The 223,310-nt window shown below is 70.3% G+C and carries 223 protein-coding genes, 4 tRNA genes and 3 pseudogenes (1 of these 230 running past the window's edge); 80 read left to right on the plus strand and 150 right to left on the minus strand.

Translation table 11 applies throughout. The features are described from left to right. Positions 1-167: 167 nt before the first annotated feature. On the minus strand, positions 168-1,787 hold the full coding sequence (locus tag ACIBJG_RS25825) for an ABC-F family ATP-binding cassette domain-containing protein (protein WP_399310823.1): 1,620 nt from the start codon (positions 1,785-1,787) through the stop codon (positions 168-170). Positions 1,788-1,854: 67 nt separating this feature from the next. Here ACIBJG_RS25825 and ACIBJG_RS25830 point away from each other — a divergent pair, with 67 nt between their 5' ends. After that, on the plus strand, positions 1,855-2,712 hold the full coding sequence (locus ACIBJG_RS25830) for a hypothetical protein (protein WP_399310825.1): 858 nt from the start codon (positions 1,855-1,857) through the stop codon (positions 2,710-2,712). Between the two features lie 55 nt (positions 2,713-2,767). Further along, positions 2,768-4,639 carry a hypothetical protein gene (locus ACIBJG_RS25835; protein ID WP_399310826.1) on the plus strand — a complete coding sequence of 624 codons (1,872 nt, stop codon included), beginning with the start codon at positions 2,768-2,770 and terminating at the stop codon, positions 4,637-4,639. A gap of 7 nt (positions 4,640-4,646) precedes the next feature. On the opposite strand, the gene truA is transcribed toward ACIBJG_RS25835, so the two are convergent. From truA to rpsJ, 31 genes are all read right to left on the minus strand, one after another. Further along, positions 4,647-5,501 (minus strand): tRNA pseudouridine(38-40) synthase TruA, encoded by an 855-nt coding sequence (gene truA, locus ACIBJG_RS25840; RefSeq protein WP_399310828.1) that lies wholly within the window; start codon positions 5,499-5,501, stop codon positions 4,647-4,649. 90 nt (positions 5,502-5,591) lie between these two features. Next, positions 5,592-6,095: a 50S ribosomal protein L17 gene (rplQ, locus tag ACIBJG_RS25845; RefSeq protein WP_136328425.1), complete on the minus strand. Its 504-nt coding sequence runs from the start codon at positions 6,093-6,095 to the stop codon at positions 5,592-5,594. A gap of 287 nt (positions 6,096-6,382) precedes the next feature. Then, positions 6,383-7,405 (minus strand): DNA-directed RNA polymerase subunit alpha, encoded by a 1,023-nt coding sequence (locus ACIBJG_RS25850; protein ID WP_003966937.1) that lies wholly within the window; start codon positions 7,403-7,405, stop codon positions 6,383-6,385. A gap of 139 nt (positions 7,406-7,544) precedes the next feature. Further along, the gene (gene rpsK / locus ACIBJG_RS25855) at positions 7,545-7,949 is read right to left on the minus strand and encodes a 30S ribosomal protein S11 (protein ID WP_003956432.1); all 405 of its coding nucleotides are present in this window, start codon (positions 7,947-7,949) and stop codon (positions 7,545-7,547) included. A 105-nt stretch (positions 7,950-8,054) separates the two neighbouring features. Continuing rightward, positions 8,055-8,435, minus strand: a complete 381-nt coding sequence (gene rpsM, locus ACIBJG_RS25860; protein ID WP_014047799.1) for a 30S ribosomal protein S13 — start codon at positions 8,433-8,435, stop codon at positions 8,055-8,057. A gap of 194 nt (positions 8,436-8,629) precedes the next feature. Beyond that, positions 8,630-8,743, minus strand: a complete 114-nt coding sequence (rpmJ, locus tag ACIBJG_RS25865; RefSeq protein ID WP_003956441.1) for a 50S ribosomal protein L36 — start codon at positions 8,741-8,743, stop codon at positions 8,630-8,632. Positions 8,744-8,803: 60 nt separating this feature from the next. Further along, positions 8,804-9,025, minus strand: coding sequence for a translation initiation factor IF-1 (infA, locus tag ACIBJG_RS25870; RefSeq protein ID WP_014047798.1), 222 nt, complete (start codon positions 9,023-9,025; stop codon positions 8,804-8,806). A 289-nt stretch (positions 9,026-9,314) separates the two neighbouring features. Then, a complete protein-coding gene (gene map, locus ACIBJG_RS25875) occupies positions 9,315-10,151 on the minus strand; it encodes a type I methionyl aminopeptidase (RefSeq protein WP_399310830.1) in 837 nt (278 codons plus the stop codon). A 124-nt stretch (positions 10,152-10,275) separates the two neighbouring features. After that, on the minus strand, positions 10,276-10,932 hold the full coding sequence (locus tag ACIBJG_RS25880) for an adenylate kinase (RefSeq protein WP_399310832.1): 657 nt from the start codon (positions 10,930-10,932) through the stop codon (positions 10,276-10,278). After that, positions 10,932-12,251: a preprotein translocase subunit SecY gene (gene secY / locus ACIBJG_RS25885; RefSeq protein WP_359078357.1), complete on the minus strand. Its 1,320-nt coding sequence runs from the start codon at positions 12,249-12,251 to the stop codon at positions 10,932-10,934. Before secY ends, ACIBJG_RS25880 begins: the two co-directional genes overlap by 1 nt. Before the next feature lie 223 nt (positions 12,252-12,474). Further along, positions 12,475-12,930, minus strand: coding sequence for a 50S ribosomal protein L15 (gene rplO / locus ACIBJG_RS25890; RefSeq protein ID WP_250968189.1), 456 nt, complete (start codon positions 12,928-12,930; stop codon positions 12,475-12,477). Position 12,931: 1 nt separating this feature from the next. Then, on the minus strand, positions 12,932-13,114 hold the full coding sequence (gene rpmD / locus ACIBJG_RS25895; protein WP_024491595.1) for a 50S ribosomal protein L30: 183 nt from the start codon (positions 13,112-13,114) through the stop codon (positions 12,932-12,934). Continuing rightward, positions 13,114-13,713 carry a 30S ribosomal protein S5 gene (rpsE, locus tag ACIBJG_RS25900; RefSeq protein ID WP_399310836.1) on the minus strand — a complete coding sequence of 200 codons (600 nt, stop codon included), beginning with the start codon at positions 13,711-13,713 and terminating at the stop codon, positions 13,114-13,116. Before rpsE ends, rpmD begins: the two co-directional genes overlap by 1 nt. A gap of 47 nt (positions 13,714-13,760) precedes the next feature. After that, the gene (gene rplR, locus ACIBJG_RS25905; RefSeq protein WP_219569007.1) at positions 13,761-14,144 is read right to left on the minus strand and encodes a 50S ribosomal protein L18; all 384 of its coding nucleotides are present in this window, start codon (positions 14,142-14,144) and stop codon (positions 13,761-13,763) included. Positions 14,145-14,147: 3 nt separating this feature from the next. After that, positions 14,148-14,687 (minus strand): 50S ribosomal protein L6, encoded by a 540-nt coding sequence (gene rplF / locus ACIBJG_RS25910; protein ID WP_399310838.1) that lies wholly within the window; start codon positions 14,685-14,687, stop codon positions 14,148-14,150. Between the two features lie 21 nt (positions 14,688-14,708). Beyond that, a complete protein-coding gene (gene rpsH / locus ACIBJG_RS25915; RefSeq protein WP_399310839.1) occupies positions 14,709-15,107 on the minus strand; it encodes a 30S ribosomal protein S8 in 399 nt (132 codons plus the stop codon). A 224-nt stretch (positions 15,108-15,331) separates the two neighbouring features. Continuing rightward, complete coding sequence (locus ACIBJG_RS25920; protein WP_024491590.1) at positions 15,332-15,517, minus strand: type Z 30S ribosomal protein S14; 186 nt, start codon at positions 15,515-15,517, stop codon at positions 15,332-15,334. A gap of 2 nt (positions 15,518-15,519) precedes the next feature. Next, entirely contained in the window at positions 15,520-16,077 is a 558-nt protein-coding gene (gene rplE, locus ACIBJG_RS25925) for a 50S ribosomal protein L5 (protein ID WP_399310841.1), read from the minus strand. Next, positions 16,077-16,400 carry a 50S ribosomal protein L24 gene (gene rplX, locus ACIBJG_RS25930; protein WP_018550616.1) on the minus strand — a complete coding sequence of 108 codons (324 nt, stop codon included), beginning with the start codon at positions 16,398-16,400 and terminating at the stop codon, positions 16,077-16,079. Before rplX ends, rplE begins: the two co-directional genes overlap by 1 nt. Before the next feature lie 2 nt (positions 16,401-16,402). Further along, the gene (gene rplN, locus ACIBJG_RS25935; RefSeq protein ID WP_003966950.1) at positions 16,403-16,771 is read right to left on the minus strand and encodes a 50S ribosomal protein L14; all 369 of its coding nucleotides are present in this window, start codon (positions 16,769-16,771) and stop codon (positions 16,403-16,405) included. Positions 16,772-16,878: 107 nt separating this feature from the next. Then, complete coding sequence (gene rpsQ, locus ACIBJG_RS25940; RefSeq protein ID WP_393612584.1) at positions 16,879-17,163, minus strand: 30S ribosomal protein S17; 285 nt, start codon at positions 17,161-17,163, stop codon at positions 16,879-16,881. Further along, positions 17,163-17,387, minus strand: a complete 225-nt coding sequence (gene rpmC / locus ACIBJG_RS25945; RefSeq protein ID WP_024494976.1) for a 50S ribosomal protein L29 — start codon at positions 17,385-17,387, stop codon at positions 17,163-17,165. Before rpmC ends, rpsQ begins: the two co-directional genes overlap by 1 nt. Further along, the gene (gene rplP, locus ACIBJG_RS25950; protein ID WP_003966953.1) at positions 17,387-17,806 is read right to left on the minus strand and encodes a 50S ribosomal protein L16; all 420 of its coding nucleotides are present in this window, start codon (positions 17,804-17,806) and stop codon (positions 17,387-17,389) included. The genes rpmC and rplP overlap by 1 nt, the downstream gene beginning before the upstream one ends. A 5-nt stretch (positions 17,807-17,811) precedes the next feature. Further along, complete coding sequence (gene rpsC / locus ACIBJG_RS25955) at positions 17,812-18,651, minus strand: 30S ribosomal protein S3 (RefSeq protein WP_024494975.1); 840 nt, start codon at positions 18,649-18,651, stop codon at positions 17,812-17,814. Further along, the gene (gene rplV, locus ACIBJG_RS25960; RefSeq protein ID WP_026290933.1) at positions 18,651-18,998 is read right to left on the minus strand and encodes a 50S ribosomal protein L22; all 348 of its coding nucleotides are present in this window, start codon (positions 18,996-18,998) and stop codon (positions 18,651-18,653) included. Before rplV ends, rpsC begins: the two co-directional genes overlap by 1 nt. Positions 18,999-19,040: 42 nt before the next feature. Then, on the minus strand, positions 19,041-19,322 hold the full coding sequence (gene rpsS, locus ACIBJG_RS25965; RefSeq protein WP_015610726.1) for a 30S ribosomal protein S19: 282 nt from the start codon (positions 19,320-19,322) through the stop codon (positions 19,041-19,043). A 12-nt stretch (positions 19,323-19,334) separates the two neighbouring features. Then, positions 19,335-20,171, minus strand: coding sequence for a 50S ribosomal protein L2 (gene rplB, locus ACIBJG_RS25970; protein WP_145765090.1), 837 nt, complete (start codon positions 20,169-20,171; stop codon positions 19,335-19,337). A 39-nt stretch (positions 20,172-20,210) separates the two neighbouring features. Beyond that, a complete protein-coding gene (gene rplW / locus ACIBJG_RS25975) occupies positions 20,211-20,549 on the minus strand; it encodes a 50S ribosomal protein L23 (protein ID WP_362549872.1) in 339 nt (112 codons plus the stop codon). Continuing rightward, positions 20,549-21,199, minus strand: coding sequence for a 50S ribosomal protein L4 (rplD, locus tag ACIBJG_RS25980; RefSeq protein WP_326738104.1), 651 nt, complete (start codon positions 21,197-21,199; stop codon positions 20,549-20,551). Before rplD ends, rplW begins: the two co-directional genes overlap by 1 nt. Positions 21,200-21,203: 4 nt before the next feature. After that, positions 21,204-21,848 (minus strand): 50S ribosomal protein L3, encoded by a 645-nt coding sequence (gene rplC, locus ACIBJG_RS25985; protein WP_136328436.1) that lies wholly within the window; start codon positions 21,846-21,848, stop codon positions 21,204-21,206. A 14-nt stretch (positions 21,849-21,862) separates the two neighbouring features. After that, positions 21,863-22,171: a 30S ribosomal protein S10 gene (gene rpsJ / locus ACIBJG_RS25990; protein WP_003948644.1), complete on the minus strand. Its 309-nt coding sequence runs from the start codon at positions 22,169-22,171 to the stop codon at positions 21,863-21,865. A gap of 505 nt (positions 22,172-22,676) precedes the next feature. Between rpsJ and ACIBJG_RS25995 the strand changes: the two genes are divergently transcribed. Further along, complete coding sequence (locus tag ACIBJG_RS25995) at positions 22,677-24,347, plus strand: RNA ligase family protein (protein ID WP_399310844.1); 1,671 nt, start codon at positions 22,677-22,679, stop codon at positions 24,345-24,347. After that, entirely contained in the window at positions 24,347-26,524 is a 2,178-nt protein-coding gene (locus ACIBJG_RS26000) for an RNA repair domain-containing protein (protein ID WP_399310846.1), read from the plus strand. Before ACIBJG_RS25995 ends, ACIBJG_RS26000 begins: the two co-directional genes overlap by 1 nt. A 15-nt stretch (positions 26,525-26,539) precedes the next feature. Here ACIBJG_RS26000 and ACIBJG_RS26005 read toward each other — a convergent pair whose 3' ends face one another. Next, positions 26,540-27,013, minus strand: coding sequence for a hemerythrin domain-containing protein (locus tag ACIBJG_RS26005; protein WP_399310848.1), 474 nt, complete (start codon positions 27,011-27,013; stop codon positions 26,540-26,542). Positions 27,014-27,391: 378 nt separating this feature from the next. Here ACIBJG_RS26005 and ACIBJG_RS26010 point away from each other — a divergent pair, with 378 nt between their 5' ends. From ACIBJG_RS26010 to ACIBJG_RS26020, 3 genes are read left to right on the plus strand one after another with little or no spacing between them, the layout of a single operon-like run. Continuing rightward, complete coding sequence (locus tag ACIBJG_RS26010; RefSeq protein WP_399310850.1) at positions 27,392-28,525, plus strand: amidase domain-containing protein; 1,134 nt, start codon at positions 27,392-27,394, stop codon at positions 28,523-28,525. A 44-nt stretch (positions 28,526-28,569) separates the two neighbouring features. After that, entirely contained in the window at positions 28,570-29,007 is a 438-nt protein-coding gene (locus ACIBJG_RS26015) for a hypothetical protein (protein ID WP_399310852.1), read from the plus strand. Between the two features lie 51 nt (positions 29,008-29,058). Then, the gene (locus tag ACIBJG_RS26020) at positions 29,059-29,526 is read left to right on the plus strand and encodes a GNAT family N-acetyltransferase (protein WP_399310854.1); all 468 of its coding nucleotides are present in this window, start codon (positions 29,059-29,061) and stop codon (positions 29,524-29,526) included. A 125-nt stretch (positions 29,527-29,651) separates the two neighbouring features. Here the strand turns inward: ACIBJG_RS26020 and tuf are convergent, their stop codons facing one another. From tuf to ACIBJG_RS26090, 14 genes are all read right to left on the minus strand, one after another. Beyond that, on the minus strand, positions 29,652-30,845 hold the full coding sequence (gene tuf, locus ACIBJG_RS26025; protein ID WP_148020219.1) for an elongation factor Tu: 1,194 nt from the start codon (positions 30,843-30,845) through the stop codon (positions 29,652-29,654). A gap of 160 nt (positions 30,846-31,005) precedes the next feature. Next, on the minus strand, positions 31,006-33,135 hold the full coding sequence (fusA, locus tag ACIBJG_RS26030; protein WP_399310856.1) for an elongation factor G: 2,130 nt from the start codon (positions 33,133-33,135) through the stop codon (positions 31,006-31,008). 38 nt (positions 33,136-33,173) lie between these two features. Next, on the minus strand, positions 33,174-33,644 hold the full coding sequence (gene rpsG / locus ACIBJG_RS26035) for a 30S ribosomal protein S7 (RefSeq protein WP_014154599.1): 471 nt from the start codon (positions 33,642-33,644) through the stop codon (positions 33,174-33,176). 2 nt (positions 33,645-33,646) lie between these two features. Further along, positions 33,647-34,018 carry a 30S ribosomal protein S12 gene (gene rpsL / locus ACIBJG_RS26040; RefSeq protein ID WP_003948652.1) on the minus strand — a complete coding sequence of 124 codons (372 nt, stop codon included), beginning with the start codon at positions 34,016-34,018 and terminating at the stop codon, positions 33,647-33,649. 435 nt (positions 34,019-34,453) lie between these two features. Beyond that, positions 34,454-38,353 carry a DNA-directed RNA polymerase subunit beta' gene (locus ACIBJG_RS26045; RefSeq protein WP_399310859.1) on the minus strand — a complete coding sequence of 1,300 codons (3,900 nt, stop codon included), beginning with the start codon at positions 38,351-38,353 and terminating at the stop codon, positions 34,454-34,456. Positions 38,354-38,482: 129 nt separating this feature from the next. Beyond that, a complete protein-coding gene (rpoB, locus tag ACIBJG_RS26050; RefSeq protein WP_399310860.1) occupies positions 38,483-41,968 on the minus strand; it encodes a DNA-directed RNA polymerase subunit beta in 3,486 nt (1,161 codons plus the stop codon). Between the two features lie 597 nt (positions 41,969-42,565). Further along, positions 42,566-42,949: a 50S ribosomal protein L7/L12 gene (gene rplL / locus ACIBJG_RS26055; RefSeq protein ID WP_350999315.1), complete on the minus strand. Its 384-nt coding sequence runs from the start codon at positions 42,947-42,949 to the stop codon at positions 42,566-42,568. Positions 42,950-43,032: 83 nt separating this feature from the next. Next, a complete protein-coding gene (rplJ, locus tag ACIBJG_RS26060; RefSeq protein WP_148020214.1) occupies positions 43,033-43,590 on the minus strand; it encodes a 50S ribosomal protein L10 in 558 nt (185 codons plus the stop codon). Between the two features lie 287 nt (positions 43,591-43,877). Beyond that, positions 43,878-44,801 (minus strand): hypothetical protein, encoded by a 924-nt coding sequence (locus tag ACIBJG_RS26065; protein WP_399310863.1) that lies wholly within the window; start codon positions 44,799-44,801, stop codon positions 43,878-43,880. Between the two features lie 159 nt (positions 44,802-44,960). Continuing rightward, positions 44,961-45,683 carry a 50S ribosomal protein L1 gene (gene rplA / locus ACIBJG_RS26070; RefSeq protein WP_024494106.1) on the minus strand — a complete coding sequence of 241 codons (723 nt, stop codon included), beginning with the start codon at positions 45,681-45,683 and terminating at the stop codon, positions 44,961-44,963. A 79-nt stretch (positions 45,684-45,762) separates the two neighbouring features. Then, positions 45,763-46,197: a 50S ribosomal protein L11 gene (gene rplK, locus ACIBJG_RS26075; RefSeq protein ID WP_073740413.1), complete on the minus strand. Its 435-nt coding sequence runs from the start codon at positions 46,195-46,197 to the stop codon at positions 45,763-45,765. Between the two features lie 176 nt (positions 46,198-46,373). Further along, complete coding sequence (gene nusG, locus ACIBJG_RS26080; protein ID WP_399310865.1) at positions 46,374-47,267, minus strand: transcription termination/antitermination protein NusG; 894 nt, start codon at positions 47,265-47,267, stop codon at positions 46,374-46,376. Positions 47,268-47,340: 73 nt separating this feature from the next. Beyond that, complete coding sequence (gene secE, locus ACIBJG_RS26085) at positions 47,341-47,628, minus strand: preprotein translocase subunit SecE (RefSeq protein ID WP_073732696.1); 288 nt, start codon at positions 47,626-47,628, stop codon at positions 47,341-47,343. Positions 47,629-47,734: 106 nt separating this feature from the next. Then, positions 47,735-47,807, minus strand: a tRNA-Trp gene (locus ACIBJG_RS26090). A gap of 236 nt (positions 47,808-48,043) precedes the next feature. Between ACIBJG_RS26090 and ACIBJG_RS26095 the strand changes: the two genes are divergently transcribed. Continuing rightward, on the plus strand, positions 48,044-49,270 hold the full coding sequence (locus ACIBJG_RS26095; RefSeq protein WP_399310867.1) for a pyridoxal phosphate-dependent aminotransferase: 1,227 nt from the start codon (positions 48,044-48,046) through the stop codon (positions 49,268-49,270). Between the two features lie 141 nt (positions 49,271-49,411). Beyond that, positions 49,412-50,434 (plus strand): adenosine deaminase, encoded by a 1,023-nt coding sequence (locus ACIBJG_RS26100; RefSeq protein WP_399310869.1) that lies wholly within the window; start codon positions 49,412-49,414, stop codon positions 50,432-50,434. Positions 50,435-50,452: 18 nt separating this feature from the next. Here the strand turns inward: ACIBJG_RS26100 and ACIBJG_RS26105 are convergent, their stop codons facing one another. Then, the gene (locus ACIBJG_RS26105) at positions 50,453-51,058 is read right to left on the minus strand and encodes a TetR/AcrR family transcriptional regulator (RefSeq protein ID WP_399310871.1); all 606 of its coding nucleotides are present in this window, start codon (positions 51,056-51,058) and stop codon (positions 50,453-50,455) included. 87 nt (positions 51,059-51,145) lie between these two features. Between ACIBJG_RS26105 and ACIBJG_RS26110 the strand changes: the two genes are divergently transcribed. Continuing rightward, positions 51,146-51,781, plus strand: coding sequence for an NAD(P)-dependent oxidoreductase (locus ACIBJG_RS26110; protein ID WP_399310873.1), 636 nt, complete (start codon positions 51,146-51,148; stop codon positions 51,779-51,781). Between the two features lie 74 nt (positions 51,782-51,855). Here the strand turns inward: ACIBJG_RS26110 and ACIBJG_RS26115 are convergent, their stop codons facing one another. The 8 genes from ACIBJG_RS26115 to ACIBJG_RS26150 all read right to left on the minus strand — a co-directional run bounded on the left by ACIBJG_RS26115 (position 51,856) and on the right by ACIBJG_RS26150 (position 56,587). Then, a complete protein-coding gene (locus ACIBJG_RS26115) occupies positions 51,856-52,911 on the minus strand; it encodes a UDP-N-acetylmuramate dehydrogenase (protein ID WP_399310875.1) in 1,056 nt (351 codons plus the stop codon). A gap of 68 nt (positions 52,912-52,979) precedes the next feature. After that, on the minus strand, positions 52,980-54,413 hold the full coding sequence (locus ACIBJG_RS26120; protein ID WP_399310877.1) for an MFS transporter: 1,434 nt from the start codon (positions 54,411-54,413) through the stop codon (positions 52,980-52,982). A gap of 75 nt (positions 54,414-54,488) precedes the next feature. Then, a complete protein-coding gene (locus ACIBJG_RS26125; RefSeq protein ID WP_399310879.1) occupies positions 54,489-55,037 on the minus strand; it encodes a TetR/AcrR family transcriptional regulator in 549 nt (182 codons plus the stop codon). 119 nt (positions 55,038-55,156) lie between these two features. Further along, positions 55,157-55,585, minus strand: coding sequence for a MaoC family dehydratase (locus ACIBJG_RS26130; RefSeq protein WP_399310880.1), 429 nt, complete (start codon positions 55,583-55,585; stop codon positions 55,157-55,159). Next, a complete protein-coding gene (locus ACIBJG_RS26135; RefSeq protein ID WP_399310882.1) occupies positions 55,585-56,037 on the minus strand; it encodes a MaoC family dehydratase N-terminal domain-containing protein in 453 nt (150 codons plus the stop codon). The genes ACIBJG_RS26130 and ACIBJG_RS26135 overlap by 1 nt, the downstream gene beginning before the upstream one ends. A 103-nt stretch (positions 56,038-56,140) precedes the next feature. After that, entirely contained in the window at positions 56,141-56,305 is a 165-nt protein-coding gene (rpmG, locus tag ACIBJG_RS26140) for a 50S ribosomal protein L33 (RefSeq protein WP_003956487.1), read from the minus strand. A 90-nt stretch (positions 56,306-56,395) separates the two neighbouring features. Continuing rightward, positions 56,396-56,468 (minus strand) — tRNA-Met (locus tag ACIBJG_RS26145). A 46-nt stretch (positions 56,469-56,514) separates the two neighbouring features. Further along, positions 56,515-56,587: transfer RNA gene (locus ACIBJG_RS26150), tRNA-Thr, on the minus strand. A 290-nt stretch (positions 56,588-56,877) separates the two neighbouring features. Here ACIBJG_RS26150 and ACIBJG_RS26155 point away from each other — a divergent pair. Further along, positions 56,878-58,155 (plus strand): amidohydrolase family protein, encoded by a 1,278-nt coding sequence (locus ACIBJG_RS26155; RefSeq protein WP_399310884.1) that lies wholly within the window; start codon positions 56,878-56,880, stop codon positions 58,153-58,155. A 34-nt stretch (positions 58,156-58,189) separates the two neighbouring features. Beyond that, positions 58,190-58,846, plus strand: a complete 657-nt coding sequence (locus ACIBJG_RS26160; RefSeq protein ID WP_399310886.1) for an SDR family oxidoreductase — start codon at positions 58,190-58,192, stop codon at positions 58,844-58,846. Between the two features lie 29 nt (positions 58,847-58,875). On the opposite strand, the gene ACIBJG_RS26165 is transcribed toward ACIBJG_RS26160, so the two are convergent. Together ACIBJG_RS26165 and ACIBJG_RS26170 are read right to left on the minus strand one after the other, a co-directional pair. After that, complete coding sequence (locus ACIBJG_RS26165) at positions 58,876-59,325, minus strand: DUF523 domain-containing protein (RefSeq protein WP_399310888.1); 450 nt, start codon at positions 59,323-59,325, stop codon at positions 58,876-58,878. A 75-nt stretch (positions 59,326-59,400) separates the two neighbouring features. Continuing rightward, positions 59,401-59,482: transfer RNA gene (locus tag ACIBJG_RS26170), tRNA-Tyr, on the minus strand. A gap of 193 nt (positions 59,483-59,675) precedes the next feature. Here ACIBJG_RS26170 and ACIBJG_RS26175 point away from each other — a divergent pair. The 3 genes from ACIBJG_RS26175 to ACIBJG_RS26185 all read left to right on the plus strand — a co-directional run bounded on the left by ACIBJG_RS26175 (position 59,676) and on the right by ACIBJG_RS26185 (position 61,551). Further along, positions 59,676-60,164, plus strand: a complete 489-nt coding sequence (locus ACIBJG_RS26175) for a YajQ family cyclic di-GMP-binding protein (protein WP_359078262.1) — start codon at positions 59,676-59,678, stop codon at positions 60,162-60,164. Positions 60,165-60,313: 149 nt separating this feature from the next. Then, a complete protein-coding gene (locus tag ACIBJG_RS26180) occupies positions 60,314-60,832 on the plus strand; it encodes a methylated-DNA--[protein]-cysteine S-methyltransferase (RefSeq protein WP_399310889.1) in 519 nt (172 codons plus the stop codon). After that, a complete protein-coding gene (locus ACIBJG_RS26185; RefSeq protein ID WP_399310891.1) occupies positions 60,832-61,551 on the plus strand; it encodes an alpha-ketoglutarate-dependent dioxygenase AlkB family protein in 720 nt (239 codons plus the stop codon). The genes ACIBJG_RS26180 and ACIBJG_RS26185 overlap by 1 nt, the downstream gene beginning before the upstream one ends. Here ACIBJG_RS26185 and ACIBJG_RS26190 read toward each other — a convergent pair. The 14 genes from ACIBJG_RS26190 to ACIBJG_RS26255 all read right to left on the minus strand — a co-directional run bounded on the left by ACIBJG_RS26190 (position 61,512) and on the right by ACIBJG_RS26255 (position 74,139). Continuing rightward, entirely contained in the window at positions 61,512-61,787 is a 276-nt protein-coding gene (locus ACIBJG_RS26190) for a GlsB/YeaQ/YmgE family stress response membrane protein (protein WP_399310893.1), read from the minus strand. The two genes, ACIBJG_RS26185 and ACIBJG_RS26190, sit on opposite strands and share 40 nt — an antisense overlap. Positions 61,788-61,918: 131 nt before the next feature. Continuing rightward, positions 61,919-62,311 (minus strand): YccF domain-containing protein, encoded by a 393-nt coding sequence (locus ACIBJG_RS26195; protein ID WP_399310895.1) that lies wholly within the window; start codon positions 62,309-62,311, stop codon positions 61,919-61,921. After that, entirely contained in the window at positions 62,308-63,171 is an 864-nt protein-coding gene (gene htpX, locus ACIBJG_RS26200) for a zinc metalloprotease HtpX (protein WP_399310897.1), read from the minus strand. Before htpX (ACIBJG_RS26200) ends, ACIBJG_RS26195 begins: the two co-directional genes overlap by 4 nt. A 195-nt stretch (positions 63,172-63,366) precedes the next feature. Next, positions 63,367-63,831, minus strand: coding sequence for a large conductance mechanosensitive channel protein MscL (gene mscL, locus ACIBJG_RS26205; RefSeq protein WP_399310898.1), 465 nt, complete (start codon positions 63,829-63,831; stop codon positions 63,367-63,369). Between the two features lie 113 nt (positions 63,832-63,944). Continuing rightward, a complete protein-coding gene (locus ACIBJG_RS26210; protein WP_399311163.1) occupies positions 63,945-65,405 on the minus strand; it encodes an NADH-quinone oxidoreductase subunit N in 1,461 nt (486 codons plus the stop codon). Positions 65,406-65,569: 164 nt separating this feature from the next. After that, a complete protein-coding gene (locus ACIBJG_RS26215; RefSeq protein WP_399311165.1) occupies positions 65,570-67,120 on the minus strand; it encodes a NuoM family protein in 1,551 nt (516 codons plus the stop codon). Positions 67,121-67,147: 27 nt separating this feature from the next. Then, complete coding sequence (locus tag ACIBJG_RS26220; protein WP_399310900.1) at positions 67,148-69,148, minus strand: NADH-quinone oxidoreductase subunit L; 2,001 nt, start codon at positions 69,146-69,148, stop codon at positions 67,148-67,150. Further along, the gene (gene nuoK, locus ACIBJG_RS26225) at positions 69,145-69,555 is read right to left on the minus strand and encodes an NADH-quinone oxidoreductase subunit NuoK (protein WP_399310902.1); all 411 of its coding nucleotides are present in this window, start codon (positions 69,553-69,555) and stop codon (positions 69,145-69,147) included. The genes ACIBJG_RS26220 and nuoK (ACIBJG_RS26225) overlap by 4 nt, the downstream gene beginning before the upstream one ends. Next, positions 69,555-70,142, minus strand: coding sequence for an NADH-quinone oxidoreductase subunit J (locus ACIBJG_RS26230; RefSeq protein WP_399310903.1), 588 nt, complete (start codon positions 70,140-70,142; stop codon positions 69,555-69,557). Before ACIBJG_RS26230 ends, nuoK (ACIBJG_RS26225) begins: the two co-directional genes overlap by 1 nt. Next, positions 70,142-70,759 carry a NuoI/complex I 23 kDa subunit family protein gene (locus tag ACIBJG_RS26235; RefSeq protein ID WP_399310905.1) on the minus strand — a complete coding sequence of 206 codons (618 nt, stop codon included), beginning with the start codon at positions 70,757-70,759 and terminating at the stop codon, positions 70,142-70,144. Before ACIBJG_RS26235 ends, ACIBJG_RS26230 begins: the two co-directional genes overlap by 1 nt. After that, complete coding sequence (locus ACIBJG_RS26240; RefSeq protein WP_399310907.1) at positions 70,759-71,727, minus strand: NADH-quinone oxidoreductase subunit H; 969 nt, start codon at positions 71,725-71,727, stop codon at positions 70,759-70,761. Before ACIBJG_RS26240 ends, ACIBJG_RS26235 begins: the two co-directional genes overlap by 1 nt. Then, positions 71,724-73,085 (minus strand): NADH-quinone oxidoreductase subunit C, encoded by a 1,362-nt coding sequence (locus ACIBJG_RS26245; protein ID WP_399310909.1) that lies wholly within the window; start codon positions 73,083-73,085, stop codon positions 71,724-71,726. Before ACIBJG_RS26245 ends, ACIBJG_RS26240 begins: the two co-directional genes overlap by 4 nt. Next, positions 73,082-73,729: an NADH-quinone oxidoreductase subunit B gene (locus ACIBJG_RS26250; protein ID WP_399310910.1), complete on the minus strand. Its 648-nt coding sequence runs from the start codon at positions 73,727-73,729 to the stop codon at positions 73,082-73,084. The genes ACIBJG_RS26245 and ACIBJG_RS26250 overlap by 4 nt, the downstream gene beginning before the upstream one ends. Next, on the minus strand, positions 73,720-74,139 hold the full coding sequence (locus tag ACIBJG_RS26255; RefSeq protein ID WP_399311167.1) for an NADH-quinone oxidoreductase subunit A: 420 nt from the start codon (positions 74,137-74,139) through the stop codon (positions 73,720-73,722). Before ACIBJG_RS26255 ends, ACIBJG_RS26250 begins: the two co-directional genes overlap by 10 nt. Before the next feature lie 189 nt (positions 74,140-74,328). Here ACIBJG_RS26255 and ACIBJG_RS26260 point away from each other — a divergent pair, with 189 nt between their 5' ends. From ACIBJG_RS26260 to ACIBJG_RS26285, 6 genes are all read left to right on the plus strand, one after another. Further along, complete coding sequence (locus tag ACIBJG_RS26260; protein WP_399310913.1) at positions 74,329-75,531, plus strand: sensor histidine kinase; 1,203 nt, start codon at positions 74,329-74,331, stop codon at positions 75,529-75,531. Positions 75,532-75,889: 358 nt separating this feature from the next. Continuing rightward, positions 75,890-77,245: a sensor histidine kinase gene (locus tag ACIBJG_RS26265; protein ID WP_399310915.1), complete on the plus strand. Its 1,356-nt coding sequence runs from the start codon at positions 75,890-75,892 to the stop codon at positions 77,243-77,245. Between the two features lie 221 nt (positions 77,246-77,466). Beyond that, positions 77,467-78,126: a response regulator gene (locus ACIBJG_RS26270; protein ID WP_399311169.1), complete on the plus strand. Its 660-nt coding sequence runs from the start codon at positions 77,467-77,469 to the stop codon at positions 78,124-78,126. Between the two features lie 350 nt (positions 78,127-78,476). Further along, positions 78,477-80,441, plus strand: a complete 1,965-nt coding sequence (locus ACIBJG_RS26275; RefSeq protein WP_399310917.1) for a 2-oxoacid:acceptor oxidoreductase subunit alpha — start codon at positions 78,477-78,479, stop codon at positions 80,439-80,441. Continuing rightward, a complete protein-coding gene (locus tag ACIBJG_RS26280; RefSeq protein WP_399310919.1) occupies positions 80,434-81,492 on the plus strand; it encodes a 2-oxoacid:ferredoxin oxidoreductase subunit beta in 1,059 nt (352 codons plus the stop codon). Before ACIBJG_RS26275 ends, ACIBJG_RS26280 begins: the two co-directional genes overlap by 8 nt. Positions 81,493-81,686: 194 nt before the next feature. Next, complete coding sequence (locus ACIBJG_RS26285; RefSeq protein ID WP_399310921.1) at positions 81,687-83,642, plus strand: APC family permease; 1,956 nt, start codon at positions 81,687-81,689, stop codon at positions 83,640-83,642. Between the two features lie 19 nt (positions 83,643-83,661). Here ACIBJG_RS26285 and ACIBJG_RS26290 read toward each other — a convergent pair whose 3' ends face one another. Beyond that, positions 83,662-84,012, minus strand: a complete 351-nt coding sequence (locus tag ACIBJG_RS26290; RefSeq protein WP_399311171.1) for a winged helix-turn-helix transcriptional regulator — start codon at positions 84,010-84,012, stop codon at positions 83,662-83,664. Positions 84,013-84,239: 227 nt separating this feature from the next. On the opposite strand from ACIBJG_RS26290, the gene ACIBJG_RS26295 reads away from it, so the two are divergent. The 5 genes from ACIBJG_RS26295 (at position 84,240) to ACIBJG_RS26315 (ending at position 90,051) form a co-directional block, all read left to right on the plus strand. Continuing rightward, positions 84,240-85,100 carry an SDR family oxidoreductase gene (locus ACIBJG_RS26295; RefSeq protein ID WP_399310923.1) on the plus strand — a complete coding sequence of 287 codons (861 nt, stop codon included), beginning with the start codon at positions 84,240-84,242 and terminating at the stop codon, positions 85,098-85,100. A 142-nt stretch (positions 85,101-85,242) separates the two neighbouring features. Continuing rightward, a complete protein-coding gene (gene rarD / locus ACIBJG_RS26300; RefSeq protein ID WP_399310925.1) occupies positions 85,243-86,220 on the plus strand; it encodes an EamA family transporter RarD in 978 nt (325 codons plus the stop codon). Between the two features lie 74 nt (positions 86,221-86,294). After that, on the plus strand, positions 86,295-87,845 hold the full coding sequence (locus ACIBJG_RS26305; RefSeq protein WP_399310928.1) for an FAD-dependent monooxygenase: 1,551 nt from the start codon (positions 86,295-86,297) through the stop codon (positions 87,843-87,845). A 56-nt stretch (positions 87,846-87,901) separates the two neighbouring features. Beyond that, positions 87,902-89,368, plus strand: coding sequence for a hypothetical protein (locus tag ACIBJG_RS26310; protein WP_399310929.1), 1,467 nt, complete (start codon positions 87,902-87,904; stop codon positions 89,366-89,368). Continuing rightward, complete coding sequence (locus ACIBJG_RS26315) at positions 89,365-90,051, plus strand: class F sortase (RefSeq protein ID WP_399310931.1); 687 nt, start codon at positions 89,365-89,367, stop codon at positions 90,049-90,051. The genes ACIBJG_RS26310 and ACIBJG_RS26315 overlap by 4 nt, the downstream gene beginning before the upstream one ends. 118 nt (positions 90,052-90,169) lie before the next feature. Here ACIBJG_RS26315 and ACIBJG_RS26320 read toward each other — a convergent pair. From ACIBJG_RS26320 to ACIBJG_RS26330, 3 genes and pseudogenes are all read right to left on the minus strand, one after another. Beyond that, positions 90,170-90,480 (minus strand): annotated as a pseudogene (locus ACIBJG_RS26320) (RbsD/FucU domain-containing protein); the annotation flags it as partial. A 263-nt stretch (positions 90,481-90,743) separates the two neighbouring features. Beyond that, on the minus strand, positions 90,744-91,595 hold the full coding sequence (locus tag ACIBJG_RS26325) for a class I SAM-dependent methyltransferase (RefSeq protein WP_399310933.1): 852 nt from the start codon (positions 91,593-91,595) through the stop codon (positions 90,744-90,746). Further along, positions 91,592-92,452, minus strand: coding sequence for a helix-turn-helix domain-containing protein (locus tag ACIBJG_RS26330; protein WP_399310934.1), 861 nt, complete (start codon positions 92,450-92,452; stop codon positions 91,592-91,594). Before ACIBJG_RS26330 ends, ACIBJG_RS26325 begins: the two co-directional genes overlap by 4 nt. A gap of 144 nt (positions 92,453-92,596) precedes the next feature. Between ACIBJG_RS26330 and ACIBJG_RS26335 the strand changes: the two genes are divergently transcribed. Beyond that, positions 92,597-93,376, plus strand: a complete 780-nt coding sequence (locus ACIBJG_RS26335; protein WP_399310936.1) for an NAD(P)H-dependent oxidoreductase — start codon at positions 92,597-92,599, stop codon at positions 93,374-93,376. A gap of 34 nt (positions 93,377-93,410) precedes the next feature. Here ACIBJG_RS26335 and ACIBJG_RS26340 read toward each other — a convergent pair whose 3' ends face one another. Together ACIBJG_RS26340 and ACIBJG_RS26345 are read right to left on the minus strand one after the other, a co-directional pair. Next, positions 93,411-93,572, minus strand: coding sequence for a hypothetical protein (locus ACIBJG_RS26340; protein WP_399310937.1), 162 nt, complete (start codon positions 93,570-93,572; stop codon positions 93,411-93,413). Next, positions 93,569-93,835 (minus strand): hypothetical protein, encoded by a 267-nt coding sequence (locus ACIBJG_RS26345; protein ID WP_399310939.1) that lies wholly within the window; start codon positions 93,833-93,835, stop codon positions 93,569-93,571. The genes ACIBJG_RS26340 and ACIBJG_RS26345 overlap by 4 nt, the downstream gene beginning before the upstream one ends. 103 nt (positions 93,836-93,938) lie before the next feature. On the opposite strand from ACIBJG_RS26345, the gene ACIBJG_RS26350 reads away from it, so the two are divergent. The 3 genes from ACIBJG_RS26350 (at position 93,939) to ACIBJG_RS26360 (ending at position 95,510) form a co-directional block, all read left to right on the plus strand. After that, on the plus strand, positions 93,939-94,769 hold the full coding sequence (locus tag ACIBJG_RS26350) for a helix-turn-helix transcriptional regulator (protein WP_399311173.1): 831 nt from the start codon (positions 93,939-93,941) through the stop codon (positions 94,767-94,769). Next, on the plus strand, positions 94,766-94,975 hold the full coding sequence (locus ACIBJG_RS26355; RefSeq protein ID WP_399310941.1) for a DUF397 domain-containing protein: 210 nt from the start codon (positions 94,766-94,768) through the stop codon (positions 94,973-94,975). Before ACIBJG_RS26350 ends, ACIBJG_RS26355 begins: the two co-directional genes overlap by 4 nt. 148 nt (positions 94,976-95,123) lie before the next feature. Continuing rightward, complete coding sequence (locus ACIBJG_RS26360) at positions 95,124-95,510, plus strand: nuclear transport factor 2 family protein (protein WP_399310943.1); 387 nt, start codon at positions 95,124-95,126, stop codon at positions 95,508-95,510. 172 nt (positions 95,511-95,682) lie between these two features. Here the strand turns inward: ACIBJG_RS26360 and ACIBJG_RS26365 are convergent. Then, positions 95,683-95,916 (minus strand): annotated as a pseudogene (locus ACIBJG_RS26365) (helix-turn-helix domain-containing protein); the annotation flags it as partial. A gap of 83 nt (positions 95,917-95,999) precedes the next feature. Continuing rightward, positions 96,000-96,794, minus strand: a complete 795-nt coding sequence (locus ACIBJG_RS26370; RefSeq protein ID WP_399310945.1) for an FG-GAP repeat domain-containing protein — start codon at positions 96,792-96,794, stop codon at positions 96,000-96,002. 173 nt (positions 96,795-96,967) lie between these two features. Between ACIBJG_RS26370 and ACIBJG_RS26375 the strand changes: the two genes are divergently transcribed. Then, positions 96,968-97,789: an HAD family hydrolase gene (locus ACIBJG_RS26375; protein WP_399310946.1), complete on the plus strand. Its 822-nt coding sequence runs from the start codon at positions 96,968-96,970 to the stop codon at positions 97,787-97,789. 95 nt (positions 97,790-97,884) lie between these two features. Here ACIBJG_RS26375 and ACIBJG_RS26380 read toward each other — a convergent pair. From ACIBJG_RS26380 to ACIBJG_RS26405, 6 genes and pseudogenes are all read right to left on the minus strand, one after another. Next, positions 97,885-97,944 (minus strand): annotated as a pseudogene (locus ACIBJG_RS26380) (hypothetical protein); the annotation flags it as partial. Positions 97,945-98,036: 92 nt separating this feature from the next. Continuing rightward, positions 98,037-98,627, minus strand: coding sequence for a TetR/AcrR family transcriptional regulator (locus ACIBJG_RS26385; protein WP_399310948.1), 591 nt, complete (start codon positions 98,625-98,627; stop codon positions 98,037-98,039). 197 nt (positions 98,628-98,824) lie between these two features. Beyond that, on the minus strand, positions 98,825-99,715 hold the full coding sequence (locus tag ACIBJG_RS26390) for an ABC transporter permease (protein WP_399310950.1): 891 nt from the start codon (positions 99,713-99,715) through the stop codon (positions 98,825-98,827). Then, on the minus strand, positions 99,702-100,655 hold the full coding sequence (locus ACIBJG_RS26395) for an ATP-binding cassette domain-containing protein (protein ID WP_399310952.1): 954 nt from the start codon (positions 100,653-100,655) through the stop codon (positions 99,702-99,704). The genes ACIBJG_RS26390 and ACIBJG_RS26395 overlap by 14 nt, the downstream gene beginning before the upstream one ends. A 95-nt stretch (positions 100,656-100,750) precedes the next feature. Then, positions 100,751-102,034: an outer membrane lipoprotein carrier protein LolA gene (locus ACIBJG_RS26400; RefSeq protein WP_399310954.1), complete on the minus strand. Its 1,284-nt coding sequence runs from the start codon at positions 102,032-102,034 to the stop codon at positions 100,751-100,753. A 218-nt stretch (positions 102,035-102,252) separates the two neighbouring features. Continuing rightward, positions 102,253-103,263: a polyprenyl synthetase family protein gene (locus ACIBJG_RS26405; RefSeq protein WP_399310956.1), complete on the minus strand. Its 1,011-nt coding sequence runs from the start codon at positions 103,261-103,263 to the stop codon at positions 102,253-102,255. A gap of 156 nt (positions 103,264-103,419) precedes the next feature. Here ACIBJG_RS26405 and ACIBJG_RS26410 point away from each other — a divergent pair, with 156 nt between their 5' ends. The 4 genes from ACIBJG_RS26410 (at position 103,420) to ACIBJG_RS26425 (ending at position 109,346) form a co-directional block, all read left to right on the plus strand. Beyond that, positions 103,420-104,919 carry a peptide MFS transporter gene (locus ACIBJG_RS26410; protein WP_399310958.1) on the plus strand — a complete coding sequence of 500 codons (1,500 nt, stop codon included), beginning with the start codon at positions 103,420-103,422 and terminating at the stop codon, positions 104,917-104,919. Between the two features lie 11 nt (positions 104,920-104,930). Continuing rightward, positions 104,931-106,925 carry a CocE/NonD family hydrolase gene (locus ACIBJG_RS26415; protein WP_399310960.1) on the plus strand — a complete coding sequence of 665 codons (1,995 nt, stop codon included), beginning with the start codon at positions 104,931-104,933 and terminating at the stop codon, positions 106,923-106,925. A 150-nt stretch (positions 106,926-107,075) separates the two neighbouring features. Continuing rightward, positions 107,076-108,305 (plus strand): fumarylacetoacetase, encoded by a 1,230-nt coding sequence (gene fahA / locus ACIBJG_RS26420; RefSeq protein ID WP_399310962.1) that lies wholly within the window; start codon positions 107,076-107,078, stop codon positions 108,303-108,305. A 432-nt stretch (positions 108,306-108,737) separates the two neighbouring features. Continuing rightward, complete coding sequence (locus ACIBJG_RS26425; protein WP_399311175.1) at positions 108,738-109,346, plus strand: Uma2 family endonuclease; 609 nt, start codon at positions 108,738-108,740, stop codon at positions 109,344-109,346. Positions 109,347-109,371: 25 nt separating this feature from the next. On the opposite strand, the gene recQ is transcribed toward ACIBJG_RS26425, so the two are convergent. The 15 genes from recQ to ACIBJG_RS26500 form a co-directional block, all read right to left on the minus strand. After that, positions 109,372-111,456 (minus strand): DNA helicase RecQ, encoded by a 2,085-nt coding sequence (recQ, locus tag ACIBJG_RS26430; RefSeq protein WP_399310964.1) that lies wholly within the window; start codon positions 111,454-111,456, stop codon positions 109,372-109,374. A gap of 149 nt (positions 111,457-111,605) precedes the next feature. After that, positions 111,606-113,270 carry an NADH-quinone oxidoreductase subunit NuoN gene (gene nuoN / locus ACIBJG_RS26435; RefSeq protein ID WP_399310965.1) on the minus strand — a complete coding sequence of 555 codons (1,665 nt, stop codon included), beginning with the start codon at positions 113,268-113,270 and terminating at the stop codon, positions 111,606-111,608. Next, positions 113,267-114,838, minus strand: coding sequence for an NADH-quinone oxidoreductase subunit M (locus ACIBJG_RS26440; RefSeq protein ID WP_399310967.1), 1,572 nt, complete (start codon positions 114,836-114,838; stop codon positions 113,267-113,269). The genes nuoN and ACIBJG_RS26440 overlap by 4 nt, the downstream gene beginning before the upstream one ends. A gap of 4 nt (positions 114,839-114,842) precedes the next feature. Then, positions 114,843-116,744, minus strand: a complete 1,902-nt coding sequence (gene nuoL / locus ACIBJG_RS26445; RefSeq protein ID WP_399310969.1) for an NADH-quinone oxidoreductase subunit L — start codon at positions 116,742-116,744, stop codon at positions 114,843-114,845. A 15-nt stretch (positions 116,745-116,759) separates the two neighbouring features. Then, on the minus strand, positions 116,760-117,059 hold the full coding sequence (gene nuoK, locus ACIBJG_RS26450; RefSeq protein ID WP_018101339.1) for an NADH-quinone oxidoreductase subunit NuoK: 300 nt from the start codon (positions 117,057-117,059) through the stop codon (positions 116,760-116,762). Continuing rightward, complete coding sequence (locus ACIBJG_RS26455) at positions 117,056-117,886, minus strand: NADH-quinone oxidoreductase subunit J (protein WP_399310971.1); 831 nt, start codon at positions 117,884-117,886, stop codon at positions 117,056-117,058. Before ACIBJG_RS26455 ends, nuoK (ACIBJG_RS26450) begins: the two co-directional genes overlap by 4 nt. Then, positions 117,883-118,611 (minus strand): NADH-quinone oxidoreductase subunit NuoI, encoded by a 729-nt coding sequence (gene nuoI, locus ACIBJG_RS26460; protein ID WP_399310973.1) that lies wholly within the window; start codon positions 118,609-118,611, stop codon positions 117,883-117,885. Before nuoI ends, ACIBJG_RS26455 begins: the two co-directional genes overlap by 4 nt. Next, positions 118,604-120,007, minus strand: coding sequence for an NADH-quinone oxidoreductase subunit NuoH (nuoH, locus tag ACIBJG_RS26465; protein WP_399310974.1), 1,404 nt, complete (start codon positions 120,005-120,007; stop codon positions 118,604-118,606). Before nuoH ends, nuoI begins: the two co-directional genes overlap by 8 nt. Then, a complete protein-coding gene (locus ACIBJG_RS26470; RefSeq protein ID WP_399310976.1) occupies positions 120,004-122,511 on the minus strand; it encodes an NADH-quinone oxidoreductase subunit G in 2,508 nt (835 codons plus the stop codon). Before ACIBJG_RS26470 ends, nuoH begins: the two co-directional genes overlap by 4 nt. After that, positions 122,508-123,875, minus strand: coding sequence for an NADH-quinone oxidoreductase subunit NuoF (gene nuoF / locus ACIBJG_RS26475; protein WP_399310978.1), 1,368 nt, complete (start codon positions 123,873-123,875; stop codon positions 122,508-122,510). The genes ACIBJG_RS26470 and nuoF overlap by 4 nt, the downstream gene beginning before the upstream one ends. Next, complete coding sequence (gene nuoE / locus ACIBJG_RS26480) at positions 123,872-124,687, minus strand: NADH-quinone oxidoreductase subunit NuoE (RefSeq protein WP_399311177.1); 816 nt, start codon at positions 124,685-124,687, stop codon at positions 123,872-123,874. Before nuoE ends, nuoF begins: the two co-directional genes overlap by 4 nt. Before the next feature lie 29 nt (positions 124,688-124,716). Next, positions 124,717-126,039, minus strand: a complete 1,323-nt coding sequence (locus ACIBJG_RS26485; protein WP_148020162.1) for an NADH-quinone oxidoreductase subunit D — start codon at positions 126,037-126,039, stop codon at positions 124,717-124,719. Next, the gene (locus ACIBJG_RS26490; RefSeq protein WP_399310981.1) at positions 126,039-126,752 is read right to left on the minus strand and encodes an NADH-quinone oxidoreductase subunit C; all 714 of its coding nucleotides are present in this window, start codon (positions 126,750-126,752) and stop codon (positions 126,039-126,041) included. The genes ACIBJG_RS26485 and ACIBJG_RS26490 overlap by 1 nt, the downstream gene beginning before the upstream one ends. Continuing rightward, positions 126,749-127,303 carry an NADH-quinone oxidoreductase subunit B family protein gene (locus ACIBJG_RS26495; protein WP_024491742.1) on the minus strand — a complete coding sequence of 185 codons (555 nt, stop codon included), beginning with the start codon at positions 127,301-127,303 and terminating at the stop codon, positions 126,749-126,751. Before ACIBJG_RS26495 ends, ACIBJG_RS26490 begins: the two co-directional genes overlap by 4 nt. Before the next feature lie 17 nt (positions 127,304-127,320). Beyond that, positions 127,321-127,680 carry an NADH-quinone oxidoreductase subunit A gene (locus ACIBJG_RS26500; protein WP_123460983.1) on the minus strand — a complete coding sequence of 120 codons (360 nt, stop codon included), beginning with the start codon at positions 127,678-127,680 and terminating at the stop codon, positions 127,321-127,323. Positions 127,681-128,554: 874 nt separating this feature from the next. On the opposite strand from ACIBJG_RS26500, the gene ACIBJG_RS26505 reads away from it, so the two are divergent. Continuing rightward, positions 128,555-129,412 (plus strand): C40 family peptidase, encoded by an 858-nt coding sequence (locus ACIBJG_RS26505; protein WP_399310986.1) that lies wholly within the window; start codon positions 128,555-128,557, stop codon positions 129,410-129,412. A gap of 221 nt (positions 129,413-129,633) precedes the next feature. Beyond that, on the plus strand, positions 129,634-130,842 hold the full coding sequence (locus tag ACIBJG_RS26510) for an MFS transporter (protein ID WP_399310988.1): 1,209 nt from the start codon (positions 129,634-129,636) through the stop codon (positions 130,840-130,842). A gap of 22 nt (positions 130,843-130,864) precedes the next feature. On the opposite strand, the gene ACIBJG_RS26515 is transcribed toward ACIBJG_RS26510, so the two are convergent. Beyond that, a complete protein-coding gene (locus ACIBJG_RS26515) occupies positions 130,865-131,317 on the minus strand; it encodes an ATP-binding protein (RefSeq protein ID WP_399310989.1) in 453 nt (150 codons plus the stop codon). A 261-nt stretch (positions 131,318-131,578) separates the two neighbouring features. On the opposite strand from ACIBJG_RS26515, the gene ACIBJG_RS26520 reads away from it, so the two are divergent. From ACIBJG_RS26520 to ACIBJG_RS26540, 5 genes are all read left to right on the plus strand, one after another. Further along, positions 131,579-132,427: a helix-turn-helix domain-containing protein gene (locus tag ACIBJG_RS26520; protein ID WP_399310991.1), complete on the plus strand. Its 849-nt coding sequence runs from the start codon at positions 131,579-131,581 to the stop codon at positions 132,425-132,427. 11 nt (positions 132,428-132,438) lie between these two features. Further along, positions 132,439-132,639, plus strand: coding sequence for a DUF397 domain-containing protein (locus ACIBJG_RS26525; protein ID WP_123524262.1), 201 nt, complete (start codon positions 132,439-132,441; stop codon positions 132,637-132,639). 246 nt (positions 132,640-132,885) lie between these two features. After that, positions 132,886-133,287: a hypothetical protein gene (locus ACIBJG_RS26530; RefSeq protein ID WP_399310993.1), complete on the plus strand. Its 402-nt coding sequence runs from the start codon at positions 132,886-132,888 to the stop codon at positions 133,285-133,287. 232 nt (positions 133,288-133,519) lie between these two features. Then, positions 133,520-134,023 carry a DUF6232 family protein gene (locus tag ACIBJG_RS26535; protein ID WP_399310994.1) on the plus strand — a complete coding sequence of 168 codons (504 nt, stop codon included), beginning with the start codon at positions 133,520-133,522 and terminating at the stop codon, positions 134,021-134,023. Beyond that, the gene (locus ACIBJG_RS26540) at positions 134,020-134,370 is read left to right on the plus strand and encodes a hypothetical protein (protein WP_399310997.1); all 351 of its coding nucleotides are present in this window, start codon (positions 134,020-134,022) and stop codon (positions 134,368-134,370) included. The genes ACIBJG_RS26535 and ACIBJG_RS26540 overlap by 4 nt, the downstream gene beginning before the upstream one ends. 117 nt (positions 134,371-134,487) lie before the next feature. Here the strand turns inward: ACIBJG_RS26540 and ACIBJG_RS26545 are convergent, their stop codons facing one another. Both ACIBJG_RS26545 and ACIBJG_RS26550 read right to left on the minus strand, forming a co-directional pair. After that, positions 134,488-135,771 carry a geranylgeranyl reductase family protein gene (locus tag ACIBJG_RS26545; protein ID WP_399310999.1) on the minus strand — a complete coding sequence of 428 codons (1,284 nt, stop codon included), beginning with the start codon at positions 135,769-135,771 and terminating at the stop codon, positions 134,488-134,490. A gap of 152 nt (positions 135,772-135,923) precedes the next feature. After that, positions 135,924-136,616, minus strand: a complete 693-nt coding sequence (locus ACIBJG_RS26550; RefSeq protein ID WP_399311001.1) for a demethylmenaquinone methyltransferase — start codon at positions 136,614-136,616, stop codon at positions 135,924-135,926. Between the two features lie 173 nt (positions 136,617-136,789). Between ACIBJG_RS26550 and ACIBJG_RS26555 the strand changes: the two genes are divergently transcribed. From ACIBJG_RS26555 to ACIBJG_RS26570, 4 genes are all read left to right on the plus strand, one after another. Then, the gene (locus ACIBJG_RS26555; protein WP_399311003.1) at positions 136,790-137,299 is read left to right on the plus strand and encodes a SigE family RNA polymerase sigma factor; all 510 of its coding nucleotides are present in this window, start codon (positions 136,790-136,792) and stop codon (positions 137,297-137,299) included. A 16-nt stretch (positions 137,300-137,315) separates the two neighbouring features. Further along, on the plus strand, positions 137,316-138,212 hold the full coding sequence (locus ACIBJG_RS26560; RefSeq protein WP_399311179.1) for a hypothetical protein: 897 nt from the start codon (positions 137,316-137,318) through the stop codon (positions 138,210-138,212). Between the two features lie 58 nt (positions 138,213-138,270). After that, the gene (locus ACIBJG_RS26565; RefSeq protein ID WP_399311005.1) at positions 138,271-139,089 is read left to right on the plus strand and encodes a DUF3152 domain-containing protein; all 819 of its coding nucleotides are present in this window, start codon (positions 138,271-138,273) and stop codon (positions 139,087-139,089) included. 127 nt (positions 139,090-139,216) lie between these two features. Continuing rightward, a complete protein-coding gene (locus ACIBJG_RS26570) occupies positions 139,217-139,909 on the plus strand; it encodes a DUF3152 domain-containing protein (RefSeq protein WP_399311007.1) in 693 nt (230 codons plus the stop codon). A gap of 9 nt (positions 139,910-139,918) precedes the next feature. Here ACIBJG_RS26570 and ACIBJG_RS26575 read toward each other — a convergent pair whose 3' ends face one another. The 4 genes from ACIBJG_RS26575 to ACIBJG_RS26590 form a co-directional block, all read right to left on the minus strand. Then, entirely contained in the window at positions 139,919-140,725 is an 807-nt protein-coding gene (locus ACIBJG_RS26575; RefSeq protein ID WP_399311008.1) for a hypothetical protein, read from the minus strand. Positions 140,726-140,736: 11 nt separating this feature from the next. Then, positions 140,737-141,936: a cyclic dehypoxanthinyl futalosine synthase gene (gene mqnC / locus ACIBJG_RS26580; protein WP_399311010.1), complete on the minus strand. Its 1,200-nt coding sequence runs from the start codon at positions 141,934-141,936 to the stop codon at positions 140,737-140,739. Positions 141,937-142,008: 72 nt separating this feature from the next. Next, a complete protein-coding gene (locus ACIBJG_RS26585; protein WP_399311012.1) occupies positions 142,009-143,736 on the minus strand; it encodes a serine/threonine-protein kinase in 1,728 nt (575 codons plus the stop codon). 301 nt (positions 143,737-144,037) lie between these two features. After that, positions 144,038-144,916 carry a menaquinone biosynthetic enzyme MqnA/MqnD family protein gene (locus tag ACIBJG_RS26590; RefSeq protein WP_399311015.1) on the minus strand — a complete coding sequence of 293 codons (879 nt, stop codon included), beginning with the start codon at positions 144,914-144,916 and terminating at the stop codon, positions 144,038-144,040. Positions 144,917-145,269: 353 nt separating this feature from the next. Between ACIBJG_RS26590 and ACIBJG_RS26595 the strand changes: the two genes are divergently transcribed. Both ACIBJG_RS26595 and ACIBJG_RS26600 read left to right on the plus strand, forming a co-directional pair. Continuing rightward, positions 145,270-145,473 carry a cold-shock protein gene (locus ACIBJG_RS26595; RefSeq protein ID WP_003967102.1) on the plus strand — a complete coding sequence of 68 codons (204 nt, stop codon included), beginning with the start codon at positions 145,270-145,272 and terminating at the stop codon, positions 145,471-145,473. A gap of 159 nt (positions 145,474-145,632) precedes the next feature. Then, on the plus strand, positions 145,633-146,460 hold the full coding sequence (locus tag ACIBJG_RS26600) for a MerR family transcriptional regulator (protein WP_399311017.1): 828 nt from the start codon (positions 145,633-145,635) through the stop codon (positions 146,458-146,460). A 50-nt stretch (positions 146,461-146,510) separates the two neighbouring features. Here the strand turns inward: ACIBJG_RS26600 and ACIBJG_RS26605 are convergent, their stop codons facing one another. Further along, the gene (locus ACIBJG_RS26605; RefSeq protein ID WP_399311019.1) at positions 146,511-147,743 is read right to left on the minus strand and encodes an amidohydrolase family protein; all 1,233 of its coding nucleotides are present in this window, start codon (positions 147,741-147,743) and stop codon (positions 146,511-146,513) included. A 234-nt stretch (positions 147,744-147,977) separates the two neighbouring features. Here ACIBJG_RS26605 and ACIBJG_RS26610 point away from each other — a divergent pair, with 234 nt between their 5' ends. The 3 genes from ACIBJG_RS26610 to ACIBJG_RS26620 all read left to right on the plus strand — a co-directional run bounded on the left by ACIBJG_RS26610 (position 147,978) and on the right by ACIBJG_RS26620 (position 151,687). Further along, the gene (locus ACIBJG_RS26610) at positions 147,978-150,935 is read left to right on the plus strand and encodes a BTAD domain-containing putative transcriptional regulator (RefSeq protein ID WP_399311021.1); all 2,958 of its coding nucleotides are present in this window, start codon (positions 147,978-147,980) and stop codon (positions 150,933-150,935) included. A 212-nt stretch (positions 150,936-151,147) separates the two neighbouring features. After that, entirely contained in the window at positions 151,148-151,360 is a 213-nt protein-coding gene (locus tag ACIBJG_RS26615) for a hypothetical protein (RefSeq protein WP_399311023.1), read from the plus strand. A 192-nt stretch (positions 151,361-151,552) separates the two neighbouring features. Beyond that, entirely contained in the window at positions 151,553-151,687 is a 135-nt protein-coding gene (locus tag ACIBJG_RS26620; protein ID WP_399311024.1) for a hypothetical protein, read from the plus strand. Positions 151,688-151,749: 62 nt separating this feature from the next. Here the strand turns inward: ACIBJG_RS26620 and ACIBJG_RS26625 are convergent, their stop codons facing one another. Beyond that, on the minus strand, positions 151,750-152,145 hold the full coding sequence (locus ACIBJG_RS26625; protein ID WP_399311026.1) for a PIN domain-containing protein: 396 nt from the start codon (positions 152,143-152,145) through the stop codon (positions 151,750-151,752). Continuing rightward, positions 152,145-152,420 carry a hypothetical protein gene (locus ACIBJG_RS26630; RefSeq protein WP_399311028.1) on the minus strand — a complete coding sequence of 92 codons (276 nt, stop codon included), beginning with the start codon at positions 152,418-152,420 and terminating at the stop codon, positions 152,145-152,147. The genes ACIBJG_RS26625 and ACIBJG_RS26630 overlap by 1 nt, the downstream gene beginning before the upstream one ends. 123 nt (positions 152,421-152,543) lie before the next feature. On the opposite strand from ACIBJG_RS26630, the gene ACIBJG_RS26635 reads away from it, so the two are divergent. Continuing rightward, entirely contained in the window at positions 152,544-152,900 is a 357-nt protein-coding gene (locus ACIBJG_RS26635) for a type II toxin-antitoxin system Phd/YefM family antitoxin (protein WP_399311029.1), read from the plus strand. After that, the gene (locus ACIBJG_RS26640; RefSeq protein WP_399311031.1) at positions 152,900-153,313 is read left to right on the plus strand and encodes a type II toxin-antitoxin system VapC family toxin; all 414 of its coding nucleotides are present in this window, start codon (positions 152,900-152,902) and stop codon (positions 153,311-153,313) included. Before ACIBJG_RS26635 ends, ACIBJG_RS26640 begins: the two co-directional genes overlap by 1 nt. Positions 153,314-153,325: 12 nt before the next feature. Here ACIBJG_RS26640 and ACIBJG_RS26645 read toward each other — a convergent pair whose 3' ends face one another. Beyond that, a complete protein-coding gene (locus ACIBJG_RS26645) occupies positions 153,326-154,885 on the minus strand; it encodes a FadD3 family acyl-CoA ligase (RefSeq protein WP_399311033.1) in 1,560 nt (519 codons plus the stop codon). Positions 154,886-155,001: 116 nt separating this feature from the next. On the opposite strand from ACIBJG_RS26645, the gene ACIBJG_RS26650 reads away from it, so the two are divergent. From ACIBJG_RS26650 to ACIBJG_RS26660, 3 genes are read left to right on the plus strand one after another with little or no spacing between them, the layout of a single operon-like run. Next, positions 155,002-156,150 carry a lipid-transfer protein gene (locus ACIBJG_RS26650; RefSeq protein WP_399311035.1) on the plus strand — a complete coding sequence of 383 codons (1,149 nt, stop codon included), beginning with the start codon at positions 155,002-155,004 and terminating at the stop codon, positions 156,148-156,150. A gap of 17 nt (positions 156,151-156,167) precedes the next feature. Beyond that, positions 156,168-156,611, plus strand: coding sequence for a Zn-ribbon domain-containing OB-fold protein (locus tag ACIBJG_RS26655; RefSeq protein WP_399311037.1), 444 nt, complete (start codon positions 156,168-156,170; stop codon positions 156,609-156,611). Between the two features lie 6 nt (positions 156,612-156,617). Beyond that, positions 156,618-157,394 (plus strand): enoyl-CoA hydratase/isomerase family protein, encoded by a 777-nt coding sequence (locus ACIBJG_RS26660; protein ID WP_399311039.1) that lies wholly within the window; start codon positions 156,618-156,620, stop codon positions 157,392-157,394. 38 nt (positions 157,395-157,432) lie between these two features. Here the strand turns inward: ACIBJG_RS26660 and ACIBJG_RS26665 are convergent, their stop codons facing one another. Beyond that, positions 157,433-157,984, minus strand: a complete 552-nt coding sequence (locus ACIBJG_RS26665) for a hypothetical protein (protein ID WP_399311040.1) — start codon at positions 157,982-157,984, stop codon at positions 157,433-157,435. Positions 157,985-158,294: 310 nt separating this feature from the next. On the opposite strand from ACIBJG_RS26665, the gene ACIBJG_RS26670 reads away from it, so the two are divergent. Beyond that, positions 158,295-159,011 carry a hypothetical protein gene (locus tag ACIBJG_RS26670; protein ID WP_399311042.1) on the plus strand — a complete coding sequence of 239 codons (717 nt, stop codon included), beginning with the start codon at positions 158,295-158,297 and terminating at the stop codon, positions 159,009-159,011. 395 nt (positions 159,012-159,406) lie between these two features. Here ACIBJG_RS26670 and ACIBJG_RS26675 read toward each other — a convergent pair whose 3' ends face one another. Together ACIBJG_RS26675 and ACIBJG_RS26680 are read right to left on the minus strand one after the other, a co-directional pair. Further along, positions 159,407-161,719: a PQQ-binding-like beta-propeller repeat protein gene (locus ACIBJG_RS26675; protein ID WP_399311181.1), complete on the minus strand. Its 2,313-nt coding sequence runs from the start codon at positions 161,717-161,719 to the stop codon at positions 159,407-159,409. A 180-nt stretch (positions 161,720-161,899) separates the two neighbouring features. Beyond that, on the minus strand, positions 161,900-162,700 hold the full coding sequence (locus ACIBJG_RS26680) for a VOC family protein (protein WP_399311044.1): 801 nt from the start codon (positions 162,698-162,700) through the stop codon (positions 161,900-161,902). A gap of 333 nt (positions 162,701-163,033) precedes the next feature. On the opposite strand from ACIBJG_RS26680, the gene ACIBJG_RS26685 reads away from it, so the two are divergent. Then, entirely contained in the window at positions 163,034-163,681 is a 648-nt protein-coding gene (locus tag ACIBJG_RS26685; RefSeq protein ID WP_359131959.1) for a TetR family transcriptional regulator, read from the plus strand. A gap of 180 nt (positions 163,682-163,861) precedes the next feature. On the opposite strand, the gene ACIBJG_RS26690 is transcribed toward ACIBJG_RS26685, so the two are convergent. Together ACIBJG_RS26690 and ACIBJG_RS26695 are read right to left on the minus strand one after the other, a co-directional pair. Then, positions 163,862-164,404, minus strand: coding sequence for a nitroreductase family deazaflavin-dependent oxidoreductase (locus tag ACIBJG_RS26690; RefSeq protein ID WP_399311046.1), 543 nt, complete (start codon positions 164,402-164,404; stop codon positions 163,862-163,864). Next, positions 164,404-165,663, minus strand: coding sequence for an acyl-CoA dehydrogenase family protein (locus ACIBJG_RS26695; protein WP_399311048.1), 1,260 nt, complete (start codon positions 165,661-165,663; stop codon positions 164,404-164,406). The genes ACIBJG_RS26690 and ACIBJG_RS26695 overlap by 1 nt, the downstream gene beginning before the upstream one ends. A 165-nt stretch (positions 165,664-165,828) precedes the next feature. Between ACIBJG_RS26695 and ACIBJG_RS26700 the strand changes: the two genes are divergently transcribed. Further along, positions 165,829-167,007, plus strand: a complete 1,179-nt coding sequence (locus ACIBJG_RS26700) for a thiolase C-terminal domain-containing protein (protein ID WP_399311051.1) — start codon at positions 165,829-165,831, stop codon at positions 167,005-167,007. A 23-nt stretch (positions 167,008-167,030) separates the two neighbouring features. Here the strand turns inward: ACIBJG_RS26700 and ACIBJG_RS26705 are convergent, their stop codons facing one another. After that, on the minus strand, positions 167,031-167,219 hold the full coding sequence (locus ACIBJG_RS26705; RefSeq protein WP_399311053.1) for a type II toxin-antitoxin system Phd/YefM family antitoxin: 189 nt from the start codon (positions 167,217-167,219) through the stop codon (positions 167,031-167,033). Positions 167,220-167,405: 186 nt separating this feature from the next. On the opposite strand from ACIBJG_RS26705, the gene ACIBJG_RS26710 reads away from it, so the two are divergent. After that, complete coding sequence (locus tag ACIBJG_RS26710; RefSeq protein WP_399311055.1) at positions 167,406-168,086, plus strand: pyridoxal 5'-phosphate synthase; 681 nt, start codon at positions 167,406-167,408, stop codon at positions 168,084-168,086. A gap of 24 nt (positions 168,087-168,110) precedes the next feature. Here the strand turns inward: ACIBJG_RS26710 and ACIBJG_RS26715 are convergent, their stop codons facing one another. Further along, on the minus strand, positions 168,111-168,290 hold the full coding sequence (locus tag ACIBJG_RS26715; protein WP_399311057.1) for a ferredoxin: 180 nt from the start codon (positions 168,288-168,290) through the stop codon (positions 168,111-168,113). Positions 168,291-168,319: 29 nt separating this feature from the next. Next, the gene (locus ACIBJG_RS26720) at positions 168,320-169,528 is read right to left on the minus strand and encodes a cytochrome P450 (protein ID WP_399311059.1); all 1,209 of its coding nucleotides are present in this window, start codon (positions 169,526-169,528) and stop codon (positions 168,320-168,322) included. A gap of 169 nt (positions 169,529-169,697) precedes the next feature. Here ACIBJG_RS26720 and htpX (ACIBJG_RS26725) point away from each other — a divergent pair, with 169 nt between their 5' ends. Both htpX (ACIBJG_RS26725) and ACIBJG_RS26730 read left to right on the plus strand, forming a co-directional pair. After that, complete coding sequence (gene htpX / locus ACIBJG_RS26725) at positions 169,698-170,609, plus strand: zinc metalloprotease HtpX (protein WP_399311061.1); 912 nt, start codon at positions 169,698-169,700, stop codon at positions 170,607-170,609. Positions 170,610-170,618: 9 nt separating this feature from the next. Continuing rightward, complete coding sequence (locus tag ACIBJG_RS26730) at positions 170,619-171,203, plus strand: hypothetical protein (protein ID WP_399311063.1); 585 nt, start codon at positions 170,619-170,621, stop codon at positions 171,201-171,203. A 127-nt stretch (positions 171,204-171,330) separates the two neighbouring features. Here ACIBJG_RS26730 and ACIBJG_RS26735 read toward each other — a convergent pair whose 3' ends face one another. After that, entirely contained in the window at positions 171,331-172,266 is a 936-nt protein-coding gene (locus ACIBJG_RS26735) for a hypothetical protein (RefSeq protein WP_399311065.1), read from the minus strand. A gap of 264 nt (positions 172,267-172,530) precedes the next feature. Here ACIBJG_RS26735 and ACIBJG_RS26740 point away from each other — a divergent pair, with 264 nt between their 5' ends. Further along, positions 172,531-174,819: an LPXTG cell wall anchor domain-containing protein gene (locus tag ACIBJG_RS26740; RefSeq protein ID WP_399311067.1), complete on the plus strand. Its 2,289-nt coding sequence runs from the start codon at positions 172,531-172,533 to the stop codon at positions 174,817-174,819. A gap of 83 nt (positions 174,820-174,902) precedes the next feature. Here ACIBJG_RS26740 and ACIBJG_RS26745 read toward each other — a convergent pair whose 3' ends face one another. Beyond that, positions 174,903-175,154 carry a DUF397 domain-containing protein gene (locus ACIBJG_RS26745; RefSeq protein WP_399311069.1) on the minus strand — a complete coding sequence of 84 codons (252 nt, stop codon included), beginning with the start codon at positions 175,152-175,154 and terminating at the stop codon, positions 174,903-174,905. Beyond that, on the minus strand, positions 175,151-175,966 hold the full coding sequence (locus ACIBJG_RS26750; RefSeq protein WP_399311071.1) for a Scr1 family TA system antitoxin-like transcriptional regulator: 816 nt from the start codon (positions 175,964-175,966) through the stop codon (positions 175,151-175,153). Before ACIBJG_RS26750 ends, ACIBJG_RS26745 begins: the two co-directional genes overlap by 4 nt. Before the next feature lie 84 nt (positions 175,967-176,050). Here ACIBJG_RS26750 and ACIBJG_RS26755 point away from each other — a divergent pair, with 84 nt between their 5' ends. Further along, positions 176,051-176,455 (plus strand): hypothetical protein, encoded by a 405-nt coding sequence (locus tag ACIBJG_RS26755; protein WP_399311074.1) that lies wholly within the window; start codon positions 176,051-176,053, stop codon positions 176,453-176,455. Positions 176,456-176,472: 17 nt separating this feature from the next. Here the strand turns inward: ACIBJG_RS26755 and ACIBJG_RS26760 are convergent, their stop codons facing one another. Further along, a complete protein-coding gene (locus tag ACIBJG_RS26760; RefSeq protein ID WP_399311076.1) occupies positions 176,473-177,354 on the minus strand; it encodes a glycosyltransferase family 2 protein in 882 nt (293 codons plus the stop codon). 105 nt (positions 177,355-177,459) lie between these two features. Between ACIBJG_RS26760 and ACIBJG_RS26765 the strand changes: the two genes are divergently transcribed. After that, positions 177,460-178,710, plus strand: a complete 1,251-nt coding sequence (locus ACIBJG_RS26765; protein WP_399311079.1) for a HEAT repeat domain-containing protein — start codon at positions 177,460-177,462, stop codon at positions 178,708-178,710. A gap of 26 nt (positions 178,711-178,736) precedes the next feature. Here ACIBJG_RS26765 and ACIBJG_RS26770 read toward each other — a convergent pair whose 3' ends face one another. After that, positions 178,737-179,378: an MBL fold metallo-hydrolase gene (locus ACIBJG_RS26770; protein WP_399311183.1), complete on the minus strand. Its 642-nt coding sequence runs from the start codon at positions 179,376-179,378 to the stop codon at positions 178,737-178,739. An 86-nt stretch (positions 179,379-179,464) separates the two neighbouring features. Between ACIBJG_RS26770 and ACIBJG_RS26775 the strand changes: the two genes are divergently transcribed. Next, entirely contained in the window at positions 179,465-179,887 is a 423-nt protein-coding gene (locus tag ACIBJG_RS26775) for a MarR family winged helix-turn-helix transcriptional regulator (protein WP_399311081.1), read from the plus strand. Here ACIBJG_RS26775 and ACIBJG_RS26780 read toward each other — a convergent pair. From ACIBJG_RS26780 to ACIBJG_RS26845, 14 genes are all read right to left on the minus strand, one after another. Then, positions 179,884-180,672 carry a zinc ribbon domain-containing protein gene (locus ACIBJG_RS26780; RefSeq protein WP_399311083.1) on the minus strand — a complete coding sequence of 263 codons (789 nt, stop codon included), beginning with the start codon at positions 180,670-180,672 and terminating at the stop codon, positions 179,884-179,886. The two genes, ACIBJG_RS26775 and ACIBJG_RS26780, sit on opposite strands and share 4 nt — an antisense overlap. Before the next feature lie 454 nt (positions 180,673-181,126). Next, positions 181,127-181,690: a phage tail protein gene (locus ACIBJG_RS26785; protein WP_399311086.1), complete on the minus strand. Its 564-nt coding sequence runs from the start codon at positions 181,688-181,690 to the stop codon at positions 181,127-181,129. Further along, positions 181,687-183,648, minus strand: a complete 1,962-nt coding sequence (locus ACIBJG_RS26790) for a putative baseplate assembly protein (RefSeq protein WP_399311088.1) — start codon at positions 183,646-183,648, stop codon at positions 181,687-181,689. The genes ACIBJG_RS26785 and ACIBJG_RS26790 overlap by 4 nt, the downstream gene beginning before the upstream one ends. Continuing rightward, positions 183,648-184,103, minus strand: coding sequence for a GPW/gp25 family protein (locus ACIBJG_RS26795; protein ID WP_399311090.1), 456 nt, complete (start codon positions 184,101-184,103; stop codon positions 183,648-183,650). The genes ACIBJG_RS26790 and ACIBJG_RS26795 overlap by 1 nt, the downstream gene beginning before the upstream one ends. Continuing rightward, the gene (locus ACIBJG_RS26800) at positions 184,100-184,417 is read right to left on the minus strand and encodes a PAAR domain-containing protein (RefSeq protein WP_399311092.1); all 318 of its coding nucleotides are present in this window, start codon (positions 184,415-184,417) and stop codon (positions 184,100-184,102) included. The genes ACIBJG_RS26795 and ACIBJG_RS26800 overlap by 4 nt, the downstream gene beginning before the upstream one ends. A 54-nt stretch (positions 184,418-184,471) precedes the next feature. After that, a complete protein-coding gene (locus tag ACIBJG_RS26805; RefSeq protein ID WP_399311094.1) occupies positions 184,472-186,241 on the minus strand; it encodes a VgrG-related protein in 1,770 nt (589 codons plus the stop codon). Further along, the gene (locus ACIBJG_RS26810; RefSeq protein ID WP_399311096.1) at positions 186,238-186,960 is read right to left on the minus strand and encodes a LysM peptidoglycan-binding domain-containing protein; all 723 of its coding nucleotides are present in this window, start codon (positions 186,958-186,960) and stop codon (positions 186,238-186,240) included. Before ACIBJG_RS26810 ends, ACIBJG_RS26805 begins: the two co-directional genes overlap by 4 nt. Positions 186,961-187,027: 67 nt before the next feature. After that, on the minus strand, positions 187,028-187,453 hold the full coding sequence (locus tag ACIBJG_RS26815; RefSeq protein ID WP_359078086.1) for a phage tail protein: 426 nt from the start codon (positions 187,451-187,453) through the stop codon (positions 187,028-187,030). Positions 187,454-187,513: 60 nt separating this feature from the next. Further along, positions 187,514-188,023, minus strand: coding sequence for a hypothetical protein (locus tag ACIBJG_RS26820; protein WP_399311098.1), 510 nt, complete (start codon positions 188,021-188,023; stop codon positions 187,514-187,516). Between the two features lie 2,590 nt (positions 188,024-190,613). Continuing rightward, a complete protein-coding gene (locus tag ACIBJG_RS26825) occupies positions 190,614-190,772 on the minus strand; it encodes a DUF6760 family protein (protein WP_167535327.1) in 159 nt (52 codons plus the stop codon). Continuing rightward, positions 190,772-191,263, minus strand: coding sequence for a hypothetical protein (locus tag ACIBJG_RS26830; protein WP_399311100.1), 492 nt, complete (start codon positions 191,261-191,263; stop codon positions 190,772-190,774). Before ACIBJG_RS26830 ends, ACIBJG_RS26825 begins: the two co-directional genes overlap by 1 nt. Further along, positions 191,260-191,700 carry a phage tail protein gene (locus tag ACIBJG_RS26835; RefSeq protein ID WP_124720830.1) on the minus strand — a complete coding sequence of 147 codons (441 nt, stop codon included), beginning with the start codon at positions 191,698-191,700 and terminating at the stop codon, positions 191,260-191,262. The genes ACIBJG_RS26830 and ACIBJG_RS26835 overlap by 4 nt, the downstream gene beginning before the upstream one ends. A gap of 59 nt (positions 191,701-191,759) precedes the next feature. Then, positions 191,760-193,286, minus strand: coding sequence for a phage tail sheath family protein (locus ACIBJG_RS26840; RefSeq protein ID WP_399311102.1), 1,527 nt, complete (start codon positions 193,284-193,286; stop codon positions 191,760-191,762). Positions 193,287-193,809: 523 nt separating this feature from the next. Continuing rightward, the gene (locus tag ACIBJG_RS26845) at positions 193,810-195,114 is read right to left on the minus strand and encodes a hydrolytic protein (RefSeq protein WP_399311184.1); all 1,305 of its coding nucleotides are present in this window, start codon (positions 195,112-195,114) and stop codon (positions 193,810-193,812) included. A 250-nt stretch (positions 195,115-195,364) separates the two neighbouring features. Here ACIBJG_RS26845 and ACIBJG_RS26850 point away from each other — a divergent pair, with 250 nt between their 5' ends. The 6 genes from ACIBJG_RS26850 (at position 195,365) to ACIBJG_RS26875 (ending at position 203,784) form a co-directional block, all read left to right on the plus strand. After that, entirely contained in the window at positions 195,365-196,096 is a 732-nt protein-coding gene (locus ACIBJG_RS26850; protein WP_399311104.1) for a response regulator transcription factor, read from the plus strand. A gap of 298 nt (positions 196,097-196,394) precedes the next feature. Next, positions 196,395-199,595: a hypothetical protein gene (locus ACIBJG_RS26855; RefSeq protein WP_399311106.1), complete on the plus strand. Its 3,201-nt coding sequence runs from the start codon at positions 196,395-196,397 to the stop codon at positions 199,593-199,595. Continuing rightward, positions 199,592-200,299, plus strand: a complete 708-nt coding sequence (locus ACIBJG_RS26860) for a DUF4255 domain-containing protein (RefSeq protein WP_399311107.1) — start codon at positions 199,592-199,594, stop codon at positions 200,297-200,299. The genes ACIBJG_RS26855 and ACIBJG_RS26860 overlap by 4 nt, the downstream gene beginning before the upstream one ends. Continuing rightward, positions 200,296-202,425, plus strand: coding sequence for an ATP-binding protein (locus ACIBJG_RS26865; RefSeq protein WP_399311110.1), 2,130 nt, complete (start codon positions 200,296-200,298; stop codon positions 202,423-202,425). Before ACIBJG_RS26860 ends, ACIBJG_RS26865 begins: the two co-directional genes overlap by 4 nt. Positions 202,426-202,481: 56 nt before the next feature. Further along, positions 202,482-203,072: a DUF1707 domain-containing protein gene (locus tag ACIBJG_RS26870; protein ID WP_399311112.1), complete on the plus strand. Its 591-nt coding sequence runs from the start codon at positions 202,482-202,484 to the stop codon at positions 203,070-203,072. A gap of 46 nt (positions 203,073-203,118) precedes the next feature. Further along, positions 203,119-203,784, plus strand: a complete 666-nt coding sequence (locus ACIBJG_RS26875; RefSeq protein WP_399311114.1) for a hypothetical protein — start codon at positions 203,119-203,121, stop codon at positions 203,782-203,784. 36 nt (positions 203,785-203,820) lie between these two features. On the opposite strand, the gene ACIBJG_RS26880 is transcribed toward ACIBJG_RS26875, so the two are convergent. From ACIBJG_RS26880 to ACIBJG_RS26895, 4 genes are all read right to left on the minus strand, one after another. Beyond that, a complete protein-coding gene (locus tag ACIBJG_RS26880; protein ID WP_399311116.1) occupies positions 203,821-204,603 on the minus strand; it encodes a thioesterase family protein in 783 nt (260 codons plus the stop codon). 94 nt (positions 204,604-204,697) lie between these two features. Then, positions 204,698-205,465, minus strand: coding sequence for an SDR family NAD(P)-dependent oxidoreductase (locus ACIBJG_RS26885; protein ID WP_399311118.1), 768 nt, complete (start codon positions 205,463-205,465; stop codon positions 204,698-204,700). A 133-nt stretch (positions 205,466-205,598) separates the two neighbouring features. Further along, positions 205,599-206,003 carry a Zn-ribbon domain-containing OB-fold protein gene (locus ACIBJG_RS26890; RefSeq protein ID WP_399311121.1) on the minus strand — a complete coding sequence of 135 codons (405 nt, stop codon included), beginning with the start codon at positions 206,001-206,003 and terminating at the stop codon, positions 205,599-205,601. An 8-nt stretch (positions 206,004-206,011) separates the two neighbouring features. Beyond that, a complete protein-coding gene (locus ACIBJG_RS26895; RefSeq protein WP_399311122.1) occupies positions 206,012-206,464 on the minus strand; it encodes a DoxX family protein in 453 nt (150 codons plus the stop codon). 148 nt (positions 206,465-206,612) lie between these two features. On the opposite strand from ACIBJG_RS26895, the gene ACIBJG_RS26900 reads away from it, so the two are divergent. The 4 genes from ACIBJG_RS26900 to ACIBJG_RS26915 all read left to right on the plus strand — a co-directional run bounded on the left by ACIBJG_RS26900 (position 206,613) and on the right by ACIBJG_RS26915 (position 212,879). Further along, positions 206,613-207,803, plus strand: coding sequence for a flavin-containing monooxygenase (locus ACIBJG_RS26900; protein WP_399311124.1), 1,191 nt, complete (start codon positions 206,613-206,615; stop codon positions 207,801-207,803). Between the two features lie 107 nt (positions 207,804-207,910). Further along, a complete protein-coding gene (locus tag ACIBJG_RS26905) occupies positions 207,911-209,464 on the plus strand; it encodes a flavin monoamine oxidase family protein (protein WP_399311126.1) in 1,554 nt (517 codons plus the stop codon). A gap of 183 nt (positions 209,465-209,647) precedes the next feature. Then, entirely contained in the window at positions 209,648-211,876 is a 2,229-nt protein-coding gene (locus ACIBJG_RS26910; protein ID WP_399311128.1) for an acetate--CoA ligase family protein, read from the plus strand. Between the two features lie 163 nt (positions 211,877-212,039). Next, positions 212,040-212,879, plus strand: coding sequence for an enoyl-CoA hydratase/isomerase family protein (locus tag ACIBJG_RS26915; RefSeq protein ID WP_399311129.1), 840 nt, complete (start codon positions 212,040-212,042; stop codon positions 212,877-212,879). A gap of 10 nt (positions 212,880-212,889) precedes the next feature. Here the strand turns inward: ACIBJG_RS26915 and ACIBJG_RS26920 are convergent, their stop codons facing one another. Next, the gene (locus ACIBJG_RS26920; RefSeq protein WP_399311131.1) at positions 212,890-213,453 is read right to left on the minus strand and encodes a Uma2 family endonuclease; all 564 of its coding nucleotides are present in this window, start codon (positions 213,451-213,453) and stop codon (positions 212,890-212,892) included. Between the two features lie 60 nt (positions 213,454-213,513). Continuing rightward, a complete protein-coding gene (locus tag ACIBJG_RS26925; protein WP_399311134.1) occupies positions 213,514-214,416 on the minus strand; it encodes a hypothetical protein in 903 nt (300 codons plus the stop codon). Between the two features lie 266 nt (positions 214,417-214,682). Between ACIBJG_RS26925 and ACIBJG_RS26930 the strand changes: the two genes are divergently transcribed. Then, positions 214,683-215,294 carry a flavin reductase family protein gene (locus ACIBJG_RS26930; protein ID WP_399311136.1) on the plus strand — a complete coding sequence of 204 codons (612 nt, stop codon included), beginning with the start codon at positions 214,683-214,685 and terminating at the stop codon, positions 215,292-215,294. Between the two features lie 5 nt (positions 215,295-215,299). On the opposite strand, the gene ACIBJG_RS26935 is transcribed toward ACIBJG_RS26930, so the two are convergent. Next, positions 215,300-216,619 carry an MFS transporter gene (locus ACIBJG_RS26935; protein WP_399311138.1) on the minus strand — a complete coding sequence of 440 codons (1,320 nt, stop codon included), beginning with the start codon at positions 216,617-216,619 and terminating at the stop codon, positions 215,300-215,302. Between the two features lie 206 nt (positions 216,620-216,825). Here ACIBJG_RS26935 and ACIBJG_RS26940 point away from each other — a divergent pair, with 206 nt between their 5' ends. After that, positions 216,826-217,158, plus strand: a complete 333-nt coding sequence (locus ACIBJG_RS26940) for a hypothetical protein (protein WP_399311140.1) — start codon at positions 216,826-216,828, stop codon at positions 217,156-217,158. On the opposite strand, the gene ACIBJG_RS26945 is transcribed toward ACIBJG_RS26940, so the two are convergent. Both ACIBJG_RS26945 and ACIBJG_RS26950 read right to left on the minus strand, forming a co-directional pair. Then, on the minus strand, positions 217,115-217,528 hold the full coding sequence (locus ACIBJG_RS26945) for a DUF2809 domain-containing protein (RefSeq protein ID WP_399311142.1): 414 nt from the start codon (positions 217,526-217,528) through the stop codon (positions 217,115-217,117). The genes ACIBJG_RS26940 and ACIBJG_RS26945 overlap by 44 nt on opposite strands. Further along, positions 217,525-218,748, minus strand: coding sequence for an MFS transporter (locus ACIBJG_RS26950; protein ID WP_399311186.1), 1,224 nt, complete (start codon positions 218,746-218,748; stop codon positions 217,525-217,527). Before ACIBJG_RS26950 ends, ACIBJG_RS26945 begins: the two co-directional genes overlap by 4 nt. 133 nt (positions 218,749-218,881) lie before the next feature. On the opposite strand from ACIBJG_RS26950, the gene ACIBJG_RS26955 reads away from it, so the two are divergent. After that, positions 218,882-219,940 (plus strand): GlxA family transcriptional regulator, encoded by a 1,059-nt coding sequence (locus ACIBJG_RS26955; protein WP_399311145.1) that lies wholly within the window; start codon positions 218,882-218,884, stop codon positions 219,938-219,940. Here ACIBJG_RS26955 and ACIBJG_RS26960 read toward each other — a convergent pair. Next, positions 219,937-220,986: a Zn-dependent alcohol dehydrogenase gene (locus ACIBJG_RS26960; RefSeq protein ID WP_399311147.1), complete on the minus strand. Its 1,050-nt coding sequence runs from the start codon at positions 220,984-220,986 to the stop codon at positions 219,937-219,939. The two genes, ACIBJG_RS26955 and ACIBJG_RS26960, sit on opposite strands and share 4 nt — an antisense overlap. Positions 220,987-221,505: 519 nt before the next feature. Continuing rightward, positions 221,506-222,423: an SDR family oxidoreductase gene (locus tag ACIBJG_RS26965; RefSeq protein WP_399311149.1), complete on the minus strand. Its 918-nt coding sequence runs from the start codon at positions 222,421-222,423 to the stop codon at positions 221,506-221,508. Positions 222,424-222,506: 83 nt separating this feature from the next. Between ACIBJG_RS26965 and ACIBJG_RS26970 the strand changes: the two genes are divergently transcribed. Next, on the plus strand, positions 222,507-223,310 hold the 5' portion of the coding sequence (locus ACIBJG_RS26970; protein WP_399311152.1) for a cyclase family protein. It continues 123 nt past the right edge of the window; only the first 804 of its 927 coding nucleotides appear in the window; the start codon lies at positions 222,507-222,509; its stop codon lies off the right edge, out of view.

The raw sequence follows: 223,310 nt of genomic DNA on the forward strand, positions 1-223,310 counted from the left end.
GCGTGCAGGGGAGTCCCCGCAGAAAATGGCGTACGACCCGGGTACAGGTTCGTCGTCGGGTGAACACGCCATTTTTGAGGAGTCTCCCCGGAGGGACCCCACCCCCACCCACCGGACAGGTGCGCACCCGCACTCCAAGGCGCACCCCGGACCGCCGGGGCAACGCGTCACCGCGCGCGTTGCACCCGCCGCTCGTCCCACACCGGCTCCGTCGTCTCTCGTACGACACCGTCCGAACCGAAGACCAGGTACCGGTCGAAGGACTTCGCGAACCAGCGGTCGTGCGTGACGGCCATCACCGTGCCGTCGTAGACCTCCAGCCCGTCCTGGAGCGCCTCGGCCGACTCCAGGTCCAGGTTGTCGGTCGGCTCGTCCAGGAGCAGCGCGGTCGTGCCGGCCAGTTCCAGGAGCAGGATCTGGAAGCGGGCCTGCTGGCCGCCGGACAGCTTCTCGAACGGCTGGTCCCCCTGCCGCTCCAGCTCGTACCGCCGCAGTACGGACATGGCGCCGCCCCGGTCCTTGGCCTGCTCCGTCCACAGGATCTCGACGAGCGTCTTGCCCAGCAGTTCCGGATGGGCGTGGGTCTGCGCGAAGTGTCCGGGCACCACCCTCGCCCCGAGCTTCCACTCCCCCGTGTGCGCCACCGGCTCGCCCGCCAGCAGCCGCAGGAAGTGCGACTTGCCCGACCCGTTGGAGCCGAGGACGGCGACTCGTTCCCCGTAGAAGATCTCCAGGTCGAACGGCTTCATCAGGCCGGTCAGCTCCAGGTTCTTGCAGGTCACCGCCCGCACCCCGGTCCGCCCGCCGCGTAGCCGCATCTTGATGTCCTGCTCGCGCGGCGGCTCCGGCGGCGGCCCGGCGTCCTCGAACTTCTTGAAGCGGGTCTGCATCGCGTGGTAGCGGTTCGCCATGTCGGGGCTGTTCGCCGCCTGCTGCCGCATCCGCAGGACGAGCGCCTTCAGCCGGGCGTGCTCCTCCTCCCAGCGGCGCAGCAGCTCCTCGAAGCGCGCGAACCGTTCCTTGCGGGCCTGGTGGTACGTGGCGAAGCCGCCACCGTGCACCCAGACGTCGCTGCCGGCCGGGCTGGGCTCCACGCTGACGATCTTCTCGGCGGCGCGGGAGAGCAGCTCCCGGTCGTGGGAGACGAAGAGGACCGTCTTGCGGGTCTCCTTCAGCTTCTCCTCCAGCCAGCGCTTGCCGGGGACGTCCAGATAGTTGTCCGGCTCGTCGAGCAGCAGCACCTCGTCGGGCCCGCGCAGCAGCGCCTCCAGCACCAGCCGCTTCTGCTCGCCGCCGGACAGCGTGCGCACCTCGCGCCACTGTGCCTTCTCGTACGGGACGCCGAGCGCGGCCATGGTGCACATGTCCCAGACCGTCTCGGCCTCGTACCCGCGCGCCTCCGCCCAGTCGCTCAGCGCCTGCGCGTACGTCATCTGCGCGGCCTCGTCGTCGGTGGTGAGGATCAGTTCCTCGGCCCGGTCGACCTCGCGGGCGGCCTCGCGGATCCGGGGCTGGGCGACGGACACCAGCAGGTCCCGCACCGTGCGCTCGTCGCGCACCGAGCCGACGAACTGCTGCATCACGCCGAGCCCGCCGCTGACCGAGACCGAGCCGCCGTGCGGCTGGAGCTCCCCGGCGAGCAGCCGCAGCAGCGTTGTCTTCCCGGCGCCGTTCGCCCCGACGAGGGCGACCACGGCACCGTCCGCCACGCGGAACGAAGCATCGCCGAGCAGCACCCGCCCGTCCGGTAGGTAGTACTCGAGATGGCCTGCTTCAAGATGTCCCATGCACAGCATTGTCACGGGCAGCTAAGCCCTGGCCCAACCGGATTACCCAGGGCCTAGGATTCGGCCCATGAGCTTTGGGCAAGGGGGGCCCTCCTGGGGGCCCGGGGGCACTGGTACTCCGGACTGGGCGGCGCTGGCCGAGGCGTCGGCGGCGCGCGCCAGGCGCAAGAGGTGGCTGATGATCGGCGGGGGCGGGCTCGCCACCGCGGCGGTCGCCGCGATCGTGGCGACCGCGGTCATCTCGACCAACAAGGACGACCCCGGCGGCGCGTCCGGGAAGAACGCGAGCGAGCTGCCGTCGGCGACCGATCTGCCCAGCCGGTCGACGCAGCCCGAGCCGTCGTTCTCGTCGGTGGCCCCGGCTCCCCCGCCGAATCCGAAGGACTACATATCCGACGGGAAGAAGGACCGGGCGCCCGTCACCTTGGACGCCTTCTTCCCCGGCAAGAAGCTGACGATGGGTGACCGCGTCTACTCCAAGGGCGCGACGAACCGCACCACGAAGTGCGCCACGACCACGCAGGGCGCTCTCGGCTCGATCCTCACGAAGAACGGCTGTGACCAGGTCCTGCGGGCCACGTACACCCGCAGCGGCGTGGCCGTGACCATCGGCCTCGCGGTCTTCGAGACGGAGGCCCAGGCCAAGAAGGCCGCGCAGCAGGCCAGCGGAGGCATGGCCTCGCTGAGCGGATCGGGAGTGCCGACGTTCTGCCGCGGCGGCGCCGTCTGCCGGCGCACAGCCAACTCCTACGGCCGGTACGCCTACTTCACGGTCGGCGGCTTCACCAGCGGCAAGAACGTCACCAAGGCCGACAAGAACGTGTTCGCCGTCGGCGACGACCTGACGAACTTCACGTTCCGCCAGATCCGCCACCGCGGCGACGTCCAGGCCTCGGCGGCGGCCACCGCCGCCCCCACCGACTGACCCGCTGCCCGTCCTTCGGCTCTGTCACCTCTCCCGGATGCGGAGGACCGCTGCTGTGCGTCTCGTCTTCCTGGTCTCCTTCCTGCGCATCCTGCGCCACCGCGATGCCATCGGTGTCGACCTGGCGCCCGACGAGGCCGTCGTCCTGGACCCGCCGGACGCCCCGCTGCGCGCCGCCCTCACCGCGGCGACGGCCGGCGACCACTCCCCCGCGCGGGATCTCCTCGCCTCGACCCGGTTGCACGCCCAGTGGGAGCGCAGGGACGCGTACGTGAGCCGGCTGGCCCGGACCGCGCTGCACCACGACGGCTGGCTGGACGCCTGGCTGGCGGAGTCTCCCGAGGACCCCGACGCCCTGCTCGTCGTCGCCGACTTCCACCTCCACCAGGCCTGGAAGGTGCGGACGGGCGCACGGGCCAAGGACGTCGAACGGGACCAGTTCCAGGCCTTCTTCGCGCTGCTGGAGGACGCCGTGCCGGCGATCGGCTCCGCGGCCGAGCTCAATCCCGCCGACCCGGTCCCCTGGCGCATCGCGCTCACCCACGCCCGCGGCATCCAGGCCCCGCGCGAGGTCTTCGACGCGTATCTGGCCGAGGCCGAGGCCCGCGACCCGCACCACTTCGGCTGCCACGCACAGGCGCTGCAGTACCTGTGCGCCAAGTGGTACGGCTCGCACGAGGAGATGTTCCGGTACGCGGAGCGGGTGGCCGCCTCCGCCCCGCCCGGCTCCAGACTGCACGCGCTGCCGCTCCAGGCGGCGCTGGAGTACCGGCTGTCCGAGGCGGACGAGCCCGAGGGCCCCGACCCGTACGGACCCAAGGTCGACGCGGCCATCACCAGGGCGCTGAGCCTCTCCGACACCTACGACGGCGCCGGCGACCGCGAGGCGGCCGGCTTCCGCAACGACCTGGCCCTGCTGCTGATCATGTCGGACCGCCCGGCCGAAGCCCTCGACGTGTTCCGGGCCATCGGCGTCCACGCCACCGAGTACCCGTGGAACCGGCTCGGCGACCCCCGCACCGAGTTCCTCGAAGCCCGGTCGGACGTCCGGCTCGACCTCGCCTCGCAGGTCCCGCTCTTCGGCCGCCCGCCCGAACCGCCCGTCATCACCCCCGACTGGGCGGCCCTCACCCCGCGCGCGGTCGCGATCGTCCCCGCTCCCCCGGCCGCCGTGGCCCAGGCGGCTCTGATCTGTGGCTTCTCGCTGCGTACGGCCCCGGCGGGCGAGGGCTACAGCTATGTCGAGGTGGTCCCCGAGCCCACCCGCGGCCGGCGCGCGGCGCTGCTCCCGGAGGAGCCGCTCACCGCGGCGGCGGAGACCTTCACCACCGGGGAGAGCTGGCCCGCCCTGGTGCTGCACCGCACCCCCGAGCGCTGCACCGTCACCGCCCTCCACCAGGGCCGGCGGGTCGCGACGCACACCTGGGACGCCGAGGCCCCCGCCCGCGACCACGCCGACGTGCAGGAGGTCGCCGGTGACCTCGCGCATCTGTACCGGGTGGCGGACCCCCGCCCGCTGGCCCATCTCCTGCGCGCCACCGGCGACCCGGTCCGTCACCAGGCCGACCTGGTGACCGCCCTCGGCCTGCCGCCCGTCCCGCCCGGCTTCGGCGGGGACACCGAGATCCTCGGCGAGATCCCCGGCGCCCGGGTGCAGGCCCGCCGCTCCATCCTGGCGGGGATGCGCGACACGATGACGACGAGCACGGGCAGCCATCCGCCCGCGCCCGATGACGGCACCCCGCGGACGGCCCGCTGGTGGCTGACGCGGACCGTCGGTCTCGCGGCCGTGGGTACGGCCGCCGTCCTCGCCTGGTGGAGTCCTCGGATCGGCTGGTTCCGCTCCTCGCTGCTGAGCGGCGCGGCGCTGTATCTGGCGGGCTCACTCGCCTCCGCGCTGCGCCGTCGCAGACGTACGGCTTCCTGAACAGCCGTCAGCAGCAGCCGGCCCCCGGCAGCGTCCGCACGTTACGCGCCTCCACCGCTCTGGCGGCGAGCAACTCGTCGGCCGGGTAGGCGACTTCCTCCAGCGTCAGCCCGTGCGGCCGCACCACGTGCACCCCGGGATCGCGCACCCGGGCGGCGAGGACCTCGGCCGGCCACGGGTAGGGGCGGCGCCCGTCTCCCACGAACAGCATCGCCCCGACCAGGGCACGCACCATGTTGTGGCAGAAGGCGTCGGCCCGCACGGTGCCGGTGATGATCCCGGACGCCTCGTCACGTACCCAACTCAGCGTCTGCAGCGTCCTGATGGTCGTCGCACCCTCGCGCTTCTTGCAGTACGCGGCGAAGTCGTGCTCCCCGGTCATGCCTGCGGCCGCCGCGTTCATCGCGTCGAGGTCCAACTCCCGGTCGTGCCACAGCACATGACCGCGCACCAGCGGATCGACGCCGCCGGGGCCGTCCGACACCCGGTACGCGTACCGGCGCCACAGCGCGGAGAAGCGGGCGTTGAACCCGGGCGGCGCCTCCTCGATCCGCCGGATCCGCACATCGGGCGCCATCCGCCCGGCCATCCGCCGCAGCAGCATCGAAGCGTGCTCGGCCCACACCTCGGCCGGCAGGTCCACGTGCGCGACCTGGCCGCGGGCGTGCACCCCTGCGTCGGTGCGCCCGGCCACGGTCAGGTCGTAGGTGCGCGAGGAGCGGGTCACGGTCCGCAGCGCATCCTCGATCTCCCCCTGGACGGTCCGCCGGCCGGTCTGCTTCGCCCAGCCCGAGAAGTCCTTGCCGTCATAGGCCAGGTCCAGCCGCACCCGGACAAAGCCGGGCTCCACCACGTCACTCACACCAGCGGTCCTCTCAAGATCCGTACACAGCGAAACGGGCCCGCACCGCCCCGAAGGGTGGTACGGGCCCGTCCAGAGGTCTCAGAACGCTCAGGCGTCCTTGGACTCCTCGTCGGCCTCGGCCGGCTTGGCGTCCTCGACGGACTCGACCGGGGTCTCGTCCTTCTTGAGGGCGTCTTCCTTGACCGCACGCTTCGTGGCGGCCTCGGCCTCACCGGTGGCAGCCTGCGCCACGGTCAGGGCCTCGACCAGCTCGATGACGGCCATCGGGGCGTTGTCGCCACGACGGTTGCCGATCTTGGTGATGCGGGTGTAGCCACCGGGGCGGTTCTCGTACCGCGGGGCGATCTCGGTGAAGAGCGTGTGCACGATGCCCTTGTCCGTGATCGACTGCAGCACCAGGCGACGGTTGTGGATGTCGCCCTTCTTCGCCTTGGTGATGAAACGCTCGGCGACCGGACGCAGGCGGCGGGCCTTGGCCTCGGTCGTGGTGATGCGGCCGTGCTCGAACAGCGACTTCGCGAGGTTGTTGAGAAGAAGCTTCTCGTGCGCAGCGCTGCCGCCCAGACGGGCACCCTTGGCGGGCTGAGGCATGGTTTTCTCCTTGTGTGCTGCACCGGCCGTATCAGGTACCGGTGTCAGTTCCCGTGCGGCGGTCGCCACACGGAAGTTTCAGACGCCGAACAAGCACTCGTCCAGCCAGGCGAGCCACCATCCGGCTCGCAGCCGCATCATGCTCGCCAGGCCAATTCAAGCCCGTCCGGCGATTGAGGACAAACCCTCGCGTACGGGCCGTAATCAAGCCCGTCCGGCGATTGAGGACAACGCCCTCGCCCGGTCCGGGGCGCCCGTCAAGGACAGGCACCCCAGCCGGAGGCGACTCAGTACTGCTCGGTCTCCACGAAACCGGCGTCCGCGTCGTCGTCCGCACCGAAGGCGTCAGCCGCGGCGGTCGGGTCGAAGCCGGGAGGCGAGTCCTTCAGCGCCAGGCCCATACCGGCCAGCTTCGCCTTGACCTCGTCGATCGACTTCGCACCGAAGTTGCGGATGTCGAGCAGGTCCGCCTCGGAGCGGGCCACGAGCTCGCCCACCGAGTGGATGCCCTCGCGCTTGAGGCAGTTGTACGAGCGGACCGTGAGCTCCAGCTCCTCGATCGGCAGCGCCAGATCGGCGGCGAGCGCGGCGTCCGTCGGCGAGGGGCCCATGTCGATGCCCTCGGCGTCGATGTTGAGCTCGCGCGCCAGACCGAACAGCTCGACCAGGGTCTTACCGGCCGACGCCATGGCGTCACGGGGACGCATGGCCTGCTTGGTCTCGACGTCGACGATCAGCTTGTCGAAGTCGGTGCGCTGCTCGACACGGGTCGCCTCGACCTTGTACGTGACCTTGAGCACCGGCGAGTAGATGGAGTCGACCGGAATCCGGCCGATCTCCTGGCCCACCTGCTTGTTCTGGACGGCGGAGACGTAGCCGCGACCGCGCTCGACGGTCAGCTCCATCTCCAGCTTGCCCTTGCCGTTCAGCGTGGCCAGGACGAGGTCCGGGTTGTGGACCTCGACACCGGCCGGCGGGGCGATGTCAGCAGCGGTGACCAGGCCGGGGCCCTGCTTGCGCAGGTACATCACGACCGGCTCGTCGTGCTCCGAGGAGACGACCAGCTGCTTGATGTTGAGGATGAGGTCGGTCACGTCCTCCTTGACGCCCGGCACGGTGGTGAACTCGTGCAGGACACCGTCGATGCGGATGCTGGTGACAGCGGCACCCGGGATCGAGGAGAGGAGCGTGCGGCGCAGGGAGTTGCCGAGCGTGTAGCCGAAGCCCGGCTCCAGCGGCTCGATGACGAACCGCGAGCGGAACTCGTCAACGACCTCTTCGGTCAGCGACGGACGCTGAGCGATAAGCATGTGTGAATCCTTCAGTCGTGGGCGCCCACTATTTGACACCCGACAGATGAAACAAGGATACGGGCGGCAGGCCCCCAGAGGGACATACCGCCCGCATCCACGCTACTGGCCGTGCGCGGCCGTCACCGGCCGCACCGGATCAGACGCGGCGACGCTTCGGCGGACGGCAGCCGTTGTGCGGCGTCGGGGTGACGTCCTGGATCGAACCGACCTCCAGGCCCGTGGCCTGCAGGGAGCGGATCGCGGTCTCGCGGCCGGAGCCCGGACCCTTCACGAAGACGTCAACCTTGCGCATGCCGTGCTCCTGCGCGCGGCGGGCGGCCGACTCGGCGGCCATCTGCGCGGCGAAGGGGGTGGACTTGCGCGAGCCCTTGAAGCCGACGTGGCCGGCGGAGGCCCAGGAGATCACGTTGCCCGAGGGGTCCGTGATCGAGACGATGGTGTTGTTGAACGTGCTCTTGATGTGGGCGTGCCCATGAGCGACGTTCTTCTTTTCCTTGCGACGCACCTTCTTGGCTGCGCCCTGACGACCCTTGGGGGGCATGTCTTGACTCCAGATGGAGAGGGGAGGTGATCGGTCCTACAGCGAAGACCGCTGGATACTGCGGATGTCCGGTGACCCGGACGCTCGCAGTGCGTCCGCTGAGGACTACTTCTTGCCCGGCTTCTTCTTGCCGGCGATCGCGCGACGCGGACCCTTGCGGGTACGGGCGTTCGTGCTGGTGCGCTGGCCGTGGACCGGCAGACCGCGACGGTGGCGGATGCCCTGGTAGCAGCCGATCTCGATCTTGCGGCGGATGTCGCCCTGGATCTCGCGGCGAAGGTCACCCTCGGTGCGGAGGTTGGCGTCCACGTACTCGCGGATCTTGACCAGGTCCTCTTCGGCCAGGTCACGAACGCGGGTGTTGGGGTTCACGCCGGTGGTGGCGAGGATCTCCTTGGACCGGGTGCGCCCGATACCGAAGACGTAGGTGAGGGCAACCTCCACGCGCTTTTCGCGCGGGATGTCAACACCTGAAACGCGTGCCATTCAATGGCTCCAGTTGTCATTTCGGGGGTCTTCCGCAGCGCCACTCCCGACCGCCGACCTCTCGCTGGGAGAGATGGTACGCCCGGGTCTCCGGCCCCCGCCGGAGGTGTCGTCAGCCGTGGCTTGGACGGGCACTGCGTATGTACGTTTACGTGCGTCGCGCGAAGTACTGCGAGATGCGAGGGGGTCGTGCGTCAGCCCTGGCGCTGCTTGTGGCGCAGGTTGTCGCAGATGACCATGACCCGACCGTGACGGCGGATCACCTTGCACTTGTCGCAGATCTTCTTGACGCTCGGCTTGACCTTCATGGGATGTCAGGTTCTCCGGGTCAGTGCCGGCACCCCGCCGAAGCGAGATGTAGGCAAGATCTACTTGTAGCGGTAGACGATCCGGCCACGCGTCAGGTCGTACGGGGAGAGCTCCACCACGACCCGGTCGTCCGGAAGGATACGGATGTAGTGCATCCGCATCTTGCCGGAGATGTGCGCGAGGACCTTGTGACCGTTCTGGAGCTCCACCCTGAACATGGCGTTCGGGAGAGACTCGATCACGGTGCCCTCAATTTCGATGGCACCTTGCTTCTTGGCCACGCTTCGCCTTTCGAATCGGCTACCTTGATCGACTTCCGTCACTCGCATGCGGACACACGGATGCACGAGAGCCGACGAGTCAGTCTACGTCAGCGGACTCCAAAAGACGAATCCGTCAAGTTTGCCCACCGCGGGAGATCCTTAGACCTCCGGGTGGCTGTCAATCACCCCAGCGGGTCGGGCGCAGCCTCCACGCCGGCCCCTCCTCCACGCAGCCCTCGCGCGCTCGGCGCCGGAGCGCCTCACAGGCTTCGGCCCGCTGCACCGGGCTCCGCCCGTCGGACGGCACTCACCCCAGCGGGTCTGGCGCCGCCTCCACGCCGTACTGCGCCAGCTTCTCGCGGCCGCAGTCCGGAGCGGTCAGGACCAGCGGGCCCTGCTCCGTGAGGGCGATGCTGTGCTCCCAGTGGGAGGACCAGGTGCCGTCAGTGGTGATGACGGTCCACTCGTCCTCCAGCACCTCGGTACGGGCCGTGCCGAGGGAGACCATCGGCTCGATGGCCAGGCAGAGGCCCGGGACCAGCTTGATGCCCTTGCCGCGCTTGCGGGCGACGTAGTTCAGCAGGTGCGGGTCCATGTGCATCTCGGTGCCGATGCCGTGCCCGCCGTAGTCCTCGATGATCCCGTACTTGCCCGTCGCGGGGCGGGGCTGGCGGCGGATGTAGGACTCGATCGCCTTCGAGATGTCGACCAGGCGGTTGTTCACCTTCATCGCGGCGATGCCGGCCCACATCGACTCCTCGGTCACCCGGGAGAGCTCGATGAGCTCCGGAGCGTGACCGGTGCCGACGAAGGCCGTGTACGCGGCGTCGCCGTGCCAGCCGTCGATGATCGCGCCGGCGTCGATGGAGATGATGTCGCCGTCCTTGAGGACGGTCTTGTCGTCCGGGATGCCGTGGACGACGACCTCGTTGACCGAGGTGCAGATCGTCGCGGGGAATCCGCCGTACCCGAGGAAGTTCGACTTCGCGCCGTGGTCGGCGATCACCTTGCGGGCGACCTGGTCCAGGTCCTGCGTGGTGGCGCCGGGCACCGCCGCCTCGCGGGTGGCGGCGTGAATGGCGGCGACCACCAACCCCGCCTCACGCATCTTCGCGATCTGCTCGGGGGTCTTGATCTGCACCATTGCGCGGCGCCTTTCTGCATGGACGGTGACGGCTGCGGTGTATTCAACGATACGGCGCAAACAGTCGGCCGCGGCGCCCAAGGACGCCGCGGCCGACTGCACAACACGTACTGCGGGTGCTCTCTCAGCCCTTGTCGGACTTCAGAGCCTCCATGGCCCGCTCGGTCACATCGGTGACCTTGCCGAGCGCGGAGATGGTGACCACCAGGTCCTGAGCCCTGTAGTAGTCGATGATCGGCTCGGTCTGCGTGTGGTAGACCTCGAGCCGGGTGCGGACCGTCTCTTCGCTGTCGTCGTCGCGCTGGTACAGCTCGCCGCCGCAGGTGTCGCAGACGCCTGCGGTCTTCGGCGGGTTGTACGTCACGTGGAACACGTGCGCGCTCTCGTTGCGGCAGACCCGGCGGCCCGCGATCCGCTTCACTACCTCGTCCTCGGGTACTTCGAGGTCGAGCACCGCGTCCAGCTTTACGCCCTCGTCCTTGAGCATCACATCGAGGGCCTCGGCCTGACCCACGTTGCGCGGGAAGCCGTCGAGCAGGAAGCCGTTGACCGCGTCCGGCTGGGACATGCGGTCCTTGGCCATCCCGATCGTGACCTCGTCCGGCACCAGCTGCCCCGCGTCCATGTAGGCGCGGGCCTGCTTGCCAAGGTCGGTGCCCTGGCTGATGTTGGCGCGGAAGAGGTCGCCCGTGGAGATGTGCGGAATCGACAGGTTCTTGGCAAGGTACGCAGCCTGCGTTCCCTTGCCGGCACCCGGCGGGCCGACGAGGACGATTCGCATCAGCGGAGGAACCCTTCGTAATTGCGCTGCTGGAGCTGACTCTCGATCTGCTTCACGGTCTCCAGACCCACACCCACGATGATCAGGATGCTCGTCCCGCCGAACGGGAAGTTCTGGTTGGCACCACCGAAGCCTGCCAACGCCATCGTCGGCACAAGAGCGATCAGACCCAGATACAGCGAGCCCGGCCAAGTGATCCTGTTGAGCACGTAGCTCAGGTACTCGGCGGTCGGGCGACCAGCCCGGATGCCCGGGATGAAGCCACCATACTTCTTCATGTTGTCGGCGACTTCCTCGGGGTTGAACGAGATCGCCACGTAGAAGAAGGCGAAGAACACGATCAACAGGAAGTACGTCGCGATGTAGTACGGGTGGTCGCCCTTGACGAAGTGGTCCTGGATCCAGGTGGCCCAGCCCGCCGTGGAGTTGGAGAACTGGACGATCAGGGCCGGGATGTAGAGCAGCGAAGAAGCGAAGATGACGGGGATCACACCCGCCTGGTTCACCTTCAGCGGGATGTAGGTGGACGTACCACCGTACGACCGGCGTCCGATCATGCGCTTCGCGTACTGCACCGGGATACGGCGCTGGGCCTGCTCGACGAAGACGACGAGGCCCACCATCACGAAGCCGATCAGGATGACGGTGGCGAACTCGATCCAGCCGTCCGCGAGCTTGCCGCTCGTCTTGATGGCCCAGATGGCGCCGGGGAAGCTGGCGGCGATCGAGATGAACATCAGGATCGACATGCCGTTGCCGATGCCGCGGTCGGTGATGAGCTCACCGAGCCACATGACGGCACAGGTGCCGGCGGTCATCGTGACGACCATGACGACCGTCGTGAACATCGACTGGTTCGGGACGATCTGATCGGCGACCGGGCAACCGCTGAAGAGCGCACCGCTGCGTGCGGTGGCCACCAGGCCGGTGCCCTGGAGGATGGCGAGCGCGACCGTCAGATAACGCGTGTACTGCGTGATCTTGGTCTGCCCGGACGACCCTTCCTTCTTGAGCGCCTCGAGTCGGGGAATCACCACGGTCAGCAGCTGAAGAATGATGCTGGCCGTGATGTACGGCATGATGCCGAGCGCGAAGATCGTGATCTGCAGCAGTGCACCACCGCTGAACATGTTCACCAGGCCGAAGAGGCTGTTGTTGCCCTTACTTGCCTGATCAACACAGGTCTGGACGTTCTCGTAGCTCACTCCCGGTACCGGGATGTGCGCCCCGAGCCGGTAGAGCACGATGATGCCGAGCGTGAAGAACAGCTTCTTGCGCAGGTCGGGCGTCTTGAACGCCCGGGCGAACGCGGTGAGCACGGTGCCTCCTGCGACCCCCGCGCAATGCGTAGAGGTGACGGTCTTGAGGATCGATGAATACGTAAGAGCCAAAGGGCCCAAGGCGCTTGCGCCCAGGGCTTACCACAGCAACGGAGGCCACCTTACCGGCGTACATGCCCCCCTAGGAACGACCAACCGGGGATGCCCCATATGAGAGGCATCCCCGGTCGGATGTTCAGGCCACCGAATGGTCCGAGTTGTCTCAGACGAGCTCGGTGACGGTGCCGCCTGCGGCGGCAATCTTCTCCTTGGCGGAGCCGGAGACGGCGTCAACCGAAACCTGCAGTGCCACGGAGATCTCGCCCTGTCCGAGGACCTTGACGAGGTGGTTGTTGCGCACAGCGCCCTTGGCGACCAGACCGGCCACCGTGACCTCTCCACCCTCGGGGTAGAGCGTCGCGAGCTTGTCCAGGTTCACGACCTGGTACTCGGTGCGGAACGGGTTCTTGAAGCCCTTGAGCTTCGGGAGACGCATGTGGAGGGGCATCTGGCCACCCTCGAAGCGCTCCGGAACCTGGTAACGGGCCTTGGTGCCCTTGGTACCACGACCAGCGGTCTTACCCTTGGACGCCTCACCACGACCCACACGGGTCTTGGCGGTCTTGGCACCCGGGGCAGGCCGGAGGTCATGCGCCTTCAGCGGCTTGTTCTCCGCCATGTCAGTCGACCTCCTCAACCGTCACGAGGTGGCGGACGGTGTTAGCCATTCCGCGGAACTCGGGGCGGTCCTCCTTGACAACCACGTCGTGCAGGCGCTTGAGCCCGAGCGAACGCAGGGTGTCGCGGTGGTTCTGCTTGCTGCCGATGTACGACTTCGTCTGCGTGATCTTGAGGCGAGCCATTACACACCCGCCGCACGAGCACGAAGGAGAGCCGCGGGGGCGACGTCCTCGAGGGGCAGACCGCGGCGGGCCGCGATCTCCTCGGGACGCTGCAGGCCCTGAAGGGCCGCCACGGTCGCGTGCACGATGTTGATCGGGTTCGAAGACCCGAGCGACTTCGACAGGATGTCGTGAACGCCGGCGCACTCCAGAACGGCGCGCACCGGGCCACCGGCGATCACGCCGGTACCGGGGGAAGCAGGCTTGAGCAGAACGACGCCCGCAGCCTTCTCGCCCTGGATCGGGTGAGGGATCGTGCCCTGGATACGCGGAACCTTGAAGAAGCTCTTCTTGGCCTCTTCAACGCCCTTGGCGATGGCCGCGGGAACTTCCTTGGCCTTGCCGTATCCGACACCGACACTGCCGTCACCATCGCCCACCACGACGAGCGCGGTGAAGCTGAAGCGGCGACCACCCTTTACGACCTTGGCGACGCGGTTGATCGCGACGACACGCTCGACGTACGCGGTCTTCTCGGCGGCAGGGCCACCGTCACGGCCCTTCCGGTCCCGCCGCTCGCCGCCACCGGCACCGCTTCCGCGGCGCTGGGGTCCAGCCATTGGAATTACCTCTCTCTGTTACGTCCGCTGTGCGTAGGAACCGGGGCTTAGAACTTCAGCCCGGCTTCACGGGCGGCGTCAGCCAGAGCGGCAATCCGCCCGGCGTACTGGTTACCACCGCGGTCAAACACGACGGCCTCGACGCCTGCGGCCTTGGCGCGCTCGGCGACCAGGGCCCCGACCTGCTTGGCGAGGGCACTCTTGTCACCCTCGCCACCGCGGATGGAAGCGTCAAGCGTCGACGCCGACGCGAGCGTGTGGCCCGCGATGTCGTCGATGACCTGAGCCACCATGTGACGGTTCGAACGCGTCACAACCAGGCGCGGACGCTCGGGCGAACCCGAGATGTGCTTCCGGACGCGGATGTGGCGACGCTTGAGGGCGGCACGCTTGTAGGCGTCACCCTTGGCAATCTTTACACCGTATGCCATGGCTTACTTACCCGCCTTTCCGACCTTGCGGCGGATAACCTCGCCGGCGTACTTGACGCCCTTGGCCTTGTACGGGTCAGGCTTCCGCAGCTTGCGGATCTTCGCCGAGACCTCGCCGACCTTCTGCTTGTCGATGCCCTCGACACTGAACTTCGTGGGCGATTCGACCTTGAAGGTGATGCCTTCGGGAGCCTCGATCAGGATCGAGTGGCTGTAGCCCAGGGCGAACTCCAGATTGGAGCCCTTCGCCTGGACGCGGTAACCGACACCGCTGATCTCGAGCGCCTTGATGTATCCCTGGGTCACGCCGGTGATCATGTTCGCCACCAGCGTGCGGGACAGGCCGTGAAGGGCCTTGTTCTGACGCTCGTCGTTCGGGCGGATGACGTTCAGAACGCCGTCCTCACCCTTGGTGACCTCGATCGGCGCGGCAACGGTGTGCGAGAGGGAACCCTTGGGGCCCTTCACTGCGACCGTACGGCCATCGATGGTGACGTCCACACCGGCGGGAACCTGGATGGGGAGCTTGCCGATTCGCGACATGAGCTATTCCTCCGTTCCCGACTACCAGACGTAGGCGAGGACTTCCCCACCTACGCCCTTCTTGCTGGCCTGCTGGCCGGTCAGGAGACCGTAGGACGTGGAGATGATCGCCACGCCCAGGCCGCCGAGAACCTTCGGCAGATTGGTGGACTTTGCGTATACACGCAGACCCGGCTTCGAAATACGCTTGATGCCGGCAATCGAACGCTCGCGGTTCGGACCGAACTTCAGGTCGAGCACGAGGGTCTTGCCGACCTCGGCGTCCTCGACCTTCCAGCCGGTGATGAAGCCCTCCTGCTGGAGGATCTCCGCGATGTGCGACTTGATCTTGCTGTGCGGCATCTTGACGTCGTCGTGATACGCCGAGTTCGCGTTACGCAGACGCGTGAGCATGTCTGCGATGGGATCAGTCATGGTCATGAGTTGGCCTTCGGCCTCTCTCGCCGGGGTTTCCTGTATGCGCCATCCCTCTCCCCACTCAGTGGCGGGACGGGTGCGGTGCGGGGACCTACGGCGTAGTAAGTCGGTCTTGGGCGGCAGGCGCCCAACCACACAAGCCTACGGCATGTGAGGACGGGATCCTGCCGACCAGATACTTACCGAGAGTCTCCGGGTAATCCCAACGCCCAAAGGGCGAAGGAGAGTTACCAGGAGCTCTTGGTCACGCCCGGCAGCTCGCCACGGTGAGCCATCTCACGAAGGCACACGCGGCACAGGCCGAACTTGCGGTAGACGGAGTGGGGCCGGCCGCAGCGCTGGCAGCGGGTGTACCCGCGGACGCCGAACTTCGGCTTACGGGCGGCCTTAGCGATCAGGGACTTCTTCGCCACGGTCAGTTCTCCTTGAACGGGAAGCCGAGGTGACGAAGGAGGGCACGACCCTCGTCGTCATTGGTCGCCGTGGTGACCACGGTGATGTCCATGCCCCGGACCCGGTCGATCTTGTCCTGGTCGATCTCGTGGAACATGACCTGCTCCGTGAGACCGAAGGTGTAGTTGCCACGGCCGTCGAACTGCTTCGGCGACAGGCCACGGAAGTCACGGATACGCGGAAGCGCGAGCGACAGCGTACGGTCCAGGAACTCCCACATGCGGTCACCACGGAGGGTGACGTGGCAGCCGATCGGCTGCCCCTCGCGCAGCTTGAACTGCGCGATCGACTTGCGGGCCTTGGTGACGGCCGGCTTCTGACCCGTGATCGTGGTGAGGTCGCGCACGGCGCCATCGATCAGCTTGGAGTCGCGGGCGGCGTCGCCCACACCCATGTTGACCACGATCTTGACCAGACCGGGCACCTGCATGACGTTCTCGAAGGAGAACTCCTCACGCAGCTTGCCGGCGATTTCCTCGCGGTAGCGCGTCTTGAGACGCGGCGCAGTGGTGGTAGTCATCAGATGTCCTCACCGGTGCGCTTGGCAACGCGGATCTTGTTGCCCTCGTCGTCAAAGCGGTAGCCGACGCGAGTAACGACCTTGTTGCCGTCCTTCTCAACAACCAGCTGCACGTTGCTGACGTGGACGGGGGCCTCGGTCGTCACAATGCCACCGGTCTGCGAACCGCGAGCGGTCTGACCGGCCTTCGTGTGCTTCTTGACCCGGTTGACACCCTCGACGAGGACGCGGTCCTGAGCAGGGTAGGCAACGATGACCTTGCCCTGCTTGCCCTTGTCCTTACCGGTGATGACCTGAACCAGGTCGCCCTTCTTGATCTTCATGCTTACAGCACCTCCGGCGCGAGCGAGATGATCTTCATGAACTTCTTCTCGCGCAGCTCACGGCCCACCGGGCCGAAGATACGGGTGCCGCGGGGGTCGCCGTCGTTCTTCAGAATGACGGCGGCGTTCTCGTCGAAGCGGATGTACGAGCCATCCTGACGACGACGCTCCTTGACGGTGCGAACGATGACGGCCTTGACGACGTCACCCTTCTTCACGTTGCCACCGGGGATCGCGTCCTTGACGGTGGCGACGATGACGTCACCGATGCCCGCGTAGCGGCGACCCGAGCCACCGAGAACACGGATGGTGAGAATTTCCTTCGCACCCGTGTTGTCGGCGACACGCAGTCGCGACTCCTGCTGGATCACGTCTATCTCCTGATCGTCTGCCGGTTCCCGGCGGGGGCCGCTCCGTTACCGGAGCGAACCCCCGCCGAGCCTGGCGGAACCTGCCTGAAGGGGAAGCCCCTCAGGAATTACTTGGCCTTCTCGAGGATCTCGACGATGCGCCACCGCTTCGTGGCGGACAGCGGCCGGGTCTCCATGAGGATGACACGGTCGCCGACGCCGGCGGCGTTCTGCTCGTCGTGAGCCTTGAGCTTGTTCGTACGGCGGATGACCTTGCCGTACTTCGCGTGCTTCACGCGGTCCTCGACGGCGACGACGACGGTCTTGTCCATCTTGTCGCTGACGACCAGACCCTCACGGGTCTTGCGGAAACCGCGGTCAGTGTTGGTCTCAGTCACAGTCTTCTCGCTCATCAGACGCTCTCCACCGTCTCGATGCCGAGCTCGCGCTCACGCATCAGGGTGTAGATCCGGGCGATGTCCTTACGGACGGACTTGAGCCGGCCGTGGTTCTCGAGCTGTCCGGTCGCCGCCTGGAAGCGGAGGTTGAACAGCTCTTCCTTGGCCTCGCGGAGCTTGTTGAGGAGCTCCTCGTTGCCCAGCTCGCGCAGCTCGGACGTCTTGGTACCGGCCGACATCACGACTCACCTGCCTCGCGCCGAACAATCCGGCACTTCATCGGAAGCTTGTGAGCAGCGCGGGTGAGCGCCTCACGAGCAATCTTCTCGTTCGGGTAGGACAGCTCGAACATCACCCGACCCGGCTTGACGTTCGCGATCCACCACTCGGGAGAACCCTTACCGGAACCCATGCGGGTCTCGGCAGGCTTCTTCGTCAGGGGACGGTCCGGGTAGATGTTGATCCAGACCTTGCCGCCACGCTTGATGTGACGGGTCATCGCGATACGAGCGGACTCGATCTGACGGTTCGTCACGTACGCCGGGGTCAGCGCCTGGATGCCGTACTCGCCGAACGCAACCTGCGTGCCACCCTTGGACATACCGCTGCGCTTCGGGTGGTGCTGCTTGCGGTGCTTGACCCTACGGGGGATCAGCATTTCGGTCAGGCCTCCGTTCCGGTGCTCTCAGCCGCCGGAGCAGCGGCGGGCGCCTCGGCCTTGGGGGCCTCGGCGGCCGGAGCCGACTGCTGCGGCTTGCGGCCGCGACCGCCACGCTCGCCGCCACCGCGGCCACCGCGGCCGGCCGGACGGTCAGCGCCGCCACGGGCCGGGCGGTTGCCCGCACGGGCAGCAGCGTTCTCGGCGCGGACCTCGGCGATGTTCTTGACGTCGCCCTTGTAGATCCAGACCTTCACGCCGATGCGGCCGAAGGTCGTCTTGGCCTCGAAGAAGCCGTAGTCGACGTTCGCACGGAGGGTGTGCAGGGGCACGCGGCCCTCGCGGTAGAACTCCGAGCGGGACATCTCGGCGCCGCCGAGGCGACCGCCGCACTGGATCTTGATGCCCTTGGCGCCGGCCTTCATCGTGCTCTGCATGCTCTTACGCATGGCACGACGGAAGGAGACGCGGGAGGAGAGCTGCTCGGCGACGGCCTGGGCCACCAGCTGAGCGTCCACCTCGGGGTTCTTGACCTCGAGGATGTTCAGCTGGACCTGCTTGCCGGTCAGCTTCTCCAGCTCGCCACGGATGCGGTCGGCCTCGGCGCCGCGGCGGCCGATGACGATGCCCGGGCGGGCGGTGTGGATGTCAACGCGGACGCGGTCGCGGGTGCGCTCGATCTCAACCTTCGAGATGCCGGCTCGCTCCATGCCCTTCGTCATCATGCGACGAATGGCAACGTCTTCCTTGACGTAGTCCTTGTACAGCTTGTCGGCGTACCAACGGGACTTGAAGTCCGTGGTAATGCCGAGCCGGAACCCGTGCGGGTTTACCTTCTGGCCCATTACCGGGTTCCTTCCTTGCTGCTGACGACCACGGTGATGTGGCTGGTCCGCTTACGGATCCGGTAGGCACGGCCCTGAGCACGCGGACGGAACCGCTTCAGGGTCGGACCCTCGTCCACGTACGCCTCGCTGATGACCAGCGAAGAGGCGTCAGGGTGGTCGTAGTTGTGTGCAGCGTTGGCAATGGCGCTGTCAAGCACCTTGCCAACCGGCACGCTCGCGGCCTGCGGGGCGAAACGCAGGACCGCCTGAGCCTCCGTGGCATCCATGCCACGGATGAGGTCCACCACTCGGCGGGCCTTCATGGGCGTGACGCGGATGTACCGCGCCTGGGCCCTGGCTTCCATGGTTGTCCCTTCGGTGTGAGTCATAGTCGTTTCCACCCCGCGCTAGCGGCGCTTCGACTTCCGGTCGTCCTTGACGTGGCCGCGGAAGGTGCGAGTCGGCGAGAACTCGCCGAGCTTGTGGCCGACCATCGACTCGGTGACGAACACCGGGACGTGAATCTTGCCGTTGTGCACCGCGATGGTGTGACCCAGCATGGCCGGGATGATCATCGAGCGACGGGACCAGGTCTTGATGACGTTCTTGGTGCCGGCTTCGTTCTGTACGTCCACCTTCTTGACGAGGTGGCCGTCGACGAAGGGCCCCTTCTTGAGACTGCGCGGCATCTAAACCCGCTCCTAGCGCTTCTTGTTCGTCTTGCGGCGGCGGACGATGTACTTGCTCGATGCCTTCTTCGGCGAGCGAGTACGACCCTCCTTCTGACCCCACGGCGAGACCGGGTGACGTCCACCGGAGGTCTTGCCTTCACCACCACCGTGCGGGTGGTCGACCGGGTTCATCGCAACACCGCGGACGGACGGGCGAACGCCCTTCCAGCGCATGCGACCGGCCTTGCCCCAGTTGATGTTCGACTGCTCGGCGTTGCCGACCTCGCCAATCGTGGCGCGGCAGCGGGCGTCGACCAGGCGGATCTCACCCGACGGCATACGAAGGTGGGCCATGGTGCCCTCCTTCGCCAGCAGCTGCACGGAGGCACCCGCGGAACGGGCGAACTTCGCGCCGCCGCCGGGCCGCAGCTCGATGGCGTGGATGGTCGTACCGACCGGGATGTTGCGCAGCGCCAGGTTGTTACCGGGCTTGATGTCGGCGGCCGGGCCGTTCTCGACACGGTCGCCCTGCGTCAGGCCACGCGGCGCGATGATGTAGCGCTTCTCGCCGTCCGCGTAGTGCAGCAGCGCGATGCGCGCGGTGCGGTTCGGGTCGTACTCGATGTGCGCGACCTTGGCCGGCACGCCGTCCTTGTCGTGACGACGGAAGTCGATCACGCGGTAGGCGCGCTTGTGGCCACCACCCTGGTGGCGAACGGTCACACGACCGGTGTTGTTACGGCCGCCCTTGCTGTGCAGGGGGCGGACCAGCGACTTCTCCGGCGTGGACCGCGTGATCTCGACAAAGTCGGCGACGCTGGAGCCACGACGGCCCGGGGTCGTCGGCTTGTACTTGCGGATACCCATTTCTCAGTCCTCGTCCGATTCCGGACGACTCGACCTCCGCTAGGAGGTCGGGCCGCCGAAGATGTCGATACGGTCGCCCTCAGCGAGGGTCACGATGGCGCGCTTGGTGTCAGCGCGCTTGCCGAAACCGGTCTTGGTGCGCTTGCGCTTACCCTGACGGTTGATCGTGTTGACCCCGGTGACCTTGACCGAGAAGACCGCTTCCACGGCCTGCTTGATCTGGGTCTTGTTGGAGCCGGGCGCGACGATGAACGTGTACTTGTTCTCGTCGAGCAGCGCGTAGCTCTTCTCCGAAACAACCGGCTTGACGAGAACGTCACGCGGGTCGGAGTAGGTCTTGCTCGTGATGGTCGTGCTGGTAACGGTCGCCTCACTCATCAGGCGTCGCTCCCTTCGGTCTCAGCGGTCTGGGGGCCAGACACGAAGGACTCGAAAGCGGCCTGGGTGAAGACCACGTCGTCAGAGACGATCACGTCGTACGTGTTCAGCTGGCCCGGGTCCAGGATGTGCACCTGGGGCAGGTTGCGCGCGGAGAGCCACGCGGCCTCGTCGTTGCGCTCGACGACCAGGAGCACGTTGTTGCGCTCCGAGATCTTGCCGAGCAGCGTCTTGACGGCCTTGGTGGAGATACCGCTCTCGACCACGCCGGTGACGACGTGGATGCGCGAGTGGCGCGCCCGGTCCGAGAGGGCACCGCGCAGGGCGGCGGCCTTCATCTTCTTCGGGGTGCGCTGCGAGTAGTCGCGCGGCTTGGGGCCGTGCACGACGCCACCGCCGACGAACTGCGGCGCGCGGGTCGAACCCTGGCGGGCGCGGCCGGTGCCCTTCTGGCGGTACGGCTTGCGGCCACCACCACGGACTTCACCGCGGCGCTTGGTCGAGTGCGTGCCCTGACGGGCAGCTGCCAGCTGTGCGACAACGACCTGGTGGATCAGCGGAACGCTGGTCTTGGCGTCGAAGATCTCCGCGGGGAGCTCGACGGTACCGGCCTTGTCGCCTGCCGGCGAAAGGATGTCAATGGTGCTCATTACCTCAAGCCCCCTTGGCCGCGGTACGGACCAGGACGAGGCCGCCGTTCGGACCGGGGACTGCGCCCTTGATGAGGAGCAGACCCTTCTCCGCGTCAACCGCGTGGATGGTCAGGTTCTGGGTGGTGACGCGCTCGTTGCCCATCCGGCCGGCCATGCGCATGCCCTTGAAGACACGCCCAGGGGTGGCGCAGCCACCGATCGAACCGGGGGAACGGTGCTTGCGCTGGACGCCGTGTCCGGCGCCGAGGCCCTTGAAGTTGTGACGCTTCATGACACCGGCGAAGCCCTTGCCCTTGCTCTTGCCCGTGACGTCAACCTTGACGCCGGACTCGAACACCTGGGCGGTGATCTCCTGGCCCAGCGTGTACTCGCTGGCGTCAGGGGTGCGGAGCTCCACCAGGTGGCGGCGCGGGGTCACGTCGGCCTTGGCGAAGTGGCCCTTGAGGGGCTTGTTCACCTTGCGCGGGTCGATCTCGCCGAAGGCGATCTGGACCGACTCGTAGCCGTCGCTGTCATTCGTACGAACCTGCGTCACGACGCACGGCCCGGCCTTGACGACGGTCACCGGGACAACCCGGTTGTTCTCGTCCCAGACCTGGGTCATGCCGAGCTTCTCGCCCAGGACGCCCTTGATGTTCTTGCTCATCTCGGCCCGTCCCCTCAGAGCTTGATCTCGATGTCGACGCCAGCCGGCAGGTCGAGGCGCATCAGCGAGTCAACCGTCTTCGGCGTGGGGTCGAGAATGTCGATGAGGCGCTTGTGCGTGCGCATCTCGAAGTGCTCGCGAGAGTCCTTGTACTTGTGCGGCGACTTGATGACGCAGTACACGTTCTTCTCAGTGGGCAGCGGCACCGGGCCCGCGACCGACGCACCAGTGCGGGTCACCGTCTCGACGATCTTCTTCGCCGAGGAATCGATGACCTCGTGGTCGTAGGCCTTGAGCCGGATGCGGATCTTCTGTCCCGCCATGGCTACTAGTAGTCCTGTCTCTCGTAACGCTCTGGAACCCGAGGTTCTGGTAACTCCGCCTCCGACCCACGCGGTCGGGCGTGTCGCATCCCCTCTACGAAAATCTCCCGAAGGAGATCCCAACCAAGGGGGTGCGGGCCTGAGACCGCGCTGCCGGGGGAGGAACCCCACCGGGCGCCTGGCCGGTGCCACACATGCGCTTCCCGAAAGATTCCCGTACGTCCGGCCCTTACAGGGCCGACGAGTACTGTGGGACTCGCTTCCGGTCCTCCCGGCGGGAGGCGCGCAGCATTGACACTCAACCGAGCAACCTGGTCAGTGTGCCATACGGGGCACGAGCCTGGCCAATCGGGCGAGGATCTTACCCCCCGCGCCGACGTGGTCAAACGCGGGCACGAATCGTGACCGCCCCGCCCGTGCCTCATGCCGCGATATTCGGTCGAGTGCCGCAGGCCCCCGGCCCTAGTGTGACCGGCCGGGACGGCGACTCACGGGGGCACAGAACATGCGTACGCACTATCCACGGACGCCGCATCTGCCCTGGTCACCCGGGGCCACCTCGGACGACGTGCGCCTGGCCGACCTCGCCGGGCTGACCGGCTCCGAGGTCGTGGTCACCGAGAAGCTGGACGGCGAGAACACCACGCTGTACGCCGACGGGCTGCACGCCCGCTCCCTCGACTCGGCGCACCATCCCTCCCGGGGATGGGTCAAGGCGCTCCAGGGCCGCATCGGCCCGCGGATCCCGGCGGGGTGGCGGATCTGCGGCGAGAACATGTTCGCCCGCCACTCGATCCCGTACGAGGACCTCGCGAGCCACTTCTACGGCTTCTCCGTCTGGGACGGCGAGGTCTGCCTGGACTGGGACCGGACCGTGGACTTCCTGCGGGATCTGGGGATCCCGACGCCGGCGGTGCTGTGGCGCGGCGCGTTCGACGCCCGGGCCGAGAAGGCGCTGCGCGCGCTGAAGCCTGACACGGACCACCAGGAGGGGTACGTCGTCCGCCCTGCCGAGAGCTTTCCCGCGGCGGCGTTCAGGCGGCGGGTGGCGAAGTGGGTGCGGCCGGGCCACGTCACGACGGACACCCACTGGATGCACGCGGAGGTCGTGGAGAACGGGCTGGGCCCGGCCGCCGCGCTGTGGGCCGTGCGTTCGGGCGCCCCGGTGGACCCGGCGGCACTCGCCGTCGCCGCGGGCACCGGCCCGGGCGACGCACCGGCCGCCCTCGCGACGGCCGACGCCCTGGACGCACGCGGCCGCACCGGCGACGACCGGCTGGCCGGGGTGCTCGCCGCCCTGCTGCACCGAACCCGCCGGGCGGCCCTCGCACCGGCCCTCGCCGGACCGCTCGGACTGCCGCTCGCCCGGCGGACCGCGGACCTCGTCGGCCTGTACCCCGCACTGCACCGCCCCTACCCGGACGAGGAGCGCCGCAGCGGCCTGGCACGGATGTCGCTCGCCGCCGACCTGACGGTCCTGCACGCGCTGGCCGGTGCGACGGCCGACGGGGCCGAGGCCCGCGAGCAGGTGGAATGGTCCGCCCTGCACGCCCAGGACGTGGCGGAACCCGCCGGACTGCCCGAGGCCTTCGCCGGCCTGGAGCCGGAGGCCGCCGCCCGCTGCCTGGCGCAGGCCCGCGAGGCGTACGCGCTGGGCCGCCTCACCACCGCGGAGGAGGCGGTCGCCGCGACCTGGCGGTGGCGGTCCGGGGACTTCCCGCGCCTGATCCACCTGGCCGGCCCCTCCGGCAGCGGCAAGAGCACCTTCGGCCGCGGACTGCCCGGCATCGCCACGTACCTCTCCCTCGACGACCTCCGCGAGTCCCGCGGATCGCGCGCCGACCAGAGCGCCAACGCGGACGTCCTGCGCGAGGGGCTGCGGCGCCTGGACGCCGCGCTGGTCCCCGGCGCCACCGTGGTCTGGGACGCCACCTCGCTGGGCCCGCACCAGCGCTCCCTGGTGCACGCCGTCGCCGCGCGCAGGGACGCCCTGCTCACCCATGCGGTGGCGTGGATCGGCGAGGACGAGCTCACCGCGCGCAACGGCCGGCGAACCCATCCGGTGCCCCCGGAGGTCCTGGCCTCCCAACTGCGCCGCTTCGTCCCCCCGTATCCCGGCCGGGCACACCGCACCTGGTACATCGGGACGAGCGGAACCGTGGAGGACCGGACCTGATGCGTACGAGCGAGGAGATCTACCACCGGGTCCGCTGGGACGCCCGGTTCGACCCGGCGCGCTTCGTGCTCGGGGTCGCCCAGCGCGGCCGGGACCCCGAGCGGGTGCCGCTGGAGCGGTTCACCCCGGGCGGGGACATCCCCTGGCACCGGGTGCTGTTCTTCGAGGCGGACGGCGAGGTGGTGTGGGACCGCGCCACGGGGACCGACCGGATCGACGCCACGGGGGCGGGCCGGATGCGCAGCCCGCGCCGGCTGCCGTCCCCGTACTTCACCTCCCGTGTCCCGCACGCCTTCTCCCCGGCCACTCGCACCTGGGAGCCGGCGCTCACCGCCGCCCCCGGACCGTGCGCCGCGCTGACGGTCCTCACCTGGAACACCCTCTGGGACCGGTACGACAGCGACCGCATCGACACCGCCCGCCGCCGCCCGCTCCTGCTCGACGCCCTGCGCGCGGCGGACGCGGACGTCATCGCGCTCCAGGAAGCGGAGCCCGCGCTCCTCGATCTGCTGCTGGCCCGCGACTGGGTACGGGACGGGTACGTCCTCGCCACCGACCCGGCAGGCCGCGACGTGGCGGACTGTGGTCTGCTGCTGCTCAGCCGGCTGCCCGTGAGCGAGGCGGCTCTGCACACCCTCGGCCCGCACAAGGCGGTGGCCGCGGCCGTCGTCGAGACGGCCGTGGGCCCCGTCACGGTGGCCGTGACCCACCTCAGCAGCGACCACTCCCCCGAGGGCGCCGCCCGCCGTGACGCCGAACTGTCGGACCTGGCAACGGGGTTGGCGGGCATCGAGGGCGAGCTGCTGCTCGTGGGCGACTTCAACGACGGCGGTGACCGCCCGCAGACCCGACTGTCGATGGCGGACGCCTGGAGCGAGGTGCACGGCCCCGCCGACCGCACCCCGACCTTCGACCCGTCCGTGAACCCCCTGGCAGCGATCTCCTCCCTGTCCGGCCGCGTCTCCCGGCTGGACAGGGTCCTGCTGCGTACGGAACGGCTGCGCACCCGGTCGGCGGCCCTGACCGGCGAGGTACCCGGCCCGGAGGGGCTGTACGTCTCCGATCACTACGGGGTCCGGGTGGAGCTGGGCCCGCCCGTGCCGGCGGCGACCGAGGCCATCGCGGAACGGGTCGCCGCCGCGCTCCCCGGCGCCCGGATCCACGTCGTCGGCTCCCGGCGCCTGGGCTGCGCGCTGCCGGGCGCGGACCTGGACCTGGTGGCGGCGCTGCCCGGCGCCCCCGATCCGGCAGGTGTACGGCAACGGCTGGCCGCCGCGTTCCCGGAGGCGCGGGACCTGCGCGAGGTGTCCGGCGCCCGGGTGCCGGGCCTGCGCTGGCACCTCGACGGCCTCCGGGTCGACCTGGTCACCGTGGCGACCGGCACCCTCTCCCCCGCCGATGCGGTGGCCCGCCGCTCGGAGCTGGGCGAGGCGGCGGCGATCGCGCTCAGCGCTGTGAGCGACGCCGACGCAGTGCTCGCGGTGGCGGATCCGCACGCGGACGCATTCGCCGCCCTGGCCCGGGACGTCAAGGCGTGGGCGGCGGCGAGGGGCCTCGACTCGGCGCCCTGCGGCGGGCTGCCGGGCCTCGCCTGGACCGTGCTCGCGGCCCGCAGCGCACACGAGGCGGGCGACCTGCCGCCGCTCGCGCTGCTCCGGCACTTCTTCGCGACCTGGGCGGCGTGGGACTGGCGCGAGGCGGTGGGAGGGGCCGCGGCCGCCGGGGCACCCGTGACGGTGCTGACCCCGGCTTCCCCCGTGCGTTCCTGCACCTCGCAGGTCTCCGTCACCGGCCGCGATCTCCTCACCGCCGAGCTCTACCGCGCCTGGGAGCTCCTGGAGTCCGCCGAGGACGGCGCCGACCCTCGCTCGCTGCTGTGCGCGCCGCCGCGCCTCCCCGACCTGCACCCGTCCTGGGCCCTCGCCTCCGCACCCCCGGACGGCCCGGACGCGGGGCGGTTGCGCGGGCGCCTCCTGGCCCTGGCCGCCGCCCTCGCCGAGGCGGGCGCCGCCGACTGCCGTATCTGGCCGCGCCCGCTCACCGTCGGCGGTCGCACGGGGTACGCGATCGGGCTCGGTGCGACCCCACCGGACGGGGCCCGGCTGGCGGAGATCGGGGCGGAGGTGCTGCGGGGGATCCGGGACGCGTCGTTGGCCCCGGTGAGTACGTGTCCGTAAGGGATCAGCGCCCCGCTACCGCCCGAGGTCCCCGCCCGCCTCCGGGTGCGCCATACGCCAAACCGTCATCGAGCGGTCCCACTCGTCCCCCGACAGTGCGGTGAGCGAGGCCGGGAACAGGCCGTCCTCCTCCTTCGCGATGTGGTGGTACAGCTCGTCGACCGCCTCGCGCAGCCGTACGACATCCTCGGCGCGCCCCAGGTCGACCTGGTCGAGGAACGCGGCGAGCTCGCGGTGTTCCCGTACCAGCGCGTCGATGTACCCGGCGTACTCCGCGTCGCCGCCCATCACCGCGAACAGCCCCTGCTCCTCGCCCTGCCAATGGGCCCGCAGCTCCCGCCCCATGCGGTCCACCAGCTCCGCGGCCAGGCCCTGGTCACCGGAGTCCAGGGCGCGCAGGGCGCCGCCCGCCGCGTCGGTGACGGACTCGTGCTCCGCGATGAACTCCTTGATCAGCGGAATCTCACGGCAGCCGCAGTAATGACACATGCGCCCACTTTAGACAGATAAGTGACTGTTGGTGAGCGCCGCGGGCGAAGATGTCGACCAACCTTGCCACTGCCTCCATGAACAGCCCGTTTGCCAGTCCCGGTTCCTGAAGAACTTGATGGCGGCATACACCTTCTGCCGACCCGCCTCCATGCCAGAAAGAGGCGGAGGCGGGTAGAAAGTCGCACCTCACGGAGGGATCTCCCCAAGGCCGGTCAGGACTTGCAGGAATCGGACATTCCACGCCCACAATCAGCCGATCGACAACCATCACCGCGGGCAATACACGGGTGACAGATACAAAGGATGCCGACCAGTCGGACTCAAACAGGGGAGAACTTCATGCGAACCGCCCACAGGAGACGGATAGCTACTGCAATGACCATCGCGGCCGTGAGCGGTTTATTGGGGGCCGCTCCAGCCCCACCTCAGGATGAACCAAATACAACCAGCCTGTCAACGAGCGAGGTTGACGGGCTGGCGCAGCGCGCGGAGGGATACCTCCAAGCACGCGCGAGCATGGTCACCACCAGCCCCACCCGGGCCAGGCTGTCAGGCGTTTCCGCCACCCCGGCCATGGCGAATCGCACCGCGGATGAATTCGCCCTGCTCGCAGCCAAGGGCGAGCGGTACGAACGGGTGGACGGTGGATACACAAAAGCCGTCGTGGACGTCACGGTCACGGAATCGTCGCTGGAAGGTGCCACCGCCACCCTCCAGCTCACCGAAGACACCCGGCTCTACATGCCATTCACACCTGCGGAAGTCGCCGAGGGCGCGCCCGAGTACGAAGAGATCTCCCTTCCACACACGGTGACGTTCACCCAATCCGATGACGGCACGTGGCTGCTCGCCTCGGACAAGGCCGACACAGGATCTGGCCCGGCACCCAGCACACAGGTGACCGAGCCTGATCCGGCAGACGACGCCAGCGGTGGCGTGCCGGACGAGGCCGAGGGCAGCAAGGGCACACCATCCAGCACAGATGAACTACTGAATAGCAGCACGACGGATGTGGGACTGCAGGCCGGGTATGACTACAACAAAATTGTCGCCTACGCCAATAAGTACTGGAAAAGCCCCAACAAGGGCTCCTACCGCACATACGGCAATGACTGCACCAACTTCATATCGCAAGCAATGAAGGCCGGCGGCTGGGGCATCGTCGGACCGACCGACGCCGGGTGGCGATCGAACAACGCAAAATGGTTCTACACCATCTTCGTGGAAAGGACGAGTTACACCTGGGCCGGGGCAGAGAATTGGTACTGGTTCGCGGTGAAACACTCGAAGCGGACCAAGATACTCGGCAACGTGTACCAGCTTGCCAGTTCGGATGTCCTCCAGGCCGACTGGGACCGTAACGGCAACATCAACCACACCATGGTCGTCACCAAGAAGTACAACGGAGTCCCGTACCTCACCTACCACACAACCAACACTCACAATAAGAGCCTGAAAAAGATCGTGGCTGATCACGGGGGTGCCTGGTGGTATGCGCACCGCACGTGAAAGGGAAATGCGGGTGGCCCCGCGTGACACTCCGGGGAGAAAACATGCATCGACGGCAGTTCGTCACCGCAGCACTGGCAGCAATACTTCTGACCGGATGTGGCGGCGGTGAAGGCTCAGACAATTCTGAAGAGGCCAAGAAAGGCGCGCGCACTGCGGTGGAGTCCTACGTGGACGCATTGAACTCACGCGACGCGGATCACCTGATCCGAGTGGGTGGTGTTCCTGACGATGCCAGGGCTCGCCGCGAAGCAGCTCAGATCCTCGCCGACAAGGGCGGTCGAGGACTCTCGATCACAGAGGTTCGAATCGACCTCGACATGGGTCCCGACACCGGATCGGCAAAGCTGACGGCAAAGGAGAATTCCGGCAAGACGACGCGGGACGCCTTCAGCGTGGTGAGGACACACGGCACGTGGCACCTGGTCGTCTTCACCGACAGGCCGGTTCCGTCCGGCAAGCCGACATCGTCAACGGAGTAGCGCAGTCCGCTCTCCGGTCGGCCTGGAGCTCCCCTCTGCCAGACTCACGCCATGCGCGTACACACCACCCACCACTGGGCCCTGCGCCCCGCCACCCCCGAGGACCTCGAAGCCATAGTCGAGCTCCGGGCCGTCGTGATGCGCCCGGACCTCACCCGCCTCGGCCGCTACGACGAGGACCGGGTACGCCGGCGGATGCGGGACTCCTACGTGCCCGAGCACACCTCGGTGATCGTTGCCGAAGGCCGTTTCGCCGGCAGCGTCACCCTCCGCCCACACGAGGACGGGCACTGCCTGGAGAGCTTCTTCATCGACGAGAGGCTCCAGGGGCGGGGCATCGGCTCAGCCGTGCTGAGCGAGCTGCTGGCCCGTACGGACGCCGAAGGGGTCCCGGTCCGTCTTGACGTGCTCCAGGGCAGCGCGGCCCGGCGGCTGTACGAGCGGCACGGGTTCGTCCTGGAGCGCGAGGACTCCGTCGACGTGTTCATGGTGCGCCGGCCGCCCGTACCCACCGCCTGAGACAGGACGCCCCGTACCCACTCGCCCGAGGACAAGAAGAAGGGCCCCGTCCCACCGCTTACGCGATGGAACGGGGCCCTTCTCGGTGCTCTTGTGCGGAGCTACCAGGTCAGACTCTCAAGGACTTACTTGAGGATCTTGGTGACCTGGCCGGCGCCCACGGTCCGGCCACCCTCACGGATGGCGAACTTCAGGCCCTCTTCCATGGCGACCGGCTGGATCAGCGCGACGTCCATGAGGGTGTTGTCACCCGGCATGACCATCTCGGTGCCCTCGGGAAGGGTCACAACGCCCGTCACGTCCGTGGTACGGAAGTAGAACTGCGGGCGGTAGTTGTTGAAGAAGGGGGTGTGACGGCCACCCTCGTCCTTCGACAGGATGTAGGCCTGGGCCTGGAAGTCGGTGTGCGGCGTGACCGAACCCGGCTTGATGATGACCTGGCCGCGCTCGACGTCCTCGCGCTTGATGCCACGGAGGAGCAGACCGACGTTCTCACCGGCCTGGCCCTCGTCGAGCAGCTTGCGGAACATCTCGATGCCCGTGACCGTGGTGGTGGTCTTCTCGGTCTTGATACCGACGATGTCGACGGTCTCGTTGACCTTGAGGACACCACGCTCGATACGGCCGGTGACGACGGTGCCACGACCGGTGATCGTGAAGACGTCCTCGATCGGCATCAGGAACGGCTTCTCGACGTCACGCTCGGGCTGCGGGATGGACTCGTCGACGGCCTTCATCAGGTCGAGGACGGTCTGGCCCCACTCCTTGTCACCCTCAAGAGCCTTGAGCGCCGAGACCTTGACGACCGGAAGGTCGTCGCCCGGGAACTCGTACTCGGAGAGGAGCTCACGGACCTCGAGCTCGACGAGCTCCAGGATCTCCTCGTCGTCCACCATGTCGGCCTTGTTCAGCGCGACGACGATGTACGGAACGCCGACCTGGCGGGCCAGGAGCACGTGCTCCTTGGTCTGCGGCATCGGGCCGTCCGTGGCGGCGACAACGAGGATGGCGCCGTCCATCTGCGCCGCACCCGTGATCATGTTCTTGATGTAGTCGGCGTGCCCGGGGCAGTCGACGTGCGCGTAGTGACGCGACTCCGTCTGGTACTCGACGTGCGCGATCGAGATGGTGATACCGCGCTGGCGCTCTTCGGGAGCCTTGTCGATCTGGTCGAAGGCCGAGGCCTCGTTCAGGTCCGGGTACGCGTCGTGCAGCACCTTGGTAATGGCGGCCGTAAGGGTCGTCTTACCGTGGTCGATGTGACCGATGGTGCCGATGTTGACGTGCGGCTTAGTCCGCTCGAACTTTGCCTTCGCCACTGGGTCCTCCTGCGGAGTGGTTCTGTACGCCTTGCTTCATCGGCGCCAGGTGATCTTTGCTGGGATGCCGGCGCCGGGGGGCATTCGACGCATTGCTTGCGCGCCGCGTCAAATGCCCCACCGGGCTCCGGTGATAAGCCTAAAGCGTCAACTCGGGGAGTTACTCGCCCTTGGCCTTCGCGATGATCTCCTCGGCGACGTTCCGCGGAACCTCGGCGTAGGAGTCGAACTGCATCGAGTAGCTTGCGCGACCCGAGGTCTTGCTGCGGAGGTCTCCGACGTAGCCGAACATCTCCGAGAGGGGCACGAGGCCCTTCACGACGCGAGCGCCGCTGCGCTCCTCCATGGCCTGGATCTGGCCACGGCGGGAGTTGAGGTCGCCGATGACATCGCCCATGTAGTCCTCGGGCGTGGTGACCTCGACGGCCATCATCGGCTCGAGGAGCACGGGGGACGCCTTGCGGGCACCCTCCTTGAACGCCTGCGAACCGGCGATCTTGAAGGCGAGCTCCGAGGAGTCGACCTCGTGGTAGCCACCGTCGAGAAGGGTGACGCGGACGCCGACCATCTCGTAACCGGCCAGGATGCCGAACTGCATGGCTTCCTGCGCGCCCGCGTCCACCGAGGGAATGTACTCACGGGGGATGCGGCCACCGGTGACCTTGTTGACGAACTCGTAGGACGCGTCGCCACCCTCGATGGGCTCGATGGCGATCTGCACCTTCGCGAACTGGCCGGTACCACCAGTCTGCTTCTTGTGCGTGAAGTCGATGCGCTCGACGGCCTTGCGGATCGTCTCGCGGTACGCGACCTGCGGCTTGCCGACGTTCGCCTCGACGCGGAATTCGCGCTTCATGCGGTCGACGAGCACCTCGAGGTGAAGCTCGCCCATACCACCGATGATGGTCTGGCCGGTCTCCTCGTCGGAGTGCACCTGGAAGGACGGGTCCTCCTCGGAGAGGCGCTGGATGGCTACACCCAGCTTCTCCTGGTCACCCTTGGACTTGGGCTCGATGGCGACCTGGATGACCGGTGCCGGGAAGTCCATGGACTCCAGGATCACCGGCTGCTTGTCGTCACACAGCGTCTCACCGGTGGTGGTCTGCTTCAGGCCCATGACGGCGACGATGTCACCGGCGCCCACCGAGGGGATCTCCTCACGCTTGTTCGCGTGCATACGGTAGATCTTCCCGATGCGCTCCTTCTTGCCCTTGACCGAGTTCAGCACCGCGGTGCCGGCCTCGAGGCGACCGGAGTAGATCCGGACGAAGGTGAGCTTGCCGAGGTGCGGGTCGCTCGCGATCTTGAACGCCAGGCCGGAGAACGGCTCGTCGTCCGAAGGCTTGCGCGAGATGACCTTCTCGGGGTCCTTCACGTCGTGGCCCTCGATGGCCTCGACGTCCAGGGGGGAAGGCAGGTAACGGACGACCGCGTCGAGCAGGGGCTGGACGCCCTTGTTCTTGAACGCGGTGCCACAGAACACCGGGGTGACCGTGACGGAGTCCGCGGTGCCCTTCGACGCGAGGGTGATGCGACGGACCGCCTCGTACAGCTGCTCCTCGGTGGGCTCGACGCCCTCCAGGTACAGCTCCATCATGGCGTCGTCGTTCTCCGAGACGGCCTCGAGGAGCTTGCCGCGCCATTCCTCGGCGGCCTCCTTGAGGTTGTCCGGGATCTCGACGGTGTTGTACATCTCGCCCTTGGCGGCCTCTTCGGGGTACACGAAGGCCTTCATCGTCACGAGGTCGACGACACCCGTGAAGTCGGCCTCGGCGCCGATGGGGAGCTGCATGACGATCGGGACAGCGCCGAGGCGCTGGACGATCATGTCGACACAACGGAGGAAGTCGGCACCGGTGCGGTCGAGCTTGTTGACGAAGCAGATACGCGGCACGCCGTAGCGGTCCGCCTGACGCCAGACGGTCTCGGACTGCGGCTCGACGCCGGCCACACCGTCGAACACGGTGACGGCACCGTCGAGGACGCGGAGCGAACGCTCCACCTCGACGGTGAAGTCGACGTGACCCGGGGTGTCGATGATGTTGATGGTGTGGTCAACATCATTGAGGGGCCAGTGGCAGGTCGTCGCGGCGGACGTGATCGTGATGCCGCGCTCCTGCTCCTGCTCCATCCAGTCCATCGTGGCAGCGCCGTCGTGGACTTCACCGATCTTGTAGCTCACACCGGTGTAGAAGAGGATCCGCTCGGTGGTGGTCGTCTTCCCCGCGTCGATGTGGGCCATGATCCCGATGTTGCGGACCTTGGCCAGGTCAAGCGAAGTGGTGGCCATAAGGCTCAATCTTCTCTCGGTCTCGATGGGGTGAGCGACTACCAGCGGTAGTGCGCGAAGGCCTTGTTCGACTCGGCCATCTTGTGGGTGTCCTCGCGCTTCTTGACGGCAGCGCCAAGACCGTTGGAGGCGTCGAGCAGCTCGTTCATGAGCCGCTCGGTCATCGTCTTCTCGCGACGGGCGCGGGAGTAACCCACGATCCAGCGCAGCGAGAGGGTGGCGGCACGACCGGGCTTGACCTCGATCGGCACCTGGTAGGTGGCGCCACCGACACGGCGGGACTTGACCTCGAGCGAGGGCTTGACGTTCTCAAGCGCGCGCTTCAGCGTGATGACCGGGTCAGCGCCGGTCTTCTCGCGGAGGCCTTCCATGGCGCCGTACACGATCCGCTCGGCGGTGGAACGCTTGCCGTCGAGCAGGATCTTGTTGATCAGCGAGGTGACAAGAGGAGAGCTGTAGACCGGGTCGATGATGACCGGGCGCTTCGGGGCGGGGCCCTTACGAGGCATTCTTACTTCTCCTTCTTGGCGCCGTAGCGGCTGCGGGCCTGCTTGCGGTTCTTGACACCCTGGGTGTCGAGCGAGCCGCGGATGATCTTGTAGCGAACACCCGGCAGGTCCTTCACACGGCCACCACGCACGAGCACGATCGAGTGCTCCTGCAGGTTGTGTCCCTCGCCCGGAATGTAGGCCGTGACCTCGATGCCGGAGGTCAGACGCACACGCGCGACCTTACGGAGCGCCGAGTTCGGCTTCTTCGGGGTGGTCGTGAAGACACGCGTGCAGACGCCACGACGCTGGGGCGAACCCTCGAGCGCGGGCGTCTTGTTCTTCTCGACCTTGTCCTGCCGGCCCTTCCGGACCAGCTGCTGAATCGTAGGCACTACTTCTCCGGTTTCTGTGTGCCGTCGGTGAAACTAACCTGGAACACTCACCGACCCACGCGGTCGGGTGTGTCGAATACTGCGGGCCACTCCCCTGGAGTAGTGGAAGCACAGATTGCGGTGGCCAAAGACGGGTTCGCCGTGCGGTTGAGGACACGCACACAAACCCAGGCACACCCCAGGCACAAGGTCTGAGCGTACCTACCTCACGGACTCCGGTCAAAACAAATGCTGTCCGCCCGGACACGCCGGGGTGGCTGCCCGGCTTGTCCTGACCCGTACGGCAGGCCACACGGGCCCTCAGGGGCCGCTCAGCGCCCTTCCGGGCTGGATCCACCGTACGCCGCGCCCGGCCGGAGTGACGCATCGCACGCCGAAGGGCGGCCACCCCGCATGTACGGGATGACCGCCCTCAGGTCGTATCAAGCGACTCGCTTACTGGTTGTACGGACCGTAGTCGTAGTCCTCCAGCGGAACGGCCTGGCCGGAGCCCGTGCCGAACGGCGAGTAGTCGATGTCGTCGTAGCCGACGGCCGAGTACATCGCGGCCTTGGCCTCTTCGGTCGGCTCGACCCGGATGTTGCGGTAGCGGGACAGACCCGTACCGGCCGGGATGAGCTTACCGATGATGACGTTCTCCTTGAGGCCGATCAGGGAGTCGGACTTGGCGTTGATCGCCGCGTCCGTCAGGACCCTGGTCGTCTCCTGGAAGGAAGCCGCGGACAGCCACGACTCCGTCGCCAGCGAGGCCTTGGTGATACCCATCAGCTGCGGACGGCCGGAGGCGGGGTGACCGCTCTCCTGGACCACACGACGGTTCTCGGTCTCGAACTTCGAACGCTCGACGAGCTCGCCCGGCAGCAGTTCCGCGTCGCCGGACTCGATGATCGTCACGCGGCGGAGCATCTGCCGGATGATGATCTCGATGTGCTTGTCGTGGATCGACACGCCCTGCGAGTTGTAGACCTTCTGGACTTCGCCGACCAGGTGGACCTGGACCGCGCGCTGACCGAGGATCCGCAGCACGTCGTGCGGGTTGGTGGCACCCACGGTGAGCTTCTGGCCCACCTCGACGCGATCGCCCTCGCCCACCAGCAGACGGGCGCGCTTGGAGATCGGGAAGGGGATCTCCTCGCTGCCGTCGTCCGGCGTGACCACGAGCTTCTTGGTCTTCTCGGTCTCCTCGATCCGGACCCGGCCTGCGGACTCCGAGATCGGGGCGACACCCTTCGGCGTACGGGCTTCGAAGAGCTCGACGACTCGGGGCAGACCCTGGGTGATGTCGTCACCGGCCACACCACCGGTGTGGAAGGTACGCATCGTCAGCTGGGTACCGGGCTCACCGATGGACTGGGCGGCGATGATACCGACCGCCTCACCGATGTCGACCAGCTTGCCGGTGGCGAGCGAGCGTCCGTAGCAGAAGGCACAGGTGCCGACCGCGGACTCACAGGTCAGGACCGAGCGGGTCTTGACCTCCTCGACGCCGGCGCCCACCAGGGCGTCGATCAGGACGTCACCGAGGTCGACGTTGGCAGGCGCGATGACCTTGCCGTCGACGACGACGTCCTCCGCGAGCATGCGGGCGTAGACCGAGGTCTCGACGTCCTCCGTCTTGCGGAGCACGCCGTCGGCACCCTTGACCGCGATCTTCAGCTTGAGGCCGCGGTCGGTGCCGCAGTCCTCCTCGCGAATGATCACGTCCTGCGAGACGTCCACCAGACGACGGGTCAGGTAACCCGAGTCGGCAGTACGCAGGGCGGTGTCCGCCAGACCCTTACGGGCACCGTGCGTGGAGATGAAGTACTCCAGAACGGTGAGGCCCTCACGGAAGGACGCCTTGATGGGACGAGGGATCGTCTCGTTCTTGGCGTTGGACACCAGACCACGCATACCGGCGATCTGACGCATCTGCATCATGTTTCCTCGGGCACCCGAGTCAACCATCATGAAGATGGGGTTCGTCTTGGGGAAGTTCGCGTTCATCGCCTCGGCAACCTCGTTGGTCGCCTTGGTCCAGATCGCGATGAGCTCCTGCGTGCGCTCGTCCTTGGTGATCAGACCGCGCTCGTACTGCTTCTGGACCTTCTCGTCCTGCTCCTCGTAGCCCCTGACGATGGCCTTCTTGGCCTCGGGCACGACGATGTCGGCAACGGAGACGGTGACCCCGGAACGGGTCGCCCAGTGGAAGCCCGCCGCCTTCAGGTTGTCGAGCGTCGCCGCCACGATGACCTTGGGGTAGCGCTCGGCGAGGTCGTTGACGATCTCGGAGAGCTGCTTCTTGCCGACCGAGTAGTCGACGAACGGGTAGTCCTCGGGCAGCAGCTCGTTGAAGAGCGCGCGGCCCAGGCTCGTCCGCAGCCGGAAGGTGTCACCCGGCTGGTACTCGGGCTCGCCCTCCTCGGCGACCGGCGGCACCCAGCCACGCGGCGGGATGGTGCCCACCGGGAAGCGGATGTCGACGGACGACTGGAGCGCCAGCTCGCCGGCGTCGAACGCCATGATCGCCTCGGCCGTGGAGCCGAACGCGCGGCCCTCGCCCTTGGTGTCACGGAGCTCGCCGTCGGTGGTCAGGAAGAACAGACCCAGCACCATGTCCTGCGTGGGCATGGTGACGGGACGACCGTCGGCCGGCTTCAGGATGTTGTTCGAGGACAGCATCAGGATGCGGGCCTCGGCCTGCGCCTCCGCGGAGAGCGGCAGGTGCACGGCCATCTGGTCACCGTCGAAGTCCGCGTTGAACGCGGTGCAGACGAGCGGGTGGATCTGGATGGCCTTGCCCTCGACCAGCTGGGGCTCGAAGGCCTGGATGCCGAGACGGTGCAGCGTGGGCGCACGGTTCAGGAGAACCGGGTGCTCCGCGATGACCTCTTCCAGGACGTCGTACACGACCGTGCGGCCGCGCTCGACCATGCGCTTGGCCGACTTGATGTTCTGCGCGTGGTTCAGGTCCACCAGGCGCTTCATCACGAACGGCTTGAAGAGCTCCAGCGCCATGGCCTTCGGCAGACCGCACTGGTGCAGCTTGAGCTGCGGGCCGACGACGATCACGGAACGCGCGGAGTAGTCCACACGCTTACCGAGAAGGTTCTGACGGAATCGACCCTGCTTGCCCTTCAACATGTCGCTGAGGGACTTGAGCGGACGGTTACCGGGACCGGTGACCGGGCGACCGCGGCGGCCGTTGTCGAACAGCGCGTCGACGGCCTCCTGCAGCATCCGCTTCTCGTTGTTCACGATGATCTCGGGGGCACCGAGGTCAAGGAGACGCTTGAGGCGGTTGTTGCGGTTGATCACACGGCGGTACAGGTCGTTCAGGTCGGAGGTCGCGAAGCGGCCACCGTCCAGCTGCACCATCGGACGCAGGTCCGGCGGGATGACCGGCACGCAGTCGAGCACCATGCCCTTGGGCTTGTTGCTGGTCTGCAGGAACGCGGAGACGACCTTGAGGCGCTTGAGCGCACGGGTCTTCTTCTGGCCCTTGCCGGTACGGATGATCTCGCGGAGGCGCTCGGCCTCCTCGTCGAGGTCGAACGACTCGAGGCGCTTCTGCAGGGCGGCAGCGCCCATGCAGCCGTCGAAGTACGTGCCGAAGCGGTCACGCAGCTCGCGGTAGAGCAGCTCGTCGCCCTCGAGGTCCTGGACCTTGAGGTTCTTGAAGCGGCTCCACACCTCGTCGAGGCGGTCGATCTCGCGCTGCGCACGGTCACGCAGCTGCTTCATCTCACGCTCGGCACCTTCGCGCACCTTGCGGCGCACGTCGGCCTTGGCGCCCTCGGCCTCGAGCTCGCCGAGGTCGGTCTCGAGCTTCTTGGCGCGGTTCTCGAGGTCCGAGTCGCGACGGTTCTCGACCTGCTGGCGCTCGACGGAGACGTGAGCCTCCAGCGACGGGAGGTCGCGGGTGCGGCGCTCCTCGTCGACGAACGTGATCATGTACGCGGCGAAGTAGATGACCTTCTCGAGGTCCTTCGGCGCGAGGTCCAGCAGGTAGCCCAGGCGCGACGGGACGCCCTTGAAGTACCAGATGTGGGTGACGGGAGCGGCAAGCTCGATGTGGCCCATGCGCTCACGACGCACCTTGGCGCGCGTGACCTCTACGCCACAGCGCTCACAGATGATGCCCTTGAAGCGGACACGCTTGTACTTGCCGCAGTAGCACTCCCAGTCCCGGGTCGGACCGAAGATCTTCTCGCAGAAGAGTCCGTCCTTTTCGGGCTTGAGCGTGCGGTAGTTGATGGTCTCCGGCTTCTTCACTTCGCCGTGGGACCAGGTCCGGATGTCGTCCGCGGTGGCAAGGCCGATCCGCAGCTCGTCGAAGAAGTTGACGTCGAGCACTTGTCGTCAATCCCTCTTTCGGGGGTTCGAGCCCCCTCGCTTCACGCGAGAAATCGGGGCACTTCAGCAATGGTCTGAACGGGTCCGGGGAGAGCCGGCCGGATCACAGGGATCCGGCCGGCCAACCCGTCAGACCTCTTCGACGCTGCTCGGCTCGCGCCGGGACAGGTCGATTCCGAGCTCCTCCGCCGCGCGGAAGACGTCCTCGTCCGTGTCGCGCATCTCGATGGACATGCCGTCCGAGGACAGCACCTCCACGTTGAGGCAGAGCGACTGCATTTCCTTGATGAGCACCTTGAAGGACTCGGGAATGCCGGGCTCGGGAATGTTCTCGCCCTTGACGATGGCCTCGTAGACCTTCACGCGGCCGGTCACGTCGTCGGACTTGATCGTCAGCAGCTCCTGGAGGGCGTAAGCGGCACCATAAGCTTCAAGGGCCCACACCTCCATTTCACCGAAGCGCTGTCCACCGAACTGAGCCTTACCACCCAGCGGCTGCTGGGTGATCATGGAGTACGGACCCGTCGAACGAGCGTGGAGCTTGTCGTCGACGAGGTGGTGGAGCTTGAGGATGTACATGTAGCCGACCGAGACCGGCTCCGGGAACGGCTCGCCGGAGCGGCCGTCGAACAGGTTGGCCTTGCCCGAGGGCTGGACCAGCCGGTCGCCGTCGCGGTTCGGGATCGTGGCCTGGAAGAGGCCGGTGATCTCGTCCTCGCGCGCACCGTCGAAGACGGGAGTGGCGACGTTGGTGCCGGGGGCGACCTGATCGGCGCCGATGAACTGCAGGCGCTTGGCCCACTCGTCACCGAGGCCGGAGACGTCCCAGCCGCGGCTGGCGAGCCAGCCGAGGTGGATCTCCAGGACCTGTCCCGGGTTCATTCGGGACGGGACACCCAGCGGGTTGAGGATGATGTCGACCGGGGTGCCGTCCTCCAGGAACGGCATGTCCTCGATCGGGAGGATCTTCGAGATGACGCCCTTGTTGCCGTGACGGCCGGCGAGCTTGTCACCATCGGTGATCTTGCGCTTCTGCGCGACGTAGACGCGGACCAGCTGGTTCACGCCCGGCGGCAGTTCGTCGCCCTCTTCGCGGTCGAAGACGCGGACGCCGATGATCTTGCCGATCTCGCCGTGCGGCACCTTCAGCGAGGTGTCGCGCACCTCGCGCGCCTTCTCACCGAAGATCGCGCGGAGCAGGCGCTCCTCGGGGGTCAGCTCGGTCTCGCCCTTGGGCGTGACCTTGCCGACGAGGATGTCACCGGCCGTGACCTCGGCACCGATCCGGATGATGCCGCGCTCGTCGAGGTCCGCGAGGACCTCTTCGGAGACGTTCGGGATGTCCCGGGTGATCTCCTCCGGACCGAGCTTGGTGTCACGGGCGTCGACCTCGTGCTCCTCGATGTGAATCGAGGAGAGGACGTCGTCCTGCACGAGGCGCTGCGACAGGATGATCGCGTCCTCGTAGTTGTGACCCTCCCACGGCATGAACGCCACGAGCAGGTTCTTACCGAGGGCCATCTCACCGTTCTCGGTGGCCGGTCCGTCGGCGAGTACCTGCTCGGCGACGATCCGGTCGCCTTCGGAGACGACGACCTTCTGGTTGACCGAGGTGCCCTGGTTGGAGCGCATGAACTTCGCGATGCGGTACGTGGTGTACGTGCCGTCATCGTTCGTCACGGTGATGTAGTCCGCGGAGACCTCCTGGACCACACCGTCCTTCTCGGCCTTCAGTACGTCACCGGCGTCGGTAGCGCAGCGGTACTCCATGCCGGTGCCGACGAGCGGCGCCTCCGACTTGATGAGCGGCACCGCCTGACGCATCATGTTCGCGCCCATGAGGGCACGGTTGGCGTCGTCGTGCTCAAGGAACGGGATCATCGCGGTGGCGACGGACACCATCTGGCGCGGCGAGACGTCCATGTAGTCGACTTCGGTGCCGGGCACGTAGTCGACCTCTCCGCCACGACGGCGGACCAGGACGCGGGGCTCGGTGAAGCGCAGCTCGTCGGAGAGCGTCGCGTTCGCCTGGGCGATGACGTAACGGTCTTCCTCGTCGGCCGTGACGTAGTCGACCTCGTCGGTGACCTGGCCGTCGACGACCTTGCGGTACGGCGTCTCGATGAAGCCGAACGCGTTGACGCGGCCGTACGAGGCGAGCGAACCGATCAGACCGATGTTCGGGCCTTCAGGGGTCTCGATCGGGCACATGCGTCCGTAGTGGGACGGGTGCACGTCACGGACCTCGAAGCCGGCCCGCTCACGGGACAGACCACCCGGGCCAAGAGCCGACAGGCGGCGCTTGTGGGTGAGACCCGACAGCGGGTTGTTCTGGTCCATGAACTGCGACAGCTGGCTGGTGCCGAAGAACTCCTTGATGGAGGCGACGACCGGCCGGATGTTGATCAGGGTCTGCGGCGTGATGGCCTCGACGTCCTGAGTCGTCATGCGCTCACGCACGACGCGCTCCATCCGGGCCAGACCCGTACGGACCTGGTTCTGGATGAGCTCGCCGACGTTACGCAGACGACGGTTGCCGAAGTGGTCGATGTCGTCGGTCTCGACGACGATCTCCCGGCCCGACTCGCCGGTCGTCTCGGTCTCCCCGGCGTGCAGCTTCACCAGGTACTTGATGGTCGCGATGATGTCGTCGCTGGTGAGGACACCGGCGTCGAGCGGCTCATCCGCGCCGAGCTTCTTGTTCACCTTGTAGCGGCCGACCTTCGCGAGGTCGTAGCGCTTCGGGTTGAAGTAGAGGTTCTCGAGCAGCGTCTGAGCAGCCTCGCGGGTCGGCGGCTCGCCCGGGCGGAGCTTGCGGTAGATGTCGAGCAGCGCGTCATCCTGGCCCTGGGTGTGGTCCTTCTCCAGGGTGGCGCGCATGGACTCGTACTCGCCGAACTCCTCGAGGATCTGCTCGGTGGTCCAGCCGAGAGCCTTCAGGAGAACGGTGACGGACTGCTTGCGCTTGCGGTCGATGCGGACACCGACCATGTCGCGCTTGTCGATCTCCATCTCCAGCCAGGCACCCCGGGACGGGATGATCTTGGAGGAGAAGATGTCCTTGTCGGACGTCTTGTCGATGGAGGAGTCGAAGTAGACACCCGGCGAGCGGACCAGCTGCGACACGACGACACGCTCGGTGCCGTTGATGACGAAGGTGCCCTTGTTGGTCATGAGCGGGAAATCGCCCATGAAGACCGTCTGGGACTTGATCTCGCCGGTCTCGTTGTTGGTGAACTCGGCCGTGACGAAGAGCGGGGCGGCGAACGTGAAGTCGCGCTCCTTGCACTCGTCGATCGAGTTCTTGGGGGGCTCGAAGCGGTGGTCGCGGAACGTAAGCGACATCGACCCGGAGAAGTCCTCGATCGGTGAGATCTCCTCGAAGATCTCCTCCAGGCCGGACTTGGTGGGGACGTCTTGTCCACTGTCCAGAGCAGCCTCGACGCGAGCCTTCCAGGCGGCGTTACCGAGGAGCCAGTCAAAGCTCTCGGTCTGCAGCGCGAGGAGGTTCGGAACCTCGAGGGGCTCCTTGATTTTTGCAAAAGAGATGCGCAGCGGGGCGGTGCTGGCACCGTTGTTCGTATTCGCGGTCGAGGCGTTGCGCGAGGCGGCCAAGAGGGGGTCCTTCCGAGGGCTCGGACTCACTACGCGCGTACCGGTCCCAAACTGGACAGGTGGACAGATATCCCAAACAAGGGACGAACGATCCACGGTGCACAAGATGGGTATGCCCCTGGTGACGGGCAGGAGGCAGCTAACAGGCAGCGCAAAGGGTCAGTGTAGCCAAGCGGCACACTGATGTCCAGTCGGGGTTCTCAGAGACCCACGTTGCTCTCAACAGCTTGTTCTCAACACCTATGTCTAGCCCTGCGCGAGCTGCGCTCTTCTTTACTGCCCTCTTCGCCATCGATCCATGCCTCGGATTCGGATCGATGTGACGACGCGCCTTGAGAATTGCGCGCCTCGTGCGGTTCGTCAAGGCCCCCCAGCCGGTACGGGCCCGGAGACCCGCGTCCCGCCGCCCCTCGGCGCCACCCGTGCCCCCCACGAGAGGCGCACGGCGAAGATCACCATACTCGTCGCCGCGGGAAGAGCAAGGCACCCACCGCGGGTACGCCGAAAGGCGACCACCCATACGGGTGATCGCCTTTCGCGAAGTGACGCCCACGCCTCGCGGCACGGGGGTCCAGAGGAGTCAGAAGACTCGCTGGGTCACTTGACCTCGACGGAGGCGCCGGCGGCCTTGAGGGACTCGGCAGCCTTCTCGGCGGCCTCCTTGGCGACCTTCTCGACGACGGGCTTCGGGGCGCCGTCGACGAGGTCCTTGGCCTCCTTCAGGCCGAGGGAGGTCAGCTCACGCACGACCTTGATGACCTGGATCTTCTTGTCACCGGCGGCGGTGAGGATGACGTCGAACTCATCCTGCTCGGCCTCGGCCTCGGCGGCGGGGCCACCGGCGGCGGGACCGGCAACGGCGACGGCCGCGGCGGCGGTGACGTCGAACTTCTCCTCGAAGGCCTTAACGAACTCGGAGAGCTCGATGAGGGTGAGCTCCTCGAACTGGGCGAGCAGGTCTTCCTGGCTGAGCTTCGCCATGATGGCGTCCTTCCACTATTCGGCAGGTGCCGGATGTATATGTCGGCGGGCGTACGTGGAGCCCGCTGGACCGCTGAGCGAAATTACTCGGCGGCCTCGGCGGGAGCCGGAGTACCGGCACCGCCCTGCTCTTCCCGCTTGGCACGAAGGGCTTCCGCGGTGCGGACGAACTTCGACGGCAGAGCCTGGAAGAGCTGCGCAGCCTGAGTCTGCTTGCCCTTCATGGCGCCGGCCAGCTTGGCGAGCAGAACCTCGCGGGACTCGAGGTCCGCGAGCTTCTTGATCTCATCGGCGGACAGCGCCTTACCGTCAAGGACACCGCCCTTGATGATGAGGTTGGGGTTGTCCTTGGCGAAGTCACGAAGACCCTTCGCCGACTCCACCGGGTCACCGGTGACGAAGGCAACCGCCGTCGGACCTGCGAACAGGTCGTCCAGCGTGTCGATCCCGGCCTCGTTGGCCGCAATCTTGGTCAGCGTGTTCTTCACCACGGCGTACTGGGCGTTCTCACCGAGCGAACGGCGCAGCTGCTTGAGCTGTGCCACGGTGAGACCCCGGTACTCGGTCAGCACGGCGGCGTTCGAGCTGCGGAACTGGTCCGCGAGCTCGGCTACCGCTGCAGCCTTGTCGGGCCTTGCCATGAGCGTCGGCCTCCTTCCGGGTGATGAGGACCGCTCAAAAGGCCCCGGAAAAGACGAAACGCCCCGGCGCAGGCGCCAGGGCGAAGCTCGACCGAACAAAGTCCGGGAGCCTTTCCACAGTCACCTGCGCAGGTCGTCCGCATTCAACGGATCCTTCGGTTGCCGTCCCCCTTACGGGTTTCAGCAACGACCAGCGGTCTTTGGCTTCTGCAGAAGAGTACGCGACAGGAGTCGCGCCGAGCAAATCCGTCCCGGCTCGGGCGGTCCGGAAGGTTTGAGCGACCCCTTTACGAGGCATTACCGGCGGCGCCCTGCTGCTGCTTGAGCAGCTCCTTGAACGCGACGGTCTCACCGGCCGGCGGCCGCTCGGCGGAGACCTTGGTCCCGTAGTCGCTGTAGAAGAACGTCATGTTGAGCTCGCCGGTCTTCATCTGCCCGCGCTCGCTCTTCTTCACCAGCAGGTCGTTCCCGTCGACCCAGATGTCGACCGTCTCCGTGGTGACCCCGGCATCGTTGAGCTGCTTCTTGAGCGCGGCCAGCTGGTCGGCGTCCAGCTTCGAGTTCTTGGCTGTCAGCTCGGCGACGTCGACCGTGCCGGAGTAGTGCGTGGTGGCGACACCGCGCACCTGCTCCTTGCCGACCTCCTTCACGTCGCCGGAGGCCAGCAGCGACTTCACTCCCTGGTCGGGAGTGGTGTTCTGCATCTGGTCCTTCATCGCCGCCCCGGCGGCGCCCCCGAGCTCCGCGAGGTCGTCGTAGGAGTAGCTGATCCAGCGCTTGCCGCCGGTCTGCTGAGCCAGGGCCGCGCCCATGTCCGCCGCGTACCCGTCCTTGAAGTAGCGGGCCTGCATCGTGCCGTTGCCGCCGGCCTTCTTCATGGTGTCGGCCATGGCGCCGCCGGTGTACGTGATCTCCATGGCGCCGGTGACCCCGTCGCTCCAGTCCAGCGCCCCGGACTGCTTCAGGGACCTGGTGCTGCCCATGACCATGGTGCCCTCGATCTTCGCCGAGTGCGCCGCGCCGGTCTTCTTCTGCACGTCGAGCAGCGCGGCGATCGCGTCGGTCTTCACCACGCCGCTGCCGCTGCTCCCGTCCTTGCCCTTGGCCTTGCTCGTCCCGCCGTCGTCCGAGCCGCCGCAGGCCCCCACCGACGTCAGCGCCGCCGCGACAGCCACGGCCACACCGACGCGCCGTACGGTACTGGTCCTCATGTCCGCTTCCACCCCTCGTTCGGCTCTCTGTGATCCGCACGCTAACGCACGGCTCCGACAGCCCCTGGTCCGTACATACGAGGACGGGCCCCGCACCTCGAAAGGTTGCGGGGCCCGTCAATGTCACACGTGACACGGCGGTCGTACGAGCGCGGAGGCTCAGACGGAGGCCGGGTCCTCCTCGACGAGGAGGTTACGGGTGCGGTTGGAGTCCAGCGGGATGCCGGGGCCCATCGTGGTGGCCAGGGTGGCCTTCTTGATGTAGCGGCCCTTGGCGGCGGACGGCTTCAGACGGAGGATCTCGTCCAGCGCCGCTGCGTAGTTCTCCACCAGCTTGGTCTCGTCGAACGAGGTCTTGCCGATGATGAAGTGCAGGTTCGAGTGCTTGTCGACGCGGAACTCGATCTTGCCGCCCTTGATGTCGTTGACAGCCTTCACGACGTCGGGGGTGACGGTGCCGGTCTTCGGGTTCGGCATCAGACCACGCGGACCGAGCACGCGGCCGAGGCGGCCGACCTTGCCCATGAGGTCCGGGGTCGCGACGACGGCGTCGAAGTCCAGACGGCCCTTCGCCACCTCGTCGATGAGCTCGTCGGCGCCGACGATGTCGGCGCCCGCGGCTTCCGCGGCCGCAGCACGGTCACCGGTCGCGAAGACCAGGACCCGGGCGGTCTTGCCGGTGCCGTGCGGGAGGTTCACGGTGCCACGGACCATCTGGTCGGCCTTGCGCGGGTCTACACCCAGGGCAAAGGCGACCTCGACGGTGCTGTCGAACTTCGTGGAGGCGGTGTCCTTGGCGATACGGACGGCCTCGAGCGGGGCGTAGTTGCGCCCCGCGTCGATCTTGGCGTCCGCAGCGCGGAGGTTCTTGCTGCGCTTCACTTCTACTCCTGTGGTTTCAGAGTGTGGAGTCGTGGTGCGGACCAGCGCTTGGTCCTACCACTGAGGGGGTGGGGCTGAATCAGCCTTCGACCGTGATGCCCATGGAACGGGCGGTGCCGGCGATGATCTTCGACGCGGCGTCGAGGTCATTGGCGTTCAGGTCGGGGAGCTTCGTCGTGGCGATCTCGCGGACCTGCGCGGCCGTCAGCTTGGCAACCTTGGTCTTGTGAGGCTCGCCGGAGCCCTTGTCCACACCCGCGGCCTTGAGGATCAGCTTGGCGGCCGGCGGAGTCTTGGTGATGAAGGTGAAGGAACGGTCGTCGTAGACCGTGATCTCCACCGGCACGACCATGCCACGCTGCGACTCGGTCGCGGCGTTGTAGGCCTTGCAGAACTCCATGATGTTGACGCCGTGCTGGCCCAGTGCGGGGCCGACCGGCGGAGCCGGGTTGGCCGCACCGGCGTTGATCTGGAGCTTGATAAGCCCCGTGATCTTCTTCTTCTTGGGAGGCATGTGCTCTCTCCGGGTCCTAGTGAGAGTTTTCGCCGTCATCCGATCATCCGGATGCAGGCATACCGCACAACGATAACGGGTATAGCTGCGCGACCAAAAACCGAGCAGGTCAGACAGGCTGTGACAGCCGGTCTGACCTGCTCGGTAGGCATGTGTCCAGAAGCTGGCGGGAAGCGCTAGTTCTTCTGGATCTGGTCGAAGCTGAGCTCGACCGGGGTCTCGCGGCCGAAGATCTCGACGAGACCCTTGACCTTCTTCGAGTCGGCGTTGATCTCGTTGATCGTCGCCTGCAGGGTCGCGAACGGCCCGTCGGTGACGGTGACGGAGTCGCCGACCTCGAAGTCCAGCACCTGGACCTCGACCTTGCGGGACGGAGCCGGCTTGCCCTCGGCCTCGGCCGCCTCACGAGCGGCCTTCTCCTCGGCCTCCGGGGCGAGCATCTTGACAATCTCGTCCAGGGTCAGCGGGTACGGGTCGTAGGCGTTGCCCACGAAGCCGGTGACGCCGGGCGTGTTGCGGACGACGCCCCAGGACTCGTTCGTCAGGTCCATGCGCACCAGGACGTAACCCGGGAGCTTGTTCTGACGGACGTTCTTGCGCTCGCCGTTCTTGATCTGGACGATTTCCTCCTCAGGCACCTCGGCCTGATAGACGAACTCCTCCACGTTCAGCGAGACGGCGCGCTGCTCCAGGTTGGCCTTCACACGCTTCTCGTAACCGGCGTACGTGTGAATGACGTACCACTCGCCCGGGAGGGTGCGGAGCTCCTCGCGCAGGGCGGTGACGGCGTCGACGGGCTCGGCCGGCTCGGCCTCTTCCTCGTCGGCCTCGTCAGCGGCTTCCTCGGCCTCGGGGGCCTCGGCGCTCTCGTCCTCACCGGCTTCGGCCTCGGCGGGCTCCTCGGTGTGCACGGCGGCCTGCTCGGCGGGCTCGCCCGCGGCGGCGTCGGCAGCTTCAGCCTGGTCCGGCTCCACAGCGTCCGCCGCCTCGACGATGTCGAGCTCGTCCTCGGCGGACTCGAAGGCGCCCGCCGTCGGCTCGACGGCGTCGTTCAGGTTCGGGTCAGACACGGTGGCTGCTTCTTCCTGGATACAAATGGGTGGAACATGCGAAAGGGGCGCCCATGAGGCGCCCTCCGCGGGATCAGCCGAAGACGTACTTGATGACCCGCTGGAAACCGAAGTCAATCACGGTAACAAGACCAATCATGACGACTACGAACACAATCACCACTGAGGTGTATGTCGTCAGCTGGTTGCGAGTCGGCCAGACCACCTTGCGGAGCTCGGCGACGATCTGGCGGTAGAAGAGCGCGAGACGGCCCAGAGGGCCCTTCTTGCCGCGCTTGCCGCCCTTCCGGGTCTTCTTCTTCGACTCGGGGACTTCATCCTCGGCATCAGGCATGTCGATGGAGCCCACGGCGTCCGTCACGCTTCTCACCTGATTCCGGGTCATGGCCGTGCCGCGCCCGGTGAAGCCGCACGGCAGTGCATTGAAGTACGTACATGCGCACACATCCCGGCGAAGGAGTGTGTAGCAGGGCCGGAGGGACTTGAACCCCCAACCGCTGGTTTTGGAGACCAGTGCTCTACCAATTGAGCTACGACCCTTTGTGGTTTCCACCAACCTACCGCATGTCCCCGGATGCTTCGGGTGCAGGAACGGTGCGGCTGGTGAAGGCCAACGACAGGTGAGTGTACGTGCTCGGCGGCCCGGCGTCGAACAGATAGCTCCCGACCGTTCCTGTCCGATGCTGCCTGCTTGTCTGTCCGCATGCTGTCCGAGTGCTGTCCGGTCCCTGAAACCCCTGTGCCGACGGGGAATACGGTCTGGGAGCATGGGGAGCATGAGCGCTGCTACTTCTCCCTCCGAGCGCCGGGTCTCCGCCCGCATCGGTGCCATCTCCGAGTCCGCCACCCTCGCCGTCGACGCCAAGGCCAAGGCCCTCAAGGCCGCCGGCCGTCCGGTGATCGGTTTCGGTGCGGGCGAGCCCGACTTCCCGACCCCCGGCTACATCGTCGACGCCGCGGTCGAGGCCTGCCGCAACCCGAAGTACCACCGCTACACCCCCGCGGGCGGGCTCCCCGAGCTCAAGGCCGCCATCGCAGAGAAGACGCTGCGCGACTCCGGTTACGAGGTCGACGCCTCCCAGATCCTGGTGACCAACGGCGGCAAGCAGGCCATCTACGAGGCCTTCGCCGCGATCCTCGACCCGGGCGACGAGGTCATCGTCCCGGCGCCGTACTGGACCACCTACCCCGAGTCGATCCGCCTCGCCGGCGGTGTCCCGGTGGAGGTCGTCGCCGACGAGACCACCGGATACCGGGTCTCCGTGGAGCAGCTGGAGGCAGCGCGCACGGAGCGTACGAAGGTCGTCCTGTTCGTCTCCCCCTCGAACCCGACCGGTGCGGTCTACAGCGAGGCGGAGGCCGAGGCGATCGGCAAGTGGGCCGTCGAGCACGGCCTGTGGGTGCTGACCGACGAGATCTACGAGCACCTGGTCTACGGCGACGCGACGTTCACCTCGCTGCCGGCGATCGTGCCCGAGCTGCGCGACAAGTGCATCGTGGTCAACGGCGTCGCCAAGACGTACGCGATGACCGGCTGGCGCGTGGGGTGGATCGTCGGCCCCAAGGACGTGGTGAAGGCCGCGACCAACCTGCAGTCGCACGCCACCTCCAACGTCTCCAACGTCGCCCAGGTCGCCGCGCTGGCCGCCGTCTCCGGGAACCTGGACGCGGTCGCCGAGATGCGCACCGCCTTCGACCGGCGTCGGCAGACCATCGTGCGGATGCTCAACGAGATCGACGGCGTGCTGTGCCCGGTACCCGAGGGCGCGTTCTACGTGTACCCCTCGGTGAAGGACCTGCTCGGCAAGGAGATCCGCGGCAAGCGCCCGGCCACCTCGGTCGAGCTGGCGGCGCTGATCCTGGACGAGGCCGAGGTCGCGGTCGTTCCGGGCGAGGCCTTCGGCACGCCGGGCTACCTGCGCCTCTCCTACGCGCTGGGTGACGACGACCTCGTCGAGGGCGTCTCGCGGCTCCAGAAGCTGCTGGGCGAGGCGAAGGCGTAGTACCTCGCGTTCCTTCCGCTTTTCAGTGGCGACCCTCGGCTCCGGCCGGGGGTCGCTTCTTTGTTCGCTTGTTCGTTCGATGGGCAACTCGATGGGGAAAGCGGCTACCGCGACACCCCGTCCGTGCGGCAAGATCTTTGAATGGAGCGTGATGTACGGCTGTTGCCCAAGGCCCACCTGCACCTGCATTTCACCGGGTCGATGCGGCCCACGACGCTGCTCGAACTCGCCGACAAGTACGGCGTACGGCTGCCCGAGGCCCTGACCGGCGGCGAGCCCCCCAGTCTCCGCGCCACGGACGAGCGCGGCTGGTTCCGCTTCCAGCGGCTCTACGACATCGCCCGGTCCTGTCTGCGGACCGCCGACGACATCCAGCGGCTGGTGCGCGAGGCCGCCGAGGAGGACGTGGCGGACGGCTCCGGCTGGCTGGAGATCCAGGTCGACCCCACCTCGTACGCCCCCCTGCTCGGCGGGCTCATCCCGGCGATCGAGATCATCCTGGACGCCGTGGACAGCGCGTCGCGCGAGACCGGCCTGCCGATCCGGGTGGTGATCGCGGCGAACCGGATGAAGCATCCGCTGGACGCCAGGACGCTGGCACGGCTCGCGGTGCGGTACGCGGACCGGGGCGTGGTCGGGTTCGGGCTCTCCAACGACGAGCGGCGCGGCATGGCCCGCGATTTCGACCGGGCCTTCGCCATCGCCAGGGAGGGCGGCCTGCTGGCGGCCCCGCACGGCGGTGAACTGTCGGGCCCGTCCAGCGTCCGCGACTGCCTGGACGACCTCGACGCCTCGCGGGTCGGGCACGGGGTACGGGCGGCCGAGGATCCGCGGCTGCTGCGCAGGCTGGCGGAGCGCGGGGTGACCTGCGAGGTGTGCCCGGCGTCGAACGTGGCGCTCGGCGTCTACGAGAAGCCGTCCGACGTACCCCTGCGCACTCTGTTCGACGCCGGCGTGCCGATGGCACTCGGCGCGGACGACCCGCTGCTCTTCGGCTCCCGGCTGGCCGCGCAGTACGACCTCGTGCGGCGCCACCACGCGTTCACCGACGAGGAGCTGGCGGAGCTGGCGCGGCAGTCGGTACGGGGTTCGGCGGCGCCGGAAGCGGTACGGGCGGAGCTCCTGGCGGGCGTCGACGACTGGCTGGCCAAGCCTGCGGGCTGACCCGCCTCCGCGCGCGGCCTACCCCGTGAGCCCGCCCAGCAGCATCCGGGTGATCGAGGCGGCGAAGGCGTCGAGCGGCTGCGGAGGACCGCCGGTCTCCGTGGCGTCGTAGGCGAAGGCCCGCTGGGCGCAGGCCCCCATGAGCAGGGAGGCGGCCGCGTAGGTGTCGGCGTCGGCCCGTACCCGGCCCGCGGACTGTTCGGCGCGCAGATACGCGTCGACTCCGCGGATGGGAACGTGGGGGCCGACGCCCAGCTCGCGCATCGCCGCGTTGTGGCGCTCCTTGAGCCTGGGCTCGGCGTACAGGGACGCGGCGATCGGGAAGCTCTGCTCGTAGAAGAGGGCGGCCTCGCGGGCGATCTCGGTGAGGTTCCCCTCCAGCGTGCGCTCCCCCTCCCCCGGGTCGGTGATCAGCCGCTTCAGGACACCGCCGACCATGGGCAGCCGTTCCTTCAGCACCACGACGAAGAGCTCTTCCTTGCTCGGGAAGTGCTTGTAGAGCGCGGCCTCGGAGCAGCCCGCGGCCTTGGCGATCTCCTTGGTGGTGGCCCTGGCCAGTCCGATGGTGAGCATCAGCTGGTGGGCGGCGTCGATGATGCGGGCGCGGGCCGGCTTCTGCTCCATGTGCACTCCAACGAAGCTTGACGAGTGGGTGAGTACACACTCACTCTAGAGGTGAGTGAATACTTACCCACCCTAGGAGGGTGTGCCATGAAGCTCACAGTGTTCGGCGCGACAGGCGGCATCGGGCAGGAGATCGTCCGCCAGGCGGTGGCGGCGGGGCACGAGGTGACGGCGGTGGTCCGCGATCCCGCGCGGCTGCCGGTGCCGCTCTCCGGCCTCACGGTCCACACCGCGGCCCGTATCGACGATCCGGAGGCACTGCGCGAGTCGGTCGCGGGCCGCGACGCGGTGTTCTCCGGCCTGGGCGCGCGGGGCAGGAAGGCCGGCGGGATCGCCGAGCGGCTGACCCGCAGCGTCCTGACGGCCATGGAGGCGGAGGGGACGAGGCGGCTGCTCGTGGTGAGTGCGGCCCCGGTCGCCCCGGAGCCCGCGGACGACCCGCTGCTCGACCGGATGATGCTCGCGGCGATCGGCGCGATCCTGAAGGAGGTCTACGCGGACCTCACCGCCATGGAGGCGGCTCTGGCGGCCTCCGCGACGGACTGGACGTCGGTGCGTCCCCCGAAGCTCACGAACGGTCCGCTGACCGGCGTCTACCGGACGGTCATCGGCAGCAATCCGCGCAGCGGCCGGTCCATCTCCCGGGCCGATGTGGCGCACGCGATGCTGGCGCTGACCGACGATCCGGCGGCGGTGAAGCAGGGGGTGGGCGTGGCGTACTGAGGGCGGGCCCCGCACGAACCCCGCAAGCCCTGCCGGCCCTGCAAGTCCTTCATACCCCTCAAGTCCTGCACGCCCTACAGGCTCACGCCGACGGTCACCGGTTCGTTGACGAGCGTGACACCGAAGGCCGCGTGGACCCCGGCGACGACCTCGCGCGCCAGGGCCAGCAGGTCCTCGGTGCTCGCCGCGCCCCGGTTGGTGAGGGCGAGGGTGTGCTTGGTGGAGATGCGGGCCGGGCCGGAGCCGTATCCCTTGGTGAAACCGGCCCGGTCGATGAGCCAGGCCGCCGAGGTCTTGGTGCGTCCTTCGCCCGCGGGGAAGGCGGGGGGCGTGACGTCCGGTCCGAGGTGCTGGGACACCCGGGCGAGGAACGCCTCGAACTGGGCCGGGTCCAGGATCGGGTTGGTGAAGAAGGAGCCGGCCGACCAGGTGTCGTGGTCCTCGGGGTCGAGCACCATTCCCTTGCCGGCCCGGAGCCGGAGCACGGTTTCGCGGGCGGCCGCGGCGGGAACGCGCTCCCCCTCCTCGACACCCATGGCGCGTGCCGTTTCGGGGTACTTGAGGGGTGCGGACAGGCCGCCCGCCTCTTCCAGCCCGAAGCGGACACGCAACACCACGAACCGGTCGGGTTCGGCCTTGAAGCGACTGTGCCGGTATGCGAAGGCGCACTCGGAGTTCGGGATGGTGACGGTTTCCCGGGTGCGCCGGTCGTAGGCGACGACCTCCGTGATGGTGGACGACACCTCCTGCCCGTACGCCCCGACGTTCTGGATCGGGGTCGCCCCCGCCGAGCCGGGGATGCCGGCGAGGCATTCGAGGCCCGCGAATCCGGCCTCCACGCTACGGGTGACGGCGTCCGTCCAGACCTCTCCGGCGGCCAGTTCGAGCGTCGTCCCGTCCAGCACGAAGCCCTTGGTCGCGATGCGCAGGGCGGTGCCTTCGAAGCCCTTGTCGCCGATGACCAGGTTGCTGCCGCCGCCGATGATCAGGAGCGGGGTGCCGCTGTCGTCGGCCTCGCGCACGGCGTCGACCACGTCGGCATCGCTCGTCGCGGTGAGGAGGCGGGTGGCGGGGCCGCCGAGCCGGAAGGTGGTCAGGGGGGCGAGGGGCGCGTCGTGGAGTTCCTGCACGGGGACAAGACTACGGTCCGTGCCCCGCCTCCCGGGCGGGGGCACGGACCGTATCCGCGCGGCGGCACTCAGGCGGCCACGGAGACCCGCGTCTCCTCCTGCTCCTCCGCCTGCTCGGGCGTCCGGGCGGAACGGCCGGGGATCAGCAGGGCCACGAGGGCGGCGAGCGCCACCACGCCGGCACCGATCCAGACGGCCGGCACGGTCCCGGCCGCGAAGGCCTGCGCGGAGCCGAGCCCGCCCTGCGACGAGAAGACGGTGGCCAGCACGGCGACGCCGAGGGCTCCGCCGACCTCGCGCAGCGCGTTGTTGGCGCCGGAGGCGATGCCTTGTTCGGAGGGGCGGACGCTGGACATCACGAGGCTGGCGGCGGGTGCGAAGTACAGGGCCATACCGACGCCACCGACGATCAGGCCGGGGAGCTGGGCGGCGTAGGAGACGTCGGGGGCGAGAACCATGGCGAACAGGGCGAGGCCGACGGCCTGGAGCGCGAGGCCCGCCACGACGACCGGCCGGCCGCCGAACCGGTCGGCGAGCACACCGGCGACGGGGGCCACCAGCATCGGCATGCCGGTCCAGGGCAGCATGCGCAGGCCCGCCTCCGTGGGCGAGTAGCCCAGGGCGCCCTGGAGGAACTGGCTGAGCAGGAAGATCGAGCCGAACATCCCGAGGAACATCAGCAGACCGGCGATGTTGATCCCGAAGAACGCCCGGTTCCGGAAGAGCCGCATGGGCAGGATCGGGTTCTTGGCGCGGAAGCCGTAGTAGATGAACCCGCCGATCAGCGCGAAGCCGGCGATCAGCGCGGCGAGGACGGTGCCGCTGGTCCAGCCCTCGGCGTTGGCGTTGACCAGGCCGTAGACGATCCCGAAGAGCCCGCCGCTGACCAGCAGGGTGCCGGGTACGTCGAGCCGGGCGTCCGGCGCGTAGGACTCGGCCAGGCGCAGCCGGGCGAGCGGCAGCAGGAGCAGGCCTATGGGGACGTTCAGCCAGAAGATCCACTGCCAGGAGATGTGCTCGGTGAGGCTTCCGCCGATCAGCGGCCCGCTGGCCACCGCGAGTCCGGTCACGGCGCTGAAGACGCCCAGCGCGGCGCCTCGCCGGGCGGGCGGTACGGCGGCCGTGAGGAGGGTGAGCGTCAGCGGCATCATGATGGCCGCGCCGACGCCCTGGACCGCACGGAAGGTGATCAGTTCGTTGATCCCGGGCGAGAGGGCGGCCGCGGCGGAGGCGCCGGTGAAGACGGAGAGGCCGATGAGGAAGAGCCGGCGGCGGCCGAACCGGTCACCGAGGGACGCACCGAACATCAGCAGGACGGCGAAGGTGAGCGTGTACGCGTTCACGGTCCATTCGAGGTCCTCCAGCTCTCCCCCGAGGCTCGTGCGAATGGAGGGGAGTGCGGTCGTGACGACGAGGTTGTCGAGGGCCGCCATGAATCCGGCGATGCTGGTGATGACGAGGGCCCAGACCGCTGGTGAGCGGCCTGTCGTGTGCTGCTTCACTGCTTCCCCTCAGGGTTAGTAATTGATGACTAACTTTCTTGGGCAGAAAACCGGGCCGAGCCCGGGGCGCACCGTTCAGACGGCCGGTCCGGGTGGCTCGCAGAACTTGGACCAGATCCGGTGGCCCACCGGGAAGCCGAGCGACGTCAGCGTGTTGATGAGCATGCCGTACGCGAGGAAGTCGGTCGCCTCCTCGGCGTCACCGCCGACCGCGACAGTGAGCTCGTCGAACATCTGCAGCCAGCCCGCACGCACCGACTCGCCGAACTCGTGGTCCCCGGCGGCCTCCGCGGCCGCGACAGCCGCGTACATCTGCATCTGCATCAGCAGCCGGTCGGGGTCCTCGACGATCAGGCGCTGATACGCCCCGGCCATGGCACTCTGCGCCTCTTCGCCTTCGAGCCCCTCCGCGGCATCCGCGAAGACCCTGCGGGTGTCCGTCAGGCACCGCTCGGAGGCGGCGAGGAACATGGCCTGCTTATTGGGGAAGAGGCGGAAGAGGTAGGGCTGCGAGACGCCCACACGCCTGGCGATCACCTCGGTGGAGGTGGCGCTGTACCCGCCGCGGGCGAACTCGGTGATCGCCGCACGGATGACGCTCTCGCGCCGCTCTTCTGCGCTCATCCTTGCCATGGCAGAAAGTTAGTACTCAATCACTAACTTGGTCAAGCGGTGGACCCCCCGCCCACGCGTAAGGGGCGCGGCCCCATGGACCGCGCCCCTTACCCACACTCCTGACCGCGTCAGCCGAGCTGCACCACGGCGCGGGACATGCCCAGTACCTTCTTGCCGTCACTCATCGCCGTCAGGTCGACCCGCACCCGCTTGTCGTCCAGCAGGGCGGCCACCTTGCCGCTGACCTCGATCATCGCGCCCTTGTCGTCGTTGGGTACGACGACCGGCTTGGTGAACCGGACCCCGTACTCGACGACGGAACCCGGATCGCCGGCCCAGTCCGTGACCACACGGATCGCCTCGGCCATGGTGAACATGCCGTGGGCGATCACGTCCTCCAGCCCGACCTCGCGCGCGAACTTCTCGTTCCAGTGGATCGGGTTGAAGTCGCCCGAGGCGCCCGCGTACTGCACCAGCATCGCGCGGGTGACCGGGAAGGACTGCGGCGGCAGCTCCGTACCGACCTCGACCGAGTCGTAACTCACCTGCACCGTCATCACGCCTCCTCGGCGGCGCGCGCCACCAGCTTCGTCCACGCCGTCACGACATGCTCACCGGACTCGTCATGGACCTCGCCGCGGATGTCCACGATGTCGTTCCCGGCCATGGACTTGACCGCCTCGATCGTCGAGGTGACCGTCAGCCGGTCCCCCGCCCGCACCGGTCGCACGTAGGCGAACTTCTGGTCACCGTGCACCACCCGGCTGTAGTCCAGACCCAGCTGCGGGTCACGCACCACCTGCCCGGCGGCCTTGAAGGTGATCGAGAACACGAACGTCGGCGGCGCGATCACATCGCCGTGACCGAGCGCCCTGGCCGCTTCGGGGTCGACGTACGCGGGATTGGCGTCGCCCACCGCCTCGGCGAACTCTCGGATCTTCTCCCGGCCGACCTCGTACGCCGGGGTGGGCGGATAGGTCCGCCCCACGAAGGACTGGTCGAGCGCCATGAGCTCGCAACCTCCTGATGAAAGACGAAGGGGCCGGAGTAACGGCCCAGTACAACGACACGAGGCCGCCCCCAATGGGGACGGCCTCGTGTACGAGCCTGATTCAGCGCGTTTCGCGGTGCGCAGTGTGCGAGTTGCAGCGCGGGCAATGCTTCTTCATCTCAAGTCGGTCCGGGTTGTTACGCCGGTTCTTCTTGGTGATGTAGTTCCGCTCCTTGCACTCCACGCAGGCCAGCGTGATCTTCGGGCGGACGTCGGTGGCAGCCACGTGAGTGCTCCTTGGACGGACGGTGGACGGATGAACGCAAAAAAAAGAGTAGCCGATCGGAGGACCGACCCCACAATCGGCTACTGTTAGTAGCGGTGACCGGACTTGAACCGGTGACACAGCGATTATGAGCCGCTTGCTCTACCGACTGAGCTACACCGCTTTGATGACTGAGTCCCCCCGCCGAAGCGGGGTTCCCCGATCACCAGAGCCCCAATGCGGAATCGAACCGCAGACCTTCTCCTTACCATGGAGACGCTCTACCGACTGAGCTATTGGGGCGAGCGATGAAGACATTACACGGTCGGTCGCCGATCGCCCAAATCCGTTTCGAAGCCCCATCCCGAGCCCTTGATCAGCACCGCTCCGGGCTCCTGCCGGGCACCGCTCCGGGCCCTTGATCAGCGACTTGATCAGCCACTCGCCCACCCCCGGCCCCGCAGGTGGGCCCACGCCCCCACGCACCGCTGCACCGCGCCGGTACGACTATTCCGCGCCTCCTCGAACCGGGCCGGGCACACCCCTAGGCTCGTCTCACTCTGCGTGATCTTCTCCCCCTCCCAGGAGCCGCGATGCCCGACAGCCAGCCGCGGCAGCCGGACGACCACGCGGCCGGCGCCACCGCCGGCCCGGAGGGCGCCGCGCTGACTCTCTGCGGCGCCCGGCTCACCGACGGCCGCATCGTGGACGTACGTCTCGGCGGCAGCCGCATCGAGGCCGTCGGCACCGCCGGAAGCCTCGTCGCACCCGGCGTCCGCGTGGACCTGCGCGGCCACCTGCTGCTTCCCGCCCCCGCCGAACCGCACGCCCACGGCGACACCGCGCTCACCGCCGACGACGCCGGACCCGACACCCCGGGGCCCGCCTCGCAGCACCCCGACGACATCCAGCGGCGCGCCACCGAGGCCGCGTTGCTGCAACTCGGGCACGGCGCGACCGCCCTGCGCTCACACGTGCGGATCGGCGACATACAGGGCCTCGGCGCCCTCGAAGCCGTCCTGCAGGCCCGCCGCTCGCTGCGCGGGCTCACCGATCTCACCGCGGTCGCCGTCCCCCGGCTGCTCACCGGCGTCGCGGGCGCCGGCAACCTGGCCATGCTCCGCGACGCGCTGAAGATGGGAGCCGGTGCGGTCGGTGGCTGCCCCGACCTCGATCCGGATCCGGCGGGGTACACGGAGGCCGTCCTGGAGGTCGCCGCCGAGCACAGCTGCCCCGTCGACCTGCACACGGACAGTGACGATCCGGCCCGGCTGGCCCGGTTCGCGGTGATGGCGGGCGGAATGCGGCAAGGAGTCGCCATCGGCCCCTGCGCGGGTCTCTCCCGGCTTCCCGACGAGGCCGCCGCCCGGGCCGCCGACCAGCTCGCCGCAGCCGGTGTGACGGTCATCTGCCTCCCCCAGGGCGGCTGCTGCGGGGCCGAGCGCCGGGGTGTCGCCCCCGTACGGCTGCTGCGCGCGGCCGGAGTGCGGGTCGCGGCGGGCAGCGGGGCGCTGCGCGACCTCGACAACCCGGTGGGGCGCGGCGACCCGCTGGAAGCCGCCTTCCTGCTGGCGTCACAGAGCGGGCTGCGGCCCGAGCACGCCTACGAGGCCGTCTCCGCGGAGGCCAGGCGCGCCATGGGGCTGCCCGAGGTGCGGGTCGAGGCGGGCTTCCCCGCCGAACTGCTCGCGGTGCGCGGGGAGGGGCTGGCCGGGGTGCTGTCGCTGGCGTACAGCCGCGTCGTGGTGCACCGCGGCAGGGTGGTCGCCCGGACCAGTGCGGTGCGCGAGTACCGCGACTCCGAGACGGGCGGCTCGTTCGGACTGCCACGTCAGGGGCGACCGGATTCCGGGACAGGCGGCGGGCCTTGAGCGCGGCGGCGCTCCGCGGCGTACCGTCGACTTCATGCGCATTGTCATCGCAGGTGGACATGGTCAGATCGCGCTGCGGCTGGAGCGGCTGCTCGCTGCGCGCGGGGACGAGGCGGCGGGCATCATCCGCAACCCGCAGCAGAGCGAGGACCTCCGCGCCGTGGGCGCCGAACCCGTGGTCCTGGACCTCGAGTCGGCCACCGTGGAGGAGGCCGCCGAGGTGCTGAGCGGCGCCGACGCGGCGGTCTTCGCGGCCGGTGCCGGCCCCAACAGCGGTACGGATCGCAAGGACACGGTGGACCGGGGGGCAGCCGTGCTCTTCGCGGACGCGGCGGAACGGGCGGGGGTGCGGCGTTACATCGTGGTGTCGTCCATGGGCGCCGACCCGGACCACCCCGGCGACGAGGTGTTCGACGTCTACCTGCGGGCCAAGGGGGCGGCGGACGCGTACGTGCGCTCCCGGACGGCCCTCGACTGGACGATCCTGCGCCCCGGGATGCTGACCAACGACGCGGGCACCGGACAGGTCCTGCTCGCCGCGTCGACCGGGCGCGGCCCGGTGCCGCGCGACGATGTGGCGGCGGCGCTCCTGGAGTTGCTGGACACCCCGGCGACGGCGGGGCTGACGCTGGAACTGATCTCGGGCAATGTCCCGGTGTCGGTCGCGGTCAAGGACATCGCCGGGAACTGACCCCGGTTCCGCGTCACCGTCCGCCCCGCTCAGTCTCCGGTCGCGGGGCGGACGGTGATGCCGTGCCGCTCCAGCAGGGCGGCGGTGACCCCGTCGCCCTCCCGCAGTTCGCCGGCGAACGTACCGTCATAAACCGCCCCGCGCCCGCACGACGGGCTGCGGGCCATCAGCAGCGCCTCGGTGCAGCCCGCCCCTCGCGCGGCCTCCAGCGCTCGCCCGGCGCCGTCCACGAATGCCTCGGTCACATCGTGTCCGGTGTCGTCCACGACACGGGCCCGGCCGTCCAGCACGTCGTGCCCGTCGCCGCCGACGATCTCGGCGGGACGACGGGGCGTGGGCAGTCCCGCGGCGACCTCCGGACAGAAGGCGACGAGCCGCCGCCCGGCGAGGGCCGCGGCCATCTCCGCCGAGGCCTTGCCGCGCCCGTCGAACCGGCAGGGAACACCCCGCAGACACGCGCTGACCAGTACGGATTCCATGTTCACGCCCTTCTTCACAGGACAACATGACACAACAGAGAAGACCCCCGTCCGAAGGACGGGGGTCTTGCTATGTGGCGGCGCCAGGGTTCGAACCTGGGTAGGCGAAGCCGGCAGATTTACAGTCTGCTCCCTTTGGCCACTCGGGCACACCGCCAAGGGATGTTGCCCTGAGACCCCGCCTTGCGGCGGCGCTCTGTGGCAACGACGTAAACGATACCTGATGCCCGGGGGTGCTACGCCACTGGATTGACCAGCGGCCGGGACGGGCGTGGGCGGCAGACAGGCCCTTAGGCTTGGTCGGTCCGAGCACTTCCTTTCCAGCACCCCGATACAAGGAGCCACACGTCATGGCCGACTCCAGTTTCGACATCGTCTCGAAGGTCGAGCGGCAGGAGGTCGACAACGCCCTCAACCAGGCCGCGAAGGAGATCTCCCAGCGCTACGACTTCAAGGGCACCGGGGCGTCGATCTCCTGGTCCGGCGAGAAGATCCTGATGGAGGCGAGCGGCGAGGAGCGGGTCAAGGCGATCCTCGACATCTTCCAGTCCAAGCTGATCAAGCGCGGCATCTCGCTGAAGTCGCTGGACGCGGGCGAGCCGCAGTTGTCCGGCAAGGAGTACAAGCTGTTCTGCACGATCGAGGAAGGCATCTCCCAGGAGAACGCCAAGAAGGTCGCGAAGGTCATTCGTGACGAGGGCCCCAAGGGCGTCAAGGCTCAGGTCCAGGGCGACGAGCTGCGGGTCAGCTCCAAGAGCCGGGACGACCTGCAGGCCGTGCAGGCGCTGGTGAAGGGCCAGGACTTCGACTTCGACGTCCAGTTCGCGAACTACCGGTAGGACGCGGCGGTCCGGGCCCGGGCGGAATGTGCCGCTCCGCGCCCGGACTGCATGTCCGAATACCGCCGGTCGCGGCCGTTCGGGCGACGCAGACTGGTCCGTGGCAGCCGGTGATCCGGCGGGCCGACGGACGAGGAGAGGGACGAGCCATGACCATGTACGCGACGGTCGACAGCCCGCTGGGCGAGCTGCTGCTGGCCGGCGACGAGGCCGCGGGTCCTGCCGGTACCGCGGCGGGGATCGCGCTCCTCTCGCTCTCCCTGCCCGGCCAGAAGGGTGCGGCGGTCGTCCAGGACGGCTGGCTGCACGAGCCTGCGGCGTTCGCGGGGGTCGCCGTACAGCTGCGGGAGTACTTCGAGGGGCGCCGGACCCGCTTCGACCTCGTGTACGCCGACGGCCGGGGCACGGACTTCCAGCGCCGGGTCTGGGCCGCGCTGGACGGTGTTCCGTACGGCGAGACGGTGTCGTACGGGCAGATCGCCGAGCGGGTCGGTTCGCCGGGGGCGGGGGTCCGGGCCGTGGGGACGGCGATCGGGCGCAATCCGCTGCTCGTCGTGCGGCCGTGCCACCGGGTGATCGGTGCGGACGGGGCGCTGCGGGGTTACGCGGGCGGCCTGGAGCGCAAGGAGCAGCTTCTTGGGCTTGAGGGCGCCCTGGCGGTGGGCTGATGACCGGACTCTTCCCGAGGCCGCGGGCCGTGGTCGCACCGGGCGCCGTGCACGTACCCGAGTGGCTGACCGTCGAGCAGCAGCGGGAGTTGGTGGCGGCGTGCCGTGCGTGGGCGCGCGGGCCCGTTCCGCTGCGGCACACGGCGCTGCCGGGCGGCGGGGTGATGTCGGTGTCGACGGTGTGCCTGGGGTGGCACTGGCAGCCGTACCGGTACACGCGCACGGCGGACGACGTGAACGGTGCGCCGGTCGCCCCGTTCCCGGAGTGGCTCGCGGAGCTGGGGCGGGCTGCGGTGGCGGAGGCGTACGGGACGGAGAGTCCGGCGGGGACGTACGCGCCCGACGCCGCGCTGATCAACTTCTATGACGACGCCGCGCGGATGGGCATGCACCAGGACAAGGAGGAACGGTCCGGTGCCCCCGTCGTGTCGCTCAGCATCGGCGACACCTGCGTCTTCCGCTTCGGCAACGCGGAGAACCGGGGGCGGCCCTACACGGACGTGGAGTTGGCCTCCGGGGACCTGTTCGTCTTCGGCGGGCCGTCGCGTCACGCGTTCCACGGAGTGCCGCGGATCCGTCCCGGAACGGCGGGTCCCGGGACGGGGATGAGCGGAGGCCGGCTCAATCTGACGCTGCGCGAGACGGGGCTCGGCGCCCCGGGGCTCGGGGCGCGGGAGCGTCAGCGGCGTCCGCGGGAGTCCCCGAACAGCAGCCGGTAGCCGACCAGCAGGACGAGCGAACCGCCGACGGCCGAGACCCAGGTCGCCGGGTCGAAGAAGTCCTCGTTGTTGATCGTGCGGTCCAGGAAGCGTGTCGCTATCCAGCCGCCCAGGAAGGCGCCGACGATCCCGATGAGGGTGGTCCCCACGAGACCGCCGGGGTCGCGTCCCGGCAGCAGGATCTTGGCGATGACGCCTGCGACAAGTCCAAGAATGATCCAGCCAATAATGGTCATGCGTGCGAACCTACCCGTCACTCGGTCTTGGAATCCAAGACGTTCCTGCCGGTCGGGTGGTTGCGGAGCCCGGGCTGCCAACTGCTCTGAACTGCTGTGACCTGCCTGTGCTCCGCCCGCCGCACGGACCGCTACCAGCCGGCGAACTGCTCGTCCGTGCGCACGATCTCCTTGCCGAAGGGCATCAGCGAGACCGGGATCAGCTTGAAGTTCGCGATGCCCAGCGGGATGCCGATGATCGTGATGCACAGGGCGATGCCGGTGGTGATGTGACCGAGCGCCAGCCACCAGCCGGCGAGGACCAGCCAGAGCACGTTGCCCACGCAGGAGGGGCCACCCGCGTCCCGGCGGTCGACGACGCGGTAGCCGAAGGGCCACAGCGCGTAGACGCCGATACGGAAGGCCGCCAGGCCGAACGGGATGCCGATGATCGTGATGCACAGCAGGAGTCCCGCGAGGATGTAACCGAGGAACATCCAGAAGCCGCACAGGACCAGCCAAATGACGTTCAGAATTGTCTTCACGGGCGATGACCTGCCATCTGCTCGAGTCGGGCGATGCGCTCCGCCATGGGCGGGTGGGTCGAGAACATCTTGGACATGCCCTGCCCGGGGCGGAACGGGTTCGCGATCATCATGTGGCTCGCGGTCTCGATCCGGGGCTCGGGGGGCAGCGGAAGCTGTTTGGTGCCGGCGTCCAGCTTGCGCAGGGCGCTGGCCAGGGCCAGCGGGTCGCCGGTCAACTGGGCGCCCGAGGCGTCCGCCTCGTACTCCCGGGAGCGACTGACGGCCAGTTGGATCACGGACGCCGCCAGCGGGCCCAGGATCATGATCAACAGCATGCCGAGGATGCCGGGGCCGTCGTCGTCGTTGGAGCGGCCGATCGGGATCAGCCAGGCGAAGTTGACGAGGAACATGACGACGGAGGCGAGCGCTCCGGCGACGGACGAGATCAGGATGTCGCGGTTGTAGACGTGGCTGAGCTCGTGGCCGAGGACACCGCGCAGTTCCCGTTCGTCCAGGATCTGGAGGATGCCCTCGGTGCAGCAGACCGCGGCGTTGCGCGGGTTGCGGCCGGTCGCGAAGGCGTTGGGTGCCTGTGTCGGGGAGATGTAGAGGCGCGGCATGGGCTGGCGGGCCGCGGTGGAGAGTTCACGGACCATGCGGTAGAGCTGGGGCGCCTCGAACTCGCTCACCGGGCGGGCGCGCATGGCCCGCAGCGCCAGCTTGTCGCTGTTCCAGTACGCGTAGGCGTTGGTGCCGACGGCTACGAGGAGCGCGACGATCAGGCCCGTACGTCCGAAGAAGCTGCCGATGAGAATGATGAGTGCGGACAGGCCGCCGAGGAGTACGGCGGTTCTCAGCCCGTTGTGCCGGCGGTGCACGGTACGCCCTCCAAGTGGTGCAGCAGGGGAACCCTTGCTCGGTGGTGCTCCACTCCCCAGTGGAGCCTCCCGTACTGGTCAACGCCAGGCGGGGAAAGCTAGTTCCCTTGTGCTCACGGCCGCAGGCCCCGGCCCGCTCCGGGCGTTCGTGCCGGAGCGGGCCGTAGGCCGTACGGGTGGAGGGGTGCCGCCGGGTCAGCGCTGGACGGGGAGTTTCACGAGCGCCAGCGCCTCGGGGTCGGGCTCGACGTCACTGGTGCAGTGGCCGCAGCGGGAGGCGACGGCCGGGATCTCCGTGTAGCAGCGGGGGCAGTCGCGCAGGGCGGCCTTGATGTCGGCCTGCTCCTCTTCTTCCTTTGCCGTGAAGCGGTTCTGGACCTTGGCCATGGGCACGACGACGAGGAAGTAGAGCACCGCGGCGGTGATGAGGAAGGCGATGGCGGCGCTGACGAAGAGGCCGTAGGGGAACTTCACCCCGTCAACGCTGAACGTGGCCTTGCTGAAGTCGCCGGTTCCGCGGGTGAAGATGCCGATCAGCGGCACGATGAACGCGTTGCTGAACCCGGTGACGACCGCGGTGAAAGCGGCTCCGACGGCGAGGCCGATCGCCATCGAGATCACGTTTCCGCGAAGGATGAAGTCCTTGAACCCGTTCAGCACTGCTTTGGCTCCTCTGTTGTGATGTGAAGGTTGTATGCGCCGTGCGCGGGCATGACCTTGCCCTGTTCGGGCTGCCGGGAGCAAACCGATCTTGCGGTTGTGGGCAGAGGGCGTCAGAACAGGTTGACGTCGGCGAACCTGAGGACGGTCTGCGGGGCGCCCGACAGGGCGATGCCGGCGACGGCGGTGAGGACGATCGCGATCGTGAGCGGCACCGGGGTGCGGTGGCGGGTGACGGGCTGTTCCGTACCGTCCTCGGCGGGGCTGCGGAACAGGGCCGCGGTCCACTGGAGGTAGTAGTAGAGCGCGATCACGACGTTCACGGCCATCACGACGGCGAGCCAGCCCAGTCCGGCGTCGACGGCCGCGGAGAAGACCGTGACCTTGGCGAAGAGTCCGATGATGCCCGGCGGCAGTCCGGCCAGGCAGAGCAGGAAGAAGCCCATGGAGAGGGCTGCGAGCGGGCGGGTGGCGTACAGGCCGCGGTAGTCGGCGACGCGGTTGCCGGGGTGGGTGCGTGCGACCAGGGCGGCGACCGCGAACGCGCCGAGGTTCACGACGGCGTACATCAGGGCGTACGCGACGGTGGAGCCGATCTGGCGGTCCCCGGCGTACGCGGCGGCGGCGATCGGCACCAGGAGGTAGCCGGCCTGGGCGACGGACGACCAGGCGAGCAGGCGTACGGCGCTGCGGGCGCGGGTGGCGCTCTGGCGCAGCGCGGCGACGTTGCCGACCGTCATGGTGAGCGCGGCGAGGACGGCGAGGGCGGGGCCCCACACGTCCGCGTACGACGGGAACGCGACCACGGTGACGAGGATGAGGCCGGAGAAGCCGACCGCCTTGCCGACGACCGAGAGATAGGCGGCGATCGGCAGCGGGGCACCGACGTAGGTGTCGGGAACCCAGAAGTGGAAGGGCGCGGCGGCCGTCTTGAAGGCGAAGCCGACGAGCGTGAGGGCGACCCCCGCCTGAGCGAGGGTGGAGAGCTGACCGGGGACGTCGTCGAGGCGGTCGGCGATATCGGTGAGGTGGAGGGTGCCGGTCGCCGCGTACACGAAGCTGACGCCGAGGAGCATCACGGCGGTCGCGACGACGGAGGAGAGGAAGAACTTCAGCGCGGCCTCGGAGGAGCGCCGGTCGCCGCGCTTGATGCCGACGAGGGCGAAGGCGGGCAGCGAGGCGACTTCGAGGGCGACGACGAGGGTGGCGAGGTCGCGGGCGGCGGGCAGGAGTGCGGCGCCTGCGGCGGAGGACAGCAGCAGGAACCAGAATTCTCCGGCGGGCAGCTTGCGGGTGTCGCCGATGGAGAGCAGTGCGGTGAGCAGGGCGCCGCCGAGCACGAGGGCCTGGATGACCAGGGTGAAGTGGTCGGCGGTGTAGCTGCAGGCGCGGGTGCCGGTGGTGAGGCAGAAGGTGGAGCGGTCGCCTTCGTGGAGCGGAATGATGAGCGCGAGCGCGGCGACGAGTCCGGCTACGGCGCCGTAGCCGAGGAGCGGCTTGCGTGCCGCGGGGACGAAGAGGTCGGCGACCAGGACGACGAGGGCGACGGCCGCGACGGTGACCGGGGGCGCGATCGCGAGCCAGTCGACGGACTGGACGAGGCTGGTGACGCTGCCGTCGGCTGCTGACTGGACGAGGCTGGTGCCGCTCTCGGCCGTTGCCTGGACGAGGCTGGTGCCGCTCTCGGCCGTTGCCTGGACGAGTCGTGCTGCGCCGGGGGCGCTTTCGGCTGCCACGGTCACGACTTGCCTCCTGCGAGGAGCTTCTGCACGGCCGGGTCGGTGAGGCCGAGGAGGACGGCGGGCCACAGGCCGGCGAGGACGGTGAGGGCCGCGAGGGGGGTCCAGGCGGCGAATTCGTAGTTCTGGACGTCGGCGATCGGGTGCGGTTCCTCGCGCTTTGCGCCCATGCAGACGCGGCGGACGACGACGAGGAGGTACGCGGCGGTGAGCAGGGTGCCGAACGCGGCGATGGACATGAAGGTCAGGAAGGCGGCGCGGTTCAGCCCGTCCGCGGGGTCGAAGGCGCCGAACAGGGCGAGCATCTCGCCCCAGAATCCGGCGAGACCGGGCAGGCCGAGGGAGGCGACCGCCGCGAACGCGAGGAGGCCGCCGAGGCGGGGCGCGCGGCCGTAGAGCGCGGCGCCCGTTGCTCCGGCGAGGGTGTCGAGGTCGGCGGTGCCGTACCGGTCCTTGACCGCGCCGACCAGGAAGAACAGCAGGCCGGTGATGAGGCCGTGGGCGATGTTGGCGAAGAGCGCGCCGTTGACGCCGGTGGGGGTCATGCTCGCGATGCCGAGGAGCACGAAGCCCATGTGGCCGACGGACGAGTACGCGATCAGCCGCTTCAGGTCGCCCTTGGCGCCGGGCCGGGCGAGGGCCAGGCAGGCGAGCGATCCGTAGATGATGCCGGCGACCGCGAAGGCTGCGAGGTAGGGCGCGAAGGTGTGCATGCCGTCGGGGGCGATCGGGAGCAGGATCCGGACGAATCCGTATGTGCCCATCTTCAGCATGACGCCGGCGAGGAGGACCGAGCCGACCGTCGGGGCGGCGGTGTGGGCGTCGGGGAGCCAGCTGTGCAGCGGCCACATCGGGGTCTTGACCGCGAGGCCGATGCCGATCGCGAGAACGGCGATGACCTGCACGGACGAGGTGAGGCCCCGGCCGTTGTCAGTGGCGAGTGCCACCATGTCGAAGGTGCCGCTCTTCAGTCCGATGAGGAGCAGGCCCAGCAGCATGACGACCGAGCCGAGCAGTGTGTAGAGGATGAACTTCCAGGCGGCAGCCTGCTTCTGCGCACCGCCCCAGCGGGCGATGAGGAAGTACATCGGGATGAGCACCATCTCGAACGCCAGGAAGAACAGCAGCAGATCGAGGACGGCGAAGGTCGCGAGGGTGCCGGACTCCAGGACGAGGATCAGCGCGACGAAGGCCTTCGGGGAGGGGCCCGCGGGCAGCTTGAAGTAGCTGTAGAGCGCGCAGAGGAAGGTCAGCAGCGCGGTCAGTACGAGGAGGGGGAGCGAGATGCCGTCGGTGCCGAGATGGATGCGGACGTCGAGCGCCGGGATCCAGCTGATGTCGGTGGTGGCCTGCATCTTCGACGGGTGGTCGTGGTCGAAGCCCAGGGCCAGCACGATCGCGGCGATGAGGATCACGCCGGTGACGGTCACCCCGTGGCGGAGCACGGCCTGGTCCGGGTTCCTGCCCTTCAGCCCGGGCGGGGCCGGGAGCAGCGCGGCCACGGCCCCGAGGAGCGGGGCGACGACGATGAACGCCAGAAGGAACTGCATCACGGATGCGCTGATATCGATCACTGCTCACGACCCGGCGTTGACGTTGGCGAAGACGACGGCGGCGACCGCCAGGACCAGCGAACCGGCGAGCAGTGCGCTGAGGTAGGTCTGCACGTTGCCGGTCTGTGCCCGGCGGACGGCGGTGCCGAGCCAGCGTGCGCCGGTGGCGGAGCCGCGTACGTAGGTCTCGACGACCTCGCGGTCCAGGAAGCGGACGAGGCTCGCCGCGGCCTGGACGGGGCGGACGAACAGGGCCGCGTACAGGGCGTCCAGGTGGAAGCCGGTGGCGGCGTGGCGGTGGAGCGGGCCGAGCAGCAGGCGGCCGGGATCGGCCGGGTCGGGGGCGTCACCGGCGGTTCCGTAGGCGGCGGTGTGGCTCTCCATGGCCTCGACCTCGACGAGGGCGGGTTCCGCGTCGGGGTGGGCGACGACCGAACCCATGGGGGTGCGGGCGGCGAGCGCCGTGGTGTGGCGCCAGGCCCCGTAGGTGACGAGGCCGCCGACGAGTCCGACCCCGGTGGACAGTACGGCGGTGGTCAGCGACGGGGTGAGGCTGTGGCCGTCGAACCAGTCGGTGATCACGCCGACGGTCAGGCCGAAGGCCATGGTGGGGACGGCCAGTACCCACAGGACCGAGGTCATGGCGACGGGCTGCCTGCCGTGGTCGGGGGCCTCGGCGCCACGGCCGCGGAAGGCGAGGAGCCAGAGGCGGGTGGCGTACGCGGCGGTGAGCACGGCGGCCAGGAGCCCGGCGACCAGGATCGTCCAGCCGGCGGCGGCCGGGGCGACGTGCCGGTCACCGAGGGCGGTGTGCTCGGCGGCGACGAGGACGGCTTCCTTGGAGAAGAAGCCGGCGAACGGCGGGATGGCGGCCAGGGCGAGGAGGGCGACCGTCATCGTCCAGTAGGCGTCGGGGATGCGCTTGCTCAGGCCTCCCATGCGGGACATGGCGGCCAGTGAGTTGGTGCCGGCGGCGTGGATGACGACGCCCGCGGCAAGGAAGAGGACGGCCTTGAACGCACCGTGCGAGATGAGGTGGAAGACGGCGGCGCCGCGGTCCCCGACGGCCAGGGCGCCGGACATGTAGCCGAGCTGGCCGATGGTCGAGTACGCGAGGACGCGCTTGATGTCGTCCTGCGCGAGGGCGGCGAGCCCGGAGCCGATCATCGTGACGGCGGCCATCACGGCGAGGACGACGAGGGCGGCGCCGGATTCGGCGAAGACGGGCAGGAGCCGGGCCACGAAGTAGATGCCGGCGGCGACCATCGTCGCCGCGTGGATCAGCGCGGAGACGGGGGTGGGGCCGGCCATGGCGTCGGGCAGCCAGGTGTGCAGCGGGAACTGAGCGGACTTGCCCGCGACACCGGCGAGGAGGAGCAGCGCGATCAGGGTGGGGTGATCGAGGCCGCCGTGGGCGACGGAGCCGAGGATGCCGGTGATGCGGAAGGTGCCGGTGTCGGCGGCGAGGGCGAACAGGCCGATGAGGAAGGGGACGTCGCCGAGCTTGGTGACCAGGAAGGCCTTGAGGGAGGCGGCGCGTGCCTCGGGCGTCTCCCAGTAGTGGCCGACCAGGAAGTACGAGCAGATGCCCATGATCTCCCAGCCGACCAGGAGCACCATCAGGTCGCCGGAGTAGACGACGAGCAGCATCGCGGAGGTGAAGAGGGAGACGAGGGCCGCGTACGAGGGGTAGCGGGGGTCATCGCGCAGGTAGGCGGTCGAGTAGATCTGCACACAACTCGCGACGAGGGCGACCAGGACGGCGACGAGGACGGCGAAGCCGTCGAGGTGCAGCGCGAGGTCGATCGGGACCGAGCCGGTGGGGGTGAGCCGGGTCGCGGCGTCGATGGCCGGGCCGCCGCCCTGGCGTGCGGCGACGACGGCTGCGATGACGAGGGAGGCGAGAGAGGGCAGCACGGCGAGCGGCCGGACGAAGCCCGGTGCGCTGCGCCCGAGGAGAAGGCCGGCCGCCGCGCCCAGGAACGGGAGAAGGGGAACGAGGACGGCGAGGGTCGTGGTGGTCACGTGGTGGCCTCTGCCTTCTTTGCCTTCCCTGCCGAAGCAGTGGCCTGGTCTTCGGGGGCTTCGGCATCGCTCTCGTCGTCCGGGAGCTCTTCGGCGTCGTCGGTCTCGGCGGTGTCGCGGAGGCGGTCGATGTCGGAGCTGCCGCGGTTGCGGTACACGGCGAGGACGATCGCCAGGCCGATACCGATCTCCGCCGCCGCGATGGCGATGGTGAACAGGGTGAGGGCCTGGCCGGAATGCACGGCGTCGCGGAGCCAGACGTCGAACGCGACCATGTTGAGGTTGACGGCGTTGAGCATCAGCTCGACGGACATCAGGACGAGGATCGCGTTGCGGCGGGCGAGTACTCCGTAGAGCCCGGTGCAGAAGAGGAGGGCGGCGAGCACGGCGGGATAGGCGAGGTGCATCAGCTCTTGTCCTCTCGGCCCCTGCGGGACAGGACGATCGCGCCGACGAGGGCGGCGAGCAGCAGGACGGAGAGTGCTTCGAAGGGCAGTACCCAGTGCCGGAAGAGGAAGGATCCGGTGGCCTCGGTGGAGCCCTGGGCCGGCCCGTCCAGTTCGATCCAGGTGGTGCGGAAGGCGTCCACGACGACCCAGACGAGGGTGCCGGCTGCGGCGATGGCCACCGCGAGAGCAGCCCAGCGGTTCTCCGAGTCGGCGTCCGGCGAGCGGCCGATGGGGGCTCTGGTGAGCATCAGGCCGAACAGGAGGAGGACGACCACGGAACCGACGTAGATCAGTACCTGCACCCAGGCGATGAACTCCGCGGTGAGCAGGAGGTACTCGACGGCCAGGCCGCCAAGCGCCACGATCAGCCAGAGGGCGGCGTGCACCAGCTGCCTGGTCGTGACGGTGACGAGGGCGGCGCCGAGGGTGGCGATGCCGACGAGGACGAAGGCGATCTCGACCCCGGTCGGGGAGAGGAAGCCGGGGTGGCTCGTGGCAGCTGCGAGGGCGGGGGCGAGGGTGGGGGCGACTCCGGTGGGGGTCATCACTCCTGTCCCTCCTGAGCGGCTTTCCGCTCTGCGGTTGCCTGTTCAGCCGCTGCCTGTTCAGCCGCTTCCTGCTCCGCTGCTCTTTGTTCGTGCTGGGCGCGGAGTTTGTCCGCCGTCTTGCGGGCGGCGGCGATCTCCTTCGGTTCCTCCGCGGCCGGATCGAGGGCCGGCGGCTCCGGAACCGTCCACATCCAGTCACGCAGCTTGTCGCGCTCATGGGTGAGTTCGAGGATGTCCGTCTCCGCGTACTCGAACTCCGGCGACCAGAACAGCGCGTCGAACGGACACACCTCGATGCAGATGCCGCAGTACATGCAGAGCGAGAAGTCGATCGCGAACCGGTCCAGCACGTTGCGGCTGCGCTCGCGGCCACCGGGGACCGCTGCGGGCACGGTCTCCTTGTGGGAGTCGATGTAGATGCACCAGTCCGGGCACTCGCGTGCGCAGAGCATGCAGACCGTGCAGTTCTCCTCGAACAGCGCGATGACGCCCCGGGAGCGGGGCGGGAGTTCGGGCTGCGTGTCCGGGTACTGGGCGGTGACGGTCTTCTTCGTCATCGTCCGCAGGGTGACGGCGAGGCCCTTGGCCAGACCTGAGCCGGGGATCGGGGGCACTAGTTGATCGCCACCTTCACGATGCCGGTGAGCGCGATCTGCGCGAGAGCGAGGGGGATGAGGAGGGTCCAGGCGAGCTTCTGGAGCTGGTCCTCGCGCAGCCGCGGATAGCTCACGCGCAGCCAGATGACGACGAAGGCGAGGAGGCCGGTCTTCAGGAGCGTCCAGACCCAGCCGAGTCCGTCGGCACCGAGCGGGCCGTGCCAGCCGCCGAGGAAGAGGACGGTCGTCAGACCGCACAGCACGACGATGCCCGCGTACTCGGCGAGCAGGAAGAGCGCGAAGCGGAGGCCGGTGTACTCGGTGTACGCGCCGAAGATGATCTCCGAGTCGGCGACCGGCATGTCGAAGGGCGGGCGCTGGAGTTCGGCGAGTCCGGCCACGAAGAAGACCAGGGCACCGACGATCTGCCAGGGCAGCCACCACCACTCGAAGGCGTCGAGGATGCCGGGGAGCGAGACGGTGCCGGCGGCCATCGCCACGGAGGCGGCGGCGAGCAGCATCGGGAGCTCGTACGCGAGCAGTTGCGCGGCGGTACGGAGGCCGCCGAGCAGCGAGAACTTGTTGGCGGACGCCCAGCCGGCCATGAGCGAGCCGAGCACGCCGATGCCCATCACGGCGAGCACGAAGAAGATGCCCGCGTCGACGACCTGGCCGACCGCGCCCTCGCCGGGGCCGATCGGGATCGCGACGAGAACAAGGAGGTACGGAAGCAGCGCGACGGCGGGCGCGAGCTGGAAGACCCGGCGGTCGGCCTCGGCCGGGACGATGTCTTCCTTCTGCGCGAACTTCACGCCGTCAGCGACGAGCTGGGCCCAGCCGTGGAAGCCGCCGGCGTACATGGGGCCGAGGCGGCCCTGCATGTGGGCCATAACCTTGTGTTCGGCCTGCCCCACGATGAGGGGGACGACCATGAACACGGCGAAGACGATGATGAGGCGGAGGGCGACGTCCAGTACGTCGTTCACTCGGGGTCGCCTCCGGTCGGGGTGTTGGGGGGCTGGGGGGACTGAGGGTGCTCGGGGTGCTCGGGGTGCCCTGCGCGTTGTTCAGCGGGTTGCTCGGGAGTCGGCTCGGGAGTCGGCTCGGGAGTCGGCTCGGGAGTCGGCTCGGGAGTCGGCTCGGGAGTCGGCTCGGGAGTCGGCTCGGAGGTCGGCTCGGAGGGGGTGCCGCTGCGCGGGGCTTCTCCCCTGCCCGCCCCTTCCCGAACCGGGGGCTCCGCCCCCGGGCCCCCGCTCCTCAATCGCCGGAGGGGCTTGGGTTCACCGGGTTCACCGGAGCCGTGGGAATCAACGGGTTCGCCGGACGGCTCGTCGAACGCCGGGCGGGCGTCGTGCCACGGGGCGTCGGAGGCGGGGGCCGACGCCGCATCCGGGGCCGGACCTGCATCCGGGGCCGCGACCGCGCCCGGGGCCGACGCCGCATCCGGGGCCGCGCCCGGGACCGCATCCGGGCCCTCCTCCGCGGTCGCCGGTGTCTGCTGGCTCGCCGAGCCCTGTGATGCGCTGCGGGTACGGCGCGGGGGCTCCGTCCGGGGCGCCGGGTCCGTGGCCGGGGTGGCCGGGTCCGTGGCCGGGGTGGCCGGGTCCGTGGCCGGGGTGGCCGGGTCCGTGGCCGGGGTGGCCGGGTCCGTGGCCGGGGTGGCGTCGCTCGCGGTGCGGGTGCGGCGGGGTGGGCGGTCGCCTGCGGGGCGGGTCGCGCGGGCCGGGCGGGCGGGGGCCGGCGGGAGCTGGCCCTTCAGGGGGCCCCATTCGTTCGGGTCGGGGACGCCGGGCGGCAGCATCGTGCGGCGCTTCGGGCCGCCGTGCTCCGACTCGCCCGGCTCCTTGGCTCCCGGCCAGGCCTTCGCCACGCGGGCCGCCAGCACGAAGTCCTTGCGCAAGGGGTGGCCCTCGAAGCCCTCGGGCAGCAGCAGCGGGACCAGGTGCGGGTGGCCGTCGAAGCCGATCCCGAACATCTCGTGGGTCTCGCGCTCGTGCCAGGCGGCTCCGGCGTACACACCGATCGCGGTGGGCAGCACGGCCGCCTCGTGCGGAACCGTCGTACGGACGAGCAGTCGGCGAACGCTGCCGCCCGCGGCCGGTAGCGCGGCGACATGGGCGCAGACGTGGAAACCGGTGCCCGGTTCGTCCACGGCGCTCAGCCAGTCGAAGTAGGTGCAGCCCAGCCGGTCGCGCGCCGTTTCGAGGGCGCCGATCCAGGAGGCGGGAGGCACGTCGACGGTCAGCAGTTGGTGCGCCTGCTCCGCCGTGGCGTCCTCTCCGAAGATCTCGGTGACCGCGTCCGGCAGCCGGTCGTACGTCTCGGCTCCTTCTGCGGCGGTCACTTCCCCTCCTCCTTCGAGGAGTCGGGCACGGGCGGAGCAGCGATCAGGCCGCTGCGGAGCGCGGTGGTGGACGGCCGGCTGCCGCCGCCCGTCGCGTAGCGCTCGCCCAGGGACTCGCGTGCGATCTTCTCCTGGAGCTTGAGAATGCCCTGGAGCAGGGCCTCCGGCCGCGGCGGGCAGCCGGGTACGTAGACGTCGACCGGGATGATCTGGTCGACGCCCTTCGTCACGGAGTACGAGTCCCAGTACGGGCCGCCGCAGTTGGAGCAGGCACCGAAGGAGATGACGTACTTGGGCTCGGGCATCTGCTCGTACAGCCGCTTCACCGCGGGTGCCATCTTGTCCGTCACCGTGCCGGAGACGATCATGAGGTCGGCCTGGCGGGGGCCCGGGGCGAAGGGGATCACGCCGAGCCGGATGAAGTCGTGGCGCGCCATGGAGGCGGCGATGAACTCGATGGCGCAGCAGGCGAGTCCGAAGTTGAAGACCCAGAGGCTGTAGCGGCGGCCCCAGTTGAGGACCACCTTCATCGGTTCGGGCGCGAGCCGGGAGAGCACGCCCAGGCGCTTCGGCTCCGGGAGGAACGTGGGTACCGGGGCGGGTTCGGCACCCGGCTCGGAGGGCGACGGGCTCGTCACGTCCATTCGAGGACGCCCTTCTTCCATGCGTAGAGCAGTCCCACGGCCAGGAAACCGAGGAAGATGAACATTTCCACCAGCGTCGTCGCGCCGTATCCGGGTGCTGCGAAGACCGTTGCCCACGGGAACAGGAAGATCGAGTCGACGGCGAAGATCACGTACAGGAAGGCGTAGACGTAGTAGCGGACCTGGGTGTGGGCCCAGCCCTCCCCCACGGGGTCCACGCCGCATTCGTACGTGAGGAGTTTCTCCGGCGTCGGCACCACGGGGCGCAGCAGCCGGCCGGCCCCGAACGCGACGGCGACGAACAGCACGCCGATCACCGCGAGCAGTCCGACCACCGAGTAGCTGTGGAAGTAGTCCGACGCGAGAACGGTCGATCCCGGCAGGTCTGTCACGTCCGTCACGTCCGGCAGTTGCGCCACGTCCGTCACGTCCGCCCCCTCGCTCCCTCAGAACCCGTTCGACGATCTGTACGCACGGGAGTCTAGGCCCTGTAAAGGGACGGTAAGCAGTTGCGTCGGGCAACTGGTAGGGATATCCCTACTTCGCCCCCACCCACGAGCCCCATGGCGTCCGGGGGCCGGGCCCGGCAGGCTGGTCGTATGACCATGAGCCCCCAGGTACCCGACCACGACGGGCCCCCTCCTGTCCGCTTCGCCTTCGACCGGTGGACGTGGAAGGAGATCGCGCATCTCCTCGCCAATCTTCCGATGGCGATCGCCGGATTCGTCTACACCGTGCTGATGGTCTCCATCGGTGTGGGGCTGGCGGTCACAGTGATCGGTCTGCCGTTGCTGGCGTTGGGGCTTCAGGGCGCCCGGCTGCTGGGACGGGGCGAGCGGGGCCGGGCGCGGGGGCTGCTCGGCGTGCGGATCGAGGAGCCGAGCCCGATGGCCCGGGTCCGCCGGGAGGAGGGGTTCTTCGCCTGGCTGTGGTCGAGCCTGAAGGATCCGGTCGGCTGGCGCGCGGTGCTGTACGGCTTCATACGGCTGCCGTGGGGCGTCGTCACCTTCACGGTGACGCTCGTGAGCCTCTTCGTCCTGTGGCCGGTACTCCCCTATACCGCACGGTTGCTGACCAACGCCGACCGCGCGATGGTCCGCGGGCTGCTCTCCCCCTCCGACGAGCTGGAACGCCGGATCGCCGAGCTGGAGTCGGACCGCGGTGTCGTCGTGGACACGGCCGCCGCGGACCTGCGCCGCATCGAGCGGGATCTGCACGACGGGGCGCAGGCCCGGCTCGTGGCCCTCGCCATGGGTCTGGGGCTGGCCAAGGAGAAGCTGACGGATGATCCGGAGGCCGCGGCCAGGATGGTCGACGAGGCCCATGGCGAGGTGAAGGTCGCCCTCCAGGAGCTGCGTGACCTCGCCCGCGGCATCCACCCCGCCGTCCTCACCGACCGCGGCCTCGACGCCGCGCTCTCCGCCATCGCCTCCCGCTGCACCGTCCCCGTCACGGTGGGGGTGGATCTGCCGGGGCGGCCGGCGCAGGCCATCGAGGGCATCGCCTACTTCACCGTCTCCGAGCTCCTGCAGAACGTCAGCAAGCACAGCGGGGCGCGTTCCGCGTCCGTCGACGTGTGGCGTTCGGCGGACCGGCTGCTGATCCAGGTCGCCGACGACGGGCGGGGCGGGGCCTCGATGGACGGCGGTACGGGAATGGCGGGGCTCGCCGAGCGGCTGGGCGCCGTCGACGGACTCTTCGTCCTCGACTCCCCCGCCGGCGGGCCGACCACCGTCACCGCGGAGCTGCCCTGGCGCGACCGGGAGAGCGAGAAGAGCGCCGCCGGCGCCCGTACGGCCTGACACCGGCCGCAGGCACAGGCGATGCAAGGGCTCGGGCCCAGGCACGGCCCGGGTGGGGTGCGGGCTGGGAAAGAAAGGGGTGGGGTGGGGAAAACCCCCGGTCGAAGAGGGATACCGCCCTCATGGTGCGCGCGCGTACGGTCCAGCACTCTTGAACCAGGCACAACGGGACACAGCACAGCACCCCGACCCGCCCCCGCACTCGCACTCGCACTCGCACTCGCACCCGCACCCGCACCCGCACTCGCACCCGCACCCGCACCACATACAGCGCGCAGCACCCGCAGCACCACGCAGCAGCTGATCCGCAGACGAGACGTAGACATAGACGTACACAGAAGAAACGGACGGAACCCCCATGGCCACGGCATACGGACCGGACACACGGGACCCCCAGCGGTCGGGCAGCGGTCCGGGGAGCAGCCTCGCGACGAAGCGCGTCCTGCCGGCCGTCCTGAGGGCCCCCTTCGAGGCCAGGACCTGGCGCGAGTTCGCCTACCTGCTGCTGAGCCTGCCGATCAGCATCGTCCTGTTCTGCTTCGCGATCACCATGACCTCGCTCAGCGCCGGGCTGCTCATCACCTTCCTGGGGATCCCCGTGCTGGCCGCCGGGCTTGCCATGTGCCGCGGCTTCGGCGCGCTGGAGCGGGCCAGGGCGCGTGGCTTGCTGAAGCTGGACGTGGCCGATCCCGAGCCGGTACGGGGCCGGACCGGCGGCCTGATGTCCTGGGTCGGGGCGGTCCTGAAGAGCGGGGTGTCCTGGCGGCACCTGCTCTACTCGCTGCTGCACTTCCCGTGGGCGGTCTTCGCGTTCAGCGTCTCGCTGACCCTGTGGGCGTGGGGCTGGGCGGCGCTGACGTACCCGCTGTACTCCTGGATCTTCCCCACCTACACGGGGATCGACGGGGTGCAGCTGTACGGCGACGGAACGCACAACGTCTACCTCGACTCGTCCGCCGAGCTCGCCCTGACCAGCGCCGCCGGCCTCGTGATCGTCCTGGGCACGGCGTGGGTCATCCGTGGTCTGGCCGCGGTGGACCGGCTGATGGTGGCCGGACTGCTGGGCCCGTCGCGGCTGGCGACGCGCGTCACCGAGCTGGAGTCGGACCGCGGTGTCGTCGTGGACACGGCCGCCGCCGACCTGCGCCGCATCGAGCGGGACCTCCACGACGGGGCACAGGCCCGGCTCGTCGCCCTCGCCATGGATCTGGGGCTGGCCAAGGAGAAGCTGACGGCCGACCCCGACGCCGCGGCCAAGATGGTCGACGAGGCCCACGGCGAGGTGAAGGTCGCCCTCCAGGAGCTGCGTGACCTCGCCCGCGGCATCCACCCCGCCGTCCTCACCGACCGCGGCCTGGACGCCGCGCTCTCCGCCATCGCGTCCCGCTGCACCGTCCCCGTCACGGTCGAGGTCGACCTGTCGTCCCGCCCCGCGCAGGCCATCGAGGGCATCGCCTACTTCACCGTCTCCGAGCTCCTGCAGAACGTCAGCAAGCACGCCCACGCCACCCGCGCCTCGGTCGACGTGTGGCGTTCGGCGGACCGGCTGATGCTCCAGGTCACCGACAACGGGCGCGGCGGGGCCGACCTGACGTCGGGCAGCGGTCTGGCCGGCCTGACCGAGCGGCTGGACGCGGTGGACGGAATCCTCGTCGTCGAGTCCCCCGTGGGCGGCCCGACGAAGGTCACGGCCGAGCTGCCCTGGCGCGGCTGACCCCTCCCGTACCCGGTCGCCGGGCGGACCCGCACCCCGGGTCCGCCCGGCGACCGGCGTTCAGGACCGGCCCGCCGGAACCGCCCCCGGAACCGGCCCGCCACGACGCAACCCTGCGAAGGCTCGCGACGTCACTGCCGATACTGGGATGCTGGACGGCATACGGGTGGACCAGCGAACAAGCGAACAGTGGGGGAATCAGCGTCGTGGTGGAGGACAGGGTGCGTGTGGTCATCGCCGAGGATTCGGTACTGCTCCGGGAAGGACTCACCCGGCTGCTGACTGATCTCGGGCATGACGTCGTGGCCGGGGTCGGTGACGGGGAGGCGCTGATCAAGACGGTGGGCGACCTCGCCGGGCAGGACGCGCTGCCCGATGTGGTGGTCGCCGATGTACGGATGCCGCCGACGCACACCGACGAGGGCGTGCGGGCCGCGGTGCGGCTGCGCAAGGACTATCCGGGGATCGGGGTGCTGGTCCTTTCGCAGTACGTCGAGGAGCAGTACGCCACCGAGTTGCTGGCCGGGTCCAGCCGGGGTGTGGGGTATCTGCTGAAGGACCGGGTCGCGGAGGTCCGGGAGTTCGTCGACGCGGTGGTCCGGGTGGCCCAGGGCGGCACGGCGCTGGATCCCGAGGTCGTGGCGCAGCTGCTGGGCCGGAGCCGTAAGCAGGACGTCCTGGCCGGGCTGACGCCGCGTGAGCGCGAGGTGCTCGGTCTGATGGCGGAGGGGCGGACGAACTCGGCGGTGGCCAAGCAGCTCGTGGTGAGCGACGGCGCGGTGGAGAAGCACGTCAGCAACATCTTCCTGAAACTGGGGCTGTCCCCAAGCGTCGGCGATCACCGGCGTGTCCTGGCCGTGCTGACCTATCTGAACTCCTGAGCCTCCGACCGGCCGACCTGCCGACCTGCAAGCGCCTCCCGGCCATCCGAGCTCCCGAACTCCTGATGCGGCACCGCGATATCTGACATCCTGTCAGATATCTTTGGAGGCACTCGTAGTACCGCCCCGACCAGGCAACCGGCAACTCGCTCCACGCGGACTCCACCAAAGGTCCGACGAGGAACCACGCGGCTGATGAATCATGACGGAACAGCGCCGAGAAGCGTCTCAAAACGCCGTCCACCATGTGATCGGCCAGAGGAAGGCGACCCTTACAGACGTAGGGTGGGGCTGGGGACCGCCGGCGGGCCGGATGGTTCCGAGCCGCCGCGCCGAGGGAGGTCCAGTAAGTGACCAGCCAGGTCAGTAGCCCAGCCGAACAGGCCGATGAGGCCGATGAGGCCGATGAGGCACTCGTAGGGGGACAGCGTGCCCCCCAGTCCGCAACAGCAGGCACCGGCGAGAAAGAGATCCGCCGCCTGGACCGGGTGATCATCCGCTTCGCGGGTGACTCCGGAGACGGCATGCAGCTCACGGGTGACCGGTTCACCTCGGAGACCGCGTCCTTCGGGAACGACCTCTCCACGCTGCCGAACTTCCCCGCCGAGATCCGTGCCCCCGCAGGAACCCTGCCGGGTGTGTCCTCGTTCCAGCTCCACTTCGCCGACCACGACATCCTGACCCCGGGCGACGCGCCGAACGTCCTGGTGGCGATGAACCCGGCCGCGCTCAGGGCCAATATCGCCGATGTGCCGCGTGGCGCCGACATCATCGTCAACACCGACGAGTTCACCAAGCGGCCGATGGCGAAGGTGGGGTACGAGACCAGCCCGCTGGAGGACGGCTCGCTGGAGGCGTACCACGTCCACCCGGTGCCGCTGACCACGCTCACCATCGAGGCCCTGAAGGAGTTCGGGCTCTCCCGCAAGGAGGCCGAGCGCTCCAAGAACATGTTCGCGCTGGGCCTGCTGTCGTGGATGTACCACCGGCCCACCGAGAACACCGAGAAGTTCCTGCGGACCAAGTTCGCCAAGAAGCCGCAGATCGCCGAGGCGAACGTGGCGGCGTTCCGGGCCGGGTGGAACTTCGGGGAGACCACGGAGGACTTCGCGGTCAGCTACGAGGTGGCCCCCGCGTCGCAGGCCTTCCCCACCGGCACGTACCGCAACATCTCGGGGAACCTGGCGCTGTCCTACGGTCTGATCGCCGCGGGCCGGCAGGCGGACCTGCCGCTGTACCTGGGCTCGTACCCGATCACGCCGGCCTCGGACATCCTGCACGAACTGTCCAAGCACAAGAACTTCGGCGTCCGCACCTTCCAGGCCGAGGACGAGATCGCCGGGATCGGCGCCGCGCTCGGCGCCGCCTTCGGCGGCAGCCTCGCGGTCACGACCACCTCCGGCCCGGGTGTGGCGCTCAAGTCCGAGACGATCGGCCTGGCCGTATCCCTCGAACTCCCGCTGCTCATCGTCGACATCCAGCGCGGCGGCCCGTCCACCGGGCTGCCGACCAAGACGGAGCAGGCCGACCTGCTCCAGGCGATGTACGGGCGCAACGGCGAGGCCCCGGTGCCGATCGTGGCCCCGAGGACCCCGGCGGACTGCTTCGACGCGGCGCTGGACGCCGCCCGGATCGCCCTGACCTACCGCACCCCGGTCTTCCTGCTCTCCGACGGCTACCTGGCCAACGGCTCCGAGCCCTGGCGCGTCCCGGAGGTCGACCAGCTCCCGGACCTGCGCGTCCAGTTCGCCGGCGGCCCGAACCACGAACTGGCCGACGGCACCGAGGTCTTCTGGCCCTACAAGCGCGACCCGCAGACCCTGGCCCGCCCCTGGGCCGTCCCGGGCACGCCCGGTCTCGAACACCGCATCGGCGGCATCGAGAAGCAGGACGGCACCGGGAACATCTCGTACGACCCCGCCAACCACGACTTCATGGTCCGCACCCGCCAGGCCAAGATCGACGGCATCGAGGTCCCGGACCTGGAGGTCGACGACCCGGCGGGGGCGAAGACCCTGGTGCTCGGCTGGGGATCGACGTACGGCCCCATCACCGCGGCCGTCCGGCGGCTGCGCGCCGCCGGGCAGCCGATCGCGCAGGCCCATCTGCGCCACCTCAATCCGTTCCCGCGGAATCTCGGCGAGGTGCTGAAGCGTTATGACAAGGTGGTCGTCCCCGAGATGAACCTCGGGCAGCTGGCCACGCTCATCCGGGCCAAGTACCTGGTGGACGCGCACAGTTACAACCAGGTCAACGGCATGCCGTTCAAGGCCGAGCAGCTTGCGACGGCCCTCCAGGAGGCCATCGATGCCTGAGACCAACGAACTCCTTCAGCTGGTGCCGAAGACCGAGGCCAAGCAGTCCATGAAGGACTTCAAGTCCGACCAGGAAGTGCGCTGGTGCCCCGGCTGCGGCGACTACGCGGTCCTCGCCGCCGTGCAGGGCTTCATGCCCGAGCTCGGACTGGCGAAGGAGAACATCGTCTTCGTCTCCGGCATCGGCTGCTCGTCCCGTTTCCCGTACTACATGAACACCTACGGGATGCACTCGATCCACGGCCGCGCCCCGGCCATCGCCACCGGGCTCGCCTCCTCCCGGCGGGACCTGTCCGTCTGGGTGGTCACCGGCGACGGCGACGCGCTGTCCATCGGCGGCAACCACCTCATCCACGCGCTGCGCCGCAACGTGAACCTGAAGATCCTGCTGTTCAACAACCGGATCTACGGGCTGACCAAGGGGCAGTACTCCCCCACCTCCGAGGTCGGCAAGATCACCAAGTCGACGCCGATGGGTTCGCTCGACGCGCCCTTCAACCCGGTGTCCCTCGCCATCGGCGCGGAGGCCTCGTTCGTCGCCCGTACCGTCGACTCCGACCGCAAGCACCTCACGAGCGTGCTGCGCGCGGCGGCCGACCACCCCGGTACGGCGCTGGTGGAGATCTACCAGAACTGCAACATCTTCAACGACGGCGCGTTCGAGGTCCTGAAGGACAAGGACCAGGCCCAGGAGGCGGTGATCCGCCTGGAGCACGGGCAGCCGATCCTCTTCGGCACGGACGACTCCAAGGGGGTCGTACGGGACTCGCTGACGGGTGATCTGAAGGTGGTCGCCGTCACCGAGGAGAACCGGTCGCAGATCCTCGTCCACGACGCGCACGCCGCGTCCCCGACCACCGCCTTCGCACTCAGCAGGCTGGCCGACCCGGACACCCTGCACCACACCCCGATCGGGGTGCTGCGCAACGTCGAACGGCCGGTCTACGACACCCTCATGGCCGACCAGCTCGACACCGCCGTCGAACAGCACGGCAAGGGCGACCTGGCCGCGCTGCTCGCGGGCAACGACAACTGGACCGTGGCCGGCTAGGGCCTTTCGTTCGGATCAGGCATGATCCGAACGAGAGGCCCTGGGGACCTGCCCCGCCCGTCACACGGATCGACGCGTCGACGCGGCTCCCGGAGTGATCCCGGGGGCCGCGTCGTGTTGCCGAACGGGCTGTCTTCCGGGACGTCCGGCGATTGCGGACCGGGACTCGCCCGGCGGCCGCGCACGATGGGGCCATGACTCTGGACCGTCCGGCGTACCGCATCAAGAGACGGCTGCTCGGCAAGCCGTTGACCACTGAGCACATCAGCGACGAGAAGCTGGACAACCGGACGGCGCTCGGGGTGCTCGCCTCCGACTGCATCAGCTCGTCCGCGTACGGCTCCGAGGAGATGCTCCGGGTCCTCGTGCCCGTCGTCGGCGCCGCCGCCTTCACGCTACTCATGCCGGTCACGTTCGCGATCCTGCTGGTCCTCCTGCTGCTGACGCTCTGTTACAGCGATGTGGTGACGATCTACACCCGGGCCGGGGGGTCGTACGTCGTGGCCCGGGAGAACTTCGGGCCGAACGTCGCGCAGATCGCCGCCGTGGCACTGCTCGTCGACTACATCGTGACCGTCGCCGTGCAGGTGTCGGCCGGTACGAACGCCCTCATCTCGCTCGCCCATCTGGCCGGGGGCGGCTTCACCGGGCTGGACCATCTCCAGCTCCCGGTCTCCGTCGCCGTGATCGTGATCCTCGCGTACGGGAATCTGCGCGGGGTCCGTGAGGCGGGCCGGCTCTTCGCGCTGCCCGCCTATCTGTTCATGGCCGCCCTCGGCCTGGTCCTGTTCGTCTCCGCGCTGCGTGGGCTCACCGGCGGCCTGCCGCACGCCGATCTGCACGCGCCCGGTGTCGTGCCGCTCGGCACCCCGGGCGACGGCTGGCTCTACGGCGCCTCGCTCTTCATCGTGCTGCGCTCGTTCGCCAACGGCGGCTCGTCCCTCACCGGGCTCGAGGCGATCTCCAACGGCATCTCCGCGTTCCGCGAGCCCCAGGGCCGCAACGCCCGTCGCACGCTCCTCACCATGAGCGTGATCCTCGGTTTCCTCGTGCTCGGCGTCTCCACGCTGGCGCACTTCACCCACGCCGTCCCGTACACGGACGGCACCCCGACCGTCATCGCGCAGGAGGCCCACCTGGCCTTCGGGACCGGCACCCTCGGCACCGCCGGGCTGGTCTTCGTACAGCTGGCGACCGCACTGGTCCTCTACACCGGTGCCAACACCCCGTTCACGGGCTTCCCCCACCTCGCGAGCTTCGTCGCCGAGGACCGGTTCCTGCCGCGGGTGCTGACCCGGCGCGGCCACCGCCTCGCGTTCTCCAACGGCATCATCGCGCTGACCGTCGTCTCACTGGCGCTGCTGCTGGTGACCGGCGCCAGCGTGGACAAGCTGGTGGCGCTGTACGCGATCGGCGTGTTCACCGCCTTCACCATGGCGGGGGCCGGGCTGGCCGTCTACCACCTGCGGCGCCGGGAGCCGTACCGCAGGCCGAAGATCGTGCTCAACGGGCTCGCCGCGGTCACCTCGGCCGCCGTCGTGCTGATCTTCGCGGTCACCAAGTTCACCGAGGGTGCCTGGCTGGTCGTGGTGATCTTCCCGCTGGGGGTGTGGGCGCTGACGCGGATCAACCGCGAGTACCGCCGCGAGGCCGCCGTGCTCCAGGGCATCCAGGCCCCGGGCGCCGACCGGGTGGCCTTCCGCCACCATCTGGTCATGGTCCTCGTCGAGGCACTCGACCTGGCCACGCTGAAGGCCCTGCGCTACGCCCATGAGCTGCGCCCCGACGAGATCCGGGCGGTGCACTTCGCGATCGACGAGGCGTACGCCGGTCGGCTGGCCGCCCGTTGGGGGGCGACGGCCGCCACCTCCGTGGCCCTGGAGCTGGTGAACTGCCCGGACCGTCGGCTGCGCCACGCGATGAAGGAGCTCGCGTACCGGACCACGGAGGACGGGGAGACCTGGCTGACGGTCCTGGTGCCCCGGCGTACGTACAGCAACGCACTCGGCAAGATGCTGCACCGGGGCACGGGCGAGAAGATGGCGAAATCGCTGACACAACTGCCGCACGTGGTGGTGACGATCCTGCCGTTCGACGTCTCGCGGGAGCTGCGCGCGCTGGAGGAGCGGCACCGGCACCGGCCGGCCTGACGGCCGAACGCACCACCGCTCAGGCGGAGGCCCGGCCCTCCTTGCGCGCGTCGTACGTCACGCGCGCCGCGTCCACCGCGTCCAGGCTCCGTTCCGACCAGCGCGCCAGAGCCCACACCTGCTCCGCCGCCTCCCGGCCCAGGTCGGTGAGCGTGTAGTCGACCCGCGGCGGGATCACCGGCTTGGCGTCCCGGTCCACGAAGCCGTCGCGCTCCAGGGTCTGGAGGGTCTGCGCCAGCATCTTCTCGCTGACGCCGCCGACCTCGCGGCGCAGTTCGCTGAAGCGGAACGAGCGCTCCAGCAGGGCCGCGAGCACCAGGACACCCCAGCGGCTGGTGACGTGTTCGAGGACCAGCCGGGAGGGGCACATCGGCTCCCGCACATCGGGGCGCCCATCGGTGCGCGCATCCGGGCGCCCATCGGGCCTCGCCGCGAGCCGCTCACCGAGCCGCGCGTCGGGCCGTCGCTCCATGTTGCTTACGCTCATGTCGGTACCTTACTTCAAAGTGGGTACTTTCGCTTGGTTAGTGCCACCCTTAAGGTGAGTATCAGAACGCCTGAACAGGAACATAAGCACCCGAAGAGGAGAAACACCCCATGAGCATCGTCGTCACCGGAGCCACCGGAGAGCTCGGCCGCCTCGTCGTCGAGCAGCTGCTGACCACCGTCCCCGCGAGCGGGATCGCCGCCGTCGTCCGCGACAAGGAGAAGGCCGCCGGCCTCGCCGCCCGCGGCGTCGAGCTCCGCATCGCCGACTACAGCCGCCCCGAGACGCTGACCGACGCCTTCCGGACCGGTGACCGCGTGCTGCTCATCTCCGGCAACGAGGTCGGCAGCCGCGTCGCGCAGCACACCGCGGTCATCGACGCGGCCAAGGCGGCGGGCGTGGCGCAGCTCGCGTACACCGGCGTCCTGGGCGGCCCCGACGCGGACTTCGCGCTGGCCGACGAGCACAAGGTGACCGAGCAGCTGATCCTCGACTCCGGCCTGCCGTACACGTTCCTGCGCAACGGCTGGTACACGGAGAACTACACCGCGAACCTGGCCCCCGTCCTGGCCCACGGCGCCGTCGTGGCCAACGCGGGCGAGGGCAGGGTCGCCTCGGCCACCCGCGCCGACTACGCGGCCGCGGCCGCGGCCGTCCTGACCGGCGAGGGCCACCTCGGCAAGGCCTACGAGCTGAGCGGGGACGTCGCCTGGTCGCTCACGGAGTACGCGGCCGAGGTCGCCAAGGCTTCCGGCAAGGAGATCGCGTACAAGAACGTCCCGGGCGCCGCGCACCAGGAGATCCTGGTCGGGGCCGGCCTGCCCGAGGGCTTCGCGGCGATCCTCGTCGGCGTGGACGAGGGCATCCGGCGCGGGCTGCTGGCCCACACCGGCGGTGACCTGGCCCGGCTGATCGGCCGCCCGACGACGCCGCTCGCCGAGACCGTCGCGGCGGCGGTCGCCGCCCAGTAGGCGGCGTACGGCAGGAAGCACCCACGGGACCCCGGGCCCGGTGTCATGACCGTCTGGCGATACGGCAATGACACCGGACCCCGTCGGCGCTACCTTCGTCAGGTTGACGGAGTCGTCGACGGACACCTGCCAGGAGGGGCCCGTGAAGGGTAAGAACGAACAGCGGGCCGGACTCCTGTCCGGCGTCACGGCCTACGGCCTGTGGGGTGTCGTCCCGCTCTTCTGGCCCCTGCTGAAGCCGTCCGGCGCGGTCGAGATCCTCGCCCACCGCATGGTCTGGTCCCTCGGCGTCGTCGGCATCGCGCTGCTCGTCCTGCGCCGCTGGGCCTGGATCGGCGCGCTGCTGCGGCAGCCGAGGAAGCTGGGGCTGATCACCGTCGCCGCGGCCGTGATCACCGTCAACTGGGGCCTGTACATCTGGTCCGTGAACAACGGACATGTCGTCGAGGCGTCCCTCGGCTACTTCATCAATCCGCTGGTCACCATCGCCATGGGCGTCCTGCTCCTCGGCGAACGGCTGCGCCCGGCACAGTGGGTGGCGGTCGGTACGGGCGTCGCGGCGGTGCTCGTGCTGGCGATCGGCTACGGGCAGCCGCCGTGGATCTCGCTGACCCTGGCCTTCTCGTTCGCGACGTACGGGCTGGTGAAGAAGAAGGTCAACATGGGCGGCCTGGAGTCGCTCACCGCCGAGACCGCGGTGCTGTTCGTGCCCGCGCTCGGCTATCTGGTGTGGCTGGGCGCGCAGGGCGATTCGACCTTCCTCTCCGGGGGCGCCGGCCATGCCGCACTGCTCGCGGCGACCGGCCTGGTGACCGCCGTCCCGCTGGTCCTGTTCGGGGCGGCCGCGATCCGGGTGCCGCTCTCCACGCTCGGCCTGTTGCAGTACCTGGCGCCGGTCTTCCAGTTCATCCTCGGGATCGTCTACTTCCACGAGGCGATGCCGCCGGAGCGCTGGGCGGGCTTCGCGCTGGTCTGGCTGGCCCTCACGCTACTGACCTGGGATGCGCTGCGGACGTCACGGCGTACGCGGGCGCAGGCACAGGCCGCACGGCTGGCCGCGGCGAAGCAGGCCACCCCGGCCGAGGCGGAGACGCCTGCCACCCCGCGACTCATTACCTAGTTGCTTTTTTAACTTAGTTGCGTTTCCCTTGGTGTCCACGGCCTCGCGCCCGCGCCCGCACCCGAGGAGTACGCATGCCCACATCCCCGACCACCGTGCTGATCGTCGGCTCCGGACCGACCGGACTGACCCTGGCCATCGATCTCGCCCGGCGGGCCGTCGACGTGGCGATCATCGACAAGGCCCCGCAGTTCCCGCGCAGTTCACGGGCCAAGGGGCCCAACTCGCGCTCACTGGAGGTCCTGGAGGACCTCGGAGTCGCCGAGGAGGCACTGGCCGCCGGGGCCGCGCCGCTGCCCATGCGCAAGTACCGGGGCGGGGTGGCGATCGCCGACGCCGCCCCCTTCGCGGACGTGCACCCGACACCGGACTCCCCTTACGCCCGGCCCCGGATGATCGCCCAGTGGCGACTGGAGGAGGTCCTGCGGGACCGGCTCCAGACGTACGGCGTACGGGTCGGGCTCGGCCGCGAACTCGTGGGCCTGGCGCAGGGCGACATGTCCGTGACCGCCACGCTCGCCGACGGCGGCGAGATCGAGGCGCGGTACGTCGTCGGCTGCGACGGCGGCCACAGCGCGGTGCGCAAACTGCTCGGCATCCCGTTCGAGGGGAAGACGGACGAGACGCAGATGATGGTCTGCGGCGACGTCGAGGCCGAGGGGCCGGACCGCGGCTTCTGGCACCAGTGGTTCGACGAGGACGGCGCCGTGATGCTCTGCCCGATCCCCGGCACCCGGTCGGGCTGGTGGTTCCAGGCCGGTCCCGAGACGGACGCCTCGGGCGCCCCCGTACCGCCGTCGCTGGAGAGCTTCCAGCGGCTGTTCGCCAAGCACACGGGGCTGCCGGGCGACCTGCTGTCGCAGGCCGCCCTGCTCTCCACCTACCGGGTCAACGAGCGCATGGTGGACCGCTACCGGGTGGGCCGGGTGTTCCTGGCGGGCGACGCCGCGCATGTGCACTCGATCGCGGGCGGGCTGGGCATGAACACCGGCATCCAGGACGCGTACAACCTCGGCTGGAAGCTCGCCCGGGTCGCCTCCGGGCAGGCGGATCCGGCCCTGCTCGACACGTACGAGGAGGAGCGACTGCCCGTCGCGGCCGACGTCCTGAACCTCAGCGCGGAACGGCTGCGGGCCACGCTGGAGGCGATCAAGGAGCCGGGCGGCGGCCTGGACACGGCGGTGGCTCCGCGCACCAACGGCCTGGGCGACGGCTACCGCTGGAGCTCACTGGCCCGCCTCGGCGCCACACCCCGGCTGCGGGCGGGCGACCGCGCCCCGGACGCGCCCTGCCGCGATGTGGCCACCGGCGCCCCCCGCCGGCTGTTCGAGGCCTTCGCCGGGCCGCACTTCACCCTGCTCGGCTTCGGCGCGGGCACGGCAGCCGCGCTGCGGGAGGCGTCGGCGGCGCATGAGGGCGAACTGCTGGCGTACGGAGTGGACGCGGGCGGCACGCACGGCTTGGCCGACGACGACGGCCACGCCCGCTCGGCGTACGGCATCGCGCCCGGCGAGGACGTCCTGGTCCTGATCCGCCCGGACAACCACGTCGGACTGATCGCCCCCGCCACGGACGTGCGGGCGGTCGCGCAGTACCTGAGCGCTGCGGCATTGGAGCGAGCTTGAACTCGTTACGGCGGGTCACCACCCGCTGACGCACAGTTTATATTCTCCTCACACTTATGACCCGACCCCTGCGCACCTCCGGGACGTCACGCACGCTCCTGCGCACCGCGACCACCACCGCCGCCCTTTCCGCCCTGACGCTCCTCGCCTGCGGAATCGCTCCCACCGCGGGCGCGGACGACACCGTGCAGACCGTCCACCCGTCGGGCCTCGGCCCGACGGGCCCCTGGTTCCGGCTCCAGGAGACGACCCCCGACCGGGACCCCGGCATCCAGGAGGTCTCCCCCAAGCCCGACCCGGTCCACCTGAACGGCAGCCTGCGCCTGGCCATCGGCCCCGGCGAGCAGGCCCAGGCCGCCCACTACTTCAACGCGACCTGGACGCCCGAGCCCATGCAGCCGCTGCTGGACGCGGGCATCTCGTACTGGGCGTACACCTCCACCGAGGGCTCCAGCGTCACCAACATCGGCGCCAACCTGCAACTCCCGGCCTCCTGCGGCGGATTCACCACCCTGTCGTTCGAACCCGGCAGCAACACGGACGTGCAGGGCGAGGCACTGAAGCCGGACACCTGGCAGCAGTACCGGTTCACCGGCGACTCGGTGATGCGGACCTCGCGCGCCGTGGCCGGCATCCCGGCGGGCGGGGACGCCCCGCTGTCGCACTTCATCGCGGAGTGCGAGGGCGCGTACGGGGTGATCGCCAACATCGGCCGGCTCGGCGACGCCGTGAACGGGAGGCTCAACACCTACGTCGACAACATCACCGCCAAGGGCACCACCTGGGACTTCGCCGTCACCGGCCGCGCGACGGCCGCGCTCACCGTGCCCGAGGAGATCGAGGCGGGGGACGGCCCCCGCCCGGCCGACGCCTCCTACACCGACCCGGCCGACGGACCGCAGTACCCCGGCATCGGCACGCACCTGACGCTCAAGGGACCTGCCGGACTCCAGGCGAACCAGCTGACCGTCATGTCCGAAGGCTCCGAAGTCCCCCTGACCCAGGGGACGGACGGCACGCTCACCGGCGAACTGCGGACCAACCTCCGGGCCGGCGGCACGCTGGAGCCCGGCGGAAAGGCCGGCGCCGCCTTCACCCTCGCCGCCGCCGAGGGCGCGCCCACGGGCACACTCGACGTGACGACCGAACTGACCGTCGTCATCGCCGGTGTCGACGGGCCGCAGCGCACCGGCGTCAGCGCGACGGACCGCACGCGGATCACCGCACAGGACGTGGAGCCCAGCCCGTCACCCAGCCCCACGCATCCCCACCACCCCAAGCCGACCCCGCCCGGACACGGAAACGGGAACGGCCCCGGGAACGGCCACTGGGGCGGTGGCCACGGTAACGGTCACGGCAACGGCCCGATGCCCGACGGTCCGGTCGACGCGGGCGACGGTTCCACGGCCCTGACCGGCAGCGGATCGACCGGCCTCGCCGGTATGGGTCTGGCGGCCGGGCTGCTGGCGGCGGCGAGCGCCGCTCTCGGCGGGCTCCGCACCCTCCGGCGCCGACGCGGTTGAGCGCGCGCACCCCGCGGGAACGGCCGTCACGGCGGCCGTTCCCGCGCCTGATCGCGGCGGCCGGGCTGATCCCGGCCGCCGCGGCGGCACTCGTCCTGCTCCTGGGCTCCCCCGTGACGGAGCCCGGCACCCCCGCCGCCCCCCGGTCCGGCGCCGCGTCCACGACGACGGCCCCCCTGCCCGCCTCCCGCCCCCTCCGCGTCGGCATTCCCGCCCTCCACGTCAGCGCTCCCCTGGTGGACCTGACCCTGGACAGCCGGGGCAAGCTCGGCGTGCCCGACCCGGCGGAACGCAATCTGGCCGGCTGGTACCGGGACGGGGTGACCCCTGGCTCCCCCGGCAACGCGATCGTGGTCGCCCACGTCGACACCCCCACCGGCCCGGCCGCCTTCGCCGGACTGGACACGCTGCGCCCCGGCGCGACGGTCGACGTGCGCCGGGCGGACCGGACGGTCGCGACCTTCCGCATCTACGCGATCGAGGAGTTCGAGAAGAGCGACTTCCCGAGCACCCGCGTCTACGGCCGGACGAAGGACGCCCAACTCCGCCTGCTCACCTGCGGCGGCGCCTACGACGCGGCTGCGGGCGGCTACCAGTCGAACGTGGTGGCTTTCGCCCGCCTGGTGTCGATCCGGCCTCCGGAACCCACCGTTCCGAGCGAGAACGTCCTTCACGACTCCTGAGTGCGGTCGGCCCGGAGCCGGGAGGAACGCGAACCGTGCCGAACGCCCCGAAGCCCCCTCGTGCGGTGCACGAGGGGGCCACACGCCGTCAGAGCCGGCAAAGAGGCGTACGTACGGATCAGAAGAAGACCCCGCACCGCAGGGACACGTTGGCGTACGGCGTCGCCTCGCCGGTGCGGACCACCATCCCGGCTCCGGCCGTGCGGGCCTTCAACTCCTCGTAGCTGACGTATTCCAGTCCGGGCAGCCGGTCGGCGGGCAGCCGGTCCGTGCCGGGGGCCGCCGTGCGGACCTCGTGAAGGAGGGGACCCCTGCCCGGAAGGCCAGGTCGACCATGCGCGGGCCGGGCGGGATCGGCATGCCCGCGTCACAGACAAGTACCTCGTCGCCGTGGCCGAGTTCGGCCGGCGCCCCTGCGAGGTGCCGGTCAGATCGTGATGCGTGCGCTCAGATGAGCGAGCGTGGTGTACGGGGCCCTGCCACCCGCCCACGCGGGCTCCCCGACCCGTGCGGGACCGGTGGGTGGCCGGGAGCGGTGAGCCGAGGGCCGGGAGCCCCGCACAAGTGGTCGATGGCCTCGTGGCAGACCGGGCGGGCCATGGCGCCGGCGACACGGTGACGGCGCGGACGCCGCCCGAGCCCGCGCGCTCGGCCTCGATCCGGCGCGGGCGGGCCACCACGCCGCGGAAGGGCTAGGCAGTGACCGCTCGGGGTGATCGCGCTCGGAGCGAGAAGAGGATCGGGAGATAGGTGTCACCGAACGGGAACCGACGAGTGCCGTCGGGCCCCTGGGGCAGGATGCGGCGTCCGGGGATCTCGGCCTCGGTGTGCTCGACGAGCCGGTCGACGATCATTCCGGACCCGGCCGCAGCTGTCACGATCTCGCCCACCGAGTGCGGGTACTCGACCACCTCCTGCGCGGCCATCGGATGGTCCGGGTCCGCATAGGTGTCCGTGACGACCTCCCGCTGGGGCTCTCCTCCGCCGTAGGGCCAGTCGGCCACGAGCGGCTCGTAGCTGGCCAGGGTCTGGTAGGCGGGATGCAGGTCGACCAGCACCAGCCTCCCACCCGGCCGCAGCGCCATCGCCGCACCGCGCATCCACGCGTCGAGGTCCCCGATCCAGCACAGCACTCCGTAGGTGGCGATCACCAGATCGAACCTGCCCGCCAGGCCGGACGGCAGGTTCTGCGTGTCCGCCTCGATGAACTCGGCTTTCAGCCCCGCGAGTTCGGCCAGCTCCCGCGCCCGGGCGACCGCCGTCGACGAAAAATCGACCCCGGTGACCGTGGCACCCAGACGAGCCCAGTTGAGCGTGTCCATACCGAAGTGGCACTGCAGATGCAGCACATCCCGTCCGGTCACATCGCCGGCGAGCTCCCGCTCGATCCCATAGAGCGTCTGCCGGCCCGCCAGGAACGAATCAACGTCGTAGAGAAGGTCGTTGGGAGTCGTGCCATGCGTACGGGCCCGGGCGTCCCACAGGGCACGGTTCACGCTGAGCGCGTCGCCGGGAGAGTTGCCGTCGGGAGAGTGTCCGTTCATCTCCGCAGTGTGGCAGGCCGCTTCGGATTCACCGCCGGATGCCCGGCACCGCTCTCCGCGTCCAGGCCCGCGAGCAGACGCAGCCCGTCCTCGGCCGGGCTGCCCGGGGGCGCCGACAGCACCAGCAACTCCCTCCCGCCCTCGCCGGGCAGCGCGAAGTTCTCCTGGTGCAGTTCCAGCAGCCCGACCAGCGGGTGCTGGAACGCCTTGCGGCCATGGGTGCGGGCTCGCACATCCGCACGCGCCCAGAGCCGGCGGAATCGCTCGCTGCCCATCGCCAACTCACCGATGAGGGAAGCGAGCCGGGGATCGTCGGGATACGTACCGGCGGCCAGCCGCAGGTGCCCGACCGCGTCGAGGGTGCAGGTCTCCCAGTCCGCGTAGAAACCGCGCTCGGCCTCCTCCAGGAAGAGGTGCCGGGCGGTGTTCAGACCCGGCATCGGCCGACCGTAGAGAAGCCCGGCGAGGCGGTTCCCGGCAAGGACGTCCAGCCGGTGGTCCATGATCATCGCGGGTGCGTCGACGACCAGATCGAGGACGCGCAGCACCTCCGGCCGGACCCGCCCGCCCGGCGCCTTCGCGCGGCGGCGGCACTGCCGGGCGAGCCGGTGGAGGTGCTCGCACTCGGTCTCGTCGAGGCCGAGGACGCGGGCGAGCGCGTCGAGGACCTGGGCGGACGGCTGGGTCGCGCGGCCCTGCTCCAGGCGTACGTAGTAGTCGACGCTGACCCCGGACAGGTGGGCGACCTCCTCGCGGCGCAGCCCTTCGACTCTGCGACGGCTGTCGGTCGGGATGCCGACGGCCGCCGGATCGACCCGGGAACGCCGGGTCCGCAGAAAGCCCGCGAGATCGTCCATGCCCTCCAGTATGGCCACAGTGCTGCCCCGCGAAGGTGGCCCTGCCAATACCAGGAAGTCCGGTCCTACGGAAGACGCGCCCCTGAACGCCGGGCGCCGGAACGCCTTGAATCGAAGGCACCCGACCTTCCCGAAGGAGTTCCCATGAAGACCCTGATCGTCCACGCCCACCCGGAGCCGCAGTCGCTGAACAGTTCACTGAAGGACCTCGCGGTGACCACCCTGGAGGCCGCCGGGCACGAGGTACGGGTGAGCGATCTGTACGCGATGAACTGGAAGGCGGTCGTGGACGCCTCGGACTACGGCCCCGATGCCTCGAACCCCCTGAGCGTCGGCCGGGACTCGGGGAGGGCCTTCGACGCCGGGACACTCACCCACGACGTCCGCGCCGAGCAGGAGAAGCTGCTGTGGGCGGACACGATCATCTTCCAGTTCCCGCTGTGGTGGTACTCGATGCCCGCGATCCTCAAGGGATGGGTGGACCGGGTCTTCACCTTCCACTTCGCGTACGGCGTCGGCGAACACAGCGACATCAAGTACGGCGAGCGCTACGGCGAGGGCACCCTCGCGGGCCGCAGGGCCCTGCTGTCGGTGACGGTCGGCGGCATGGAGCCGCACTACTCGGCTCGCGGGATCAACGGCCCCATCGACGACCTGCTGTTCCCGATCCAGCACGGCATCCTCTACTACCCGGGCATCGAGGTACTGCCGCCGTTCGTCCTCTACGGCACCGACCGGATGAGCGGCGAGGACTTCCCGGACGCGGCCAAGGCGTGGGAACAGCGCCTGCTGACCCTGGAATCGACCGACCCCATCGCGTTCCGGCGCCAGAACTTCGGCGACTACGAGATCCCGTCCCTGCACCTGAAGGACGGCCTGGAGCCGCAGGGCCACACGGGCTTCGGACTCCACGTGCGCGGCTGAACACCGACCGGGAGCAGCCGTACGGACACGAGCCTCACGGCTGCGCCCCGTGCTCCGCCGCCCGGTGCCGCGCCCGCAGCACCCGGCAGTCGGTCTCCCGGCTCGCGTCCCGCTCCCGCTTGGCGACGGCTTCGGCGAGGTCGATCTCCTGACACTCGTGGCAGGCGACGGGGCGGGCGTCCTCCTGACTGCTCACGCCACCTCACCTCGGCTCCTGGCGTTCTCCCGCGCGGTCCTGGCGGCGAGGCGCTCGGCGGGCGTGGCCGGGCGGACGCGCTCAGGGGACGCCTCCCACTCGGAGCCGCCCCTGGCCGGACGGAGCATCCAGTAGGGGCCGGCGACTCCGCGGAACTCCCCCACGCGATCGCGGTCACCACGGCTGGCGTCCACGACGAGCGTGCCGGGGGGCGGGGGCTGCGGGGATTCCTGTGCGGCCGGCGGACCGCTCTCTTCGGACACGATCATTCCTCTCCGTAGTCATTCCACTACCAAGCGGATCGAGCGTGGCCTAGAGTCGGGGTGTCTTCAACTTGCGTCAGCCGCACGGAGAGTTGGGCGGAAACTGTTGAACCGCAAAGAGCTGAACCCCGAAAGTTCTCCGGCCGCAGCCTTCGGGGAGCGTCTTCGCCGGTTACGGGACGAGCGCGGCTGGACCCAGGACGAACTGGCAGAGCGTACGGGGTACTCCGGGACTCATATCTCCGCCGTCGAAACTGGGCGCCGGTCCCCAACTCCCCGCTTTTCGCATAGCGTCGACAAGGCGTTCGGAACCGGCGATCAGTTCGAGCGTCAGGGTCGGGCCGCGCGCCACACGGCCTTGCTGGAAGGGTTCCCGGAGTACGTAGGTCATGAGGCCCGAGCGGCGGAGATCCGGCTCTACGAGGTGGGCGTCATGCCCGGTCTGCTCCAGACCCCGGAGTACGCGGCAGCCCTCGCCGAGAGCGCCGTAAAGCGCGGGGCGATCACGCCCGACCAGGCAACTGAGCGAGTGGACCTCGTCGCCCAGCGACAAGCGTCACTGGTCCGCACGCCCACGCCCTTGGTACTGGTCGTGCTCGACGAGAGCTGCATCCGCCGCCCCATCGGCGATCCCGCCGCCATGGACGCACAGTTGGCGCGCCTGCTCGAGTTCGCCGAACTGCCCACCACGGTGCTGCAGATCGCCCCGTTCGCCATGGGCGTCCGCCGCCCGTTCGACCTGCCGCTCTACATGCTGACGCTCCCGGACCGCTCGCTCATGTCGTACGCCGAGTCGACCCAACAGGGCCATCTGGAACGGGAAAGCACGTTCGTACTGCCGCTGCTTACGGCCTACCATCAGCTACAGGCCGAGGCGCTCTCCCAGTCGGCATCCGTGGCCATGATCGAGCAGTTGCGAAAGGGCACCCCGTGACGACCGAATCCCCGCACTGGTACACCTCCTCGTACAGCAACAACGGCGGCGCCTGCGTCGAGGTCGCCACCAACCTCGTCGCCCCGCGCGGCATCGTCCCCGTACGCGACTCCAAGAACCCGGCCGGCCCTGTCCTGACGCTCCCCGCCGGGGCCTTCGCCTCCTTCGTGGCGGGCGTCAAGCGCGGCGACCTCGACACCGTCTGACCTCCCGGCGGGACCTGGACCGCGGCTCAACCGGCCCACCTGGCCCAGCGGGTCCTCGCGCTGGTGCTGCGACCGGGATGGTTCACCGTGGTCGGGAGACGGCTCACGGGACGAGCGCGGTCCGCGAGGCGACTGGTATTACTGGTGCATGCAGGAAGAGCAGGAAGAGACCGCGCGGTCCGCGATCGACACGTTCATCTCCGCGTTCAACGCCTCGGACGACAGCTATGTGACTGCGCTGCTCTCCCAGGCCCTGACCTCGGACGTGGTCTTCTGGGGACCGTTGGGCCGCAGTGAGGGGATCGAGGCGGTCGAGCGGTTCGTGCTGGACATCCGGCGCCACCCCGCGGGCACCGGCACGATGGTGCGCTGTTCGGCGGTGGACGTGCCGGACGAGTGGGCCCGGTACCAGTGGGTGTTCACCACGCCGGACGGAGGCCCCCGCCTGGCGGGAACGGACGTCGTCCATCTGCGGCGGAGCCTCATCGATCAGGTCATCGTCTTCGCGGGGGAGATCGAGCCGTTCGTCTCCTGAGTCGTTCTCCTCTGGCACCGTCCTTCTCCTGAACCGGCCCCGTTCGGGGCTCCGGGTCTGCCCAGCCGAGATCATCTTCACAACGCTTCGGTCGTCCGCGCTCGGCCACGAGCGGGCCGATGATGCGCTGTGGCTGTGTAAGTTCGCGGTTGGTCAGGCTGCGGTGTTGCGGGGGCGTCCGGCAGGCCAGGACGATCTCGTTGAACCGGTGGATCACATCGCGCACGGTGTCCTCGTCGGCCGCCACCAGCCGGGCGATCACCGGCACCCGATTCCCGCCGGCCGAGGCCGGCAGCATCGTCGCGCGCCGATAGCGCACCGAGTTGGTGCTGCCCCGGCGCACGATCCGCTGCAGCCGCTGCCCCTCCTGGTCGGTCAGTCTGCGCACACGGACAGGCTCGGCCACCGCGCCTCCAGCGGTCGGATCGGACGTCACCGCACATCCAGCCGCCACGACGACCAACCCAGCGAACCTATGCGGGCACAGCACTAGCGGGCCGCGCAGGCAGGGAAGTCGATCCGGCCGAGCTCTGCCTCGGGCCAATCCGCCCCTGCGTAGGAGTCGACCTCCTCGCCGCTCACGGAGATCCCGCTGTCACGCTGACGACCGACATGGCGGACAGCCACGCCGTCCCCGCTCGACTGGAGGACCTGGAGCTCAGCGCGGCCGTCGTGGTCGGTGTCGGTGACCCACACCCCGAACACGAACGCCGGGCTACCCATGCGGATGGTGCCGGTCCGGTGACTGGTCAGGTCGCCGGCGAGAGGCCCGTAGTGCACCTCGTGCGCCAGCATGCTGTCCCGCGGGCTGTCGCCGGCGTCGCCCTGACTGGAGAAGAGCGCCAGATCGAGGTACCCGTCACCGTCGAAGTCGCCGAAGGCTCCCCGCGTCGCCATGTCCTCCTTCGGCGCACCTCGCAGCTTCTGCCAGAACCCGCGGGCATCGCCCACACTGACAGTGGTGCGGTGATCGCCTCCCCGGAAGACCACCGAGCCGGCACCTTCGCCCTTCTGGTAGAGAATCTCGTCCAGGTGCCCATCCGCGTCCACGTCGGCGCGCAGGGTGGTGCCGTCGACGGCGCATATGGCCATGGGCGCATGGTCGCCCGGCTGCGGCCCGGTGCCCAGGAGCGGCCATAAGCCTCCGGCGATCACGGCGAGACCGGCTGCGGCAGCCGTGGCGAACCGACGCTGACGCGAGCGCCGCCGATGCTGCTGCCGCAGCCGCATCGACGAGATCTCCTCCCTGAGCGAGATTTTCCTTAGAACATCAGACGGAGGCATGGCGGCACTCTAGGTCGTGCCCGGATTCCCCCGCCTCTGCTCCGGCGCCCGGCACGCAGCCGGTACGTTTCCTCCCACTACGGACCCAAATCCTCCGGACCTCCTCCCCATACCGAACCATCGCCGCAGGTCAGGGCCGTACAGCGGGAATCGGAGATCCCTAGGCTTGACCCATGCCCATCCCGCCCGCATATGCCCTCGTCGCCACGGACCTGGACGGCACCCTGTTGCGCCGCGACGACTCCGTGAGCCCCCGCACCCGCGCCGCGCTCGGCCTCGCCGCAGCCGCCGGAGCCCGGCACCTCGTGGTGACCGGCCGGCCGGTGCCTGGAGTGCGGGAACTGCTCGCGGCCATGGACTACCGGGGGCTCGCGGTCTGCGGTCAGGGCACGCAGCTGTACGACGCCGGGGCGGGGCACATCGTCCACACGGTCACCCTTGACCGGGAGTTGGCCGACGCGGCGCTCGGCAAGATCGAGGCACAGGTCGGCCAGGTCTTCGCGGCGGTGGACCAGGACGGGCCCGACGGCCAGACCCTGATCGAGCCCGGCTACCGGATGCCGCACCCCGCGCTGCCGGCCCAGCGTGCCCAACACCGGGACGAGTTGTGGGCCGCCCCGGTCATCAAAGCGCTGATCCGTCACCCGGATCTGGGCGACGACGCCCTGGCAGCCGCCGCCCACGCAGCAGTAGGCGACCTCGCCACCGTGACCCTTTCCGGGCCGGGGACCGTCGAGCTTCAGCCGTACGGGGTCGACAAGGGCGCCGGAATCGCGGCGGCCGCCGAGCACCTGGGCCTGGACCCGATGACCGCGATCGCCTTCGGGGACATGCCCAACGACCTGCCGATGTTCCGCAGTTGCGGATACGGCGTGGCGATGGCCAACGCCCACCCGCTCCTGCGCGCCGCCGCGGACGAGGTGACGCTGTCCCATGAGGAGGACGGGGTCGCGGTGGTCCTGGAACGCATCTTCGGCCGCTCGCCGAAGAATTGAGAGGCCGCTTCCGTCTGGTTGCCCGCCTGCTCGTAGGCGTACGACTCCTGCCAGGTGGCAGCGTTGACGTGCGTGACGCGGCCGGTGACCTCGACCGGAAGACCGGCCGCGTCACAGCGGATGCGGGTGGTCGCGCCCAGCGGATCCGTGACGGCGAGGAGCGCACCCTAACCCCGTTTGCTCGCAGGGGTTTTCCAGGCATGGCTGTGCTCAAGCACGCGGAGCAGCCGCGCAAACGGCCCGCCCGTCAGCTCTCCGCAGCCCCCATCGACCGCAGCACGTGCTCGACCAGGGCCCCCACCGTCTCCGCGTCCTGCATCGGCTTGCGCAGGACGTGGCGGTAGTAGACCGGTCCGTAGAGCATCTCCACCGCCAGCCGCAGATCGGCGCCCGGCGGGATCTGGCCCTGTTCCTGGGCGGCGCGCAGTCGGTCGACCGCCGCCTCGAAGCGGGGCTCGATCAGTTGGGTGCGGACCGTTTCGGCCAGCGCGTCGTCGTGGTGGAGCTCGGAGAGTATTCCGGCGTACGCGGGGCCGAAGGGCGGGATGGAGAGCACTCTGACCGCGCCCGTCACATGGGTGCGCAGGTCCGTGGCGATGTCGCCGGTGTCGGAGAACGGTGTCGCGGTGACCAGTGTCTCCGTGAACGCCTCCAGCAGCACCGCACTCTTTGACGGCCACCAGCGATAGATCGTCTTCTTGCTGACACCGGCCCGGGCCGCGATGGCCTCGACCGTGACGCGGCCGTACCCCTTCTCCGTACAGAGGTCGAGGGCGGCCTCCAGCGTCGCCCTGCGTGAGCTCTCGCTCCGGCGCAGCGAACTCGGCGATGTGATCATTCGGTGAGCATAGGTCTGTTCGAGCCAATCCTTGTTGACAGTCCGTCGCCAGAAGTCGAACAATGCTCAAGCGGGAAACGGAACGTACCGTGTCGGCTCGTTCCTTACCTTTCGCACCGTTCGTGCCGTTCGTGCCGCGACGAGCCGATCGGGGGACGGCTCGCCGGCCGACGGTACGGGTGCCGGAGCCGCTCCCGTCAGGCCGTGATGTCCTTCGCCGTGAACCGGGCCCAGGCGGCCGAGCCGAACACCGCCGCGTACAGCGCCTGCAGCTCCAGGTTCTTCAGCACCTCGTCCCAGTAGAACGGCTCGCGCAGCAGGTCCGAGAAGGACAGCCAGTAGTGCGGGAAGAGATACGGGTGGACCCCGCTCAGCTGCGGAATGGTGTCCACGATCTGTACGGTGATCAGCACGCCGACCGTCGCCGCCATCGCCGCGATCCCACTGTTGGTGAGGGTCGAAACGAAGAGCCCGAGCGCCGCGAAGCCGATCAGTGACGCCGCGACCGCCACGGCGACGAGTCCCGCGCGGAGCATCCCCTCGCCGAAGCCGATCCGGGTGCCGGAGATCGTCGTGACGTCGCCGACGGGGAAGAGCAGGGCGCCCACGGCCAGCGCGGACGCCGCCACGACGAGGGTCGCGATCAGGCAGAAGGCCAGGGTGGATGCGTACTTGGCGAGCAGCAGCCGGGTGCGGCCGGCCGGTGCGACCAGGAGATAGCGCAGGGTTCCCGCGTTGGCCTCGCCCGCGACCGAGTCCCCCGCGATGACGCCCACCGCCATCGGGAGGAAGACCGGGAGGGTCGCGGCGAGGGAGGCGAAGACCAGGAAGAGGCCGTTGTTGGTGACCTGGGAGAGGAACGCGGGCCCTCCACCGCCACCGCCGGGGCCGGTCGGCGAGCCGTCGGCCGTCTCGATGCGGACCGCGATCCCGATCAGTACGGGGACGGCGGCCAGCACGCCGAGCAGGGCGAGGGTGCGCCATCGGCGCAGGGTGGTGGTCAGTTCGGAGCGCAGGATGCCGAGCGTCCACAGCGGGTTGCGCCGGTCCGCGGTGGCCCCGGCCGGTGCGAGTTCAGCCTGCGACATCGAATCCCTCTCCGGTGAGTGCGACGAACGCGTCCTCCAGTGAGGCCCGTTCGACGCCGAAGGACCGGACCCGGATGCCGCCGTGGACCAGGGCGGCGTTCAGGTCGGCGAGTTCGACGGTGCCGGCCGGGGCGTCGGCCCGCACCCGGTCGCCGTCGAGGGTGATGCCGGTGATGCCGTGCTCCTTCAGGATGCGGGCTGCGTCGGCCGGGTCGGGCGTGGTGACGGCGAGCCGGCCGAGGGTGCCCGCGGCGAGGTCGGCGACGGGCCCCTGGGTGATCAGCCGGCCGCGGGCCATGACCGCCGCGTGGGTGCAGACCTGCTCGATCTCGTCGAGGAGGTGGGAGGAGAGGAAGACCGTGGTGCCCTCGGCGGCCAGTTCCCGGACGAGGGCGCGGATCTCCCGCATGCCCTGGGGGTCCAGGCCGTTGGTCGGCTCGTCGAGGACGAGGAGCCGGCGGGGCCGGAGCAGGGCGGCGGCGAGGCCGAGCCGCTGCTTCATGCCGAGCGAGTAGGCCCGGGCCTTCTTGCCCGCCGCGGCGGCGAGGCCGACCCGCTCCAGGGCGTCGCCGACGCGGGCGCTCCGGGTGCGCGGATCGGCGGTGGGGTCGGCGCAGTCGTAGCGCACGAGGTTGTCCCGGCCGCTCAGGAACCCGTACAGCGCGGGGCCCTCGATCAGCGCCCCGACGTGCGGGAGCACCGTGCGGGCCGAGCCCGGCATGGGGCGGCCCAGGACGCTCGCCGTGCCGGACGTCGGGTCGATCAGGCCCATCAGCATCCGGATCGTGGTGGTCTTCCCGGAGCCGTTGGGCCCGAGGAAGCCGAAGACGCTGCCGCCGGGGACCGTGAGGTCGAGCCCGTCCACGGCTAGCTGACCGCCCCGGTAGCGCTTGGTGAGACCCTGCGTCTCGATCACGGGCGCGGTGTCGGCCCCTGTCATGTGTGCTCCCCAGATCGCGTCCGCCCCGCCCTGCCGTACGGAGGCTACGGCGGGACGGGGCGGAACCGTTGCGCGAGACGGCGTACGACGTGGTGTCAGCCGGCGTTGTTCGCCGCGTTCACCAGCGCGTCCTTGGTGACCGCGCCGACGTACACCCGGCCGTCGTCCGTCATCAGAGCGTTGACCAGGCGGGTCTTGAAGACCGTGCCCGAGCCGAACTTTCCGGTGACCTTGTCGCCGACGGAGTCCAGGAAGCCCTGGGCCTCGGCCGGCAGGTCGCCGGACTCCTTCGACGGGAGGGCCGCCCCGCCGGGGGTCTTGATCTCGGCGATGCTGTTCCAGCCCTTGCCGATCACGTTCATGCCGTTCGCGCCATGCATGCCGTCCATGCCGCTCATGCCCTCGAACGCGCTCAGGTCGCCCTTCGCCTTCTCGGCGGCCTTCCCGGCCTCGGCCTTCGCGTGGCCCTCCGCCTCGTCCGCCTCGGTCACCTTCGCGCCCTTGGGCGGGGTGAAGGAGAACGAGGAGGCGTCGGGCTTCTTGAAGTCGACCGAGGTGAACCCGGCGTCGATCGCCGCCTTGCCACCGCTGCTGGGCTGCAGGGTGAACTTGAGCGGCGTGCCGTTCTCCGCGTCCACCGCGACCGTGATCGAGCCGATCGTGGAGCCGCTCTGCTCGGGCTTGATGACCAGGCGGTACGCGTCGCGCCCGGCGACCTGCGCGGTGCCGCCGACCGTGACGGACGTGGTGCCGTCGGCGGCCTTCAGCGCCTGCTCGGCCAGGGCCTTCGGGGTGGTGGGTACGCCGTCGGGGGCGGCCTGCTCCTTGCCCCTTCCGGCCTTGCCCTGTCCGCCGTTGTCCTTGGCGTGGTAGACCGCGTTCGACTTGCTGTCGTACGCCCAGACCTGGTCCCCGTTGTGGATCAGGCTGTACTCGGACGCCTTGTCCAGGATGGACACCCGCTGCTTGTCGGGGCCGTCGGCGGCCACCCGGAGCGTGTGCGTGCCGGAGGCCAGTTCCGTGAGCTTCGTCTGCGGGTCGGCGCTCGCCGAGCCCTTGTCGCCCGCGCCCTCCGGGATGAAGGAGCCGGCCAGCCCGCCCAGCGACGGGATGCCGAGGTCGGTGCTGATCTTCACCGTGCCGGAGAGCTGCTGCGTGTCCGAGGCGGCGATCTTCTCGATGAGTTCCTGCGCGGTGATCTTCGGCAGATCGGGATCGCCCGAGCTGGCGAGCGCCGGGACCAGCCCGATCGTCGCGGCCGCCACTCCCGCCACCGCGACCGGGACGATGTAGCGCACCGCCTTCCGGCGGCCCGCGACGGCGCCCGTGGTGCCGGGCGCTGCCGTGCCGTTGGTGCCTGCGCTGTCGTTCGGTGCCATGTGTGCCCTACCTCCGTGGTCGGCGGCTTCCGTCCGGATGCACTCGTCCACTCCGTGCCGCCATTCTCACCCGTTTTGGTCAGGAGTGGTTGTTCTCCATCTGACCAAATCGGGCGGCTCCAGGCGTCAGCCCGCGGGAGCAACTCCGCGTACCTCTCCGGGATGACACCGAGGGGGCGTTCCTCCGCCGTCCCGTAGGGGTCGGTGGAGACGGACACTCAGCCCGCGCGGTGCACCACGGCGTCGCACATCTCTTCGAGGGCGTCCTTCGCGTAGCACGAGGGCAGCGGCCTCAGGGTGGCCCGCGCCTCTTGGGCGTAACGGACCGTGTCGCGTCGTGCCTGGTCGAGCGCGGGGTGGGCGCGCAGCCGGCGCAGCGCGTCGTCGAGCCTGCCGGGCTCGTTCAGATCGCCGTCCAGCAGCTCGACGAGCTCCAGGTCGTCCGGCTTGCCGTCGGCCGCGGCCTGCGCCCTCAGGTGGAGGACGGGCAGGGTCGGGATGCCCTCGAGGAGGTCGGTGCCGGGGGTCTTGCCGGACTCGTGGGAGTCGGACGCGATGTCGAGGACGTCGTCGGCGAGCTGGAAGGCGACGCCGAGGCGCTCCCCGTACTGGGTGAGGATGTCGGTCGCCGACTCGTCGGCACCGGACATCATCGCGCCGAAGCGGCAGGCCACGGCGATCAGCGAGCCGGTCTTGCCGCGCATCACGTCGAGGTAGTGCTCGACCGGGTCGCGCCCGTCGCGCGGGCCGGCGGTCTCCAGGATCTGGCCGGTGACCAGGCGCTCGAACGCCTCGGCCTGGATGCGGACGGCCTCGGGTCCGAGGTCCGCCAGGATGTGCGACGCGCGCGCGAAGAGAAAGTCACCGGTCAGCACGGCGACCGAGTTGCCCCAGCGGGAATTGGCGCTGTCGACGCCGCGCCGCACGTCGGCCTCGTCCATCACGTCGTCGTGGTACAGCGTCGCGAGGTGCGTCAGCTCGACGACCACGGCGGCGGGCACCACGCCCGGGGCGTCGGCGTCACCGAACTGGGCGGCGAGCATCGCCAGCAGGGGACGGAACCGTTTGCCGCCCGCGCGCACCAGGTGCTGCGCGGCCTCCGTGATGAAGGGCACCTCGCTCTTGGTGGCATCGAGCAGCCCCGACTCGACAGCAGCCAAACCGGCCTGGACACCGGCCTCAAGAGCCTGGTCCCGCACGCTCAGTCCGAACGGCCCGACGACGGTCACGAGGGGATCTCCTGTCTGCTGACGATCACACGGAATGTCGATGTGTCGCTGTCCTCACTCAAGTCAGCGTATCCGGTCCCCTTTGGATCACCGTGGGCGCCTTCCCGCCACCGCCGGTATGTTCGGGATCAGCTCATACGATCAGGAGTTGTCCCTTTGTCCCACACCGCCACCGACACCGAACCGACCCAGCCGCCACCGGGCGACGACCATGCCTTCTTCGGCCAGCCACGGGGTCTGATGACCCTGTCCGGCCTGGAGGTCTGGGAGCGGTTCTCGTTCCTCGGCATGCAGGCGATCCTGGTCCTCTACTTCGCCGACACTGTCGGACACGGCGGCATGGGGATGGAGGCCGGCACCGCCGCCTCCGTCTCCGCCGCGTACGGCACGCTCGTCTACCTGGTCTCCGTGGCCGGCGGCTGGCTGGCCGACCGGATCCTCGGCTCGTACCGCGCCGTCCTGTACGGCGGCATCCTCATCGCCATCGGCCACTACGCCATGGCTGTGCCCACCGACGCCATGACCTGGGTCGGGCTCGGTCTGATCAGTGCCGGAACGGGCCTGCTCAAGCCCAATGTCGCCACCATGGTCGGCAAGCTCTACCGCACCGACGACGAGCGCCGCGACGCCGGCTTCGCCCTCTACTACATGGGCATCAACATCGGCGCGTTCCTCGGCCCGCTGGTCACCGGCTGGCTCGGTGACCACGCGAGCTGGCACTGGGGCTTCTCGGCCGCCGCCTTCGGTATGACGCTCGGCCTGATCCAGTACGTACTGGGCCGCCGTCACCTGGCCGGGCGTAAGAAGACCGCCGAATTCGCGCTGGCCCCCGGGCCCATGCGCCGGGCGGTGCGGCTCATCGTCATCGGTGTCGTCGTGGTCGCCGCAGTCGCCACCGCACTGGCCCTGGCGGGCTGGCTGACGATGGACCGCTTCGTCGACCTGCTCACCCTCGTCTCCGTGATCGCACCGGTCGTGTACTTCGCGGTGATGTTCAGGAGCCCCCGGGTCACCGCGGAGGAACGCGGCAGGCTGCGCCCGTACGTGGTGCTGTTCCTGGCCTCCGTCGTCTTCAACTTCATCCTCTTCCAGGCGTACTCGACGATGATCCTGCTGGCGTCGACCAACGCCCGCGCCGAGATCTTCGGCTTCCACTTCCCGGCGAGCTGGTACGCCTCCGCGCTCGGCGCCTTCGAGGTGGCACTGGCCCCGGTGGTGGCGGCCGTGTGGGCGAAGATGGGCCCGCGCCAGCCGCACGCGTCCAACAAGATCGCGATCGGGGTGATCCTCGGCGGGCTCTCGTTCCTGCTGATGGTCCTGCCCACCTCCGGGCATTCCGGCGACACCTACAAGATGGCCGCCTGGTGGATCGTCGGCTCGTACCTGCTGCTCGGGCTTGGCGACATCCTGCTGGAGACCTCCGGCATGTCCGCGACCACGAAGCTCGCCCCGAAGGCGTTCGCCAGCCAGACGATGGCCCTCTGGTTCCTCTCCCTGGCCCTCGCCAACGGCATCCAGGCACAGATCGTGAAGCTGTACGGCGAGGTCTCCAACCCCGCCTACTTCGGTGTCAATGGCGCCATCGCGGTGGCGGCCGGTGTGGCCGTCATCGCCGCCGCACCCTGGCTCAGGCGCACCATGCACCCCGTCCACTGAGGTATCCCCCCATGCACATCCAGACCTCCTTCCCGTACGAGACGACCCGCGAGGACCTCTACATCCCGCTGCCGGACGGCACCCAGCTGTACGCCCGGATCTGGCGGCCGGTCACCGACGAACCCGTACCCGCGCTGCTGGAGTACCTGCCCTACCGGCTGAGCGACTGGACCGCGCCGCGCGACTGGCAGCGCCACCCCTGGTACGCGGGCCACGGCTACGCCTCGGTCCGGGTCGACGTGCGCGGGCACGGCAACAGCGAGGGGATGCCGGGCGACGAGTACGACGCGACGGAGCTCGCGGACGGGGTCGCCGTCATCCACTGGCTGGCGCGGCAGGAGTGGTGCTCGGGCCGGGTCGGCATGTTCGGCATCTCGTGGGGCGGCTTCAACTCGCTCCAGATCGCCGCGCTCGCCCCCGAGCCGCTGAAGGCGATCGTCACCGTGTGCTCGGCCGACGACCGCTACGACAACGACGTCCACTACATGGGCGGATCGGTCCTCGCCGTGGACATGCACGCCTGGGCGGCGACCATGCTGGCCTTCGTCTGCCGTCCGCCGGACCCGGCGGACGTCGGCGACGACTGGCGGACCATGTGGCTGAACCGGCTCGAAGCCGTCGACCCCTTCATCCACACCTGGCTGGCGCACCAGACCCGCGACGACTACTGGAAGCACGGCAGCGTCTGTGAGGACTACTCCGCGATCACAGCGAACGTCCTCGCGGTCGGCGGCTGGCACGACCCGTACCGCGACACCGTGCTCCGGCTCGTCGAGCACCTGGACCCGGCGAAGGTCCGCGGGCTGATCGGGCCCTGGTCGCACCAGTACCCCGACCGCGGACTGCCGCCGGGGCCCGGCATCGGGTTCCTCCAGGAGACGCTGCGCTGGTGGGACCAGCATCTGAAGGACAAGGACACCGGCGTCATGGCGGAGCCGCTGCTGAGGTCCTGGATCAGCGAGTCGCACCGGCCCGCGACGGTGTACGAGACGCTGCCCGGCCGCTGGGTCGGGGACACCGCCTGGCCCTCGGAGAACGTCGCCCCGGTCGCGTACGCACTCCAGGGCGGGCCGCAGATCGTCGACTCGCCGCAGCAGACCGGGGTGGACGCCGGGCGGTTCTTCCCGTTCGGCAACGACGCCGACCTGCCGCCCGACCAGCGTGACGAGGACGCCAAGTCGGTGTGCTTCGAATTCCCCGTCGAGGGCGCCCCGATCGAGATCCTCGGCCGCCCCCGGGTCCGGCTGCGGATCCGGATGGACGTACCGCGTGGCCAGGCGATCGCCCGGCTCTGCGACGTCGCCCCCGACGGCTCCTCCACCCTCGTCACCCGCGGCGTCCTCAACCTCGCCGCCCGGGGCGGGCGGGACCGTACCGAGGACTGGCCGGTCGGGGAGACCGAGGACGTCACGTTCGACCTGAACGGCATCGGGCACACCTTCCCGCCCGGCCACCGGATCAGGCTCGCCGTCTCCTCCTCGTACTGGCCGTGGATCTGGCCCCAGGCCGGGTCCAAGGGCTTCACCCTGGACGCCGACGGCAGCTTCGTCGAACTCCCGGTGCGCCGGCACACCGAGGACCCCTCGATCCGCTTCGAGGAGCCCGAGCAGTCGGAGCCGCTCGGCGTCGTCTTCCCCGTCACGCTCGACGAGCAGCGCCCCGAGCGGCTGGTGGTCCGCGATGTCGCCAAGGGCGAGTGGCGGATGGAGGTCGACCCGCGTTACGGCGGCACGCGCGTCTACCCGGACGGTCTGGAGTTCACCGAGGACGCGGTGGAGACGTACACGATCCAGGAGAGCGACCCGCTGTCCGCGCGCACCCGCTCCGACTGGACGGTCCGGCTGCACCGGCCGGAGATGGCCTGGGACGTGCGGGTCGAGACGCGCTCGGAGATCTCCGCCGACGCGGACGACTTCATCACCTCCAACGAGGTGGTCTGCAAGGAGGGCGGCGAGGTCGTCTTCCACCGGACCTGGGAGAAGCGCATCCCGCGCACGGCGGGCTGAACGCAACCGCCGTATCCCCGCGTACCTCCCCGTACTGCGGGGATACGGCGGAACTTTCCGGGCATTGAGGATGGTTGGGACACTGCCGCTGGGGGATGTCCCCGACGTAACGTGTCCCTCACAGCGACCTGGAAAGCGAGGCAGCAACAGATGCCCGAGCAGAGCAGCCCGCTCGACGTGGCCGAGGGCGATCCCTTCGGCCCGCACCACCTTCCGTACGGTGTCTTCTCGACACCCGACCGGCCCGACGAGCGGCGCGTCGGCGTCCGCATCGGCGGACACGTACTGGACGCCGGGGCGGCGGCGCTCGCCCTGGGCTCGCCGTACGCCCAACTGCTGGCCCAGCCCGATCTGATGGCCCTGCTCGCGGCCGGCCGCACCGCCTGGAGCGATGTGCGCCGCGCGCTGACCGCCTGGGTGACGGTGCCGGCCCACCGCGCGGACATCGAGCCGCTGCTGCACCCGGTGGACTCCGTGACGCTCCACCTGCCCTACCGGGTGGCGGACTACGTGGACTTCTACGCCAGCGAGCACCACGCCACCAACGTCGGCCGGATCTTCCGGCCGGACGGTGACGCGCTCACCCCCAACTGGAAGCACCTGCCGATCGGTTACCACGGCAGGGCGGGCACGGTCGTGGTCTCCGGTACGGACGTGGTGCGCCCGTCGGGGCAGCGCAAGGCCCCCGCCGACCCGGCCCCCGTCTTCGGTCCGTCCGTCAAGCTCGACATCGAGGCCGAGGTCGGATTCGTCGTCGGCGTCGGCTCCGAGCAGGGCCGGCCGGTGCCGCTGGCCGACTTCCGCGAGCACGTCTTCGGGCTGTCCCTGCTCAACGACTGGTCGGCGCGGGACATCCAGGCCTGGGAGTACGTCCCGCTGGGCCCCTTCCTCGGCAAGTCCTTCGCGACGTCCGTCTCGGCGTGGGTGACCCCGCTGGAGGCCCTGGACGCGGCCCGGACCGCCCCGCCCGCCCGCGACCTCCCCCTGCTGCCCTACCTCGACGACGCGGACGAGGAGGAGCCCGGCGGCTTCGACCTGCGGCTCGCCGTCGCGATCAACGGCCAGGTCGTCTCGGAGCCGCCGTTCTCCACCATGTACTGGACGGCGGCGCAGCAGCTGGCGCAGATGACGGTCAACGGCGCCTCCCTGCGCAGCGGTGACCTGTACGGCTCCGGCACCATCAGCGGCGCCGAACCGGCCCAGCGGGGCTCCCTGCTGGAACTCACCTGGAACGGGCGCGACCCGCTCGAACTCCCGGAGGGCAAGCGGACGTTCCTGGAGGACGGCGACACGGTGACCATCACGGCCTGGGCCCCGGGGCCCGACGGCACCCGGGTCGGTCTCGGCGAGGTCACCGGACGGATCGTGCCCGCGGCGTGACCCCGGCGCGGCCCGGACCGACGCCGCCCGCGGACCGCTGCCCCGACCACCGCTGCCGGCGCGGTACCGCCACCGGCCGGCGGTACGGCAGGGCTACGCTCGGCCGGCGGTACGGCAGAGCTACGCGGGTTCGGTCCGGGAGCGGTTCGCGGGGCTTCACGACGGGGACCGGCGCGGCGTGACGCCGGGGACCGGCGCGGCGTGACGCCGGGGACCGGCGCGGCGTGACGCCGGGGCGGGGCGCGGGGCGGCGCTGCGGGGCGCGGGGCGACGGTGCGGGGCGCGGGGCGACGGTGCGGGGCGCGGGGCGCGGGGCGACGGTGCGGGGGTGGTCAACGGCGCGTGACTCGTTCACACGTTTGGGCAAGCCGGAGCCGGTTCCTTGCGGATACGCTGGGTGAACCCGCCAGACTCCGGCACATGGGAGCACTGATGAGCGTCGATCCCGAGGCCCCCGAGCCGCGGTGGGCGGTCCCGCCCGTGGGCGGCTGGACCGCCGATGACCTGGACACGCTTCCCCATCTGCCTCCGCATACGGAGCTGATCGACGGGAGCCTGGTTTTCGTGAGTCCGCAGACCGTATTCCATGAGCGCGCGATCGACTACCTCAAGTGGCAGTTGCAGTCGGTTGCGCCGTTCGATCTGGAGGTCTTCCGGGAATTCACCATCGACGTCGACTTCCAGAACCGGCCCGAACCCGATGTGGTCGTCGTGCGCGCCGACGCGGTCGAGAGTCTGCGGCAGACCCGGTTCCCCGCGAGCAGCGTGCTGCTCGCGATCGAGGTCGTGTCCGACGAGTCCATTACCCGTGACCGGGAGACCAAGCCCGTGAAGTACGCGCGGGCGAAGATCCCGCACTACTGGCGGGTGGAGAACCAGGACGGCCGCGCGGTCGTCTACGTCTTCGAGCTGGAGCCGGCGACGGGGGCGTACACCTCGACCGGAATTTTCCACGATCGGATGAAGGTGTCCGCGCCCTTCGCCATCGACCTCGACCTCACCGCCATCGTCTCGCGGCGCCGGGCGGCGGACCCGCAGTAGATCCGCCGCACCCGGGCGCCTCGTCTCACTCGTACTCCGGCGGCTCCTCGTCCCAGCCGAACTCCGGATCGGCGGCCGGGGCAGCCTGCTCCCGGACCGAGGCGGCCAGGACCGGGGCCGCCGGGGCCGGGGCCGCCGGGGCCGGGGCCGGGGCCGCCGGGGCCGGGGCCGGGGCCGCCTGGGCGGGGGCGGCCGGGGGTGCTTCCGCGGGTTCCGCAGGGTCCGCGGGTTCCGAGGCGCCCGGAAGCCCCGCCAGCACCTCCAGCACCCCTTCCCCGTACGTCGCCAGCTTCTTCTCGCCCAGGCCGCTGATCCCGCCCAGCTCGCCGAGCGACGACGGACGCAGGGTCGCGATCTCGCGCAGCGTCGCGTCGTGGAAGATCACATACGCGGGCAGGCCCAGCTCCTTGGCCTGGGCGCCGCGCCAGGCGCGCAGTGCCTCGAAGAGCGGGAGGGCCTCCGCCGGGAGCTCGGCTGCGGCTGCCGAGGACTTCGCCTTCCGCTCGCCCTTCGACGAGGAGGAGCGGGAGGCCGGCTTCCCGGCCTCCTTGCGCAGCAGCACCTCGCGCTCCCGGCCGAGAACGGCTCCGCTCTCCTCCGTGAGCACCAGCGTGCCGTACTCACCCTCGACGGCGATCAGGCCCTGGGCCAGCAGCTGGCGGACCACGCCCCGCCATTCCGCCTCGGCCAGCTCCTCGCCGATGCCGAACACCGAGAGCTGGTCGTGGTCGAACTGGATGACCTTCGCGCTCTTGCGGCCGAGCAGGATGTCGATGATCTGGCCGGCGCCGAACTTCTGCCCGCGCTCCCGCTTCAGCCGGACCACCGTGGACAGCAGTTTCTGGGAGACCACCGTGCCGTCCCAGGTCTCGGGCGGGGCCAGGCAGGTGTCGCAGTTGCCGCAGGAAGCCGTGGTGGGGTCCTGGCCGAAGTACTTCAGCAGCTGGGCCCGGCGGCACTGCACGGTCTCGCACAGCGCCAGCATCGAGTCCAGGTGCGCGGCGGCCCGGCGGCGGAACGCCTCGTCGCCCTCGCCGCCCTGGATGAGCTTGCGCTGCTGGACGACGTCCTGGAGTCCGTACGCCATCCAGGCCGTCGACGGGGCTCCGTCACGGCCGGCCCGGCCGGTCTCCTGGTAGTAGCCCTCGACCGACTTCGGCAGGTCGAGGTGGGCGACGAAGCGCACGTCCGGCTTGTCGATGCCCATGCCGAAGGCGATCGTCGCGACGACGACGAGACCCTCCTCGCGCAGGAAGCGGGACTGGTGGGTCGCGCGGGTGCCGGCGTCCAGACCCGCGTGGTACGGGACGGCCTCGATACCGTTGCGGCAGAGGTACTCGGCGGTCTTCTCCGTGGAGTTGCGCGAGAGGCAGTAGACGATGCCCGCGTCCCCCTCGTGCTCCTCCTTGAGGAAGGACAGCAGCTGCTTCTTCGGGTCGGCCTTGGGCACGATGCGGTACTGGATGTTGGGACGGTCGAAGCCGGCCACGAAGTGCTTGGCGTCGGGCATGCCCAGGCGCTGGGTGATCTCCCGGTGCGTGGCCTCGGTCGCCGTCGCCGTCAGCGCGATGCGCGGTACGTCGGGCCAGCGCTCGCCCAGCACGGACAGGGCCAGGTAGTCGGGGCGGAAGTCGTGGCCCCACTGGGCGACGCAGTGCGCCTCGTCGATCGCGAAGACGGAGATCTCGCCGCGGGAGAGCAGGCCGAGCGTGGAGTCCAGGCGCAGGCGCTCGGGCGCCAGGTACAGGAGATCCAGCTCACCGGCGACGAACTGGGCCTCCATCGAGCGGCGCTCGTCGAAGTCCTGCGTGGAGTTGATGAAACCGGCCCGCACGCCGAGCGCGCGCAGCGCGTCCACCTGGTCCTGCATCAGGGCGATCAGGGGCGAGATGACGATGCCCGTGCCCCGTCTGACCAGGGACGGGATCTGGTAGCAGAGGGACTTGCCGCCACCGGTCGGCATGAGCACGACCGCGTCGCCACCCGCCACCACGTGGTCGACGACCGCTTCCTGCTCGCCGCGGAACGTCTCGTACCCGAAAACCCGGTGGAGCGTCTGCTGCGCATCGCTCTCGGTCACGCCCGTGGCCACGTCTGTTACGCCTGTCATGCCCGTCCCACCCATTGCTCTGTCCCCCGACATCCGTCCCGTTCTGTCCCTGTGCTCTCCCCTGCCACGATAGGCGCCGCGTACGACAACGCCGGACGGGCTTGACTTCCAAGCCCGTCCGGCGCTGTCCCAGCGGTGGTGCGTTCCGGCTACCTCACGAACACTCCGGCCTGGCTCGCCAGGTCCAGGAAGTACTGCGGGGCCAGGCCCAGCACCAGGGTGACCGCGACTCCGACCGCGATCGTGGTCATCGTCAGCGGGGACGGGACGGCGACCGTGGGGCCGTCCGCCTTCGGCTCGCTGAAGAACATCAGCACGATGACCCGGATGTAGAAGAAGGCGGCGATCGCCGATGAGATCACACCGACGACGACCAGTCCGCCCGCACCGCCCTCGGCCGCGGCCTTGAACACCGCGAACTTCCCGGAGAAGCCCGAGGTGAGCGGGATACCGGCGAACGCCAGCAGGAACACCGCGAAGACCGCGGCGACCAGCGGGGAGCGCCGGCCGAGCCCGGCCCACTTCGACAGGTGCGTCGCCTCGCCGCCCGCGTCACGCACCAGGGTGACGACGGCGAAGGCGCCGACCGTCACGAAGGAGTACGTGGCCAGGTAGAAGAGCACCGAGGAGATGCCCTGCGGGGTGGCCGCGATGACACCGGCGAGGATGAATCCGGCGTGTGCGATCGAGGAGTAGGCCAGCAGCCGCTTGATGTCGGTCTGGGTGATGGCGACGACCGCGCCACCCACCATCGTGACGATCGCGATGCCCCACATGACCGGGCGCAGGTCCCAGGTGAGGCCCGGCAGCACCACGTACAGCAGGCGCAGCAGCGCACCGAACGCGGCGACCTTCGTGGCCGCGGCCATGAAGCCGGTGACCGGGGTGGGAGCGCCCTGGTAGACGTCCGGGGTCCACATGTGGAACGGGACGGCGCCGACCTTGAAGAGCAGACCGGCCAGGATCATCGCGCCGCCGATCAGCAGCAGCGCGTCGTTGCCCATGGTGTCGGCGAGCGCCGGGTCGATCTGCTGGATCGAGCCGTCGACGACGGTGGCGATCTGGGCGTACGAGACGGAGCCCGCGTACCCGTAGAGCAGGGCGATCCCGAAGAGCAGGAACGCCGAGGAGAAGGCACCGAGCAGGAAGTACTTCACCGCTGCCTCCTGCGACATCAGCCGCTTGCGACGGGCGACGGCGCACAGGAGGTAGAGCGGGAGCGAGAAGACCTCCAGGGCCACGAAGAGCGTCAGCAGGTCGTTGGCCGCCGGGAAGACCAGCATGCCGGCCACCGCGAAGAGGAGCAGCGGGAAGACCTCGGTGGTGGTGAACCCGGCCTTGACCGCGGCCTTCTCGCTGTCGCTGCCGGGGACCGACGCGGCCTGCGCGGCGAACGAGTCGACCCTGCTGCCATGCGACTCGGGGTCAAGCCGCCGCTCGGCGAAGGTGAAGACGGCGACCAGCGACGTCAGCAGGATGACGCCCTGAAGGAACAGGGCGGGCCCGTCGACGGCGATGGCGCCCATCGCGGCGATGTGTGCCTTTGTCGTACCGTATCCGTCGGCCGCCAGGCCGACCACCGCGGCGAACGCCGCGACCAGGGCGACGACGGTCAGGAGAACTTGCGTGTAGTAGCGGGCCCGGCGCGGCACGAAGGCCTCGACGAGCACGCCCAGGACGGCGACTCCGATCACGATCAGGACCGGCGTCAGCTGGGTGTACTCGATGACCGGGGCCTTGAACTTCTCGTCCGGGGCGGCCGATGTCACCCCGCCCGCCATTGTCCACAGGCTGTGGACAGCTGTTGCGCTCACTTGGCGGCCTCCACCTCGGGCTGGGGGTCCTTCTTCTGTACGTCCGACATGGTGTGCTGCACCGCCGGGTTGACGATCTCCGTCAGCGGCTTCGGGTAGACGCCCAGGAAGATCAGCAGAGCGATCAGCGGGACGACCACCACCAGCTCACGGACCTTGAGGTCCGCCATGCCCTGGACCTCGGCCTTGACCGGTCCCGTCATCGTCCGCTGGTAGAGGACGAGGACGTAGATCGCGGCGAGCACGATCCCGGTGGTGGCGATGATGCCGACCGCCGGATATGCGGCGAACGCGCCGACCAGGACCAGGAACTCACTGACGAACGGGGCGAGCCCCGGCAGCGACAGCGTGGCCAGGCCGCCGATCAGGAAGGTGCCGGCCAGGACCGGCGCCACCTTCTGCACTCCGCCGTAGTCGGCGATGAGCCGCGAACCGCGCCGGGTGATCAGGAAGCCCGCCACCAGCATCAGCGCGGCCGTCGAGATGCCGTGGTTGATCATGTACAGCGTCGCACCCGACTGGCCCTGGCTGGTCATCGCGAAGATGCCCAGGACGATGAAGCCGAAGTGCGAGATGGACGCGTACGCGATCAGCCGCTTGATGTCGCGCTGGCCGACGGCGAGCAGCGCCCCGTAGATGATGCTGATCAGCGCCAGGACCAGGATCACCGGCGTGGCCCACTTGCTGGCCTCCGGGAAGAGCTGGAGGCAGAAGCGCAGCATCGCGAAGGTGCCGACCTTGTCGACGACCGCGGTGAGCAGCACGGCGACCGGGGAGGTCGCCTCGCCCATGGCGTTGGGCAGCCAGGTGTGCAGCGGCCACAGCGGGGCCTTCACCGCGAAGGCGAAGAAGAACCCGAGGAAGAGCCAGCGCTCGGTGCTGGTCGCCATGGTGAACGAGCCGTTGGCCCGGGCCTCGGCGATCTCGGAGAGCGAGAACGTCCCCGCCACCACGTAGAGCCCGATCACCGCGGCCAGCATGATGAGGCCGCCGACCAGGTTGTAGAGGAGGAACTTGACTGCTGCGTACGAGCGTTGGGCTGCCGCGTTCTCGTCTGTCCCGGAGTGTGCCCGGTCCCCGAAGCCGCCGATGAGGAAGTACATCGGGATGAGCATGGCTTCGAACAGGATGTAGAAGAGGAAGACGTCGGTGGCCACGAACGACAGGACCACCATCGCTTCGACCATCAGGATCAGGGCGAAGAAGCCCTGAGTGGGGCGCCAGCGCGAGGAGTTCGTCTCCAGGGGGTCGGCGTCGTGCCAGCCGGCCAGGATGACGAAGGGGATCAGCAGGGCGGTGAGCGCCATGAGCGACACACCGATGCCGTCCACCCCCAGCTCGTACCGCACACCGAAGTCCGCGATCCAGGCGTGCGATTCGGTGAGCTGGAAGCGGCTGCCGCCCGGCTCGAAGCGGGCGAGCGCGATGCCCGCCAGGACGAGAGTGGCCAGCGAGAACACCAGCGCCAGCCATTTGGCGGCGGTGCGCCGTGCTGCCGGGACGGCGGCGGTGGCGATCGCGCCGATCGCCGGGAGCGCCGCCGTCGCTGTCAGGAGAGGAAAGGACATGTGATCAGACCGCCCTCATCAGCAGGGTCGCGGCGATGAGAACCGCCGCACCGCCGAACATCGAGACCGCGTAGGAGCGGGCGTAGCCGTTCTGCAGTTTGCGCAGCCGGCCCGAAAGCCCGCCCATGGAGGCGGCCGTGCCGTTGACGACGCCGTCGACCAGGGAGTGGTCGACGTAGACCAGGGAGCGGGTGAGGTGCTCGCCGCCGCGGACCAGGACCACGTGGTTGAAGTCGTCCTGGAGGAGATCGCGGCGGGCCGCCCGGGTAAGCAGCGAGCCGCGCGGGGCGACCGCGGGCACCGGCCGGCGTCCGTACATCGCCCAGGCGACGGCGACACCGATGACGAGCACCACCATGGTGGCGGCCGTGACGGTGGCCGCGCTGACCGGGGCGTCCCCGTGGTCGTGACCGGTGACGGGCTCCAGCCAGTGCAGGAAGCGGTCGCCGATGGAGAAGAACCCTCCGGCGAAGACCGAGCCGAACGCCAGGACGATCATGGGGATGGTCATCGACTTCGGGGACTCGTGCGGATGCGGCTCGTGGCCCTCCGCGTCGGGCTGCCAGCGCTTCTCACCGAAGAACGTCATCAGCATCACCCGCGTCATGTAGAACGCGGTGATCGCGGCGCCCAGCAGGGTCACGGCCCCGAGGATCCAGCCCTCGGTGCCGCCCTTGGCGAAGGCCGCCTCGATGATCTTGTCCTTGGAGAAGAAGCCGGACAGGCCGGGGAAGCCGATGATCGCGAGGTAGCCGAGGCCGAAGGTGACGAAGGTGACCGGCATGTACTTCCGCAGGCCGCCGTACCTCCTCATGTCCACCTCGTCGTTCATACCGTGCATGACCGAACCGGCGCCGAGGAAGAGCCCGGCCTTGAAGAAGCCGTGCGTGACCAGGTGCATGATCGCGAAGACGTAGCCGATCGGGCCGAGCCCGGCGGCCAGGATCATGTAGCCGATCTGCGACATCGTCGACCCGGCGAGGGCCTTCTTGATGTCGTCCTTCGCGCAACCGACGATCGCACCGAAGAGCAGCGTGACCGCTCCGACGACCACGACGACCAGTTGCGCGTCGGGCGCACCGTTGAAGATCGCGCCGGAGCGGACGATCAGATAGACGCCCGCGGTGACCATGGTGGCGGCGTGGATCAGGGCCGAGACCGGGGTCGGGCCCTCCATCGCGTCACCGAGCCAGGACTGCAGCGGCACCTGGGCGGACTTGCCGCAGGCCGCGAGCAGCAGCATCAGGCCGATGGCCGTCAGCTTGCCCTCGCTCGTCTGACCGCCTTCGGCGGCCTCCAGGACGGGGGCGAAGGCGAAGGTGCCGAACGTGGTGAACATCAGCATGATCGCGATCGACAGGCCCATGTCACCGACCCGGTTGACCAGGAACGCCTTCTTCGCGGCGGTGGCCGCGCTGGGCTTGTGCTGCCAGAAGCCGATGAGCAGGTACGACGCCAGACCGACGCCCTCCCACCCGACGTACAGCAGCAGGTAGTTGTCGGCGATGACCAGGATCAGCATCGCCGCGAGGAACAGGTTCAGATAGCCGAAGAAGCGGCGCCGGCGCTCGTCGTGCTCCATGTAGCCGATCGAGTAGATGTGGATCAGCGTGCCCACACCGGTGATCAGCAGGACGAAGGTCATCGACAACTGGTCGAGCTGGAAGGCCACATCGGCCTGGAAACCCTCGACCGGAATCCAGCTGAACAGCATCTGGTGCAGCGCACGGTCGTCGGCGCCCTTGCCCAGCATGTCGGCGAAGAGCACCACGGCGACGACGAAGGAGGCGGCGGCGAGCAGCGTGCCGAGCCAGTGGCCCACGCGGTCAAGGCGTCGGCCGCCGCAGAGCAGCACCGCCGCTCCGAGCAGGGGCGCCGCGACAAGCAGCGCAATCAGGTTCTCCACGGTACAAGCGCCCCTCTACAGCTTCATCAGGCTGGCGTCGTCGACCGAGGCCGAGTGGCGGGAACGGAACAGCGACACGATGATCGCGAGCCCGACCACGACCTCCGCGGCGGCGACGACCATCGTGAAGAAGGCGATGATCTGGCCGTCGAGATTGCCGTGCATCCGGGAGAAGGTGACGAACGCGAGGTTGCAGGCGTTGAGCATCAGCTCCACGCACATGAACACCACGATCGCGTTCCGCCTGATCAGCACCCCGGCCGCGCCGATGGTGAACAGCAGAGCGGCGAGATAGAGGTAGTTGACCGGATTCACTTGGCGACCTCCTCTTCTTCTGCGGTGTCCCGGCCGAGCCGCTCACCGGAGCGCTGCTCCAGTGCCTTGAGGCCGGCCAGCGACTCGTTGGACACGTCGCGCATCTGGCCGCGCTTGCGCAGCGTCTGCATGACGGTGAGTTCGGACGGCGTGCCGTCCGGGAGCAGTCCGGCGACGTTCACGGCGTTGTGCCGGGCGTAGACGCCGGGTGCCGGGAGCGGCGGCAGGTGGTTGCTGCGCACGCGGCCCTCGGACATCTCCCGCTGGGTCCTGGCCCGTTCGGTGCGCTCGCGGTGCGTGAGCACCATCGCGCCGACCGTGGCGGTGATCAGCAGCGCGCCGGTGATCTCGAAGGCGAAGACGTACTTGGTGAAGATGAGGCTGGCGAGCCCCTCCACGTTTCCGCCGTGCTCGGCGTTGGCCGTGCCCAGCCCGTTGAAGCTGTTCAGCGAGGCGTTGCCGATTCCGGCGATCAGGAGGACGCCGAAGCCGAGCCCGCATCCTGCGGCCAGCCAGCGCTGGCCCTTCAGGGTCTCCTTCAGCGAGTCCGCCGCCGTGACACCGACGAGCATGACCACGAAGAGGAACAGCATCATGATCGCGCCGGTGTAGACGACGACCTGGACGATGCCGAGGAAGTAGGCACCGTTGGCGAGGTAGAACACCGCCAGGATGATCATGGTCCCGGCGAGGCTCAGCGCACTGTGCACCGCCCTCTTCATCAGCACGGTGGACAGGGCGCCGATCACGGCGACCGTGCCGAGCACCCAGAACTGGAAGGCCTCGCCGGTCGATGCCTGGGAGGCCGCTGCGGCCAGGCCGGTCATGCGTCCACCTCCTGCGTCGAGCCGTTGCTCTCGCTGTGTCCGTCGTCGGGCTTCTCGCCCTTGGAGACGGCGAGCTGGCGTTCCGTACCGGGGGCGGCCTCGGTCACCAGGCCCCGGTAGTAGTCCTGTTCGTCCGTGCCGGGGAAGATCGCGTGCGGGCTTTCGACCATGCCTTCCTCCAGGCCCGCGAGCAGCTCGTCCTTGGTGTAGATGAGGCTCTCGCGGGTGGTGTTGGCGAGCTCGAACTCGTTGGTCATCGTCAGCGCCCGGGTCGGGCAGGCCTCGATGCACAGTCCGCAGAGGATGCAGCGCGCGTAGTTGATCTGGTAGACGCGGCCGTAGCGCTCCCCCGGGGAGTAGCGCTCCTCGTCGGTGTTGTCCGCGCCCTCGACGTAGATCGCGTCCGCCGGGCAGGCCCAGGCGCACAGCTCGCAGCCGATGCACTTCTCCAGGCCGTCCGGGTGGCGGTTGAGCTGGTGCCGGCCGTGGAAGCGCGGCGCCGTCACCTTCGGCGTCTCCGGATACTGCTCGGTCAGCCGCTTCTTGAACATGGCCTTGAAGGTCACGCCGAAGCCGGCCACCGGATTCTGGAACTTGTCCTCCGAGGACTGCGGGGACTGCGCGGACCCGCCGACCCCCGAGCCCCCCGTGGACGCTGTCGACCCCGTCGGCCCGGTGGCCTTCGGCAGCCTCTCTGACCCCCGCGACTCAGGCAGTTCAGACATGGTCGGCCTCCTTTCCGTCACTCGGATTTCCGTCACTCTGAGTATCCATGCCGCCACTGACAACGAGCTCGCGCTCACGACGCGGCGTGCGCCGCGGCACGGGTGGCAGGGTCTGTCCGGGCAGCGGCGGCACCGGGAATCCGCCCGCCATCGGGTCGAACTCCGGCTCCGGTTCCGCCCGGTCCGCCGCTTCCCGGCCCTTCTTGTCGCGGAAGATGTCCACGACGAAGGAGATCAGCAGGACCGCGATCACGGCCCCGGCCACGTAGAGCAGGATCTTCGAGAAGTCGTAGCCCTCGTTGCGCAGCGCCCGCACGGTCGCGACCATCATCAGCCAGACGACCGAGACCGGGATCAGGACCTTCCAGCCCAGCTTCATCAGCTGGTCGTACCGGACGCGGGGCAGCGTGCCGCGCAGCCAGATGAAGAAGAACAGCAGCAGCTGGACCTTGATGACGAACCAGAGCATCGGCCACCAGCCGTGGTTCGCGCCCTCCCAGAAGGTGCTGATCGGCCACGGGGCCCGCCAGCCGCCCAGGAACAGGGTCACGGAGACCGCGGAGACGGTCACCATGTTGACGTACTCGGCGAGCATGAACATCGCGAACTTGATCGACGAGTACTCGGTGTTGAAGCCGCCGACGAGGTCGCCCTCGGACTCCGGCATGTCGAACGGTGCGCGGTTGGTCTCACCGACCATCGTGATGATGTAGATGATGAAGGAGACCGGCAGCAGGATGATGAACCAGCGGTCCTCCTGCGCCTCCACGATCTTCGAGGTCGACATCGACCCGGAGTAGAGGAAGACCGAGGCGAAGGCGGCGCCCATCGCGATCTCGTACGAGATCATCTGCGCGCAGGAGCGGAGCCCGCCGAGCAGCGGGTACGTCGATCCGGAGGACCAGCCCGCCAGCACGATGCCGTAGATCCCGACCGAGGCGACCGCGAGGATGTAGAGCATCGCGATCGGCAGGTCGGTCAGCTGCATCGCCGTACGGTGCCCGAAGATCGAGACCTCGTTGCCGGACGGGCCGAACGGGATGACCGCGATCGCCATGAACGCGGGGATCGCCGCGATGATCGGGGCGAGGACGTAGACGACCTTGTCCGCCCGCTTGACGATGACGTCTTCCTTCAGCATCAGCTTGATGCCGTCGGCCAGCGACTGGAGCATGCCCCAGGGGCCGTGCCGGTTGGGGCCGATGCGCAGCTGCATCCAGGCGACGACCTTGCGCTCCCACACGATGGAGAAGAGCACGGTCACCATCAGGAACGCGAAGCAGAAGACCGCCTTGACGACGACGAGCCACCAGGGGTCGTTGCCGAACATCGACAGGTCCTCGGCGGCGAGCACGGCGCCGTGCGGAGCCGCGGCCAGTTGAGCGAAGGCACTCACGCCCCCACCTCCGGTGTGACGTCGGAAATGCCGGGTGCGGCGGGACCGATCCGGACCGGACCGCCGGGCTGGACGCCGGTGTCGCCCGGGACACCGCGCCCGACGGAGTTCAGCGGAACCCAGACCACCCGGTCCGGCATCTCGGTGACCTGAAGCGGCAGTTGTACGCTGCCCGCCGGGCCGGAGACGGCCAGCAGATCGCCGTCCTTGACGCCGGTCTCGGCGGCGGTGGCCGCGGAGAGCCGGGCGACCGCGGCGTGCCGCGTCCCGGCCAGCGCCGTATCGCCCTCCTGGAGCCGGCCCAGGTCGAGCAGCATCCGGTGGCCCGCGAGGATCGCCTCGCCGTCGGCGGGCCGGGGCAGCGGCTGCGCCGAGGCGCGCGGGTCGTCCGCGTGCGTGCCCTGCCACCCGCCGAGCCGGTCCAGCTCACGGCGTACGGACTTCAGGTCCGGCAGCGCGAGGTGGACGTCCAGCGCGTCGGCCAGCATGTGGAGCACCCGGGCATCGCCCGGCGCCAGGTTCCGCGTCATCTGCTCGGGCTTCAGCGCGGCCTCGAACATCCGCGCCCTGCCCTCCCAGTTGAGGAAGGTGCCGGACTTCTCGGCGACCGCGGCCACCGGGAACACCACGTCGGCGCGGTCGGTGACCTCGCTGGGCCGGAGCTCCAGCGAGACCAGGAAACCGACCCGGTCCAGAGCCTCCAGGGCCCGGGCGGGATCGGGCAGGTCGTCGGCCTCGACTCCGGCGACGAGCAGCGCGCCCAGCTCGCCCGAGGCCGCGGCCTCGACGATCTGGCCGGTGTCGCGGCCGAATCGGGACGGGAGTTCGGCGACGCCCCACACGGCCGCCACCTCGTCCCGGGCCCGCGGGTCGGTGGCCGGGCGGCCGCCGGGCAGCAGCGACGGGAGCGCGCCCGCCTCCACCGCACCGCGCTCGCCGGCCCGGCGCGGGATCCACACCAGGGCGGCTCCGGTCGCGGTCGCCGCCCGTACCGCGGCGGTCAGCCCGCCCGGCACACCGGCCAGTCGCTCACCCACCACGATCAGAGCGCCCGCACCCCGCAGCGCCTCGGCCGCGACGGCACCGTCGCCGTCCAGGCCGACCCCGCCCGCGATGGCGTCCAGCCACTCCGTCTCGGTCCCGGGGGCGGCGGGCAGCAGCGTGCCGCCCGCCTTCGTGAGGCCGCGGGTGGCGTGCGAGGCGACGGCGAAGGTGCGCTGCCCGTGCTTGCGGTTCGCCTTGCGCAGCCGCAGGAAGACACCGGGCGCCTCCTCCTCGGACTCGAACCCGACCAGCAGCACGCTCGGGGCCTTCTCCAGCGAGGTGTACGTGACACCGCTGCCGTCCAGGTCGCGTCCGCGTCCGGCGACGCGAGCAGCCAGGAAGGTGGCCTCCTCGTCGCTGTGCACCCGGGCCCGGAAGTCGATGTCGTTGGTGTCCAGGGCGACCCGGGCGAACTTGCTGTACGCGTACGCGTCCTCGACGGTCAGCCGGCCGCCCGTGAGGACGCCGGTCCTGCCTCGGGCGGCGGAGAGACCGGCGGCCGCGGCGGCCAGCGCCTCGGGCCAGCTCGCCGGTTCCAGCTCGCCCGCTTCGCTCCGGACCAGCGGAGTGGTGAGCCGGTCGCGCTGCTGCGCGTAGCGGAAGCCGAAGCGGCCCTTGTCGCAGAGCCACTCCTCGTTGACCTCGGGGTCGTTGGAGGCGAGGCGCCGCATGACCTTGCCGCGCCGGTGGTCGGTGCGGGTGGCGCAGCCGCCGGCGCAGTGCTCGCACACCGAGGGCGTCGACACCAGGTCGAAGGGACGGGAGCGGAACCGGTACGCCGCCGAGGTCAGCGCGCCGACCGGGCAGATCTGGATGGTGTTGCCGGAGAAGTACGACTCGAACGGGTCGCCCTCGCCGGTGCCGACCTGCTGGAGTGCGCCGCGCTCGATCAGCTCGATCATCGGGTCGCCCGCCACCTGGTTGGAGAACCGGGTGCAGCGCGCGCAGAGCACGCACCGCTCACGGTCCAGCAGCACCTGGGTGGAGATCGGGACGGGCTTCTCGTACGTCCGCTTCTTCCCGTCGAAGCGGGAGGTCGGATCGCCGTGCGACATCGCCTGGTTCTGCAGCGGGCACTCGCCACCCTTGTCGCAGACCGGACAGTCCAGCGGGTGGTTGATGAGCAGCAGCTCCATCACACCGCGCTGCGCCTTGTCGGCGACCGGCGAGGTGATCTGCGACTTGACGACCATGCCGTCGGTGCAGGTGATGGTGCAGGACGCCATCGGCTTGCGCTGGCCCTCGACCTCGACGATGCACTGCCGGCAGGCGCCGGCCGGGTCGAGGAGGGGGTGGTCGCAGAAGCGCGGGATCTCGATGCCGAGGAGTTCGGCGGCGCGGATGACCAGGGTGCCCTTGGGCACGCTGATCGAGATGCCGTCGATGGTCAGCGTGACCAGGTCCTCGGGCGGGAGCGCCGCCTCGCCGCCCCCGGAGGGCGCACTCGTGGTGACTGTCATGCGTTCACCCCCTGGGATGCGTTCTTGTCGTCGGCCCAGACGGTCGACCTGGCGGGATCGAAGGGGCAGCCCTTGCCCGTGATGTGCTGCTCGTACTCGTCGCGGAAGTACTTCAGCGACGAGAAGATCGGCGAGGCGGCGCCGTCGCCGAGGGCGCAGAAGGACTTGCCGTTGATGTTGTCGGCGATGTCGTTCAGCTTGTCCAGGTCGGCCATCTGTCCGTTGCCCGCCTCGATGTCGCGGAGCAACTGGACGAGCCAGTACGTGCCTTCACGGCATGGCGTGCACTTGCCGCAGGACTCGTGGGCGTAGAACTCGGTCCAGCGGGTGACGGCCCTGACGACACAGGTGGTCTCGTCGAAGCACTGGAGCGCCTTGGTGCCGAGCATGGATCCGGCGGCGCCGACACCCTCGTAGTCGAGGGGCACGTCGAGGTGCTCCTCGGTGAACATGGGGGTGGAGGAGCCGCCGGGCGTCCAGAACTTCAGCCGGTGGCCGGGGCGGATCCCGCCGCTCATGTCGAGGAGCTGGCGCAGCGTGATGCCGAGCGGGGCCTCGTACTGGCCGGGGCCCGCGACGTGACCGCTGAGCGAGTACAGCGTGAAACCCGGGGACTTCTCGCTGCCCATGGACTTGAACCAGTCCTTGCCCTTGTTCAGGATCGCGGGAACCGAGGCGATGGACTCGACGTTGTTCACCACAGTGGGGCAGGCGTACAGACCGGCGACCGCGGGGAAGGGCGGGCGCAGCCGGGGCTGGCCGCGGCGTCCTTCGAGCGAGTCGAGCAGCGCGGTCTCCTCCCCGCAGATGTACGCACCGGCACCCGCGTGCACGGTGAGTTCCAGATCGAGTCCGGAGCCCATGATGTTCGTACCGAGATAGCCCGCCTCGTACGCCTCGCGTACGGCCTCGTGCAACCGCCGCAGTACGGGGACGACTTCGCCGCGCAGGTAGATGAAGGCGTGCGAGGAGCGGATCGCGTAGCAGGCGATCACGATGCCTTCGATCAGGCTGTGCGGGTTGGCGAAGAGGAGCGGGATGTCCTTGCAGGTCCCGGGCTCCGACTCGTCGGCGTTGACCACCAGGTAGTGCGGCTTGCCGTCGCCCTGCGGGATGAACTGCCACTTCATCCCGGTGGGGAAGCCTGCGCCGCCCCGGCCGCGCAGACCGGAGTCCTTGACGTACGCGATGAGGTCGTCCGGGGACATGGCCAGGGCCTTGCGCAGCCCCTCGTACCCCTCGTGGCGGCGGTAGGTCTCCAGGGTCCAGGATTCCGGCTGGTCCCAGAAGGCGGACAGGACCGGTGCGAGAAGCTTCTCGGGACTGGTCCCGTTCTTGTCGATTTCGGCGGCCAACGTCATCACTCCCCCTCCTCGGCGGCGGGACCGGCCGGGTGGTCCGGGTCGGATGCCGAGGTCTGCTGTGGCGCGTCATGGGAGCTGAGGTGTTCGGCGCCCTTCTGCGGTTCGTCGCGCGGGGCTTCGCCGCGCGGGCCCACCACGCGGGGCTGCGGACCGGCCTCGCCCTTGGCGAGCTTCAGCCCGGTGAGCGAGGCGGGGCCGGCGCCTCCGGACGCCGCGACGGCGCCGGGGCGCTCGTCGGGGAAGCCGGCCAGGATCCGGGCGGTTTCCTTGTACGAGCACAGCGGAGCGCCGCGGGTCGGCTCGACGGTGCGTCCGGCGATGAGGTCGTCGACGAGCTGCGTCGCGCTCTCGGGCGTCTGGTTGTCGAAGAACTCCCAGTTGATCATCACGACGGGCGCGAAGTCGCAGGCCGCGTTGCACTCGATGTGTTCGAGGGTGACCTTGCCGTCCTCGGTCGTCTCGTCGTTGCCGACGCCGAGGTGCTCCTTGAGCCGGTCGAAGATGGCGTCGCCGCCCATCACCGCACAGAGCGTGTTGGTGCAGACGCCGACCTGGTAGTCGCCGCCGGCCCTGCGCCGGTACATCGTGTAGAAGGTGGCGACCGCGGTGACCTCGGCGGTGGTGAGGCCGAGCACGTCGGCGCAGAACGCCATGCCCGTACGCGAGACGTACCCCTCCTCGGACTGCACGAGGTGCAGCAGCGGCAGCAGCGCGGAGCGGCTGCCGGGGTAGCGGGCGATCACCTCCTTCGCATCCGCTTCGAGCCTGGCGCGCACCTCGGCCGGGTAGGCGGGGGCGGGGAGCTGCGGCATCCCCAGACTGACTTCCTGACGTGCTTCGGTCACCGGTCGACGCCTCCCATCACGGGGTCGATGGATGCGACGGCGACGATGACGTCGGCGACCTGGCCGCCCTCGCACATCGCTGCCATGGCCTGGAGATTGGTGAAGGACGGGTCGCGGAAGTGGACCCGGTAGGGCCGCGTGCCGCCGTCCGAGACGACGTGCACGCCGAGTTCGCCCTTGGGCGACTCGACGGCGGTGTACGCCTGCCCGGCCGGGACCCGGAAGCCCTCGGTCACCAGCTTGAAGTGGTGGATCAGGGCCTCCATGGAGGTGCCCATGATCTTCTTGATGTGGTCGAGCGAGTTGCCGAGTCCGTCCGGTCCGAGCGCGAGCTGCGCGGGCCAGGCGATCTTCTTGTCGGCGACCATGACCGGTCCCGGCGCGAGCCGGTCGATGCACTGCTCGATGATCCGCAGCGACTGGCGCATCTCTTCCAGGCGGATGAGGAAGCGTCCGTAGGAGTCGCAGCTGTCCGCGGTGGGGACGTCGAACTCGTAGTTCTCGTACCCGCAGTAGGGATCGGTCTTTCGCAGGTCGTGCGGGAGTCCGGCGGAGCGCAGGACCGGGCCGGTGGCGCCGAGCGCCATGCAGCCGGTGAGGTCGAGGTAGCCGACGTCCTGCATGCGGGCCTTGAAGATGGGGTTGCCGGTGGCGAGCTTGTCGTATTCCGGCAGGTTCTTCTTCATGGTCTTCACGAACTCGCGCAGCTGGTCGACCGCGCCCGGGGGCAGGTCCTGGGCGAGTCCGCCGGGGCGGACGAACGCGTGGTTCATCCGCAGGCCGGTGATCAGCTCGAAGAGATCGAGAACGAGTTCACGATCGCGGAAGCCGTAGATCATGATCGTCGTGGCGCCGAGCTCCATGCCGCCGGTGGCGATGCACACCAGGTGCGAGGAGATGCGGTTGAGCTCCATCAGCAGCACGCGCAGGACGGTGGCCCGGTCGGGGATCTGGTCCTCGATGCCAAGGAGCTTCTCCACCCCCAGGCAGTACGCCGTCTCGTTGAAGAACGGTGTCAGGTAGTCCATGCGCGTGACGAACGTGGTGCCCTGCGTCCAGTTCCGGAATTCGAGGTTCTTCTCGATGCCGGTGTGGAGGTAGCCGATGCCGCAGCGGGCCTCGGTGACGGTCTCGCCGTCGATCTCCAGGATCAGCCGGAGCACTCCGTGCGTGGACGGGTGCTGGGGGCCCATGTTGACGATGATGCGCTCGTCGTCGGACTTGGCCGCCGACTCGACGACCTCGTCCCAGTCGCCGCCGGTGACTGTATATACAGTCCCCTCGGTCGTGGCCCTGGGCGTTGCGTGGGGAGTGGTCATCAGGAGTACGACCTCCGCTGGTCCGGAGCCGGGATCTGGGCGCCCTTGTACTCGACGGGAATGCCGCCGAGCGGGTAGTCCTTGCGCTGCGGGAAGCCCTGCCAGTCGTCCGGCATCATGATCCGGGTGAGGGCGGGATGCCCGTCGAAGACGAGCCCGAAGAAGTCGTAGGTCTCGCGCTCGTGCCAGTCGTTGGTCGGGTAGACCGCGACGAGGGACGGGATGTGCGGATCGCTGTCCGGCGCGGACACCTCCAGCCGGATGAGCCGGCCGTGGGTGAGGGACCGCAGGTGGTAGACGGCGTGCAGCTCACGCCCCTTGTCACCGGGGAAGTGGACGCCGCTCACCCCCGTACAGAGCTCGAAGCGCAGTGCCGGGTCGTCGCGCAGGGTCCTGGCGACGGTGGGCAGGTGCTCGCGTGCGATGTGGAAGGTGAGCTCGCCGCGGTCGACGACCGTCTTCTCGATGGCGTTGTCCGGAAGCAGTCCCTGTTCCTCCAGGGCCCCTTCGAGTTCGTCGGCCACCTCGTCGAACCAGCCGCCGTACGGACGCGAGGTGGCGCCCGGCAGGGCGATCGTGCGGACGAGCCCGCCGTAGCCGGAGGTGTCGCCGCCGTTGTTCGCGCCGAACATGCCCTTGCGTACGCCGATGACCTCGCCGTGCTCGTCGCGCGGGGCGGGGACGCCGTTGCCGTTCTGCTCCTGGTCGCTCATCGCAGCAGCCCCTTCATCTCGATCAGGGGCAGTGCGTTGAGCGCCGCTTCCTCCGCCTCGCGGGCGGCCTCCTCCGCGTTGACCCCGAGCTTGGAGCCCTGGATCTTCTGGTGGAGCTTGAGGATCGCGTCGATCAGCATCTCGGGCCGCGGCGGGCAGCCCGGCAAATAGATATCAACCGGGACAATATGATCAACACCTTGAACAATGGCGTAATTGTTGAACATTCCGCCCGATGACGCGCAAACCCCCATGGAGATGACCCACTTGGGGTTCGGCATCTGGTCGTAGACCTGCCGCAGGACGGGCGCCATCTTCTGACTGACCCGCCCCGCCACGATCATCAGGTCCGCCTGCCGCGGCGATCCGCGGAAGACCTCCATGCCGAACCGGGCCAGGTCGTAGCGCCCGGCCCCGGTCGTCATCATCTCGATGGCGCAGCAGGCGAGGCCGAAGGTGGCCGGGAAGACGGAGGACTTCCGTACCCAGCCGGCGGCCTGCTCGACAGTGGTCAGCACGAAGCCGCTGGGCAGCTTCTCTTCGAGTCCCATATGTGCCCCTCAGCCCCTCAGTCCCATTCCAGGCCGCCGCGACGCCATACATACGCGTAGGCGACGAAGACGGTGAGCACGAAGAGCAGCATCTCGACGAGCCCGAAGATCCCGAGGGCGTCGAAGGTGACCGCCCAGGGATAGAGGAAGACGATCTCGATGTCGAAGACGATGAAGAGCATCGCCGTCAGGTAGTACTTGATGGGAAAACGGCCGCCTCCGGCTGGAGTCGGGGTGGGTTCGATACCGCACTCGTACGCTTCGAGCTTCGCCCGGTTGTACCGCTTGGGGCCGATTAGCGTGGCACTGACCACGGAGAAGATCGCAAACCCCGCCCCGAGGGCGCCGAGCACGAGGATGGGCGCGTAGGCATTCACGCTCCTCGCTCCTTCCAGTCGTCCTTGACCGTTGGACCGCATCGGGCGACCTGGCTCGCCACCTCACCAAGATCGTGCACATGTGAGGCAGTTCACAAGCCCGACTGCCCCGCATCCTATGCCTGCCGTCCTGTGATCTGCGACACGGGGTACGACAACGGCTTTGTGATCTCCACCACCTGACGAACGATCATGAAGTCGGATGAGCAGTGATCTTCGTACACGAAGCGGCCGAGTGATCACGAGACGTGACATCTGCTGCTGTTACCGCTGGTCAAAGAGGTGTCGCTCTATCAAGCCGCAGCCGCCGACGCCAAATTGGCGATGGACGCGATCGGGTGATAAAGGGATCTGCCCCACTCTGGGGCGAGGAAGGGACCGAGGCGGAACCAAGAGAGGAATCGGGGGAGAAATCGAGGCGGCCCCGGCCCGGGATCCCTGGGTGCGATCGAGGCCGGGCCGAATCGGCGTCACTCGCGCGGGGGTTCACTCGGAACAAAGTGGACGCATTCCGGCATCTCCCCTAAATCGGGCGAATGGGTCGCCGAGCGACGCCGGTTCCCCGCCGGCGAGGAGCGCGGCACGCCGGGCCCTCGTATGCCCGTCACGGGGAGACCATGCTGTGACCTGCGTCACTCGATCGAAGCCGCCACAGAAGCGGGCTTGGCCAACAGTGTGAACGGATGGTAAGTGGCGGGCAATTCGGGCGTATTGCCGATAACCCGTGATCACAGGGCCGATTGGGCATGCCCGGTTTGCCCGTTACGGCGTCAATAAAGGCCCTCAGAAAGCGGATTCACAGATTCCGGACGTAACTGTGTCGCAACACACGTTTCTTGATGGGACCCCTGAGGCCCTGATAGCGCTAGTACCCATGTCCCACACCGCTCTCATACCCAGCCACCGGAAGCCCCGCCAAAGTGCCTCGAAGACGGCGCTGCGGGCCGGAGTTGCCGGTGGCGTCCTCAGCACCATCGCGGTCGCAGGCGCTGCCGGTCCGGCCCAGGCCGAGCCGGTGACCCAGACCATCGAGATGCCCACCATCACGGCCGGGCTCTCCACCTCCGTCGCGGCGTCCGCCGAGGCCACGCAGCAGGTCGCCCTGGACCTGGAGACGCAGGCCCACGAGGAAGCCGCGGCCGCGACCGCCGCCAAGGACGCCAAGAAGGCCAAGGCCGAGGCGATCCGTAAGGCGGAGGCCAAGAAGAAGGCCGAAGCCAAGGCGAAGGCCGAAGCGGAGGCCAAGGCCAAGGCGGAGGCCGCCGAGCGCGCCTCCCGCTCCGCCGAGCGCACGACGCTGAGCACGTCCACCGGCTCCGGCTCGTCCTCCTCTGGCTCCTCGTCGTCCGCCACGACGTCGTACACCTCCACCGCCACGGGTTCCGCCGCCTCCATCGTCGCGTTCGCGCAGGCGCAGGTCGGCGACGCGTACGTGTCCGGCGGCACCGGCCCCAACTCCTGGGACTGCTCCGGCCTCGTCCAGGCCGCGTACGCCTCGGTAGGCGTCGACCTGCCCCGTGTCTCGCAGAGCCAGTCGACCGCGGGCACCCAGGTCTCACTGAACAACCTCCAGCCGGGCGACATCCTGTACTGGGGCAGCGCGGGCAGCGCGTACCACGTCGGGATCTACGTGGGTGGCGGCCAGTTCGTCGGCGCGCAGAACTCCTCCACCGGTGTGGTGCAGAAGTCCCTGGACTACGACCCGCCGTCGGGCGCGGTCCGCGTCCTCTGAGTCGAACCGACTGAGTTCACGGATTCACAAGCGCCTCGGCGCACGCCGAAGGGCCGTCGCTCCCCCGCTCGGGAGCCGCGGCCCTTCGGCGTTCCCGGCGGGTTCGCGACATCACCGCCGGCGGCCACGGGTGATGTCGCGAACCCGCCGGACTCCGTCCGCCGGAGCTTGTGAACTGGGGCGAACAGCCCCCGCGTCACCGAGCACAGGACGGCCCCGCCATGTCCACCACGGCCACCCCCCGCACCGACGTCGCGTCCCGCACGCCCTTACGCGGCCGTCTGGCCGTGCTCTCGGTGATGCTGGGCATCTTCGCCGTCGTCACCACCGAGATCCTGCCGATCGGTCTGCTGACGCCGATCGGGGCCGACTTCGGCGTCGCGGACGGCACGGCGGGCCTGATGATGACGATGCCGGGGCTTCTCGCCGCCATCGCCGCCCCGCTGGTGACCCTCGCGACGGCCCGGGCCGACCGGCGGCTCATGCTCGCGGCCTTCGTCCTGCTGCTCGCGGTGGCCAACTTCCTCACCGCCGCCGCGACGGCCTACTGGCTGGTGCTGGTCGCCCGAGTTCTGGTCGGCATCACGATCGGCGGCTTCTGGTCGATCGGCGCCGGTCTGGCCGGCCGGCTGGTCGCCGCACCGTCCGTCGCACGCGCGACCGCGGTCATCTTCGCCGCCGTCCCCCTCGGTTCCGTGCTCGGCGTCCCCGCCGGCACGCTCATCGGTGACCTGGCGGGCTGGCGCAGTGCGTTCGTCACGATGGGCCTGCTGTCCACCGGCGTGCTGGCCCTGCTGCTCCTGACCCTGCCCGCCCTGCCGCCGCAGCGGGTCACCCGTCCCGCCGTGCTCCGCGCCCTGCTGCGGGGCACGGGCACCCGGTTCGCGCTGCTGATGACGTTCCTCGTCGTACTGGCGCATTTCGGTACGTACACGTACGTGACGCCGTTCCTGCGGGAGATCACCCACGCCGGACCGGGGATGGTCACCGGCTTCCTGCTCGTCTACGGGGCGGCGGGCGTGGCCGGCAACTTCCTCGGGGGCGCGCTGGTGACACGCCACCCGCAAGCCGCGTTCGGGGCGGCTGCCGCGACGATCGCCGCAGCGACGGCGCTCCTGCCCGTCCTGGGCCGGGGTGACGCGGGCGCGCTCGCGCTGCTCGTCCTGTGGGGGCTCGGCTACGGCGCGGTCCCGGTCTGCTCACAGACCTGGTTCGCCCGAGCGGCTCCCCACACGCCCGAGGCGGCCTCGGTCCTGTTCACCGCGTCCTTCCAGGCGACGATCGCCACCGGCGCACTGGCCGGCGGCTACGTCGTCGACCACGCCTCGCTCCGCGCGCTCATGTGGTGCGGGGCGGTGACGGCGGGGCTGGTGGTCGTGGCAGCAGCGGCAGGCCCCCGGAGCGCGGGGCCGCCTCCGCCGGGCCGTTGACGACGCGAACCCGATCCCCCGTTCACAAGCGGTCCAGGGCGCGTGCGACGAGGACGAACCAGACGGTCTTGGCGGTCCGTACCCGCCCGCCGTGCGTGGTGGTCCCCCACCGATCGGTCAGGCTCTCCACGATCACGAGCCCGCGCCCGCTCTCCGCGTGCGCCGCGCCGCCCGGTTCCGGCAGCCGGCCCGGCTCGTCGTCCGTCACGTAGACCATCACCTGACGCCGGTTCACCTTCACATCGACCCGGATGCGCGCCGACCGCGTATGACAGTGCGCGTTGGACACCACCTCGCTCACGCACAACCGGGCGTCGTCGACCAGCCCGGGGTGCTCGGTGGTCCGCAGCAGCGCACCCACGAAGTCCCGCGCGACGCGGGGTGCGGTGGGGGTGTTGGGCGCGACCAGCCGGTAGCGCTCGCCGCGCTGCGGGAGGTACGGGGCGGGCGGGGGCGGAAGGGTTACGGGGGTCATGGCGCGGTCTCCCTACGTGAACGGGTCTCCGGTACGTCGGCCGGACCGTTCCGGTGAACCGTGGCATCGGCCGCGCCCGCATGAGATCAACTCATGTATGGGCGGCTGCACTTCGGATCATCGGGCCGTTGCCGGTCGATATCGTCGGACGCTAGGGCACAACATTGGTACGGCGCAACATTGGGACGGCCGTAGCACCCAAACGAGTGGACCAGTGGCAGAGTGGGGCGGCACACTCGTACCGCACGAAGGGGAGGGCCGATGCCGCCAAGGAGCTACCCGACCGCCAGGCAGAAGCGGTTGGGCGCAGAGCTTCGCAAGCTGCGCGAGCGCGCCGGAATGTCCGGAAGCGAGGCCGCCGCGTTCCTGGGCGGCGAGCGCGCGCAGATCAGCCACATCGAATCCGGCCGCTACGGCGTGAGTGACCAGCGAGTCCGTCGCCTGGCCGCCCATTACTCCGCCGGTGACAAACACCTGGTGGACGCCCTCGCGAGCATGGCCGAGGAGCGCACGAAGGGATGGTGGGACGATTACCGGGGCATACTCTCGCCGGGCTTCCTGGACCTGGCCGAGCTGGAGCACCGCGCCACCTACATCCGCGCCATCCAGATGCTGAATATTCCAGGGATCTTCCAGACAGAGGCGTACGCACGGGATCTGATCCGGAGCGGCGTCTCCGACCTTCCGGCCGCGGAATTGAACGCCCGCGTCGAGCACCGTGCGAGACGTCGCGACATCTTCGATCGACCCACCCCCACCTCGTTCGAGGCGTTCATCCACGAGGCCGCTCTCCGCATGCGCTACTGCGGCACCGACATGATGCGCGAGCAGCTCAACTTCCTGCACACAGTGTCCACATGGCCGTCCGTAACGATCCGCGTCATCCCGTTCGCAGCACAGATCACCGGCTCGGCCCATTCGATGCTGTACGCCGGAGCCGGCATCCCGGCGCTCGACACCGTGCAGATCGACAGCGCCTTCGACGCCGGATTCCTGGACGCCGAAGCCCAACTCGCCAGGTACCGAGAACTGCTTGATTCCGTCGAATCGATCTCCCTCGATCCGGAGGAATCAGCTCAGTTCATCCAACTCATCGCACAGGAAATGTGAGTCGAAGCGACATGACCGACGCAATCAACTGGCAGAAGTCGTCATTCTCGGGAGCGGACAACAACCAGAGCTGCATCGAGCTGGCGCCCGTGGACGGCGCGATCAAGATGCGCGAGAGCGATGACCCCGACCTGGTCGTCACGACGAGCGTCGCCAAGCTCCGCGCCTTCGTCCTGGGCGTCAAGGCCGGCGAGTTCGACCACCTGATCTGACCAACTCAACCGAGCGCCCTCCGCCCGAACGCCAGGTGGAGGGCGTTTCGCATGGTGCGGCACAACTTAGGGACGTCCCACTGTTGCGCCCGCCTCAATGGTGACGCTACGGTCACCGTACGTCGCCACCCCGGTCGAGCGCGCCGCTCAACCGTGCCCCGTGGCGCAGTAACTCACCGCGCGCACAGGTGTGTTGAGATCAACACCCCGGCCCGGCACACCCACGCCTCGATCGGACGGTCGACCATGCGTACATCACCCCGCACCACCCCCGTGGAGGCCCGCGTCGCACGCGGATTCCGGTTCGAAGTGCTCCGCTACTCCCCCGCCACTGGATTCGTCCCGGAACCGGTCGACCTCCGCATCCTGCCCGGCCCCCGCGAAGCCATCCGCATCATCCGCGTCCAGCTCCGCGCGAGCCACGTCCTCGGGCTGACCCCGCGCGAAACGGCGCGGGCGCTCTACTGGGCCGACCAGGGCGGCTGGGCGCAGGCGCTCGGGGCGCTCCATCGCGGCGAGCCCTGCGGGTTCACGCTCCTGCTCCGCAAGGGGCGCCACATCGAGTGGCACGTACGTCCCCTGCTCCACCTGACGCTCACGCCCGCCGCGCCACCTCGGAGCGGGCAGGCTGAACCACGCACACCGTGACGCAGCCGCTGAACGGGGCGGGTTTCCTCGACGACATTGGCCGTATCTCGTCTGGCGTCCCACGACCCGCTCAGGCCTAATGATGCTCCCGTGCCACGCCCTGCGCGGGTGGTTGTGACAACAGCATGGGGGGACCATGGATCACACAGGCGGCATCGCCGTACCACCTCCCGGGCCTCCGCCAAGGCTTCCGCCCCGGCCCCCGTCCCAGCCGCCTCCTCAGATCCCGCCGATGCCGCTGCCTCCCCGCAAGGGAAAGCCGCTGGAACTCCGGGTCCAGCGGCAGATTCTGTGGGTGGGGTCGGCGGCGGTTCCGGTACGCAATGTCAGCTGGGTCGAAGTGTTCAGGCTGAAGCCCGACTGGGGCAAGGCCGGTGTCTACTTCCTGCTGTTGACGGTCGTCATCTTCTTGGTCTCCGGACAGCTCGACTCCGCCGACGGGGGCGGCGGCCCTGCACCGGCCGCCCTGACCCTGTTCGCCCTGGTCGTTGTCTGCGTCGTCCTGCTCTCGTCGAGGAAGCCGGTGCTGGTCGTCGAGCTGAACAGCGGTTCCAGGGTGGTCCTGACCCTGCCGACCATGGATGAACTGCGGGCGATCGCCGGGCAGATCGTGTACGCGATCGACCACCCGGAGTACGAGTTCTCCGCCATCCTCGAGCAGCGCAATACGACGAACAACTTCGGTTCTGTCGTCAACATGAACGGCGGCAGGGGAAACACGGGGATCAAACTGTGAGCGACACATCGAACTACTACGGGGACGTCGTCAACGTGAACGGCGGCGAAAAGGTCATCGGCATCAACCACGGCACCGTCGTCCACAACGACGGCACCACCCAGGACGCCGAGCTCCGAGCCGCCGTGGCGGAGCTCACCCGCCTCCTCAACGACCTGCGCCCTGCGCTCACCCCGGACCAGGCCCAGACCGTGGCGGGCGCGCTGCCCGCGCTCACCCCCGACCGGAACGCCCTGCGTGAGCGAGGCATGATCCTGGCGTCCGTCTCGCAGATCGCGGCGACGGTGGGCGAGGTGGGCAAGCCCGTCGTGGAGGCGCTGGGGCGGCTGTTTGCACTGCTGGGCTGAACCGTGGGCGCCTCCGTCGGGGGCCCCTCACGCACGATGCCTACGGAGCGTCGAGCGATGCTCCGTAGGCATACAGGCGTCAAGGTCAGCGATGCGAACGTCAGCGTTCTTGAACCATCACGCCTTCGGCGCCACCTTCGTCAGACCGTTGATGATCCGGTCCATCGCGTCGCCGCCCGTCGGATCGGTGAGGTTGGCGAGCATCTTCAGCGTGAACTTCATCAGCAGCGGGTGCGTGAGGCCGCGCTGGGTGGCGACCTTCATGACCTTCGGGTTGCCGATCAGCTTCACGAAGGCGCGGCCCATCGTGTAGTAGCCGCCGTAGGTCTCCTTGAGCACCTTCGGGTAGTTGCTCAGGGCCAGTTCGCGCTGGGCCGGGGTCGCGCGGGCGTGCGCCTGGACGATGACGTCCGCGGCGATCTGCCCCGACTCCATCGCGTACGCGATGCCTTCGCCGTTGAACGGGTTGACCATGCCGCCCGCGTCACCGACGAGCAGCAGGCCCTTGGTGTAGTGCGGCTGGCGGTTGAAGGCCATCGGGAGGGCGGCGCCGCGGATCGGCATCGTCATGTTCTCCGGGGTGTAGCCCCAGTCCTCCGGCATGGACGCGCACCATGCCTTGAGGACCTCGCGCCAGTCCAGCTCCTTGAAGGCGGAGGAGGAGTTGAGGATGCCGAGGCCGACGTTGGAGGTGCCGTCGCCCATGCCGAAGATCCAGCCGTAGCCGGGCAGCAGCCGGTCCTCGGCACCACGCTTGTCCCAGAGTTCCAGCCAGGACTCCAGGTAGTCGTCGTCGTGGCGCGGCGAGGTGAAGTACGTACGGACCGCGACACCCATCGGGCGGTCCTCGCGGCGGTGCAGGCCCATCGCGACGGAGAGCCGGGTCGAGTTGCCGTCGGCGGCGACGACGAGGGGGGCGTTGAAGGTGACCGGGGTCTTCTCCTCGCCGAGTTTCGCCTGCACGCCGGTGATCCGGCCGGTGCGCTCGTCCTTGATGGGGGCGCCGACGTTGCAGCGCTCGTACAGCCGCGCGCCGGCCTTCTGTGCCTGGCGGGCCAGCTGCTCGTCGAAGTCGTCGCGCTTGCGGACCAGTCCGTAGTCCGGGTACGAGGCGAGGTCCGGCCAGTCCAGCTGGAGGCGGACACCGCCGCCGATGATGCGCAGGCCCTTGTTGCGCAGCCAGCCGGCCTCTTCGGAGATGTCGATGCCCATGGAGACGAGCTGCTTGGTGGCGCGCGGTGTGAGGCCGTCGCCGCAGACCTTCTCGCGCGGGAAGGCGGTCTTCTCCAGGAGGAGGACGTCGAGTCCGGCCTTGGCGAGGTAGTACGCGGTGGTGGAGCCGGCTGGGCCTGCCCCGACGACGATCACGTCCGCGCTGTGTTCGGACAGGGGCTCGGTCACGGTCGGATCTCCCGGAACTCGCATTCACGTGCCGCGCGGCACCTGGCCCCGGCAGTCTATGGGGGCCCGCCGGGCAACCTCCCGAAGGGCTCCCCATGTCGCCGCGCACCGCGCCGGAGCGGTAGTGCGCGGCGAGGGCCACGGCCCGTCCGTCAGGCGCGCACGCCCCGGTGCAGGGCGACGATGCCACCGGTGAGGTTGCGCCAGGCGACCTTCGACCAGCCGGCCCGCTGGAGCTTGGCCGCGAGTCCGGCCTGGTCGGGCCAGGCGCGGATCGACTCGGCGAGGTAGACGTACGCGTCCGGGTTGGACGACACCGCACGCGCGACCGGCGGCAGCGCCCGCATCAGGTACTCGGTGTAGACGGTCCGGAACGGCGCCCAGACCGGCTGGGAGAACTCGCAGATGACCACCCGGCCACCCGGCTTGGTCACCCGGTACAGCTCGCGCAGCGCCGCGTCCGTGTCCTGGACGTTGCGCAGGCCGAAGGAGATGGTCACCGCGTCGAACGTCTCGTCACGGAACGGCAGCTTCGTGGCGTCGCCCGCGGTGAACGGCAGCCAGGAGTTCCGCTTCTTGCCCTCGCGCAGCATGCCGATGGAGAAGTCGCACGGCACGACGTACGCGCCGGTCGCGGCGAAGGGCAGCGACGACGTCGCGGTCCCGGCGGCCAGGTCGAGGACCTTCTCCGCGGGCCGTGCGTGCACCGCCTTCGCGACCTCCTTGCGCCACAGCCGGGCCTGGCCGAGCGAGAGCACGTCGTTGGTGAGGTCGTAGTTCGCCGCCACGTCGTCGAACATCGAGGCGACTTCGTGCGGCTGCTTGTCCAGGGAGGCTCGGGTCACCCACCCATTCAAGCAGCCCGGCCGTGCCGCGTCGGGGCGGGGCGGGGCGGGTCCGCTGTCGGACGGCCCGGCCCAGGGACCTCACACGGATTCCGATCCGGCTTCAACCTTTCCGGCCCGTCGGCACTCAATAACAGAGGGAGTGACCACCGACAGACCGCAGAGGAGGCCGGATGACCGCCGGACGCAGCCCGGACGCCGCCGGCTTCGAGGATTTCGCCCGCGCGAATCAGCGCCGGCTGTACCGCACCGCGTATCTGCTGTGCGGGGACGCCGACGCCGCCCGTGATCTGACCCAGACGACGCTGGCGAAGCTGTTCCAGCACTGGGGCCGGGCGAGCGCGGCCGACCATCCGGACGCCTACGCCCGTACGGTGCTGACCCGCACCTACGTCTCCGAGCGCCGACGTCGGCTGCGCGACTTCCGCGCCCATACGCCGATCGCCGCGTACGCGCCCGCGGTCGGTCCCGACCTGACCGTCACACTGCTGGCCGCGCTCGCCGAACTGCCCGCCCGTGCCCGGGCGATGGTCGTCCTGCGGTACTGGGAGGACCTGAGCGTGGAGACGGTCGCCGAGCTGCTGCGCTGCAGCCCGTCCACCGTGAAGAGCCAGTGCTCACGCTCGCTCGCCACTCTGCGCACCCGCCTGGGCGACGCGCACCTCTACACCACCCGAAGCTGAGGAGACCGCAGTGGACATGTTTACTGACCGCTCCCCCGGCCGGAGCCCGGACCCCGACGCCGAGAACCTGTTGATCAGGGCGGCCATGGAGCAGGCCGCCGACAGCGCGCCGTCGCTGCCCGATCTGGTGCCCGTCGCCCTGACCCAGGGACGCAGGCGCCGTCACCGCGCCCGTGCGGCCCTCGGGGCGGGGGTGACGGGTGCGGTGGCCCTGGGGGTGTTCGGTGTGGCGCTGCCGACGTGGGGAGCCGGTGCGCACCGGACGCAGACCGGGTCCGCGGCCTCGCAGTCCATGACCGTCGCCCCACCCCCGTCTCCGGTGGCCACCGCCCGGCCCGCTCCCGTACCCGTGCACATCGAGCCGTCCGCCGGCGAGGCGGGCATGGCCGATCTGCCGGAGGCCGAGCGGATGCGGCAGGAGGAGTTCCAGCTGCAGACCGCGGTGCTGCTCGACGAACTGCTCCATGAGCAGCTGGGCACCGTCCGTCCGGTCGACCTGGTGGTGAGCCGGTATCAGGGCGAATCACACGGCAACACCTTCCCGGTCCTCTTCTCGGTACGGCCCAAGGCCGATCCTGGCGATACCCGTTCCGAACTGCCCTGCCGCGACATTCCGTCGAAGAAGTTCCATTGCAGGACGGCAAGGCTGCCCGGCGGCATCGAGGTCCGCGCCATGACCGCGGAGGGCAACGGGACCGGTTCACGGACGCTCACCGGCGTCGACCTCACCTTCGCCTACGGCACCAGCACGGTCAGGCTCTCGGTCTCCGGTGACGACTCCTCGATGGTGTCGGCGCCCGTCACTGTCGGCCAGCTGCTCGAGGCGGCCCGTGACTCCCGGTTCATGAAGCTCGTGCAGTATGCGGACAGACATCCGATGGAAGACAAGGAGCACTCGGTTCGTGGCGGCTGAGAAGAGACAACACCAGGCACGACGGCATAGACAGGGGACCCGGCGGCGCCCGCGGCCGATGCGCCGGCGACGCAGCCGGATACGGGTACTGGCCGCGGTACTCGTCCCGGCGGCGCTGATCGGCGTCGCCGTGATCGCCGCTCCGCGATGGGCCGGCGGGGACGACCTGCCGGCCGCGGCGGCCGCACCGGAGTCCCCGGACACCGGCCGGAGCCCGCTCCCGGACAGCACGTCGTCCTCCCCGGCCGCGAAGCCGAAGGCGAAGGCGACCGTGCCGCCACCCTCCCCCTCGCCTTCCGCCACCGTCGAGCCTCCCCACATCCCGGCATCCGGACCGGGCACCTTCACGGTCGCCCGCGCGGGTGCCTCGTCCGGGGGCGAGAACGCCTACCGGGTCGAGGTCGAGGACGGTACCGGCGTCGAACCGGACGAGGCCGCCGCCGAGGTCGCCCGCATCCTCGCCGCGCCACGCGGCTGGGCACACGGCGGGGCGCGCTCGTTCCACCAGGTGACCAAGGGGCCTGCCGGGCTGGTGATCCGTATAGCGACCGCGGCGACCACCGACCACATCTGCGCGACGGGCGGCATGAACACCCGTGGCGAGGTCAACTGCCGCGTGGGCACCGACGTCATGGTCAACCTCAAGCGCTGGCAGACAGGTTCGCCGGAGTTCGACGGTCCGCTCGCCGACTACCGCGCCCTGATCGTCAACCACGAGGTCGGCCACTGGCTCGGCCACGGCCACGAGACCTGCCCCGGCAAGGGCCGCCCCGCCCCCGCCATGATGCAGCAGATCTACGGCCTCAAGGGATGCGTCTCCAACGCCTGGCCCTACGACGCCAACGGGACGTACCTGGGCGGCCCGACGGTCCCCTGACGCCCTCCCCCGGAACCCGCTCCGTCCGCCTCTCCCTTTCCGCGGGTGAGTGGACTGAACCAATCGGCGCCGAGAATGGTCCCTACAGAGGGGTGCAGGGGACAACGGAGTACGGGGAGTGGCACGAATGTCCGGATCAGGTGTGCGTCGGCGGGGGCTGCGTGAGCGGGGCCGGAGCCGGCTGTTCGTCATGGCGATCGTTCCGGTGGTGCTGGTGGCGGCCGCCGTGGCCGGTCTGCGGTGGAAGAGCGAGCACGCGAGCGGCTCCGGATCCTCGGCCTCCTTCGCCATCGCCCGTGCGGCCGCTTCGGGCACCGGCGGCGGCCACACCTACCGGGTCGAGGTGGAGGACGGTTCGGGACTGGACCCGGACGGGGCCGCCGCCGAGGTGGCCCGCGTCCTGGCCGCGCCCCGGGGCTGGTCGCACCACGGCGAGCAGACCTTCCGCCAGATCTCGACGCAGCCGGCGGGCCTGGTGATCCGTATCGCGACGCCCGAGACCACCGACGAGGTCTGCGGGCAGAGCGGACTCAACACCCACGGCGAGGTCAACTGCCGCGTCGGCGCCGTGGTGATGGTCAACCTCAAGCGCTGGCAGCAGGGTTCGCCCGAGTTCGACGGACCGCTCGCCGACTACCGCGCCCTGATCATCAACCACGAAGTCGGCCACTGGCTCGGCCACGGCCACGAGACCTGCCCCGGAAAGGGACGGCCCGCGCCCGCCATGATGCAGCAGATAGACGGCCTGAAGGGCTGCGTCTCCAACGCCTGGCCGTACGACGCCAACGGGAAGTACCTCGGCGGCCCCTCGGTTCCCTGACACCGGGCTCTATCTGCCCCGGTACACCAGTCGACCCGCCGCCACCGTCGCCAGGCAGCTCGCCCCGCCCGCAGCGAGCAGGGCGTCCTCGTCCGGTACGTCGAAGGCGGCGAGGTCCGCCCGGCCCCCGACGGTGAGCGGCGCCGCCATCGCGCCCTCCACCGCACCGGCCCCGGCCAGCGGGTCGAGCCGGGCCGTGCCACCGGAGTGCGCCGGAGCGACGGTGACCAGCAGCCCGGACCGGCGCATGGCCGTGATCAGGGCGGGCGGTGTCGTGGGAGCGGCGGTCGCCGCGGTCGTCCCGTGCCGGAGCATCCGGTGCAGCCCGCGCCGGACGCTGCCGGCGCGCCGGGTGCCGTCGGGCCCTAGGTCCTGTCTGGAGTTCCCCCGCGGCGTCACGGCGTCCGGCACCGTCGCCTCCGGCGTTGTCGTCAGTCGCCGACGCTCCGCGTCGACTCCCTCCTCCGCCTTGGATCCGACGGCACCGGACGCTGCTCCTTCTCCCGCGCCGGAACTCCAGACAGGCCCGAGCGCGTCGAGTGCCGCGCCGGTCAGCGGCTCCGTGCCCAGGGTGTCCGCCTCCCGCGGATCGGGGAAGTACGACTCCTCCAGCAGCCGGACCGCGTCCCGCTGGAGAAGCCCCGGAGTCAGGACGCCCGGCCAGCGCCGGACCCGGGCGGCGGGGTGGGCGGCGGCCACGTCCCCGTAAGGGCCGAAGGCGGCGATCACCGCGTCCTGCACGGCCACCGCCCCGTCGGGCACGGGTGCACGGCCGCCGCCCGGCAGGAGCAGGGCGGCGGCGTGGATCGTCAGCAAGGCGTACGTCCCTAGTTGGCGCTCAGGAGCTTGAGCTCCGGGTGGGCCGTGCCGCCCTCGATCGCGGTGGACGAGATGTGCGAGACGACGCGCTCGTCGACCGGGTCGTTCGCCGGGTCGGTGTGGACGACGAGGTGCTCGTACGTGGTGGCGCGCTGGGCCGGTACCCGGTCCGCCTTGCGGATCAGGTCGATGATCTCCAGGCGGTTGGAGCGGTGCTTGGCGCCGGCGGAGGAGACGACGTTCTCCTCCAGCATGATCGAGCCGAGGTCGTCCGCGCCGTAGTGCAGCGACAGCTGGCCGACCTCCTTGCCGGTGGTGAGCCAGGAGCCCTGGATGTGGGCGACGTTGTCCAGGAAGAGCCGGGCGATGGCGATCATCCGCAGGTACTCGAAGAGCGTGGCCTGCGTCTGGCCCTTCAGCTTGTTGTTCTCCGGCTGGTACGTGTACGGGATGAAGGCGCGGAAGCCGCCGGTGCGGTCCTGCACGTCCCGGATCATGCTCAGGTGCTCGATGCGCTCGGCGTTCGTCTCGCCGGTGCCCATCAGCATGGTGGAGGTGGACTCGACACCGAGGCCGTGGGCGATCTCCATGATCTCCAGCCAGCGCTCGCCGGACTCCTTGAGCGGGGCGATCGCGGTGCGCGGCCGGGCCGGGAGCAGCTCGGCGCCGGCGCCGGCGAAGGAGTCGAGCCCGGCGGCGTGGATACGGCTGATGGCCTCCTCGGCGGAGACCTTCGAGATCCGGGCCATGTGCTCGATCTCGGAGGCGCCGAGCGAGTGGATGACCAGCTGCGGGAACGCCTTCTTGATCGCGGAGAAGTGCTCCTCGTAGTACTCCACGCCGTAGTCCGGGTGGTGTCCGCCCTGGAACATGATCTGCGTGCCGCCGAGCTCGACGGTCTCCGCGCAGCGGCGCAGGATGTCGTCGAGGTCGCGGGACCAGCCCTTGGCGGTGTCCTTGGGCGCGGCGTAGAAGGCGCAGAACTTGCACGCCGTGACGCACACGTTCGTGTAGTTGATGTTGCGCTCGATGATGTACGTCGCGATGTGCTCCGTACCCGCGTAGCGGCGCCGGCGCACGGCGTCCGCGGCCGCGCCCAGGGCGTGCAGGGGCGCCGACCGGTAGAGGTCGAGAGCCTCCGCCGGAGTGATCCGGCCGCCTTCGGCGGCTCGGTCGAGGATGGGCTGGAGGTCGGCCTTCTCGGTCACCGGGCTGTCACCTTTCGGCGGTTTTTCAACGGATCTACGGACCGGTTCAGCGTACGCCAGCCCTGCTCCGGGTCAGCGGCCGGACCGGGTCAGCGTGCCGTACGGAAGTCCGGCGCCCCGCTCGTCCGACCGGAACCGCAGGGTGCCGTCGGCCGCGAGGGTGAAGTGGACGTCGGCGACGGTGCTCGTGCACAGGCCCGCGGTGCTGGGTCGGTCCGGGTCGGCCCGTTCCCGCAGCTTCAGTTCCTTGTCGGTGCCGGAGGTGAGGGAGGCGACGCTGTTGCAGCTGACCTCGACGCCGAGGGTGGAGATCGTCGTGTTCATCGTGACCACGTCGGCGCCCTTCTTCCCCTCCTTGAACACCGCGGTGAGCGTGCCGTGCGCCTGGCCGCTCGTCTTCTCGGTGACCGGCCCCTTCCACGTGCCGATGAAGCCCTTGGGGACCTCGGTGACCTGGTTCGGGGTGCCGGGGGCGGAGCCCGTGGATGTGGGTGCGGGTGTGGGTTCCTTGTCCGAGGGGGTGGCGCCCGGGGCCGTGCCGGTGTCCCCGTGCTCGGCGGTGTTGGAGCCGCTGCCGCCCGGCATCAGGTCGAAGAGGTAGGCGCTGCCCACCGTCACCGCGGCGAGCGCGCCGGCCACCGCGAGGGCGACGGTGCAGCTCAGCCTCCGGCCCCCGCGCTCCCCCGGCCCGGAGTCGGCGCTCACGCCGACGGTGAACCGGGGGTCGGGGGTGCGCTGTCCCGGCACCCCGCCCGTCCCGGTGCCGGGCGGATACGGCGGCGGGGTCGGGGCGACCGCGGGGTGCGGTTCCACCGGCGGGCCGAACACCCCCAGGGCGGGGCCCCCGTTGAAGCCGAACGACGCGTTGGTGAACGGCACCGGGCCCGACTGCACGGGGGCGTCCTGCGGTTCCAGGTCGAGCAGCGCGACGGCCGACCGGCTGACCTCGCGCACCAGCGGACCGGGCAGCCAGCCCGCCGCCACCGCGGCCGCCGCACCGCCGGGCGCCAACTGCCGGGCGAGCTCCGCCGGGGTGGGCCGCCGGGCCGGGTCCTTCGCCAGGCAGGCGGCGATGGCTTCGCGCAGCCCGCCCTCCAGCTCGCCCAGCTCGGGTTCCTCGTGCACCACCTTGTAGAGGAGTACGGCGGAGGAGTCGCCGAGGAAGGGCGCGGACCCGGTCGCCGCGTACGCCAGCACCGCGCCCAGCGAGAAGATGTCGGCCGCACCCGTGATGTCCAGGCCGCGGATCTGCTCCGGCGCCATGTAGCCGGGCGAGCCGACGGAGACGCCGGTGGAGGTGAGCGAGGCGGTGGCGTCGATGGCCCGGGCGATACCGAAGTCGATCAGCCGGGGGCCGTCGAGCGCGAGCAGCACGTTGGACGGCTTCACGTCCCGGTGGATCAGGCCCTGTCCATGGACGGCGGCGAGCGCCTCGGCGAGCCCGGCGCCCAGCGTGCGTACCGCGGACTCGGGCAGCGGGCCGTGGTCGGTGACGGCGGCCGAGAGCGGCGGCCCGGCGACGTAGCCGTGGGCCACCCACGGAACGGGGGCGTCCGGGTCGGCGTCCAGGACGGGGGCGGTCCACTGCGCACCGATCCGGCGTGCCGCGTCCACCTCGCGCCGGAACCGGGCACGGAACTGCTCGTCGAGCGCGAAGTGCGGGTGGACGACCTTGACCGCGACGGTCCGGCCGCCCGCGCTGCGGCCCAGATACACGCGGCCCATGCCGCCGGCGCCGAGTCGGCCGAGCAGCCGGTAGGCACCGATGCTCAGCGGTTCGCCGGCTTCGAGCGGCTGCATATACGGACTCCCTCGTGGACCGGCCGGACCTCCGACCGAAGCCTAGGGGCGAAGGTCATCGGGTCACAGGGGAAACCATCCGCCGATTTCGGCCGCAAGGGAACGAACGGCGCCATTCGCCACAACAAAAGGCGTGAATGTGCCGTTCCCCGGATCGATTGTCGGGCGGCCTCGGGAACGTACTCCCGAGGCCGCCCGGCAATCGGCCATTCAACGCGAATTCACCCGAATCGATTTCCGTACATCCGCACGGGGTTCTGAGCTGCCGCCGATTGGTACGCGGCGGAAGAACCGTGCGCCGTCAGCCGCCGAGGAGTTCGACGTTCACGTCTGCGGGGAAGCCCGTGGTCGGTCCGGTCCGGCGCGCGAACTCCTTGACCCCGGCCAGCTGGGCGGGCCCGAAGCGGAAGTCGAGGGTCGTGAAGTAGCGCTCCAGGACCTCGGCGTCGAAGGCCTCCCAGCGCGCGGCCTGCTCCGCGACCTTGGTGACCTCCTCCAGGGACACGTCCCGGGAGGCCAGGAACGCCTCGTGCACCTTCTTCACCGCGGTCGGCTCGGCCGCCAGGTAGTCCTTGCGCGCGGCCCAGACGGCGAAGACGAACGGCAGGCCCGTCCACTCCTTCCACATCGCGCCCAGGTCGTGGACCTGGAGCCCGAGCCGGGGGGCGTCGTGCAGGTTGGCGCGCAGCGCGGCGTCACCGATGAGGACGGCGGCGTCCGCCTCCTGCATCATCAGCCCGAGGTCCGGAGGGCAGGTGTAGTAGTCGGGGGTGACGCCGAACCGCTCGGCGAGCAGCAGCTGCGCCAGCCGTACGGAGGTGCGGGAGGTCGAGCCGAGCGCCACCCGGGCCCGGTCGAGGTCCTCCAGGGGCCGCTGCGACACGATCACGCACGACATGACGGGCCCGTCGCAGCCGACGGCGATGTCGGGGAAGGCGACCAGGTCGTCGGCGTTGCGCAGGAACTCCACCAGGGTGACGGGGCCGATGTCCAGATCGCCCCTGATCAGCTGCTCGCTGAGCTTCTCCGGGGTGTCCTTCGAGAGCTCCAGGTCGAGCAGGGTTCCGGTCCGTGCGAGCCCCCAGTAGAGGGGAAGGCAGTTGAGGAACTGGATGTGGCCGACGCGCGGCCGGCTGCGACGGTCGTCGCCTGCGACGGTTGAGACGGTTGAATTGTCCACATCGCGAGGCTAGACCTGTGACCGGCGGACGGCCTCACCGGGGGCGCGCGGCGTCGCTCCGACCCCTCTTACGGCGGCCCGGAATGGGCTCCGAAGGCCCTCTTCGGAAGGGGCCGGAAGTCACCCGGAAGGGCCTTCGCCGGCGGTCGTCCCGACGACTGCCAAACATCCGTGTGAAGTGATCTTTCCCTCTACCGTTCCTCACATGCTGCGTGCTAGGCTCAACGCCAAGTTGCAGTTTGGTTTCCCTTGCAGTACAGAGCCTGCGGAGCATGTAACCCGCAGGCTTTTGTAGTTTTCAGACTTCTTTGCAGGTTCTGGAGCAGGGCAACCCTTTGGCCCAAGGAGGGCTTATGGCTACCGGAACCGTCAAGTGGTTCAACGCTGAAAAGGGCTTCGGCTTCATCGCCCAGGACGGCGGCGGCCCGGATGTCTTCGTCCACTACTCCGCGATCAACGCGTCCGGGTTCCGCTCCCTCGAGGAGAACCAGGTCGTGAACTTCGACGTCACTCAGGGACCCAAGGGTCCGCAGGCTGAGAACGTCACCCCGGCCTAGTTGCCCGGGTCGGCCGATCGCGGCCGGTATTGCAGTACCCAAGGAGCCCCGCTCCCCCGCCTCGGCGGAGGAGCGGGGCTCCTGCCTTTGGGTGTCGCACGCCCCTCGGCTGCGACGCTTGACCTTGACGCCGTGTGAGGCCTTCCCCTGGGAGACATCATGTTCACCATCGGAGACTTCGCCCGGTACGGGCGGGTGTCGGCCCGGATGCTGCGTCACTACGACGCCGTCGGGCTGCTGCACCCCGACCGCACCGACCCGGCCACCGGCTACCGCTACTACGGCGCCGCCCAGCTCGCCCGGCTCAACCGGATCATCGCCCTCAAGGATCTCGGCTTCACGCTCCAGCAGGTGCGGGCCGTCCTCGACGAGGAGGTGGGCCCGGAGGAGCTGCGCGGAATGCTGCGGCTGCGACGGGTGGAGCTGGAGGCGGCGATGGCCGCGGCGGCGGCCCGGCTGGCGCAGGTCGAGGCGAGGCTCCGGTCGATCGAGAGCGAGGGACACATGTCCGTGGACGACGTCGTGATCAAGGCTGTACCGGCCGTGCGGGTCGCGGAACTGACCGCCGTGGCCGCGGGGTACGGGCCGCAGGACATCGGGCCGGTGATCGGCCCGCTGTACGAGCAGCTGTTCCCGCTGCTGGGCGAGGCGGGCCTCTCCCCGACGGGCCCGGGGATCGCCCGTTACGAGGACGCCCCGGAGGGCGGCGGCGCGATCGTCGTCCATGCCGGGGTGACGGTCTCGGCCCCGGTGGGGCCGCTGGGTGACACCGGGGTAGCGGTGGTCGAACTGCCGCCGTTCGAGGCGGCGACCATCGTCCACCGGGGCTCGATGGACGGGATCCTGCCGACGGCGCAGGCCCTGGCCCGGGGGATCGACGCGAGCGGCTACCGCTCGGCGGGGTACGCGCGGGAGATCAACCTGGAGTGCCCCGAAGACCGGGCGAAGTGGGTGACGGAGCTCCAGGAGCCGGTGACCCGGGCCTGAACAGGAAGGTGAGGGGCGGGCCCTGACGACTGCCCCTCACCCTCCCCCGTTCACGCCCCCGCGCCGGGCCCCGCCCAGAGCCCGTCGGCGGTCAGTCCGAGCAGGTCGATCGCGTTGCGGCGCACGATGCGGTCCACGACGTCGGCGTCCAGATGCCCCATCTGCGCCTCGCCGACTTCGCGGGACTTGGGCCAGGTCGAGTCGGAGTGCGGGTAGTCCGTCTCGTACAGGACGTTGCCCACCCCGATCGCGTCCAGGTTCTTCAGGCCGAAGGCGTCGTCGAAGAAGCAGCCGTAGACGTGCTCGGTGAACAGCTCGGACGGCGGCCGGTGGACCTTGTCGGCCACCCCGCCCCAGGCCCGGTTCTCCTCCCAGACGACGTCGGCGCGTTCCAGGATGTACGGGATCCAGCCGATCTGGCCCTCCGCGTACATGATCCGCAGGTTCGGGAAGCGTTCGAACTTGCCGCTCATCAGCCAGTCGACCATCGAGAAGCAGCAGTTGGCGAAGGTGATGGTGGAGCCGACGGCCGGCGGGGCGTCGGCGGAGGTGGACGGCATCTTCGAGGACGAGCCGATGTGCATGGCGATCACCGTCCCCGTCTCGTCGCAGGCGCGGAGGAACGGATCCCACTCGTCCGTGTGGATGGACGGCAGTCCGAGGTGCGGCGGTATCTCGGAGAACGCCACGGCACGCACCCCGCGCGCGGCGTTGCGCCGGACCTCGTCGGCGGCCAGCTGTGCGTCCCAGAGCGGGACGAGGGTGAGCGGGATGAGCCGGCCGTGCGCGTCGGGCCCGCACCACTCCTCGACCATCCAGTCGTTGTACGCGCGCACCGACAGCAGCCCGAGTTCGCGGTCCTTCGCCTCGGTGAAGGTCTGGCCGCAGAAGCGGGGGAAGGTCGGGAAGCAGAGGGCGGACTGGACGTGGTTGACGTCCATGTCGGCGAGCCGTTCCGGCACCGAGAACGAGCCGGGGCGCATCTGCTCGTACGTGATGACTTCGAGCTTGATCTCGTCCCGGTCGTAGCCGACGGCGGTGTCGAGCCGGGTGAGCGGGCGGTGCAGGTCCTCGTACACCCACCAGTCCCCGATCGGCCCGTCGTCCCCCTTCGCGCCCATCACGGGCGCGAACTTGCCACCCATGAACGTCATTTCCTTGAGCGGCGCCCGGACGATACGCGGTCCTGAGTCCGCGTACTTGGACGGGAGCCGGTCCCGCCAGACATGAGCGGGCTCCACCGTGTGGTCGTCCACCGAGATGATCTTCGGGAAGGTCTCCATGGGTTCCACGGTAGCGCTGATCTGACGAACCGTCAGCTACCTGGACGGGGCCCCGTTCCACAATCGTTGTCGAGGGCTTGTGCAGAGAGTCACCCACTGCTGACGCGCACCCCGTTCACAAGGCAGACTGTTGACAGCGATACCAACGGTATGGAGCAATCCGGATGGCCTGGGCGCCATCAGGACATATACGACCGTGCCGGGCAGCGCACAGAGCAGGACAAGGAGACAGCAATGGGCCGTGACGACGGGCCACGGGTACGTGTTCCGGAGCAGCGCGCCCCGGAACGGGCGGCGGTGGAGGAGGCCGGGCTGCGCTTCTCCCTGCTCGGCCCCGTACGGGCCCGGCGGGGTGAGGAGACACTGCCCTCAGGCTCACCCCAGCAGCGCGCCCTGCTGACGGCTCTGCTGCTCAGGGGCGGCCGCACCGCGACGGCCGCCGAACTCATCGACGCCATCTGGGGCGAGGACCCGCCCTCCCAGGCCCTGGCCGCGGTACGCACCTATGCCTCGCGCCTCCGCAAGACGCTGGGCCCGTCGACCCTGGCGAGCGATTCCGGCGGGTACGCGATGCGGATCGGGCCCGAGGCGCTCGACCTGACCGTGGCTCAGGACCGGGCGGCCGACGCGGAGAAGGCACGGGCGTCGGGCGACCGCTGCCGGGCCCGCACCCTGCTGAACGAAGCACTCGGCCTCTGGGACGGCGAGGCCCTGGCGTCCGTGCCCGGCCCGTACGCGGAGTACCAGCGCTCCCGGCTGGAGGAGTGGCGGCTCCAGCTCACCGAGACCCGCCTCGACCTGGACCTGGAGGTCGGCTGCCACGCGGAGGCGGTCTCCGAACTGACCGCGCTCACCGCCGCGCACCCCCTGCGCGAACGGCTGCGCGAGCTCCTGATGGTGGCCCTGTACCGCAGCGGCCGCCAGGCGGAGGCCCTCGCCGTGTACGCCGACACCCGGCGGCTGCTCGCCGAGGAACTGGGCGTCGACCCACGCCCCGCACTCGCCACGCTCCAGCAGCGGATCCTGCGGGCGGACGAGGAACTGGCCCGCCCGGCCGACGAACCCGCACCGGCCTCGGCACCGGTCCGCCCGGCGCAGCTCCCGGCCACGGTCCCGGACTTCACGGGCCGCACCTCCTTCGTCCGCGAACTGGGCGACCGCCTGGCCACGGCGGAGGGTTCCGTCATGGCCGTCTCCGCCCTCGCCGGCATCGGCGGCGTCGGCAAGACGACGCTCGCCGTGCACGTCGCCCACCAGGCGCGTCCGCACTTCCCGGACGGCCAGCTGTACGTCGACCTCCAGGGCGCGGGCGCCCGCGCCGCCGAACCGGAGACGGTCCTCGGCGCGTTCCTGCGCGCGCTCGGCACGGCGGACTCGGCGATCCCCGACTCCCTCGACGAACGCGCCGCGCTCTACCGCTCCACGCTGGACGGCCGCCGCATCCTGGTCCTCCTGGACAACGCCCACGACGCGGCCCAGATCCGCCCCCTGCTCCCCGGCACGGCAGGCTGCGCGGCGCTGGTCACCAGCCGGGTCCGGATGGTCGACCTGGCGGGCGCGCACCTGGTCGACCTGGACGTGATGTCGCCCGAGGAGGCGCTCCAGCTCTTCACCCGGATCGTGGGCGAGGAGCGCATCAACGCCGAGCGCAAGGCGGCCCTCGACGTGGTGGCCGCCTGCGGCTTCCTCCCCCTCGCCATCCGCATCGCGGCCTCCCGCCTGGCGGCCCGACGCACCTGGACGGTCTCCATCCTCGCCGCGAAGCTCGCGGACGAACGCCGCCGGCTGGACGAGCTCCAGGCGGGCGACCTCGCGGTGAAGGCCACGTTCGAACTCGGCTACGGCCAGCTGGAACCGCCCCAGGCCCGCGCCTTCCGCCTCCTGGGCCTCGCGGACGGCCCGGACATCTCCCTGGCGGCAGCGGCGGCCCTGCTGAACCTGGAGGTCCACGCGGCGGAGGACCTCCTGGAGGCGCTGGTCGACACGAGCCTGGTGGAGTCGGCGGCCCCGGGCCGCTACCGGTACCACGACCTGGTCCGGCTCTACGCGCGTTCGTGCGCGGAGCGGGACGAGGAGGCTCCGGAGGAGCGGGGGTTGGCGCTTTCGCGGCTGCTGGACTTCTATCTGGCTACCGCGGCGGGGGTGTATGCGCTGGAGCGGCCGGGGGATCGCACCGTCGATCACCTGGAACCCAGCCGGCATCCGGGTCTCACGTTCAAGGACCGGCCGGCCGCGCTCGACTGGCTCTACTCCGAGGCGGATTGCCTGCTTGCTTGTGTGCTGCAAAGCCTGGGACCACGAGCACTACGCCGAGCGGTTGACCTGCTCATGACCGTCAAGGACCTCGCGGAATCAGGGGCGAACGCTCGCCGTTACGAAACGGCAGCCCTCGCGCTGCGCGATGCGGCTATGTCCATCGGGGACGCCCGCGCGGAGGGACGGGCCCGCACCACGCTCACCCAGGTGTACAGCACAGCCGGCAGGTTCGAGCAGGCCGACAGCGAGGCGCACCGGGCCATGGAGCTCGGCATTGCCGCGAACGACCCCTGGACGAGCGGCAATGCTCCCAACGAACGAGGCATTCTCGCGATCTACCGCAACCAGCACGCGGAGGGGGAGGCCTACCTCCAGAAGGCCATCGCGGCATTCCGCACCGACGGCAACAAGCCTGGAGAAGCGAGCGCTCTGTGCAACCTCTCCAGGATCCACCTGGCGCTTTTCAGGACGGACAGTGCGGTTGATCTCGCCGAGCAGGGCATCGAGATCTACGACCGCCTGGGGCTGGCTCTGCGGCTGGCAAACGGCCGCTACGCCCTTGGGCTCGCACTGGCCAAGGCCAATCGCCTCGCCGAGGCACTGGAGCAGTTGACGCAGGCGCTCGGGATCTTTCACGAGAATCGTCAGCCTCTGTGGGAGGGCGTCACCCACTTCCGACTGGCGGAGGTACACCTCACAGCGGGCCGATACACCATGTCGGCAGCTCACGCGGAACAGGCAATCGCCTTGCGCGGCATCGGAGGCGAATGGCGCCGCGGCACCGTCCTCACGGTGCTCGGCAAGGCTCTGGTTCAGTTGGAACAACCGGACCGGGCCAGGGCGTGCTGGGCCGAGGCCCTGGCCATTTACGAGCAACTGGGTTCGATCGAGGCCGGTGAGGTCCGCGGGCTCCTGTCACCAGCCACCGCTGCGTGAGAGCCCCACCGTCACGGCGTTCATCGTTCGTTTATCGGCAGGCTGCACTCTTACGTCCATCGAGCCGTCGCGTCGGGGGGCAGACGGATCGACGAAGAGGCCGCCCCATTATGGTGAACGGCCCAGTAATGCCCGTCCGGCGATCCACGGGGGAACCGCCGGACGGGCATTGCCTACCTGTAACACCACATGAATCACGGGAGTTGACCACAATGAGCGACGCCAAGAAGCCCGTCGTCAAGCCGCTGGACAGCCACGCCTCCGGCGAAGAGCTCACGGTCCAGGACAGCCACGCCTCGGGCGGCGCCATCAAGCCGCTGGACAGCCACGCCTCCGGCGAAGAGCTCACGGTCCAGGACAGCCACGCCTCGGGCGAGAAGATCACCACCCTCGACAGCCACGCGTCGGTGCCGAAGCCCAACTAGTCCAACCTGCACGGGGGAGTGGCCGCGGCGGCGCGGAGGGGGAGCCGTCGCGGCCGCTGCATGTCCGCGTCCGAACGACCGACGCGATCACGTCAACGGTCGACCTCTTCCCGCCAGAGGGCTACCGCCATCGCCCCCCTGTCACTAGCGGCACTTCACGTCGGGAAGCTCGCTCCCATCACATGAGCGGGAATGCCCCGCACGAAGAAGACGCTCGTCGCCGCCGCGTTCACCGTGGCTCTCGGCATCGGTGGCGCGTCACCGGCCCTGGCAGAGAACCACGCCGGCGACACCCCCGTCACCACGCAGGAGAACCACGCCGGCTGAGCCACACGCAGCCCGCGCAGTGGGGCCCGAGCCACCCGGCTCGGGCCCCACTCCCGTACCCTCTACAACCCCCGAACCTGAACCCCCGCCCCGCACAGCTTCCCCATGTCGTCCTCGTCCGAGGTGAACACGACCACCCGCCCCCGCTGCCGCCCCGCGATCACCGCGAGGGCCGCGTCGATGGCGTACTTGTGGCCGTGCAGGCCGGTGGACCTGAGCAGGCGGATCGCCTCGTCGGCGACGTCCTTGGTCACGGACTCGACCACGATCCGGGACATCGCCCAATCCCATACCGGCTGCCGGATCCTGCTGTGATAAGCCTCGACGAGCGTCATGGAACTCGTCACCACACGGATTCCGGACTGGTGGGCCTTGGCGAGTGTGACAGCCATCGCCCGGTCACTCAGCGCGGTCCTGGACAGTGCCTCACTGTCCAGGACAAAGGTCATGTCGGACATCAGGCGGCTTCCGCCCGCCCCTGAGCGCCCTGCTCCCGATCCTCGAACCACCGCTCGATCTCACGCAGCTCCTTGGCCGCCGCAGCCTGCTCCTGCTCGGTGAGCGGGCCGCCCTCCTTCAGCATCCCCTCCACCAACTCCCCCAGCCGGTCGTGCTCACGCTGACGCTCTATGGCGCGGGTGACATACGCGCTGAACGCCCCGGGGCCCACCTCGCTCCGGATCTCCTCTGCAAGCTCCTCCGGCAGGGTGACCGTGTACTTCTTGGTTGCCATACTAATCACCATACCGAGGTGAAAAGGGGGCCGCCACCAGCTTCACTCCATGGGGCGACAGAACCCCAGTACCGTTGTCGCACACCCTCGCCACTTGTCGCACATTTCCCTAACCTGTACGACATGGACAGCAATCTGTACGACATGGACAGCGAGCCGCACAGCCACGACACCCGGATCACCGTCCGCGATCTCCAGCGGAACGCCGCGGCCGTCCTCGTGCGGCTGGAACACGGGGAGACGTTCACCGTCACCCGGCACGGCCGGACCGTGGCGCGGATAGTGCCTCCGGATCCTGCTGACGAAGCGGTCAACCAGGCCGTCGCGGACGGGCTGATCGATCTCACGGAGCTCAGCCGCGCCCGCACCGCCGCCCGGACGGCGCGCATCCGGACCGCCCCCTCGACCGCCGCCGACGTGCCGCTCACCCATGCCCTGGAAGAGCTGCGCGATGCCCAGGACGGCGAGGAAGGGCGCTGATGCGTTTCATCTACCTGGACACCTCCGCAGCGCTCAAGCTGTTCAAGGAGGAGCCCGAATCCGCCGCCCTCAAGGCGTGGCTCTCCACTCAGGGGTCCGCCACCGTCCTGACCTGCGATCTCACGCGCACGGAGGTTCGCCGCGTCCTGCACGCCGCCGACGCCGGGACCGATGTCGCCGCCGAAGCCGGGGAATGGCTCGACGAGAGCGCGCTCGTCCGGATGCCGCCGCTTCTCTTCGACCGCGCGGGACAGCTGTCGCCCGACAACCGGCTCCGCTCCCTGGACGCCCTGCACCTGGCCGCCGCGCAGGGGCTGGGCAGGGCTCTCCTCTCGTTCGTCGTCTACGACAAGCGGCTGGTCGAGTCCGCACGGGAACTGGGCCTGCCCGTCGCATGCCCCGGAGCGGGCTGAGTACGCAGTACGTCAAAGACCTCGCAGCTCCCCCTTCACCACCTTGCCGCTCGCGTTGCGCGGGAGCTCGCTGACGAACTCCACCGCCCTCGGCACCTTGTAGTTCGCCATCTCCCGCCGCGACCACGCGATCAGGTCGTCCGCCGTCACCGTCGCGCCCGGCCGGCGCACCGCGTACGCCTTGCCGACCTCGCCGAGGCGCGGGTCGGGGACGCCGATCACCGCGACGTCGGCGACGTCCGGATGCAGGCCCAGGAGCTGTTCGATCTCCGCGGGGTAGGCGTTGAAGCCGCCGACGATGAACATGTCCTTGATCCGGTCCGTGATGCGCAGGTTGCCGGCCTCGTCGAGGATCCCCACGTCACCGGTGTGCAGCCAGCCGTCCGAGGTGATCGTGGCGGCCGTGGTCTCCGGGTCCTCGAAGTAGCCGCTCATCACGTGGAAACCGCGGACCAGGATCTCGCCCGGGGTGCCGGGGGCGGCCAGGACGCGGAGTTCCGTGTCCGGGATCGCCCGGCCCGAGGTCGAGGCGATCACCTCTGCCGGGTCGCCGCGCCGGCACATCGTGACGATGCCGCTCGCCTCGGAGAGGCCGTAGGCGGTCAGGACCGTGGCGATGTGCAGCTCCGTGCGGAGCCGTTCGACCAGTTGGAGGGGGACCACCGCGGCTCCCGTCACCACCAGGCGCAGGGCCGAGAGGTCGTGGGAGGAACGGGCCGGGTGGTCCAGGAGGGACTGGTGGAGCGTGGGCGGGCCGGGCAGGACCGAGATGCGTTCGGCCGCGATGTTGGCGAGGACCGTGTCCACGTTGAAGACCGGCTGCGGGACCATCGTCGCGCCGCGCATCAGGCACGCGATGATGCCCGCCTTGTAGCCGAAGGTGTGGAAGAACGGGTTCACGATCAGATAGCGGTCGCCCTCGCGCAGACCGGCCAGCTCGCTCCAGATCGCGTAGCAGCGCAGGGTCTGGGTGTGGCTGATGACGGCGCCCTTGGGGCGGCCCGTGGTGCCTGAGGTGTAGATGATGTCGGAGGGGGCGGACGGGGCGATCGCCTCGGCCCGTCCACGTACCTGCTCCGCCGATATCCGCTCCCCCGCTGCCAGGAAGTCCTTCCAGGTCACGTAGTCGTCGGCCTCGGGTGCGGTGTCGGCCAGGACCACCACCTTCTCCAGATGGGGGAGTTCCACCTCGGACCGGCGCAGGGACGCCACGTACGACGTACCGAGGAAGGTGCCCGTGACGAAGAGCAGCTTCGCCCGGCTCCGCTCCAGGACGTATGCCGCTTCCGTACCCTTGAAGCGGGTGTTGAGCGGGACCAGGACCGCCCCTGCGCTCACCGCGCCCAGTGCGGAGACGATCCAGTCCAGGGTGTTGGGCGCCCAGACCGCGACCCGGTCCCCCGACTCCACGCCCGACGCCATGCACGCGGCGGCGGCCCGCTCCACGCGATCGCCGAGTTCCGTGTACGTGATCCGGGTGCGGCCCTCGACCACCGCCTCCCGCTCCCCGTACCGTTTCGCCGCCGCCCTTACCAGGTTCGGGACGGTGGACCATTCCTCGTCGCCGCGCATCTCGTGCCCTCCCGCCGTCGAACCGGAACGCCGTAGCCGCCCCGTAGCTGACTATCCGTCAGATTAGCTGTAGCCTCCTCCGCTGTCAGCAGTCATGACGGCCTCGGAGGTGGCGGGTGGCGACGCTCAAGGACAAGGCAGCGATAGCCGGGATCGGGCAGACGGAGTTCGCGAAACACCTGCCCGAGTCCGAGAAGACCCTGGCGTGCCGGGCCATCCTGGCCGCGCTGGACGACGCGGGTATCGCCGCGTCCGAGGTGGACGCGTTCTCCTCGTACACGATGGAGGAGACCGACGAGGTCGAGATCGCCAAGGCGATCGGGGCCGGTGACGTCACCTTCTTCAGCAAGGTGGGGTACGGGGGCGGCGGTTCCTGCGCGACCCTCGCGCACCTGGCGTCCGCCGTCGCCACCGGACAGGCGAGCGTGGGCGTCGCCTGGCGGTCGCGGAAGCGCGGGTCGGGGCCGCGGCCCTGGAAGAACACCGCCGTACAACTGCCCACCCCCGCCCAGTGGACCCGGCCGTACGGACTGCTGCGGCCCGCCGACGAGATCGGGATGCTCGCCCGGCGGTACATGCACGAGTACGGGGCGACCCGCGACCACCTCTTCAACGTCGCGCTCGCCTGCCGCAACCGCGCCAACCAGAACCCTGCCGCGGTCATGTACGAGCGCCCGCTGACCCGCGAGATGTACATGAGCTCGCGCTGGATCAGTGAGCCCCTCTGCCTCTTCGACAACTGCCTGGAGACGGACGGCGCCCTGGCCTGCGTCATCGTCTCCGCCGAACGCGCCCGCGACTGCCGGCAGAAGCCCGTCTACCTCCACTCCGTCGCCCAGGGACTGCCCGCGCAGCACCACGGGATGGTCAACTACTGGAACGACGACCCGCTCACCGGCCCCGCCTGGACGGCGGCCCGGCAGTTGTGGAAGCAGGCGGACTTCGGGCCGGGCGATGTCGACGTGGCCCAGATCTACGACGCGTTCACGCCCCTCATCCCGCTCTCCCTGGAGGGATACGGATTCTGCGGGCGCGGCGAGGGCGCCGCGTTCACCGAGGGCGGGGCGTTGGAGAGCGGCGGACGGCTGCCGATCAACACCGGCGGCGGCGGGCTCAGCGAGGGGTACGTGCACGGCTTCAACCTCATCAACGAGGGCGTGAAGCAGCTGCGCGGCATCTCCACCGCCCAGGTCCCCGACGCCTCGACCTGCCTGGTCACCGCCGGGGAGGGCGTCCCCACGTCCGCCGTACTGCTGAGGAACTGAGGAGCTGAGGAGTGGACATGGACTCGATGCTGCTGCCCGTCGTCGACGAGGACGGCGCACCCTTCTGGGAGTACGCGGCCCGCGGCGAACTGCGCGTCCAGGCGTGCGCCGCCCCGGACTGCGGCCGGCTCCGCTTCCCGCCCCGGCCGTGCTGCCCGCACTGCCAGTCCTTCGAGAGCGAGTGGCGGGTGATGAGCGGACGCGGCCGCATCTGGTCGTACGTGCTGCCGCATCCGCCCCTGCTGCCCGCCTACGCCGCCCAGGCCCCGTACAACGCCGTGATCGTCGAGCTGGCCGACGCCCCGGAGATCCGGCTGGTCGGCAACGTGGTCACGGGGCCGGACGCCCCGCTGAACTCCGTCGATCCGGAACGACTGCGCATCGGGGCGGCGGTGAAGGCGGTCTTCTGCCCCGTCTCCCCCGACGCGCCGCCCCTGGTCCGCTGGACTCTGGAGCGGTGACCCGATATGACGCTGCGCACGGAGACGGACAAGGGGACGGGGGTCGCGCTGCTCACCCTGGACCGGCCCGAGACACACAACGCGATCGACCTCGCGACCGCCTCCGAACTCACCGCTGCCTGGCGGGCGTTCCGGTACGACGACGAGGTACGGGCCGTCGTGATCACAGGGGCGGGAGGGCGGGCGTTCTGCACGGGTATCGACCGGGGGGTGGACGTCCCCCAGCCCTCGTCCCCGTACACGATCGACGATCCGCTGCTCACTATCGGGCCGAAGGCCAACGACCTGTGGAAGCCGGTGATCGCGGCCGTGGAGGGGATGGCGTGCGGCGGGGCCTTCTACCTGCTGGGCGAGGCGGAGTTCGTCATCGCGTCCGAGGAGGCGACGTTCTTCGACCCGCACACCACGTACGGCATGGTCAGCGCGTACGAGGCGATCGCCATGGCGCAGCGGATGCCGTTCGGTGAGGTGGCCCGGATGTCTCTGATGGGGACGGCGGAACGGGTCACGGCCCGTCGCGCGTACGAGACCGGGCTGGTCAGCGAGGTGACCCCGCCCGGCGGCGCGGTGGCGGCCGCGCTGCGGGCGGCGGCGGTCATCGCCGCGTACCCGACCGGTGGGGTCCAGGGGACGGTACGGGCGCTCTGGTCCGCGAAGGAGGCGGCCAGGGCCCAGGCCTTCGCCCACGCCCCGCACCTGATCGCGCTCGGAAACCTGGCGCCGGAGCGGCAGGCGGAGCTGTTCGGGGGGCGGGGCGGGGGTGGCAAATTCCGGTTGCGGTGAAGGCGTGGTGACCGGTGTGACCCTGTGACCGGTGTCGGTCAGTAGCTGATCTCGGCGGTGACCGCGCACTTCTTCACACGGGAGACCTTGCCCGGGCCGGCCATGCGGACGGAGACGGTCTTCGTCTCGCCGTCGTCGGCCTTCACGGTCGCCTCACCCGTGTCGACGGTGTTGCCGGCCGCGTCGAGGAACTTCACGTCGACCTCGTAGAAGTGGGTGCCGATCGCGTTCGCCGTGAGCCGCACGGTGGAGGTGGTGACGGCCTTGCGCTTGCCCTTGCGGGGCGACACGCAGCGGAAGACGTACACCTGCGGGGCGTCCGTCGCGGTCGCGGTGGGGGTCGGGGTCCCGTATGTGGAGCCGGAGGAGCTGCTCGACGACCCGTAGTCGTCGTCGTAGTCGGAGTCGGTGTCGTGGTAGGTGCCGTTGCTCTTCTTGGAGTTGGAGCACCCACCGCCACTGCTGCTCGACTTGCTCTTTCCGCTCCGGCTCTTGCTGCCCTTGCCGCCGCTGCTGGAGCTGGAGAAGCCGGTGAGCGCGAGTACCACCGCCACCAGGACCACTGTGAGTTTCACGTGTTGCCGCACCATCGGTACGTCCCCCTTGTGTTGTCCCTCGTACGTGCTGCGTGCCGGCCCGGCTGCCGGGCGGCCGCGCGACACCGTAGCGCACAGCATGGCGGGCCCTGCCCGGCAGCCCGGTCATGCCCCTGTCACGGTCTCGTCATCATCTGCCCGGTCCTCTGCCCGTGCTCCCTGTCCGGGCCTGTGTCCGGGCCTGTGTCCGGGCCCCTGTCTGGTGGCGTGGGTCATGGGCCCGGCGTAGCGTCGAGTCGAGAGCGGTGAAGATCGGCGTCGCCGGCCGGCGGCGCACCTCTCCCGCCCGCGGGAGGTACCGGACATGATCCGTAACGTCCTCGGCTCGATCGTCGCTCTCCTAGGAGCGGCGGCCGCCGTGCTGAGCCCCTTCCGTGACTGGTACGACGGCCGCCTCGGGCGGTACTACGGGATCGACGACCTGTTCACCGGCGTCACCGCGGCGCGTTCGGGCCTGTTCGGCTCCCTCTGGCTGCCCTTCCTCTTCGCTGCGGTTCTCGCGGTCGTGGGCGTGGTGCTGCGATTCCGGCCGCTGGTCGCCCTTGCGGGCGTGCTGGTGCTCGGGTTCACGATTCTGTGGATGGTGCGCCAGGGCCAGGCGGCCGGCAGCCTGACGGTCACGGGTGACGGTTCCGGGCTTCAGCTGGGGGTGGCGGGCGCGGCAGGCGGTGGCGTGCTGCTCCTGCTGGGCGCGGCCGCGATGTCGGGGCGTGGGCGCCGTGTCCGGCCGGACCGTCGTGTGCAGCCGTACGCGGCGCCGGGGTCGGCGGACCCGGACACGTGGCCGCCTACGCGGGAGCCGGGGCCGTCGGTGCAGACCAGTCCGTGGCCGGAGCCGGAGGCGGAGCCGTACGTGGGGCCGGGGTCGGGGTCGTCGTCCGCGTCCGGTTCGCCTTCCGGGCCGCGGCGTGACCCCGACACGGAGCCGACGGCGACGTACCCGGTCCAGGACGCCCCGGACCGCCCTGACCGCCCTGACCGCCCGGGGCCGTCCGGCCACTCAAGCCCGTCCGGCGATTGAGGACGGAGCGGCCACCCTCTCAAGCCCGTCCGGCGATTGAGGACGGAGCGGCCACCCTCTCAAGCCCGTCCGGCGATTGAGGACGGAGCGGCCACCGGGCGCCCCCGGACCCTTTGTGCACCGCCGGCCACGTCACCGGTTCCGTCCTCAAACGCCGGACGGGCTGGGATTCGCACCGGCCCCCACGGCCACGGTTCCGTCCTCAAACGCCGGACGGGCTGGGGTGCTCGGGCAACCGCCGGACGGGCTGGGGCGGTCGGCCACGCCCCGCACCGGCTGGGGGCGGTCGGGCAACCGCCCGACGGGCCGGGGCGGTCGGCCACGTTCGACGGGCGCGCGCGGCCCCAGGCCGGGAGGCCCTACGCGCGGGCCTCGCGGCCCCAGGCCGGGAGGCCCTACGCGCGGGCCCGGTTTCCCGTGCCTGTGCCCTTCAGCGCGTCCAGCGCGTATACGCAACGGTCCTTGCTGCACGCATAGACCACCCCGCCCTGCGCCACCGGCGAACCCGTGATCTCGCCGCCCGTGGCCAGCTTCCAGCGGAGCTGGCCGCCCGCCGCGTCCAGGGTGTAGAGCACATGGTCCGCCGAGCCGAAGTGGACGCGGCCGTCGGCGACGACCGGCGCGCCCACGACCTCGCCGCCCGCGGCGAACCGCCACTTCGGGGTGCCCGTGACCGCGTCCAGCGTGTACAGCGCGCTGCCGCTGCCGACGTGCACGTTGCCCGCCACCACCAGCACCGGCTCGATCGACTGGCGGGACTCGGTGGCGATGCGCCAGCGGTCCTTGCCGGTCGAGGCGTCGAGCGCGTACACCGTGCCGAGGTAGTCCGCGAGGTACACCCCGCCACCGGTGACGGCCGGTCCGGGGGCGAAGGCGGGCGGCGAGAGGAAGACCGCCGGCGCCTCGAAGTGCCAGCGCACATGGCCGGAGACGACGTCCACCGCAAGGACCCGGGTCCCGGCGGAGACGTACACATAGCCGTCCGGCGCCGGGGTCACCCGGACCGGCACTCCGCCGCAGGAGGCCGCGTCGCCGACCGGGTAGGACCACCGCTCGGCGCCGGTACGGGCGTCGACGGCCCGCAGCCGGGCGTCCTGCCAGAGGTAGACCGTGCCGTCGTGGAGGGCCGGTCCGGCCTCCGCCGTCTCGAAGTCCGTCTGCGCGCCGGTGATCTCCCAGAGCCGCTCACCCGTGGACGCCTCCCACGCCTGGACGCCGCCGCCCCGGGTTCCGGTGACGACCGTGCCCCGGTCCGCCTTCAGGGAGTACACCCACGCATCGGACTGCAGCCGCCACCGCTCGGTGCCGGTCGTCGCGTCCAGGGAGTAGAGCGACGGGCCGTCGGAGGCGAGGATGCTGCCGCCGTCCACGGCCATCGCCCAGGCCACGTCACGCGTCTTGAACTGGCGCCGCCCGTTGCCGATGTCCAGCGCGTGCACCTCGAAGGACGTCACGTACAGCAGGTCACCGACGACGACCGGGGTCCCCCACACATCGTTCGACATCCGGAACCGCCAGGGCCGCCAGCGCCCGGAACCGGCGGGCGCGCCGTCGGGCGCCTGCGCCGGAGCGGGCACGGGGGCGGTCGGGGCGGCGGGTGCCCCGTTCACTCCGGCGGGCGGGCGCACCCAGCCGGTCGCCGGACCGGCCACGGCGGCGGCCGCCGAGGCCCGTACGTCCTGGGCGCGCGGGCCCGGACCGATCGGCACCTGCACGCCGGACAGCCGCACCGGACCCGGCTGCGGCGGCGCCACGGGCGCGGGCGGGACGGGTGCGGGCGGGACGGGTGCGGGCGGTGCCACGGCGACGGCGCGTCCGCCACCGCGGCGCTGCTCGATCATCGCGGTGGCGGGGGCCGGCAGCCAGGCCGAGGCCGTGCCGCTGTCGTCGCTGCCGGAGGCGAAGAGGTGCGGGGAGAGCTGGGCCTGCAGTTCGGCGGGGGTGGGCCGCATCGAGGCGTCCATCTGCATGCACGACTCGATCAGCGACCGCAGGTCGTCGGGCAGACCGCTCACGTCGGGGCCTTCGCGCAACAGCATGAAGACCGTCTCGACCGGGTTGGCGCCATGGAACGGGGCGTGCCCGGTCGCGGCGAAGACGAGGGTCGAGCCGAGCGAGAAGATGTCGCTGGCGCCGGTGACGCTGCGCGAGTCCCGCGCCTGTTCGGGCGACATGTACGCGGGCGTGCCCACGGCGACGTTCGTCATCGTGAGCCGGGTGTTGGAGACACCGGACGCGATTCCGAAGTCGATCACCCGGGGGCCGTCCTCGACGACGAGCACGTTGGACGGCTTCATGTCGCGGTGGACGAGTTTCGCCCCGTGGATGGACTGCAGGGCCTCCGCGATGCCCGCCGCCAGCCAGCGCACGGCCTGGGTCGGCATGGGCCCGCACTCATTCACTATCTCCTCGAGCGAGGGCGCGGGCACGTAGGCGGTGGCGAGCCACGGCACGGCGGCGCGCGGGTCGGCATCGACCACGGCGGCCGTGTAGAAGCCGCTGACGGCGCGGGCGGCCTCCACCTCGCGCGTGAAGCGGACCCGGAACAGCTGGTCCTCGGCCAGTTCCGTACGGACCGTCTTGATCGCCACCCGCCGGCCGGACGCCGAGCGGGCGAGATAGACCAGCCCCATGCCGCCGGCCCCGAGTCGTCCCAGCACCTCGAACGGGCCGATCCGCCTCGGGTCGTGCTGCGTCAGCTGCTCCACCACTTGCCTGCCACCTCCCCGTACGGACCTCGGTTGAGGAGAGGTCCGCGAAAAACCCGCCGTGTGCAGCGTCTCATCAGTGGGCACCACCCGGCGGTGCGCACCCCGATTCTTCCTGGCCGGGGCGCCGGTTGCGAACCCGGGGGCGGATCGGGGTGTCCTGGCTCACTTTGTGCCGTATCAGGACACCGGTGGCTGAAGTACGGCGAACACGGCGCCCTGGTCGTCCTGAAGGACCGACATCCGCCCGTAGGGGATGTCGAAGGGCGGCTCGGAGACCCGTCCGCCGAGCCGCTTGACGGTCTCGGCCGACGCATCGCAGTCCGCGACGGCGAAGTAGGTCAGGAAGTAGCTGGGCATCACGGCGGGGAACGCGTCCGTGATGACGCTGCGCCCGCCGACAGCCGTGTCGGGGCCCGGTTCCGTGCCGGCCGGGGACCACATGCGGAAGTCGACGCCGGATTCGGCGGTTCCCGGATCGCCGGCACCGGACGCGCCGGGCTCCGCGGAACGGAAGCCGAAGACCTCCTCGTAGAAGGCGTCGACCCGGTCCTTCTGCCGGGTGTAGACCTCGGTCCAGCAGAAGGAGCCGGGCTCGTTCTGCTTCTGGAAGCCCTTGCGCTCACCGGCCTGCCAGAGGCCGAAGACCGCACCGCCGGGGTCGGCGGCCTGGGCGAGCACCCCGGACCGGCCGGCCCGGACGGGGTCGGTGATCACCTGCCCGCCGTGCTCGCGGATCCGGGCGACGGAGGCGGTGATGTCGTCGGTGGCGAAGTAGACGCCCCAGGCGGTCGGCATCCGGCCGTCCTGCTTGGCGGCGAGGGCGGCGACGAGAGCTCCGTCGCTGAGGGCGTCGACGTACGGGCCGTCGCCCGCCCGGAAGGTCCAGCCGAAGAGCTCACCGTAGAAGCGCTTGCCCGCTTCGAGGTCGGGGAGCTGCACATCCACCCAGCACGGCGCGGACTGCGCGAATACGGCCATGGGCCCGGATCCTTCCGTCTCGGCGGTCTCGGCGGCACTCATCCGTCGTGACGCTCGTCACACCCAACGTAGCCGCGCACCGGCCCGTCCGCGCCCCAGCCCCTCCGATGCGAACACATTTTCGATACACGCGGCACGCAGACAGTTGTCACGGAAAGTTATCCACCGAAGTTGTCCACAGGCTGTTGATAACACTAATCAGATTGTGGGGAACCGGCGGCGCCACCCCGGGCACATCCCCCGAATTCCCCCACTCACCCCAGCGCGCCTGCCGCCCTCCCCATTTGCAGTCGGCCGAATCGCGCTCCGATCACCCGTCGGTAAGCTGACGGCATGACAGGACAAGTACGCACCGTCGACGGCCGCGTGGCCGGTCGACGCGGACAGGCGACGCGGCAGAAGCTGCTCGACTGCCTCAGCGAGATGCTCAGCTCCTCGCCGTACCGGGACGTCAAAGTCATCGACGTCGCCCGGAAGGCGGGGACTTCACCCGCAACCTTCTACCAGTACTTCCCCGACGTCGAGGGCGCCGTCCTCGAGATCGCCGAAGAGATGGCCAAAGAGGGTGCCGGACTGACCGAACTGGTCGCCGGACGCTCCTGGGTCGGAAAATCCGGATGGCAGGCAGCCGAAGAACTCGTCGAAGGATTCCTCGACTTCTGGCGGCGCAACGACGCCATCCTGCGCGTGGTCGACCTCGGCGCGGCCGAGGGCGACAAGCGGTTCTACAAGATCCGCATGAAGATCCTGAACTCCGTCACCAACTCCCTTACGGACTCGGTGAAGGAGCTCCAGGCCAAGGGCAAGGTCGACAAGGACGTCAGCGCCGCGGCGATGGCGGGCTCCCTGGTCGCGATGCTGGCCGCCGTCGCCTCGCACCAGAAGGGCTTCACCACCTGGGGCGTGAAGCAGGCCGAACTCAGGCCGAACCTGGCGCTGTTGGTGCATCTGGGCATCACCGGCAAGAAGCCGACGAAGTAGAGCCCGCGCCGGAATCCCGTACTGGGTGACGCGCGGTGATCCCGGGCGCCCCAGGTCCTGTCTCGCCGACGGCGGACCACGCATGTGGTCCGCCGTCGGCGTACCCGGACCCCTCCGGACGCCCCGGACACCTCCGGACCCCTCCGGACCCCTCCGGACCCCTCCGGACCCCTCCGGGCATCACGCAGGACCCCCGCGCCCCTCCAACGGCCCCAACGGCCCCAACGGCTCCTGCGACTCCAACCGCTCCAGCCGGAACAGCCGGATCTCCCGGTCGATCCGGGCCTGGTACGCGGCATAGGGCGGCCAGAACTTCAGTGCCGTCTCCCACACCCGGGCCCGTTCCTCGCCCGCCAGCAGGCGGGCCCGCACCGGAATGTCGCGCCCCTTCCAGTTGATGACGGCCGCTTCCGGATGCGCCAGCAGATTCGCCGTCCAGGCCGGATGACCCGGACGGCCGAAGTTGCTGCCGACCAGGATCCAGCCGCCCTTCCCGCCCTCACCCGGCTCCGGCATGCAGGCCAGCGGAGTGGTCCTGAGTTGCCCGCTGCGCGCACCCGGCACCGTCATCACCACCCCCGGCAGCATCTGCGCGCTGAGCAGCACCCGGCCACGGGTGAGCCGGTGCACCGTGCGGTCCATGGCGGGCACGACGTGCGGGGCGATCCGCGCGAAGACGCGGGTCGAGGACACCTTCTGAACGAGCCGGACCCCTGGTGCCATCAGACCGCCACCTGCCCGGCCGGCCCATGCCCTGCCGCGCCGGTTCGCGGCTCGGGCCCGAACAGTCCGGCCCGCTGCGCGGCGTGGTCGCGGAGCCGGTGGACGGGGCCGAGGAGCAGCTCGTCGGACGCGGCCCGGTTGAAGTACAGCCGCGCCTCGTCCTCCCAGGTGAAGCCGATCCCCCCGTGCAACTGCACGGCCTCCGCGGTGGTGATCCGCAGCGCTTCCAGCGCCTGGGCGAGTGCGAGACCGCCGGACTCCGGGTCCCAGGCCGCGTAGTACGCGGCGGAGCGGGCCGTCCGCACGCGTACGTACAGGTCCGCCAGGCGGAGCTTCACGGCCTGGAAGGAACCGACCGCCGTGCCTGACCGCTCGCGTTCCCCGACGTAGTCGACCGTCCGCTCCAGCGCGCTCGCCGCTGCCCCGGCCGCCTCGGCGGCGACCGCCACGGCCGCCGTGCGTCCGGTGGCCGTGAGCGCGGCGAGCGCGTCCACGGTGTCGTCGGCGCCGAGGAGTTCCGCCTCGGTGTCGCGCAGCTGGATGCGGGCGAGCGGCCGGGTGACGTCGAGCGAGGTCTGCCGGGTGCGGACGAGACCGGCGGGCGGCTGCGGCCCGTCGGTCCGGACCAGGAACAGGAGGGTGCGGCTGCGCGGGAAGCCGCCGGTGTGGGCGGCGATCAGGAGCAGTCCGGCGCTGTCCCCGTCCAGCACCTGGGCGGCCTCCCCGTACAGCCGCCACCCGCCGTCACCGCCGGCCGGGCGGGCCTGCACGCCGCCCGCCCGGCCGCCGCCCGCCCAGGCGCCACCGGTGAGATCACCGGTGAGGCCGAGCGCGGTGGAGAGCGAGCCGCCGGGGACGGCCAGGGCCGCGGTGAGTTCGCCCGCCGCGAGGGACGGCAGCAGGGCGGTGCGCTGCTCCCCGGTCCCCAGGGCGAGGATCAGGGGTGCGGCGAGTACGGCGGTGGCGAGCAGCGGTGACGGCAGCAGGGCGCGGCCGGTCTCCTCCAGGGCGACGGCGAGCTCGGCGGGCCCGCGGCCTCCGCCTCCGTACTCCTTCGGGAGGGCGAGTCCGGGCAGCCCGAGCTCCTGGGCGAGCCGGCGCCACAGTGCGGTGTCGTACCCGCCCGGTGTCGCTGCGGCATTCCCCGCGTCGCCGGGGCCGTCCGGTGTCGCTGCGGCTCTCCCTGCGCCGCGCCCGGCCAGCAGCTCGCGCAGGGTGCGGCGGATTTCGTCCTGTTCCGCAGTGAAGGCGGCATCCATCGTCGGACTCCTTCCCCTCAGAGGCCGACGGCCCCTGATCTGACGGGCCGTCATGCTAGGGGTGAAGCAGCGAGATTCCCAGAGTCGCGCAAGGCGACAGGGACCACAAGATCCGCGCACCGCGCGCAGGTTCACTCCCACTTGATCTGATGTACCGTCAGATTCATGTCTGCCACGCCCTCTTCATGCCGCAAGGTAGCCGTCGTCGGCGTATCCCTCGCCGACTGCGGACGCGTCGACACGGCCACGCCGTACGCCCTGCACGCCCAGGCCGCCCGCCGCGCGCTCGCCGACTCCGGCCTGGACCGGTCGGTCGTCGACGGCTTCGCCTCGGCCGGCCTCGGCACGCTCGCCCCCGTCGAGGTCTCCGAGTACCTGGGGCTGAAACCCACCTGGGTGGACTCCACCTCGGTCGGCGGATCGACCTGGGAGGTCATGGCGGCCCATGCGGCGGACGCCATCGCGGCGGGCCGCGCCAACGCCGTACTGCTGGTGTACGGGTCGACGGCCCGGGCGGACATCAAGGCGGGCCGCCGCACGTCGAACCTCTCCTTCGGGGCCCGGGGCCCGCTCCAGTTCGAGGTGCCGTACGGCCATTCGCTGATCGCCAAGTACGCGATGGCCGCCCGCCGCCACATGCACGAGTACGGCACCACGCTGGAGCAGCTCGCCGAGGTGGCGGTGCAGGCCCGGGCGAACGCGGCGGCCAACCCGGACGCGATGTTCCGCACCCCGGTCACGGTCGACGAAGTCCTCTCGGGCCCGATGATCGCCGACCCGTTCACCAAACTGCACTGCTGCATCCGCAGCGACGGCGGCTGCGCGGTGCTGCTGGCAGCCGAGGAGTACGTACCGGACACGGCGAAGGACCCCGTCTGGATCCTCGGCACCGGTGAGCACGTCTCGCACTCCACCATGTCGGAGTGGGACGACTTCACGGTCTCCCCCGCCGCCGTCTCCGGCCGCCTCGCCTTCGAACGGGCGGGGGTGCGGCCGGCGGACATCGACCTGGCCGAGATCTACGACGCGTTCACCTACATGACGCTGGTGACGCTGGAGGACCTGGGTTTCTGCGCGAAGGGCGAGGGCGGGTCGTTCGTGGAGAAAGGTCGCACGGGCCTCACCGGCGAACTCCCGGTCAACACGGACGGCGGCGGCCTGTCCGCCTGCCACCCGGGGATGCGCGGACTGTTCCTGCTGGTGGAGGCGGTACGCCAACTGCGCGGCGAGGCGGGGGACCGGCAGGTACGCAAGGCGGGGGGCCGACTGCCGGAACTGGCGGTGGCGTCGGGGACGGGCGGCTGGTTCTGCTCGTCGGGGACGGTGGTGCTGGGGCGGGGGTGAGGGGACCGGCCCCCGGCGCGGGCTCACACGGCGACGACGGTGAGCACGCCCTCCAGCCGCTCCTCCGCGCTCAGGCTCCGTTTGCGCGTGAGCGGGCGAAGCTCCGCGACCTCTGTCCCGTTACGCGTGATGTGGAAGACCTCGCCCGCCTCCACGGCGTTCATGACGTCTGCGGACCGATTCCGGAACTCCCGCTGCGTAATGGTCTTCATACGCCCAACGCAGCCCCGCGTGTCTCACTGCGCTACAGAATCGTCGCCGGGCGCGCCCCTTTCGATCGGAGTTCGGAGTGATGTGGGCGCTGACCCACGCGTCCGAGCCTGTCCCGGCCGCCTCCGCCGCGCCCTTTTCGCTCTCAGCTCCCCCGCCGACTTCGCCGCACCGGGTGGAATGGGCGTATGACTGACGCATCGGCCGCCGCCACACAGCGCGCCTTCCTCGACCTGCTCCACGCCCAGCGCGTCTGGGACATCGAGCTCCCTGCCTTCGACCCGGTCGCCGCGCCCGCCGCACCCCTCCCCCTCTTCCACGCCTGGTTCGCCGAGGCCGTCGCCGCCGGGCAGGCCGAGCCGCACACCATGACGCTGGCGACGGCCGACGCGGAGGGACTGCCCGACGTACGCACGCTGATGCTGCACGACGCCGACGAGCGTGGCTGGCACTTCGCCACGCACGCCACCAGCGCGAAGGGCCGCCAGCTCGCCGCGCACCCGTACGCCGCGCTCGGCTTCTACTGGCCCGCGCAGGGCCGACAGGTACGGGTCCGGGGCCCCGTCACCGCCTGCTCCCCCGCCGAGAGCAGCGCCGATCTGCACGCCCGCTCGACGGGCGCCCTCGCCTCGGCGCTGGTGGGGCGGCAGAGCGAGGTGCTGGGCTCGACGGGTGAGCTCGACCGGGCCTCGGACGCCGCGTGGCTACGAGCCCAGGCGGAGCCGGACGCGGAGGTGGCGAGCTGGACGCGGTACGTGGTCGAGCCGCGCGAGGTCGAGTTCTTCCAGGGCGACGCCCGGCGGCGGCACGTACGGCTGCGCTACCGCCGGGACGCCGCGGACTGGACGCGGGAGCTGCTCTGGCCCTGACCCGCTCCGCCCCCGGCTGCCGCGTCAGGTGACCGTGATGGCCTGTACGGGGCACGCGCGGGCGGCTTCGCCCACCATGGGCCCGGGCTCGGGCGCGGGCAGGAGTTCGCTGAGCCCGTCGTCGTCCTGGGTGAACACCTTGGGCGCAGCCAGGGCGCACTGCCCGGCCCCGATGCACACGTCCCTGTCGATATCGATCCGCATGTCCGTCCGTCCTTCCGCTCGGGTGCCGGTCACCAGGTCACGGGCAGTTCGATGAGCCCCTGAACGGTGTCGCCCGGTTTGAACGGGATCTCCTCGGCGGGCACCGCGAGCCGCAGGCCGGGCAGGCGGCCGAAGAGCGCGGGCAGCGCGATCTCCAGCTCGGCCCGGGCGAGGTTCTGGCCCAGACACTGGTGGATGCCGAACCCGAAGGCGACGTGGTTGCGCGCCCCGCGCCCGAGGTCCAGCTCGTCCGGCGACGGGAAGGCAGCCTCGTCGCGGTTGACCACGGCGGTGGACAACAGGACCCCGTCCCCCGCCCGCAAGGTCACCCCGCCCACCTCGATGTCCTCGACCGCCACCCGTGAGAGCCCGTCGGCGATGGACAGGAAGCGGAGCAGCTCCTCCACGACGGCCGGAACCCTGTCGCCCCCGTCCCGCATCAGGGCCAGCTGGTCCGGGTGCTGGAGGAGGGTGAGGGTGCCGAGCGAGATCATGTTCGCCGTCGTCTCATGGCCGGCCACCAGCAGGATCTGGGCCAGCCGGACCAATTCGTCCAGGTCCAACGCCCCGGTCTCCAGCTGCTTGGCGATGAGCTCGTCGAGCAGCCCGTCGCCCGGCTCGCGCCGCTTCCGCTCGATCAGTACGCGGAAGTACTCGCTCAGGGCGTCCCGCGCCGCCTCGACATCGGAGCCGTCGGGGCCGCGCAGCAGCTTGCGGGACTGTGCCTCGAAGAACTCGTGGTCCGCGTAGGGCACGCCGAGCAGTGCGCAGATGACCATGGAGGGCACGGGCAGCGCGAAGGCGTTGACCAGCTCCGCCGGCGGCCCCTGCTCGACCATCGCGTCGAGGAGCCGGTCGACGATCCCCTGGATGCTCGGCCGCAGCGCCGCCGCCCGCCTGACCGTGAAGCTCGGGATCAGCATCCGGCGCTGCACGTTGTGCTCGGGATCGTCGAGGCCGAGCAGCTCGACGCGCTTCTGGGTGGTCGCCGCCTGCCGCCGGGCGAAGAACGGGAACGCGGGATTCTCCCGGTCGGACGAGAGCCTCGGGTCCACGAGGAGCGCCCGCGCCTCGGCGTGCCCGGTCACCAGCCACACCGTACGGCCGTCGAAGAGCCGCACGCGGGAGACCGACTGCTGGCCACGGCTCGCGCTCGGATAGCCGGTCGGCGGGTGGTAGGGGCAGGTGCGGTTCTGCGGGAAGGAGACGGTCTCGGGCGCTGTCTCGGTCTCTGTCATGGCGGACCTCACAAGGAGAGGGGGGTGTCCTGCCGATCACCCCCCACTAGATGCCCCAGGCACCTAAACGGCTAGGCGGAGTTCGGCCAAATCCCCCGAACGGAGCGACCCCATCCACTTTCGGCCGCCGAGGAGCACCATGGAGGCAGGCGAGGACTGGAGGTCTCCGATGACCAAAACCCGTAGCCGGTACGCCCCCGACCGCGGTCTGACCACGCGCATGGTCACCACCATGTTCCTGATCGGCCTGCTGTACGTGGTCCTGGTCGGCGTCCTGCTTGCCGTACTGCGCGGCGCCTGGCCGATCATCCTGATCATCACCGGGGGCATGTTCATCGCCCAGTTCTGGTTCAGCGACCGCATCGCGGCCTTCAGCATGGGCGCCCGCGAGGTCACGCCCGAGCAGGCGCCGGAGCTGCACGGCGCGATCGACCGGATCTGCGCGCTCGCCGACATGCCGAAGCCCCGGGTCGCCATCGCCGAGAGCGACGTACCGAACGCCTTCGCGACCGGCCGCAGCGAGAGGACGGCCCTCGTCTGCGCCACGACGGGCCTGCTGCGAAGACTGGAACCGGAGGAGCTGGAAGGCGTCCTCGCCCACGAGATGTCGCACGTGGCGCACCGCGATGTGGCGGTCATGACGATCGCCTCGTTCCTCGGCGTCCTCGCGGGCATCATCACCCGCGTGGCCCTGTGGGGCGGCTTCTCCCGCAACAGCCGCAGCAACGACCCCATGGGCATCGCGATCATGCTGATCCCCCTGATCAGCGCGGTGGTCTACGCCCTGAGCTTCCTGCTGACCCGGCTGCTCTCGCGCTACCGCGAGCTCTCCGCGGACCGCACGGCCGCCCTGCTCACCGGCAGACCCTCGGCCCTCGCGTCCGCCCTCACCAAGGTGAGCGGGCAGATGGCCCGGATCCCGACGGAGGACCTGCGGAAGGCGGAGCCGTACAACGCCTTCTACTTCGTCCCCGCCTTCTCCTCCAAGGAGAGCATCGGCCGGCTGCTCTCCTCGCACCCGACGCTGGAACAGCGCCTGGACCAGCTGGCTCGCATCTCCGCCGACCTGTCCCGCCCGTAAGGAGACCCCGTGGGCCTGCTCGACACCATCCTGGGCCGCAGCAAGCCGGTCCGCCCCGACCTCGACCAGCTCTTCGCCGTCCCCTCCGCCACGCTCACCCTCCAGGCGGCCACGGGTTTCGTCCCGACCGGTCGCGGCTCGGTGTGCTTCGCGGGCGTGGAGGGCGGCACCTTCGCCCGTATCCAGCAGGACGTACGGGAGCTGCTCGACGCGGACACGGAGCGCGGCGGCATCCCGGTGGAGTTCAGCCGGGACACGTACGGCTACACCTGGCTGCTCGCCCGGCAGCCGGCCGACGACACGGCCGCCCTGGTCAACGACCTGCACGCGGTCAACACCCTGCTCCAGGACGGCGGCTTCGGCCCGCAGCTCCTCTGCTCACTGATCGGCTTCCGGGACGCGGAGGGGCGGTCGCTGGCGCTGGTCTATCTGTACAAGCGCGGCACGTTCTACCCGTTCGCGCCGGTGCCGGGCGGCGGCGAGCGGCGGGACAACCAGCTGGAGTTGCAGGTCCGGGCTGCCCTGGGGGACGACCTGCGGGTGGAGAAGGACCTGGGGCGGTGGTTTCCGGTGTGGGGGGCGCCGGGGTTGTGAGGGGCGCGCAGCCGCCGAGCGTGTCACAGCTACGAATCCGGCCGACGCCCCGCGGGGCGTCGGCTTCTCGGTGGAGAGCGAACAGCGCGTCCCCGGCGCCCTGCTCAGCCGTTCGCCATGAGCTGCGTCAGACGTCCGCGATGGCGTCGGCCAGGTGGTGGCCGGTTCCGTACCGGATGATGCCGCGCAGCATGTCGAGCGGATCGCAGGGGCGGGCCCCGCGCTTGTGGGGCTGGTGGGTGAAGGGGGTGCCGGACCAGGGGTTGTCCTCGTGGTGGTGGCTGCCGCGCGGAGCGTCCGGCTCGATCGCCCAGTGCACCCACGTGCTGTCGTGGTGCAGGCAGATGACCTGTCCGAGATACCAGACGGCGCCTTGAAGGAACGGCCCCTCGCGGTCGGCGTCGAAGTCGGCGAGGGTGCGGTAGCTGTCGCGTACCTGCCTTTCCAGAGCATCCAGCGTCGACGGGTCGAAGTCGTCCCACCCATCGGCGTCCCGGGCCGCTGCCAGCGCCCGTACCCAGGACGGGTGGGCGTCCCGCCGCCGGGCCAGCCACGACTGAAGCCACGCGTCCGCCGGCTGCGGGCCGATCGGGTCCAGGGGCGAGCGTTCCTTGTACGGTTCCCAGCCCGGGACGGTCCGGCGCCGGGCGGACACGGCCTCGGCCAGCTCTTCCCGCTCGCGCGCGAACACCTCCCCGGACTCCTCGGCCAGGGCGACCTCGATCAGGACGCCGATGAACACCGGGGGCAGGCCGAGGGCGGGGTCGGGGCGGACGAACGGTTCGCCGTCCTCACCTCCCGCGTCCGGGTCGATGTCCCACCGGCCGCCGCAGGTGTCCATGAGGACCTCCCCGATGTAGGGGATCGCCGCCCGGCGCAGGCCGTCGTCGGACTCCTCGTCGAGCAGCTCCCGTTCGAGGGCGGCCAGGGAGGCGGGCGTGTAGTCGAGCGGGAAGTCGCGTGGCAGGTGGACCTGTTCGAGCCGCGCGGTCAGCACCTGCATGTCGTCCAGCCACAGGTCGAGGAGCTCCTCAGGTGTGGGGCGGTGCGGGTCCGTGGTCATGACCGCAAAGCGTAGGCCGCCACCCCGCGCCGGCGCCAAATGCCCTTGGAGGACGTGTGTTTGTTGTGCGCCACGCCTGTGTATCCCCTGTGGGTCCCGGGGCGCCGGAGGCTAGGGTGCCGGGAAAGGCGGTGGCATCGACGGGGGCCATGCACCGCCGACCCTCCCTTGCCCGCACTGCGTACAAGGGCTGACAGCTGCCCCCATGAGGGACATACACACATGCATTCTGCGATACGCGCACGCGGCTGGTTAAGGCTTCGCGTGGCGGCCGTTGCGTTCGGCGCGACCGTACTGGTCGCCGGGCCGCTGCCCGGCCTGCACCACAGCGCCGAAGCGGCGCCGCCGAAGCCGATGCTGGGCCGTTGCATGGACAAGTACGGCACGAGCCCGACACCGCCGCCGGCCCACAAGCTGCCCGGGTCCAAGCCCACCGGCCCGAACCAGTGGAAGACTCCGAACGCCGAGGACCGCTTCTACGGCTACGACCACCTCGCCAAGGGCTACGAGGCGCTCACCGACCCCGGGCTGATCGATCTGCCCGACGGGGACAACCCGAAGAACTACAAGTGGGGAACGCCGGAGAGCGCGGTCACGACCTGGAAGCGGACCCAGGCCGGCTCCAAGCCCTACAAGGGCACGTTCAACGAGTGGCTGAACAACATCTACTCCCGCAACGAAGGCAACAACAAGCGGGGCAGCAGTTTCGAGTCCGAGGTCGTGAAGTACTTCGACCTCGGCGGAGTGGACTGGATCTGCCAGAAGAACCTCCGCGACCTGAACCCCGGCCTGCACAAAGAGCTTGAGCGGACGCTGGGCAAGGACGTGATGAAGGACGGCCGGGTCTTCGACGCCGTCAACCAGCGCACCCGGACCGTCTACGAGGTCAAGTCCGGGATCGGCTACGACGCCCGGCAGCTGAAGATCGACGCCGAGCTGGTCCGCAGGGGCTGGAAGGTCGTCTACATCAACGGGCTGGAGCCCGACGACGATACGGTCAAGAAGTACAAGGCCGCCGGCGTGAAGTACTACCGGCACGCCGCCACCCCGAACCCGCGCTTCACCCCGGGCAAGTACACCCCCGGGAGCAACCAGCTGATGACACCGGACCCGAACCGGCCCTCCTTCGGCTCCGGCGCCGACATGGCCCGCCGGTCCGCGCCGACCCCTGAGGACGTCCGCCGTCAGATCGAGCAGGCCCGCGGCCGGATCCAGCAGCCCGGCAACGGCCTGCGCAATCCGGGCGGCGTCGACTTCACCACCCTCGACATCTCCTACGTCGGGCAGACGAAGACGGGGAACCTCTCCTACGCCTTCAGCGCGAAGAACACCGACGAGGAGACTGCCCCCGGCTACGGCGGCCAGGAGAAGGCCCAGCTCACCTCGGACGCCTTCTTCACCTGGCTCGCACTCACCCCTGACCACTTCTGGGTCAACCTCAATCCGGACGACCCGAACACGGTCATGGAGCCGCCGTTCGACAAGACCGACGCGGGTCGCGTCCTGCTCGAGGCCGACATGGAGATGAAGCACGACTTCGGTCGCGCGGAGGACCCGAAGACCGACGCCGGAAAGCGGTTCTGGGACGAGATCACCAAGATCGACGGAGCGCCCTGCATGGGCTCCACCCGCAACTGGATCGTGCCGAAGAAGGCCCAGGTCCGCATCGAGGACGACGGCGCCTACATCCTCGACGCCCCGCTCGACGTCAAGACCGTCGCCCAGGACTACAGCACACCCGGACCCGGCGGCGGCATGCCCTGCAAGCTGAGCAAGGAGCAGACCGCCCACAACATGGACGTCTACCAGCAGACGGTCCTGCCGGTGGTCCAGAAGCAGATCAACGAGGCGCCCAAGTACGCCGACCTGCGCCGCGTCTACAAGGCCCGCATCGCCGCCGAGTACGTCCGCCAGACCGTCGCCCAGGACAAGAAGGCATTCGGCGGCTCCTTCGCGAAGATCATCGACAGCAACCAGGTGAAGCGCTGGCCCCTGCGCGGCAAGAACGCCGACTGGGACAAGATGACCGTCTGGAAGGAGATGAAGCGCTCCTACAGCGAGGGCGACTTCAAGTACGAGATCCCCGTCGGCGGTGAGGTCTGGGTCTACACCGTGGGTGGCGTCGACCTGACCAAACAGCCGCAGGAGAAGGTCAGCAAGGCGCGGTTCAAGGCCGAGAAGCCCAACCTGCCCTCAGTGGTGCAGGGTTCGCGCAACGAGGCCCTCGACTACCAGGCGACCGGCACCACGGTGATGGGCGGCGACAACAGCGGCCGGCCCGGTGGCGGCGGTCCCGCCCCCACCCCCTCGCCCAGTCCGACCGGCAAGCCCACGGAACAGCCGACCGGCACACCGACCCCCACGCACACCCCGGCCCCGAGCCCGTCCGGCAACGGCGGCCACAGCACACCGCCCCACGCAGGCGGTGACCCGGACGGCCACATGGCCGACACCGGCACCCAGGTCCTGACCATCGCCGCAATCGCCGCCGCGCTTCTGGCGGCCGGCGGGGCACTGGTCTGGTTCAGGCGCAGGCGCGGCATCGGCGGCTAGCCTTTGCGCGTACGCGACGGCCCCCACACCCTCATGCGGTACGGGTGTGGGGGCCGCTCCGCGGGGCGGTGACGGGCGAGAGCTCAGCCGTTCGCGGCGTGCCCCAGGAACGCGGTCCAGGCGGCGGGGGCGACGGCGAAGGTGGGGCCGTCGGTGACCTTGGAGTCGCGGACGTGGACGGTGTGGGGGCAGGTGGCCACCTCTACGCAGGCCGCGCCTTCGTTGCTGCTGTAGCTGGACTTGTGCCAGCCGTAGGCGACTTCGATGCAGGCCTCGCCCTCGTTGTTGCTGTAGCTGGACTTGAACCAGGTCAGTCCGGGGGCTTCGTGGCTCACAGTTGTCTCACCTTCGTCTCGATGATCTCTGCGGACTTCCAGGGGTTCAGCGCCTGGGCCCGCAGGATGCCGAAGAGGTCGAACATGTCGCCCACCTGCTCCGGCTTCGAAAGCAACTTACCTCCGCCCTGCCCCTCAGCGAACAGCAATGCGCGGCCCTCCACCGTGGACATCAGCTGCATCGGCCCGTTCAACCCCGCATGCGTGTGCTGAGCCGATGGCATCACCTGCACCGTCAGGTGGTTGTGCCGCTCAACGCAGTCGAGTACGTGCCGCAGTTGCTCCTTAAGCACCTCGGGCCCGCCGAGCGTCCGGTCCAGGACCGACTCCTCGATGACGTACCCGATGCGCGGCGGCGGCGTGCGCGACAACACCGTCTGCCGTTCCAGCCTCGCTCCGACGTGCCGGGCGATCTCGTCCTCCGTGTACGCCGGTACGCGTGACCGGTACAGCGCGTTCACGTACCCCTCCGTCTGGAGCAGGCCCGGGATCAGCATCGTCTCGTACGCGCTGATGACCCGCGCGTTCCGCTCCAGTTTCGCCCAGTCCAGGAACTTCGGCGGGTACTTCTCCTCGTCCACCAGCTCGCAGCACGCCTTCAGCGCCCCGCCCGCCCCGAACACCCGGTCCGCGTCGATCAGCAGGTCGCGCGAAGGAATGCGCTCCGCCCGCTCGACCGCGCCCATCAGCGACTCCGAGATCAGCAGCTGCTCCGCCGCCTCCTTCTGCGTGAGCCCCGCCCGCACCCGGTGGATGCGGATCAGCTCCCCCACCAGCCGCCGCCCGCGCGTCGTCTCGCCACTCGTCCCCACAGCCCTCACCACCCTCCCCACATCGGCCCGATGTGGATCGCGTCCTCCTGGTCACGCTACGCAGTCGACGGAATGCTCATAGCCATGACGCAGAAGAAGCACCCCGAATGGGTACCCGTCTCGGGGCTCCAACTCCACCTGACCGGGATCCACTTCGACGCGATCCGGTTGCGCGGCGTACGGGGTGAGGCGGTGCTGCACCATCTCGCGACGCTCACCGACGGCGATCCGGGGCCCGTCGTGCGGGAGATCGCGGGGGCGCGGTGGACGTACTTCCTGCTGGCGCCCGGCGCGAGCCGGGACTTCGACTGGCCGCCCGGCGCGAAGTGCTTCGGCCCGGCGGCCCGCGACCAGTACGTGGGGATTCCGGCCGCCCACGGCAACACGTACCCGCTCAGCTGGCGCTGCGGGCCGCCGGACGCCGGGGACTTCGTGGACGCGGAGCTGCTGCACGGAGTGGTGAGCGCGCAACTCGCGGCCGGGGAGTAGTGGCCGCTGGGCCGGGCTCAGAGAAGTGGTGGGCGGCCCAGTCGGGTCATGCGCCACACCGTTCGCCACTTCATCGCCTTGCGCGGACTGCATGGTGTGCGTACACCTTCGGCGAAGCCGCCCCACCACGCCTTGGCTCCGTCCACGGACCGGACACGCGACATGGTGAGCAGGATCCATACTCCGAGGTACACCGGGATCAGTGGCAACGGCAGCCGGCGGCGTGCCAGCCACACGCGGTTCCGGGCCGTGAACCGGTAGTAGACCGCGTGCCGGGCCGGAGACGTCCTCGGGTGCTGCAGAACGAGCTCGGGCTCGTACAGAATCTTCCAGTCCGCATCGAGCGCACGCCATGCCAGGTCGGACTCCTCATGCCCGAAGAAGAACTCCGAGGCCCACAGTCCGGTCTCCCGCAGCATCGGCATGGAGAAGGCGTGTCCGCCGCCGAGGAACGCGGTCACCAGGCCGCGCCGCATCGGGTCGTCGGCTCGCAGTCGGGGGACCCAGCGCCGCTCCGTGTGCCCGTGCTCATCAGCGACCCGGAACCCGACGATTCCGAGGCGCGGGTCCGACGCGAAAAGGTGCTGGATCCTCCCGAACACGTCCGCCTCGATGAGCAGGCCGTCGTCGTCCAGTTCGATGACGACATCCACTTCGCCGGAGTCGCGCAGAATCTCCAGACCGACGTTGCGTCCTCCCGGGCAACCGAGGTTCTCGTCAAGCGGGACCTTGGTCACGTTCGCCGTGACGTCCACATCCGCGAGGGGCGTGGCGTTGCCGATCAGCATCACCCTCGCCGCAGGCGCATCCTGCCGCTCCACCGAAGCGAGCAGAGCCGCCAGTTCCTGCGGACGGGTCCCCATGGTCACGATGACGACTCCGATACGTGGCAAGGGCATGGCGGCAAACTCCAGGGGTCGGTGGAGCCCCGAGGCTAGTACTTTGACCCGGGGAGGTTCGCCGGGCCGGCGCAGCCCGGCACCAGGTAGCGGGGGGGCAACACCATGGCGGAGGACCAGCTGATCGAGGCAGTGCGCGCCGGTCGCGCGCACCTCGTGCGTGACGTGCTGCGGGCGGGAGTCGAGCCGGAGACGACGGACGCCGACGGCGTGTCCATGCTGTGCCTCGCCGTCGACGCGTTCGACGGGTACGTGGCGGAGGTGCTGCTGGAAGCCGGAGTCGATCCGCTCCGGCCGCTGCCCGACGGGAGCACACCGCTGCTGAGGGCCGTGGCCTCCGGCCATGCCGGCGTGACCGTCGCCCTGCTCAGGCATGGTGAGGACCGGCTCACGGAAGAGCAGCGGGCAGGACTCCTGGCCTGCGCTCGGCACTGGTACGAGACCGGCGCCGAAACCGGTCTCCGCCGCGCGACCGGTGCGACGGGTCCGGTCGAAAGCCGCCGGTTCGTCGACGATTTCGACGTCACCGAGTACCACGTGATCGCGCTGGGCGGGATGCGTGTGTGCGACGGCCATTCCGCCGTCCTCACGTGCCTGGAAGCGGAGTTCGGGTTGCGCAGGTCGTTCGACGACCTGTTCGCCCGGGCACTCGCCCGTGCCGACGGGGAACATGCCGACTGGTGGGAAGCGACCGCCGTGCTCGCCAAACGATCCGACGTGGAGGCATGGGAAGCGGCCCTGGCGCTGCGCTCCGACCCTGATCCCCTGCGTCGGCAGTTCGCTGCGGCCCTCGTGTGGTGTTTCCTCATCGTCGACCGCCCCGCCCCCTTGGGGGAATGGCCCTGGGAGCGGCGGGCCGTGGAATTTCTCCTGCCGTGGGTCACCGAGGAAACGGACCCGGCGGTGCTGGTCTCGGTACTGAGGGGGCTCAACTCCGTCGACGTCGACGACCCGAAGATCGAAGAGGTGGGGCTGACCTTCCGCACGCATCCGGACCCGAGGGTGCGCGTCCAGGTGCCGACGATGCTGGGCCGAACGCGACACGCGTACACCCACCCCGAGGCGTTGGAGGTGCTCGCCGCGCTGGCTCGCGACACCGACGCCCGCGTCCGCGCGAGCGTGTGCGAGGTTCTCTACGAGTTCGAGGGGCGCAGCCCCGCAGTCGCCGACATCCTGGCCGGATTCCTCGACGATGACGACCAGTTGGTCCGCATCAAGGCCGTCAGCGGCCTCGCCGACGCCGACGACCCCCGCTGTGTGGAGGGCGCCCGCCTGATCGGCCCGGTCGATCGGGCGGATGCGGACGACTGGCTGCTGGATGCGGCAGAGCGCTACGCGCAGCGTCATAGCGGCTGAACCGGGCGCCGCCTCCCCCGGGTAATTCAGCCGATCCGAACGCTCGCGCCCGGGGCCAACCGGTGGTAGCGGGCGGGGACCCCGGGGCCGCTCCCGCCGAGGAAGCCCCCGACCATCGCGGTGCCGATGTCGTTGAGGGCGCCGTCGTGCACGGCGTAGGCGTCGTGGGGAGCGACCTCGCGCACGTAGTCGATCAGGTCGCCGACGGTGGACCAGGGAGCGTGCACGGGCAGCAGCAGCGTGCCGACCGGGGCGTCGGGGACGGTCAGGGCGTCACCGGGGTGGAAGAGGGTTTCGTCCACCAGGAACCCGATGTTGGGGATGCGGGGAATGTCCGGGTGGATGACCGCGTGCCAGGCTCCGTGCACCCGGATACCGAAGCCCGCCGCGTCGAAGGCGTCCCCCTCCCCGGTGACGGCGACCTGCGCGCCGAGGCCGTCCAGTCGCTTCGCGACAGCGGAGTTGGCCCAGATGCGCAGGCCCGCATGCGCTGCGGCCGCCCGGCGCAGCACCTCCTCCGAGAAGTGGTCGAAGTGCTCGTGCGTCACGAGCACGGCGTCGGCGCCTTCCAGCGCCCCGGGGTCGGTCAGACCGCCCGGGTCGATGACCAGGCGGCGTCCGCCCTTCTCCAGCCGCACACACGCATGACCGAACTTGGTGAGCTCCATGACCGGGATACCGTCCTTCTTCACTGAACCTGTTTGTACAACCTAACTGTACAACTAGAGCTCACAGCTGTGCCTAAGATGGCCCTATGAAGGAAGACGCGCTGGCCGAAGAGCTGCGGCGGTCAATCGGTGAGCTGGTCCGGGCGGTACGCGCCGTGGACACCATGCCCCCCGGCGAGGCCGCCATTCTCGGATTCATCGATCGCGGCAGCCCCCTGACCACGGCCGACCTCGCCCGCCTGCGCGGCGTCACGCACCAGTCGGCCGCCAAGACGGTCAAGGACCTCACCGCCGCCGGCCTGGTCCACAGCGAACAGCACCCCGCCGACGGCCGCAAGCTCCTGCTGTACCTCACCGACGCGGGCCGCTCCCGCCTCAAGCGGGAACGCGACCTGCGCGCCCGCGTCCTCGGCGCCGCCATCCGCGAGACCTTCGACCCCGAGGAACGACGGCGACTGAGCGAGTCCGTCGCCCTGCTGTCCCGCCTGACGGGCCGCCTCAAAGCCTAAGTGCGCTTGAAGTACTCGATCTCCCCGAGGGCGATCGACCGCCCGGCTCCCTGCCCCGCCGCCTCCCGCACGACGAGCCGGACGGAGACGACATCGCTGATGCCCATCCGTATCGACTGCGGGCCGGGCTTGTCGGTGAGGGTCATCGACTTCTCGTGGACCTTCTTGTCCTCCGTCGTGATGAAGAGGTCGGCCTTGGTCGGCCTCCCATTCCGCTGGAACGCCTCGGGCTCCTTCGACACCCCGGTGTGCACCGTGACGCCGACCAGCCGGAACGGCTTGTCGAACTCGGCGGTCAGCGAGGCTCCGAGCTCCGGGGCGCCCCAGTAGCTGTTCGTCACCCCGTCCGTGGCCAGCTTCGCGGCATGGCCGGGGACGGAACCGCTCGCCGAGACGTCTGCGGGGCTGATCTCCCCTGTTCCGCCGAGCTTGTCCCGTACGTCCTCGACGACATAGCGCCCGGCCGGTACGAGCATGAAGCCCGCGACCAGGAGCCCGGCGATCAGCAGGGCCAGCACGCTCCCCCGCAGCAGCCGCCCCGACCCTGCCCGCACCTTGCGGTCGAACGGCCACCTGGTGCGCCACCAGGGCAGTGCCTCAGCCTGCTCACCCGGATTCAGCGGGGCCGCGCAGCGTCGGCAGAACTTGCGGCCCGGCCGGTTGGAGGCCCCGCACTTCGGACAGGGCGTGCCGTCCGGCTCGTCGACCGCCGCGATCGGCCTGACGACGGGGCGTGCGGCGATCGGCACACCGGGCTGCACGGCTCCCACGGGCTCGTCCACCACGGGCTCGCGCACCACCGGCGGTTGCGGCCGCACGGGAGCCGGCGGCGCCGGCCGTACGGCGGTGGGCTCGGACCGTCGTACGGGGGTGGGTTCGGACCGTCGTACGGGGCTGGGCTCCGGCTCCGGCGCGGGCTCGGGCGCCGGGGGGCGCGGCGGGTCCTCCGCGACCGGTGCCGGAGCGGGGCGTGGAGCCGGGGCCGGAGCCGGGGGCGCTGGCGCAGGCTGTGAGGGCGCAGGCGCAGCCGAGGGCTCGGGCGTGGGCTCCGGCGCGGGCTCCGGCGTGGGCGGGGCTATCGGTTCCGGGGTCGGGGTCGGTTCCGGCACCGGATCCGTCGCCGGAGCCGGCGTCCGGGTGCGCCGCGAGGACGATCCGCCCAGGTACGTACCGCAGCTTCCGCAGAAGTCCTCGTCCTCCTCGTTGGCGGCTCCGCAGGCCGGGCACGAGCGCGTCACATCAGTCTCCTGGTTCGTCCGGTGCGCCTGGCAGGATCTCCACCCGGCAGGTGAGGTGAGCGGGGCACGAGGCCCGGACGACGCCCAGGATGCGGGCCGCGTCCACCGGTCGCCCGTCCGGTGCCCGGACCCGTACCAGCAGTTCCCCGGTCGGGGCGGGCGGGAGCTGTCCCCCCGGCTCCGACGACCAGGTGGCCCCGCCACCGTCGTGGATGACGGCCTCCACACCGAAGCAGAGCCGGAGGTGTTCCACCAGACCGCGTCGGGTTCCGCGCCACCGGTGGAGTTCGACGGCGCGGGCGACGACCGCCCGGCGCAGTTCCACCGGCCATGCGGGGTCGATGTCGGCCCCGACCCAGGACGACAGCCAGGGCAGGAAGTCGTCCGGGGTCAGCGCGGGGTCGAAGTAGGCCGGGAGGTTGTCGAGGGTGGAGAGGACGGGGGCCAGGACCGTGTCGAGGCCCGCCGTGAAGCGCTGGGCCAGGTCGTCGTCCGCGTACAGGGCGGGCAGCAGTCCACCGATGGGGTAGCGGCTGGGGAGCCCGGGGACCGAGGCCCTGGTCATCGGCGGTCACCGGCCCCGGCCGCCGTGACGACGACCTGGTGCTGGTGGGAGAAGACGAGGGCGTTCGCGGCGACGTCGATCCGGTCCGCCGCCGCTCCCCTGCGTCCCGTGAGCGGGTCGGCGGGGAACAGCCGTACCTCGTCGACGAGGCGGACTCCGGGCACGGCCTGCAGTACGGCGAAGATCTCGCCGTACTGGACGGGCCTGCCGAAGGGCCAGCCGGCGCCGTCCGCGCCGCCCCGCAGCGGGTCGATGTGGCGGAACAGCGCGTCGAGCGCCTCGGTCCGGACGCGGTCCACCTCGCCGTCGGCCGCCACGAGTTCGGCGACCACGGTGACGCCCTGGTAGGCGGGCGGTTCCACGCTCAGCCGGGTGCCGACCAGTCGCCGTTCGTCGAGCCGCCCGGCGACCGCCGCCAGCACCGAGTCCGGCGGGATCAGCTGCTCGAACCGCAGCCGGCCGCCCTCGTCGGGCACCGCGTCGGGCACCACCAGGACCCGTACCGCACCGCCCTCGCCCGCGACGGCAGGCAGACAGCGGACCCTGCGCAGCGAGCGCGCGGCCTCGCGGGCGATGACCTCGTAGTCCTCGGCCGTGACGGCCCGTTCCTGGACGCGGAGGATGTGCGGCGCGCGCACCTTGGCGTTCTCGACGCTCTCGCCGTCGACCCCGCCGCGTGCCGCCTCGCGGTTGTCGACGGAGGCGACGTACGGCACCGAGCTGCGCAGGACGCGGATGGCGCCGCGCGCCACGTTCCCGGCGGCCCCGCCGCCCGTGCGGTAGCGGGGGACCCGGAGCTGGGCGCCTTTCGGGGGCACCGCCCCGTAGACCCGCATCGTGCCGTCCGCTTCGCGCACCTCCGGCGGGAAGGCGAACTCGCCGGTGACGGCGTCGATCCGTACGTGCCGGTCGCCCGGGGACGAGGCGCCGAAGTGCTCCACCGGTGTCCAGACCTGCCAGCCCTCGGCGGCGGACACCTGGACGACGGGCGGGTCGCCGTCCATCAGGAGCGGCACTTTGGTCACGGAGAACCGCTGGCCGGCGACCCCTTCGGACGTGCCGAGCGGTACGTCGAGGACCGTCTCCGCGTGTTCGACGCCGGTGGTGCCGCCGACGGTGAACACCTCGGCCTCGCGGATCGTCGGCGACTCCGAGTAGAAGGGCTGCCCCGGTTCGGGTGCGGTGACCCGGCAGCGCAGCCAGCCGGCCCGGACCCCGGCCGTCACCGAGGCCGTGTGTCCGGCGGGCACGAACACGGTGATCTCGCCGGGCTTGTTGAGCCCTCCGGTGCTGTCGGTCCCCGTCAGGCAGGGCACCCAGCGGGCGCCGTCCCACGCCTCCCACACCAGCGGCGGCTGCCGGGGGTCGACGCCGACGCCCTCCACGCGGCTGTCGAGGCGTACGGCGACGATGCACCGGGGTACGGCGGTGGGCAGCCCGAACAGCAGGGCGTCGCCCGGCTCCGGCCGGGGCTGGAAGCAGGGGATGTCCTTGCCCGCGCCGAGCGGCGCGGTGCGGTCCGTCTGGTCGCCGGACATGGGGGCGGTGACCAGTCTGACCAGGGAACTCGGCACGATCGCCAGGTCCTCGGCGGTCGAGAAGACGACCGCCTCCTCCGTCTCACCCCGTGCGGTGGCGACCTCCGTGCCGGCCGGGAGCCGCACGGTGTCCGGCTGCGGGGCGGACAGCCAGAAGTCGACGTCGGCGCGGGCGACCGTCGGCGGGAACAGCCGCACGCCGAGCAGGTCGAGGAAGGCGGAGTAGTTCCGGTCGGGCACCCGGTTCAGCCGGTACAGCAGCTGGTCGACCATGTACGCGAACGTCTCGATGAGCGTGACCCCGGGGTCCGACACGTTGTGGTCGGTCCACTCGGGGGAGCGCTGCTGGACGTACCGCTTGGCCTCGTCGACGAGTTGCTGGAAGCGGCGGTCGTCCAGGTTGGGGGACGGCAGGGACATCAGGCCGCCCCCGCTTCTTCGGAACTCGCCCCGGAATGGACGGTGTTCCCGGAATTCCCGGAGGACGGGATCGTGTAGAAGGGGAAGACGAGGTTGCGCAGGTCGTTGGTGGACCGCACGGTGTAGTGCACGTCGATGTAGAGCGTGCCCTCGTCGACGGTGTCGAAGGCGACCACCACGTCCCTCACCTCGATGCGTGGTTCCCAGCGTTCCAGTGACGTACGCACCTCGTGCGCGATGCGGCCGGCGGTGGCGCCGTCGCCGGGAGCGAAGACGTAGTCATGGATGCCGCAGCCGAACTCGGGCCGCATCGGCCGCTCCCCCGGCGCGGTGCCGAGGACCAGGCCGATGGCCTCCTCGATCTCCTGGTCCCGTTCGACCATCCCGATGCCGCCCGTGGCGCCGACGCGCAGCGGGAAGCCCCAGCCGCGTCCGATGAATCCGCTGCCGCTCATATCGGGCCTCCGATCAGGACGTTCGGCGCACCCATGATGATCTTGGCGCCGCAGCTGGTGGTGTCCCCCATGCGGGCGGCCGGCAGCCCGCCGATCAGGACCATGCCGCCGACCGCCGCGGCCGGGTTCGGCATGACGACGTTGCCCGGTCCGAGCAGGGCGTGCGGGGGCATGGCACACACGTGCAGGCTGCCGGTGACCGCGGCCGGCTTGCCGCCGATCAGCACGGTGACGACGGCCACCGCACCCGGTGGCGGGGTGCCGATGACGCCTCCGTGGACGGTGGGATCGCCTGTGCGGGCTGCGGGGGGCATGGCTGCTGTTCTCCTTGCTGAGCCGGGGAGTTGGTACGGGGGGCGACGCGGGTGTCAGTTGATCCGGATGAGCCTGGCCTTGAGGACGGCGAGCAGTCCGCCGTCGACGGTGACGCCGGTCTTGCCGTTGATGGTCACCGAGGCCCCCTTCACCTCCACGTTCCCCGTACCGGCGTCGAGCGTGATCCCCGACCGGCCGAGGGAGAGGGAGCTCAGCACCCGGGAGGTGCCGCGGGCGAACACCTTCAGCGCGATCTCGCCCCTCCGCTCGTCCAGGGTGACCTCCAGCTGCTTGTCGCCGGTGGCCAGGCGTACGCCGGACGGGCCGCGCGGGGCGTCGAGCAGTTCGATCCGGTTGCCCGAACGGGAAACGAGGGAACGGCGGTTGACCTTGCCGCTGGTCGGGTCGACCAGCGGAACGTCGTGGGGTGACGGCTTGTCGACGCCGTTGTAGAGGCCGCCCAGCACGTAGGGGCTGTCCAGCAGGCCCTGCTCGAAGCCGACCAGCACCTCGTCGTTGACCTCGGGGCTGAACACCCCGCCACCGCCCTGCCCGCCCCACTGCACCGTACGGACCCAGTCGGAGACGTACGTGTCGTCGAGCCAGGGGAACTTCAGCCGGACCGAACCGCGTTCGCCCTTGCCCTTGCCTTCGCGGATGTCGGTGACCACGCCGATCGCGAGGCCCGGGATGCGAGGGCCGTGCGGGGCCGTGCCGCCGCCGGTGAGCCCGGAGAGCGAACGGTCGGGGGAGGTACTGACCAGCACGGTCGTGCGGTAGCCGCCGTGCGGGTCGAGGACGTGGTGGACCGCCGTCGCCGTGTAGCGGCCGGCGAACGCGGGTCCGACGTTGCCCAGGGCGACCGGTTCGCCGGCCCGGAGCCGGGGGTTGCCCTCGGCGACCGCCTCGATCTCCCCGAAGCCGGAGCTGACCTGCGCGGCCACCGCTCCGGCGACCGCTCCGGCCTCGGCCTGGGTCCGGTACGGGGTGTCGGCAACCGTCATCCGGGCGTTCGGCCCGAACGCCCCGGCCGCGGCGGACGGGCTCATCCCGGGGACCACCGTGGTGGAGCGGACGGACTGCTCGCGTGCCACCAGCCGGGTCTTGGTCTCCACGTTCCAGCCCCGCACCTCGACGCTGTCCGCCCCGTCCGCGCCGGTCAGCACGGCCCGCAGGGCCAGCAGGTTGCGCCCGTACTCCAGCACCATCGGGTTCCGGGTGGCGGAGGTGGCGGGGGAAGGCGCAGAGGCGGCGGGCTTCGGCTTCACGAACTGCAGCAGGCCCTTCTCGTCCACCCGCACGTGCGCGCCGCTCTCGCCCGCGAGGTACTGGAGGAAGTCCCAGTCCGAGATGTTGGGCTGGGTGAGCTGCTTGTACATGACGGGAGCCGCCTCCACCTTCCCGCAGGTGAGGCCGGCCCCGGCGGCGACCTTGCGGACGATGTCGGCGGCCTTCATGTTGCGGAAGGCCACCACCTTCCGTCCGCGCTGCAGCCGGTGGGCCTTGGAGAAGGCCCGGACCACGGTGAAGGAGCCGGTGGTGTCGCTGTCGAGTTCGAGCGCGGTGACCTCACCGGTGAACAGCCGCTCCTTCGCCTGCTCCTGGACGGTGACCACGGAGATCTTCAGCGGGGTGCCGATGGTGATCCCGGTCGCGCTGAGCAGCGTGTGGTACGGATCCCGGTAGGTCAGTACGGCGGTGTCCGGCAGGCCGACGTTCTCGTCGACCGCGCAGCTCACCAGCTGGGAGGCCCAGGCCTGGGGAAGTTCGGCGGGGGCCTCGACGATCGGGTCGGCGGCGAACGAACGGGCGGGCGCGGTCACCGGGCGACCTCCGAGGCGTGGTCTTCCAGTCCGGGTACGAGGAGTTCCGTGCCCGGGGCCAGTTGCATGGGGTCGTCGATGTCGTTGGCCTCGGCGATCGTGCGCCAGGCGGTGGCGTCACCGTATTCGCGCCACGCGAGCAGCGGCAGGCTGTCCCCGGCGACGACCCGGTGCGTACGGCGTGCTTCCTTCGATCCGGACGTGGGGTTCTGGCCGGCCGGGTCGACGCTCGCCTCCTCGATCGAGAGGGAGCAGGTGGCGCGCAGCGGCTTCCCGTCGACGTCGAACAGCGTGTACGAGACGGAGAGGCTGGAGAGCACCCCGTCGAACGACGTCGTCTTCGACGTCCCCCAGTCGAAGCGCACCCAGGGGCTCGACGGCTTCTTGCGCCCCAGGCTGCTCGGGGTGGGCACGCAGGCCGTCATGAGCTGCTCCACGGCCTTCTCCACCGAGTTGTCGTGGGTGGCGGTGGCGTCGAGGAAGACGTCGAGGGACAGCGAGCGGGGCCCGCTGCCGACGAACTCCGGCAGCGCGGACTCCCCTGCCGTCCGGGAGGGGGTACGCCGCCACTCGGTGTTCTTGGCCAGGGAGAGCGTCGCCGGGTTGAACTGCAAGGTGAGCCGGGCGAGGGTGCCGCCCGGCTTGGCGCCCACGTCGGCCGGCGGTTCCATGATGGTCAACTGGGCACGGGCACGGCTCGTGCGGGCCGTCGCTGCCATGGTGTCCCTCCTTCCTGCGCGGCGTCTCTGTCATCGGCGTCATCGGCTCGGGTGAACAGGCGTCCCATCAGGACGGCACCAGGCCTTCGTGCGCGATCTCCAGGGTCTCGATCGCCGCCTCGGAGCTGGACGGGTCGAAGGAGGGCCCCTGCCAGCGGACCGGCACGATGCCCTGGATCTGCCAGCTGATGATCCGGCTGAGGTCGGGGCGGAGTGCGACGATCTCGCCGTCCTTGCGCTCCACCCGCTGCGTCGTCTCGTTCAGCCAGCGCGCGATCTTCAGGGTGTCGGCGGTGACGGGGCGGGTCAGCGTGATGTTGGTCCAGGTGATCCGCCCGGGCAGCTGCCACGTGAAGCCGTTGTTGCCGCCCTCGGCGTACTGCTCCAGCTCCACCTCGGCACCCAGCCCCGAGCAGGTGTGGAACTGACCCAAGTCGCTTCCGCCGATGGCGAGTTTGAAGAACACACTCGTCGCGAAGATGTTGTCGGTCATGTGCTTCTCTTCTTCTCTGCTGTCCGTGGGTGGCGGGGCGGGCTGGGTGGCGGGTTTGCCTCAGCGGCGGCCGTCGTACGGCCGTCCGGAGCGTTCCCGTCCTCTGCGCAGGTCCGCCCGGATCAGCCTGCTGACCGGGTCGAGCAGCCTGCGGGCGAGCTCCTCGATGTCCAGGCCGGTGACCTCGTTGGTCCGCGGAGCACCGGTGGCCTCCGCTGCGGTGGAGGTGGCGGCCGGGGCGGACTTGGCCGACTTGCCGGGCTTCGGCTGGACCACGCGAACGGGGACCCCGGAGAGCCCCGCCTCGCCCACGGCCCGCTGGAGCGCCTGAGCCCGGGAGCCCGGAGCGCGGTTGCCGGGGGCCTGGCTACGGGGTGCGGGGTTCCGGGACGCGGGACTTGCCGGGCCACCGCCTTGATGGGCTCCGCCGGGGAGGCCCGGTGCGGGGCGTGACGCGCGCACGGTGAGGGGCTGCGGTACGCCGGACGGCGCGCCCGTCTCCGGCGCCGGTCCGGTGGCGGGTGTGCCGGTCTCGGGGACCACCGGCATCGAGAAGCGCTGCACGGACACGGCGGCGCCCCCGGGCCGGGGGGACCCGGGCGGATGCGGGCGCACCACCGGTACGCGCGGGGCGGACGCGGACGCGGTGGACTCCGGTGCGGGGGAAGACGGTTGGGGGGACGGCGGTTGGGATGCGCGGGCGGTGTGAGTTCTGGGGGCCGTGGGGGCCGTGGGGGCCGTGGGGGCCTTGGAGGCCTTTGAGGGCCCTGACCGCTCGTTCCCGGAGGGGAGCGGTACGGAAGAGGGAGTGGCGCCGCGCGCCGAACGCTGAACCAGCCGTGCGAGGGAGCGGGCGGAGGACCTGCGCGGCGTCTGTGCCCGGGTCGCCTGGGGCGGTGCGCCGGTCTGCGGGAGGCCGGCCGAGGGCGGACCGGCCGGAGCAGCGCCCGGCACGGACCGCTGGACGGTGGCGCCGCGCGCCCGCCGCTGCGGTTCTGCTGCTTCCGGTCGCGCGTCCTGTCCCGAGTCCCGTCCTGCCTGCGCAGTGACGCCCGGGGCCCGGTGCGCCGGAGTGGGTGCGGCGGGGCGGGCGGCCCGCTGGACGACGGGGCGGTGGGCCGGGGTGCTCCGGGTGGTGCCGCCCGGCGGCCCGTCGGATTCCGGCGGCCGGACGTCGCGCCGCCAGGTCGCCGCCACCACGGGCCGTGCGGGGGAGGCCGATACCGGCCCCGAGAAGCCCTCGGCCGCGCCGGTACGTACGGTCAGCGTCCGTCCCGCGAGCAGGCCACGCGATCGCTGGACCGTCATCGGCGCAGGACCGGTCGCCGTTCCTCCCGTGACCGGCGCAGTCGTCCGGCCGTTCAGCCCGCGGGGGGCGATCCGTCGGACGCGTACCGGGGCGGGCGGGGTGGCCGGGGCAGTCGCGCCGGATGGAGCGACAACCGTCCTCGCGGACGGGCGGGTGGTGTCCGCGGCGCGTTGGACCGATGCCGGCTGCGGGGAGGCGGACGCGGGCGCGGCACCGGAGTGGCCGGCCGCCGGCGAGCGCAGCGGCATGCCGGAAGGCGCGGACGGGGAGGCCGGAGAGACCGGGGCGGGCGCGGACGTCGACGGCTGCCCCACCGACGGGCCGCCCGGCAGCGGGCCCGTGGTTCCGGGACGCGCTCGACGGGGGTCACCGTTGCCCAGCAACGGGGCGTCGTGCGCGGTGCCCGCAGTCGGCGGGAGCGAGGAAAGGGGCGCGCCGAGCCCACCCCGGGTACGGGCCTGCGAACCCGGGCCGCTGGGGCCGGGGGCAGGGGGCCGGGGCGCGGAAGGCGCAGGCGCGGGCGCGGATGAGGGCGCAGACGCGGATGAGGGCGCGGAAGAGGGCGCAGACGCCGATGAGGGCGCGGGCGCGGGCTGGACGGGCGTCGGGGCCGTCGCGGGGGCCGAACCCCGGCGCTCCACCGGCTGCTGCCCCTGCCCCGCCTGCCGGCCCGGCCGCTGGCCCGCCTGCTGCCCCTTCGCGTGACGTTCCGACGGCTGTCGGCCCTCCGGCCGTCCCACCGGACCCTGTCCCACCGGGCCCTGTCCCACCGGGCCCTGTTCCGTCTGTCGCTGGACCACGGGCAGCGCCGGTCCCTGCGGCACGGCCGAGTTCGCGGGCGTGCCACCATCCCGGCCGGGCGCGACGAAGGGAGCCGCACCGGGAGGCAGTTGCCGCAGGGGCCTGCCCAGGGCGGGGCGTACAGGAGGCGCGGCAGGCGGGCTCGCGGGGCGCTCCACCGCACCGGTGGGCCGGCGCTCCCCGGGCTCCATGCGACCGGCGTCAGCCCGGCCCGATTCCGGCCGACCTGAGTCCGCCCGCCCGGAACCGCTCTGCCGGCCATCTCGCGTGGCCGGTACAGCGGTTGCCGCCGGCGTGACGGCAGCGAGGTTCCGCAGGGGCGTCACCGGCCGCCGGGCAACGATCAAAGGCGGCGCGATGCGCTGAGGGCGGACCGGTGCGGGCCGCGTCCGTGGTGCCGCAGCCGTGGCCGGCCCGTCGTCCGCGGACGGCCGGGGGCCGGCTGCGGGTGCGACGCCCGGACCGGGCCGGGCGGGCGCGGCGTCGGGGCCGGACCGTCGGGCCACGGGCCCCGTCCCGGCGGCGCTCCGGGGCTGCGTGCTGCCGCCCGACCGCTGGAGGGTGGTGGCAGGGGTCTGCTTCCCGGCGGGCGTACGGCCCGGGGCGCCGGACGACGACGGCTGTGCCGGCCCCGGCTCCTCCTGCCCCTGTCCCCCGGCTGCGCGCAGGAGAAGGGGTGTTCCGGAGGCGGCCGCGGGACGGGCGACTCCCGGCCGCGCCACGCCGTGGATGAGGCCCACGGGTGCGGACGGCAGGACAGCGTGGCCGAGCTCGCCTCCGTACGCGACGTTCTGCCACGAGGCGAGCCGGGACCTGAAGCGCAGTCCGTCGCTCACCCCGATCGAGGACCGGGCGACGGTCACGGCGGGTGGCGCGACCCGCCGCCAGCCGCCGTCCCAGTCCGCGTCCGGGCGCGCGGGAGGCGCGGTCTCCGGCTCGGCCGCAGGTCCCGTACCGCCTCCGGTTCCGTCCTCCGCAGACCCCGGAACGGGCGTGCCGGCGGCCTGCCTCCGGCTTCCCCTGCCGAACCAGTCCCTGAACTCCACGCCCTCACCCGCTCTCGTTGACGCGGGTGTTGATCCGCGCTATCTCCCTCACCCACTCCTGCCGCTCACCATGGGTGAGGTCGAGGATGTCCTCACGCTGCCAGTGGAAGTGGTAGGCGATGTACGCGAGCTCCTCCCGCAGCCGGGAAGGCGCGTACGTCACTATTCCCCCAGGCGTTCACCCGAGAGGTCCACCTCGAACGACCCGTGGCACAGCGGGCATGTCACCGCGGCGTGGGTGTGGCCCTCGCTGTTGATGCGGCGGTAGAAGTCCTGGAGGAACGCCACATCGGTGGCGTACATCCGCTCGACGACCCCGGCGTGCACGTCGGTGATGGTGCCGAGCCGGGTGATCACCTGGCTGAGCAGCACCACGCTCAGGTACGCGGGGTTCTCCTTGACCCGCAGGTCGATCTGCGGGCGCAGTTCGTCCCGCGCCGTGGCGAGCCGCATGGACCCGCTCCGGTGGACCTGGCCCTCGTCGTCGACGTATCCGCGCGGGAGGTCGAACTCGAACTCCGTACGCAGGTCCTGACGGTCGCGCTCGCGGGCGGGAGGAGGCGTCGGGGCCTCCTCCCGCGGGGCGGGCGCGGCGGCGGCGAGGGTGTCGAGGACCTCGTCGAGGCCGCCGCCGGAAACGGTCCTGCGCCTCATTCGACCACGATCTCCTCAAAGGTGATGGTGACCGTCTCCGTCGCCGCGCTGGACTCGCCGGCCTTCAGCGAGGGGCCCTCCCACTTGCTGGCCCAGCCCTGCATCAGCTGGATGCGGCGGACGGTCTCACCCTTCGAGTCCTTGATCTCGATGGTGAGGTTCTGGCGTGCGGTGTCGACGGCGCCGTTGTTCAGCGTCTCCTTGATCCATTTGGTGAACTCGCTGCTCTTGTCGAGCCCGCGGGTGATCGTCACCTCGCCGGCCTGGCGCGCGCCGGGCTGCTTGCGGATGATCTGCTTGCCCTCGGCGGTCACCTGGCGGACCTCGACGACTTCTTCCTCGACGGTCAGACCGCTGATCTCCTGGATCGACTCCACGAGGTAGCCGCCGAGCTGCACGCCGAAGACGTGGGTGGAAAGAGCATCGCCCTCTGCCATGACTACGTGTCACCTGTTCCGTTCGTTTGCCTGCTGGGACGCTCCTCGACGAGGAAAGGTCACTCGTCGACGAGGCTGGTGCTGTCGGAGAACTGCGAGAGGCGGAAGATGACGAACTCCGCGGGCTTCACCGGGGAGACGCCGATCTCGCACACGACCTGGCCGAGGTCGATGGACTCCGGCGGGTTGTTGTCGCGGTCGCACTTGACGTAGAAGGCCTCTTCCGCCGTCCGCCCGAAGAGTGCGCCCCGGCGCCATTCCTCGGTGAGGAAGGCGGTGACGTTGCGCCGGATGCTCGACCAGAGGCGGTCGTCGTTCGGCTCGAAGACCACCCACTGGGTGCCCAGGAGGATGGACTCCTCCAGGTAGTTGAAGAGGCGGCGCACGTTGAGGTAGCGCCAGGCCGGGTCGGAGGAGAGGGTCCGTGCGCCCCAGATGCGGATGCCGCGGCCGGGGAAGGCGCGGACGCAGTTGACGCCGATCGGGTTGAGCAGGTCCTGCTCGCCGCGGCTCAGACGGAGTTCCAGGTCCAGCGCGCCGCGGATGACCTCGTTGGCGGGCGCCTTGTGTACCCCGCGCTCGCCGTCGCTGCGCGCCCAGACACCGGCGACGTGGCCGCTCGGCGGGATCAGGGTCTGCTGGCCGGTGGCCGGGTCGAGGACCTTGAGCCAGGGGTAGTACACGGTCGCGTAGCGCGAGTCGTATCCGGCGTCGTCGTTGCGCCAGGTGCGCACGCGCTGGGCGTTCATCCCCGGCGGGGTGTCCAGGACGGCGACCCGGTCGCCCATCTGCTCGCAGTGCGCGATGACGGCCAGCTGTACGGCCCTGACGCCCTCGTCGTCGATGTCGCCGCGGCGGTGGGAGCTCATCAGGTCCGGGACGGCGACCATGGTGATCTCGTCGATCGCCTCAAGGGCCGCGATGCCCGTACGGGCCGACGCGTCGCCCACGTACTCGGCCGGGCCGGTCCGGGCCGTGGTACCGGCGCCCGGGGCGGCGGGCGAGAGGGTGAGGCTCTGCTTCTCGGGGCGGGTCTGCGCCGCACCGGGCTGCTCGGTGACCTCGATGAGCTTGGACTGGCGGGCCTGGGTGACCAGGTAGCCCTTGACGTTCTTGCGTACGGAGGTGTCGTACGTCTCCGCCACCTTGCCGCCCTGGCGCACCAGCAGCCGGAAGCGGTCCTCCGGAGGGTTCTCGCCCTCGGCGTCGGCGACCTCGATGGAGAGGCCGTCACCGGCGCCCGGACGGGCGGAGACGAGGAAGCCGCCGATGGCGACGGGCGGGGCCGCCGCGGGCGCGGAGCCCTGCGGTGCGTCCTCGGACGGGCCGCCGATGCGCACGATGTAGGCCGCGCCGCCACCGTTGCTGAAGTAGCCGTGGACGGCGAGCGTCAGGTACGTGTCGGGGGTGAAGGTGCCGAAGGCCGATACGTACTGGTCCCAGCTCGTCACCAGCGTCGGCCGGTGGAAGGGGCCGGTCTCAGCGAACCCGACGAAGGCTGCGACCGCGGTGCCGACTCCCTCGATGGGCCGTGCTCCGGACTGCACCTCCTCCACGTATACACCTGGGGTGAGGTACGACGGCATGCTCGCTCCTTCGGGTGGTCAGTCGTTCGCGTGTTCAGTCTTGCCCGGGCACGTATGCGGGCAGTAGGTCTCAGAGTCCTGGCCATGGGGCAGGGTGGCTGCCTTCCCGGGCACCCCGGGCGCCCGGCGGGGCATCCCGGTTCCCCGCAACCGCCTGCCGGCACCCCCGGCAACCGTCCGATCGCCGCGGGAGAGGGATTAGTTTCAGCCAGAAATTACCCGGGGCGCATGGCTCGAACAAGCCGCATATCCACGACCTGCGGAGGACCGAAATCTTTCGAGCCGCTCCGGTGAGCGAGGCATTCGCGGTCCGAGCGGACCCAGCCGGCGACGAGAGACCGGGAATCACCCGCGAAATACCGGGAATCACCGAGTAGATGCGCTCCGGCGATTTTGTTCCCGGTCCAGAACGGTGTGCGAAGAGACACACCCCGACGGGCGGACGGGGCGAAGTCCCGGTCGACAGGAGCACCGTTCGTTCACTCTCCCGCAACGGACGGACATGTTTCCAGCGCTATCGTTCCTACGGTGCGAAATCGCTCATCACACCGCTGACATTCACTACTTGGTGGCACTCGGAGGCCTGCGTCCCGGTCGCCGGGGTGCCCGGCTTGGAACAGGTCACGGAAGCGGTGACCTTGGCATTTTCCTGAATCCGAATGGGGGTGACCCAGTGATAGTCCTGGTTGCGGAACGTCTCCAGAGCAATGGTGGTGATCTTCCGTTCTCCGAAGAAGATGGTCAACACCCCTTCGTCTCCCTGGAAGTTCGAGACTACGAGGTCGGTGACGCCGAATACCTTTCCGGCCGGAACCACATACGGCTCGTCCTTCTTGGCGCCCGCCTTCGTCTGCACGTCGATCGTCTCGGACCACTGCTGGCCGGTCGCCTCGCCGCCGCCCCCCGTCGATCCGGAACCGCCGGTTGCCGCACCACCGGTGCCACCCTTGGCCGTTCCGCCGCCCGTCCCCTCCTGCTGGCCCTGGCCGCCGGTCGGGTCGCCGCCGGTGCTGCCACCGGTCGCCGCACCGCCCTGCGGCCGCTCCCGGTTCTCCTCCTGCGCCGCCTTGGCCCCCGCCTCCTTCGCGGTGCTGCGGATGGTGGGCCGCACCAGGGCGAACCACGCCACCAGCAGCGCGAGCAGCGCCGCCAGAACGATCAGCAACCACTTCGGCAGCAGCGGAAGTTGTGCGAACTCGCCCGGCAGCGGCTCCGGCCGGCCGAACTGGTCGCCCTCGGTATCCGCTCCCTCGCTGTCCACGGCCCTGACCTCGAACGGCCAAGTGGCCGGAGCGCCGAACCAGATCAGCTTCCGGGCCCGCACGCGCAGGGCCACGTCGGCGGACTCGCCCGGCTGCAGGCTCCGGCGTTCCGGTATGAAGGCGAGGCGGAGTTCCTCCCCCTCCTGCTTACCGGCGAACACGGCGTCGACGGGGGTGTTCCCCCGGTTCTGCACCGAGGCCCGGAACCGGGCGCCCCGCCAGCCCCTGCGCCGGCCCGGCTCCAGTCGTGCCCGGAGTTCGCGGAACGGCTCGACGACCACCGTCGTCTCGGGAACGGCCACCGACTCGGGGTGCTCCGCCGGCAGGACACGTACGCCCAGCGGGACTTCGCCCGCCTTGACCTCGTGGGACCGGGGCGGCGCGAGCCGCAGCGTCACGGTCTCGGAGGTGCCGGGGTACAGGGAGACCCGCGCCGGTTCCACCGTGGTCCATGCCGCACAGTCGCCGACCACTTCGAGGGTGTACGCCTCGACGATGTCTCCGTCGTTGCGCACGGTCAGCGTGGTCGTCGCTTCGGTGCCTGGCGACACCGTCACCGTGGGTATGTCGAATTCGGCAGATGTGGTCACGATGCGACGTTAGGCCGCGCCCCTGCCCCGGCAGCAGAGGCGGGAGGGCAACGTGCGGGCAGGGCAGGTGCCCTGGCGGAACACCCGCGGCGTTTCCTCGTGCCCCACCCCCGGGCCAGGTCACCCTGTCCGGCCACGGAACGAGCCGGCACGACGGCTCACGTTTCGAGAACCGACTCCATCGCCTATCGGGGAACCTGCGGAAGTAGCTGAGGAAGACGACCACATGACCATGACCACGACGGAATTCATGAAGACAGGGGCGGAGGGCGGCCGCAGCCGCGGACCGAGCGTGCCGGAGCAACGCGCGCAGGGCGCGCCGCCGATGCCCCAGGGGGGCAGGATCTCCGTAGCCGTGTACGCGGAGGACCTGATCCTGCAGACCGGCATGGCGCAGCAGTTGCGCATGCGGCCGGAGATAGAGCTGATACCGGAGGAGGAGGCCGACCGCGCCCAGGTCTCGTTGGTAGTGGTGGACATGGTGAACGAGGCCACCGTCCAGCTCCTGCACCGTCTCCAGCGCAACACCGCCACCCGCACCGGGCTCGTCGTCGGCTTCTTCGAGACGGGGGCGCTCCAGACCCTGATCGAGTACGGCGTCGCCGCCGTGCTGAGGCGCGGGGAGGCCGACCAGGACCGGCTCGTCCACCTGGTCACGGCGATCGCGAAGGGGGAGGGGGTGCTGCCGGGCGACCTCCTGGGCAAGCTCCTCGACCACGTCAGCAGTCTGCACCGCACGGTGCTGGACCCCCGCGGGCTCTCGCTCTCCACCCTCACGGCGCGGGAGGCGGAGATGATCAGGCTGGTGTCGGAGGGGTACGGCACCGCGGAGATAGCGGAGAAGACGTCGTACTCCGAACGGACCGTCAAGAACGTGCTGCACGAGGTTGCGACACGGCTGCACCTGCGCAACCGGGCCCATGCGGTGGGCTACGCCATGCGGCACGGGCTCATCTGAGAGGCCGCCCCGAGTTCCCCGGGGCGGCCGCCTCTCCCGGCGGCCGGCGGCCACGGGCCCGCGGGGGCAACGGACACTGCCCCCGCGGCAACCCGCGGCCTCTGCCCGGTCCTCCACGTCGGGCAACAACCCCGCGCGGAGGTGAGCGGCCACCAGGATCGGGACGCGTGGGGAGCCGCCCGTGGCCGCAAAGGGCACCGGGTCTTCCCTCGCTCGGGTACTCGGGGCTCTGTCCATGTTCCGCCCTGCGCACGATGCTTGAGGGTGGAGAACCATCGATCAGACTGTGAGGTGGACCGTGGGCGGTCCTGCTGGCCCGGCACCACGTACCCGGTTGCGCCGGCTGAGCGGCGTCGTGGTGCTTCTGACACCACTGCTGGTGGCAGGTTCCATCTCCGCCCCGCTGGGCGCGCCCCAAGCGGTCGCGGCCTCGGATGCGGCGCCGACGGACACCGGACGGATCGCCTTCGCCGGCACCGGGCATCGCAGCCTCGGCGAGGTGACGTCCGGGACCGCCACCGAGGAGCTGTCCGGCGACGGCCCGGCGCACTACGACCAGGACGCCTTCGGACGCGGTGAGGTACTGGTCTTCACGAGCCTCCGCGACGAGACGAAGCCCCAGGTCTACGTGCGCGATGCGCAAGGGGACGTACACAAGCTGACCGACGGCCTCGACGCCGCGCACCCCGAACTCTCCGTCGACGGACAGACGGTGGTCTTCGACGCCGCCGAGGCGGGGGCCGGGGCATCGGCCCAGCGTGACCTCTGGTCGGTCGGCGTCGACGGCAAGAACCCGCACCGGCTGACGGACACGCCCTCCAACGAGACCCACCCGACGCTCTCCCCGGACGGCACCCGGATCGCGTACGCGAGTGACGGCGGCCCTGAGCCCGGCACCCAGATCTACGAACGCGCCCTGGCCGGTGGGACGGTGACCTGCGTGAGCACCGGCACGACGGGCGACGCGAGCGAGCCCGAGTGGAACCCGGTGGACGACGGCACCCACCGCTCCCTCATCGTGTACACGCTGCGGGTGGAACCGGAATCAGCGACGGACACCGGGTACCGGCTGCGGCTCACCGACGGCCCCGGGAACAACCGCCCCCTGCTGACCGGCGCCCGAGCCGGCTGGGGCACCCGCTCGGCTGCCTGGCTCCCGGACGGGGACCGTCTCCTCTTCCTCAGCCCCAACACGGACTGCGGATGCGCCCTGTACGACCACGTGTACCGGACGCCCTCCGCCGGCAACGTGACGCCGGACAGCATGCTCTTCGAGGACCGGCAGGTGGACGCACCGGCCTGGCTCGGGCCGTCGGCCTCCGGGTCGGTGATCGTCACCCGCAGGACCACCAAGGACGCGGACCTCGTCACGCTCCAGGACATGCGGCAGGACGGCTCGGACCCCCGCGATCTCAGGCTCGACGTACTGCGCGAGGACCCGAAGGCCTCGTCCAACACCAGCGACGACCCGGCCGACGATCCGCTGTTCCACCCGTCCGAGGGCTACGACCCCTGGACCGAACGGCAGACCTACACGCCGGACGGCCTGAACATCGCCGTGACCCGCTTCGAGACCGTGAACGGCGTCCGGATCCAGCGGATCTGGCTGGCCGACACCGACGGAATGAACGAGACGGCCATGGACCTGGAGGGGCGCGGCGCCCAGGACTGGGACACCGACCCCTCCTACTCCCCGGACGGCACCAAGCTGGCGTTCACCCGGACCTCTCCGGCAGGTGAGGGGGCCCGGACGAGCCGGGTGCTCATCGCCGACGTCGCCACGAAGAAGATCATCGGCAAAGTGGTCCCGCCCGGGAAAGAGGAGGTGGGCGGCGACGCCCAGCCCGCCTGGTCGTCGGACGGCACCCTGCTCGCCTTCACCCGTAACGAGGTGATCCGGGACCTCGGCGGGATCAAGCACGTCTGGACCGCCCCGGTGAAGGACCTCAAGCAGCAGCGGGACCTCAGCAAGACCGGCTGCCCCGGCGAGTGCAAGGTCATCGACGACAGCCCCGCCTTCTCCCCCGACGGCAAGGCGATCGCCTTCAACCGCAAGGACCGCGCCGACCAGATCAACCAGCGGGCGAGCGTCGTCGTCACCTCGCCGGACGGCAAGGACTGCCGGGTCGTGCTGCCCTCCGACCGCCGCGGCGACGCCGGCGCCTGCCGCAGGCAGATCCCGGACGTCTCGGCGACCGGGCCCTACCAGCCCCGTGACGTGGCCTGGTCCCCGGACGCCACACGGCTGGTGCTGAGCCACCGCCGGGACCGCGCACCGAACTCCCCCGAGCAGCTGTCCGAACTCGACCTCGCCACGGGCACCCTCACCCCGTTGACCTCGAAGCTGCCGGGCCGCCAGAAGGAGCCCGCCTTCCAGCAGCAGGTCGACCTGGCGCTGACCGCGCCGCCCACCAGCCCCTCCGTACAGGCCGGTTCGACGGTCTCGGTGACGGTCACCGTCACCAACCACGGCCCGGCCCCCTCCCCCGGCACCACGTTCATCGCCGACGCCCCGCCCGGCGTACGCCTGGAGGAACTCACCACCCCCGCCGGTCCGTGCACCGCCGGCTCACCGAGCTGCGATCTCGGCGTGCTCGCGCCCGGCGCCGAGGTGGAGGTCACCGCGCGGCTGACCGGCGTGACGACCGGCCCCTGGCGGATGGGCTGGTCGGTCACCGGAGCCGTCGTCGACCCGAACCCCACGGACAACGCCACCGGGACGGACGTCCGGGTCCGCGACGTCCCCCAGCTGCCCGACCCGACCCCCTCGGCGCCCACCCCCGCCCCTCCGCACACCTCTCCGCCTGCCCAGCAGCCCCCCGCGCAGCCGCCCGCCCCGCTGCCGCCCGAGCCCGAAGCGGGCCCCGCGGTCGTCGTGCGGGCCCAGCCCAGCCCCGGGTACGTCGGCGGCCGGGTCGTGGTGACGTACACCGTGCGCAACGGGAAGAACGCGCTCGCCACCGGCCTGCGGCTACGCCTCGGCCTGCCCGCCGGGATCCCGGTGACCACCCGCCCGGCGGGCTGCGCCACCGGCGTGTGCACGCTTCCCGACCTGGCGCCGGGTGCCTCCTCCGTCCTGCGGGTGGTGCTCGCCCCGGACCATGCCCTGCGTACGCACATCACCGGCACACTGACGACGACCGGTACCGACGCCGACCGCGGTGACAACGTCTCCCGGATCCCGCTGCGCATCCTCCAGCCGCGCATCATCTCGGTGCCCGCGGTCGGCAAGCCGGGGTTCGTCACCTCGGTCCGCGGCAAGGACTTCCCGCCCGGTGTTCCGGTGAAGCTCACCTGGACGCCCGGAATCACGGCAGCCGCGGTGCCGACCCGGCCGGCCGGTGACGGCACCTTCATCGCCCAGCTGCTGATCCTGGTCAAGGACCGGACCGGGCCGCGCACCATCACCGCGTCGGGGCCGGGGTTCAGCCCGGTCACCACACCGTTCCTGGTGGTCAGCGGCACCATCGTCCCGCCGGACGAGGTGGGACGCAGGTGATTCACGAAGTCGACGAAGGGCTCCGGCTGTTGCTCGTCGACGCCGGGCTCCAGGAGAGCGGCGTCGACCTGGTCTTCGACGCACCGACGAGCGACTGGTCGGCGCGGCGCAACGCCCCGACGGTCAGCATCTTCCTCTACGGGATCCGCGAGGACGCGACCCGCCGCCGTACCGGCACCGCCGAGGAGTACGACGACGAGGGCGTGATCACGGGGCGGCGGACACCCGCCCGGTGGTTCGAACTGACCTATCTGCTGACCGCGTGGACCAACCGTCCGCAGGACGAACACCGCCTCCTCTCCGAGGTGCTGCGCTGCGTGATCCACACGGACGCGCTGCCCGAACGGATGCTGACCGGCAGCCTCGCCACGCTCGGGCTGACCGTGGAGATGGAGGCGGCGTCCGCCGGTTCCGGTGACCGGCCGTCCACCGTGGACGTGTGGTCCGCGCTCGGCGGCGAGCTGAAGGCCGCGATCGACCTGCGGGTGTGGGCGCCGCTGGCCGGCGAGTTGACTGCGGCCGGGCCGCCGGTCACCGAGGGCCTGCTGGTGCGGACGGCGCCCGAACGGGACGGCGAAGCCGCGGAACCGGGGCGACGACTGCGCTACGACGGGGCGTCGGAGCCCCGCGGACAGGGCTTCGCGGCGGAGCGTGAACGGCAGCTTCCGCCGGGCCGCCGCAGGCGTGGAGGTCCGGCCCGGTGACCACGGCGTACCGGGCCCCGGCCGGATTCCAGGAACCGGACGACGCCCCGCCGACCGGCATCGAGGACCTCTGGGAACGGCTGGGCCACATCGAGCGGCGGGTACGGCACGCGGTCGCGCTGCGCCAGGAATCCGACCCGGAACCGAACGATCCGTACCGGGGGCAGTACCTGACCCCCGCCGCGGCCGAGCGGATCCTGGACTCGCGCGACGCGTTCCTCCCCGTCCCCGCCCATGTCCCCGACGCCCCGCCGCGTTCCCCGGCCGGCGGCCGGCTCGCCGCCCTCACGGAGAGCTTCGGCCTGGTCGCGCCGGACGTCGATCTCCTGCTGGTCGCGATGGCCCCGGACATCGACGCACGGTTCGAGTGGCTGTACGGCTATCTCAACGACGACCTCACCCGGCGCAGGGCGACGATCGGCCTGGCCCTGGAACTCTGCGGGCTGCCCGCCGCGGGCTCCGGCCGCTTCCGCTTCGCGCCCGCCTCCCCCCTGGTCGCGGCCGGGCTCGTGGAGGTGCTGGACGCCGAACGCCCGCTGCTCTCCCGGGTTCTGCGCGTCCCGGACCGGGTCACCGCCCACCTCCTCGGCGACGACGGCGTGGACGGAAGGCTGCACGGCCTCGTCCGGGTCGCCGGGCCACAGGAGGAGCCGGACCCGTCTCCGACGACGCTGCGCGTCGCGGCGGCGCTCGGCACCGGCAGTGGCCTGGTGCATCTGCTGGACCGCGGCGGCGACCCCGGCCGCCTCGCGGCCGACGCGCTCCTCGCGGCCGGGCTCCGCCCGCTGGTGGTGGACGTCGCGGCCCTGGCCGCCGCCCCGGAGCCGGGTCGGACCGCGCACATCCTGGCGACGGAGGCGCGGCTGACGGGCGGCGGTCTCGTCCTCGGGCCGCTGGAGTCGCTGGTCCCCGAGCAGCCCAAGGGCGCCGGGCTGATCGGCGGGCTCTGCGAAGCGGTCGGCGGCGGCTCCCCCCTGCTCATGTACGGGAAGAAGAACTGGGACCCGTTGTGGGCCGCCGAGAGCCCGGTGACGGTCCACGTCCCGCCTCCGGACCCGGCGGACGCGGCGCAGCGGTGGCGCCGGGCGCTCACCGAGGCCGGCGCCCCGACAGGCCTCGCCGCAGGAACCGCGACGGCCGAGGAGCGCCTCGTCGACGCCACCCGCGCCTACCGGCTCGACTCCGGCCAGATCCGCAGGGCCGCCGCCGTCGCCTCCCGGCTGGCCGGTCTGGAGGGACGCCCGGTCGAGGCGCAGGACCTGCGGACCGCCGTCCGGGCCCAGAACGGGGCGGGGCTGGCACGGCTCGCCCGTCGCATCGAGCCGACGGTCGGCTGGGACGACCTCGTGCTGCCCCCGTCGACCCGCCGCCAGCTGTCCGACCTGGCCCTGCGCGCACGCCACCGTGAGCAGGTGCTCGGCCGGTGGCGGATGCGGCCGGGCGGTGGCCGGGGCCGGGGCATCGTCGCGCTGTTCGCCGGGGAGTCCGGCACGGGGAAGACCATGTCGGCGGAGGTGGTCGCCGCCGATCTGGGCATGGAGCTCTACGTCGTGGACCTGTCCTCCGTGGTCGACAAGTACATCGGTGAGACCGAGAAGAACCTGGAGCGGATCTTCGTCGAGGCGTCCGACGTCAACGCGGTGCTGCTGTTCGACGAGGCGGACGCCGTCTTCGGGAAGCGCTCGCAGGTCAAGGACGCCCAGGACCGGCACGCCAACGTGGAGTCGGCCTACCTGCTCCAGCGGATCGAGTCCTTCGACGGCATCGCCGTCCTCACCACCAACCTGCGGGCCAACCTCGACGAGGCGTTCACCCGCCGCCTCGACGTGGTCGCCGACTTCCCCGTACCGGACAAGGAGCAGCGCCTGGCCCTGTGGGAACGCTGCCTGGGTACGGAGATCCCCCGCGCCCCCGATCTCGACCTGCGTACCTGCGCGGAGCGCTTCGAGCTGACGGGCGGGTCCATCCGCGCCTGCGCGGTCACCGCCGCGTACCAGGCGGCGGAGTCGGGCCTCCCCCTGGACACGCAGCAGCTCGTCACGGCCGTGCTCGCCGAGTACCGCAAACTCGGACGGCTGGTCCTGGACAGCGAGTTCGGCCCGTGGCTGGAGCGCACCCGGCGCTGAGCGGTGCCGGACCGCGAGCCATGGACGCGCCCCCCGGCGTCCGTATCATCTGCTGCATGACTGCAGAGCCCACGCGATCCGCCGGCCGTATGCGCGCCTCCGACACCGACCGCGAAGCAGTCGTGGAACAGCTGCGGGAGGCAGCGGCCGAGGGACGCATCGATCTCGAGGAACTGGACGAGCGTCTGGGTCTGGCCCTCACGGCCAAGACCCACGCCGAACTCGCCCCGCTCACCGACGACCTCGGACCGGCCGCCGTCGACCCGGTCGAGCCGCTGACCGTGAAGGGCGGCGTCCAAGGGGCGGAGCGGACCGGCCGCTGGAAGGTGCCGCCCCGGATCATCGCTCACGGCGGCCTGGGCGGCGTACGCCTAGACTTCAGCCAGGCCGAGTGCCGGCTGCGCGAGATCGACGTGGACGTGACCGCGGGGGTGGCCAGGGTGGTGCTCGTGGTCCCGGTGGGCTGGAAGGCGGACACGGACGCGGTGGATCTCTCGTTCGGCCGCCTGAAGAACAAGACCTCGGGCACACATCTGCCCGGCAAGCCGATCCTGCGGATCACGGGCTCATGCGGCATGGGCAGGATCCAGATCCGCCACCCCAACTTCCGCGAACGCCGCAAGCAGCGCAAGGACCTGTCGCGCTGAGCCGTGCCGGTGCAAGGCTGCCCACCACGCCAACGGGGGACCGACGATGAAGTGGTTCCAGCGGGACCGTACGAAGCAGGACTCCGGCGTGACACCCCTCGCCGGAGTCACCAAGACCAAGGCGGCGCTTGAGCAGGCACCTCCGCTGCTCACCGCGGGTGGACCGGTGCTGCAACGCATCGGAGGGGACGACAACCAGGTCGCACCGCTGACGACCGGAGCCGGGCCGGTCATTCTCGACATCACCCATCACGGGGCAGGCCATTTCGTCGTGGACGCCCTGGGCCCGGACCTCCAGTCACAGAGCCAACTGGTGTACACCGACGGGCCCTTCGCCTGCCGCGCGCTGGTCTACGCCGACGACCGGCCCGTGCGCGCGCTCCAGGTCCAGGCGGACGGACCGTGGATGGTCGAGGCAACCGTGACGTCGAGCGCCCTGCCCCTGGACGACCATGCGCGGCGGCCCGCCTCGGACGTCCTGCGCTACGAGGGAGGACCGGGGATCGCGACGCTCCGCTACGAGGGCGACCCGCGGTCCGACGACGGCGGCTACTTCCTCGTCGACACCTTAGAGGCGGACGGCAAGGGCTTCCTGGGCGAGCCGGCCAACCACATCGGCCCGTGGCGGGGCGAGGCACCGCTGCCCGGGCCCTGCCTCGTCTACACCCGTTCCGACGGGCCGTGGTCGATCAGCGTGCAGCGGCTGGGGTGAAACCGGCCCGGTCCGTCAGGCCTGAACACCGACACCTCATGAGGGCCGGACGGTGAGGATCTGCTCGGCCCGGCCGACGGGTCCGTGGATGTCGTGCAGGACGGTGCTGGTGAGGCCCTGGCCGGTAGGGCCGAAGACGACCGTGGTGTCGAGGCCGGTCCACCGGCCTTCGGGTGCGCGGTGCAGGTGGATCGTCAGGTCGACGTTGGGGAACATCCAGGCGGTGGGCTGCTCCCGTACGGCGATGCCGTTGGCGGTGTCGACGAGCGCGACATACGACGCGAGCGGGCCGGCGGGCTCGCCCGCGACGAGGTCGAGGGGCGTGGAGATCCAGGCGCTCGTGCGGCCCGGCAGGGGCTTTCCGAGCGGGCGGACGTCGAGCGAGGCGATGTAGCCACCCGGCCAGAGCTCTCCCATGGGCCAGGGCGCGAGTTCCTCGGGAGGGGTGAGCCGGTCGTCCCCGCCACCGGCGACGGCGCCCGTGTCGCCGATGGCGAGGCACCAGGCCCGGGCGCGTACGACGGGGCGGTCGCCGATGAGGGCGACGGCTTCGACCAGTTCGATGGTGCGGCCCGGCCGGATGGTCTCGACCCGGATCTCGCACGCGTCGAGGGCCAGCCGTCCGAGGATGTCGAAGCTGATCCGGGACAGCAGGAGACTGCCTCCAGGCCGGTCGGCCAGGTGCCGGTCGATGGCGTGGGTGATGAGGCCGCCGAGCGGGCTGAAGTGCACTTCGTCCGTGCTCCACGCACCGCTCGCATGAGTGGTGGGCTTGAAGCAGTGCTCGTCGATGCGCTCGTAGTAGCTGCCGGTACTCATGCGGTGTTTCCCTCGCGGCCGTACGGATCAAGGAACACCAGCGTGCCACCGCACGGATACCGGCCTCCGCCCGGGTCCGTCCCGCGAAGGCCGGTCACGGCAGGTCGGGGGCCCAGGCGACTCCGTTGATGTGTGACCCGCCGTCGACGAAGAGCGTGTTGCCGGTGACGTAACGCGCGCCCTCACCCGCCAGGAAGGCCGCCACCGGGGCGATGTCCTCGTCGGGATCACCGACCCGTCCCATGGGGTTCATGGCGTCGGCCTGCGCCGCCAGTTCGGGATGCTCGCCCATCACCCGCCGGAACGCCGCGCTCTTCGCCCCCGGGCAGATCGCGTTGACCACCACCCCGGTCGGGGCCCATTCGCGGGCGGCGGTCCGGGTCAGGGTGCGCAGGGCCTCCTTGGCGGCGTTGTACTCCAGTGTCCCCACATGGGCGTTCACGCCGTTGAGGCTGCACATGTTGATGACCCGGCCCCATCCCCGCGCCTTCATGTGCGGAAAGGCGGCCTGCATCGCCCAGAACGGCCCGTAGAAGCCGACGCCCAGACCGCGGGCCATCATCTCGTCGGTCTTGTTCTCGACCCGGCCGACGTCACCGGCGCCCCAGGCGTTGTTGACCAGGATGTCGACGCCGCCCCACTCCCGTACGGCGGTGTCGACCATCGCCAGGACCTGCGCCTTGTCACTGACGTCGGTGCGTACGAAGCGGCCGCCGATCTCCTCGGCCGTGGCGCGGCCGGTCTCCTCGTTCAGCTCCGCGACCAGCACCCTGGCCCCGTCGGCGGCGAACCGCCGGGCCACCGCGGCGCCGATCCCGTCCCCGGCGCCGGTGACGATCGCGACGCGTCCTTCGAGTGACATGCGCATTCTCCCAACAGTCGGGGCAACCTGACCGGTGGTACGCATCCAAACCCGTGCGGCCTGCCAGGGCGGCGCGCCGTCCCGGTGGGCGGGACACCGTCCCCGCACGCCCCGCACGCCCGGCGCGTCCCGCTCAGGGCCGGAAGACCGCCACCGCTTCGTGCCCCTCCTCCTGCCGGAACGTCACCCGCAGCTCCATCCCGATGACGAGCGCGCTCTCCGCGCACTCCACGACCTCCGTCATCATCCGCGGCCCCTCCGCCAGGTCGACGACCGCGGCGACGTACGGAACGCGGGTGCCGAACGGCGGCAGGTCGTTGCGGTGGACGACGGACCAGGTGTAGAGCGTGGCCCGGCCGCTTGCCCGCTCCCAGAAGACGTCCTCGCTCCAGCAGTGCGGGCAGAACTCGCGCGGGTAGTGGTGCGCCCGGTCGCAGCCGCGGCAGCGGCGCAGCAGCAGGTGCCCCTCGGCGGCGGCGTCCCAGTAGGGGCGCGTGAAGGCGTCGGGCTCCGGGACGTCGTACCGGGGGGCCGGCATCGCGCCCGTCACTGGAAGAGCCCGATCGCCTGGTCCAGGGACCAGGTCTGCCAGGACATCGCGAACAGGGCGACGAGCGAGACGAGCGCCATCATGGCGTTCTGCCCCTGCTCGGCCCAGTCGTGGATCATCAGCACCAGGTAGAGCAGGTTGAGCAGGAGGCCCGCGACGAGGGCGACCGGGGTCAGGAGTCCGGTCACCAGGCCGAGACCCAGGGCGAGTTCCGCGTACACGACGACGTACGCCATGGCCTTCGGGCGGGGCGCGACGATCTTCTGGAAGCCGGTCCGGACCACCGGCCAGCGGTGTTTGCCCGCGACGTCCGCCGCCCACGCGATGCCGGTGCCGCGTTCGAACCAGCCCTTCTTGTCCTTGTGGCGCCAGCTCTCCAGCCACCACAGACCGAGGCCTATGCGGAGCACGGCGAGCCACTGTGCTCCGTCGAGCCAGATCGTTCGCATGGGGGCCTCCCGTTCACGTAATCTGACGGTACGTCAGTTCACCTGATGGCGGCGGGCTGCGCAAGGGGTGTGCACCCGTGATCAATTCGCAATCGATTCCGGTCTTGACCGAGACCCATCAAGGAGTCGCGCGATTACGCTCCGAAGCATGTCCGACAGCACACCTACCGCCGGTAGCAGCAGCACTCCGGCCCCCACCGACATCACCGAGGACCGCCCCGTCTACGTCATCGGCGGCGGCCCCGGCGGCCTGGCCGCCGCCGCGGCCCTGCGCGAGCAGGGGGTCCGCGCCGTCGTCCTGGAGAAGTCCGGGGACGTCGGCGCGTCCTGGCGGAGCCACTACGACCGGCTGCACCTGCACACCACCCGGCGCTGGTCCGCCCTCCCGGGGCTGGCCATGCCCCGCAGGTTCGGCCGCTGGGTCCCCCGGGACGACGTGGTGCGCTACCTGGAGAAGTACGTCGAGCACCACGGACTGGAAGTGGTGACGGGCGTCGAGGTCTCCCGCATCGACCCGGCGGCGGACGGCGCCGGCTGGCGGCTGACCGCGACCGGCGGGCGTGAACTCACCGGCCGGGCCGTCGTCGTGGCCACCGGCTACAACCACACCCCGCGGATCCCCGACTGGTCCGGGCGCGACACCTTCACCGGCGAACTGCTGCACGCCTCGGAGTACCGCAACCCGGCCCCGTACGCGGGCAAGGACGTCCTCGTCGTGGGCGTCGGCAACACCGGTGCCGAGATCGCCGTCGACCTGGTGGAGGGCGGGGCCGCGCGCGTACGGCTCGCGGTGCGCACCGTGCCGCACATCGTGCGCCGGTCCACGGCGGGCTGGCCCGCGCAGGCGACGGGCATCCTGGTGCGCCGGCTGCCGGTCGCACTCGTCGACCGGGCCGGCGGCCTGATGGCCCGCGCCGCCGTGCCCGACCTCGCCGAACAGGGGCTGCCCCGCCCGGACACGGGCCTGTACTCCCGGGTCAGGGACGGGGCGATCCCGGTCCAGGACGTGGGGCTGATCGACGCGGTGAAGGGCGGCCGGGTGGTTCCGGTGGCGGCCGTCGAGTCGTTCGACGAGGACGCGGTGGTGCTGGCGGGCGGGGACCGGATCACCCCGGACGCGGTGATCGCCGCGACCGGGTACCTGCGGGCCCTGGAGCCGCTGGTCGGTCATCTCGGGGTGCTGGACGCCCGGGGCCGGCCGGTCGCGCACGGGGGCCGTACGCCGAAGCAGGCGCCCGGCCTGTACTTCACCGGGTTCACCAACCCGATCAGCGGCATGTTCCGCGAAATGGCCCTGGACGCGCGGAAGATCGCGAAGCGGCTGGCCCGCACCGCCTGACCCGCACCACCCGGTCCCCCCGCGCGCGTCCGGGAAGGGCCACGCCGTTCGCACAGCACAGCCCCTGCCGGGCACTCCCGGCGGGGCATCCCACCCTGATACGGAGGATGCACGTGGCACGTCAACGAACAGGCCGGACCCCGCAACCGGACCGCGGACCGGTGACCCGGCGCGCGATGCTGGGAGGTGCGGCGGCCGCCGGGGTCACGGTGCTCGCCACGACCGGCACCGGCACCGCGCAGGCCGCCCCGGCCGGCACGCCGGCCACCGCGGGTGCCGCCGCACGCGAGGTGGACGTCGCGGTGGTCGGCGGCGGGCTGGCCGGGCTGACCGCCGCCCGCGATCTCGTCGCCGCCGGGAAGTCCGTCCTGGTCCTGGAGGCACGCGACCGGGTCGGCGGCCGGGTTCTGAACCTGGCCCTGCCGAACGGCGGGATCAGCGAGGGCGGCGGCGAGTTCATCGGCCCGACCCAGGACCGGATGAAGGCCCTCGCCGACTCGCTGGGGGTGGCGACCTTCCCCACGTACAACACCGGCAAGAACGTCCTGCTCAAGGACGGCAAGCGGACCCCCTACGCCACCGACGGGCTGCTCGGCTCCGTCCCGCCGATCGACGTCGCGGGGCTCGCCAACGCGGCGGCGGTCCAGGCGATGCTCGACGACATGGCCAAGCAGGTGCCGGTCGACGCCCCGTGGACGGCGGCGAAGGCGGACGAGTGGGACAGCCAGACCTTCGAGACCTGGCTGAAGCACAACGCCGTGATCCCGTCCGCGAAGTTCCTCTTCGACGTGGCGTGCACCTCGGTCTTCTCCGCCGAGCCGAGCGAGCTCTCGCTCCTGTTCGTGCTGTTCTACATCCGGGCGGCGGGCAACGAGTCGACGCCCGGCACCTTCGAGCGCCTCACCGAGACGGCCACGGGCGCCCAGGCGACCCGGTTCGTCGGCGGCTCCGCGCAGGTCCCGCTGCGCCTCGCCCAGTCCCTCGGCGACCGGGTCGTCCTGAACGCCCCGGTCTCCCGGATCGCGCAGGGCACCGGCCGGCTGACCGTGGAGACACCGGGCCTCACCGTCTCCGCCCGTCGCGTCGTGATCGCCGTGCCGCCCTCGCTCACCAACCGCATCACCTTCTCCCCGGGCCTGCCCGCCACCCGCGACCAGCTCGGCCAGCGGCTGCCGATGGGCTCGGTCGGCAAGGCCATTGCGGTGTACGACACCCCGTTCTGGCGGGCCGACGGCCTCAACGGGCAGGTGGTCAGCGATTCCGGCGCCGTGCGCTCCACCTTCGACAACTCCCCGCCGGACGGCTCATACGGGGCGCTGATGGGCTTCATCGAGTCCGACGAGATGCGCAGGCTCAACGGGGCGTCGGAGGCCGAGGTGCGGGCGGCGGTCCTGAAGGACTTCGCCACGTACTTCGGCGACCGTGCGAAGACCCCGACCGGGTTCGTACTCCAGCGCTGGGACAACGAGACCTACTCCCGCGGCGGCCCGGTCGCCTACGCCCCGCCCGGCGTCCTGACCCGCTACGGCGCCGCGCTGCGCACCCCCGTCGGGGCGATCCACTGGGCGGGTACGGAGACGTCGACGTACTGGAACGGCTATATGGACGGCGCGGTCCGCTCGGGCGAGCGCGTCGCCAAGGAGGTCGTCGCCGCGCTCTGACGCCCACGCGGCGTCCTGAGGTCGAGAGAGCGGTGGTCCGGGGAAGGTCCCGGACCACCGCTCTCAACCTTTCCCTGCACAACCATTCCTGACGGGCCGTCAGTTCAGTAACCTGACAGAGCGTCAGTTTTGTGCCGGGCACCGCGCGTGCCGACGGACTTTCGAGCAGGAGTGGGCGGAACGATGCTTGGATCGACTCACGGCACCCTCACCACCGACTTCCGCGCCAGGGTGGTGGCCTGCGGCGAGGAACCGCATGCCGCCGTCCACAGCATGGCGGCCGCCGCCGCGGAGGGCGACCTCGACGTCAGCGGCCGCCCGCTGCACGCGCCCGTGCCGGACCTGGACCGGTTCTTCCGGCCGGAGTCCGTCGCCGTCATCGGCGCCTCCGACACCGAAGGACGACCCAACACCGGGATCACCCGTCAGCTGATCGCCTGGTCCGAGCGGGTCGGGGCGCGGCTGTATCCGGTGCACCCCACGCGCGAGTCCGTCTTCGGCCGGGCCTGCGCTCCCTCCGTCGCCGATCTGCCGGAACAGGTCGACCTGGCGGTACTGCTGGTCAGCGACCCCCTCCCCGTGATCGAGGAACTCGCACAGGCCAAGGTGAAGTTCGCCGTCGCCTTCGCCTCCGGCTTCGCGGAGACCGGTGCGGAGGGCGCCGCCGCGCAGGCCCGGCTGGCCGCCGCCGTGGAACGGTCGGGGCTCCGGCTGCTCGGCCCCAACACCAACCTGAACGCCTTCGAGGAGTTCCGCGACGACCTGGACGGGCCGGCGATCGCGCTGATCACCCAGTCCGGCCACCAGGGGCGCCCCGTCTACACGCTCCAGGAGCTCGGCGTGCGGCTCTCGCACTGGGCTCCCACGGGCAACGAGGCGGATCTGGAGACCGCCGACTTCATCGCGTACTTCTCCCAGCGCCCCGAGGTCGGGGCCATCGCCTGCTACGTCGAAGGGCTCAAGGACGGGCGCTCCTTCCTGCTCGCCGCGGACCGGGCCGCACGGGCCGGTGTCCCGGTGGTGGCGGTGAAGGTCGGGCGCACGGAGACGGGGGCCAGGATGGCCGCGTCACACACGGGCAAGCTGACCGGCGCCGACCAGGTCGTCGACGCGGCGATGCGGCAGTTCGGCGTGATCCGGGTGGACGGCCTCGACGAACTCCAGGACACCGCCGCCCTCCTCGCCCGGGCCCGCAAGCCGCTGGCCGACGGCGTCGTGGTGTATTCGATCTCGGGCGGCACGGGCGCGCACTTCTCGGACCTGGCGACCGGCGCGGGTCTCTCCCTCCCCGTCCTGTCCGAGGAGAAGCAGGCCGAGCTGCACACCTGGATCCCCGGCTACCTGAACGTGGCGAACCCGGTCGACAACGGCGGCCACCCGGTCGGCGACTGGCGCGGCCGGAAAATCATCGACGCGATCCTCGCCGACCCGGAGGTGGGGGTGCTGATCTGTCCGATCACCGGCCCCTTCCCGCCGATGAGCGACAAACTCGCGCAGGACCTGGTGGACGCGGCGGAGGCCACGGACAAGCTGGTGTGCGTGATCTGGGGATCGCCGGTCGGCACCGAGGACGCCTACCGCACCACCCTGCTCGGCTCCTCGCGCGTCGCCACCTTCCGTACGTTCGGCAACTGCATCACCGCGGTGAAGGCCTACCTGGACCACCACCGGTTCGCGGCCTCCTACCGCTCCCCGTTCGACGAGGCGCCGCGCACCCCGTCGCCCTCCTTCCGCAAGGCGCAGGCCCTGATGCGCCCGGGCCACCAGCTGAGCGAGCACGCGGCGAAGCAGCTGCTGCGCGCATACGGAATCCGGGTGCCCCGTGAGCAGTTGGTGACCAGCGCCGCGGCGGCCGTCCGGGCGGCCGGGCTCGTCGGCTACCCCGTCGTCATGAAGGCGTCCGGCGCGCGACTCGCCCACAAGACGGAACTGGGCCTGGTCAAGGTCGGCCTCACCTCGGCCAGCCAGGTGCGGGACGCCTATCGCGAACTCACCGACATCGCACGCTACGAGGACGTCGATCTGGACGGGATCCTGGTCTGCCAGATGGTGGAGCGGGGCGTCGAGATGATGGTCGGCGTCACGCAGGACGCCCTGTTCGGGCCGACGGTGACGGTCGGCCTCGGTGGCGTACTCGTCGAGGTGCTGCACGATGCGGCGGTGCGGGTGCCGCCGTTCGGCGAGGACCAGGCGCGGGCGATGCTCGGCGAACTGCGCGGCCGGGCGCTGCTGGAAGGGGTGCGGGGCGGCCCGCCGGTGGACGTGGACGCCCTCGTCGAGGTCGTCCTGCGGGTGCAGCGCATGGCCCTGGAACTCGGCGACGACCTCGTCGAACTCGACATCAACCCGCTGATGGTGCTGGGCCGCGGACAGGGCGCGGTGGCCCTGGACGCGCTGGCGGTCTGCCGCTGACCTGCCACCCCGTAGCCGCGCCCACCGAAGGGGCCGCCTGCCCGCCCCGGCCCGGGGCTCGGGCCCCTCGGCAGGCCGGCCCGGACCGGAGCGCGGGGTTCCGTCCTCAATCGCCGGACGGGCCGGATTCCCGTTCGCCTTCCACCTGCTCAGGAGCTGCCTCATGCCGTCCTCCCCCGAAGACACCACTGACCACGGCGACCCGTCCGGATCGCCTGAATCATTGATACTCCACGCCACTGACAACGGCGTCTCCCGGATCACCCTCAACCGTCCCGAGGCGATGAACGCCGTCACCTGGGACCAGCGCGAACGCATCATCGCCCTGCTCGCCGAGGCCTCCGCCGACCCCGGCATCCGGGCCGTGGTCCTCACCGCCACCGGCCGCGGCTTCTGCGCGGGCGCCGACCTGCGCGGCGCCCCCGCCACCGGCGACCGGGTGCCGGGCGACGTGGCCCGCACGATCCGGCTCGGCGCGCAGCGCCTGATCGCGGCGGTCCTGGACTGCGAGAAGCCCGTCCTCGCTGCGGTCAACGGCACGGCGGCCGGTATCGGCGCGCACCTCGCGTTCGCCTGCGACCTGGTGCTGGCGGCGGAGTCGGCGAAGTTCATCGAGGTGTTCGTGCGCCGCGGGCTCGTACCGGACGGCGGCGGGGCGTACCTGCTGCCGCGCCTGATCGGCCCGCAACGCGCGAAGGAGCTGATGTTCTTCGGCGACTCGCTCCCGGCGGCGGACGCGGAACGCCTGGGCCTGGTGAACCGGGTCGTTCCGGACGAGGAGCTGGCGGCGACGGCACGGGCCTGGGCCCAGCGGCTGGCTGATGGGCCGACCCGCGCGATCGCGCTCACGAAGCAGCTGGTGAACGCGTCGCTGGACGCGGACCGGGCCACGGCGTTCGCCGCTGAGGCCATGGCTCAGGAGATCAACATGACGACGCAGGACGCCAATGAGGGCGTGGCCGGCTTCGTGGAGCGGCGGGTGCCGAAGTACCGGGGGGTGTGAGGGGGCCGTGCTACGCGGGTGACAGCCCACTCGTGTCCAGGTCCAGGTCGAACGGGTCCGGCAGCCGCAACACCGTACCGAACGGGTGCGGGCCGTCCACGTGGGTGTAGCCGAGATCGCCGGGCTCGGAGAACAGGGTCACGCTGCCTTCGATCCGGTCGACCAGGAGGTACAGCGGGGCCCGGTACTCGGCGTACCGGCGCCGCTTCACGACCCGGTCGGTCTCCGCGTTCGGCTCGGACAGGACGTCCACGACGAGGAGCGTCTGGTCTGGGAGCAGCGCCCCGCCGCCCTTGGCGAGCGCCTCGGGTACGACGGCGATGTCGGGTACGTACCAGTTCGACGAGCCGGGCAGGTCCAGGTTCCCCGAGCCCTCCACGCACCCGAGTTCGTCGACACGGTCCTCGATCCGGCGGCGGACTACTCGGACGGCGCGTTCGTGGTCCCAGGTCGGCGACACGGGCTCGATGATCCCCTCGACGATCTGGACACGGTATCCACGGATGCGCTGCACGGCGAACTTCAGGGCGCGTTCGGAGTCGATGCCCTGCCCGTAGTCGGGTGCGCTGGTCATCTCACGTCTCCTCTCACGCCACCACCTCCGATCACCCAGAGTAGCTGTCGCGTTGTGGCGTTACCGGGTGAGCGTGTACCAGTCCGGTGAGTCGATGTCGCCGTACTCCCAGTTCAGTTCGGGCCGTTCCGCCGTTCCGCTGATCCGCAACCCCTCGATGCCGCCCCCGAAGGGGCAGCCCTTGATGAACAGCTGCACGCTCTGTTGCCACGTGGTGGAGTCACCGGGATCGTAGGACCACGTCCCTTCCCCCGTACAGCGGTGCTTCCCGGGTTCCGGCACCGGCCCCACACCGGTATCGGCATCATGGTCCGTGAGCGCTTCGGCGCGCGCCGTTCCGTCGGCAGCCAGCGTCAGCGTGCCGCCCCGCCCATCGGTCCAGGTACCGGCGAGCTCAGCGGCATCCACCTTCGGCGGGCGGTACTCGGTGACCAGTCCGGTGGCGTACAGAGCCGCACCGATGCCGAACACAGCCACGGTGGAGAGCGCGCCGTACCCGAGGATGCGACGGAGCCGGCCACCGTGCAGCGCGGCATCGCGCGCCAGGAGAGCGGCCCCCGTGAGCAGCGCCGTGCCCGAGAGCCAGCCGAGGACCAATGGGCCGGGCTCCGGGCGTCGGGTGATGCCGAAGGCCGCCACCCCCGCACCCACCAGGACCACGGCGACGGCCGGAACCCACCACCAGACGTCCCGTCCGGTGAGGCGGCCACTCGCCCAGCGGGCGGTGGACACCGTGGGGAGCACCCCCAGAAGACTCGCCAACAGCGCGAAGGGGACACCGAAACACGTCAGGAACGGCAGAAGGAGCAGGGCCGCTCCGGGCCCGTCCGACGGCACAGGCGCCTGATCGGCAAGTTCCACGAACCCATTGGCCTCGACGCCGAGCACCACCCCCACGAACAGTGCGCCCGCACCCGCCAGAATCGAAGGCCCGGTCCACACTTCCGGCGGACCGGCGGTCACCTCGGCACCACCTGGCGCCCCCTGCGAGTTCCGAACACCTCCTGAGTCCAGCGAGTCCAGCGAGTCCTGCCCAGCATCCATCCTCATGTGCCCCCTCCGGCGTGCATCCTCTCCCACACGCAGCCACCCACAGCAGGTGGGGCCGACCTCGACGCGCACCGGCCCCATGGCGCCGCTCCCGCTCCGTACACCAAACGACTGCGCCCCACCCCTTCCGATCTGACGCTTCGTCAGCTCCAATGGGAGGCGTGATGGGACACGCAGGCATGGCCGCAACCGCCGTCCGCTACCTCCGGTCCGTCGGCGCTCCGACGGCCACCGGTCCGGTGCCGGTCGATCCACTGCCGCGCCCGGCCCTGCGGGCCGTCGCCGACGACGAGCGGCTGCCGCTCGACCGGGGCGAGTTCCGCCGGGTGCTGGGGCACTTCGCCAGCGGGGTAACCGTCGTCACGGCACATGATCCGGACGACCCGGCCGGCCCGGCGGGCTTCGCCTGCCAGTCGTTCGCCTCGCTCTCCCTCGACCCACCGCTGGTCACGTTCATGGTCGCCCGTACGTCGACGACCTGGCCCCGCATCGCCCGCGCCGGGGCCTTCTGCGTCAACATCCTGGGCGCGGACCAGGGCGCGCTGTGCCGGGGCTTCGCGGTGAGCGGGGCCGACAAGTTCGCGGGGGTGGCGTATTCGCCCGCGCCCACGACCGGTTCGCCCCTGCTGCGCGACGTGCCCGCCTGGGTCGACTGCCGCATCCAGGCCGTCCACACCGGCGGCGACCATCTGATCGTCGTCGGCCGGGTGGAGGCGCTGGGGGCGGCGGAAGGAGACGGGCCCGGGCCGCTGCTCTTCCACCGAGGGGTGTTCGGGCACTTCAGCAGCTGACCGTCTCACCTCACGGCGGCGTCCGCGGGCAGTCCCTTCACCCGGCGGATCATCAGCGCCATCAGGGCCGCCATCGCGCACAGCGCCCCCGCCGTGTACCAGACCACGTCGTACGAGCCGAAGTGGTCGCGCGCCACCCCGCCCAGGAACGCCACCAGCGCCGCGCCCACCTGGTGGGAGGCGAGGACCCAGCCGAAGACGATCGCGCTGTCCTCGCCGTACTGCTCCCGGCACAGGGCCAGGGTCGGCGGGACGGTGGCGACCCAGTCGAGTCCGTAGAACACGATGAAGAAGACCATCGGCGGCTCCACGGTGGGGTGCATCAGGAGCGGCAGGAACAGCAGCGAGATCCCGCGCAGCGCGTAGTAGACGGCCAGCAGGCGGCGGGCGTCGAAGCGGTCGGTGAGCCAGCCGGAGAAGACCGTGCCGATGATGTCGAAGATCCCGATGACGGCGAGCAGTGAGGCCGCCGCGGTGATGGGCATGTGGTGGTCGTGCGCCGAGGGCACGAAGTGGGTGCGGATCAGACCGTTGGTGGAGGCCCCGCAGATCGCGAACGACCCGGCCAGCAGCCAGAACGGTCCGGTGCGCGCCGCGTCGAGCAGGACGCGCACGGTGCGCCTCGCCGCCCCGCGCGCGGGCGCCGGCTTGACCACGTACTCCCCGCCGTACGGGGCGAGCCCCACGTCGGCCGGGTGGTCGTGCATCAGGAGCCAGACGAACGGGATGACGACCAGGGCGGCCAGCGCGACGGTCACCGAGGCGGGCTCCCAGCCGTGCCGGTCGACGATCCAGGCGCACAGCGGCAGGAAGACCAGCTGCCCCGAGGCACCGGCGGCGGTGAGGACGCCGGTGACCAGGCCCCGGCGGGCGACGAACCAGCGGTTGGTGACCGTCGCGGAGAACGACATCGCCATCGCGCCGGTACCGAGGCCGACGAGCAGCCCCCAATAGATCATCAGCTGCCAGGCCGCGGTCATCCAGACACTGGCCAGCGCTCCGGCCGCAACGGTGCTGAGGGCGACGACCACGACCCGCCGGATGCCGAACCGGTCCATCAGCGCCGCGGCGAACGGCGCAGTGAGCCCGTACAGCGCCATGTCGATCGAGACGGCCAGCCCGATCTCCCCGCGCGACCACCCGAAGTCCTCGTGGAGCGGGTCGATGAGCAGCCCGGGCAAGGCGTTGAAGGCGGCGCCGCCGATGATCGTCACGAACGCGACGGCGGCGACGATCCAGGCGCGGTGAATGCGCCGCGGCCGGGGTGCCTCGTGGCCGGTCCTCGAGCTGTCGTCGCGGGCGGCGGGTTCGGTTGTCTGGGTCACGCCGGCCAGCATCCGGCCTCCGCGACCCCTCCCACGAGTGGCCCGAAGGTCACTGTTCGCAGAGATCGGGCCACCCCCCCGGCCATCGGCCGGAAGCCCCCGGCCCGGATGCGCGTACGATCTGCGTCGATCGGCGGCCGGGTGCACCACACAGCGACGCGTGCGTACGCGTCCACGCCGCTTCGTCCACGTCCCGGGGGATACACATGCAGTGGGTCGAACGCCAGCACTTCCACCACAGGTCCGCACTGATGCAGGGCTGGGGCGCCGTTCTGCTGCTCGTCGCCTGCGTGTTGTGGGTATGGCTGGGCTTCCTGATGTGGGACCAGGACGACTCGTTGTACTGCTTCCGCGCGTCGTCGGTCTGCGAGCTGGACAGCACCATGCCCAAGCAGCTGATCCTGCTGGCCGTCTCCGCGCCCCTCTCGGTGGCCGGCTCGGCGCTGCTCGTCGCGGGCAGTGTGCGCCGTCAGACCAGCGCACACGTCCTCCGCGTCATCGAGATGCAGCAGTCCGAGGAACGGGCGCGCGCGAAGTAGCCGCCGCGTGCGCCGCCCAGGCGGCCGCCGCCCCCACCGCGTACCAGAACAGGTCGGGTGCGTTGAACGTCGAGCCGAGCACCAGCCGTGCCACCGCGCTGCGTTCGGACAGTTCGGCAGGTACGCCGGTGAGCTGGAGGAACTCCACCGCCCAGCTGATCCCCAGCCCCGCGCCGGCCACGACGAGCGGCCGGGCACGGGGTGCGCACAGCGCGACGAGGGCGCAGACCAGAACCGTGTAGAGCGCGTCGCCCGCGTACTTGGCGACAGCGCCGTCCGCCACGGTACGCACCCCGAGCCCGGCCGCGACGGTCAGCACGGCCGCCCCCGCCGCAACGCCACGGACCCGGAGAACACTTCGCCCGCTCACCCGATCCGCTCCAGCCGCCGGATCGGCCGGGCCGCCAGCAGCACGCCCACCGCCAGCATGTTGATCACCGCACCGGCGAGCAGCACCTCCGGGGCGCCCACCCGGTCCGCGACCGGGCCCGCCAGCGCGCGGCCCGCCGCCAGCATCAGCAGCGAGCCGGCCACGTCGTACGCGTGCAGCCGGTTCAGCGCCTCCGGGGGCACGTGCGTCTGAACGGTCGTCGACCACATCACCAGCCAGAACGCGAACGCCGCACCCGCCACGAACTGCCCGGCCCCCAGCGCGAACACCGGCAACCCGAGCCCCAGCGCCACCAGGTTCACGCACACCCCGGTCAGGGCGACGGCCCCCGCCGTCAGCGGGCGGCGCGGCCGCAGCCGCAGGGCCAGCAGGCCGCCGAGGACGCTGCCCGCGCCGTTCACCGCCATCATCGCGCCGTACGTCCCCGAGCCGTGCGCCTCGGTGACCTCGACGGCGGTCAGCGGGAGCATCGGGCCGAGTACGGAGAAGCCGTACACCGTCCAGATCGCTATGACCCCCCACAACCAGCTGCGCGCAGTGAACTCGCGCCAGCCGTCGGCCAGTTCGGCGACGAACGTCCCGCGCGGCGCCTCGTCCGACGGAGCGGGTGCGAGCCTCAGCAGGAACAAGCAGATACCGGAGACGAGGAACGTCGTCGCGTTCGCCGCGTAGACCGCCCCGGCGCTCGCCAGCCCGACGAGCACGCCCGCGAACGCCGGGCCCGCCATGGTCATCAGGGCCTCGGAGACCCGCAGCACCGCGTTGCCGCGCTGCACGTCCGTCGCCACCCGCGGCGTGGTCGACGCGACCCCCGGCTGGAAGAGCGCCGCCCCCACACCGGCCACCGCGCTCAGCGCGTACACCGCCCACAGCGGCGGATTGCCGGTGGCGAAGCAGACCGCGAGCACCGAGGCTCCGATCAGCCGCAGCGCGTCGGCGATGATCATCATCCGGCGCGGGGTGAAACGATCCGCCAGGACGCCGCCGAAGAGGACGAACAGTGCCAGCGGGCCCATCCAGGCAGCCAGCGCGAACCCCACCGAGGAGTGCGGCCGCCCGGCACCGAGCAGCCCCGCGGTGAGCGCCACCGGGATCATTCCGTCGCCGAAGAGCGCCGCGGTCCGGGCAACGAAGAAGAGCCGGAAGTTACGGTTCCAGAGCCGGTCCGGTCCGAGGGGCGTGCACGGCAACGGCGGCAGGGGCGGCGCGTCGTGCCCAGCGCCTTCGTGGCCCGCGGCGGGAATGCCCGCGGGGTCTGCTGACTTTTCCTTCACACCGAGGACATGTATCAGCTTATGGTCTACACCAGCTAGTGCGAAGGGAGCCCGTACCGTGCCGCACCGGGTCGCCGTTCTCGCCCTCGACGGGGTGCTCCCCTTCGAACTGGGCATCCCCCAAAGGATCTTCGGCCGTTCACTCGGTTCCGAGCCGTTGAACCGGGGCCGGAAACTGTACGAAGTCGTGACCTGCTCCATCCGTCCCCCGGGCCCGGTCAGCACCGACGCGGACTTCACGATCACCGTGGAGAACGGTCCGGAGGCCCTCGCGACAGCCGACACCGTGGTGATCCCGGCCAGCTACGAACTCGGCCCCGTGTACACCGAGGGCCGGCTGACCGACGAACTCACCGCCGCGTTCGCGCACATCAGGCCGGGCACCCGGATGGTGTCCATCTGCACCGGCAGCTACGTCCTCGCCGCGGCCGGATACCTCGACGGCCGCCCGGCCACCACCCATTGGTCCTCCGCCGACCACTTCCAGCAGCTGTTCCCCGCCGTCCGGGTCGACCCCGACGTCCTGTTCATCGACGACGGGGACGTCCTGACGTCCGCCGGGGTCGCCGCCGGCATCGACCTCTGCCTGCACATGGTGCGCCGCGACCACGGCACCGCCGTCGCCAACGACGTCGCCCGGCGCACGGTCGTACCGCCGCACCGCGACGGCGGCCAGGCCCAGTACATCCAGCGCCCGGTCCCCGACCCGGGGGTCTCGGCCACGACCTCCGCCCGCGCCTGGGCGCTCGGCCGGCTGGAGTCACCGATCCTGCTGCGCGACATGGCGCAGCAGGAGTCGATGAGCGTGCGGACGTTCACCCGGCGGTTCCGCGAGGAGGTCGGGATCAGCCCCGTCCAGTGGCTGACCCAGCAGCGGGTGGAGCTGGCCCGCCGGCTGCTGGAGTCCACGGACCTTTCGGTCGACCGGATCGCGCGGGACGCCGGCTTCGGCACCCCCACCTCCCTCCGGCAGCATCTGCAGGCGGCGCTGGGGGTGTCGCCGACGATGTACCGGCGGACGTTCCGGTCGACGGCGGCCGGGGCGCTGGGCCGGCCCCAGGTGTTTCGAAAGTCCCGCCTGCCGGGCGGACGGCGCTGCTTTCGAAACACGCCCTAGAAGACCAGCACCCCCCGGGCCACCCGCCCGTGGTGCGCGTCGTCCGCCGCCTTGGCGAAGTCCTCCACCGGGTAGGTCTCGGTGACGAGTTCGTCCAGCAGCAGTCGGCCCTCCCGGTACAGGTCGGCGTACAGGGCGATGTCGCGCTGCGGGCGCGAGGAGCCGTAGCGGCAGCCCAGGATCGACTTGTCCAGGTACATCGACGAGACGAGGAACGACGCCTCGGCCGTCGCCGCCGGCACACCCAGCAGGATCGCCTGACCGTGCCGGTCCAGCAGGTCGATCGCGGTACGGATCAGCTCGGTGCGGCCCACGCACTCGAAGGCGTGGTCGGCGCCGTGCGGCAGGATTTCCTTGACCCCATCGGCCGAGGTGAGGAAGTGCGTGGCGCCGAACTGCCGGGCCACGGCCTCCTTGTCCGGGTTGGAGTCGATCGCGACGATGGTCAGCGCACCGGCGATCCGTGCGCCCTGGATCACGTTGAGCCCGATGCCGCCGGTGCCGATGACGACGACGCTCTCACCGCGGTCGACCTTGGCCCTGTTCAGTACGGCTCCGACTCCCGTCAGCACCCCGCAGCCGATCAGGGCGGCCGAGGTCAGGGGCAGATCGGCGGGGATCTTGACCGCCTGCACCGCCTTGACCAGGGTCCGCTCGGCGAACGCCGAGTTGGACGCGAACTGGTACAACGGCTTCCCGCCGCGCGAGAACGGCTGCCCCGGCATGCCGATCGCCTTGCGGCACATCGTGGGCCTTCCCCGGTCGCACTGTGCGCAGGCGCCGCAGCTGGCCAGCGTGGACAGGGACACGTGGTCGCCCGGCGCGACATGGCTGACGCCGGCGCCGACCGCCTCGACCACGCCCGCGCCCTCGTGGCCGAGCACGACCGGAAGCGGGAACGGGATCGTTCCGTCGATCACCGACAGATCGCTGTGGCAGAGTCCGGCCGCGGCCACGGCCACCAGCACCTCGCCGGGGCCGGGGTCGCGTATCTCCAGGTCGTCGACGACCTCGGTCCGTTTGCCGTCGAAGACGACGCCTCTCATCTCGGCTCCCTCGGTAGGCCGAGCACGCGCTCGGCGGTGGTGTTCCCTGTCCCCCGGGACCCGGGGCCCTGATTCAAGCCCCTCCGGCGATTGAGGAGCGGGGCCCGGGGCAGCGCCCCGGCAACGCGGCCGCGCGTCCGGCAACCGGGGGGGGGGGGGGGGGGGGGGGGGGGGGGGGGGGGGGGGGGGGGGGGGGGGGGGGGGGGGGGGGGGGGGGGGGGGGGGGGGCGCCGCCCCGCGCGGGCCCCCGCCCCCCCCCCCCCCCCCCCGGGCCCGCCCCCCCCCGGGGGCCCGGGGCCCCCCCCCCCGCAACGCGGCCGCGCGTCCGGCAACCGGGGGCTCCGCCCCCGCACCCCCGCTCCTCAATCGCCGGAGGGGCTTGATTTTCGCCTCCCTCCCCGCAGGGCCCACCCCCGCAAGGCTGAATGTGCGCCCACCCCCTCAGCGCTTGCCCCCGCAGGGCTGAATGTGCGCCTCCCGCACCGCAGGAGCGCCCCCGGGGCGCGAAGGCGCACCCGGCTACGCGTTCGGCCGCGTCGCGGCCTTCGCCGCCGCCGCCATCTCCTCCAGCCTCGCCAGCATCGGCATCGGGTCCGTGCCCACCGTCCCCGGCAGGAAGTCCGCGATCCGTTCCGGGGTCCACGCCGCCCCCTCCGCGTACCCCGCGCGCAGTTCCCTCGGCTGGGCCCAGACCGCGATCTTCGGGCCCGCGATCGTGTACACCTGCCCGGTGATCTTCTCCGCACGGGCCCGCTCGCTGAGCAGGTAGACGACGAGCGCCGCCACATCCTCCGGTTCGCCGATCTCCTTGAGCTCCATGGGGACGTTCGCGGACATCCGGGTGCGCGCCACCGGAGCGACCGCGTTCGCCGTGACCCCGTACTTGTGGAGACCGAGCGCCGCGCTGCGGACCAGCGAGATGATGCCGCCCTTCGCCGCGCTGTAGTTCGCCTGGGCGACGCTGCCCTGATGGTTACCGCTGGTGAACCCGATGAGCGTGCCGGCGCCCTCCTGCTTGCGCATCACCGCCGACGCCGCGCGGAAGACGGTGAACGTGCCCTTGAGGTGGGTGGCGACCACGGGGTCCCACTCCGCCTCGGACATGTTGAACAGCATGCGTTCGCGCAGGATCCCGGCCACGCAGACGACGCCGTCGATCCGGCCGAACTGCGCGAGCGCGGTGTCCACGACCCGCTGCCCTCCGGCCATGGTGGAGATGTCGTCCGCCACCGCGACCGCTTCGCCGCCTGCCGCCACGATCTCCTTGACGACGGACTCGGCTATCTCGCTGGCGGGTTCACCCCCCTCGATGGAGACGCCGTAGTCGTTGACGACGACCTTCGCCCCCTCCGCCGCCGCGGCGAGCGCGACGGCCCGCCCGATGCCGCGACCGGCACCCGTCACGGCCACGACCTTGCCTGCCAAGAAGTTCCCCATGCCCGGCCCCTTCCCGCGGTTTCTGACGGACCGTTAGATTCTATGGGTCATCAGGTCCACCGGCACAAGCCCCAGGAGGCGCCATGTCTTTGCCGGACGAGTTCCACGACCTCGCCAAGCGCGTGAACAACTGGGGTCGATGGGGCGCAGACGACGAGATCGGGACGCTCAACCTCATCACCGACGAGGTCGTACGGGAGGCCGCGGCCACCGTCCGCAGCGGCCTGCGCATCCCGCTCGCGCTGCCGCTCCAGCAGGACGGCGTGCAGAGCGGGCTGATCCCGGGGCGGGTCAATCCGCTGCACACCATGGTCCAGATCAACCAGGAGATCTTCGGCCCCGGCACCGTAGCGACCAGCGACGACACCGCAGTCCTGGGCCTTCAGGCCGCCACGCACTGGGACGCGCTCACCCACGCCTCCCACTCGGGGAAGATCTACAACGGCCGCCCGGCCGCGACGATCACCGCCCACGGCGGCGCGCAGTTCAGCGGCATCGACAAGGCGCCGCACATCGTCTCGCGCGGGGTCCTCCTCGACGTGGCCCGCGCCCACGGAGTGGACCGGCTGCCGGGCGGTCACGCGGTCACCCCGGAGGATCTGGAGGCGGCCGAGGAGCTGGCCGGGGTCAGGGTCCGGTCCGGGGACATCGTCCTCGTACGGACGGGACAGGTGCAGGTGTATCTCTCCGGGGACAAGAACGCCTACGGGTATCCGTCACCGGGGTTGTCGATCCGGACGCCGGAGTGGTTCCGGGCCCGGGACGTGGCCGCGGTCGCCAATGACACGCTGACCTTCGAGATCTTCCCGCCCGAGATCGAGGACCTTTGGCTGGGGGTGCACGCACTCGATCTGGTCGAGATGGGCATGCTCCAGGGCCAGAACTGG

It is taken from the genome of Streptomyces sp. NPDC050422 (genome assembly GCF_044458665.1).
Lineage (GTDB): Bacteria > Actinomycetota > Actinomycetes > Streptomycetales > Streptomycetaceae > Streptomyces.

Bases quoted from the DNA above. Each gene is read 5' to 3' on its own strand.
- ACIBJG_RS25825 (WP_399310823.1), bottom strand. From the start codon at position 1,787: ATGGGACATCTTGAAGCAGGCCATCTCGAGTACTACCTACCGGACGGG.
- ACIBJG_RS25830 (WP_399310825.1), top strand. From the start codon at position 1,855: ATGAGCTTTGGGCAAGGGGGGCCCTCCTGGGGGCCCGGGGGCACTGGT.
- rplQ (WP_136328425.1), bottom strand. From the start codon at position 6,095: ATGCCTCAGCCCGCCAAGGGTGCCCGTCTGGGCGGCAGCGCTGCGCAC.
- ACIBJG_RS25850 (WP_003966937.1), bottom strand. From the start codon at position 7,405: ATGCTTATCGCTCAGCGTCCGTCGCTGACCGAAGAGGTCGTTGACGAG.
- rpsK (WP_003956432.1), bottom strand. From the start codon at position 7,949: ATGCCCCCCAAGGGTCGTCAGGGCGCAGCCAAGAAGGTGCGTCGCAAG.
- rpsM (WP_014047799.1), bottom strand. From the start codon at position 8,435: ATGGCACGCGTTTCAGGTGTTGACATCCCGCGCGAAAAGCGCGTGGAG.
- rpmJ (WP_003956441.1), bottom strand. From the start codon at position 8,743: ATGAAGGTCAAGCCGAGCGTCAAGAAGATCTGCGACAAGTGCAAGGTG.
- map (WP_399310830.1), bottom strand. From the start codon at position 10,151: ATGGTGCAGATCAAGACCCCCGAGCAGATCGCGAAGATGCGTGAGGCG.
- ACIBJG_RS25880 (WP_399310832.1), bottom strand. From the start codon at position 10,932: ATGCGAATCGTCCTCGTCGGCCCGCCGGGTGCCGGCAAGGGAACGCAG.
- rplO (WP_250968189.1), bottom strand. From the start codon at position 12,930: ATGGCGGAGAACAAGCCGCTGAAGGCGCATGACCTCCGGCCTGCCCCG.
- rpmD (WP_024491595.1), bottom strand. From the start codon at position 13,114: ATGGCTCGCCTCAAGATCACGCAGACGAAGTCGTACATCGGCAGCAAG.
- rpsE (WP_399310836.1), bottom strand. From the start codon at position 13,713: ATGGCTGGACCCCAGCGCCGCGGAAGCGGTGCCGGTGGCGGCGAGCGG.
- rplR (WP_219569007.1), bottom strand. From the start codon at position 14,144: ATGGCATACGGTGTAAAGATTGCCAAGGGTGACGCCTACAAGCGTGCC.
- rplF (WP_399310838.1), bottom strand. From the start codon at position 14,687: ATGTCGCGAATCGGCAAGCTCCCCATCCAGGTTCCCGCCGGTGTGGAC.
- rpsH (WP_399310839.1), bottom strand. From the start codon at position 15,107: ATGACCATGACTGATCCCATCGCAGACATGCTCACGCGTCTGCGTAAC.
- rplE (WP_399310841.1), bottom strand. From the start codon at position 16,077: ATGACTACCACCACTGCGCCGCGTCTCAAGACGCGCTACCGCGAGGAA.
- rplX (WP_018550616.1), bottom strand. From the start codon at position 16,400: ATGAAGATCAAGAAGGGCGACCTGGTTCAGGTCATCACCGGTAAGGAC.
- rpsQ (WP_393612584.1), bottom strand. From the start codon at position 17,163: ATGAGCGAGAAGACTGTGACTGAGACCAACACTGACCGCGGTTTCCGC.
- rpmC (WP_024494976.1), bottom strand. From the start codon at position 17,387: ATGTCGGCCGGTACCAAGACGTCCGAGCTGCGCGAGCTGGGCAACGAG.
- rplP (WP_003966953.1), bottom strand. From the start codon at position 17,806: ATGCTGATCCCCCGTAGGGTCAAGCACCGCAAGCAGCACCACCCGAAG.
- rpsC (WP_024494975.1), bottom strand. From the start codon at position 18,651: ATGGGCCAGAAGGTAAACCCGCACGGGTTCCGGCTCGGCATTACCACG.
- rplV (WP_026290933.1), bottom strand. From the start codon at position 18,998: ATGGAAGCCAGGGCCCAGGCGCGGTACATCCGCGTCACGCCCATGAAG.
- rpsS (WP_015610726.1), bottom strand. From the start codon at position 19,322: ATGCCGCGCAGTCTCAAGAAGGGGCCCTTCGTCGACGGCCACCTCGTC.
- rplB (WP_145765090.1), bottom strand. From the start codon at position 20,171: ATGGGTATCCGCAAGTACAAGCCGACGACCCCGGGCCGTCGTGGCTCC.
- rplW (WP_362549872.1), bottom strand. From the start codon at position 20,549: ATGAGTGAGGCGACCGTTACCAGCACGACCATCACGAGCAAGACCTAC.
- rplD (WP_326738104.1), bottom strand. From the start codon at position 21,199: ATGAGCACCATTGACATCCTTTCGCCGGCAGGCGACAAGGCCGGTACC.
- rplC (WP_136328436.1), bottom strand. From the start codon at position 21,848: ATGAGCAAGAACATCAAGGGCGTCCTGGGCGAGAAGCTCGGCATGACC.
- rpsJ (WP_003948644.1), bottom strand. From the start codon at position 22,171: ATGGCGGGACAGAAGATCCGCATCCGGCTCAAGGCCTACGACCACGAG.
- ACIBJG_RS25995 (WP_399310844.1), top strand. From the start codon at position 22,677: ATGCGTACGCACTATCCACGGACGCCGCATCTGCCCTGGTCACCCGGG.
- ACIBJG_RS26000 (WP_399310846.1), top strand. From the start codon at position 24,347: ATGCGTACGAGCGAGGAGATCTACCACCGGGTCCGCTGGGACGCCCGG.
- ACIBJG_RS26005 (WP_399310848.1), bottom strand. From the start codon at position 27,013: ATGTGTCATTACTGCGGCTGCCGTGAGATTCCGCTGATCAAGGAGTTC.
- ACIBJG_RS26010 (WP_399310850.1), top strand. From the start codon at position 27,392: ATGACCATCGCGGCCGTGAGCGGTTTATTGGGGGCCGCTCCAGCCCCA.
- ACIBJG_RS26015 (WP_399310852.1), top strand. From the start codon at position 28,570: ATGCATCGACGGCAGTTCGTCACCGCAGCACTGGCAGCAATACTTCTG.
- ACIBJG_RS26020 (WP_399310854.1), top strand. From the start codon at position 29,059: ATGCGCGTACACACCACCCACCACTGGGCCCTGCGCCCCGCCACCCCC.
- fusA (WP_399310856.1), bottom strand. From the start codon at position 33,135: ATGGCCACCACTTCGCTTGACCTGGCCAAGGTCCGCAACATCGGGATC.
- rpsG (WP_014154599.1), bottom strand. From the start codon at position 33,644: ATGCCTCGTAAGGGCCCCGCCCCGAAGCGCCCGGTCATCATCGACCCG.
- rplL (WP_350999315.1), bottom strand. From the start codon at position 42,949: ATGGCGAAGCTCAGCCAGGAAGACCTGCTCGCCCAGTTCGAGGAGCTC.
- rplJ (WP_148020214.1), bottom strand. From the start codon at position 43,590: ATGGCAAGGCCCGACAAGGCTGCAGCGGTAGCCGAGCTCGCGGACCAG.
- ACIBJG_RS26065 (WP_399310863.1), bottom strand. From the start codon at position 44,801: ATGAGGACCAGTACCGTACGGCGCGTCGGTGTGGCCGTGGCTGTCGCG.
- rplK (WP_073740413.1), bottom strand. From the start codon at position 46,197: ATGCCTCCCAAGAAGAAGAAGATCACGGGGCTTATCAAGCTCCAGATC.
- ACIBJG_RS26095 (WP_399310867.1), top strand. From the start codon at position 48,044: ATGAGCGCTGCTACTTCTCCCTCCGAGCGCCGGGTCTCCGCCCGCATC.
- ACIBJG_RS26100 (WP_399310869.1), top strand. From the start codon at position 49,412: ATGGAGCGTGATGTACGGCTGTTGCCCAAGGCCCACCTGCACCTGCAT.
- ACIBJG_RS26105 (WP_399310871.1), bottom strand. From the start codon at position 51,058: ATGGAGCAGAAGCCGGCCCGCGCCCGCATCATCGACGCCGCCCACCAG.
- ACIBJG_RS26110 (WP_399310873.1), top strand. From the start codon at position 51,146: ATGAAGCTCACAGTGTTCGGCGCGACAGGCGGCATCGGGCAGGAGATC.
- ACIBJG_RS26125 (WP_399310879.1), bottom strand. From the start codon at position 55,037: ATGAGCGCAGAAGAGCGGCGCGAGAGCGTCATCCGTGCGGCGATCACC.
- ACIBJG_RS26130 (WP_399310880.1), bottom strand. From the start codon at position 55,585: ATGACGGTGCAGGTGAGTTACGACTCGGTCGAGGTCGGTACGGAGCTG.
- ACIBJG_RS26135 (WP_399310882.1), bottom strand. From the start codon at position 56,037: ATGGCGCTCGACCAGTCCTTCGTGGGGCGGACCTATCCGCCCACCCCG.
- ACIBJG_RS26155 (WP_399310884.1), top strand. From the start codon at position 56,878: ATGCCCGACAGCCAGCCGCGGCAGCCGGACGACCACGCGGCCGGCGCC.
- ACIBJG_RS26160 (WP_399310886.1), top strand. From the start codon at position 58,190: ATGCGCATTGTCATCGCAGGTGGACATGGTCAGATCGCGCTGCGGCTG.
- ACIBJG_RS26165 (WP_399310888.1), bottom strand. From the start codon at position 59,325: ATGGAATCCGTACTGGTCAGCGCGTGTCTGCGGGGTGTTCCCTGCCGG.
- ACIBJG_RS26175 (WP_359078262.1), top strand. From the start codon at position 59,676: ATGGCCGACTCCAGTTTCGACATCGTCTCGAAGGTCGAGCGGCAGGAG.
- ACIBJG_RS26180 (WP_399310889.1), top strand. From the start codon at position 60,314: ATGACCATGTACGCGACGGTCGACAGCCCGCTGGGCGAGCTGCTGCTG.
- ACIBJG_RS26185 (WP_399310891.1), top strand. From the start codon at position 60,832: ATGACCGGACTCTTCCCGAGGCCGCGGGCCGTGGTCGCACCGGGCGCC.
- ACIBJG_RS26190 (WP_399310893.1), bottom strand. From the start codon at position 61,787: ATGACCATTATTGGCTGGATCATTCTTGGACTTGTCGCAGGCGTCATC.
- ACIBJG_RS26215 (WP_399311165.1), bottom strand. From the start codon at position 67,120: ATGCAGTTCCTTCTGGCGTTCATCGTCGTCGCCCCGCTCCTCGGGGCC.
- nuoK (WP_399310902.1), bottom strand. From the start codon at position 69,555: ATGCACCTCGCCTATCCCGCCGTGCTCGCCGCCCTCCTCTTCTGCACC.
- ACIBJG_RS26230 (WP_399310903.1), bottom strand. From the start codon at position 70,142: ATGACCCCCACCGGAGTCGCCCCCACCCTCGCCCCCGCCCTCGCAGCT.
- ACIBJG_RS26250 (WP_399310910.1), bottom strand. From the start codon at position 73,729: ATGGACGTGACGAGCCCGTCGCCCTCCGAGCCGGGTGCCGAACCCGCC.
- ACIBJG_RS26260 (WP_399310913.1), top strand. From the start codon at position 74,329: ATGACCATGAGCCCCCAGGTACCCGACCACGACGGGCCCCCTCCTGTC.
- ACIBJG_RS26265 (WP_399310915.1), top strand. From the start codon at position 75,890: ATGGCCACGGCATACGGACCGGACACACGGGACCCCCAGCGGTCGGGC.
- ACIBJG_RS26280 (WP_399310919.1), top strand. From the start codon at position 80,434: ATGCCTGAGACCAACGAACTCCTTCAGCTGGTGCCGAAGACCGAGGCC.
- ACIBJG_RS26285 (WP_399310921.1), top strand. From the start codon at position 81,687: ATGACTCTGGACCGTCCGGCGTACCGCATCAAGAGACGGCTGCTCGGC.
- ACIBJG_RS26290 (WP_399311171.1), bottom strand. From the start codon at position 84,012: ATGTGCCCCTCCCGGCTGGTCCTCGAACACGTCACCAGCCGCTGGGGT.
- ACIBJG_RS26295 (WP_399310923.1), top strand. From the start codon at position 84,240: ATGAGCATCGTCGTCACCGGAGCCACCGGAGAGCTCGGCCGCCTCGTC.
- ACIBJG_RS26305 (WP_399310928.1), top strand. From the start codon at position 86,295: ATGCCCACATCCCCGACCACCGTGCTGATCGTCGGCTCCGGACCGACC.
- ACIBJG_RS26310 (WP_399310929.1), top strand. From the start codon at position 87,902: ATGACCCGACCCCTGCGCACCTCCGGGACGTCACGCACGCTCCTGCGC.
- ACIBJG_RS26325 (WP_399310933.1), bottom strand. From the start codon at position 91,595: ATGAACGGACACTCTCCCGACGGCAACTCTCCCGGCGACGCGCTCAGC.
- ACIBJG_RS26330 (WP_399310934.1), bottom strand. From the start codon at position 92,452: ATGGACGATCTCGCGGGCTTTCTGCGGACCCGGCGTTCCCGGGTCGAT.
- ACIBJG_RS26335 (WP_399310936.1), top strand. From the start codon at position 92,597: ATGAAGACCCTGATCGTCCACGCCCACCCGGAGCCGCAGTCGCTGAAC.
- ACIBJG_RS26360 (WP_399310943.1), top strand. From the start codon at position 95,124: ATGCAGGAAGAGCAGGAAGAGACCGCGCGGTCCGCGATCGACACGTTC.
- ACIBJG_RS26370 (WP_399310945.1), bottom strand. From the start codon at position 96,794: ATGCCTCCGTCTGATGTTCTAAGGAAAATCTCGCTCAGGGAGGAGATC.
- ACIBJG_RS26375 (WP_399310946.1), top strand. From the start codon at position 96,968: ATGCCCATCCCGCCCGCATATGCCCTCGTCGCCACGGACCTGGACGGC.
- ACIBJG_RS26385 (WP_399310948.1), bottom strand. From the start codon at position 98,627: ATGATCACATCGCCGAGTTCGCTGCGCCGGAGCGAGAGCTCACGCAGG.
- ACIBJG_RS26390 (WP_399310950.1), bottom strand. From the start codon at position 99,715: ATGTCGCAGGCTGAACTCGCACCGGCCGGGGCCACCGCGGACCGGCGC.
- ACIBJG_RS26395 (WP_399310952.1), bottom strand. From the start codon at position 100,655: ATGACAGGGGCCGACACCGCGCCCGTGATCGAGACGCAGGGTCTCACC.
- ACIBJG_RS26400 (WP_399310954.1), bottom strand. From the start codon at position 102,034: ATGGCACCGAACGACAGCGCAGGCACCAACGGCACGGCAGCGCCCGGC.
- ACIBJG_RS26415 (WP_399310960.1), top strand. From the start codon at position 104,931: ATGCACATCCAGACCTCCTTCCCGTACGAGACGACCCGCGAGGACCTC.
- fahA (WP_399310962.1), top strand. From the start codon at position 107,076: ATGCCCGAGCAGAGCAGCCCGCTCGACGTGGCCGAGGGCGATCCCTTC.
- ACIBJG_RS26425 (WP_399311175.1), top strand. From the start codon at position 108,738: ATGAGCGTCGATCCCGAGGCCCCCGAGCCGCGGTGGGCGGTCCCGCCC.
- recQ (WP_399310964.1), bottom strand. From the start codon at position 111,456: ATGACAGGCGTAACAGACGTGGCCACGGGCGTGACCGAGAGCGATGCG.
- ACIBJG_RS26440 (WP_399310967.1), bottom strand. From the start codon at position 114,838: ATGTCCTTTCCTCTCCTGACAGCGACGGCGGCGCTCCCGGCGATCGGC.
- ACIBJG_RS26455 (WP_399310971.1), bottom strand. From the start codon at position 117,886: ATGACCGGCCTGGCCGCAGCGGCCTCCCAGGCATCGACCGGCGAGGCC.
- nuoI (WP_399310973.1), bottom strand. From the start codon at position 118,611: ATGTCTGAACTGCCTGAGTCGCGGGGGTCAGAGAGGCTGCCGAAGGCC.
- ACIBJG_RS26470 (WP_399310976.1), bottom strand. From the start codon at position 122,511: ATGACAGTCACCACGAGTGCGCCCTCCGGGGGCGGCGAGGCGGCGCTC.
- nuoE (WP_399311177.1), bottom strand. From the start codon at position 124,687: ATGCCGCAGCTCCCCGCCCCCGCCTACCCGGCCGAGGTGCGCGCCAGG.
- ACIBJG_RS26485 (WP_148020162.1), bottom strand. From the start codon at position 126,039: ATGACCACTCCCCACGCAACGCCCAGGGCCACGACCGAGGGGACTGTA.
- ACIBJG_RS26490 (WP_399310981.1), bottom strand. From the start codon at position 126,752: ATGAGCGACCAGGAGCAGAACGGCAACGGCGTCCCCGCCCCGCGCGAC.
- ACIBJG_RS26495 (WP_024491742.1), bottom strand. From the start codon at position 127,303: ATGGGACTCGAAGAGAAGCTGCCCAGCGGCTTCGTGCTGACCACTGTC.
- ACIBJG_RS26505 (WP_399310986.1), top strand. From the start codon at position 128,555: ATGTCCCACACCGCTCTCATACCCAGCCACCGGAAGCCCCGCCAAAGT.
- ACIBJG_RS26510 (WP_399310988.1), top strand. From the start codon at position 129,634: ATGTCCACCACGGCCACCCCCCGCACCGACGTCGCGTCCCGCACGCCC.
- ACIBJG_RS26515 (WP_399310989.1), bottom strand. From the start codon at position 131,317: ATGACCCCCGTAACCCTTCCGCCCCCGCCCGCCCCGTACCTCCCGCAG.
- ACIBJG_RS26520 (WP_399310991.1), top strand. From the start codon at position 131,579: ATGCCGCCAAGGAGCTACCCGACCGCCAGGCAGAAGCGGTTGGGCGCA.
- ACIBJG_RS26525 (WP_123524262.1), top strand. From the start codon at position 132,439: ATGACCGACGCAATCAACTGGCAGAAGTCGTCATTCTCGGGAGCGGAC.
- ACIBJG_RS26530 (WP_399310993.1), top strand. From the start codon at position 132,886: ATGCGTACATCACCCCGCACCACCCCCGTGGAGGCCCGCGTCGCACGC.
- ACIBJG_RS26535 (WP_399310994.1), top strand. From the start codon at position 133,520: ATGCCGCTGCCTCCCCGCAAGGGAAAGCCGCTGGAACTCCGGGTCCAG.
- ACIBJG_RS26555 (WP_399311003.1), top strand. From the start codon at position 136,790: ATGACCGCCGGACGCAGCCCGGACGCCGCCGGCTTCGAGGATTTCGCC.
- ACIBJG_RS26560 (WP_399311179.1), top strand. From the start codon at position 137,316: ATGTTTACTGACCGCTCCCCCGGCCGGAGCCCGGACCCCGACGCCGAG.
- ACIBJG_RS26565 (WP_399311005.1), top strand. From the start codon at position 138,271: ATGCGCCGGCGACGCAGCCGGATACGGGTACTGGCCGCGGTACTCGTC.
- ACIBJG_RS26570 (WP_399311007.1), top strand. From the start codon at position 139,217: ATGTCCGGATCAGGTGTGCGTCGGCGGGGGCTGCGTGAGCGGGGCCGG.
- ACIBJG_RS26585 (WP_399311012.1), bottom strand. From the start codon at position 143,736: ATGCAGCCGCTCGAAGCCGGCGAACCGCTGAGCATCGGTGCCTACCGG.
- ACIBJG_RS26595 (WP_003967102.1), top strand. From the start codon at position 145,270: ATGGCTACCGGAACCGTCAAGTGGTTCAACGCTGAAAAGGGCTTCGGC.
- ACIBJG_RS26600 (WP_399311017.1), top strand. From the start codon at position 145,633: ATGTTCACCATCGGAGACTTCGCCCGGTACGGGCGGGTGTCGGCCCGG.
- ACIBJG_RS26605 (WP_399311019.1), bottom strand. From the start codon at position 147,743: ATGGAGACCTTCCCGAAGATCATCTCGGTGGACGACCACACGGTGGAG.
- ACIBJG_RS26610 (WP_399311021.1), top strand. From the start codon at position 147,978: ATGGGCCGTGACGACGGGCCACGGGTACGTGTTCCGGAGCAGCGCGCC.
- ACIBJG_RS26615 (WP_399311023.1), top strand. From the start codon at position 151,148: ATGAGCGACGCCAAGAAGCCCGTCGTCAAGCCGCTGGACAGCCACGCC.
- ACIBJG_RS26620 (WP_399311024.1), top strand. From the start codon at position 151,553: ATGCCCCGCACGAAGAAGACGCTCGTCGCCGCCGCGTTCACCGTGGCT.
- ACIBJG_RS26625 (WP_399311026.1), bottom strand. From the start codon at position 152,145: ATGTCCGACATGACCTTTGTCCTGGACAGTGAGGCACTGTCCAGGACC.
- ACIBJG_RS26630 (WP_399311028.1), bottom strand. From the start codon at position 152,420: ATGGCAACCAAGAAGTACACGGTCACCCTGCCGGAGGAGCTTGCAGAG.
- ACIBJG_RS26635 (WP_399311029.1), top strand. From the start codon at position 152,544: ATGGACAGCAATCTGTACGACATGGACAGCGAGCCGCACAGCCACGAC.
- ACIBJG_RS26640 (WP_399311031.1), top strand. From the start codon at position 152,900: ATGCGTTTCATCTACCTGGACACCTCCGCAGCGCTCAAGCTGTTCAAG.
- ACIBJG_RS26645 (WP_399311033.1), bottom strand. From the start codon at position 154,885: ATGCGCGGCGACGAGGAATGGTCCACCGTCCCGAACCTGGTAAGGGCG.
- ACIBJG_RS26655 (WP_399311037.1), top strand. From the start codon at position 156,168: ATGGACTCGATGCTGCTGCCCGTCGTCGACGAGGACGGCGCACCCTTC.
- ACIBJG_RS26660 (WP_399311039.1), top strand. From the start codon at position 156,618: ATGACGCTGCGCACGGAGACGGACAAGGGGACGGGGGTCGCGCTGCTC.
- ACIBJG_RS26665 (WP_399311040.1), bottom strand. From the start codon at position 157,984: ATGGTGCGGCAACACGTGAAACTCACAGTGGTCCTGGTGGCGGTGGTA.
- ACIBJG_RS26670 (WP_399311042.1), top strand. From the start codon at position 158,295: ATGATCCGTAACGTCCTCGGCTCGATCGTCGCTCTCCTAGGAGCGGCG.
- ACIBJG_RS26680 (WP_399311044.1), bottom strand. From the start codon at position 162,700: ATGGCCGTATTCGCGCAGTCCGCGCCGTGCTGGGTGGATGTGCAGCTC.
- ACIBJG_RS26685 (WP_359131959.1), top strand. From the start codon at position 163,034: ATGACAGGACAAGTACGCACCGTCGACGGCCGCGTGGCCGGTCGACGC.
- ACIBJG_RS26690 (WP_399311046.1), bottom strand. From the start codon at position 164,404: ATGGCACCAGGGGTCCGGCTCGTTCAGAAGGTGTCCTCGACCCGCGTC.
- ACIBJG_RS26695 (WP_399311048.1), bottom strand. From the start codon at position 165,663: ATGGATGCCGCCTTCACTGCGGAACAGGACGAAATCCGCCGCACCCTG.
- ACIBJG_RS26700 (WP_399311051.1), top strand. From the start codon at position 165,829: ATGTCTGCCACGCCCTCTTCATGCCGCAAGGTAGCCGTCGTCGGCGTA.
- ACIBJG_RS26705 (WP_399311053.1), bottom strand. From the start codon at position 167,219: ATGAAGACCATTACGCAGCGGGAGTTCCGGAATCGGTCCGCAGACGTC.
- ACIBJG_RS26710 (WP_399311055.1), top strand. From the start codon at position 167,406: ATGACTGACGCATCGGCCGCCGCCACACAGCGCGCCTTCCTCGACCTG.
- ACIBJG_RS26715 (WP_399311057.1), bottom strand. From the start codon at position 168,290: ATGCGGATCGATATCGACAGGGACGTGTGCATCGGGGCCGGGCAGTGC.
- ACIBJG_RS26720 (WP_399311059.1), bottom strand. From the start codon at position 169,528: ATGACAGAGACCGAGACAGCGCCCGAGACCGTCTCCTTCCCGCAGAAC.
- htpX (WP_399311061.1), top strand. From the start codon at position 169,698: ATGACCAAAACCCGTAGCCGGTACGCCCCCGACCGCGGTCTGACCACG.
- ACIBJG_RS26735 (WP_399311065.1), bottom strand. From the start codon at position 172,266: ATGACCACGGACCCGCACCGCCCCACACCTGAGGAGCTCCTCGACCTG.
- ACIBJG_RS26755 (WP_399311074.1), top strand. From the start codon at position 176,051: ATGACGCAGAAGAAGCACCCCGAATGGGTACCCGTCTCGGGGCTCCAA.
- ACIBJG_RS26760 (WP_399311076.1), bottom strand. From the start codon at position 177,354: ATGCCCTTGCCACGTATCGGAGTCGTCATCGTGACCATGGGGACCCGT.
- ACIBJG_RS26765 (WP_399311079.1), top strand. From the start codon at position 177,460: ATGGCGGAGGACCAGCTGATCGAGGCAGTGCGCGCCGGTCGCGCGCAC.
- ACIBJG_RS26770 (WP_399311183.1), bottom strand. From the start codon at position 179,378: ATGGAGCTCACCAAGTTCGGTCATGCGTGTGTGCGGCTGGAGAAGGGC.
- ACIBJG_RS26775 (WP_399311081.1), top strand. From the start codon at position 179,465: ATGAAGGAAGACGCGCTGGCCGAAGAGCTGCGGCGGTCAATCGGTGAG.
- ACIBJG_RS26785 (WP_399311086.1), bottom strand. From the start codon at position 181,690: ATGACCAGGGCCTCGGTCCCCGGGCTCCCCAGCCGCTACCCCATCGGT.
- ACIBJG_RS26790 (WP_399311088.1), bottom strand. From the start codon at position 183,648: ATGTCCCTGCCGTCCCCCAACCTGGACGACCGCCGCTTCCAGCAACTC.
- ACIBJG_RS26795 (WP_399311090.1), bottom strand. From the start codon at position 184,103: ATGAGCGGCAGCGGATTCATCGGACGCGGCTGGGGCTTCCCGCTGCGC.
- ACIBJG_RS26800 (WP_399311092.1), bottom strand. From the start codon at position 184,417: ATGCCCCCCGCAGCCCGCACAGGCGATCCCACCGTCCACGGAGGCGTC.
- ACIBJG_RS26810 (WP_399311096.1), bottom strand. From the start codon at position 186,960: ATGGCAGCGACGGCCCGCACGAGCCGTGCCCGTGCCCAGTTGACCATC.
- ACIBJG_RS26815 (WP_359078086.1), bottom strand. From the start codon at position 187,453: ATGACCGACAACATCTTCGCGACGAGTGTGTTCTTCAAACTCGCCATC.
- ACIBJG_RS26830 (WP_399311100.1), bottom strand. From the start codon at position 191,263: ATGAGGCGCAGGACCGTTTCCGGCGGCGGCCTCGACGAGGTCCTCGAC.
- ACIBJG_RS26835 (WP_124720830.1), bottom strand. From the start codon at position 191,700: ATGGCAGAGGGCGATGCTCTTTCCACCCACGTCTTCGGCGTGCAGCTC.
- ACIBJG_RS26840 (WP_399311102.1), bottom strand. From the start codon at position 193,286: ATGCCGTCGTACCTCACCCCAGGTGTATACGTGGAGGAGGTGCAGTCC.
- ACIBJG_RS26850 (WP_399311104.1), top strand. From the start codon at position 195,365: ATGACCATGACCACGACGGAATTCATGAAGACAGGGGCGGAGGGCGGC.
- ACIBJG_RS26870 (WP_399311112.1), top strand. From the start codon at position 202,482: ATGACTGCAGAGCCCACGCGATCCGCCGGCCGTATGCGCGCCTCCGAC.
- ACIBJG_RS26875 (WP_399311114.1), top strand. From the start codon at position 203,119: ATGAAGTGGTTCCAGCGGGACCGTACGAAGCAGGACTCCGGCGTGACA.
- ACIBJG_RS26880 (WP_399311116.1), bottom strand. From the start codon at position 204,603: ATGAGTACCGGCAGCTACTACGAGCGCATCGACGAGCACTGCTTCAAG.
- ACIBJG_RS26885 (WP_399311118.1), bottom strand. From the start codon at position 205,465: ATGTCACTCGAAGGACGCGTCGCGATCGTCACCGGCGCCGGGGACGGG.
- ACIBJG_RS26890 (WP_399311121.1), bottom strand. From the start codon at position 206,003: ATGCCGGCCCCCCGGTACGACGTCCCGGAGCCCGACGCCTTCACGCGC.
- ACIBJG_RS26895 (WP_399311122.1), bottom strand. From the start codon at position 206,464: ATGCGAACGATCTGGCTCGACGGAGCACAGTGGCTCGCCGTGCTCCGC.
- ACIBJG_RS26900 (WP_399311124.1), top strand. From the start codon at position 206,613: ATGTCCGACAGCACACCTACCGCCGGTAGCAGCAGCACTCCGGCCCCC.
- ACIBJG_RS26905 (WP_399311126.1), top strand. From the start codon at position 207,911: ATGCACGTGGCACGTCAACGAACAGGCCGGACCCCGCAACCGGACCGC.
- ACIBJG_RS26910 (WP_399311128.1), top strand. From the start codon at position 209,648: ATGCTTGGATCGACTCACGGCACCCTCACCACCGACTTCCGCGCCAGG.
- ACIBJG_RS26915 (WP_399311129.1), top strand. From the start codon at position 212,040: ATGCCGTCCTCCCCCGAAGACACCACTGACCACGGCGACCCGTCCGGA.
- ACIBJG_RS26920 (WP_399311131.1), bottom strand. From the start codon at position 213,453: ATGACCAGCGCACCCGACTACGGGCAGGGCATCGACTCCGAACGCGCC.
- ACIBJG_RS26930 (WP_399311136.1), top strand. From the start codon at position 214,683: ATGGCCGCAACCGCCGTCCGCTACCTCCGGTCCGTCGGCGCTCCGACG.
- ACIBJG_RS26940 (WP_399311140.1), top strand. From the start codon at position 216,826: ATGCAGTGGGTCGAACGCCAGCACTTCCACCACAGGTCCGCACTGATG.
- ACIBJG_RS26960 (WP_399311147.1), bottom strand. From the start codon at position 220,986: ATGAGAGGCGTCGTCTTCGACGGCAAACGGACCGAGGTCGTCGACGAC.
- ACIBJG_RS26965 (WP_399311149.1), bottom strand. From the start codon at position 222,423: ATGGGGAACTTCTTGGCAGGCAAGGTCGTGGCCGTGACGGGTGCCGGT.